The organism is [Clostridium] scindens (genome assembly GCF_019597925.1).
GTDB lineage: Bacteria > Bacillota > Clostridia > Lachnospirales > Lachnospiraceae > Clostridium_AP.
Genome location: NZ_CP080442.1, coordinates 338,015 through 568,700 on the forward strand (window position 1 = coordinate 338,015; position 230,686 = coordinate 568,700).

Annotated in this window: 205 protein-coding genes, 1 tRNA gene, 6 pseudogenes, 2 CRISPR repeat arrays and 1 riboswitch (2 of these 215 cut by a window edge); of the genes and pseudogenes, 183 read left to right on the forward strand and 29 right to left on the reverse strand. The window is 46.9% G+C overall.

Annotated features, from left to right (window positions below):
* From secF to K0036_RS01520, 6 genes are all read left to right on the forward strand, one after another.
* On the forward strand, positions 1-1,502 hold the 3' portion of the coding sequence (gene secF / locus K0036_RS01495) for a protein translocase subunit SecF (protein WP_220430550.1). It extends 676 nt beyond the left edge of the window; the window shows 1,502 of its 2,178 coding nt (coding positions 677-2,178); its start codon lies off the left edge, out of view; it ends in the stop codon at positions 1,500-1,502.
* On the forward strand, positions 1,499-2,803 hold the full coding sequence (locus tag K0036_RS01500; protein WP_173694256.1) for a TrkH family potassium uptake protein: 1,305 nt from the start codon (positions 1,499-1,501) through the stop codon (positions 2,801-2,803). The genes secF and K0036_RS01500 overlap by 4 nt, the downstream gene beginning before the upstream one ends.
* Before the next feature lie 18 nt (positions 2,804-2,821).
* Positions 2,822-3,484, forward strand: coding sequence for a potassium channel family protein (locus K0036_RS01505; protein ID WP_025645869.1), 663 nt, complete (start codon positions 2,822-2,824; stop codon positions 3,482-3,484).
* A gap of 19 nt (positions 3,485-3,503) precedes the next feature.
* Positions 3,504-4,925, forward strand: a complete 1,422-nt coding sequence (gene pyk, locus K0036_RS01510) for a pyruvate kinase (protein WP_220430551.1) — start codon at positions 3,504-3,506, stop codon at positions 4,923-4,925.
* A gap of 119 nt (positions 4,926-5,044) precedes the next feature.
* Entirely contained in the window at positions 5,045-6,076 is a 1,032-nt protein-coding gene (locus K0036_RS01515; RefSeq protein ID WP_025645865.1) for a hypothetical protein, read from the forward strand.
* Between the two features lie 15 nt (positions 6,077-6,091).
* Positions 6,092-7,015: a LysR family transcriptional regulator gene (locus tag K0036_RS01520; protein WP_220430552.1), complete on the forward strand. Its 924-nt coding sequence runs from the start codon at positions 6,092-6,094 to the stop codon at positions 7,013-7,015.
* An 8-nt stretch (positions 7,016-7,023) separates the two neighbouring features.
* Here the strand turns inward: K0036_RS01520 and metF are convergent, their stop codons facing one another.
* The gene (gene metF / locus K0036_RS01525; protein WP_220430553.1) at positions 7,024-7,887 is read right to left on the reverse strand and encodes a methylenetetrahydrofolate reductase [NAD(P)H]; all 864 of its coding nucleotides are present in this window, start codon (positions 7,885-7,887) and stop codon (positions 7,024-7,026) included.
* Between the two features lie 181 nt (positions 7,888-8,068).
* Between metF and K0036_RS01530 the strand changes: the two genes are divergently transcribed.
* From K0036_RS01530 to dltD, 9 genes are all read left to right on the forward strand, one after another.
* Positions 8,069-9,499 carry a DUF512 domain-containing protein gene (locus K0036_RS01530; protein ID WP_220430554.1) on the forward strand — a complete coding sequence of 477 codons (1,431 nt, stop codon included), beginning with the start codon at positions 8,069-8,071 and terminating at the stop codon, positions 9,497-9,499.
* Between the two features lie 42 nt (positions 9,500-9,541).
* The gene (locus tag K0036_RS01535) at positions 9,542-10,207 is read left to right on the forward strand and encodes a response regulator transcription factor (protein ID WP_025645860.1); all 666 of its coding nucleotides are present in this window, start codon (positions 9,542-9,544) and stop codon (positions 10,205-10,207) included.
* Positions 10,204-11,214, forward strand: coding sequence for a sensor histidine kinase (locus K0036_RS01540; RefSeq protein WP_025645858.1), 1,011 nt, complete (start codon positions 10,204-10,206; stop codon positions 11,212-11,214). Before K0036_RS01535 ends, K0036_RS01540 begins: the two co-directional genes overlap by 4 nt.
* Before the next feature lie 206 nt (positions 11,215-11,420).
* A complete protein-coding gene (locus K0036_RS01545) occupies positions 11,421-12,188 on the forward strand; it encodes an ABC transporter ATP-binding protein (RefSeq protein WP_220430555.1) in 768 nt (255 codons plus the stop codon).
* Complete coding sequence (locus tag K0036_RS01550) at positions 12,178-14,202, forward strand: FtsX-like permease family protein (protein ID WP_173694250.1); 2,025 nt, start codon at positions 12,178-12,180, stop codon at positions 14,200-14,202. The genes K0036_RS01545 and K0036_RS01550 overlap by 11 nt, the downstream gene beginning before the upstream one ends.
* A 103-nt stretch (positions 14,203-14,305) precedes the next feature.
* A complete protein-coding gene (gene dltA, locus K0036_RS01555; RefSeq protein ID WP_220430556.1) occupies positions 14,306-15,832 on the forward strand; it encodes a D-alanine--poly(phosphoribitol) ligase subunit DltA in 1,527 nt (508 codons plus the stop codon).
* Complete coding sequence (dltB, locus tag K0036_RS01560) at positions 15,829-16,995, forward strand: D-alanyl-lipoteichoic acid biosynthesis protein DltB (protein WP_220430557.1); 1,167 nt, start codon at positions 15,829-15,831, stop codon at positions 16,993-16,995. Before dltA ends, dltB begins: the two co-directional genes overlap by 4 nt.
* Before the next feature lie 90 nt (positions 16,996-17,085).
* The gene (gene dltC / locus K0036_RS01565) at positions 17,086-17,316 is read left to right on the forward strand and encodes a D-alanine--poly(phosphoribitol) ligase subunit DltC (RefSeq protein WP_025645849.1); all 231 of its coding nucleotides are present in this window, start codon (positions 17,086-17,088) and stop codon (positions 17,314-17,316) included.
* Between the two features lie 36 nt (positions 17,317-17,352).
* Entirely contained in the window at positions 17,353-18,501 is a 1,149-nt protein-coding gene (dltD, locus tag K0036_RS01570) for a D-alanyl-lipoteichoic acid biosynthesis protein DltD (protein ID WP_259283425.1), read from the forward strand.
* A 126-nt stretch (positions 18,502-18,627) separates the two neighbouring features.
* Here dltD and K0036_RS01575 read toward each other — a convergent pair whose 3' ends face one another.
* Complete coding sequence (locus tag K0036_RS01575) at positions 18,628-20,229, reverse strand: sensor domain-containing diguanylate cyclase (protein WP_220430559.1); 1,602 nt, start codon at positions 20,227-20,229, stop codon at positions 18,628-18,630.
* A 194-nt stretch (positions 20,230-20,423) separates the two neighbouring features.
* Here K0036_RS01575 and rsmH point away from each other — a divergent pair, with 194 nt between their 5' ends.
* From rsmH to K0036_RS01590, 3 genes are all read left to right on the forward strand, one after another.
* The gene (gene rsmH / locus K0036_RS01580) at positions 20,424-21,476 is read left to right on the forward strand and encodes a 16S rRNA (cytosine(1402)-N(4))-methyltransferase RsmH (RefSeq protein ID WP_220430560.1); all 1,053 of its coding nucleotides are present in this window, start codon (positions 20,424-20,426) and stop codon (positions 21,474-21,476) included.
* A 144-nt stretch (positions 21,477-21,620) separates the two neighbouring features.
* Complete coding sequence (locus K0036_RS01585; RefSeq protein WP_220430561.1) at positions 21,621-22,499, forward strand: SIR2 family NAD-dependent protein deacylase; 879 nt, start codon at positions 21,621-21,623, stop codon at positions 22,497-22,499.
* Between the two features lie 174 nt (positions 22,500-22,673).
* Positions 22,674-23,399 (forward strand): alpha/beta hydrolase, encoded by a 726-nt coding sequence (locus K0036_RS01590; RefSeq protein WP_259283365.1) that lies wholly within the window; start codon positions 22,674-22,676, stop codon positions 23,397-23,399.
* A 55-nt stretch (positions 23,400-23,454) separates the two neighbouring features.
* Here K0036_RS01590 and K0036_RS01595 read toward each other — a convergent pair whose 3' ends face one another.
* The 4 genes from K0036_RS01595 to K0036_RS01610 all read right to left on the reverse strand — a co-directional run bounded on the left by K0036_RS01595 (position 23,455) and on the right by K0036_RS01610 (position 28,324).
* Positions 23,455-24,270 (reverse strand): Cof-type HAD-IIB family hydrolase, encoded by an 816-nt coding sequence (locus K0036_RS01595; protein ID WP_220430562.1) that lies wholly within the window; start codon positions 24,268-24,270, stop codon positions 23,455-23,457.
* A gap of 68 nt (positions 24,271-24,338) precedes the next feature.
* Positions 24,339-25,709: a UDP-N-acetylmuramoyl-tripeptide--D-alanyl-D-alanine ligase gene (locus tag K0036_RS01600; protein ID WP_220430563.1), complete on the reverse strand. Its 1,371-nt coding sequence runs from the start codon at positions 25,707-25,709 to the stop codon at positions 24,339-24,341.
* Positions 25,710-25,779: 70 nt separating this feature from the next.
* On the reverse strand, positions 25,780-26,850 hold the full coding sequence (locus K0036_RS01605; protein ID WP_220430564.1) for a D-alanine--D-alanine ligase family protein: 1,071 nt from the start codon (positions 26,848-26,850) through the stop codon (positions 25,780-25,782).
* 16 nt (positions 26,851-26,866) lie between these two features.
* Complete coding sequence (locus K0036_RS01610; protein WP_173694240.1) at positions 26,867-28,324, reverse strand: nicotinate phosphoribosyltransferase; 1,458 nt, start codon at positions 28,322-28,324, stop codon at positions 26,867-26,869.
* Between the two features lie 190 nt (positions 28,325-28,514).
* Between K0036_RS01610 and K0036_RS01615 the strand changes: the two genes are divergently transcribed.
* On the forward strand, positions 28,515-29,108 hold the full coding sequence (locus K0036_RS01615) for a YcxB family protein (protein WP_025645829.1): 594 nt from the start codon (positions 28,515-28,517) through the stop codon (positions 29,106-29,108).
* A 25-nt stretch (positions 29,109-29,133) separates the two neighbouring features.
* Here K0036_RS01615 and K0036_RS01620 read toward each other — a convergent pair whose 3' ends face one another.
* From K0036_RS01620 to K0036_RS01630, 3 genes are all read right to left on the reverse strand, one after another.
* Complete coding sequence (locus K0036_RS01620) at positions 29,134-29,868, reverse strand: lysophospholipid acyltransferase family protein (protein WP_220430565.1); 735 nt, start codon at positions 29,866-29,868, stop codon at positions 29,134-29,136.
* A gap of 77 nt (positions 29,869-29,945) precedes the next feature.
* Positions 29,946-30,491, reverse strand: a complete 546-nt coding sequence (locus K0036_RS01625; RefSeq protein ID WP_025645827.1) for a hypothetical protein — start codon at positions 30,489-30,491, stop codon at positions 29,946-29,948.
* Entirely contained in the window at positions 30,488-31,720 is a 1,233-nt protein-coding gene (locus K0036_RS01630) for a helix-turn-helix transcriptional regulator (RefSeq protein ID WP_220430566.1), read from the reverse strand. Before K0036_RS01630 ends, K0036_RS01625 begins: the two co-directional genes overlap by 4 nt.
* Before the next feature lie 291 nt (positions 31,721-32,011).
* Between K0036_RS01630 and baiB the strand changes: the two genes are divergently transcribed.
* From baiB to K0036_RS01670, 8 genes are read left to right on the forward strand one after another with little or no spacing between them, the layout of a single operon-like run.
* Complete coding sequence (gene baiB, locus K0036_RS01635) at positions 32,012-33,535, forward strand: bile acid--CoA ligase BaiB (protein WP_259283366.1); 1,524 nt, start codon at positions 32,012-32,014, stop codon at positions 33,533-33,535.
* 47 nt (positions 33,536-33,582) lie between these two features.
* Positions 33,583-35,502 carry an FAD-dependent oxidoreductase gene (locus K0036_RS01640; RefSeq protein WP_025645824.1) on the forward strand — a complete coding sequence of 640 codons (1,920 nt, stop codon included), beginning with the start codon at positions 33,583-33,585 and terminating at the stop codon, positions 35,500-35,502.
* Between the two features lie 44 nt (positions 35,503-35,546).
* Positions 35,547-36,047: a bile acid 7alpha-dehydratase gene (baiE, locus tag K0036_RS01645; RefSeq protein WP_220430568.1), complete on the forward strand. Its 501-nt coding sequence runs from the start codon at positions 35,547-35,549 to the stop codon at positions 36,045-36,047.
* Positions 36,048-36,079: 32 nt separating this feature from the next.
* The gene (locus K0036_RS01650) at positions 36,080-36,829 is read left to right on the forward strand and encodes an SDR family NAD(P)-dependent oxidoreductase (protein ID WP_025645822.1); all 750 of its coding nucleotides are present in this window, start codon (positions 36,080-36,082) and stop codon (positions 36,827-36,829) included.
* A 52-nt stretch (positions 36,830-36,881) separates the two neighbouring features.
* Complete coding sequence (gene baiF, locus K0036_RS01655) at positions 36,882-38,162, forward strand: bile acid CoA-transferase BaiF (RefSeq protein WP_025645819.1); 1,281 nt, start codon at positions 36,882-36,884, stop codon at positions 38,160-38,162.
* A 4-nt stretch (positions 38,163-38,166) separates the two neighbouring features.
* Positions 38,167-39,600, forward strand: coding sequence for an MFS transporter (locus K0036_RS01660; RefSeq protein WP_025645816.1), 1,434 nt, complete (start codon positions 38,167-38,169; stop codon positions 39,598-39,600).
* 27 nt (positions 39,601-39,627) lie between these two features.
* A complete protein-coding gene (baiH, locus tag K0036_RS01665; protein ID WP_220430569.1) occupies positions 39,628-41,613 on the forward strand; it encodes a 7-beta-dihydroxy-3-oxo-5-beta-cholanoyl-CoA 4-oxidoreductase BaiH in 1,986 nt (661 codons plus the stop codon).
* Positions 41,614-41,643: 30 nt separating this feature from the next.
* Positions 41,644-42,198: a nuclear transport factor 2 family protein gene (locus tag K0036_RS01670; protein WP_220430570.1), complete on the forward strand. Its 555-nt coding sequence runs from the start codon at positions 41,644-41,646 to the stop codon at positions 42,196-42,198.
* A 47-nt stretch (positions 42,199-42,245) separates the two neighbouring features.
* Here K0036_RS01670 and malQ read toward each other — a convergent pair whose 3' ends face one another.
* On the reverse strand, positions 42,246-43,754 hold the full coding sequence (gene malQ, locus K0036_RS01675) for a 4-alpha-glucanotransferase (protein WP_220430571.1): 1,509 nt from the start codon (positions 43,752-43,754) through the stop codon (positions 42,246-42,248).
* A gap of 119 nt (positions 43,755-43,873) precedes the next feature.
* Here malQ and K0036_RS01680 point away from each other — a divergent pair, with 119 nt between their 5' ends.
* The 9 genes from K0036_RS01680 to K0036_RS01720 all read left to right on the forward strand — a co-directional run bounded on the left by K0036_RS01680 (position 43,874) and on the right by K0036_RS01720 (position 51,254).
* On the forward strand, positions 43,874-44,281 hold the full coding sequence (locus tag K0036_RS01680; protein ID WP_025645804.1) for a protease complex subunit PrcB family protein: 408 nt from the start codon (positions 43,874-43,876) through the stop codon (positions 44,279-44,281).
* An 11-nt stretch (positions 44,282-44,292) separates the two neighbouring features.
* Positions 44,293-45,852, forward strand: coding sequence for a DUF3794 and LysM peptidoglycan-binding domain-containing protein (locus tag K0036_RS01685; protein ID WP_025645802.1), 1,560 nt, complete (start codon positions 44,293-44,295; stop codon positions 45,850-45,852).
* Positions 45,853-45,885: 33 nt separating this feature from the next.
* On the forward strand, positions 45,886-46,761 hold the full coding sequence (gene ispE, locus K0036_RS01690) for a 4-(cytidine 5'-diphospho)-2-C-methyl-D-erythritol kinase (RefSeq protein WP_220430572.1): 876 nt from the start codon (positions 45,886-45,888) through the stop codon (positions 46,759-46,761).
* Positions 46,762-46,764: 3 nt separating this feature from the next.
* A complete protein-coding gene (locus tag K0036_RS01695) occupies positions 46,765-47,442 on the forward strand; it encodes a GntR family transcriptional regulator (protein ID WP_025645798.1) in 678 nt (225 codons plus the stop codon).
* A gap of 64 nt (positions 47,443-47,506) precedes the next feature.
* The gene (gene spoIIR / locus K0036_RS01700) at positions 47,507-48,190 is read left to right on the forward strand and encodes a stage II sporulation protein R (RefSeq protein WP_025645796.1); all 684 of its coding nucleotides are present in this window, start codon (positions 47,507-47,509) and stop codon (positions 48,188-48,190) included.
* A 22-nt stretch (positions 48,191-48,212) separates the two neighbouring features.
* Positions 48,213-49,397, forward strand: coding sequence for a cation diffusion facilitator family transporter (locus K0036_RS01705; protein WP_025645794.1), 1,185 nt, complete (start codon positions 48,213-48,215; stop codon positions 49,395-49,397).
* The gene (locus K0036_RS01710) at positions 49,384-50,100 is read left to right on the forward strand and encodes an acyl-[acyl-carrier-protein] thioesterase (protein WP_220430573.1); all 717 of its coding nucleotides are present in this window, start codon (positions 49,384-49,386) and stop codon (positions 50,098-50,100) included. Before K0036_RS01705 ends, K0036_RS01710 begins: the two co-directional genes overlap by 14 nt.
* 27 nt (positions 50,101-50,127) lie before the next feature.
* On the forward strand, positions 50,128-50,967 hold the full coding sequence (locus K0036_RS01715) for a S1 RNA-binding domain-containing protein (RefSeq protein ID WP_220430574.1): 840 nt from the start codon (positions 50,128-50,130) through the stop codon (positions 50,965-50,967).
* 50 nt (positions 50,968-51,017) lie between these two features.
* Positions 51,018-51,254, forward strand: coding sequence for a hypothetical protein (locus K0036_RS01720; protein ID WP_025645788.1), 237 nt, complete (start codon positions 51,018-51,020; stop codon positions 51,252-51,254).
* A 113-nt stretch (positions 51,255-51,367) separates the two neighbouring features.
* Here K0036_RS01720 and K0036_RS01725 read toward each other — a convergent pair whose 3' ends face one another.
* Positions 51,368-52,078: a FadR/GntR family transcriptional regulator gene (locus tag K0036_RS01725; protein WP_173694235.1), complete on the reverse strand. Its 711-nt coding sequence runs from the start codon at positions 52,076-52,078 to the stop codon at positions 51,368-51,370.
* Between the two features lie 275 nt (positions 52,079-52,353).
* On the opposite strand from K0036_RS01725, the gene K0036_RS01730 reads away from it, so the two are divergent.
* From K0036_RS01730 to K0036_RS01745, 4 genes are read left to right on the forward strand one after another with little or no spacing between them, the layout of a single operon-like run.
* The gene (locus tag K0036_RS01730) at positions 52,354-53,433 is read left to right on the forward strand and encodes an ABC transporter substrate-binding protein (protein ID WP_220430575.1); all 1,080 of its coding nucleotides are present in this window, start codon (positions 52,354-52,356) and stop codon (positions 53,431-53,433) included.
* A gap of 7 nt (positions 53,434-53,440) precedes the next feature.
* Positions 53,441-55,864, forward strand: coding sequence for an ATP-binding cassette domain-containing protein (locus tag K0036_RS01735; protein ID WP_227060446.1), 2,424 nt, complete (start codon positions 53,441-53,443; stop codon positions 55,862-55,864).
* Positions 55,864-56,820 carry an ABC transporter permease gene (locus K0036_RS01740; protein WP_025645786.1) on the forward strand — a complete coding sequence of 319 codons (957 nt, stop codon included), beginning with the start codon at positions 55,864-55,866 and terminating at the stop codon, positions 56,818-56,820. Before K0036_RS01735 ends, K0036_RS01740 begins: the two co-directional genes overlap by 1 nt.
* A complete protein-coding gene (locus tag K0036_RS01745) occupies positions 56,820-57,569 on the forward strand; it encodes an amidohydrolase family protein (RefSeq protein ID WP_173694231.1) in 750 nt (249 codons plus the stop codon). The genes K0036_RS01740 and K0036_RS01745 overlap by 1 nt, the downstream gene beginning before the upstream one ends.
* A 57-nt stretch (positions 57,570-57,626) precedes the next feature.
* On the opposite strand, the gene K0036_RS01750 is transcribed toward K0036_RS01745, so the two are convergent.
* Entirely contained in the window at positions 57,627-58,331 is a 705-nt protein-coding gene (locus K0036_RS01750) for a FadR/GntR family transcriptional regulator (RefSeq protein ID WP_173694230.1), read from the reverse strand.
* Positions 58,332-58,596: 265 nt separating this feature from the next.
* Between K0036_RS01750 and K0036_RS01755 the strand changes: the two genes are divergently transcribed.
* From K0036_RS01755 to K0036_RS01790, 8 genes are all read left to right on the forward strand, one after another.
* Positions 58,597-59,418 carry a transketolase gene (locus tag K0036_RS01755; RefSeq protein ID WP_220430577.1) on the forward strand — a complete coding sequence of 274 codons (822 nt, stop codon included), beginning with the start codon at positions 58,597-58,599 and terminating at the stop codon, positions 59,416-59,418.
* Positions 59,418-60,347, forward strand: a complete 930-nt coding sequence (locus tag K0036_RS01760) for a transketolase family protein (protein ID WP_025645779.1) — start codon at positions 59,418-59,420, stop codon at positions 60,345-60,347. The genes K0036_RS01755 and K0036_RS01760 overlap by 1 nt, the downstream gene beginning before the upstream one ends.
* Positions 60,348-60,379: 32 nt before the next feature.
* A complete protein-coding gene (locus tag K0036_RS01765; protein ID WP_220430578.1) occupies positions 60,380-61,243 on the forward strand; it encodes a phosphogluconate dehydrogenase C-terminal domain-containing protein in 864 nt (287 codons plus the stop codon).
* A gap of 13 nt (positions 61,244-61,256) precedes the next feature.
* Positions 61,257-62,225: a D-2-hydroxyacid dehydrogenase gene (locus K0036_RS01770; RefSeq protein ID WP_220430579.1), complete on the forward strand. Its 969-nt coding sequence runs from the start codon at positions 61,257-61,259 to the stop codon at positions 62,223-62,225.
* Between the two features lie 178 nt (positions 62,226-62,403).
* The gene (locus K0036_RS01775; RefSeq protein ID WP_220430580.1) at positions 62,404-65,880 is read left to right on the forward strand and encodes a DNA polymerase III subunit alpha; all 3,477 of its coding nucleotides are present in this window, start codon (positions 62,404-62,406) and stop codon (positions 65,878-65,880) included.
* 68 nt (positions 65,881-65,948) lie between these two features.
* A complete protein-coding gene (gene pfkA, locus K0036_RS01780) occupies positions 65,949-66,926 on the forward strand; it encodes a 6-phosphofructokinase (RefSeq protein ID WP_004607845.1) in 978 nt (325 codons plus the stop codon).
* Between the two features lie 242 nt (positions 66,927-67,168).
* Positions 67,169-68,014, forward strand: coding sequence for a glutamate racemase (gene murI / locus K0036_RS01785; RefSeq protein WP_044941568.1), 846 nt, complete (start codon positions 67,169-67,171; stop codon positions 68,012-68,014).
* Positions 68,015-68,022: 8 nt separating this feature from the next.
* Positions 68,023-68,469: a DUF1934 domain-containing protein gene (locus tag K0036_RS01790; RefSeq protein ID WP_025645770.1), complete on the forward strand. Its 447-nt coding sequence runs from the start codon at positions 68,023-68,025 to the stop codon at positions 68,467-68,469.
* Positions 68,470-68,497: 28 nt separating this feature from the next.
* On the opposite strand, the gene K0036_RS01795 is transcribed toward K0036_RS01790, so the two are convergent.
* Positions 68,498-68,938 carry a hypothetical protein gene (locus K0036_RS01795; protein WP_004607842.1) on the reverse strand — a complete coding sequence of 147 codons (441 nt, stop codon included), beginning with the start codon at positions 68,936-68,938 and terminating at the stop codon, positions 68,498-68,500.
* Positions 68,939-69,083: 145 nt separating this feature from the next.
* On the opposite strand from K0036_RS01795, the gene cls reads away from it, so the two are divergent.
* Together cls and tig are read left to right on the forward strand one after the other, a co-directional pair.
* On the forward strand, positions 69,084-70,559 hold the full coding sequence (gene cls / locus K0036_RS01800) for a cardiolipin synthase (RefSeq protein WP_025645767.1): 1,476 nt from the start codon (positions 69,084-69,086) through the stop codon (positions 70,557-70,559).
* Positions 70,560-70,677: 118 nt separating this feature from the next.
* Positions 70,678-71,733, forward strand: coding sequence for a trigger factor (gene tig / locus K0036_RS01805; RefSeq protein ID WP_173694226.1), 1,056 nt, complete (start codon positions 70,678-70,680; stop codon positions 71,731-71,733).
* 75 nt (positions 71,734-71,808) lie between these two features.
* On the opposite strand, the gene K0036_RS01810 is transcribed toward tig, so the two are convergent.
* Positions 71,809-72,834, reverse strand: a complete 1,026-nt coding sequence (locus K0036_RS01810) for a LacI family DNA-binding transcriptional regulator (protein ID WP_025645763.1) — start codon at positions 72,832-72,834, stop codon at positions 71,809-71,811.
* 250 nt (positions 72,835-73,084) lie between these two features.
* On the opposite strand from K0036_RS01810, the gene K0036_RS01815 reads away from it, so the two are divergent.
* The 11 genes from K0036_RS01815 (at position 73,085) to K0036_RS01865 (ending at position 86,187) form a co-directional block, all read left to right on the forward strand.
* Positions 73,085-74,221: a Gfo/Idh/MocA family protein gene (locus tag K0036_RS01815; protein ID WP_220430581.1), complete on the forward strand. Its 1,137-nt coding sequence runs from the start codon at positions 73,085-73,087 to the stop codon at positions 74,219-74,221.
* 13 nt (positions 74,222-74,234) lie between these two features.
* Positions 74,235-75,149, forward strand: a complete 915-nt coding sequence (locus K0036_RS01820) for a sugar phosphate isomerase/epimerase family protein (protein ID WP_220430582.1) — start codon at positions 74,235-74,237, stop codon at positions 75,147-75,149.
* A 36-nt stretch (positions 75,150-75,185) separates the two neighbouring features.
* Positions 75,186-76,217, forward strand: coding sequence for an autoinducer 2 ABC transporter substrate-binding protein (locus K0036_RS01825; protein WP_220430583.1), 1,032 nt, complete (start codon positions 75,186-75,188; stop codon positions 76,215-76,217).
* A gap of 72 nt (positions 76,218-76,289) precedes the next feature.
* Positions 76,290-77,783, forward strand: coding sequence for a sugar ABC transporter ATP-binding protein (locus K0036_RS01830; RefSeq protein ID WP_244095238.1), 1,494 nt, complete (start codon positions 76,290-76,292; stop codon positions 77,781-77,783).
* A gap of 12 nt (positions 77,784-77,795) precedes the next feature.
* Entirely contained in the window at positions 77,796-78,836 is a 1,041-nt protein-coding gene (locus K0036_RS01835; RefSeq protein WP_173694223.1) for an ABC transporter permease, read from the forward strand.
* An 86-nt stretch (positions 78,837-78,922) separates the two neighbouring features.
* Entirely contained in the window at positions 78,923-79,807 is an 885-nt protein-coding gene (locus K0036_RS01840) for an ABC transporter permease (protein ID WP_173694222.1), read from the forward strand.
* Between the two features lie 16 nt (positions 79,808-79,823).
* Positions 79,824-81,827 carry an FAD-dependent oxidoreductase gene (locus K0036_RS01845; RefSeq protein ID WP_220430584.1) on the forward strand — a complete coding sequence of 668 codons (2,004 nt, stop codon included), beginning with the start codon at positions 79,824-79,826 and terminating at the stop codon, positions 81,825-81,827.
* 12 nt (positions 81,828-81,839) lie between these two features.
* Entirely contained in the window at positions 81,840-82,691 is an 852-nt protein-coding gene (locus tag K0036_RS01850) for an electron transfer flavoprotein subunit beta/FixA family protein (RefSeq protein WP_220430585.1), read from the forward strand.
* A 25-nt stretch (positions 82,692-82,716) separates the two neighbouring features.
* Positions 82,717-83,910, forward strand: coding sequence for an electron transfer flavoprotein subunit alpha/FixB family protein (locus tag K0036_RS01855; RefSeq protein WP_220430586.1), 1,194 nt, complete (start codon positions 82,717-82,719; stop codon positions 83,908-83,910).
* A 4-nt stretch (positions 83,911-83,914) separates the two neighbouring features.
* Positions 83,915-84,733 carry a sugar phosphate isomerase/epimerase family protein gene (locus K0036_RS01860; RefSeq protein WP_220430587.1) on the forward strand — a complete coding sequence of 273 codons (819 nt, stop codon included), beginning with the start codon at positions 83,915-83,917 and terminating at the stop codon, positions 84,731-84,733.
* Between the two features lie 113 nt (positions 84,734-84,846).
* On the forward strand, positions 84,847-86,187 hold the full coding sequence (locus K0036_RS01865) for a sodium-dependent transporter (RefSeq protein WP_173694217.1): 1,341 nt from the start codon (positions 84,847-84,849) through the stop codon (positions 86,185-86,187).
* A 62-nt stretch (positions 86,188-86,249) separates the two neighbouring features.
* On the opposite strand, the gene K0036_RS01870 is transcribed toward K0036_RS01865, so the two are convergent.
* The gene (locus K0036_RS01870) at positions 86,250-87,821 is read right to left on the reverse strand and encodes a PucR family transcriptional regulator (protein WP_025645741.1); all 1,572 of its coding nucleotides are present in this window, start codon (positions 87,819-87,821) and stop codon (positions 86,250-86,252) included.
* A 250-nt stretch (positions 87,822-88,071) separates the two neighbouring features.
* On the opposite strand from K0036_RS01870, the gene K0036_RS01875 reads away from it, so the two are divergent.
* The 12 genes from K0036_RS01875 to asrC all read left to right on the forward strand — a co-directional run bounded on the left by K0036_RS01875 (position 88,072) and on the right by asrC (position 100,905).
* The gene (locus K0036_RS01875) at positions 88,072-89,253 is read left to right on the forward strand and encodes an MFS transporter (protein WP_025645739.1); all 1,182 of its coding nucleotides are present in this window, start codon (positions 88,072-88,074) and stop codon (positions 89,251-89,253) included.
* A gap of 26 nt (positions 89,254-89,279) precedes the next feature.
* The gene (locus K0036_RS01880; RefSeq protein WP_220430588.1) at positions 89,280-91,256 is read left to right on the forward strand and encodes an FAD-dependent oxidoreductase; all 1,977 of its coding nucleotides are present in this window, start codon (positions 89,280-89,282) and stop codon (positions 91,254-91,256) included.
* A 14-nt stretch (positions 91,257-91,270) separates the two neighbouring features.
* Positions 91,271-92,434 (forward strand): iron-containing alcohol dehydrogenase, encoded by a 1,164-nt coding sequence (locus K0036_RS01885; protein WP_220430589.1) that lies wholly within the window; start codon positions 91,271-91,273, stop codon positions 92,432-92,434.
* A 17-nt stretch (positions 92,435-92,451) separates the two neighbouring features.
* Positions 92,452-93,618 carry an iron-containing alcohol dehydrogenase gene (locus K0036_RS01890; protein ID WP_220430590.1) on the forward strand — a complete coding sequence of 389 codons (1,167 nt, stop codon included), beginning with the start codon at positions 92,452-92,454 and terminating at the stop codon, positions 93,616-93,618.
* 211 nt (positions 93,619-93,829) lie between these two features.
* On the forward strand, positions 93,830-94,492 hold the full coding sequence (locus K0036_RS01895) for a Crp/Fnr family transcriptional regulator (protein ID WP_220430591.1): 663 nt from the start codon (positions 93,830-93,832) through the stop codon (positions 94,490-94,492).
* A gap of 112 nt (positions 94,493-94,604) precedes the next feature.
* Positions 94,605-95,588 (forward strand): ABC transporter substrate-binding protein, encoded by a 984-nt coding sequence (locus tag K0036_RS01900; protein WP_220430592.1) that lies wholly within the window; start codon positions 94,605-94,607, stop codon positions 95,586-95,588.
* Positions 95,542-96,561 carry a FecCD family ABC transporter permease gene (locus K0036_RS01905; RefSeq protein ID WP_220430593.1) on the forward strand — a complete coding sequence of 340 codons (1,020 nt, stop codon included), beginning with the start codon at positions 95,542-95,544 and terminating at the stop codon, positions 96,559-96,561. The genes K0036_RS01900 and K0036_RS01905 overlap by 47 nt, the downstream gene beginning before the upstream one ends.
* The gene (locus K0036_RS01910) at positions 96,554-97,294 is read left to right on the forward strand and encodes an ABC transporter ATP-binding protein (protein ID WP_220430594.1); all 741 of its coding nucleotides are present in this window, start codon (positions 96,554-96,556) and stop codon (positions 97,292-97,294) included. Before K0036_RS01905 ends, K0036_RS01910 begins: the two co-directional genes overlap by 8 nt.
* A gap of 19 nt (positions 97,295-97,313) precedes the next feature.
* Positions 97,314-98,078, forward strand: coding sequence for a formate/nitrite transporter family protein (locus K0036_RS01915; RefSeq protein WP_220430595.1), 765 nt, complete (start codon positions 97,314-97,316; stop codon positions 98,076-98,078).
* A 28-nt stretch (positions 98,079-98,106) separates the two neighbouring features.
* Positions 98,107-99,120, forward strand: a complete 1,014-nt coding sequence (gene asrA / locus K0036_RS01920; protein ID WP_220430596.1) for an anaerobic sulfite reductase subunit AsrA — start codon at positions 98,107-98,109, stop codon at positions 99,118-99,120.
* A complete protein-coding gene (gene asrB, locus K0036_RS01925) occupies positions 99,117-99,926 on the forward strand; it encodes an anaerobic sulfite reductase subunit AsrB (RefSeq protein WP_220430597.1) in 810 nt (269 codons plus the stop codon). Before asrA ends, asrB begins: the two co-directional genes overlap by 4 nt.
* A 16-nt stretch (positions 99,927-99,942) precedes the next feature.
* A complete protein-coding gene (gene asrC, locus K0036_RS01930; RefSeq protein WP_220430598.1) occupies positions 99,943-100,905 on the forward strand; it encodes a sulfite reductase subunit C in 963 nt (320 codons plus the stop codon).
* A gap of 19 nt (positions 100,906-100,924) precedes the next feature.
* Here the strand turns inward: asrC and K0036_RS01935 are convergent, their stop codons facing one another.
* Positions 100,925-101,989, reverse strand: a complete 1,065-nt coding sequence (locus K0036_RS01935; protein WP_220430599.1) for a GntR family transcriptional regulator — start codon at positions 101,987-101,989, stop codon at positions 100,925-100,927.
* A 260-nt stretch (positions 101,990-102,249) separates the two neighbouring features.
* On the opposite strand from K0036_RS01935, the gene K0036_RS01940 reads away from it, so the two are divergent.
* The 17 genes from K0036_RS01940 (at position 102,250) to guaA (ending at position 122,352) form a co-directional block, all read left to right on the forward strand.
* A complete protein-coding gene (locus tag K0036_RS01940; RefSeq protein WP_220430600.1) occupies positions 102,250-103,293 on the forward strand; it encodes a zinc-dependent alcohol dehydrogenase in 1,044 nt (347 codons plus the stop codon).
* A gap of 17 nt (positions 103,294-103,310) precedes the next feature.
* Positions 103,311-104,048: a YczE/YyaS/YitT family protein gene (locus K0036_RS01945; protein WP_220430601.1), complete on the forward strand. Its 738-nt coding sequence runs from the start codon at positions 103,311-103,313 to the stop codon at positions 104,046-104,048.
* 66 nt (positions 104,049-104,114) lie between these two features.
* Positions 104,115-106,046 (forward strand): FAD-dependent oxidoreductase, encoded by a 1,932-nt coding sequence (locus K0036_RS01950; RefSeq protein ID WP_220430602.1) that lies wholly within the window; start codon positions 104,115-104,117, stop codon positions 106,044-106,046.
* Positions 106,047-106,330: 284 nt separating this feature from the next.
* The gene (locus K0036_RS01955) at positions 106,331-107,347 is read left to right on the forward strand and encodes an autoinducer 2 ABC transporter substrate-binding protein (protein ID WP_220430603.1); all 1,017 of its coding nucleotides are present in this window, start codon (positions 106,331-106,333) and stop codon (positions 107,345-107,347) included.
* Positions 107,348-107,427: 80 nt separating this feature from the next.
* Positions 107,428-108,915: a sugar ABC transporter ATP-binding protein gene (locus K0036_RS01960; RefSeq protein WP_220430604.1), complete on the forward strand. Its 1,488-nt coding sequence runs from the start codon at positions 107,428-107,430 to the stop codon at positions 108,913-108,915.
* On the forward strand, positions 108,908-109,870 hold the full coding sequence (locus K0036_RS01965; protein ID WP_025645718.1) for an ABC transporter permease: 963 nt from the start codon (positions 108,908-108,910) through the stop codon (positions 109,868-109,870). Before K0036_RS01960 ends, K0036_RS01965 begins: the two co-directional genes overlap by 8 nt.
* A 4-nt stretch (positions 109,871-109,874) precedes the next feature.
* Positions 109,875-110,852 (forward strand): ABC transporter permease, encoded by a 978-nt coding sequence (locus tag K0036_RS01970; RefSeq protein ID WP_025645716.1) that lies wholly within the window; start codon positions 109,875-109,877, stop codon positions 110,850-110,852.
* Between the two features lie 2 nt (positions 110,853-110,854).
* Positions 110,855-112,282 (forward strand): rhamnulokinase, encoded by a 1,428-nt coding sequence (locus tag K0036_RS01975; RefSeq protein WP_220430605.1) that lies wholly within the window; start codon positions 110,855-110,857, stop codon positions 112,280-112,282.
* A 26-nt stretch (positions 112,283-112,308) separates the two neighbouring features.
* On the forward strand, positions 112,309-112,950 hold the full coding sequence (locus K0036_RS01980) for a class II aldolase/adducin family protein (protein ID WP_025645712.1): 642 nt from the start codon (positions 112,309-112,311) through the stop codon (positions 112,948-112,950).
* 44 nt (positions 112,951-112,994) lie between these two features.
* Positions 112,995-113,888 carry a DeoR/GlpR family DNA-binding transcription regulator gene (locus K0036_RS01985; protein ID WP_220430606.1) on the forward strand — a complete coding sequence of 298 codons (894 nt, stop codon included), beginning with the start codon at positions 112,995-112,997 and terminating at the stop codon, positions 113,886-113,888.
* A gap of 80 nt (positions 113,889-113,968) precedes the next feature.
* Positions 113,969-114,247, forward strand: a complete 279-nt coding sequence (gene spoIIID / locus K0036_RS01990; RefSeq protein WP_220430607.1) for a sporulation transcriptional regulator SpoIIID — start codon at positions 113,969-113,971, stop codon at positions 114,245-114,247.
* Positions 114,248-114,402: 155 nt separating this feature from the next.
* Positions 114,403-115,644 carry an ABC transporter substrate-binding protein gene (locus K0036_RS01995; protein WP_259283370.1) on the forward strand — a complete coding sequence of 414 codons (1,242 nt, stop codon included), beginning with the start codon at positions 114,403-114,405 and terminating at the stop codon, positions 115,642-115,644.
* Positions 115,641-117,383: a sensor histidine kinase gene (locus K0036_RS02000; protein WP_173694206.1), complete on the forward strand. Its 1,743-nt coding sequence runs from the start codon at positions 115,641-115,643 to the stop codon at positions 117,381-117,383. The genes K0036_RS01995 and K0036_RS02000 overlap by 4 nt, the downstream gene beginning before the upstream one ends.
* The gene (locus K0036_RS02005; protein WP_025645702.1) at positions 117,380-118,903 is read left to right on the forward strand and encodes a response regulator transcription factor; all 1,524 of its coding nucleotides are present in this window, start codon (positions 117,380-117,382) and stop codon (positions 118,901-118,903) included. Before K0036_RS02000 ends, K0036_RS02005 begins: the two co-directional genes overlap by 4 nt.
* 120 nt (positions 118,904-119,023) lie before the next feature.
* Positions 119,024-119,254 carry an HPr family phosphocarrier protein gene (locus K0036_RS02010; protein ID WP_004607833.1) on the forward strand — a complete coding sequence of 77 codons (231 nt, stop codon included), beginning with the start codon at positions 119,024-119,026 and terminating at the stop codon, positions 119,252-119,254.
* 62 nt (positions 119,255-119,316) lie between these two features.
* On the forward strand, positions 119,317-120,684 hold the full coding sequence (locus K0036_RS02015) for an MATE family efflux transporter (RefSeq protein WP_044955711.1): 1,368 nt from the start codon (positions 119,317-119,319) through the stop codon (positions 120,682-120,684).
* A 120-nt stretch (positions 120,685-120,804) separates the two neighbouring features.
* Complete coding sequence (gene guaA, locus K0036_RS02020) at positions 120,805-122,352, forward strand: glutamine-hydrolyzing GMP synthase (protein WP_220430608.1); 1,548 nt, start codon at positions 120,805-120,807, stop codon at positions 122,350-122,352.
* A gap of 91 nt (positions 122,353-122,443) precedes the next feature.
* On the opposite strand, the pseudogene K0036_RS02025 reads toward guaA, so the two are convergent.
* Positions 122,444-123,861, reverse strand: a pseudogene (locus K0036_RS02025) (IS3 family transposase).
* Between the two features lie 830 nt (positions 123,862-124,691).
* On the opposite strand from K0036_RS02025, the gene K0036_RS02030 reads away from it, so the two are divergent.
* The 9 genes and pseudogenes from K0036_RS02030 to K0036_RS02060 all read left to right on the forward strand — a co-directional run bounded on the left by K0036_RS02030 (position 124,692) and on the right by K0036_RS02060 (position 133,273).
* Positions 124,692-125,000 carry a hypothetical protein gene (locus K0036_RS02030; protein ID WP_220430609.1) on the forward strand — a complete coding sequence of 103 codons (309 nt, stop codon included), beginning with the start codon at positions 124,692-124,694 and terminating at the stop codon, positions 124,998-125,000.
* A 239-nt stretch (positions 125,001-125,239) separates the two neighbouring features.
* Entirely contained in the window at positions 125,240-125,422 is a 183-nt protein-coding gene (locus K0036_RS02035) for a hypothetical protein (protein ID WP_220430610.1), read from the forward strand.
* A 206-nt stretch (positions 125,423-125,628) separates the two neighbouring features.
* Positions 125,629-126,219 (forward strand): annotated as a pseudogene (locus tag K0036_RS19490) (hypothetical protein); the annotation flags it as partial.
* A gap of 841 nt (positions 126,220-127,060) precedes the next feature.
* Positions 127,061-127,621, forward strand: a complete 561-nt coding sequence (locus K0036_RS18930; protein WP_259283371.1) for a hypothetical protein — start codon at positions 127,061-127,063, stop codon at positions 127,619-127,621.
* Positions 127,622-127,822: 201 nt separating this feature from the next.
* Positions 127,823-128,254, forward strand: coding sequence for a hypothetical protein (locus K0036_RS18935; RefSeq protein WP_259283372.1), 432 nt, complete (start codon positions 127,823-127,825; stop codon positions 128,252-128,254).
* Between the two features lie 18 nt (positions 128,255-128,272).
* Positions 128,273-128,527 (forward strand): hypothetical protein, encoded by a 255-nt coding sequence (locus tag K0036_RS18940; protein WP_227066457.1) that lies wholly within the window; start codon positions 128,273-128,275, stop codon positions 128,525-128,527.
* A 90-nt stretch (positions 128,528-128,617) separates the two neighbouring features.
* The gene (locus K0036_RS02050) at positions 128,618-128,917 is read left to right on the forward strand and encodes a TnpV protein (RefSeq protein ID WP_259283427.1); all 300 of its coding nucleotides are present in this window, start codon (positions 128,618-128,620) and stop codon (positions 128,915-128,917) included.
* A 253-nt stretch (positions 128,918-129,170) separates the two neighbouring features.
* Positions 129,171-131,354 carry an AAA family ATPase gene (locus K0036_RS02055; RefSeq protein ID WP_220430611.1) on the forward strand — a complete coding sequence of 728 codons (2,184 nt, stop codon included), beginning with the start codon at positions 129,171-129,173 and terminating at the stop codon, positions 131,352-131,354.
* Positions 131,336-133,273 carry a UvrD-helicase domain-containing protein gene (locus K0036_RS02060; protein ID WP_227066455.1) on the forward strand — a complete coding sequence of 646 codons (1,938 nt, stop codon included), beginning with the start codon at positions 131,336-131,338 and terminating at the stop codon, positions 133,271-133,273. Before K0036_RS02055 ends, K0036_RS02060 begins: the two co-directional genes overlap by 19 nt.
* Before the next feature lie 534 nt (positions 133,274-133,807).
* Here the strand turns inward: K0036_RS02060 and K0036_RS02065 are convergent.
* A complete protein-coding gene (locus K0036_RS02065) occupies positions 133,808-134,302 on the reverse strand; it encodes a hypothetical protein (RefSeq protein ID WP_220430612.1) in 495 nt (164 codons plus the stop codon).
* A gap of 252 nt (positions 134,303-134,554) precedes the next feature.
* Here K0036_RS02065 and K0036_RS02070 point away from each other — a divergent pair, with 252 nt between their 5' ends.
* The 5 genes from K0036_RS02070 (at position 134,555) to K0036_RS19625 (ending at position 137,577) form a co-directional block, all read left to right on the forward strand.
* Complete coding sequence (locus tag K0036_RS02070) at positions 134,555-135,358, forward strand: endonuclease/exonuclease/phosphatase family protein (protein WP_220430613.1); 804 nt, start codon at positions 134,555-134,557, stop codon at positions 135,356-135,358.
* Positions 135,348-136,136, forward strand: coding sequence for a TOPRIM nucleotidyl transferase/hydrolase domain-containing protein (locus tag K0036_RS02075; RefSeq protein WP_220430614.1), 789 nt, complete (start codon positions 135,348-135,350; stop codon positions 136,134-136,136). Before K0036_RS02070 ends, K0036_RS02075 begins: the two co-directional genes overlap by 11 nt.
* Positions 136,133-136,339, forward strand: coding sequence for a hypothetical protein (locus tag K0036_RS02080; RefSeq protein ID WP_220430615.1), 207 nt, complete (start codon positions 136,133-136,135; stop codon positions 136,337-136,339). The genes K0036_RS02075 and K0036_RS02080 overlap by 4 nt, the downstream gene beginning before the upstream one ends.
* A 542-nt stretch (positions 136,340-136,881) precedes the next feature.
* A complete protein-coding gene (locus K0036_RS02085) occupies positions 136,882-137,217 on the forward strand; it encodes a hypothetical protein (protein ID WP_220430616.1) in 336 nt (111 codons plus the stop codon).
* Between the two features lie 285 nt (positions 137,218-137,502).
* Positions 137,503-137,577 (forward strand): hypothetical protein, encoded by a 75-nt coding sequence (locus tag K0036_RS19625; RefSeq protein ID WP_420341579.1) that lies wholly within the window; start codon positions 137,503-137,505, stop codon positions 137,575-137,577.
* 399 nt (positions 137,578-137,976) lie between these two features.
* Here K0036_RS19625 and K0036_RS19495 read toward each other — a convergent pair.
* Positions 137,977-138,236: pseudogene (locus K0036_RS19495) on the reverse strand (transposase); the annotation flags it as partial.
* Between the two features lie 222 nt (positions 138,237-138,458).
* Here K0036_RS19495 and K0036_RS02095 point away from each other — a divergent pair.
* The 27 genes and pseudogenes from K0036_RS02095 (at position 138,459) to K0036_RS02225 (ending at position 168,666) form a co-directional block, all read left to right on the forward strand.
* Positions 138,459-138,644 (forward strand): helix-turn-helix domain-containing protein, encoded by a 186-nt coding sequence (locus K0036_RS02095; RefSeq protein WP_220430618.1) that lies wholly within the window; start codon positions 138,459-138,461, stop codon positions 138,642-138,644.
* Positions 138,645-138,671: 27 nt separating this feature from the next.
* The gene (locus K0036_RS02100; RefSeq protein ID WP_220430619.1) at positions 138,672-141,650 is read left to right on the forward strand and encodes an Eco57I restriction-modification methylase domain-containing protein; all 2,979 of its coding nucleotides are present in this window, start codon (positions 138,672-138,674) and stop codon (positions 141,648-141,650) included.
* A 9-nt stretch (positions 141,651-141,659) separates the two neighbouring features.
* A complete protein-coding gene (locus K0036_RS02105) occupies positions 141,660-143,288 on the forward strand; it encodes an Eco57I restriction-modification methylase domain-containing protein (RefSeq protein WP_220430620.1) in 1,629 nt (542 codons plus the stop codon).
* A gap of 473 nt (positions 143,289-143,761) precedes the next feature.
* Positions 143,762-144,757, forward strand: coding sequence for a helix-turn-helix transcriptional regulator (locus K0036_RS02110; protein WP_220430621.1), 996 nt, complete (start codon positions 143,762-143,764; stop codon positions 144,755-144,757).
* 475 nt (positions 144,758-145,232) lie between these two features.
* Positions 145,233-145,886 carry a hypothetical protein gene (locus K0036_RS02115; RefSeq protein ID WP_173693473.1) on the forward strand — a complete coding sequence of 218 codons (654 nt, stop codon included), beginning with the start codon at positions 145,233-145,235 and terminating at the stop codon, positions 145,884-145,886.
* Positions 145,887-146,254: 368 nt separating this feature from the next.
* Positions 146,255-147,568: an ABC transporter substrate-binding protein gene (locus K0036_RS02120; RefSeq protein ID WP_220430622.1), complete on the forward strand. Its 1,314-nt coding sequence runs from the start codon at positions 146,255-146,257 to the stop codon at positions 147,566-147,568.
* Between the two features lie 108 nt (positions 147,569-147,676).
* Complete coding sequence (locus K0036_RS02125) at positions 147,677-148,573, forward strand: carbohydrate ABC transporter permease (protein WP_025645680.1); 897 nt, start codon at positions 147,677-147,679, stop codon at positions 148,571-148,573.
* 2 nt (positions 148,574-148,575) lie between these two features.
* Positions 148,576-149,412 (forward strand): carbohydrate ABC transporter permease, encoded by an 837-nt coding sequence (locus tag K0036_RS02130; RefSeq protein ID WP_009247885.1) that lies wholly within the window; start codon positions 148,576-148,578, stop codon positions 149,410-149,412.
* A gap of 38 nt (positions 149,413-149,450) precedes the next feature.
* Positions 149,451-150,659, forward strand: a complete 1,209-nt coding sequence (locus K0036_RS02135; RefSeq protein ID WP_220430623.1) for an ADP-dependent glucokinase/phosphofructokinase — start codon at positions 149,451-149,453, stop codon at positions 150,657-150,659.
* 48 nt (positions 150,660-150,707) lie between these two features.
* Positions 150,708-151,562 (forward strand): class II fructose-bisphosphate aldolase, encoded by an 855-nt coding sequence (locus K0036_RS02140; RefSeq protein ID WP_220430624.1) that lies wholly within the window; start codon positions 150,708-150,710, stop codon positions 151,560-151,562.
* Between the two features lie 154 nt (positions 151,563-151,716).
* Entirely contained in the window at positions 151,717-152,550 is an 834-nt protein-coding gene (locus K0036_RS02145) for a MurR/RpiR family transcriptional regulator (RefSeq protein WP_025645666.1), read from the forward strand.
* A 198-nt stretch (positions 152,551-152,748) separates the two neighbouring features.
* Positions 152,749-153,387, forward strand: a complete 639-nt coding sequence (locus K0036_RS02150; RefSeq protein ID WP_220430625.1) for a DUF3298 and DUF4163 domain-containing protein — start codon at positions 152,749-152,751, stop codon at positions 153,385-153,387.
* Positions 153,388-153,677: 290 nt separating this feature from the next.
* Complete coding sequence (locus K0036_RS02155; protein WP_025645662.1) at positions 153,678-154,982, forward strand: transaldolase family protein; 1,305 nt, start codon at positions 153,678-153,680, stop codon at positions 154,980-154,982.
* Between the two features lie 9 nt (positions 154,983-154,991).
* A complete protein-coding gene (locus tag K0036_RS02160; RefSeq protein WP_025645660.1) occupies positions 154,992-155,849 on the forward strand; it encodes a class II fructose-bisphosphate aldolase in 858 nt (285 codons plus the stop codon).
* A 5-nt stretch (positions 155,850-155,854) separates the two neighbouring features.
* Positions 155,855-157,648, forward strand: a complete 1,794-nt coding sequence (locus K0036_RS19245; RefSeq protein ID WP_310593072.1) for a PHP domain-containing protein — start codon at positions 155,855-155,857, stop codon at positions 157,646-157,648.
* Complete coding sequence (locus K0036_RS02175; RefSeq protein ID WP_025645658.1) at positions 157,638-158,576, forward strand: transketolase family protein; 939 nt, start codon at positions 157,638-157,640, stop codon at positions 158,574-158,576. The genes K0036_RS19245 and K0036_RS02175 overlap by 11 nt, the downstream gene beginning before the upstream one ends.
* A gap of 82 nt (positions 158,577-158,658) precedes the next feature.
* On the forward strand, positions 158,659-159,372 hold the full coding sequence (gene deoC, locus K0036_RS02180) for a deoxyribose-phosphate aldolase (protein ID WP_044955710.1): 714 nt from the start codon (positions 158,659-158,661) through the stop codon (positions 159,370-159,372).
* 50 nt (positions 159,373-159,422) lie between these two features.
* Positions 159,423-160,988: an FGGY-family carbohydrate kinase gene (locus tag K0036_RS02185; RefSeq protein WP_220430626.1), complete on the forward strand. Its 1,566-nt coding sequence runs from the start codon at positions 159,423-159,425 to the stop codon at positions 160,986-160,988.
* 28 nt (positions 160,989-161,016) lie between these two features.
* Positions 161,017-162,168, forward strand: coding sequence for an iron-containing alcohol dehydrogenase (locus K0036_RS02190; protein WP_025645652.1), 1,152 nt, complete (start codon positions 161,017-161,019; stop codon positions 162,166-162,168).
* A gap of 14 nt (positions 162,169-162,182) precedes the next feature.
* Positions 162,183-162,989: an HAD family hydrolase gene (locus tag K0036_RS02195; protein WP_220430627.1), complete on the forward strand. Its 807-nt coding sequence runs from the start codon at positions 162,183-162,185 to the stop codon at positions 162,987-162,989.
* Positions 162,990-163,030: 41 nt separating this feature from the next.
* The gene (gene deoC / locus K0036_RS02200; protein ID WP_025645648.1) at positions 163,031-163,723 is read left to right on the forward strand and encodes a deoxyribose-phosphate aldolase; all 693 of its coding nucleotides are present in this window, start codon (positions 163,031-163,033) and stop codon (positions 163,721-163,723) included.
* A 54-nt stretch (positions 163,724-163,777) separates the two neighbouring features.
* Positions 163,778-165,355, forward strand: coding sequence for an FGGY-family carbohydrate kinase (locus K0036_RS02205; RefSeq protein ID WP_220430628.1), 1,578 nt, complete (start codon positions 163,778-163,780; stop codon positions 165,353-165,355).
* Between the two features lie 14 nt (positions 165,356-165,369).
* Entirely contained in the window at positions 165,370-166,521 is a 1,152-nt protein-coding gene (locus tag K0036_RS02210) for an iron-containing alcohol dehydrogenase (RefSeq protein ID WP_173693480.1), read from the forward strand.
* A 49-nt stretch (positions 166,522-166,570) separates the two neighbouring features.
* Positions 166,571-167,284 (forward strand): MIP/aquaporin family protein, encoded by a 714-nt coding sequence (locus K0036_RS02215; protein ID WP_025645643.1) that lies wholly within the window; start codon positions 166,571-166,573, stop codon positions 167,282-167,284.
* Between the two features lie 40 nt (positions 167,285-167,324).
* Positions 167,325-167,765, forward strand: a complete 441-nt coding sequence (locus tag K0036_RS02220; protein ID WP_025645642.1) for an RpiB/LacA/LacB family sugar-phosphate isomerase — start codon at positions 167,325-167,327, stop codon at positions 167,763-167,765.
* A gap of 157 nt (positions 167,766-167,922) precedes the next feature.
* Positions 167,923-168,135: pseudogene (locus K0036_RS19630) on the forward strand (GntR family transcriptional regulator); the annotation flags it as partial.
* 48 nt (positions 168,136-168,183) lie between these two features.
* A complete protein-coding gene (locus tag K0036_RS02225; RefSeq protein ID WP_227036533.1) occupies positions 168,184-168,666 on the forward strand; it encodes a GntR family transcriptional regulator in 483 nt (160 codons plus the stop codon).
* Positions 168,667-168,732: 66 nt separating this feature from the next.
* On the opposite strand, the gene K0036_RS02230 is transcribed toward K0036_RS02225, so the two are convergent.
* From K0036_RS02230 to K0036_RS02240, 3 genes are read right to left on the reverse strand one after another with little or no spacing between them, the layout of a single operon-like run.
* Positions 168,733-170,172 carry a Na+/H+ antiporter NhaC family protein gene (locus tag K0036_RS02230; protein WP_220430629.1) on the reverse strand — a complete coding sequence of 480 codons (1,440 nt, stop codon included), beginning with the start codon at positions 170,170-170,172 and terminating at the stop codon, positions 168,733-168,735.
* A gap of 24 nt (positions 170,173-170,196) precedes the next feature.
* The gene (locus tag K0036_RS02235) at positions 170,197-171,252 is read right to left on the reverse strand and encodes an aldo/keto reductase (protein WP_220430630.1); all 1,056 of its coding nucleotides are present in this window, start codon (positions 171,250-171,252) and stop codon (positions 170,197-170,199) included.
* A gap of 26 nt (positions 171,253-171,278) precedes the next feature.
* The gene (locus K0036_RS02240) at positions 171,279-171,626 is read right to left on the reverse strand and encodes a TIGR04076 family protein (protein ID WP_025645635.1); all 348 of its coding nucleotides are present in this window, start codon (positions 171,624-171,626) and stop codon (positions 171,279-171,281) included.
* Positions 171,627-171,980: 354 nt separating this feature from the next.
* Here K0036_RS02240 and K0036_RS02245 point away from each other — a divergent pair, with 354 nt between their 5' ends.
* The 36 genes and pseudogenes from K0036_RS02245 to K0036_RS02415 all read left to right on the forward strand — a co-directional run bounded on the left by K0036_RS02245 (position 171,981) and on the right by K0036_RS02415 (position 206,118).
* On the forward strand, positions 171,981-173,801 hold the full coding sequence (locus tag K0036_RS02245; protein ID WP_252997578.1) for a DUF2075 domain-containing protein: 1,821 nt from the start codon (positions 171,981-171,983) through the stop codon (positions 173,799-173,801).
* A gap of 29 nt (positions 173,802-173,830) precedes the next feature.
* Positions 173,831-174,223, forward strand: a complete 393-nt coding sequence (locus tag K0036_RS02250) for a nucleotide pyrophosphohydrolase (protein WP_044955733.1) — start codon at positions 173,831-173,833, stop codon at positions 174,221-174,223.
* Complete coding sequence (locus K0036_RS02255; protein WP_220430631.1) at positions 174,195-174,788, forward strand: class I SAM-dependent methyltransferase; 594 nt, start codon at positions 174,195-174,197, stop codon at positions 174,786-174,788. The genes K0036_RS02250 and K0036_RS02255 overlap by 29 nt, the downstream gene beginning before the upstream one ends.
* Before the next feature lie 90 nt (positions 174,789-174,878).
* Complete coding sequence (locus K0036_RS02260) at positions 174,879-175,751, forward strand: AraC family transcriptional regulator (RefSeq protein ID WP_025645630.1); 873 nt, start codon at positions 174,879-174,881, stop codon at positions 175,749-175,751.
* Positions 175,752-175,828: 77 nt separating this feature from the next.
* Positions 175,829-176,467, forward strand: coding sequence for a TetR/AcrR family transcriptional regulator (locus K0036_RS02265; RefSeq protein WP_025645628.1), 639 nt, complete (start codon positions 175,829-175,831; stop codon positions 176,465-176,467).
* Between the two features lie 70 nt (positions 176,468-176,537).
* A complete protein-coding gene (locus tag K0036_RS02270) occupies positions 176,538-177,818 on the forward strand; it encodes an MFS transporter (protein ID WP_173693484.1) in 1,281 nt (426 codons plus the stop codon).
* Positions 177,819-178,132: 314 nt separating this feature from the next.
* On the forward strand, positions 178,133-179,341 hold the full coding sequence (locus tag K0036_RS02275) for an RtcB family protein (protein ID WP_220431261.1): 1,209 nt from the start codon (positions 178,133-178,135) through the stop codon (positions 179,339-179,341).
* A gap of 56 nt (positions 179,342-179,397) precedes the next feature.
* The gene (locus tag K0036_RS02280) at positions 179,398-179,652 is read left to right on the forward strand and encodes a helix-turn-helix domain-containing protein (RefSeq protein WP_173693485.1); all 255 of its coding nucleotides are present in this window, start codon (positions 179,398-179,400) and stop codon (positions 179,650-179,652) included.
* 60 nt (positions 179,653-179,712) lie between these two features.
* Positions 179,713-179,786 (forward strand) — tRNA-Glu (locus K0036_RS02285).
* Positions 179,787-179,853: 67 nt separating this feature from the next.
* Entirely contained in the window at positions 179,854-180,723 is an 870-nt protein-coding gene (locus tag K0036_RS02290; RefSeq protein ID WP_220430632.1) for a hypothetical protein, read from the forward strand.
* Between the two features lie 216 nt (positions 180,724-180,939).
* A CRISPR array of direct repeats spans positions 180,940-181,639; the repeat unit is 33 nt; unit sequence GTCTCCCTCTGCGAAGAGGGAGTGGATTGAAAT.
* Between the two features lie 473 nt (positions 181,640-182,112).
* Complete coding sequence (gene cas3, locus K0036_RS02295) at positions 182,113-184,536, forward strand: CRISPR-associated helicase Cas3' (protein WP_220430633.1); 2,424 nt, start codon at positions 182,113-182,115, stop codon at positions 184,534-184,536.
* 15 nt (positions 184,537-184,551) lie between these two features.
* Positions 184,552-185,292, forward strand: a complete 741-nt coding sequence (gene cas5c / locus K0036_RS02300) for a type I-C CRISPR-associated protein Cas5c (RefSeq protein WP_220430634.1) — start codon at positions 184,552-184,554, stop codon at positions 185,290-185,292.
* Positions 185,279-187,267: a type I-C CRISPR-associated protein Cas8c/Csd1 gene (gene cas8c, locus K0036_RS02305; protein WP_220430635.1), complete on the forward strand. Its 1,989-nt coding sequence runs from the start codon at positions 185,279-185,281 to the stop codon at positions 187,265-187,267. The genes cas5c and cas8c overlap by 14 nt, the downstream gene beginning before the upstream one ends.
* Positions 187,264-188,121, forward strand: coding sequence for a type I-C CRISPR-associated protein Cas7/Csd2 (gene cas7c / locus K0036_RS02310; protein ID WP_220430636.1), 858 nt, complete (start codon positions 187,264-187,266; stop codon positions 188,119-188,121). Before cas8c ends, cas7c begins: the two co-directional genes overlap by 4 nt.
* Positions 188,108-188,770, forward strand: a complete 663-nt coding sequence (cas4, locus tag K0036_RS02315; protein ID WP_220430637.1) for a CRISPR-associated protein Cas4 — start codon at positions 188,108-188,110, stop codon at positions 188,768-188,770. Before cas7c ends, cas4 begins: the two co-directional genes overlap by 14 nt.
* A gap of 2 nt (positions 188,771-188,772) precedes the next feature.
* Complete coding sequence (gene cas1c, locus K0036_RS02320) at positions 188,773-189,804, forward strand: type I-C CRISPR-associated endonuclease Cas1c (RefSeq protein ID WP_220430638.1); 1,032 nt, start codon at positions 188,773-188,775, stop codon at positions 189,802-189,804.
* Positions 189,805-189,812: 8 nt separating this feature from the next.
* Complete coding sequence (gene cas2 / locus K0036_RS02325) at positions 189,813-190,103, forward strand: CRISPR-associated endonuclease Cas2 (RefSeq protein WP_009247866.1); 291 nt, start codon at positions 189,813-189,815, stop codon at positions 190,101-190,103.
* 180 nt (positions 190,104-190,283) lie between these two features.
* Positions 190,284-190,922: a CRISPR direct-repeat array (repeat unit 33 nt; unit sequence GTCTCTCCCTGCAGAGGGAGAGTGGATTGAAAT).
* Between the two features lie 642 nt (positions 190,923-191,564).
* Positions 191,565-192,161 carry a TetR/AcrR family transcriptional regulator gene (locus K0036_RS02330; RefSeq protein WP_025645581.1) on the forward strand — a complete coding sequence of 199 codons (597 nt, stop codon included), beginning with the start codon at positions 191,565-191,567 and terminating at the stop codon, positions 192,159-192,161.
* The gene (locus K0036_RS02335) at positions 192,154-193,008 is read left to right on the forward strand and encodes an ABC transporter ATP-binding protein (protein ID WP_025645580.1); all 855 of its coding nucleotides are present in this window, start codon (positions 192,154-192,156) and stop codon (positions 193,006-193,008) included. Before K0036_RS02330 ends, K0036_RS02335 begins: the two co-directional genes overlap by 8 nt.
* Positions 193,005-193,598: an ABC transporter gene (locus K0036_RS02340; RefSeq protein WP_259283373.1), complete on the forward strand. Its 594-nt coding sequence runs from the start codon at positions 193,005-193,007 to the stop codon at positions 193,596-193,598. The genes K0036_RS02335 and K0036_RS02340 overlap by 4 nt, the downstream gene beginning before the upstream one ends.
* Positions 193,599-193,701: 103 nt before the next feature.
* A complete protein-coding gene (locus tag K0036_RS02345; RefSeq protein WP_025645578.1) occupies positions 193,702-194,409 on the forward strand; it encodes a hypothetical protein in 708 nt (235 codons plus the stop codon).
* A gap of 242 nt (positions 194,410-194,651) precedes the next feature.
* The gene (locus tag K0036_RS02350; RefSeq protein WP_220430639.1) at positions 194,652-195,167 is read left to right on the forward strand and encodes a hypothetical protein; all 516 of its coding nucleotides are present in this window, start codon (positions 194,652-194,654) and stop codon (positions 195,165-195,167) included.
* A 3-nt stretch (positions 195,168-195,170) separates the two neighbouring features.
* On the forward strand, positions 195,171-195,407 hold the full coding sequence (locus tag K0036_RS02355) for a hypothetical protein (RefSeq protein ID WP_220430640.1): 237 nt from the start codon (positions 195,171-195,173) through the stop codon (positions 195,405-195,407).
* A gap of 16 nt (positions 195,408-195,423) precedes the next feature.
* Positions 195,424-195,999, forward strand: coding sequence for a hypothetical protein (locus K0036_RS02360; RefSeq protein WP_220430641.1), 576 nt, complete (start codon positions 195,424-195,426; stop codon positions 195,997-195,999).
* A complete protein-coding gene (locus K0036_RS02365; protein WP_220430642.1) occupies positions 195,996-196,460 on the forward strand; it encodes a hypothetical protein in 465 nt (154 codons plus the stop codon). The genes K0036_RS02360 and K0036_RS02365 overlap by 4 nt, the downstream gene beginning before the upstream one ends.
* Before the next feature lie 181 nt (positions 196,461-196,641).
* Positions 196,642-197,544 carry a helix-turn-helix transcriptional regulator gene (locus K0036_RS02370; protein ID WP_220430643.1) on the forward strand — a complete coding sequence of 301 codons (903 nt, stop codon included), beginning with the start codon at positions 196,642-196,644 and terminating at the stop codon, positions 197,542-197,544.
* A 277-nt stretch (positions 197,545-197,821) separates the two neighbouring features.
* A complete protein-coding gene (locus K0036_RS02375; protein WP_220430644.1) occupies positions 197,822-198,316 on the forward strand; it encodes a cysteine hydrolase family protein in 495 nt (164 codons plus the stop codon).
* Between the two features lie 245 nt (positions 198,317-198,561).
* Positions 198,562-199,020, forward strand: coding sequence for a low molecular weight protein-tyrosine-phosphatase (locus K0036_RS02380; protein WP_220430645.1), 459 nt, complete (start codon positions 198,562-198,564; stop codon positions 199,018-199,020).
* Between the two features lie 379 nt (positions 199,021-199,399).
* Positions 199,400-200,404 carry an NTP transferase domain-containing protein gene (locus K0036_RS02385; protein ID WP_227066420.1) on the forward strand — a complete coding sequence of 335 codons (1,005 nt, stop codon included), beginning with the start codon at positions 199,400-199,402 and terminating at the stop codon, positions 200,402-200,404.
* 50 nt (positions 200,405-200,454) lie between these two features.
* A complete protein-coding gene (xdhC, locus tag K0036_RS02390) occupies positions 200,455-201,498 on the forward strand; it encodes a xanthine dehydrogenase accessory protein XdhC (RefSeq protein ID WP_220430646.1) in 1,044 nt (347 codons plus the stop codon).
* Complete coding sequence (locus tag K0036_RS02395) at positions 201,489-202,514, forward strand: molybdopterin-binding protein (protein ID WP_220430647.1); 1,026 nt, start codon at positions 201,489-201,491, stop codon at positions 202,512-202,514. Before xdhC ends, K0036_RS02395 begins: the two co-directional genes overlap by 10 nt.
* Positions 202,515-202,691: 177 nt before the next feature.
* Positions 202,692-202,900 (forward strand): annotated as a pseudogene (locus K0036_RS19500) (molybdenum cofactor biosynthesis protein); the annotation flags it as partial.
* A 75-nt stretch (positions 202,901-202,975) separates the two neighbouring features.
* A complete protein-coding gene (gene modA / locus K0036_RS02400; RefSeq protein WP_220430648.1) occupies positions 202,976-203,869 on the forward strand; it encodes a molybdate ABC transporter substrate-binding protein in 894 nt (297 codons plus the stop codon).
* A gap of 32 nt (positions 203,870-203,901) precedes the next feature.
* Positions 203,902-204,606 (forward strand): molybdate ABC transporter permease subunit, encoded by a 705-nt coding sequence (gene modB, locus K0036_RS02405; protein WP_220430649.1) that lies wholly within the window; start codon positions 203,902-203,904, stop codon positions 204,604-204,606.
* 25 nt (positions 204,607-204,631) lie between these two features.
* Positions 204,632-205,681, forward strand: a complete 1,050-nt coding sequence (locus tag K0036_RS02410; RefSeq protein ID WP_220430650.1) for a sulfate/molybdate ABC transporter ATP-binding protein — start codon at positions 204,632-204,634, stop codon at positions 205,679-205,681.
* 239 nt (positions 205,682-205,920) lie between these two features.
* Complete coding sequence (locus K0036_RS02415) at positions 205,921-206,118, forward strand: hypothetical protein (RefSeq protein ID WP_220430651.1); 198 nt, start codon at positions 205,921-205,923, stop codon at positions 206,116-206,118.
* A 71-nt stretch (positions 206,119-206,189) separates the two neighbouring features.
* Here K0036_RS02415 and K0036_RS02420 read toward each other — a convergent pair whose 3' ends face one another.
* Positions 206,190-207,272 (reverse strand): NAD(P)-dependent oxidoreductase, encoded by a 1,083-nt coding sequence (locus tag K0036_RS02420; RefSeq protein ID WP_220430652.1) that lies wholly within the window; start codon positions 207,270-207,272, stop codon positions 206,190-206,192.
* Between the two features lie 14 nt (positions 207,273-207,286).
* Entirely contained in the window at positions 207,287-208,351 is a 1,065-nt protein-coding gene (locus K0036_RS02425) for a zinc-dependent alcohol dehydrogenase (RefSeq protein ID WP_220430653.1), read from the reverse strand.
* Positions 208,352-208,600: 249 nt separating this feature from the next.
* Here K0036_RS02425 and K0036_RS02430 point away from each other — a divergent pair, with 249 nt between their 5' ends.
* From K0036_RS02430 to K0036_RS02450, 5 genes are read left to right on the forward strand one after another with little or no spacing between them, the layout of a single operon-like run.
* Entirely contained in the window at positions 208,601-209,953 is a 1,353-nt protein-coding gene (locus K0036_RS02430; RefSeq protein WP_220430654.1) for an MFS transporter, read from the forward strand.
* Positions 209,954-209,988: 35 nt separating this feature from the next.
* The gene (locus K0036_RS02435; RefSeq protein WP_220430655.1) at positions 209,989-211,359 is read left to right on the forward strand and encodes an MFS transporter; all 1,371 of its coding nucleotides are present in this window, start codon (positions 209,989-209,991) and stop codon (positions 211,357-211,359) included.
* A gap of 3 nt (positions 211,360-211,362) precedes the next feature.
* Positions 211,363-212,241, forward strand: a complete 879-nt coding sequence (locus K0036_RS02440) for a class II fructose-bisphosphate aldolase (RefSeq protein ID WP_220430656.1) — start codon at positions 211,363-211,365, stop codon at positions 212,239-212,241.
* A gap of 14 nt (positions 212,242-212,255) precedes the next feature.
* Entirely contained in the window at positions 212,256-213,773 is a 1,518-nt protein-coding gene (locus tag K0036_RS02445; protein ID WP_220430657.1) for an FGGY-family carbohydrate kinase, read from the forward strand.
* 18 nt (positions 213,774-213,791) lie between these two features.
* Entirely contained in the window at positions 213,792-214,970 is a 1,179-nt protein-coding gene (locus K0036_RS02450) for an iron-containing alcohol dehydrogenase (RefSeq protein WP_220430658.1), read from the forward strand.
* Between the two features lie 51 nt (positions 214,971-215,021).
* Here the strand turns inward: K0036_RS02450 and K0036_RS02455 are convergent, their stop codons facing one another.
* Complete coding sequence (locus K0036_RS02455; protein WP_220430659.1) at positions 215,022-215,867, reverse strand: hypothetical protein; 846 nt, start codon at positions 215,865-215,867, stop codon at positions 215,022-215,024.
* Positions 215,868-216,199: 332 nt separating this feature from the next.
* On the opposite strand from K0036_RS02455, the gene K0036_RS02460 reads away from it, so the two are divergent.
* From K0036_RS02460 to yaaA, 9 genes and pseudogenes are all read left to right on the forward strand, one after another.
* A complete protein-coding gene (locus K0036_RS02460) occupies positions 216,200-218,380 on the forward strand; it encodes a putative bifunctional diguanylate cyclase/phosphodiesterase (protein WP_220430660.1) in 2,181 nt (726 codons plus the stop codon).
* Positions 218,377-219,066 (forward strand): YkgJ family cysteine cluster protein, encoded by a 690-nt coding sequence (locus K0036_RS02465; protein ID WP_220430661.1) that lies wholly within the window; start codon positions 218,377-218,379, stop codon positions 219,064-219,066. Before K0036_RS02460 ends, K0036_RS02465 begins: the two co-directional genes overlap by 4 nt.
* Positions 219,057-222,251, forward strand: a complete 3,195-nt coding sequence (locus K0036_RS02470; RefSeq protein ID WP_220430662.1) for a UvrD-helicase domain-containing protein — start codon at positions 219,057-219,059, stop codon at positions 222,249-222,251. The genes K0036_RS02465 and K0036_RS02470 overlap by 10 nt, the downstream gene beginning before the upstream one ends.
* 48 nt (positions 222,252-222,299) lie before the next feature.
* Complete coding sequence (locus K0036_RS02475; RefSeq protein ID WP_220430663.1) at positions 222,300-223,184, forward strand: fructose bisphosphate aldolase; 885 nt, start codon at positions 222,300-222,302, stop codon at positions 223,182-223,184.
* Positions 223,185-223,228: 44 nt separating this feature from the next.
* A riboswitch (TPP riboswitch) is annotated at positions 223,229-223,336 on the forward strand.
* A gap of 133 nt (positions 223,337-223,469) precedes the next feature.
* Complete coding sequence (gene thiC, locus K0036_RS02480) at positions 223,470-224,774, forward strand: phosphomethylpyrimidine synthase ThiC (RefSeq protein ID WP_220430664.1); 1,305 nt, start codon at positions 223,470-223,472, stop codon at positions 224,772-224,774.
* Between the two features lie 119 nt (positions 224,775-224,893).
* A pseudogene (locus K0036_RS02485) lies at positions 224,894-225,148 on the forward strand (TfoX/Sxy family protein).
* A gap of 53 nt (positions 225,149-225,201) precedes the next feature.
* On the forward strand, positions 225,202-225,804 hold the full coding sequence (locus K0036_RS02490; protein WP_220430665.1) for a hypothetical protein: 603 nt from the start codon (positions 225,202-225,204) through the stop codon (positions 225,802-225,804).
* 197 nt (positions 225,805-226,001) lie between these two features.
* Positions 226,002-226,418 (forward strand): YjdF family protein, encoded by a 417-nt coding sequence (locus K0036_RS02495; RefSeq protein WP_220430666.1) that lies wholly within the window; start codon positions 226,002-226,004, stop codon positions 226,416-226,418.
* A 45-nt stretch (positions 226,419-226,463) separates the two neighbouring features.
* A complete protein-coding gene (yaaA, locus tag K0036_RS02500) occupies positions 226,464-227,222 on the forward strand; it encodes a peroxide stress protein YaaA (RefSeq protein ID WP_220430667.1) in 759 nt (252 codons plus the stop codon).
* A gap of 184 nt (positions 227,223-227,406) precedes the next feature.
* Here the strand turns inward: yaaA and K0036_RS02505 are convergent, their stop codons facing one another.
* From K0036_RS02505 to K0036_RS02520, 4 genes are all read right to left on the reverse strand, one after another.
* On the reverse strand, positions 227,407-227,763 hold the full coding sequence (locus K0036_RS02505; RefSeq protein ID WP_220430668.1) for a molecular chaperone Hsp90: 357 nt from the start codon (positions 227,761-227,763) through the stop codon (positions 227,407-227,409).
* A 92-nt stretch (positions 227,764-227,855) separates the two neighbouring features.
* On the reverse strand, positions 227,856-228,245 hold the full coding sequence (locus tag K0036_RS02510; RefSeq protein ID WP_025645535.1) for a DUF6483 family protein: 390 nt from the start codon (positions 228,243-228,245) through the stop codon (positions 227,856-227,858).
* Positions 228,246-228,265: 20 nt separating this feature from the next.
* Positions 228,266-228,712: a DUF6773 family protein gene (locus K0036_RS02515; RefSeq protein ID WP_220430669.1), complete on the reverse strand. Its 447-nt coding sequence runs from the start codon at positions 228,710-228,712 to the stop codon at positions 228,266-228,268.
* Entirely contained in the window at positions 228,696-228,911 is a 216-nt protein-coding gene (locus K0036_RS02520; protein ID WP_004608126.1) for a helix-turn-helix transcriptional regulator, read from the reverse strand. Before K0036_RS02520 ends, K0036_RS02515 begins: the two co-directional genes overlap by 17 nt.
* Before the next feature lie 154 nt (positions 228,912-229,065).
* On the opposite strand from K0036_RS02520, the gene K0036_RS02525 reads away from it, so the two are divergent.
* A complete protein-coding gene (locus K0036_RS02525) occupies positions 229,066-230,082 on the forward strand; it encodes an ABC transporter substrate-binding protein (RefSeq protein WP_220430670.1) in 1,017 nt (338 codons plus the stop codon).
* On the forward strand, positions 230,057-230,686 hold the 5' portion of the coding sequence (locus K0036_RS02530) for an ABC transporter permease (RefSeq protein ID WP_259283374.1). It continues 162 nt past the right edge of the window; only the first 630 of its 792 coding nucleotides appear in the window; it begins with the start codon at positions 230,057-230,059; its stop codon lies off the right edge, out of view. The genes K0036_RS02525 and K0036_RS02530 overlap by 26 nt, the downstream gene beginning before the upstream one ends.

The following is a 230,686-nucleotide window of genomic DNA, read 5'->3' on the forward strand; positions in this document are numbered from 1 at the left end:
CCATGGAGACGACGAATTACAATACCATCAGTCCTACGCTTGGAGGCCGGGCGCTGAATGCGATGGCGGTAGCGGCAGGGATCACGATGGTTCTGATCTGTCTCTTCATGGTTGCGTGGTACCGGCTCCCGGGCATCATCAGCTGCCTGACGCTGGCCTTTCAGATCGCGCTGCAGATTCTGGCTATCTCGGTGCCGCAGTATACGATCACCCTTCCGGGCATTGCGGGGCTGATCCTGTCGGGAGGCATGGCTGTAGATGCCAACATCATTATCAGTGAGAGGATCAGCGAAGAATTGAAGAAAGGAAGTTCCGTGAAACGGGCGGTTAAGAGCGGGTACCAAAGGGCATTTTCTTCTGTTCTGGACGGAAATATCACGACGGCGGCCGTGGCGGGCATTTTGATGATATTTGGCTCTGGCACGATGCTAAGCTTCGGATATACGCTGCTGACTGGCGTGATCATCAATCTGCTGGCAGGCGTGTGGATGTCCAGAAGCATGCTGAACTCGGTAATCCGGTACGGCTTTTTTAACCGGGAGAAGTGGTTTTGCAAAAAACGTGATAAGAAGGTGCTGCATTTTACTGAGGCAAAGCGGTATTTCTTCCTGGCCAGCATTGCTGTCATCGTCTCTGGAACCATATGGAGCGCGGCAAATGGCGTGAAGCTGGATACCCAGTTTACTGGAGGCGTCATTTTAAAATACACTTACTCCGGGAAGGCGGATACCGGACAGATACAACAGAAAGTGGAGGATATCGCAGACAGAAGCGTCAGCGTCCAGACATCGGAAGATCCCTCTACAGGGGAGAAGAAACTGGTACTGACGCTGGCGGGAAAGAACGGGCTGTCTCCGGATCAGCAGAAGCAGATACTCAATACGCTGAATGAAGGGAAGGATAATCAGTTTCAGACTTCCGAGACGTATGCGGTGGAGCCCTATATCGGAGCAAAGGCACTGAAAAATTCCATCATAGCGATCATACTTTCTTTTCTTTTTATTATTGTATATATCCGCCTGCGCTTCTCTTCGCTTGGGGGACTGGCAGCCGGGGTTACGGCGGTTCTGGCGCTTATGCATGATATCTGCATTGTGCTGTTCGTATTTGGGATATTCCGGATACCGCTGAACGATGCGTTTGTGGCGGTGACGCTGACGATCATCGGGTATTCCATCAATGATACGATCGTATTGTATGATCGGATCCGCGAGCACAGGAATACGATGAAAAGGAAAGGAACTCTGGCAGAACTGGTGGATCTTAGCACGACGGAAACTCTGGGGCGGTCGATTAACACGGCATTTACCGTGACCTTGTGTGCATTTATTATTCTGGCTGCCTCGATCGTCTACCAGATGGAATCTATCACGAAGTTCTCCCTTCCGCTTCTTGCGGGGCTGGTATCGGGATGCTATTCGTCAATCTGCATCGCCGCGCCTCTGTGGGTATGGTGGGAAGAACAGGTTCAAAAACGGAAGACAGGGATGAAAAAGAAATGAAGAATATAAAATTATTTTTTAGAAATCAGCCGCCGGGGCGGCTCATTGCATCGGGATTCGCGCTTGTAATCCTGCTGGGAGCATTCCTGCTTCTACTTCCAGTTTCCATAAAAGACGGAGCAGAAGTATCTGTGATCGACGCGCTCTTTACTTCCACCAGCGCTGTCTGCGTGACTGGACTGATCGCGACGGATATCGCGGATCATTTTACCGTATTCGGTCAGGCGGTGGTGGCGATCCTGATTCAGGTCGGAGGCCTGGGCGTCACATCGATCGGCGTAGGCCTGGTGCTGGCGGCAGGCAAGCGGGTTGGCATTAAGAGCAGGGTACTGGTCAAGGAAGCGCTGAATGTGGATACCTACAAAGGAATCGTAAGGCTGGTGAAGGCAGTACTCATGATGACCCTGTGCTTTGAGGCAGGAGGGGCGCTTCTTAGCTTCCTGGTATTCAGCCAGGATTACGCGCCGCTGCATGCGGCGGGGATCAGTCTCTTCCATTCCATCGCCGCGTTTAACAACTCAGGATTCGATATCCTGGGAGGGCTGCAGAACCTGATCCCCTATCAGGATGACGTTCTGCTGAATCTGACCACATGTACGTTGATCATTTTTGGAGGCCTGGGCTTTCTGGTGATTCTGGACGTATTAAAGCAGAGACGGTTTCGCAGGCTGGCCCTGCACTCGAAAGTGGTGATCGTGACCAGTCTGGCCTTGCTGGCTGTGGGAACGGTCTTATTGAAGGCAACGGAAGATATTACATGGCTGGGCGCCTTCTTCCAGAGTGTTTCCGCAAGGACGGCGGGATTCTCCACGTACCCGATCGGACAATTTACCAATGCGGGCTTATTCACCCTGTGCGTGCTGATGTTCATCGGCGCGTCGCCCGGCTCTACCGGAGGCGGTATCAAGACCAGTACCTTCTTCGTGATATTTCAGGAGATACGGGGCATGTGCACGAAGAAAACGGTCCACGCCTTCCACCGGAGCATCTCCAGGCAGAATGTTTCAAAAGCATTTATGATCACGATTCTTTCTGGCACGGTCGTAGGCATTGCGGTATTTTTGATGTGCATTCTGGAACCGGATTTCAGTTTCATGCAACTCTTCTTTGAAGTGATCTCCGCGTTTGGAACGGTGGGGCTCTCTACCGGAATTACGCCAGATCTAAGCGTGGCAGGGAAGGCTGTGATCATCCTGGTCATGTTTACGGGAAGAGTCGGGGCGTTCACCCTGCTGTCTATGTGGGTGAACCGGGCAGAACCGAATGCCCGGTATTCAGAAGAAACAATATCAGTAGGTTAATCAATGAGGTGAATGAATATGAGAAAAAAAGAAGAAACTGCATATGGAGTCATTGGACTTGGACGATTTGGAGAGGCCTTGGCAATCATGCTGGCGCAGTCCGGAAAAGAGGTTATCGTGGTAGACCGGGATGAGAGTAAGATTAAGGAAATGCGCCAATACACGGAATGCGCTTTCGTGACCGAGAACCTAAGCGCGGAAACCTTAAAAGAGATCGGCATTCAGAACTGCGACGTGGTCGTTATCTGCATCGGCGAGAAAGCGGATGTCAGCATATTGATCACCATGAGCGTGATCGAGATGGGAGTGCCAAGAGTGATCGCGAAGGCGTTCAGCCCGGAACAGGGAGCCGTATTGGAAAAGATCGGGGCAGAGGTGGTATATCCGGAGAGGGATATGGCGCTGCGGCTTGGAAAAAGACTGCTGTCAAACAGTTTTATTGATTTTGTCTCTTTGTGCAACAGCGTGGAGATCCGCCAGCTGCAGGTGCCGGAGAGTCTGCTGGGGAGTACGGTGGAAGAGACGCAGATGCGTCGCAAATACCGCCTCAATATCATCGCCATCGTAAGCGGAGACCATACAGAGATCGAGGTTATGCCGGATTACCGCCTCAAGCAGGGAGATATCATCGTGGTAATCGGGAAAACAGAAAATATTGATACATTTGTCAACATAATTTAATGAGAAAGGAAGGTATTTTATGAGAAAAACGAAGATTGTCTGCACGCTTGGACCGGCCACAGATGAGGGGAACGTGCTGGAGCAGCTGATTCAGGAAGGGATGGATGTTGCCAGGTTTAATTTTTCGCATGGCACGCATGAGGAGCAGAAGGCGCGGCTGGACCGGCTAAAGGAATTGAGAACCAAGTATGACAGGCACATTGCGGCGATGCTGGATACCAAGGGACCGGAGATTCGGATTGGCTGTTTTAAAGAGGGAGAGGCGGTTCTTGAAGAAGGACAGATATTTACGCTGGTATCCAGGGATGTGGAAGGAACCAGGGACTATGTCTCAATTACTTACAAGGAACTTTATAAGGATGTGAGCCCGGGGGATACCATATTGATCGATGACGGGCTGATCGAGATGGAAGTGAAGGAAATCTCAGGGGAGGACATCGCGTGCCTGGTAAGGAATGGCGGAAAGCTGTCTGATCAGAAGGGAGTCAATATACCGGGGACTGAGCTGAACATGGAGTTTCTCAGCAAAAAGGACCGGGCGGATCTGCTGTTTGGAATTCAGGAGGACTTTGACTTTGTAGCCGCTTCATTTACCCGCACTGCCGAAGACATCCGCGAGATGCGCCTGCTTCTGGATGAGAATGGCGGCAGGGACATCAATATTATTGCGAAGATCGAGAATCAGCAAGGGGTGGACCACATTGATGAGATTATAGAGGCGGCGGACGGCATCATGATCGCGCGAGGCGATATGGGCGTGGAGATTCCGCTGGAGCGTGTCCCGGTCATCCAGCAGACGATCATCAGGAAGGTGTACTGTGCTGGAAAGCAGGTGATAACGGCAACCCAGATGCTGGACTCCATGATGGAGCATCCAAGACCCACCCGGGCGGAAACCTCCGATATTGCGAATGCGATATATCAGGGGACCAGCGCCATCATGCTCTCCGGAGAGACAGCAGCAGGAAAGTATCCGGTCCGGGCGCTTCAGACCATGGTCAGGGTTGCATCTTATATGGAGCAGAATATCAATTACAATGAGATATTTAAGAAACGGGACCGGGCGGAAGACCCGGATATTACCAATGCAATCTCCCATGCCACCTGCATGACGGCGATGGATCTGAAAGCCAATATCATCCTGGCAGCCAGCGAGACCGGATTTACGGCCCGCATGATCTCCAAGTACCGTCCGGGCTGCATGATCGGAGGGTGCTCCAGTTCCCGGAAGGTATGCCGCCAGCTCAATATGTCCTGGGGAATCTATCCCCTCTATACCAAGGAGGAATACAGTTCGGAGATTCTGTGCCTGCGGGCAATGGAGGCGGCAAAACGCCACGGGCTTGTAGAAGATGGGGATAAGATCGTGTTTACAGGCGGAGTGCCGCTTGGAATTCCGGGAAAGACGAATCTGATCCGGGTCTGCATCGTGGGAGAGTAGAAGAAGGCTTAAGCCTTGTGCATTTATAGCTGGCAATTCCGTCTCAAAACAAGTATAATTGTACCATACGATATCCGCGGGCGTGCAGGATGCCCGCGGCACCAAGGAGGAACGATTTCATGAAGATAGAGATGGGAGAATCATTATTCTATTCCTGGCTTCGCCATGTCAAGGAATGCCAGCTGGTGCAGACCAACTGGAAAGTATCGCCCAAATGGACGCTGCGCCATGAAGAGGAGCTGGAGAGGCTGATGAAGCTTGTGGACGGGCATTTTCATACCCAATATCGATATAGCATTTTCAAGCAGAACAGTTCTCTTGCACAGATCATCCAGCAGGGAGAGTGCGACGCTGTGGGCATATCCATTCAAAATGGAGAGAACAGCATCTATGCGGTGGATGTGGCGTTCCACGGCGCAGGACTTAATTACGGTACCAAGGAGGATACGGTGATGAAGGTCATAGCCAAAAGCGCCCGGACAGCCATGAGCCTGTATGGATATATGGAAGCAAAGGCTGCGGAGATCATCTTCGCATCGCCGAAGATCAATCAAGGAATTCTAAATGATCTGATTCCGTGCATTGAGGAGTTAAATGATCTGTTTTCCCGGGAGGGCTATGGATTTAAAGTGCGGCTCATTGCCAATGAGGAATTCGAAAGTTCCGTGCTTAAGCCAATCCTGCTGATCAGTGATGGAATCTCAGATACCTCGGAACTTTTTATACGCAGCTATCAGATGTTCAAAATGTTTGACAATGAAGCGGCAGCGCCAAAAGGCGTGACGGCATCGGCAGAAACTGTGGAAAGAAGCAATGAAGGCCGTCCCAGCGAAGAACAGGAGGACAGCGTCTATCGGGAATTAAAGGTGGGAAAACTTGCCCAGATAGTGCTGGGAAGGATGCTGGAAGAGGGAAGAGCCAGCGAGGAAGAAATCAGGCTTCTGCAGGACGCTGCGTACAGCAAGCGTACCTTTGACCTTCAGTATCCGCTTCTGACGCGGGCAGACGGCGAGTATGAGAAAGTCCGGTATTATGCGAAGCCCCTGAATATCCGGGGCGTCAAGTATGTACTGTGCTCCCAGTGGTTCGAGAAAGAGTCCAATAACGACAGGCCATATCTGCTTCGGTGGATCAAAAGCCATCAGGAATAGGGGAGCCGCAGAACTATGACAATACAGCAGTTAAGATATATGATAAAAATCGTAGAGTGCGGCTCGATCACGGAAGCGGCGCGGCAGCTCTTCATATCCCAGCCCAGCCTTTCGGCGGCAGTGAAGGAATTGGAGACGGAACTAGGGATTGAGATCTTCCACCGGACAACCCGGGGCATCACGCTGTCTGCCGACGGTACGGAATTCCTGTCCTATGCCCGGCAGATCCTGGAGCAGACCCAGCTGCTGGAACAGCGGTATCTGAATAAGAAGCCCTCCAAGCAGCTGTGCTCGGTATCCACCCAGCACTACGCCTTTGCGGTCAATGCTTTCGTCAACCTGATATCCGGCATTGATGCCAACGAGTATGAGTTTACGCTGCGGGAGACCAGGACCTATGAGATCATAGAGGACGTGGCGAACTTCAGAAGCGAGATCGGGATCATCTATTTCAGCGGCTTTAATGAACGAGTCATGCAGAAACTCTTGAAAGAGAACCATCTGATATTCCATCCGCTCTTCGAAGCCAGTCCCCATGTATTCATCAGTTCTTCCCATCCTCTTGCAGGGGAGGAATCCGTCACTCTGGAGGATCTGGATGATTACCCCTTCCTGGCATTTGAGCAGGGTACCTACAATTCCTTCTATTTTTCCGAAGAGATTCTCAGTACAGCGCCCCACAAGAAGACGATTCATGTCAGCGACAGGGCTACCTTGTTCAATCTGCTGATCGGCCTCAATGGATATACCATCTGTTCAGGGGTGCTTAACAGCAACCTGAACGGCGACAATATCGTTTCCGTGAAACTGGAGACGGACGAGTGGATGCGGGTTGGCTTTATCTGCGGCAATAAGGTCCACTTAAGTTCCATGGCCCGGGGCTATATTGCGGAACTAAAGAAGCTGATTGCCCAAAATGGCTTCACTCTTCTGTCATAAGACAGCCGCTATGCAGCCAGCAACTGGTGGATGGCTTCATAGATTCTGGCGGCTATGTACGGGTTATTCATGGTATAGAGGTGGATGCCGTCAACCCCATGTGTGATCAGATCCACAATCTGGTCTATCGCGTAAGCGATGCCCGCGTCGCGCATGGCATCCGGATTGTGCTCGTAGCGTTCCATCATGGCTGAGAACTTGTGGGGAAGGGTGACGCCGCACAGAGAGATCATCCGCTCAATCTGCTTTTTATTGGTCACCGGCATGATCCCTGCTTCGATGGGAACCTGGATGCCTGCCAGGGAAGCCCGCTCACGGAAGCGGTAGAAATATTGGTTGTCAAAGAACAGCTGAGTGATCAGATGACTTGCGCCTGCATCGACTTTCGTCTTCAGGTTCCTGATATCATCAAAGATATCCGCGGATTCCAGGTGGCCTTCGGGATAGCAGGCAGCCAGGACATTGAAGTCTCCATGTTCTATGATAAAGGCGATCAGATCGCTGGCATGGCGGAAGTCTCCGGGCACATAGCCGCCGGAAGGCACGTCGCCGCGAAGAGCCAGGATGTTCTCGATGCCTGCCTCCTTGAAATCGGACAGCTGGCGGCGTACATCGGATTTTGTCAGGCTGATGCAGGGCAGATGAGCCACGCTTTCTATGCCGTATTCATTCTTGATCCGGGAGGCAATCTTTAGGGTTGCCTTGCAGTGCTCGCTGCCGCCCGCGCCGTAGGTGACGCTGATAAAATCAGGATCTAGGTCTTTCAGACTGTCTATGGCCTTGTAGATCGTATCAACAGGATTCGTCCGCTTTGGAGGAAATACTTCAAAGGACAGGACGGATTTATTCTGGAAAAGTTCGGTTGTCTTCATAGCATTGATTCCTTTCATCTGTGTTGGGACATATAATATCAAAGAATCTTAAGATAGGAAAATATGAAAAATTTATCGGTTGACATAGGAAAAGACTATAACCCTTGAAGAAATCAGGGACATGTGAGATTATGAGATATAGAGAAAGAACTGGCAAGAAACTTGTGAGAAGAGGTAGAATGTGGATAAGAAAGGTAACAAATCAGAGCATATAATTAAAGTAGTATACCCCGATTCCATTGCAGAAGAGATGGAGATCGAGCCCGGGGATGTGCTTCTTGCGATTAACGATACTTCGATACAGGACGTATTTGACTATAGATATCTGATAAAAAATGAATACATCGAGGTGCTGATCCGAAAGGCGGACGGCGAGGAATGGCTGCTGGAGATTGACAAGGACTATGACGAGGATCTTGGATTGGAATTCGGCAATGGTCTGATGAGCGAATACCGCACCTGCAGCAACAAGTGCATCTTCTGCTTTATTGACCAGATGCCGCCAGGCATGCGAGATACCTTGTATTTTAAGGACGATGATTCCAGGCTTTCATTCCTCCAGGGGAATTATATTACGCTTACGAATATGAAGATGGAGGATATCCAGCGCATCGTCAAGATGCATCTGGCGCCGATCAACATATCCATCCAGTCCACCAATCCAGAACTTCGCTGTAAGATGCTGCACAACCGGTTTGCCGGGGAGAAGCTTCAGTTCCTGGATGTCTTATATGAGAATCATATCGAGATGAATGGACAGGTGGTAGCGTGCAAGAACGTAAATGACGGGCCGGAGCTAGAGCGGACGATTGACGATCTGTCCCGGTATCTTCCCTTTATGAGGAGCGTATCCGTAGTTCCGGCGGGAATCACCAAGTATAGGGACGGGCTTTTCCCTCTGGAACTGTACGACAAAGAGGAGGCGGGCGCGGTCATAGACATGATCGAGAGCCGGCAGCAGAGATATTATGAGGAATATGGCCTTCATTTCATCCATGCCAGCGATGAGTGGTATATCACAGCCCAGAGAGCGTTCCCCGAAGAAGAGCGGTACGACGGATATATCCAATTGGAAAACGGGGTGGGCATGATGCGTATGTTCATCAATGAATTCCAGGAAGAATTGGAAGAAGTCCTTGCGAAGGAGGCATATCCGGGAATAAAGGAAAGCCTGAAGCGGACGATCACGATTGCCACAGGAAAACTGGCATTTCCGACGGTCAGGGATTTCGCCCGGCAGCTGATGGAAGCGTTTCCGGGACTTACGATTCATGTATATGCCATTCAGAATTATTTCTTTGGAGAGACGATTACCGTCTCCGGACTGATTACCGGACAGGACTTGGTGACGCAGCTAAAGGAGCAGAAAGAGCATGGCGAAGACCTGGGAGACACGCTGCTGATACCATCCAATATGCTAAGAAGCGGCGAGCAGGTATTCCTGGATGACCTGACGGTGGGTGACGTAGAAGCGGCGCTTGAGATGAAACTGACGGCGGTGGAAACTGGGGGCAAGGAATTCATTGATGCCATTCTCTATCCAGATTATGAGATGGATAGGAATAATGAGAACTTTGTCTATATAAAGGCGTATGATAAAACTGGAGAATAGCCAGATCATATAACAATAAGGTTGTTGGAAAAGAGGCGGGATATGGAAAGAATTCTGATCGTAGAGGATGAAGAGAAGATCAGGGAGGAACTGAGCACGGCCTTGGAGAGAAAGGGATACGCCTGTATTCTGATCGACCAGTTCGAGGATGTCGCCGGCCAGATCGAGGCAGCGGCGCCTGATCTGGTGCTGCTGGATCTGAACCTTCCGGTACAGGACGGGTTCTTTATCTGCCAGGAAGTAAGGAGGCGCATGGACGTTCCGATCATCGTGGTGACCAGTTCCAACAGCGATATGGACGAGCTGATGAGCCTGAATCTCGGGGCGGATGATTTTATTACGAAGCCATATAACATGCATATCCTGCAGGCTCATATCGCGACGGTGCTTCATCGGGCGTACGGCAGGAAGCAGAATATGATGCTGACCCATAAGGGCCTGGCTCTGGATATCCTGAAGGGAAGGATCTCATACCAGGGAAAGGAGGCAGACCTTACCAAAAATGAACTTGGAATCCTGAAACTGCTGATGGAAAACGCCGGGAGCATTATATCCAGGAATGATATCATCTGCCAGCTCTGGGAGATGGAAGAGTTCGTGGAAGAAAGCACGCTGAACGTGAATATTAACCGGCTTCGGAAGAAACTATCGGAACTTGGGCTTGAGGATTACCTGATCACAAAAAGAGGAATGGGGTATATGGTATGAAAATATCCGAATACATCTGCGATAAGGGGGCGGCCATAGGGATTGGGCTTCTTGCAGGCCTTGCGTCAGGCGTATTCCTTGTGTTCATGGAAATCGAACTGCCCATCGTAGTAGTTGTGGAAGTGATCTATTTGATGGGATTCTTTGGAACACTGGCATATGATTTTTTCCGGAGAAAGCAGTATTACGATGAATTGGCCGAGGCATGGGAAGGCCTGGAAGAAAAGTCCTATCTCTGCGAGGTGATAGAACAGCCGGGCTTCTACGATGGCAAAGTCATGTACCAGATCGTAAAACAGAGCGGAAAGTATATGAATGATAGGATCGCGGAAAAGCAGCAGGAACTGATAGACTATAAGGAGTATGTCCAGACCTGGGTGCACGAGATCAAGACGCCGATCGCGGTCCAGGAACTTTTGATAGAGAATAGCAGGAATCCTCTGACTTCAAGCCTGGAAGAAGAAACCAGGAAGATAGAAGCATATGTAGAGCAGATGCTGTACTATGCCAAGAGCAGCAGTCTGGAAGGCGATTATATCATACAGGCGGTGGGACTAAAGACTTTGGTTATGGATGTCATCCGTAAGAACAAGAAGATGATGGTTGGCGCAGGCGTTATGCCAAGGCTGGAGCAGCTGGATTATGAGGTGCTTGCGGATCCCAAATGGATGGAATTCATCTTAAGCCAGATTGTTACCAATTCCGTGAAATATTGCGATAAAAGCCGCAAGCCCTATGTATCCTTTGAGGGAAAAGAGGAAGGACGGATGGTAGTCCTTACGGTAGCGGATAACGGGATTGGCATTCCCACGCAGGATGTGTCAAGGGTATTCCAAAAAGGATTCACAGGGGAAAATGGACGGCTCTTCAAGCAGTCTACGGGGATGGGCCTTTATCTGTGCAGGAAACTTTGCGACAAGATGGAGATTTCGATGGAATTATCATCCTGCCAGGGCGAGGGGACGCAGATAGCCTTTTGCTTCAAGCGGGCGGACGCTTCCCGGTAGGGCGGCAGAGTATAGAAAGAAGCGAATAAGACAAATAGCAGGAAGGGAAAACCGGGAGTCGGAAAGGCTCCCGGTATTTTTGTCACATTTTCTGTGGATAAACATAACAAAAATGTAATGTTACTGTTAGTTAGTTGCGTAGAAACTCTATGTATACAGTGATAGACTAAATACAACGACAAAGAGTCTGAAAGGAGTAGAAAGATATGAGCATGGTTTTGAATGTAGTAAATCTGGAAAAGTTTTATAAAAATAAAGGAAGTATCACAAAAGCAGTCAACCACATCGGATTTGAGGTGGAAGAAGGCGAATATATGGGAATCATGGGGGCATCGGGAAGTGGAAAGACAACCTTGCTGAACTGCATCTCGACCATTGACCAGGCGACGGCGGGACAGATATATGTAAATGGAACGGATGTCACCAAGATGAATGAGAAGAGCCTGGCGAGGTTCAGAAGAGAGCAGCTGGGATTTATTTTCCAGGATTTCAACCTTCTGGATACGCTGACCGGGCGAGATAATATCGCTCTGGCGCTGGCTATCATAGGTGAAAAGCCCAAAGCAATCGACCGGAAGGTGGACGACGTAGCAGCGGCGCTGGGGATACGGGATATCATAGACAAATACCCCTATGAGATGTCCGGCGGGCAGCGGCAGCGGATTGCATGCGCCAGGGCCATCGTAACGAGGCCATCCCTGATACTGGCGGATGAGCCTACCGGAGCGCTGGATTCCAAGTCGGCAGGAATGTTCTTGGAAAGCCTGGGGATGCTGAACGAGCGTATGAAGGCTACCATACTGATGGTAACGCATGACGCATATACGGCAAGCCACTGCCGCAGGATCCTGTTTTTAAAGGACGGAAAGATCTTCAGCGAGCTGATCCGGGGCTCTGATACAAGAAAGGAATTCTTTGACAGAATCATGCAGGTGGTATCGCTTTTAGGAGGTGAAAAAGGGCATGTGGCTTAAAAGAAAGATGTCAAAAAAAGTATTTCGCCAGCTGGCCCGCAAAAATGTGAAGAAAAGCGCTAAGGATTATTTCATCTATTTTTTCACCCTGACCTTTGCAGTCTGCCTTTTTTACATGTTTAATTCCATCGGTGCCCAGTTTGAGGCGTTTCAGATTCCCGACACGCTGAATTATCTGTCTGCGGCCCAGGGGGCGATGGTAGGAATATCGGTGATTGTCTGTGGAATAATCGGCTTCCTTGTCGTGTATGCCAATCGATTCATGATGAAGAGAAGGAAAAGAGAATTTGGCATTTATTCGGTGCTGGGCATGGAGAACAAGGATATCCGAAAGATCCTGATGAAAGAGAACATCCTGATCGGATCGACATCCCTGATCTCTGGAATCGCTCTGGGCATACTGGCATCCCAGGCCCTGACTATGATAACGGGCAAGATTGCCGGGATTGCGCTTACGGGATTTACTTTTGTCTTTTCGATAAACTCATTGATCGCGGCGGTATTATTCTTTGGGGTAACCTTTTTCTTTGTCCATCTCTTTAACATAAGAGAAATGAAGAAACTGAAACTGATCGACTTGATCTATGCAGAAAAGAAGAACGAGGAGATGGCAGAAGGGAAGAAGAGAAGTTCGCTGATGCTGCTTTTTGGCCTGCTTCTGATTGTCGCAGGATACGGCGTTATCTTCCTATGGTCCGGCAAAGAGTTCTTTAAGAGCATGGGACTTGGAAGCGTGATCATTGGCGCGGGAACGCTCTTGCTGTTCTTATCCTTTGCCGGTGTTATGATTGGGTTCTTGAAGAAAAGAAAGAGTTTTTACTACCGCAAGCTGAACCTTTTCGTAGTGAATCAGCTGGGAAGCCGTATGAAGAGCGCGGGGGCGTCGATCGCAGTGGTATGCTTCCTGATGTATATGTCCGTCTCCATCATGGGGGTCGGGATGGGGATGGGGCAGAGCGCCATCAGCATCAAGGATAAGGCTGCGCCCTATGACGTCAGCATTACGGAATACTATGACGGAAGGCTTCCTGAAGACGAGGTTCGGGCGAAGGGAATCAAAAATGTCCTTACGGAGCAGAATTCGAAAGTCGTGCCTCTTCTGGGGGAGACCGCGGAAATCACGTTCTACCAGTTGAAAGATCTCCGAATGAAGGAACTGTATGGAGAAAGCCTGAAAGATGAGCCGGATGTGCGGAAAGTAATGGGAAAGAGCCCAGTCTGGGTAGTCGGGGTGGACGACTATAATAATGTGACGGCGATACAAGGCAAAGAACCTGTGACATTGGGAAAAGATGAATATGCCATTGCCTACGATATGCCGGAGGCAAGGGAAATGCTAAAGACCTATGAAAGACACCATAAGAGCCCGGTAGAAGTAGGAGGAACGCCTCTGACGATGAAGAAAGGCGGATTATACAAGGCTACGCTTAATGACAGGAACGTATTGATTAATCCGGGCATGCTCATTGTCCCGCAGGAACTTGCTGAGAAATCAGAGCCTTACATGTCCGTGCTGAACGGAATGTTTTCCGGGGACAAAAAAGCGGGTTATGATGCATACGTTGACGATATGGCGAAAATAAAAGAATTTGACTATGTAAGTCAGAAGGATGTTCAGGTAGAGATTATATCAAACAAATTAATCTCATCTTATATCGGCAGCTATCTTGGCATCACATTTCTTGTGACCGCAGGCGCGGTACTGGCATTGCAGCAGTTAAGCCAGTCGGCGGATAATAAGAAAAGATATGCCCTGCTTTATAAGATGGGGGCCGGCGACTCGGCAATGAAGGGATCTCTTCTGACGCAGATGGTCATTTACTTCGGACTGCCCTTTGGAATCGCGGCCGTGCATTCCGGGGTTATCATGGGAGGCATGTACAGGCACATCCAATACTTGTCAGCAGGAGACGTGGCAAGGAATATCCTGCTTGCAGCGGGCCTGGCAGTCATATTGTATAGCGTATACTTTATAACGACATATTCAGGAAGTAAAAGAATCTTGAAATTATAAGACGGTTATATAACAAGTTGATTTGAAAGATGTATTATACTTGGCATAATAAATATCACGAATAGGAGGTCCCAATAATACAAAAGAGAAAGGAAAGCGCTTTATGGATATTTTAAAAAGATTACAGGAACATAGCAGAAATATACCCGAGCAGCCGGCAATCGTATCTGAGACGGAGCAGTTAAACTATCGTCAGCTGGAGGAATATTCAAACGCGTTGGCTTCCTATCTTACCGCGTCATATGGGAAGTCAAAAGAGCTGATTGTCGTATATGGGCACAAGAATGTGTTCATGATCGTATGCTTTCTGGCGTGCGTGAAAGCGGGGAGGGGATACTGCCCCATTGATGTGAGCGTGCCGGCGGAGCGTGCGGCCGCGATCATCAATGAGGCGAGGCCTCCGGTAGTGCTGATGCCAGAAAATGCGAAGTTTATGGCAGGCGAGTCAGAGCCGATAAACCTGAGTCAGATTCAGGCAATTTGCAGGGAGGGTGACGCAGGACCGGATGCCGACGCTTGGGTCAAGGATGGGGATACGTTCTACATTATATTTACATCGGGAAGCAGCGGGACTCCCAAAGGGGTAAAGATCTCGCTGGGATGCCTGAATCATTTCCTTGACTGGGCAGTGGAACTGGGGATTCCTTCGAAGGAGAAAAGAGGCAGTACCTTTCTTAATCAGGCTCCATTTTCATTTGATCTGTCTGTTATGGACCTGTATACATGCCTGGCCTGCGGGGGAACGCTGTGGGTGATGACAAAAGAGGTGCAGGGGGATTATCAGAAGATGTTCAGGCTTATGGAAGACTCAGACGTCAAGGTGTGGGTGTCTACGCCATCTTTTGCAGATGTATGCCTGGCGGATCAGAAATTTGCACAGAAATTGCTTCCATCGCTCCGGGCATTTTTATTCTGCGGAGAGACGCTTACGAACAGAACGGCGCTTCAATTGCAGGAGAGATTCCCCAAGGCAGTGATTGTGAATACATATGGGCCGACGGAATCTACAGTGGCTCTTACGGAAGTGAAAGTGGACCGGGAACTGGCTGTAAATGAGAACCCTCTTCCAGTGGGCCGTGTAAAACGGGGATCTGCGATTGAGATATGGGATGAACAAGGAAAGGCAATGCCTGATGGAGAGTCCGGAGAAATCATACTAATGGGCGATACAGTAAGTACCGGCTATCATCAAAGGGAGGAACTGTCACGGAAATCATTTTTTATGTGCCGAAGAAACGATGAAGTTCTACGGGGGTATCACACAGGAGATTCCGGCTATCTGAAGAACGGGATGCTATACTATCTCGGGAGGCTCGACCGCCAGATCAAGCTGCATGGATACCGGATTGAACTTGATGATATCGAACAGAACCTTCTGCGGCTGGATAGAGTAAAAAGCGCGGTGGTAACCGCGAATGAAAGAGATGAGAAAATCACAGGCCTTACAGCTCATATCGTATATGACCGAAAGGTAGAAGACGGCCGTCAGGAGGCGCGCAGAATGAAAGAAGAATTAAAAGAGTTCCTGCCGGAATATATGATTCCAAAGAGAATCCGTTTTCTGGATAGTATCCCAATGACGGCAAATGGAAAGGTTGACAGAAAAATGCTGCAAGGTGCTGTAAGATGAGTTTCTTTGAGGGTTTAAACTTTTTTACATACTTGATTGCAGCCTTGTCGGGAGCCGCGGTGCTGGGAATACTGGAAAAGCCGCTGAGACATTACGCGTTCTTGCTTTCGGTGCTTTTTATTACTGCAGTATTCTGGAGCAAGCCGCAGCAGTTCTTATATCTTCTGATCTATGTATTACTGCAGATCGTCCTTGTCAAAGGCTATCTGGCCATAAGGAAGAGATATGGAAGAAAGGCGGGAATCTACCATATATTTTTGGTGCTTTCCATTGCGCCTCTCTTGATCAATAAGATCGGCGGGCTGTTCCATCTGTCTGTCCTGGGGTTCCTTGGAATATCCTACCTTACATTCCGGGCGGTTCAGATGATTATTGAGATCTATGATGGAGTCATCGAGGAAGTTCCTACCGTGGAGTTTTTGAGCTTCCTGCTCTTTTTTCCATCCATCAGTTCAGGCCCGATAGACAGAAGCAGAAGATTCCATGAAGATTATGAAAAGGTCTATACCAGGCAGGAATATCTGGAACTGCTCGGAGACGGATTGATGAAGATCATGCTTGGCCTTGTATATAAGATTGTCCTGGCTGCCTTATTTGCAAAGTGGATGGAAGCTGTTGCGTATGGAGAAACGTGGTATGCTGGCATCGGATATGTATATTGCTATGGCTTCAATATGTTTTTTGACTTTGCCGGATATTCCTTGATGGCAGTGGGGACAAGCTATATCCTTGGAGTCAAGGCGCCGGATAACTTTCGGCTTCCGTTTATCAGCAAAGACATTAAGGAATTTTGGGACCGATGGCATATATCGCTGTCGCATTGGTTCAGGGATTTTATATTCTCAAGATTTATTATGACGGCGATACGAAAGAAATGGTTTAAGACCAGGCTGACGGGCGCTTCGATAGGATTTATTATCAATATGCTCGTGATGGGAGCATGGCACGGGCTGACGGTATCCTATCTGCTCTATGGCCTGTACCACGGAGTACTGCTTGCACTCACAGAGATATATCAGAAAAAGGCCCGGTTTTATAAGAAATACAAAAAGAAAAAATGGTATCAGGCTGTTTCATGTTTTGTAACATTCCAGCTCGTAATGTTTGGATTCTATATCTTTTCAGGAAGAATGATCGAGACGGTAGCCGGATTTATAAAATAATTTCTTAGAGGCTGATATAACGTTATAAAGGTAAGAAAGAGGATATGGCGTATACCCTCTGAAATCAAAAATATAAGGAGAAGAAAAGATATGGAAGAGAAATTATTAGATATGCTGGAAAGAATCTGCGAGGATGATATTGTGCGCGAGGAATACGATCTGGATTTGATCGATGAGGGGCTTCTGGATTCCCTTGCCTTTGCAGAACTGCTTGTGGACATTGAGGAAGAGTTTGGGATCGTAATCTCTCCGTCCGAGGTCGGGCATGAAGATATGAATACGGTGAATAAGATTATGGCCCAGATTAAGCAGAGGAGCTGATTCCATGAAGAAGATAGCGGCTTTTTTACAGCTCTTATTATGGCCGGAATTACAATTCTGGGAATGCATGTGTATTCTTCCGGGAAGACAGAGTTTCACAGCCCGGATTTTGGGTTTTGGACAGCGGAGCAGAAGTTTCAGGCTCCGGAAGCGGTCAAGAGCAACCTGAACGAGAATTCCCTTGTGATCATGGCATCCTCTGAACTTGAGCATGGCAAGGGAACGCCGTACCATCCCCAAAATATGTTCAAAGGCAATGTATTTCAGCCGATGCTGCTCGGAGCCGGCCATTATCAGAGCCTGTCCCATGCGATCACGCTGGCCGCGATCGAGCCGGCGATGGAGAACCGGAAAGTAGTGCTGCTCGTATCTCCCCAATGGTTCCGTCCCCGTGGGATTCTGCCGAAGGCGTACGCGTCCAGATTCTCTGAAAGCGCGTTTATCGACATGCTGAAAAATAAGAATCTTTCCGAGGAGACAAAACGGGAAATCACAGACAGAACGATTAATCTGCTTTCTGCAGACCGGACGATGCAGAACAGAATTATATCTTATAAAAAATTGCTGATCGAGCATGAGAAGAATCCAATAGAAACTGCAAAATTCAAGGCATACAACGCATTTCTGAATGAAAAGCAAAGACAGAGCGTCCTGATCCAGTCCGCAGTAGATGGAATAAGAAGAGATCAGGAAATAGGGCTTGAGATCAAGGAGCCAGACTGGGAGGCATCTTATGCAAACGCAGAAAAGGATGCAAGGAAAATGACGTCCAACAACCGGTTCCAGATCTCCAACAAATATTATAACTGGAAGGTAAAGCCACAGCTTAAAAAGAGGAAGAGCAGCAGCGTGTCATCAAGTTACCTGGAATCACCAGAATATAAAGACCTGAAATGCTTCCTTGATGTATGCGAGGATTTAGAGATAGAACCCATGATCGTGCTGCTTCCCGTCAATGGCAAATGGTATGACTATACGAAATTTCCCAAAGACGGGCTGGCAGCGTATTATAGCAAGGTATCAGATACGGTGAAAGAGTATCAAGATGCGAAACTGGTAGATCTCTCGGCTATATCTGATCAGGACTATTATCTGGAAGATACAATCCACATCGGATGGAAAGGATGGGTGAAATTAGATGAAATTATTTACCAGTTTGGCGGCAAAGATCAAGGAACATCCTAAAATTCAGTTTTTGCTTTATGTAGTCCTGTTCTATGTCCTGATCATGACTTTATATATCTATTTGATACATGCGAATCTTTCTACAGCGCCAACATTTGTATACAATCAATTTTAATGGAACTTTGCTTATGCGCTTGCAAATCCGCCATTGTGGCTTTCTTTCGCTTTATATAGGGCATCATCCGCAATCTTGGACAAAGCGGTATAATTGTCCGTGCGTCTGGCAATGACGGCGCCTGCCGACATGGTGATGACCGGAAGGTTTCGTTTCCTGGCCTCGACGGCGATGGTACTATTGATGTCTTCCATAATCCTCTTGGCTACGGAATAATCGCCGGTCTTGGAGACAAAGATGGCAAATTCATCCCCATGAAGCCTGGAAGCCAGGTCGATGGTCCGGATACGTCCGATGATCATCTGGGCGCACAGCTTGATGACTTCATCCCCCACACTATGTCCATAATTGTCGTTGACAGCCTTAAAGCGGTCGCCGTCAATCATGATGAGGATGCTGCACTCATCTTCCTCCATAGAGTGAAGCTGGTGAGTGATGCTTTCCTTAAATGAATGGAAATTCATAAGCCCTGTTAGCTCGTCGATGGCGGCAGCTTTCTGGGCGGCAGTAAGCGCAAGTTCCAGGCGTTTCTGCGTCTGTCCCAGCTCGACATAGGCAGCCCTGAGTTCCCTGTTTTTCTGCTCTTTGGTTATGCGTCCGAGGATATAGATCAGCAGCAGTTCCAGAATGAGAAGCGGCAGAAGCCATATCTGCAGGGATGACTGGAGCATGGACATTACCGGTACCAGTACCAGGAAATGATAGGTATCGCCTTTTAGCAGGTAGCCATAGTAGTTTGTCTTGCCGATTTTCAGAGCCAGCGGCTTTTCCGGATGTTTCTTTAGCCGCGAGAAGTCCTTGTGGAAGTCCTTCTGGAAGGAATAGTAGGCATCAAGGGAATCTGCCTGCTGCTGAAGTTTTTCTTTGTCAGCTTCTGATATATCCCCGGCCTCCTCTAAGTTCTTCTTTGCCTCCTTCAAAGCATCCCTGGTCTCATCAAGAGAATTGTACAGGCTGCCGCCAAGATAGCTGGTATTGGTGCTGCCAAGTATGGTTCCATTATCGTCGAATATCATCATCTGCTCATCAGGATAGGCGGTCAGGGAAGAGACAAGTTCCTGGATATCTCCCATCTTGATGTCATATGCGAATACAGTCTCTCCGTCCGGCTGAAGCTGGGAGATGGTGGAGAGGATATAATGATTAGCATAACTCATATAAGGCGGGGTAAATACGACTTTCCCTTTGCCGGCCACCGCATCTTTATACCACGGGCGCTCCGTGGCTACATATCCGGTATCCTCATACTGGGAATAAGGGGTGTCCCAACTGTATAGATAGCGGCCCTGGTAATACATATAGAGGCCGTCGAAGGTATCTCCCTCGATCTCCAGCATGGTGGAGTCTATGCTCTTTAGATAATCCCAAATATCATCTGGGTTTGGATTGTTTTTAATTTCCCTTGCCATCATATTGGAGAATAGCTGGAAAGAATGGATATAGTTATCCATAACATCTTCCATCTTAGCGCGGGACTGTTCTGCATGGGAAGAAAAACTGTCACGGATGTAGGAGGATTCTTTCCTTCCTATCAGTAGGATGGCAGCAAGATTGACGATTAAAAATGCTGCGATGAACCAGCGACCATTTCCATGCTTCTTATCACGTTTCATAATGTAACCTCCAGAGGAATTAGATCCGTCGTAAATAATACGGCCATACTCATTCTATCACATAGATTTGGCTGTATTCAATAGGAGGGAGACAAAAGAAGCGACACTTTTGCCGCGATTGAAAACAATCTTATGAAATGCTATAATACGGATATGAATGGGCATGGGCCAGAGAATATTAAGGAGAAGAATGAATGGAGAATCAGGAGAAGAAACATAAGCGCCGGGTACGTTATTCCGGCGCTTATCCCAAGAATTACAGAGAAAAATATAAGGAGCTTCAGCCGGAGAAGTATGCGGATACCATTTCTAAGGTTATACAGAAGGGAAGCACGCCTGCAGGAATGCATCTCTCGATCTGCGTTAAAGAAATCCTGGATTTCCTCAAGATACAGCCGGGGCAGACCGGCCTGGATGCAACGCTTGGGTATGGCGGCCATACGCAAAAGATGCTGGAATGCCTGCAGTCGGAGGGCCATCTATATGCGCTGGATGTAGATCCTATTGAATCCGAAAAGACAAAGGAGAGGCTTCAAACGCTTGGGTATGGGCCGGATATCCTGACGGTGATGCTTCAGAACTTTGCCGACATCGACCAGGTAGCGGAAGAGACGGGGAAATTTGATTTCGTGCTGGCTGATCTGGGCGTCTCTTCCATGCAGATCGATAATCCTGACCGGGGATTCAGCTATAAGACGGAAGGGCCTCTGGATCTGCGTATGAATCCCAAGAAGGGCATAAGCGCTGCGCAGAGGCTTAAGGATATATCGGCCGAAGAATTCCAGGGGATGCTTATGGAAAATGCCGATGAGCCATATGCGCAGGAGATAGCCTGGGAAGTGACGGACCGTCTTCGCAGAGGAGAAGAGATCGCGACAACTACCCAGCTGCGCCAGGCAATCGAAGCAGCCTTGTCCTTTATTCCGGAGAAGGAACGCAGGGAGGCAGTGAAGAAGTCGAGCCAGAGAACCTTTCAGGCGCTCAGGATTGACGTGAACAATGAGTATGAGGCTTTATACTCATTTCTGGAGAAACTCCCGGAGGTGCTGGCGCCGAATGGGCGGGTGGCAATTCTGACATTCCATTCCGGGGAGGACAGACTGGTCAAAAAGTCTTTTAAGTGGTTTTACAAAGAAGGGATTTATAAGGAAATCGCAAATGAAGTTATACGACCATCCCAGGAAGAATGCATCCGGAATAGCCGGGCGCGTTCGACGAAGATGAGATGGGCGATACGGGCGGATTAAGTTCGCGCGGGAGCGGCTTGCAGTTACCGCCGGGAAACCTGTAGGCATTTGTATACTATGCCACTTAATTGTGCGTACTTTGCACGAAGAGATGGCTCTGCTATGATGGACGTATAGAAAAATGGCGAGGAGAAGGTGGCAGGTATGATAGATGACAAAAGAAGATCATCAAGATATATAGATGCAGATCAGGCGGCTGTCCAGTTAAGGAAAGAAATCAGGCGGGCAGATGCCATAGTGATTGGGGCGGGGGCAGGGCTTTCGGCCTCAGCGGGCTTTTCTTATTCCGGAGAGCGTTTTTATGAGCACTTTCAGGATTTTGCGGATCAATACGGATTTCGGGATATGTATACAGGGGGATTCTATCCGTATAAGACTTTGGAAGAATACTGGGCCTATTGGAGCCGGTATATTCTCCTGAACCGGTATCAGGAGGCACCCAGGCCGGTGTATCGCCAGCTGCTGGAAGTTATCGGGGAAAAGGATTATTTTGTTCTGACTACCAATGTGGATCACTGTTTCCAGAAGGCAGGGATTGACAAGCAGCGCCTGTTCTATACCCAGGGAGACTATGGATTATTCCAGTGCTCTAAGCCTTGCCACGACAAGACCTATGACAACGAGGCTGTCATCCGGGAGATGGCAGAGCGGCAGGAAAATATGAGGATTCCATCAGAACTGATCCCTTATTGCCCTATCTGTGGCAGGCCGATGTCCATGAACCTTCGCGCGGATGCGAGTTTTGTGGAGGATGATGGCTGGCATCTTGCAGCCGACAGATACGCCAGGTTCTTGCGAGAGCACAAGAGGAATCGGGTGCTGTTCCTGGAATTGGGGGTGGGATACAATACCCCCGGGATCATAAAGTTCAGTTTCTGGAAAATGGCTGCCCAGTGGCCGGATGCGGTATATGCCTGCATAAACCAGGGGGAGGCATATGTTCCGGAAGAACTGGCCGGAAGATCCATATGCGTGGACGGGGATATCGGGGAGATATTGCTGCGCCTGGAGGAGAAGGAATAAAATATAGAGGCATGGCCCAAGATTCGGGCCATGCCTTTTATCGTGAGTTTTTCATTTCATTTTCTTTTCGTTTTTGGTATGATGTTATTATCTGCTATTTTGGAAGGCTATTTTTTAGAGATGCTCTAAGTCAAGTATTTTATATGCATATACATTATTAAAGGAGGAACCATTATGGAAATGGAAGGTATGAAGATAGAGACGATGAAGATAGGGGACAATGCGGGGATTCCCGCTGTCGTATGGGGAGAAGCATCCGACCGGGTGATTATCGCCGTACATGGGAACTTGTCGAATAAAGCGGATGCTCCCATCCGCCATCTTGCTGTGCATGCGCTGCCAAGGGGATATCAGGTTCTGAGTTTTGATCTGCCTGAGCATGGAGACCGAAAGGAAGAGCCCACTCCATGCAAGATCCAGTACTGCGTGGAGGATCTGAAAGTGATCATGGCATATGCAAGATCCAGATGGAAGAAGATCAGCCTGTTTGCCAATAGCATGGGCGCTTTTTTCAGCCTTCTGACTTATCCGAAGGAGCCCATTGAGAAGGCACTGTTTTTATCGCCGGTGGTGGATATGATGCGCGTGATAGAAAATATGATGGCCCGATTTGGCGTGACGCAGGAACGGCTGAAGAAAGAGCAGACTATCGTGTCCCCGGACGGGCAGAAGATGTACTGGGATTATTACTGCTATGTAAAGGAACATTCCGTAGGAGAATGGAAGGTTCCCACATATCTGCTATACGGAAGTCAGGATAGCATGTGCGAGAGTGATACGATATATAAGTTTGCAGAACGATATTCCTGTGATCTGGAGATTGTGGAAGGGGCAGAGCATTTTTTCCATACAGAAGAACAGATGCAGGCGCTGGACAGGTGGCTTTGCAGATGCCTGTAGGGGAAGATAAAGAAAGCATCAGCAGGCAGAATACTGCCCGTTGATGCAAGCCTTCTTATCGCATAAACTGATTGATTACATGAAGCACGCCGTCTTCGTCGTTGGACTTTGTGACAAAATCCGCCTTTTCCAATACGGCGGGCTGTGCATTGGCCATGGCGACGCCAAGTCCGGCCGTCTCGATCATGGTGATATCGTTGTATCCGTCGCCGCAGCAGATCATCTCGTCCGCCGTAAGGCCGCTGCTGGTCAAAAGGCGGAGAAGCGAATGGGCCTTATCGATGCCAGGAGGCATGATTTCCAGAAAGAATGGATCGGAGCAGTATACGCTTAAATAAGAGCGGAAATGGGCGATGATCTCCTTCTGAATCTTGCTTATGACAGCAGGATCGCCAGTAATCAGGAACTTGTTCGGCGCTTCTTTAATATGAGAAAGGAAGTCGTCAGCCCGGATAATGGGCATATGGTTGATGCGCGATTCCAGTTCCGTATATTGATTAGGGCAGATGCCCGAGATCAGCGCGTCCGGCGTATAGGTGACAAGATCCAGCCCCTGATCCTTATATTCCAGGACCATGTCATAGATGGGCTTGGCGCAGTCCATCGGAAGCGTCTTGTTGTATATGATTTCTTTGGTCTGGCAGTTGGTAATGCGCCCTCCGTTGAAGGAGAGAATGTAACTGCCGTAATCTCCAAGGTGAAGCAGTTCGGCAAGAGGGGCCACGCCATTGGTGGGGCGCCCGCTTGCCAGAACTACTTTCTTTCCCTGTTCTTGTATTTCGATCAATGCCTTTAATGTTGGCTCTGATATCTCTTTGCTTGAGTTGGTAAGTGTTCCGTCCAGATCCAGTGCCAGAATCTGATAATTCATAATTGTACTCCTGTAATATATTTATCCATATATTTTATCTGTATATTTTCGTTCTAAGTATCTTCGTTCTATATATTTTTCAGCGCTTCGACGATCGGTGTCAGATCCATGCCATGGGAGGCTTTGACCAGTACGTTGTCGCCGTCTTTAATGAGATCTTTCATGACATCCAGGAAGTCTGCTTTGTTCTCGAACCAAAGTCCCTGGGTAGAAGAACCGTTTGTGGCGCCGTCCACCAGTTCCTTTGCCAGGTGGCCGATTCCGCATACCAGGTCGATGCCGTGGGCAGCAGCGTATTCCCCTACTTCCCGGTGAAGTTCTTTCTCGTTATTTCCAAGCTCGCCCATGTTGCCAAGGACGGCAACTTTTCGTCCGATGGCCATATCCAGCACGTCGATCGCTGCCTTCATGGATACCGGATTGGCATTGTAGCAGTCATCCAGGATGATCAGGCGATCCGTCTTGATGATATTGTTGCGTCCCGGGATGGAGGGAAGTCCTTCGATTCCGGCCTTAATCTCTTCGGAAGTGAGATGAAGGGTATAACCGACTGCCGCACCTGCCAACGCATTAGAGATCATGTGGGCGCCTGGCAGTGGAACGACGCATTCAAAGGAGGATTCATCCGGCAGATGGATCGTGCAGGAGGTTCCTCTAAGTCCCAGGGGCTGGATATTGTCAGCATAGAACTGGCAATTCTCTCCAAGTCCGAAAAGGATAGGAGTGGCGCCTTTGATCGGGCCAACCTGCGAGAGCAGGTCATCGTCCCCGTTTAATATGATCGTTCCGCCATCCTTCATATCCTGGATCATCTTCGATTTTTCCTGGAGAATGCCTTCGCGGGTCTTAAAGAATTCCAGGTGTGCAACGCCGATATTGGTAATGACGCAGATATCCGGGCTGGCAACCGAAGAGAGGCGGCGCATCTCGCCGAAATGGTTGACGCCCATCTCCAGTATGGCTACCTGATGTTCCTCGTTCATCTCAAAGATTGTGAGAGGAAGCCCCCATTCGTTATTGAAGTTGCCGATGGTCTTGTGTACCTGATATTTCTGGGCGACTACAGAAGCGATCATCTCTTTGGTGCTTGTCTTTCCTACGCTTCCGGTAATTCCCACAACCTTGATGTCAAAAGAATCCCGGTACAGCTTGGCAATATCAAGAAGCGCTTGTCCGGTGGATTCCACCAGGATGTAAGAGAAATCCGTATCTCCCAGGTCTTCGTGGGAGATGACGCATAATGCGCCCTTTTCTATAGTATCAGGGATGAACTGATGTGCGTTGACATTCTCGCCGTCTATTGCGACGAACAGATAACCTTTCTGTACCTTCCGGCTATCGATCACTACGCCTTCCACTTCCATGCCCAGCTTGCTTTCGTCTCCGTGATAGACGCCTTTACAGGCTTTGGTAATGTTTTCCAGGGTAAGGTTCTTCATTTTCCTTGTCCTCCTTATTTTGTGAAAATACGACCAGGCCTCTGCCCCAGGGGCAAAGACCTGACAGTTTCTAGTCTTGGTAGCGTGTTTTCATGGATTCTTCAATAATTAACTCGCACAGGTCGCCATAATCAACCCCGATGGCTCTGGCTGATTTGGGAATCAAGCTGGCTGGAGTCATGCCTGGCAGGCCGTTCATTTCCAGACAGTAGAACTTTCCATCCGTCTCATCGACAATGAAGTCGGCGCGGGCATAGACATCCATGTGCAGCACCCGGAAAGCCTTCTCGCCGGCGCGCTGGATCTTTGCCTGGGTCTTATCATCCAGGGATACTGGAGGACAGAGTTCCTGAGCGCCGCCGTCCTGATACTTATTCTCGTAATTGAAGATTCCGTCTTTTGGAATGATCTCGATCAGCGGAAGGGCCTTTCCTGCGACGATGCTGCAGGCATACTCCCGCCCTTTGATATAAGGCTCGATGACGACTTCGTCTTCGCGATTTACATCGAAGGAGCAGCGGATGGCCTCCCGGTATTCCTCTTCTGTATGAACGATATATACCCCGATGCTGGAACCGCCGGAACATGGCTTTATGACAAGCGGCAGGTAGTAGCCCAGCTTCTCAAGGGGAGTATCCTTGGTGTCACGGTTCAGGGAAGTGCCTCTTGGCGTAGGCACGCCGGAACGCTTGAAGATCTGCTTGGCAACCAGTTTATCCATGGACAGGGCACAGCCAAAGGAATTAGGTCCTGTATACTTGATTCCAAGAATATCGAAGGTTGCCTGGAGTTTCCCGTTTTCTCCAACAGAGCCGTGAAGCCCCATGAATGTTATGTCAGCAATACGGCATAGATCAATAACATTCGGGCCAAGGTAACAGTCGGACTGGTCCGGGCGCGAAGCCTTCAGCGCTTCTAAGTCAGGCGTGGTAGTCTTGATGCCATCTGCGATCTCGAGCCCGCCGCCAGGCAGGTCGAATACCTCTTCCAGCTTATCGGGATCATAAGGTAATCCGAAGAACACATCCAGCAGATATGCCTTGTGCCCTTTTTCTCTCAGAGTTCTGCAAATCCCGGCGCCTGATATGAGCGACACGTCGCGTTCAGGGCTGAGTCCGCCTGCTAATACAATAATTCTCATAAAAAATAGTCTCCTTCTAGTCTGTCATGCTCATTTGATCCAACAAGGATTTCTTCACTTCATAAAGCTTAGGGGATAGATCCACGTATACTTGATGCGGATAGAAGAGACGCTTGGTCTCATCCCACAGTGTCTTCTTTTCGTTCCTGCAGTATTCGGCGATCTCCATTACTGACGGAGACTTGTATATGCACGCTCCATTCTTGAATACCGGTACCAGAATCTCGCGCATGGTATAAGAGCCGCCCGGGAGCTTCGTCTTTTTCCAAGTCTCGATGGGATCGAAGAGAAGCATATCCTCATCCGTGTTAAATGTCTCTCCTACGAAGCAGATCAAGTCAGCTTTTACTTTGCCTGTTGTTTTATCATATATCCGATAGATGGTTTTGTTACCAGGATTGGTAATTTTTTCTGTATTTTCCGATATCTTTATCTTAGGCTCGAATGTGTCATCCTCCTCTGACTGGATGGCGGCAAGCTTGTATACGCCGCCGAAAGAAGGGCAGTCCTTGGAAGTGATCAGGTTTGTTCCGACACCCCAGGAATCAATGGCAGCGCCCTGCATCTTCAAGTCATGGAGCAGGTACTCGTCCAGATCATTCGAAGCACAGATGGATGCATCGGCAAACCCTGCCTCGTCAAGCATCTTGCGGGCTTCTTTGGAAAGATAGGCAAGGTCGCCGCTGTCTAAGCGGATGCCATACTTCTTAAATGGCTTTCCAGCCTCTTTAAACTCCTGGAATACCCGGATTGCATTTGGGACTCCAGACTTTAATGTATCATAGGTATCTACCAGAAGAGTACAGTTATCCGGATACATATCCGCATAGGTCTTGAAAGCAGTATATTCATCCGGAAAACTCATGATCCAGCTGTGTGCATGGGTTCCCATAACCGGAACATCAAAGAGCTTGCCCGCAAGGACATTAGAGGTTCCTACACATCCACCGATCATAGCGGCCCTTGCTCCGTACAGGCCTGCGTCCGGCCCCTGCGCCCTTCTTAACCCAAATTCCATGATACCATCGCCATTGGCGGCAAATACCACGCGGGATGTCTTGGTGGCGATCAGAGACTGATGGTTGATAATGTTCAAAATTGCCGTCTCTACCAGCTGTGCTTCCATGATCGGCGCAATTACCTTCAGAAGCGGCTCTTTCGGAAAGACTACCGTTCCCTCGGGAATCGCATAGATATCTCCGCTGAAATGGAACCCGCTCAAGTAATGCAGGAAGTCTTCGCTGAAGATTCCCAGGCCTCTTAAATAGTCAACGTCCTCATAGGTAAAGTTCAGATTCTTGATATAATCAATGACCTGATCAAGCCCGGCGCAAACGGAATAGCCGTTGTTGCAGGGATTCTGGCGGAAGAATACATCGAAGATGACCTTCTCGTTCTGTCCCTTTGCGTAATATCCTTGCATCATTGTTAATTCATACAAGTCTGTCAGCAAAGTTAGATCTTGTCTGTTCATTTCTCTTTAATACTCCTTTTTATCTGGCAGTGTAACCAACTGCATTATAATATGAATATAAATTCCGTTATATTATAGCACTTGAACGGTAAAATGTAAAAGAAAAAAGTAGTCCTTGTCGAACAGTCCGATTCATACTATAATAATAGAACAAGTGTTAATTATGAAAGAAAATAAGGAGGAGTCGGAAATGACCCCAGTTTATGAAGTAAGGACAAAGCATACAGAGCAAGTCCTGAAAGATTTTATCTCATTTAAAGAAGCTGAAAGGAATGCACATATTACTTTCCGTATCGTGATGCTTGGCATCTGCGACGTTACCCTGGCGTATCTGGGAAAGGGATCTGCGCTGACCTATATATTCGGGATCCTGGCAGTCCTGACATTCGCGTTTGCGCTGGCAAGAAAGCCCATCGGCGTACGCAGGCTTGCTAAGGCAGATAAGAACTATCAGAACCAGAGCGAGATACATTTTATCTTTGGAGAGAGCGAGTTTCGGATAGAGAATCCGGATGCAGGGGAGCCGCAGCGGGTTAAGTATGGAGAAGTGGCGTTCATGTATACGGATAACAAGTACTATTATATTAATGTTAACAACGAAGACATGCATATGATTCCCAAGGGGGATTTCACGCTTGGGAGTTCAGAAGGGTTCTATGATTTTATCATGGACAAGACAGGAAAGCAGTTAAAGCCTTTGAAACTTACCTGGAAGATGAAGACCAACATACTGAAGCAGGCATGGATGGAAGTCCAGAGCCAGAAGAATACAGATAAGAAATAGGACAAGATGGCAAAGAACCAGGCGCTTATACAAGCGCCTGGTTCTTTTTGATTGTCTCTAATATGATATTCTGGCAATAGTCCCCGATATGCTTGCGTGTCTCCTTGTCGAGATCGTTTGGATAGATCGGCTTTCCATATTCCAGAATTACATGCGTCTTCTTAATCCGCGGAAACTGCTTCTCGAAGATGGAGATCGTATTGTTCATGCACATAGGAACAATTGCGCATCCAGTCTTCTCGGCAATCTTAAAGGAGCCATTGTGGAAGGGAAGGATGCTAAGTTCCTCGCCGTCATTCCTGGTGCCCTCCGGAAAGATACAGATAGATATGCCTTTCTTGACGTAGTCAATGGCTGTCAGGATGGTCTTAAGGCCCTCCTTTGGATTATCCCTGTCCAGGAAGAGGCAGTACAGCCGCTTCATCCAGTCGCGCAGAAGGGGATACTTGAGCATCTCCTTTTTGGCAATATAGCCTGTCAGCCTGGCGCAGCGGGAGTAAGTAAGCAGAATATCAAAATAACTCCTATGATTGCCGATGAAAAGTACCGGCTCATCCGGAATGTTTTCTTCCCCGATCACGGTCACCTCTACGCCGGATACCTTGAGCATTACTTTAAAAGCCCACTGCACCAGCCGAAGGCTCTGGTAATCGCAGGCCTTCTTATTGAACTTCCCAATCAGCCACTCGACCCCGAGCACGGGGATTCCAAGAACCAGATAAAGGCCTAAGAATAGGGCCACAATTATAAATCTAATCATCTGTATAACCTCTCAATCCAGATATTTTAGTCGTAGCATAATTATCCTCCATGCGGAGAAAGATGTAAAGTGCAAAACTAATATTTCTCAGGTTTTCGGAAGAAAGTCTTCTGAAGGAAGCCCATCAGCCTCATGCTCAGGAGAAATTCAGTCATTCCGCCTTTCTGGCGGTGACGTGCGGACGTCTCAACCAGGGCGTCGACCACCTTCTCCGTGCGATCCCGCAGTTCCCCGGTCAGATGCGCGGTCAGGGGCTCTGTAGCCAGGGTCAGTTCCGAGAAATGGTAGTAAGGATTGGCTGCCATATATAGGAAGGTGTCGTAACTGAAGCGGCACTGTTCTACCTTCATGGGTTCGTCTTCTGGCAGGAACTGGAAATAATGGTAAGCCCCCAGACACATAAGCGTGCCCCGGCTTACCGGATATTCCCGGGTGTTGACTACGATCTTGCCGTTACTGTCACGGAAATACAGCAGGGTGATGCCGCTGTTCTTCTTTAAGACCGTCTGCGATGTGACGATCTTGCTTACGGCAGTCACGGGAAACTGGAAGTCCTCTTTGGAGTAGTATTTCGCGCTTGCAAAAAGCGGCGGATAATTGATGGAGTTTTTGGACTTTGTCATTGGTTTTCACCTCCCCGGTAGAGACTCCGGTATTCGCCAGGCGTCATCTTATAGAGTTTGTTAAAGGCCCTGGAAAAGGAGCGGCTGCAGTTGAACCCTACATTTACCGCCACATCCAGCACCGGAAGATTCGTCGTAAGCAGAAGGGCTGCAGCATGACGCAGCCTTGTAAGGACGGTGATGTCCTTGTAGGACGCGCCGAATTTCTCCTGGACCAGCTCCCGGATAACGCTCTCGGACAGATAGAGGGACTTGGAGGCGTCCTTGATGTCGATGGGAGATGAAAAACTTGCATAGGAGTGATTCAGCACATCCATCAGCATCTGGCTCATGATCATGCCGCGGTATACCTTCTCCCCGCTCTCCAGCATCTGCTTGCGATATTCCAGAGGCGTCGTCCCGGTATATTTCTTAAAGATGCGGTAGAAGGCTACTTCCGAGGAAAATCCGGAATGCTCGGCCACGTATGACAGAGACATGTCTTCGTAGAGAAGCGCGCCGGAAGCGATATTCACCCGTACGCGGTTCAGCGTGTGGGCAAAGTTGTAACCGCTGATATTGCGCAGTTCCCGGTTCAGCGTAGAAGCGTTGGTAGAAAAACGCTCAGCCACGCTCTCGGCCGTAATGTCCTCGGCAAAATGGGAGCCGATATAAAGGGTTGCCTGCCATCCAAGAGGCCAGTCCTTGTCCTGGTCTTTCTGGCTTTGATGGATGCCATGCTTGATGAAAAAGTACGCAAACTGCCCAAGGATGGAGACCTTTATCAGTGAACTGCCAGGATCGAAGCAGGAATCTTCCTTTTCAAATTCATCGAATAAATCCCGGATCTTTTGCTGATATACTCCTTCCAGCCGGATAACGGGGAGGGCGACCATAATGGCGTCCACCGTATCAGGGCTTGGTTCCCTGAGCGCCAGAAAGGAAGAGAGCGGATAGTCATACACGCAGATAGACAACTCAAGAGGATCGTCGGAATCCGCTTTGATCGTGAACGTGTGGTACGACTGAAGCCAGACGAAGGTACTCTGTTCAAATGGGAACTCTACGCCATTGATCGTAATTGTGCCGCATCCGGAATTCACCAGTATGAAAAGGGACTCATTTTCACAGATGGGCGGGGTGATGTCGCTGATGGTATGCTTCTGCAGGCGCAGATATTTGTCCTTTCCGGTAAAGACAGAATGGACAGGGCTGCCACAGATGGGCTTGGATTTTATTGTGTTTGGCATGGTAATGCTCCTTCCTTAACTAGGCGAGTCTGAAAATTATGTTAGAAGTTATAAATCTGATAGTATTATAGCACATTTTGTCCCTTAATCAATTAGATATTACCAACAAAAAGTAATCTTTACTATTGTAAGATGCCACGAAATTATCCGATATTGTACCAGGCAAAAATGTTAAAGTTATATCAAGCAAAAGAAGAAAATGTTGAAAAAATGTACAAATAGCACGAAGAAAAGATATTAAGCATTAAGAAAATGCACAAAAAATCAGCGTGTGAGAGGGAGGGCAAGGAGTTGAAGCGTGACTTTTTTAACAAGTTTAATTTGGGGACATCGAACTTTGTCACGCCGGGAAAACAGTTGGAATACGTTTCGGAATGCAAGCCAGATTCTACTGCGGTCATTTGCTTAGATAAAGAACAGAACTGTTCCGTTATTACTTGGCATCAGCTGCACGTCTATTCCAGCCAGCTGGCATGGTACCTTATAGAAAATGAGATTGGCCCGGGGTCGATCGTACTTACAATGTTTCCGAACAGCATCGAGCACATTATTGCGGTATTTGCAATCTGGAAGGCGGGCGCCTGCTATATGCCCATGTCCTATAAGGCGGCGGAATCCGAGATCAGGGAGGCCTGCGATACCATCCACCCGAATGCGGCTTTTGCGGAATGCAAGATTCCAGGATTAAAATTCTGCCTTAGCGCAGACGAGATATATGAGGCGATGGAAGGAAGATCCAAGGAGATGCCTTCGGACCGTCTGGCCAATCCGAACATGATATCCTTATCAGGCGGAACCAGCGGAAAGATGAAGTTCATCCGTCAGAACCTTCCATGCGGGCTGGACGATGAGACGATCAGAAGTTGGTCTTTGATGTCCGGAATGGGATTTGAGCAGCGCCAGCTGCTGGTAGGCCCGCTGTTTCTTGGCGCGCCTCACTCCGCGGCGTTTAATGGACTGTTCATGGGCAACACCCTGGTACTGACCAGGAACCTTTGCCCGGGAAATATCCTGAACATGATTAAGAAATATAAGATTGAATTTATACAGATGGTGCCGACCCTGATGAACCGGCTTGCCAAGCTGGAGGGAGTCGGAAAAGAAGACTTTGCATCCCTGAAGGCGCTGTGCCATACAGGGGGCGTCTGTTCTCCCTGGCTTAAGCAGATCTGGATCGACCTGCTGGGGCCTGAAAAGATCTATGAGATGTATTCCATGACGGAATGCATCGGCCTTACCTGCATCCGGGGAGACGAGTGGGTGAAGCATCCGGGAAGCATCGGACGGCCAGTGGGCGATAGCAAGGTGTCTATCCGGGATGAGAATGGCAAGGAAGTTGCGCCTTTTGAGATTGGCGAGATCTATATGACAGCGCCGGCCTCCTATCTGGTTACCGAGTACATCAATTGGGAACCGCTGGAAGTGAAAGAGGGAGGCTTCCGAAGCGTAGGGGATATCGGCTACGTGGATGAGCAGGGCTATCTGTACTTTTCTGACCGGCGTAGCGACATGCTGGTATCAGGCGGAGAAAATGTGTTCGCCACCGAGGTCGAAACGGCGCTTTTGAGATATAAGGATATCCTGGACGCTGTAGTGGTAGGGATACCGGATGAAGATCTGGGGCGAAGGCTCCATGCGGTCATTGAGACAGGGAAAGAGATACCGGCAGAGGAACTGAAAACATTCCTGAGAAAGTATCTGACTCCATATAAGATACCAAAGACGTTCGAGTTCGTAAGGAGCATACGAAGGGGAGACAATGGAAAGGCCGACAGGAAGCGGATCCTGGAAGATTGTATTGCCCGCGGGGTATGATTCTATAAATGCAAAGAAAACAAATTATATAAAGGAGGAGTAACAAAATGAGTTACGAAGCACTTTTTTCACCATTCAAGGTCAGAGGACTGGAACTTAAAAACCGTATCGTCCTGCCTGGAATGAACACCAAGATGGCAAAGAACAAGCACGACATAGGCGAGGATATGATAGCCTACCATGTTGCCAGGGCAAAAGCGGGATGCGCGTTAAATATATTTGAATGCGTAGCATTATGTCCGGCGCCTCACGCTTATATGTATATGGGGCTTTACACGGACCATCATGTAGAACAGCTTAAGAAATTGACGGATGCAGTCCATGAAGCAGGCGGCAAGATGGGCATCCAGCTGTGGCATGGAGGATTCAGCCCGCAGATGTTCTTTGACGAGACCAACACCCTGGAAACTCCGGACACTCTTACGGTAGAGAGGATTCATGAGATCGTAGAAGAATTCGGACGCGGCGCAAGGATGGCTGTTCAGGCTGGATTTGACGCAGTAGAATTCCATGCGGCTCACAGTTATCTGCCTCACGAGTTCTTAAGCCCTGGAATGAACAAACGTACGGATGAGTACGGCGGAAGTTTTGAGAATCGCTGCAGATTCTGTTATGAAGTCGTTCAGGCAATCCGTTCTAATATCCCGGATGACATGCCATTCTTTATGCGTGCAGACTGCATCGACGAATTAATGGAACAGACCATGACAGAGGAAGAAATCGTTACATTTATCAATAAGTGCGCAGAACTTGGCGTGGATGTGGCAGACCTTTCCCGTGGAAACGCGACTTCATTCGCAACCGTATATGAAGTTCCGCCATTCAACCTGGCTCATGGCTTCAACATAGAGAATATTTACAACATCAAAAAGCAGATCAATATCCCGGTTATGGGAGTTGGCCGTATCAATACAGGAGAGATGGCAAACAAGGTCATTGAAGAAGGCAAGTTTGACCTGGTAGGCATCGGACGCGCCCAGCTTGCAGATCCAAACTGGATCACCAAAGTAAGAGAAGGCAAAGAAGACCTGATCCGCCACTGTATCGGATGTGACCAGGGATGCTATGACGCAGTCATCAATCCAAAGATGAAGCATATCACCTGCACCCACAATCCAGGATTGTGCTTAGAGTATCAGGGAATGCCAAAGACAGACGCTCCTAAGAAAGTCATGATCGTAGGAGGCGGAATGGCAGGCATGATCGCTGCGGAAGTATTAAAGACCAGAGGCCATAACCCGGTAATCTTCGAGGCATCCGACAAGCTTGCAGGACAGTTCAGGCTGGCAGGCGTAGCGCCGATGAAGCAGGATTGGGCAGATGTTGCAGAATGGGAAGCAAAAGAAGTAGAGCGCCTTGGAATCGAAGTACGTCTGAATACCGAAGTGACTGCAGAGACCATTAAGGAATTCAATCCGGATAATGTCATCATCGCAGTAGGCTCTACCTATGCGCTGCCTGAGATTCCGGGAATCGACAGCCCAAGCGTATACTCCCAGTATCAGGTACTGAAAGGGGAAGTAAATCCGACAGGCCGTGTAGCCGTTATCGGATGCGGACTGGTTGGTACGGAAGTCGCAGAACTTCTGGCATCCAGAGGCGCACAGGTAATCGCGATCGAGAGGAAGGGCGTAGGTACCGGTCTTAGCATGCTTCGCAGAATGTTCATGAACCCGGAATTCAAATATTACAAGATCGCCAAGATGTCCGGAACAAATGTCACCGCTTTAGAGCAGGGCAAGGTTCACTACATCATGACAGACAAGAAGACCAAAGAAGTGACGCAGGGAGTCCTGGAATGCGACGCTACCGTTATCTGTACAGGAATTACGGCACGTCCAAGCGATGGGCTTAAGGCAAGATGCGAAGAACTTGGAATCCCGGTTGAGGTGATCGGAGACGCTGCTGGCGCAAGAGACTGCACGATCGCGACACGCGAAGGCTATGACGCAGGAATGGCAATCTAGAAAATCAGAACTTATCAATCTTACATATAGAAAGGATGATACATATGACATTAGAAGAGAGAGTTGAAGCATTAGAAAAAGAATTGCAGGAGATGAAGGATATTGAGGCAATCAAGGAACTGAAAGGAAAGTATTTCCGCTGCCTGGACGGAAAGATGTGGGATGAGCTGGAGACCACCCTGTCACCAAATATCGTAACCTCTTATTCCAACGGGAAACTGGTATTCCATAGCCCGAAGGAAGTTACCGATTACTTAAAGAGCACGATGCCAAAAGAAGAGATCAGCATGCATATGGGCCACACGCCGGAGATCACCATTGACAGCGCGACTACGGCTACGGGCAGATGGTATCTGGAAGATAGATTGATCTTTACGGACGGCAAGTACAAAGACGTAGGAATCAATGGCGGCGCGTTCTATACAGACAAATATGAGAAGATAGACGGCCAGTGGTACATCCTTGAAACAGGCTATGTACGAATCTATGAAGAACATTTCATGCGTGATCCAAAGATCCATATCACGATGAACATGCACAAATAAGAATATTGTAAAAGAAAGGCAGGAGTAAGAGTATGAATCTCGTACAAGACAAAGTTACGATCATCACAGGCGGCACAAGAGGTATTGGATTCGCCGCTGCCAAAATATTTATCGACAATGGCGCAAAAGTATCCATCTTCGGAGAGACGCAGGAAGAAGTAGATACAGCGCTTGCACAGTTAAAAGAACTTTATCCGGAAGAAGAGGTTCTGGGATTCGCGCCGGATCTTACATCCAGAGACGCAGTTATGGCAGCAGTAGGCCAGGTAGCACAGAAATATGGCAGACTGGATGTCATGATCAACAATGCAGGAATTACCAGCAACAACGTATTCTCCAGAGTGTCTGAAGAAGAGTTCAAGCATATTATGGACATCAATGTAACAGGCGTATTCAACGGCGCATGGTGCGCATACCAGTGCATGAAGGATGCCAAAAAGGGCGTTATCATCAACACGGCATCCGTTACAGGCATCTTCGGATCACTCTCAGGCGTAGGATATCCGGCCAGCAAGGCAAGCGTGATCGGACTCACCCATGGACTTGGAAGAGAGATCATCCGCAAGAATATCCGTGTAGTAGGAGTGGCTCCTGGAGTTGTGAACACGGATATGACCAATGGCAATCCTCCGGAGATCATGGAAGGATATCTGAAGGCGCTTCCGATGAAGAGAATGCTTGAGCCGGAAGAGATCGCTAATGTATACCTGTTCCTGGCATCTGACTTGGCAAGCGGCATTACGGCTACTACGGTCAGCGTAGACGGGGCTTACAGACCATAATTTTAATTTTTACTAAGTAAAATATGTGATATAGAAAAGGAGATATAAAAACATGGCTGGAATAAAAGATTTTCCAAAATTCGGAGCTCTTGCAGGGCTTAAGATACTTGACAGCGGATCTAACATCGCCGGACCTTTAGGCGGAGGCCTTCTGGCAGAATGCGGAGCAACGGTCATCCATTTTGAAGGACCAAAGAAACCTGATAACCAGAGAGGATGGTACGGCTATCCACAGAATCACCGTAATCAGCTGTCTATGGTAGCAGACATCAAATCTGAAGAAGGAAGAAAGATATTCCTTGATCTGATCAAATGGGCAGATATCTGGGTAGAGTCATCCAAAGGCGGACAGTATGACAGGCTGGGACTTTCCGATGAAGTCATCTGGGAAGTAAATCCTAAGATTGCCATCGTGCACGTATCCGGATATGGACAGACAGGAGACCCGTCTTATGTTACACGTGCATCCTATGACGCAGTAGGCCAGGCATTCAGCGGCTATATGTCACTGAACGGAACAACGGAAGCGCTGAAGATCAATCCTTATCTGAGCGATTTCGTATGCGGACTTACCACATGCTGGGCTATGCTTGCCTGCTATGTAAGCACCATTCTTACCGGAAAGGGCGAATCTGTTGACGTTGCGCAGTACGAAGCGCTGGCACGTATCATGGACGGACGTATGATCCAGTACGCTACAGACGGCGTGAAGATGCCAAGAACCGGCAATAAGGATGCGCAGGCTGCCCTGTTCAGCTTCTACACCTGCAAAGACGGACGTACGATCTTTATCGGAATGACTGGCGCGGAAGTATGTAAGAGAGGATTCCCGATCATCGGACTTCCGGTACCTGGAACCGGAGACCCGGACTTCCCGGAAGGCTTCACAGGCTGGATGATCTATACTCCTGTAGGACAGAGAATGGAAAAGGCTATGGAGAAGTATGTATCTGAGCATACGATGGAAGAAGTAGAGGCTGAGATGCAGGCACACCAGATTCCATGCCAGAGAGTATACGAGCTGGAAGACTGCCTGAACGATCCTCACTGGAAAGCACGTGGAACTATTACGGAGTGGGATGACCCGATGATGGGACATATCACAGGCCTTGGACTGATCAACAAGTTCAAGAGAAATCCTTCCGAAATCTGGAGAGGCGCTCCGCTGTTCGGTATGGATAACCGCGATATCCTGAAAGACCTGGGATATGACGATGCAAAGATCGACGAACTCTATGAGCAGGGCATCGTCAATGAATTCGACCTTGACACTACTATCAAACGCTATAGACTGGATGAAGTAATTCCACATATGAGAAAGAAAGAGGAGTAAGAGTATGAGCACCGTAGCCAATCCAAATTATAAGAAAGGTTTTGTCCCCTTTGCAATTGCAGCACTCCTGGTGAGCCTGATCGGCGGTTTTACCGCCGTTCTCGGCCCGGCCTTCGTGGCGGACCAGGGGATTGACTATAATAATACCACATGGATTTCCCTGGCACTGGCGATGTCTTCCGCCGCATGCGCTCCAATCTTAGGAAAACTGGGAGACGTGCTGGGACGCAGGACGACGCTGCTTCTGGGTATTGTGATCTTTGCGGCCGGCAATGTGCTGACAGCCGTAGCCACGTCCCTGATATTCATGCTGGCAGCCCGTTTTATCGTAGGTATCGGAACAGCAGCGATCTCACCGATCGTTATGGCCTATATCGTAACCGAGTATCCGCAGGAGGAGACAGGAAAGGCCTTTGGCCTGTATATGCTGATTTCCAGCGGCGCCGTCGTGGTAGGACCTACCTGTGGCGGCCTGATCATGAATGCAGCTGGCTGGAGAGTCATGATGTGGGTATGCGTCGCTCTGTGCGTCGTTGTATTCCTGATCTGCACATTCTCCATCAAGAAGACTGCATTTGAGAAGAAGAGCATGGCAGGATTTGACAAGCCGGGCGCAGCCCTGGTAGTCGTATTCTTCAGTTTGTTCCTGTGCATCCCATCCTTCGGACAGAATATCGGATGGTCTTCCACAGCATTTATCGCAGCAGCGGCAGTAGCGCTGGTAGCACTTTTCATCCTGGTAATGGTAGAAAAGAAAGCGAAGAGTCCGATCATGAACGGCAAGTTTATGGCACGCAAGGAATTCGTGCTTCCAGTATTGATCCTGTTCCTTACACAGGGACTTATGATGGCAAATATGACCAATGTCATCGTGTTCGTACGCTATACGCAGCCGGACAATGTCATTATATCAAGTTTTGCGATCTCCATCATGTACATAGGAATGTCCTTAGGCTCCGTTATCATTGGACCTGTTGCAGATAAGAAAGAGCCAAAGACGGTTCTGACATTCTCTCTGGTACTGACAGCCATCGGCTGTGCGCTGATGTATCTGTTCAAGGCAGATTCCTCCGTCGCTATCTTTGCGGCATCCTTGGGAATCCTTGGATTTGGCCTTGGAGGAAATGCAACCATCTTCATGAAGGTAGCGCTTTCCGGCCTGTCCAGCGAAGTAGCTGGCTCTGGTACTGGAACCTATGGCCTGTTCAGAGATATCTCGGCACCATTCGGCGTGGCAGTGTTCGTGCCTATGTTTGCCAACGGCGTAACAGCGAATATTGCGAAATACGCGTCAGGCGGCATGGAAGAAGGCGCCGCTACGGTAAAAGCAGCCATCTCATCCATCCAGACGCTGACACTGGTTGAACTTGGATGTATCGTTGTGGGAATCATCCTTGTGAGAATGCTGCCAAGAATCTATCAGAAGAAAGAGGCATAAATAAGTTAAGAAAAGAGGTAATTATAAATGGATATGAAACATTCCAGATTATTTTCGCCGCTTCAGATCGGATCCCTGACACTGTCTAACCGTGTCGGCATGGCTCCCATGAGCATGGACTATGAAGCAGCAGACGGAACTGTGCCCAAGAGGCTGGCGGACGTATTTGTCCGCCGCGCCGAGGGAGGCACAGGCTACGTCATGATCGACGCGGTGACGATAGACAGCAAGTATCCTTATATGGGAAATACAACGGCCCTTGACCGTGATGAACTGGTTCCCCAGTTTAAGGAATTTGCTGACAGAGTAAAAGAAGCAGGCAGCACGCTGGTGCCGCAGATCATTCATCCGGGTCCGGAATCCGTATGCGGCTACCGGCATATCGCTCCGCTTGGACCTTCTGCCAACACCAATGCAAACTGCCACGTGAGCAGATCGATCAGCATAGATGAGATCCATGACATCATTAAGCAGTTCGGCCAGGCGGCACGCCGCGCCGAAGAAGCAGGATGCGGGGCAATCTCCCTGCACTGCGCGCATGCGTATATGCTGCCAGGATCCTTCCTGTCACCGCTTCGCAACAAGCGCATGGATGAATATGGCGGAAGCCTTGACAACCGTGCCCGTTTCGTGATCGAGATGATTGAGGAGGCCCGCAGGAATGTGAGCCCTGATTTCCCGATCTTCCTTCGTATCTCCGGAGACGAGAGAATGGTAGGAGGCAACAGCCTTGAAGATATGCTCTACCTGGCACCGAAGTTCGAGGCTGCCGGCGTAAGCATGCTGGAAGTATCCGGCGGAACCCAGTATGAAGGCCTGGAACATATCATTCCTTGCCAGAATAAGAGCAGGGGCGTCAATGTATATGAAGCTTCTGAGATCAAGAAAGTAGTGGGCATCCCGGTATACGCAGTAGGAAAGATCAACGATATACGCTATGCGGCAGAGATCGTAGAACGCGGCCTGGTAGACGGCGTGGCTATGGGACGTCCGCTTCTGGCAGATCCGGACCTTTGCAAGAAGGCAGTGGAAGGCCAGTTTGACGAGATCACTCCATGCGCAAGCTGCGGCGGAAGCTGCATCAGCCGTTCTGAGGCAGCGCCTGAGTGCCATTGCCATATTAACCCAAGGCTTGGCCGGGAGTATGAATTCCCGGATGTGCCTGCCGAGAAGTCCAAGAAGGTACTGGTTATCGGCGCAGGCCCTGGAGGAATGATGGCTGCCGTGACAGCTGCGGAACGCGGCCATGATGTTACGGTATGGGAGGCTGACGACAAAATTGGCGGCCAGCTGAACCTGGCAGTAGTGGCTCCTGGCAAGCAGGAGATGACCCAGTGGATGGTACATCTGAACTATCGCGCGAAGAAAGCAGGCGTGAAGTTTGAATTCAATAAAGAAGCGACGGCAGAAGATGTCAAGGCGCTGGCGCCGGAAGCGGTGATCGTTGCTACAGGCGCGAAGCCGCTGGTTCCTCCGATTAAAGGAACACAGGATTATCCGGTGCTTACCGCCCATGATTTCCTTCGCGGCAAGTTCGTGATTCCGAAGGGACGCGTCTGCGTGCTGGGAGGAGGCGCGGTTGCCTGCGAGACTGCCGAGACAGTCCTGGAGAATGCACGTCCGAATTCTTATACCAGAGGATACGATGCAAGCATCGGAGATATCGATGTCACGCTTGTGGAGATGCTTCCGCAGCTCCTTACCGGCGTATGCGCGCCGAACCGCGAGCCTTTGATCCGCAAGTTAAAGAGCAAGGGCGTACACATCAACGTCAATACCAAGATCATGGAAGTAACAGACCATGAAGTAAAGGTTCAGAGACAGGATGGAACGCAGGAATGGCTGGAAGGATTTGACTATGTCCTCTTTGGCCTTGGTTCCAGAAATTATGATCCGCTTTCAGAGACCCTCAAGGAATTCGTTCCGGAAGTACATGTCATCGGCGATGCCGTAAGGGCGCGCCAGGCAAGCTACGCAATGTGGGAAGGATTTGAGAAGGCATACAGCCTGTAAAAGCGGTTTGAGTAAAAGGAGGCTTAAGAAATGGCAGTGAAGGCAATCTCAGGCAGCGACAAGGATCAGGAACTGATCATTGATACCTTGAAGCATGCCAGAAGGCAGGAGTACACGCCCCAAAGGCTGTGCGAGCTTCAGAAGATCATTGAGACCCAGTATTATTACTGGTGGATCATGGATATGAAGAAAGAAGAATTCTGTCTGGAACTGTTCGATGAAGACTTCCAATACTACTATAATGGCTATCTGGCATCAACCAAGCCAGAAGAACAGGCCAGGACATCCAAATGGGTCAATGCGCCTCTGGCAACGATGCATATGGGCCATCAGCCTCTCGTATGGCTCATGGACGAGAAAAATGCCAGAGGAATCTTCCAGTATGAGGACCACCAGGTCTATCGGGAAAGCGGCGAAGTCGTGGAGACATGGATGGTATACTGTAATGATTTCTGCAAGGATGAAAAAGGAATCTGGCACATCAAGACGATGCGTATGATCAAGCGGCAAGCTGACGGCCGCTACCATGACATCAATCCACCAGAAGGCTGGAAGCCAGAAGAGTGGGATACATGTGATTTTTAAAAAAGGAGACAGGATGAATCTTCGGGGAGATATCATCCTGTCTTTTACTATCCTCTTCCATATAATAATGTAAGTTCTTTTAATTCCTCGGCAAGGGCAGGGCTTAAAGCGTCCTTTTTAAAGCGCCAGCTCCAATTGTCAGAAGCCGTGCCAGGAATGTTCATGCGGGCCGTCGAGCCATAGCCCAGCAGATCCTGCAGCGGAAAGATACTGTAGCGGGCAATGCTCCCAAGGCAGGTACGGATCAGGCAGCGGCCAATCTGCGACGCGTCCTTGCAGCAGGTATAGCGTCGCACCTTTTCCTGACAGTCGGCCGGAAGATGCTGGTACCAGCCGGAAGTGGTGTCGTTGTCGTGGGTACCTGTGTAGCAGACGCAGTCCGGCGAAGTAAACTGATGCGGAAGATAGCTGCTCTCTAAAGTGGAATCAAAAGCGAACTGAAGCACCTTCATTCCCGGGAAATGGAAATGTTCTCGCAGCGCATTGACCTCATCGGTGATGATGCCCAGATCTTCGGCGATAATAGGAAGATCGTCTCCCAGGGCATTCTGGATGGCATTAAAGAGTTCATAGCCAGGAGCCTGCACCCATTGCCCGTTGATGGCAGTCTTCTCCCCGTATTCCACCGACCAGTAGGCCTCAAACCCGCGGAAATGATCGATCCGGAGGATATCAAGGACATCCAGCTGGTGCCGGATTCTGGAGATCCACCAGGTAAAGCCTTCTTCCTTATGGGCATCCCAGGCATACAGCGGATTACCCCACAGCTGTCCGGTGGCAGAGAAGTAATCCGGCGGGACCCCGGCCACCTTGAGGGGATAGCCGTCAGAATCCAGCTGGAAGAGATGCTGGCTGGCCCATACGTCTGCGCTGTCCATGGAAACAAATATGGGAATATCCCCGATAATCCGGATATCCTTTTGATTGGCATATTCTTTCAGGCGCATCCATTCATCAAAGAACAAGAACTGCGTAAATTGGTAGAAGCCAATGGCCTGTGACAGGCGGCTTCGAAGCTGCTCTTTTCTGTCTTCCGTGGGGGTGCGGTATTGCTCATCCCATTCCAGCCAGCTGCGCCCTTCATTTCGTTCCTTGCATGCCATGAACAGAGCATAGTCATTAAGCCAGTAGCCTTGTTCCTGGACGAACCTGTAAAAGCCTTCCTTCAGTTTCTGATTATCATAGCCATCTCTGAGGAATTCCTGATATGCTGCTTCCAGGATATGCTGCTTCCAGGGGATCAGTGTTCCATAGTCTACGCGCTCGTCATCGGAAGCAGGGCAGTCCTCCAGATCCTTATCTCCTACAAGTCCCAGACGCTTTAAGACGGAAGGGCTGATCAAGAGGGGCTGTCCGGCAAAGGCAGAAAAACTCTGGTAAGGCGAGTCTCCATATCCGGTGTGCGTAAGCGGCAGGATCTGCCAGAGATGCTGGCCTGCCGCTGCAAGAAAGTCTACGAATTCGTAGGCAGCCTCTCCAAGATCCCCAATCCCATAGGGCGATGGCAGCGAAGTCGGATGCAGCAGGATGCCGGAGAGTCTTTTTTTATCTTTCATGAGTTTCCTCCTTCTATACTATTTTCATACGAATAGACCTCATTATACTACAAATTTGGTATTTTTCCTAGCATTGCTGTGTATGATGTTAAAGAGAATATGCTCTTATGAGGGATTCTATGAAGAAACGATGGGGAATACTGCTGCTGGCCTTTTGTCTTCTTGGCCTGACGGCGTGCGCCGCAGGAAAGCTGGACACGGAGAAGATACGGGATATTGAATTTACGGTTCTTTCCAAAGAGGAGGTGCCGGAGGAATTCATGACACAGATAGAAGAAGAAAAGAGCGGTCAGATGAAGCTAAACTATGGGGATAAAGGATACCTGTACATAGCCAGAGGATACGGAACCAAGAAGACCACCGGCTATAGCGTGGAAGTTTCCCAATGCTATGAGACCGGGAATTCAGTCGTCCTAAAGACCGGCCTTCAAGGGCCCGGAAAAAAAGAGGAGATTCTTAAGAAGAAGACCTATCCTTACGTGGTAATAAAGATGGAGTATACAGATAAACAAGTAGTATTTAAGTAGGAGGCGCAGATATGGAATATGTAACAAAGCAGATGCAGACTTACAGGACTGGCAAGACCATCACGGACCAGTTCTACATTGATGACGATTATAATGTACCGGACGCGAAAAGCGATGTGAAGAGAGTCATACTTGGCGAGGGAACGCTGGCGGTTGAGGATATGAAGATTGTGGAAAATTATATCCGAGTGGCCGGCAAGCTGAACTTTAAGGTGCTTTATGTGACGGATGAGGGGGAGACACGCCTGTCCTGCCTGGAGGGACGGATTCCATTTGAAGAGATGATCTATCTGGAGCAAGATCCAGTGGGGGATCTGTTCATCCAGTCCTCAAGCGTAGATCTGACCGTCACGGCCATTCATTCCAGAAAATTAAATCTTAAGACCCTGGCTGAGATATCCATCTGCTCCGAAGGACGCAAGGAAGCGGAGATCACTACGGACATTGACAGTGATACGCCCCTTTATAAGCGGCATGAGAGCAAGGAACTGCTTCGGGTATTCACCACGAAAAAGGATACATACCGCATTAAGGAAGAGGTGTCCATCGGCGGAACGAAGGAGAATATCGGCACGCTTCTGTGGACGGAGGTCAATAGCAGGAAACTGGATACGAGGCTTGAGGCGGACGAACTGAAACTTCAGGGCGAACTGCTGCTTTTCTGTTTCTATGAGTCTCTGGATGGCAAGACGGACTGGATTGAACAGACAATTCCATATGAAGGACGTATAGAATGCTATGGAGTACAGGATAATATGTATCACCAGATATATCCGGAACTTACGGATGTGAACATCGACGTGCGGATGGATGAGGATGGAGAAATGCGCCTGATCGGAGTTGAGGCGACCCTGGAAGTACGGCTGATCATATATGAAGAAGAGCAGGTTGATATCCTGTCGGACATCTATTCCCTGGAGCAGGCGTGCACTCCAAGAGTGACAGAAGAGTGGATGGAGCAGCTCCTGCTGCAGAATCACTCCAAATGCAAGGTGACTGAGCAGCTCTCCCTCCCGGAGATCAAAGATGATATCCTGCAGATCTGCCACAGCAGCGCACGAATTCAGATCGAGCGGACGGAACCGGCAGACAATGGGATTCAGATTGAGGGCGTGCTGCACATCAGCTTCTTGTATGTAAAAGCGGATGATACCATACCTTTTGATACATGGCAGGGAATGATACCATTTTCCTATCTGCTTGAAGGCAACGAGACTTCCGCGGATATGGTCTATGGGCTGACTTCTGCGGTGGAGCAGCTCTCTATAGGACTTCTGGGCAGCGATGAGATTGAGATCAAGGCCGTTCTTGCATTTAACAGTTTCTTGAAGAAGCCAGTTCGGATCATGAACATCGAGGAAGTGGAGTTTGCGCCTATTGATATGGAAGAGGTGGAAAGAAGGCCTGGAATTACCGGCTACATCGTGAGAGAAGGCGACGCGCTGTGGGATCTTGCCAAGAGATACAGCACCACGGTAGAAGGAATCATGGAGGTAAACGGACTGGAAAAAGAGGAGATAAAACCAGGGGATAAGATATTGATTTTTAAGGAGAATATGAGTATACTGTAGGTACACTGTATACAAGATACAAGGAGAAAACATATGGATAAACTGGACTTAAAAGCACTGGGAAAGATAAATCTGGGACTGGATGTATTGGGCAAGAGAGAGAATGGCTACCATGACGTACGAATGGTAATGCAGACAGTGTATCTCTATGACCAGATTCGCATTGAGAAGAGGAAGGAGCCGGGAATCAGCCTGTCCACCAACCTGTTCTACCTGCCGGTCAATGAGAATAATCTGGCTTATCGGGCGGCCAGCCTGCTGATGGAGGAATTCCAGATCAAGGAGGGAGTGAAGATCACCCTGGATAAGCATATTCCAGTGGCTGCCGGGATGGCTGGAGGAAGCTCCAATGCAGCAGCAGTCTTATTTGGAATCAACCGTATGTTTTCGCTTGGACTGTCACAGAAAGACCTGATGGAACGCGCAGTGTCGCTGGGAGCCGATGTGCCTTATTGTATCATGAGGGGAACCGTGCTGGCAGAAGGAATCGGAGAGATCCTGACGCCCCTTCCGGATATGCCCAAATGCCATGTCCTGCTCTCCAAGCCGCCGATCAGCGTTTCTACCAAGTTAGTTTATGAGAAGTTGGATTCTTATGACAGTATTGAACATCCGGACATTGATGGAATCATAAAGGGGCTAAAAGATGGGGATATTAAGAAGGTAGCCGCGAGCATGGGCAATGTGCTGGAAAATGTAACCATAGAGGAACATCCGGTCATCGAAGAGATTAAGAACGTGATGCGCAAGGAAGGCGCGCTAAATGCCATGATGAGCGGAAGCGGCCCCACTGTATTCGGGCTGTTCGAAGACAAGAAGAAGGCCAAGAAGGCCGCTGCCAGGATAAAGGAGTTACAATTAGCGAAGCAGGCGTACGTGACCAGCGTACATAATGCAAGGAGGAAATAAATGATGGAACCGAACTTTAAAGTGAATATGAATGAGTACCTGCCTCTACGGGACGTGGTGTTCAATACGCTTCGCCAGGCGATCCTGCGAGGCGAGCTAAAGCCGGGCGAGAGGCTTATGGAGATCCAGCTTGCCAATAAGCTGGGAGTTAGCCGCACGCCGATCAGGGAGGCCATCCGCAAGCTGGAGTTGGAAGGCCTTGTCCTGATGATTCCAAGAAAAGGGGCCGAGGTGGCTGAGATTACAGAGAAGAGCCTAAGAGACGTCCTGGAAGTGCGAAGAGCGTTGGAAGAACTGTCTGTACAGCTGGCGTGCGAGAAGATCACCAAAGAAGAGATACGCGAGCTGGAACGCGTGGCAAAGGAGTTCCAGCAGGTAGTAAAGAGCAGCGATATTACCGAGATCGCGGAAGTGGACGTTCGTTTCCATGATATTATCTATACAGCGACGGATAACCAGAAGCTGATCCAGCTCCTTAACAACCTGCGTGAGCAGATGTATCGCTACCGGGTAGAGTATCTGAAGCGGGACGGCGTGTTTCCTCAGCTTATTGCCGAGCATGAGGCGATCATCCGTCATATTGAGAATAACGAGAAAGAGAAGGCCACGGAGGTCATGTGCAGGCATATTGACAACCAGGTAGAGGCGGTGATCGACGTGATCCGGGCAAAACATAACTAGCAGCTGAATAAAAGGCCTTTCATATGTCAAGACTCCTAATAACAGTGAAGGAGGTACGTTACATATGGAAGGAAAGAAAAATTATTTGGAAAGATATAGAATCAGACAGATCATCTGTGTTATACTTGGAATCTGCATTGCCCTGGCCGCAACGCTGATTCTTACCGCAAGCCGCATGAAGCAGGTGGACGCGAAGGTCGCGCGTACCCAGGAGTCGCTGGCGAAGGAAGTATTCCGCTTCCATGTGCTGGCCAACAGCGACAGCGACGAGGATCAGGCAGTGAAGCTGAAGGTGCGGGACGCAGTCATTACTTATATGAAGGAAAGCATGGATGAAGAGATAGAAGGAAGTACGGATGCAAAGGATACGAAGGAGTGGGCCAAGGCCCATCTGGAGGAACTGGAGCAGGTAGCCGACCGCGTGATCAAAAAGGAAGGATATTCCTATCAGGCGGAGGCGGAAGTGACCACCTGCTATTTTCCAGATAAGCGTTACGGAGACATCCTGTTTCCGCAAGGAGATTACGAGGCGCTCAGGATTAAGCTTGGAAAGGCCCAAGGCCATAACTGGTGGTGCGTCCTGTATCCCAATCTGTGCTTTACCAATTCAACCTGTGCCGTAGTCAGCGATGATGGGAAAGAAGAACTGAAAGAAGCGCTGACGGCAGAAGAATACGAGATGGTTACCGCTACCTCGGACTTTAAGATAAAATGGTTCTTTTTCGGAGAGGATTCCGAAGAGGATTAGGAGAAACATGGAGGCAGTTTTCATGACTGAATTTTTAGTTAGACATTTTGTTAAGAACCACGAAGACGTTGAAAAGGTGTCTGTCCGCACCGCCTATGGAGTATTGGCGAGCGTGGTGGGCATCTTTTGCAACGTTCTTTTGTTTGTGGTCAAGGGGGCTGTAGGATTCTTCCTGCACAGCGTCTCTGTCATGGCAGATGCGTTCAATAATCTGTCGGACGCCGGCTCTTCCGTCGTAGGGCTTGTGGGGGTAAGGATGGCCAGCAAGCCGGCGGATGAGGAGCATCCTTTTGGCCATGGAAGGATTGAATATATAGCGGCGCTTGTGGTATCCTTTCTGGTACTGCAGGTTGGATTTACATTTTTTAAGGATTCCATCCGCAAGATACAGAACCCGGAAGAGTTAAAATTCCAGGCAGTATCCGTCATCATACTGGTGCTGTCCATTGGCGTGAAACTGTGGATGGGCATGTTTAATAAGAAGCTTGGGAAGAAGATTGATTCCAAAGTGATGATGGCTACGGCTACGGATGCCATGGGAGATGTTGTGACGACGACCGCCACCATCGCGTCCGTTTTATTTTTCAGGATTACGGGAATCAATATTGACGGAATCGTAGGAATCGGCGTATCCCTGGTGGTAATGTGGGCCGGAATCGGCATTGCCAAAGATACTTTGGAGCCGCTGATCGGCGAGGCAGTAGCCCCGGAAGAGTATGTGAGGATCAGCAGATTCGTGGAAAAGTATGAGGGAATCGTGGGGAGCCATGACCTGATCGTGCACAATTACGGGCCAGGAAGGAGCATGGCATCCATCCACGCGGAGGTACCCAATGACGTGGACATCGAAGTGTCCCACGAGATCATAGACCGGATTGAGCGGGATGCGGCCAAGCGCCTGGGAATATTCCTGGTAATACATATGGATCCGGTGGAGACGAAGGACGAGCATGTGCTGGAAGTGCGGCATCAGGTGGAACAGATATTGGATGCAGTGGACTCACGCGTGTCCATCCATGATTTCCGCATGGTGGACGGCAAAGAGCAGATCAATCTGATCTTTGACATGGTGGTGCCCTTTGAGTACAGCACGCAGAAACAGAATGAACTGAAGATGACGCTTCGGAAGCTGCTTCAGATGGCAGATAAAAGATACCAGTGCGTTATCACCATTGAAAGGAGTTATGTAGCAAGTGCAAAGGGATAATCAATATACATTTAAAAGCAGGGTAAGATTCAGCGAGGTAGATCACACCAAACGGATCACGCTTCCAGGAATCGTAAACTACTTCCAGGACTGCAGCACCTTTCAGTCGGAAGGGCTGGGACTGGGAGTCGATCACTTCGCAAAGCATAAAAGGGCGTGGATCCTGTCCGCCTGGCAGGTCGTGATCGACAGATACCCTTTCCTGGGGGAAGAGATCAGCGTCAGCACCTGGGCTACCGAATTCAACGGCCTCTATGGGCTTCGTAACTTCTGTATGGAAGATGAAGGGCAGCAGATGACTGCCTGCGCCAACTCGGTATGGGTCTATATGGATATAGAAAAGGGAAGGCCGGCAAAGCCGGGAGAAGACGAGACGAAGGCATACGGAGAAGGGGAGCCTCTCAAGATGGAGTATGCGCCCAGGAAGATCGCGCTTCCAAAGGATGCAGAGCCTATGGATGCATTTCCGGTAAGGAAATATCATATCGATACCAATGAACATGTCAACAACTGTCAGTATGTGCAGATGGCTTTGGAAGTGCTGAAAGAACGGATGGAAGTACGGCAGCTGCGGGTAGAATACAAGAGATCGGCCGTATATGGGGATGTCATTTATCCCCGGACAGCGTATGAAAAAGACCGGACGGTAGTGGAACTGTGCGATGAAGCAGGAAAGCCCTACGCAGTCGTAGAACTAAAGTAAGGGCAAGGGCTTAAGAAGGAGGAAAGCATGACATTAGAAGAAGGATTAGGAACAAAAAAGACGCTTATGGTGGTAAAAGAGGTGGAATTCGGCGTATACCTGGGGAATAGCCAGGAGAAGGTACTACTGCCGAAAAAACAGGTGCCGGAAGGCGTGGAGGTGGGAGATCCGATCGAAGTATTCCTGTATAAGGATTCTTCGGACAGGCTGATCGCCACCACCAACGAGCCAAAGATCATGCTGGGAGAACTGGCAGTACTTACCGTTGCCGCGACGGGAGGAATTGGCGCATTTCTGGACTGGGGGCTGGAGAAGGATCTGCTGCTTCCCTTCCGGGAGCAGACGGCGCCGCTTAAGAAGGGGGACCAGATCCTGGTAGCCCTATATATCGACAAGTCGCAAAGACTGTGCGCCACCATGAAGGTCTACGAAAGGCTGCGTACGGATTCTCCTTATAAAGTGGATGACCAGGTGGAAGGAATCATCTATGAGTTAAGCGATAATTTCGGCGTATTCGTAGCAGTGGACAATCTCTATTCCGCGTTGATACCTAAGAGGGAAGCCTTTGGGAAGCTTAGAGTGGGAGACAGAGTAAAAGCAAGGGTTGTAAAAGTAAAAGAGGACGGAAAATTAGATCTCAGCGTGAGGGAGAAGGCATTTCTGCAGATGGATGTGGACGCGGACTTGATCATGAAGCGGATGGAAGAATATGGCGGAAGCCTGCCTTTTACCGATAAGGCAGACCCGGAACTGATCAAGAAGGAGTTTGACTTAAGCAAGAACGCGTTCAAGCGCGCAATTGGCCGCCTTTTAAAAGAGGGAAAGATAGAAATTCGTGAAAAAAGCATTGAAATCCTTAACAAATAGTTTATAATAAGGGGCGAAGGATTGAAAATTGGAAAGGAGATTGGTAGAAGATGAAAGTACAGAACATCACAGACGTAGATAAGTTTTTTAAGGTAGTTGACCAGTGCAAAGGCAGGGTCGAGTTAGTAACAGGCGAGGGAGACAGGCTGAACTTAAAGTCCAAACTGTCCCAGTATGTGTCTATGGCGAATATTTTCTCTAATGGAGAGATTCCGGAGTTAGAGATTATTGCATATGAGAAGGAAGATATCGACAAGCTGGTGAACTTTATGATCAATGGCGAGTAACAGGCCTGGGCTTGACGATGATATAAGCAGATAGCAGAAATGATTGCTGCCAATGGAAGAATTAATCCATTGGCAGTTTTTTTGTCTGCTTTTTAAATAATGAATGCTTAAGATTACTCCGGAGACTGGAGGACAGACCAGGTATCTACAGAGGCGGTAATCACTTCATCGATACGTCCCGCGTCCTTTGTCTCAATGATATCTACAATATTCTTGTGTACCTTATAGACAATGCCTCCATGCTGATGCTTATGCGTTGCCGTGATGGATGGCTCCATAAAGTCTATGACGAAATTATAGATCCGTTCCGCCAGCAGGTTGCAGGACGCCTTCCCGAGCAGTCGGTGGAATTCCAGGTCATTTTCCCTTAATTTTTCCGGATACGCGCCGAACTTCATCAACATGCCAAGCTCATCCAGATTATCTTTCAGCGCCCGTCTTTCACGCTGGTTCTCATCGTAATGCTTCAATATTAATTCCAGAATATTAATCTCGAATATATGGCGGAATTCGTAAATGTCGTCAATATTCGGATTCACAGTAAAAAAACTGAACAGAAAGGAATCCAGAATGCTGTTTGCCGGAGTCTCGCATACATAAGTGCCATTGCCGACACGGATATCGATCAGGCCAAAGGCAGAGAGTATTTTCATGGCTTCCCTTACAGAGCCGCGGCTTACCCCCAGGCCTTCGGATATTTCCAGCTCGCTGGGCAGCTTGTCCCCAGGCTTTAGCCGGCGGTCGATCAGCAGCTGCTTAATATTATTGACGACAATGTCAACTGCAGATTCGCGCTTGCTGGCTTTCTCATAGAAGATGGACATGGTTTACCTCCGATGTTTCTATTTTCGATGTATCTATATGTATTAATCTACCATAAACAAAGATAAAACGTCAAATGATTTATTGTAATATTATATTGAAAATATGACAATATTTTGCTTATAATTCGAAAATATATGAAAAATGCTAATTATTTGTCTCGAAAAATGAAAAGTATTGACAGATTATACAAAATGTGATATACATTAAACATCAAATGTTTAATTATATACAATAGAGAACAAAGTAGAAAAGGACTGTTTCAAGGAGGAGAAAAATGAAGAAAAAAATCGTGAGTATTCTACTGTGCCTGACGCTTGTAGCATGCATGGCAGCAGGATGCGGAGAAAAGAAGGCAGAAGATGGCGGCAAAAGCGAGGCAAAAAGCAGTGAGTCCAAGTCGGATGGAGATGCCGTGGTCAAAAAAGGAGATTATGTAATCGGCCTTTCAAATTCATACTTTGGCAATACCTGGAGAAAGCAGATGGTAGAAGCATTTACCAATTCAGCCGAGGAAGCCAAAAAAGCAGGATATATCTCTGACTATGAGATCCAGAATGGGGATAATACGGTGAATTCCCAGATTGCCCAGATTAACAGCTTTATATTAGAAGGCGTGGATGCCATCTGCATATGCGCGGCATCGCCAACGGCGCTTAACAGTACGATCCAGAAGGCTTTGGACGCTGGTATTACAGTCGTTGCCTTCGACTCTATCGTAGACTTGGATGGCGTATATACAATGGACTATCCTTGGGAGCAGATCGGCAAGGACAGCGTGAATTATGTTGGAGAGCAGCTGGATGGCAAAGGAAACGTGGTAGTCGTAAGGGGCGTCTCAGGCGCTGCTCCTGACCAGGGAATATATGCCGGCATCACAGAGGCGATGAAAGACTATCCTGATCTAAAGATCGTGCAGGAAGTGATTGGCGAGGCCAGTGCAACAAAGACCCAGGAAGAACTGACAAAGGTCATGGCTTCTCTTCCTGACGTGGATGCAGTAATTACCCACTGCGGCGGCGATGCCATCGGCGCGGTAAATGCATTTGACCAGTCCGGCAAAGATATGCCTATCATTATTGGAGATAACACGGCGGAATATATTAACTGGTGGCTTGAGCAGGACGGATATGAGACTCTCAGCCAGGGCTCCACGCCAGGCTGCGGCGCGGCTGCGTTCTGGACCGCGCTGGATATCCTCAACGGATATGATGTACCGGAAGAGATGATGTTAAGCGTACCACATATAACCAAAGACAATGTAGGCGAATATAAAGGAATGAAGGCCGGAACCTTCGTATCACCTGACTTTACAAACGAATACGTAATCGAGAATATCATTGACGCATCTAAATAGAAGGACGGTGAACGACTTGAGGGAAATCTTTCTTGAAGGAAAAGACCTGTTGAAGGTGTATGGCCCTACAACAGCCGTTAATCATCTGGACATCAATGTCTACCAGGGCGAGGTTCTAGCCCTGGTAGGCGGAAATGGTGCCGGAAAGAGCACGCTGACAAAGATACTATCGGGAGTCATTAGCAGCGACTCCGGAAGCATTAAGATTCTTGGAGAAGAGATCAATCTGAATAAATACACGCCTGCCACAGCACGTTCAAAGGGAATCCGGGTGGTGCATCAGGAACTGTCCTTATGCAAGAATCTGACAGTATACGAAAATTTCTATATTGAGCAGTATCAAAGATTTCAAAAAGGGAACCCAAAGTGGAGAGATGAAGCGAGAGAAATGGCCAGGCAGGCGCTTGACCGGGTGTTCCCGGATCACGGAATTGATGTAGGGGCAGGACTTGCGACTTTAAGCATTGCCCAGCAGCAGATGGTGGAGATCGCAAGGGCAACCAGCGATCCGGATGTCAAGATGATGGTGCTGGATGAGCCGACTTCATCTCTTCCGGCAAGACAGACGGAACAGCTGCAGGATTACATCAAGAAGAGCGCCAGGGAACAGAAGATTGCCTATATCTACATATCCCACAGATTGAAAGAGATCATGTTTCTGGCTGACTATATATACATTATGCAGAATGGGGCCCAGAAGTATCAGTGCCCCATAGGTGAGACGGATGAAGACGATATTGTGGAGCGTATGGGGGATGGAGCGGTTGAGAAGAAGGCAGGGATATTTCTGGCTCCTGAACTGAACAAGAATACCAGGGTGAGTTTTCACGATTATTCTTCCAAGCATTTAAAGAATGTGACAAAGGAAATGTACGGCGGAGAGATCGTTGCTATTACCGGATTAGAAGGCAATGGGCAGCTGGAGCTGATCCAGGAGATCTTTTACCAGGCAAAGAAGAAAAGGCCCGGGCTTCAGATCAGTGGAAAAGTAGCTTATGTTGCCGGAGACAGGAAGAAGGAAGGCATCTTCCCGCTGGGATCGATCAAAGACAATATGATTGTCTCCAAGATCGCGGATTCTGCGCTGTTTAAGCCCATATCCATGGGAAATGTAGATCAGGCGGTCACGCACTGGAACCAGAGGCTAAAGACAAAATGCGCGTCTACCGATGACCTTATCACGATGCTGAGCGGGGGCAACCAGCAGAAGGTGCTGATTGGCCGGGCGCTGGCTGTAGATGCGGATATTATTTTGCTGGATGATCCGACCCGGGGCGTAGATATCGGGACGAAGCTGGAATTGTACGAAGTATTCCGGGAGGCAGCCAAGGCGGGAAAACTAGTCATCTGGAAGACCTCGGATGACGCGGAACTGGAATATTGCACCCGCCTGCTGGTTATGAATAATGGGACAATTGCCGGGGAGTTCAGCCATGAAGAATTTGATCATTCTTCCATGCTTAAAGTCGCTTTCCGTAACAATAAGGAGAAGGCGGACAACCTGGAGAAAAGGAAGGCCAAGACACCCAGGCTTTATTTATTTTCACTGATTTCCATGCTTGTCCTGTATATGGTCTGCGGGTTCATGTCTCCTTCTATTTTCTCTAAGTTCGGGGTTGAACTTCTGGCGGTAGGCTTTGCGCCATTCGTGTTTGCGGCCTTGGCCCAGACATTTATCATCGGCCTTGGGCATATCGACTTGGGAGTAGGGGCGTTCATGGGGCTTGTGAATGTCATCTGCGCCACGATTCTGGATCAGAGCACCGGCCTTGGGCTTCTGTGCCTGGCAGGCCTGATTATTGCATACTCCTGCATGGGACTCGTGATATACCTGCGGGATGTGCCGCCAATCATCGTGACCTTGGGCATGTCTTTTGTATGGACGGGAATCGCATATGTGCTGCAGGACGTTCCAGGGGGACATGTTCCGGAATGGATGGTCCATATATTTAACTTCAACAACCCAATTCTGCAGGGCGTGCTGGTATGGCTGGTTCTATTTATCGTAGCAGCGATATTCATATACCGCTCCAGATATGGCACGGCTCTCCGGGGATTTGGAAACAATGAGAATGCAATGCGCAACAGCGGATGGTCTAAGGCGAAGGCATACTGGACCACCTACATGATCGCGGGAACCTTTGCGGCCATGGGGGGAATTGCCCAGTCTGTGATCACGGGCGCATCCGACGTTAATGCATCTGCTACATATACCATGCTGACCGTGGCAGCCGTAATTATCGGGGGCGGCTACTTCTCCGGAGGCGTGGTGACGCATATAGGCGCGGTATTCGGAGGCATCTCCCTTACCATGATCAGCGTGCTTCTGGGCCTTCTGAAGGTCAGCACGGATTATACCGCGACAATCCAGGGGCTTGTCCTGATTATCATATTGTCTTTAAGACTGATTAGAAAGGAGAAGCTGCAGTGATGAAAAAGGTAAAAAAATATATTCGAGAAAATAACTGGCTGTGGGCGGCAGCAGGCGCCTTTCTGCTCTGGCTGATCATGGGGCTTACGTCCGGCAGGCTGAATGTGGAGAGTTTCCTTTCCAATGCGTATATCGCCTCTTTTCTGGTCATCTTGTCTTTTGGACAGATGCTGGTAGTGACATCCGGACGAGGCGCCATTGATTTGTCCATCCCGGGCGTACTTACGCTGATGGCTTTTATATCCATGAGCATTATGGACGGGGAGGATAAGAATGTCCTTCCGGCAATTCTGGCAGTGATCGCGGTGGCCGCGGTGATCGGAATCCTGAACGGGCTTATGGTAATCTATCTCCAGATACCGGCAATCATCGCCACCATGGCAATGAACTATATCCTGACCACGGCAGCCCTCCTGATCAATAAGAACTTTTCCGTGTTCGGGACAGCGCCGATGCTGGATAAGCTGATCAAGGCAAGGATATTTGGCGTACAGCTGATCATCTTTCTTGTGATACTATTGGCGGTATTGTTCTGGTTCCTTCTTAATCGTACCTCTTATGGCAAGTCGCTGGTGACCATCGGGCAGAATAGAGAAGCGGCAGGACTTGCGGGAATCAAGGTGAATAAGGTGGAAATACTTACCTATGTATTCAGCAGCGTTCTGGCTGCCATAGGTGGCGTGCTGATCGCGGCCAGGGTGGGAAACGCGATCCTGGGAATGGGGGATGACTATACCTTAGAGACCGTAGCGAGCATCGTCGTAGGCGGCACACTAATATCCGGAGGAAAGGCCAATGTCCCAGGCACGCTGGCAGGCTGCCTTTTCCTCGGGCTGATCGTGACGGCAATGCAGATCATGGGCTTTTCAGTGGGAGCGCAGAATATAGCCAAAGGCGCGCTGATTATCGTGGTGCTTCTGCTGGGAGCCGGCAGCAAAGAAACAGGAGGCAAGTAATGATTATTGATGTTCACGGGCATCTCGGAGAAGATGTCGTATTTGACGAGCAGCAGACAGAAGAACAGCTGCTGGACGCGTATAAGAAGAACGGCGTAGATGGAGCAATCATACAGCCATATCTGCCCAGAATCTATATGGAAGACCATGTACGGATCCATGACAGAATCTATGAGATGACAAAATGCAAAGAGAAAAGGTTCTGGGGGATGGCGTCTATCAACCCCCACTTCAGGCCAGAAGAGTATGATAAAGAGGCTGTCCGATGCATTCGGGAACTAAAATTCGTAGGCATCAAGATTACGCCGATCGGTCATGCCTGCCATCCTTCCTCGAAAGACGCCATGCACGTCTGGGAGGTGTGCAGGGAACTGAAAGTTCCGCTTATGATCCATACAGGCGCAGGAATTCCATTTTCTGATCCTATGAGCGTGGAAAAGGCGTTGAGAAGTTTTCCTGATGTTCCATGCATCCTTGCCCATGCAGGTTCGGAGATGCACCATCAGCAGGCAGCGTATCTTGCCGCGAAGTATGAGAATGTGTATCTGGAGCCAAGCTGGGTGGGAGTGATTGGCGTTATGAATATGATCAGGCAGGTAGGCTGTGACAAGATTATGTTCTCGTCTGATAATATATACCAGATTCCAGTGGAACTGGCAAAATACCGCTCTGTCATAAAAGAGGAAGAAGAACTTGAAAAGGTACTGTATAAAAACGCTGCCAGGGTCTATGGGCTAGACGTGGACTAAAGGCAGGAACCAAAAATCCGGCTATCATCCGCTCGGGGGCGTGATAGCCGGATTCTTTTAATCTTGGAGCAAGTCATACCAGATATCAATCGTTTGTTTGATGCATTCCTCGATATCATCATAGGCTTTTGATTCGATGATGTGATAGATCTGAGAGTGTGCCTTGTATACATACTCCCCATTCTGGTGCTTATGGGTATGAGAGATGGATGCACGGAAAGAATCCATGACAAAATAGTATATTCTGGACGCCAGTGCGTTGCAGCTGGCTTCGCCGAGAATATGGTGGAAGTCCATATCATTTTTCAAAATCTTTTCAGGGGCAGCGCCCTCCTGGATCAGTGCGTCCAGTTCCTTGAGATTTTCCCGCAGGGAATTACGCTGTTCCTGGTTTTCGTCATAGTGGTCGATCGCAAGGCGTACGATATCGGTTTCAAATATACGCCGGAATTCATAGAGGCTTGTGAGATCGGGGTTGGTGATGAAGTATGTAAACAGCAGGGAATCCAGCAGCTCGCTGCTGGGCGAATCGCTGACATAGGTTCCGTTTCCGACGCGTATATCAATCAGCCCAAAAGCCGAGAGGATCTTCATTGCCTCGCGCACAGAGCCGCGGCTTACGCCAAGCCCTTCGGATATCTCCAATTCATTAGGAAGTTTGTCACCCGGGAGCAGCTTCTTATCTGCCAAAAGCTGCTTGATGCTGTTTACGACAATATCTACAGCAGACTCTCTCTTCGTGGCTTTAAATAGATTATCCATATATGTAACTTCCTTTCCGTAATTTTAGGCTAGAGATAGAAAAATAAGGATGTATTGTAAAAAAATAACAGTTTCTGTATTTCATTATAACGGTGCATTAATATAACGTCAAACGATTAATTGCTAATTTGTCTAAAAATGTTGACAAAACAACACTCATATGATATATATTAAACATCAGATGTTTGATGTTGATTCAATCAATGTTAAACAAATGGAGTATATAATTACATTTGATAATCTTGAATACGAGGAGGAATTCTTTATGAATAGGGAAGAACTGAAGGCGACTGCAGACCGTCTCCGTCTGGTGGCGGTTGATATGGTCTACAGAGGAAAGGACGGACATCCGGGACCAGCGCTGTCTATCGCGGATATTGTGGCGACATTATTCTTTGATAAGATGCGCATAGATCCAAAGAATCCCGGATGGGAAGACAGAGACCGCTTCATCCTGTCAAAAGGACATGCATGTCCGATCTATTATGCAGCCCTGTCAGAGAGAGGATATTTCGGAGAGAAGGTAGATGACTTCAGGCTCAGGGAGCTGGGCAGCAAGTTCCAGGGTCATCCGGTAATGAACAAGACGCCGGGAGTCGATATGACATCCGGATCACTGGGAAATGGAATCGCTATCGGAGCAGGGATGGCAATTGCCGGTAAATACAGAAAAAAGGATTACGATGTATTTGTGATTGCCGGAGATGGAGAACTCCAGGAGGGAATCTGCTGGGAAGGAATTAACCTTGCAGCAGCAAAGAAGCTGGATCATATGATTGTATTCGTGGACAAAAATGGATGGCAGAGCGGGGGTTCTGTGGAAGAGACGATAGGATCCAACAATATAGCAGAAAGGTTCGCTGCATTCCAGTGGCACACCCAGGAGATTGACGGCCATGATATTGATGCGATCAGAAAAGCCATTGACAATGCAAGGGCAGAAAAAGGACGGCCAAGCGTTATCGTATGCAACTGCATAAAAGGAAAGGGACTCCCATTTATGGAGAACAACAATGCATGGCACAAAGGTGTTCCTTCAGATGAGCAGTATAAAGAGGCAGTAAGAATCTTAGGAGGTGTTCAGTAATGGCAGAGTTTAAAGGGACGAGAGAAGCATTCGCGCAGGCATTGATAGATCTGGCTGCCGAGAATGACAAGATCATGTTCGTGTCACCGGACTCATTGAAAGCAATGCGTGCCACGGAGTTTGCAAAACTGCATCCGGAACAGTATGTGGAGACGGGAATCTCTGAGCAGGGAGCGGTAGACGCGGCCGCAGGGCTTGCATCAGCAGGACTGGTCCCATTCGTCGGAACCTATGCGGGATTTCTGACCATGAGGGCTTGCGAGCAGATGAGGACCTTTGTCGCATATCCAAATCTGAATGTAAAGTTTGTTGGAATCAACTCCGGCCTGCTGGGAGGAGAAAGAGAGGGCGTGACCCATCAGTTCTACGAGGATCTTGGCATTCTGTCCAATATCCCCAATTATACGATCCTGACGCCGGCGGACGCGGCACAGACCTACCATGCGGTAAAAATGGCGGCTAAGATTGACGGGCCGGTCTATGTACGGGCAGGAAGCGGACGGGAGCCGGATGTCTATGATAAAGAGACGCCTTTTGGCGAGGAAGGAATCCGGATATTGAAAGAATATGGGAATGACGCGCTTCTTCTATCCAGCGGATTCGTGCTTGACCGCGTGCTCCTGGCGGCGGAACTGCTGAAAAGCCAGGGAATCAACGTGACGGTAGGAGATGTAAATATATTATATGGAAAGAACCCTTCCAAGATATTAGAAGCCATAGCAGGAGCCAGGAAGATCGTAACAGTGGAAGACCACAATGTAAATGGCGGGCTGGGGGCCTATATCAGCCGGCTGACAGCGGAAAACGATCCCAAGATCGTTAAGAGGATCGGCCTTTCTACTTTTGGAGAGTCAGGGCCAGCCAAGGAATTGGCAGACGCTTATGGGTTTGCGCCCGAAGATATCGCAAAGACGGTGGCGCAGTTGTAATAACTTGGAACTAGGGAAAAGAGGTAGAAAAGATGAGCAAAATCGTAGTAAGTGTAATTGGAGCAGGCGGAAAGATGGGGGCAAGAACTAGTAATAACCTTGCCAAGAAGCCAGATGAGTTTGAACTGCTTATGGCAGAGGCGTCTGAAGCCGGAATAAAAAGTATCAAAGAGCGGGGATTTGAGCCGGTACCGGTAGAGGTGGCGCTGGCGAAGTCGGATGTAGTGGTATTTGCGGTTCCGGATACGTTGATCGGGAAACTGTCGGCGGAGTATGTTCCTCAGCTGAAGGCAGGAACCGGCTTCATTATTCTGGATCCTGCGGCAGCAGTTGCCAGGGAACTGACATTACGGGATGACTGTACGTTCGCCGTGGCGCATCCTTGTCATCCATCTTATTTTATCGACCAGGATACCTATGAGGCGCGCCAGGACAGGTTCGGCGGCTGCGGCGGCAGGCAGGACATCGTAATGTCCAAGATCCAGGGAGATGACGAGCGCTTTGCGCAGTGCGTGGAAGTGGCGAAGCAGATGTATGCCCCGGTAGAGCATGCATATGTAATGTCATCCGAGCAGATCGCGTTCCTGGAACCAACGCTGGTTGAACTTCTGGGGGCGACGTGCCTGTATGCCATGGCAGAGACGGTAGAGGAGGCTGTGAAAAGGGGAATCCCAAAAGAAGCGGCAGTCTCTTTCCTGACAGGACATATCTATAACCTGTCCGCCAATTTCCTTGGCTACATACCGGGAAATCCTCCGGTGTCTGATGCGTGCAAGGTTGCCATCGGTCTGGGAAACAGGCTGGTAATGCGTGAGGACTGGAAGCAGATTTGGAAGGATGATGTGCTTGACAAGGTGATCGCAACCATGCTTCATCCTGAGAATCCACAGATATAAGGGGGAAAACAATATGAAGATCGTAGTGTTAGATGGCTATACGCTGAATCCGGGAGACTTGGACTGGAAAGGGCTTGAGGAATTCGGGGAATGCAAGATATATGACAGGACTCCGATCCAGGACACCCAGGAAATAATCAGAAGAATCGGGGACGCGCAGGCAGTGTTTACAAATAAGACGCCTCTGCCCAGAGAAGTGTTTGAAACTTGCGGGAATATAGAATTTGTCGGCGTTCTGGCAACGGGATATAATGTGGTGGACATCGAGGCGGCAAAGGAAAGAAATATCCCGGTTTCCAATATTCCTACCTATGGAACTGCTGCAGTGGGACAATTCGCGATCGCGCTTCTGCTGGAGATATGCCATCATATCGGCTATCACAGCAAGGCAGTGCGGGAAGGAAAATGGGCCCGGAATCCGGACTGGTGCTTCTGGGACTATCCTCTGATCGAACTGGATCAAAAAACAATGGGAATTATCGGTTATGGCAGAATCGGGCAGTCTACGGGAAGGATCGCGCAGGCGCTGGGAATGCGCGTGCTGGCATATGATTCCTGCCAGAACCCGGAACTGGTATCCGATACCTGCCGATATGCCGCTTTGGATGAACTGCTGGAATGTTCCGACGTTATCGCGCTGCATTGCCCGCTGTTCCCAGAGACTGAGAAGATTATCAATAAAGATACGATTGCCAAGATGAAGGACGGCGTGATCATCCTGAACAACTCCAGAGGACCGCTGATTGAAGAGCAGGATCTGGCGGACGCGTTGAAGAGCGGAAAAGTAGCGGCAGCCGGACTGGATGTGGTGTCCTCTGAGCCGATCAAAGAGGATAATCCATTGCTTCAGGCGCCAAACTGCCTGATAACGCCGCATATCTCATGGGCTCCGAAAGAATCAAGGCAGAGGCTGATGGATATAGCAGTCGGAAACCTGCGGGCATTCCTTGCAGGAGCGCCAGAGCATGTAGTAAATAAATAGCGTAGTTTTATTCACAATGCCATGATGAATTTAAACTAAAGGCGAATCCCTTCCGGCACAGTCTGCCGGGAGGGATTCGCGTGTAAGAAAAAGGAACTTCCCCAAAACAAGGTTTTTTGGTATAGTATAAAGATACAGGACAGTCAACGATGTTTACAGATAGAAAGTGGGAAGGGATATGAGTTTTGCACATCTTCACGTCCATACAGAGTATAGTCTGCTGGACGGTTCCAACAAAATAAAAGAATGTGTTTCCAGAGTTAAGGAACTGGGAATGGACAGCGTAGCGATCACGGATCATGGCGTCATGTTCGGCGTTATTGATTTTTACAGGGCTGCCAAGGCCGTCGGCATCAAGCCGATCCTGGGCTGCGAGGTCTATGTGGCGCCAGGCTCCAGGTTTGATAAAGAAGCAGTGGGAAGCGGGGACGACAGGTATTACCATCTGGTTCTTCTTGCGGAGAATGATCTGGGCTATCACAATCTGATGAAGATCGTATCCCGGGGATTTACCGAGGGATATTATTATAAGCCTCGTGTGGATATGGAGATCCTGAAGGAGTTCCACGAAGGCATCATTGCCCTCAGCGCCTGCCTCGCGGGAGAGGTGCAGAAGAATATTGTCCGCGGGATGTATGAAGAGGGAAAGGCAGCAGCATTAAGATACCAGGAGATATTCGGGGAAGGAAATTTCTTCCTGGAATTGCAGGACCACGGGATCCAGGAACAAAAACTGGTGAACCAGTCGCTGCTTAGGATGGCAAAGGAGACGCAGATTGGACTGGTGGCCACCAATGACGTCCACTATACTTACGCGGAGGATGAGAAGGCCCATGATATCCTCCTGTGCATCCAGACCGGCAAGAAGGTGGCGGATGAAGACCGCATGCGTTATGAGGGCGGCCAGTACTACATCAAGTCGGAAGAAGAGATGAAAACACTCTTCCCTTATGCCCTGGAGGCTCTTGAGAATACGCAGAAGATTGCGGACCGCTGCAATGTAGAGATCGAATTCGGCGTGACCAAGCTGCCGAAATACGATGTCCCGGAAGGCTATACTTCCTGGGAATATCTGAATAAATTATGCTACGACGGATTAAAGGAGCGTTATCCGGACGGGGAAGAATCCTTAAAGGAGCGGCTGGAGTACGAATTATCCGTAATCAAGTCCATGGGATATGTGGATTATTTCCTGATCGTGTGGGACTTTATCAAATATGCCAGGGACCATGATATCATGGTGGGTCCGGGAAGAGGGTCGGCGGCGGGCAGCATCGTGTCGTATACCCTTGGAATTACCAGTATCGACCCTATCAAGTACCAGCTGCTGTTTGAGCGTTTCCTGAACCCGGAACGCGTATCCATGCCCGATATTGACGTGGACTTCTGCTTCGAGCGCAGGCAGGAGGTCATCGACTATGTAGTGGAGAAATATGGATCCGACCGGGTGGTGCAGATCGTCACCTTTGGTACGATGGCTGCCAGAGGCGTTATAAGGGACGTAGGAAGGGTTATGGACCTGCCTTATGCATTCGTGGACGGTATTGCGAAAATGGTGCCTACAGAGTTGAATATTACGCTTGAGCGGGCATTGACGGTTAACCCGGAATTCAAAAGAATGTACCAGGAGGACGAGCAGGTCAGGGAATTGATTGATATGTCCAAGAGGCTGGAAGGACTTCCCAGGCATACATCCATGCATGCGGCCGGAGTAGTCATCAGCCAGAAGGCGATCGATGAGTATGTGCCCCTGTCTTTGGGATCTGACGGCTCTGTCACCACCCAGTTTACCATGACTACGCTGGAAGAACTGGGGCTGCTTAAGATGGACTTCCTGGGGCTACGGACACTGACCGTGATCCAGGACGCGGTCAAGCTGGCAAGCCACTCCTCTGGCAAAGACATTAATATGGAACAGATCGACTATAATGATAAGGCAGTGCTGGACTCCATAGGAACGGGGCGTACGGATGGCATATTCCAGCTGGAAAGCGGCGGGATGAAGAGTTTCATGAAGGAGCTAAAGCCACAGAACCTGGAGGATATCATTGCCGGCATCTCCTTATACCGTCCGGGCCCGATGGATTTCATACCGCAGTATATCAAGGGAAAGAACCATACGGATAACATCACTTATGACTGCCCTCAGCTTGAGCCGATCCTTGCCCCTACCTATGGCTGCATCGTCTACCAGGAGCAGGTCATGCAGATTGTGCGGGATCTGGCAGGATACACGCTGGGACGAAGCGACCTGCTGCGGCGTGCCATGTCCAAGAAAAAAGGCGATGTCATGAAGAAGGAGCGCCAGAGCTTCGTGTACGGCAATGAGGCCGAGGGGGTTCCCGGCTGCATCGCCAATGGAATTGATGAAAAGACGGCCAATAAGATCTATGATGAGATGATTGATTTCGCCAAATATGCTTTTAATAAATCCCATGCGGCCGCCTATGCGGTGGTATCCTATCAGACGGCATGGCTGAAGTATTACTATCCGGTGGAGTTCATGGCGGCCCTTATGACATCCGTCATTGAAAATCCGGGGAAAGTATCAGAATATATCTATACCTGCCGCCAGATGGGAATTGAGATCCTGCCCCCGGACATTAACAAGGGAGAGGGGAGCTTCTCCGTAGATAACGGCAATATCCGCTATGGACTGGCGGCCATCAAGAGCATCGGCAAGCCGGTCATCCAGGCGATATTGACAGAACGGGAGGCCAGAGGGGAATTCAAGAATATGAAGGATTTCATCGAACGTCTCTCTGGTAAAGAAGTCAACAAGCGTACGATCGAAAGTTTTATCAAGTCAGGCGCATTTGACAGCCTGGGCGGGACCAGGAAGCAGTTTATGGTCATCTACGTGCAGATTCTGGATCAGGTCAACCAGGAAAGAAAATATTCCATGACCGGACAGATGTCTCTGTTCGATATGGTGGATGAGAATCAGAAGGCAGAGTTTGACATTCCACTTCCGGATGTGGGAGAGTACGAGAAGGAAACGAAGCTGGCATTTGAAAAAGAAGTGCTGGGCGTGTATCTTAGCGGCCATCCCATGGAAGAATATGAAGAGAAGTGGCGAAAGAGCATATCCAAGACCACCCTGGATTTCCAGCTGGTAGAAGATACCGGGCACACCAAGGTTTTAGACGGCGCCAGGGAAATTATTGGAGGAATGATCACCGACAAGACCATCAAATATACGAAGAATAATAAAGTAATGGCATTCGTGACCTTGGAAGACATGCTGGGATCGGTCGAAGTGGTGGTGTTTCCAAAGGATTATGAGAAAAATCAGCAGTACCTGAATGAGGACAGCAAAGTATTCATAAAGGGGAGGGTATCCGAGGAAGACGATGCCCCCAGCAAGCTGATCTGCGAGTCGGTGATTCCCTTTGAGCAGACGAAGCGGGAATTATGGCTTCAGTATGGCAGTAAAGAAGAATATCTGGCGGAAGAGGCACAGCTTCTGGAACTGATCAAGGACTCTGACGGACAGGATGCGGTGGTCATCTACTGCCGGAAAGAGAAGGCGGTAAAACGGCTCGGGGCCGGCCGGAGCGTAAGCGCGGATGCCCGTCTGTTAAGCAGATTGACGAATTATCTGGGGGAATCTTGTGTAAAAGTTATAGAAAAACCCATTGAAAACATTCGTTAATTCATGTACAATGTAGCACGAGGATAGTAAGGAATTAAGAAGAACGCTAATACAATGGAGGAATTAAGATGGCAGAGAAAATAATTCGTACGATAGGCGTATTGACAAGCGGCGGGGACGCGCCGGGAATGAATGCGGCAATTCGTGCGGTAGTCAGGACGGCATTAGGAAAAGGACTGAAAGTAAGGGGCATCAGGAGAGGATACCAGGGCCTTTTAAATGAAGAGATTATTGACCTGTCAGCCAGAGATGTATCCGACACCATCCAGCGCGGCGGCACGATTCTTCAGACAGCGCGCTGCGACGAGATGCGCACAGAAGAAGGACAGCAGAAGGCGGCGGCTATCTGTAAGAAATATGGAATTGACGGGCTTGTAGTGATCGGAGGAGACGGTTCCTTTAAGGGCGCCCAGAAACTGGCGAACTTAGGAATCAACACAATCGGCTTGCCGGGGACCATCGATCTTGATATCGCCTGTACAGAATATACGATTGGATTTGACACGGCAGTGAATACGGCAATGGAAGCGATCGACAAGGTACGCGACACTTCTACTTCCCATGAAAGATGCTCTATCATCGAGGTAATGGGTAGAGATGCCGGATATCTGGCACTGTGGTGCGGAATTGCGAACGGCGCGGAGCGTATCCTGATGCCGGAAGAGCATGATTATAACGAAGAGGCGATCGTTGCCGATATCCAGGAATGCCGGAAGCGTGGAAAGAAGAACTATATCATCATCAATGCAGAAGGCATTGGCGATTCCATGAACATGGCGAAGAGAATCGAAGAGGCGACAGGCATGGAGACAAGGGCAACAGTGCTTGGACACATGCAGCGCGGCGGAAGTCCGACCTGCAAGGACAGAGTCTATGCATCCATCATGGGAGCGCTGGCTGTGGATCTGCTTGAACAGGGCAAGACGAACCGCGTGGTTGGATACAAGCACGGAGAATACGTTGATTTTGACATCGACGAGGCGCTGGGCATGCAGAAGGGAATTCCGGCATACCAGTATGAGATCGCAAAGGAACTTGCATTATAGGAACTCTATGAGGAAAAAAGGCATTGGATGAATCAGAATCCAATGCCTTTTTATAATACACAATAGTTATGATTTTATTTGGAAAGAGAGGATACGAAAGGATATCAGAAAGGCCATACGCAAGCAGGCGGGAGATACCGTGAACGTCACGATACAAGAACGCCCATAAATCCCGCTTTGATCCGCTTTGGGGAAATTACTCTTGAAAACAGCAGGGATTGACGTTACAATGAGTATTACGAATGGTTTTAAAGGAGATAATAATTGTGGAGAATAATAGAGAAAATACAGCGCCGGTAGGAGTGTTTGACTCCGGTGTGGGAGGGCTGACGGTAGCGAGGGAAATCATGCGCCAGCTTCCTATGGAGAATGTGGTGTATTTTGGAGATACGGCAAGAGTTCCCTATGGAAGCAAGTCCAGAGATAATATTATCCGGTTCTCCAGGCAGATTATTCGCTTTTTGGAGACGAAGAATGTAAAGGCGATCGTGATTGCCTGCAATACGGCAAGCGCCCTTGCACTCGACACGGTGCAGAAGGAGACGGATGTACCGGTGATCGGAGTGATAGGGCCGGGAGCCAGAGCAGCTGTCAAGGAGACAAGGAACGGCCAGATCGGCGTGGTGGGGACGGAGGCGACCATACAGAGCGAGACTTATACCAAAGTGATACATAGCCTGAATCCGGAGGCATCCGTTATCGGAAAGCCATGCCCGCTCTTCGTGCCGCTCGTGGAAGAGGGGTTTGCAAAGCACAAGATTACGGAAGAGGCCATTGATTTCTATCTGTCGGATATGAAGTCAACGCAGATTGACACGATGATTCTGGGATGTACCCACTATCCACTGCTTCGCTCCAAGATCATGGCTTACTTCGGAGAAGAGATCCATATCGTGAATCCCGCCTATGAGACGGCTATGGACCTGAAGGCTGCGCTGAATGACTGCGGCATTGCCAATCAGTCAGGCATACCTGCGACCTATGAGTTCTATGTAAGCGACGCCGCCCAGAAGTTTACGAAGTTCGCCAATTCCATCCTGCCATATGATGTAGCGGCAACGAAGCAGATTAACATTGAAGAATACTAGGAGAGCCTATGACAAAGGATGTATTACTTAGCATATCCGGCCTGCATTACGACGTGGCCGGAGTAACGGAAGAAGACGAGAATGAACCGATCGAAGTTATTACGCCTGCGGCATATTACTTCAAGAACGGCAAGCATTATGTGATCTATGACGAAGTGGTGGAAGGGATGCCCGGCACGATCAAGAATAAGATCCGCATTGCCGAGGACGGCAAGCTGGAAATTATGAAAAGCGGGCTTGCCAACACCCATATGATCTTTGAAAAAGGCAAGATCAATATGACGGAGTATGAGACGCCGTATGGAGAACTTCTGGTGGGGATCCATACAAAAGAAATGACGGTAAAGTCGGAGGAAAAAATCATAGATGTCCATGTGAATTATGAATTGGACGTCAATGGAGAGATGGTGGCAGACTGCAACATCGAGATGAATATAAAAGCATTGGACCGGTAAGATCCAATGCTTTTTATGTGGCTTGTCCTTATTTGTTCCTTAATCTTGCGAAGAAGCCTTTCTTCTTCTGAGGAGTCTCTAATGGCCCTCTTAATCCTTTGACCGCAGTAATATAAATACCGCTTACGGTAGCCTTTACTTCCTTCTTGACAGGAATTAACGGGAATACCTGGGCATCGCACATCAATGTCATTACCTTTGGCCCTACCTTGGCTTTTACTACAGGAACCTTAGAGCGGCGCAGATACTTCGGCGTCCCTTCTACGACAATGCTTGGGAACCCGGCTTCTTTAAGCCTCATCTTGCCTTTATCAATGATAAGCATGGACACGGTCTGTGCGACGGCAGCCAGCTGCTCCTGCTGTTCGGCCTGCTTTTTTTCTGCTCTTTTTCCTAAGAAATACAATACGATGCAAGCAATGATTAAAACGACTAAAATAACAAGCAATACAATCGTTAACGTCTTCACGGCGAACCTCCTAAAAATCTATTTTACACGAACTACATTGTACCATTCTTTGAACGCAAGTGCAAGAGATTTGAGATTTTGGGGTTACTTTTCCGGCAAGAAACGGTATAATAGATAAAATAACGAGATTTTTAAGGAGAGTAGCATGCTTCATACTGTGACGGAGGGAATTGGAACCGTATATTGGTGGATACTTGACCATCTGTTTCTTATCAACATCATATTTGCGCTGCTGATCATATTTTTTCAGCGGAGGAATCCGACGACGGTGTGGGCGTGGCTTTTGCTGCTTTACTTTATACCGGTGCTGGGATTTGTGCTGTATCTGGTGCTGGGGCAGAATTTCCGCAAGGACCGGATGTTCAAGATGAAGGAGATTGAAGGAGAGATCAAATATGCTGTCCGGCGGCAGGAGGAATCGATCTATCGTAGGAAATTAAGGCTTCGGGATCCAGAACTTGAGCGGTTCAAAAGCCTGATCTTATATAACCTGAACGAAGGAGAAGCAGTACTGACGGATAATAACGATATCAGAATCTATACGGATGGACGGGAGAAGTTTAATGCGCTGCTCACAGAGATGGAGCATGCGAGAAACTACATCCATGTGCAATATTATATTATCCGGAATGATGAACTGTGGCAGGAGATAGAAGAAGTCCTGGTCAGGAAGGCGAGACAGGGAGTTGAAGTCCGGGTGCTGTTTGACAGTATGGGTTGCAGAGGGATGCGCAACTCAGACTGGGTGCGCCTTGAGAAGGCAGGTATTGAGGTGGCGGAATTCTTTCCGGCGATCTTCGGCCAGCTCCAGTTACGCGTGAATTACCGGAACCACAGGAAGATCGTGGTTATAGACGGAAGAATCGGATTCGTGGGCGGATTCAACATTGGAAGAGAGTATGTGGGGAAGGATAAGAAGTTCGGGTATTGGCGGGATACGCACATCTGCATCGAAGGCTCGGCAGTCACTTCCCTGGCAGTAAGATTCGTGCTGGACTGGAATTACGCGGCTAAGGAAAATCTGTTTCTGGAGGATCGGCTTTTTGAGATTCCGACGTATATCCGGAACGGACGCGATCCGATTCAGATCATATCAAGCGGCCCGGATTCCAGAAGCCAGGAGATTCGTGACAATTATCTGAGGCTGATTCATATGGCGAGGAAAAGCATCTATATTCAGACCCCGTATTTCATACCGGATGATGATATTGCGGATGCCCTGGTGATTGCCGCCAAGTCTGGAATCGACGTGCGTATCATGATTCCCTGCAAGCCGGATCACCCGTTCGTATATTGGGCAACCTACTCTTATCTGGGCGAGATGATCGAGGCAGGAGCAAGGTGCTACACTTATGACAATGGATTCCTCCATGCCAAGTGCATGTGCGTGGATGGACTGGTCAGCTGCATGGGAACTGCCAATATGGACATCCGCAGCTTCAGCCTGAATTTTGAAGTCAATGCGGTGATCTACAGCGCCAGGACGACGGAGAGGCTGATGGAGGCATTTGAGAACGATATTACCAAGAGCACTCTGGTAACAAGGAAGAAGTACGAGCAGCGCAGTCTCCTAATCCGAATCAAGGAACAGTTCTGCAGGCTGCTCTCGCCTGTGCTGTAATCGGCAGGGCAGATTCTTAATAAAGAGTGAAATATGTGTGAAAATGCTTTGAAAGTTCTGTTAAATGTGCTATAACATAATAGTGCGATTTAACGGAAAGTATAATAAGAGGTGTAAAATGAAGAAGAAAATTGTAGTGCTATTAACAGGAATACTTGCCGCATCCATGATGCTGGCAGGCTGCGAAGGGAGCAAGGGTCTGGAAACAGACAGCCTGAAAATATCCCAATATAAAGGAGTAGAAGTTGATAAAGTCAGCAAGCCGGATGAGATTACGGATAAAGACGTGGAAGATGCGATCCAGGCAACGCTTCAGACCAATGCGACCACTAATGATATCACTGACCGGGCGGTGAAGTCGGGGGACACGGTGAATATTGACTTCGTAGGAAAGATTGACGGAGTAGAATTTGAAGGCGGATCAGGAACAGACTACCCGCTGACCATAGGTTCCGGCCAGTTTATTGAGGGATTTGAGGACAGCGTTGTGGACCATAATATCGGCGATACCTATGACTGGGAGGGCAAGTTCCCGGATAATTACAATAAAACGGAATATGCAGGAAAGCCGGTAGTATTTACCATTACGGTGAAGTCCATCAGCGAGCAGGTGGTTCCGGAACTGAACGATGAATTCGTAAAAACGGTTTCCGAGAAATCAAAGAATGTAAAAGAGTATAAGAAGGAAGTAAAAAAGCAGCTGGAAGACGATGCCCAGACTACTTACAAGGATACGCTGACCCAGGAAGTATGGCAGAAAGTCCTGGATAATACAAAGGTGAAAAAGTATCCGAAGAAGAAGGTAAAAGAGATCTCTGATTCCCTGGTCGAGCAGTATAAAACGGCAGCGGAGTATTATCAGACAGACTATGAGACATTCCTTAAGGAGCAGATGGGAAGTTCTGTGGAAGATTTCGAGGCCCAGGTGGACGAAGCAGCCAAATCAAGCGTTAAGCAGCAGCTGGTGACGGATGCCATCGCGGACAAAGAAAAGATCAAAATGGATGATAAAGAGTACGAGAAGCAGTTGAAGAAGATTGCGGACGCGTACGGATATGAAGATGTCAAAGCAGTTAAGGAAGCAGCATCCGAGGAAGACTTAAAGGAGATTGCACTGAATAACATGGTGAAAGAATGGCTGACAGAGCACTGCGTGCAGGTTGCTTCCAAGTAAGCCAAAGAAAATAAAAGAACTGATAAGAAGGCAGGCGAAAGAGCGCTCTCTTATCAGTTCTTTTTTTGTTCCAACTTAGGATTCCGCTGCTTTAGGAAGCAGCGTTGAGCCGCGCACGATTAATTCTGTGTTCAAAAGAATCTGCTTGGATGATGAGGCTGGATTGATGATTTTATCAATCAGCAGTTCGCAGGACTGATACCCGATCTGAAAGCAGGGCTGTTCGATCGTGGTCAGCGGCGGGATGCACATGACAGACAGATCAATATTATCGAATCCAACGACAGATAGATCTTCCGGCACCAGAAGCCCCAGTTCGTGGGCAGCGTTAATGGCCGCAACCCCATATACGTCTGAAGTGGCAAAAATGGCGTCTGGCCTGTCGGCCTGGCTTAGCATATGATAAATGTTGGAAAAAGCCAGTTTATAATCTGTGGTTGACAGATGAATGATCCATTCGGGCCTGACAGGAAGCCCGGCTTGCTCTAATGCCTGACGGTATCCCTTTTCCCGGTGGCGGGCATATTTAAAGGATAAATTCGTGTTGATAAGACTGATTTTTTCGCGTCCCGTCGAGATCAGGTAATCTACCGCTTTCTTGGAAGCGGCGGAATCATCTATGCTGACATAAGATACCCGGTCATAATTCTCGGCATATTCCGAACACATGACGGTTGGACAGCGGAAACTTAGATCCTCCAGAATCTTTTGCTGAGGCATATTGGACATGATGACCATTCCTGCGATGGAATTATTCCTTATCAGTTCTTCAAAATCTTCGCTTCTTGAATAGCGGTCCCGGGTCTCCAGGATCAGCACATGATATCCGTTCGCGTGGGCGCAGCGGTGTATCCCTTCCAATACGGGAGAGTTAAAAGGATTATCCAGATTGGGCACGCATACCATGATGATCTTGCTCTGCGCTTCTGAGAGCATCGATAATGTTTTCGGGATAAAGTTTAATTCTTTCATAGCCAGTTCTACTTTTTCTAAAGTGCTTGGCTTGATATTTCCTTTATTGTTAATGATTCTTGATACTGTTGCGATGGATACGTCAGCCATATCTGCAACATCCTGTATCGTTGGTTTTTGCTTCCCCATAAAACCTCCAAATATTTCCAATTATTTTAACCTACTTATAATATTATATGTTTTTCATGAAAATGTAAATAGAAATGTAAAATTTACAAAATAAAACAGCATAACAAATAAGCTGAGTCAATATTTATGTGCAATATACACAAGAAAAATAAAATTATAAGGAAAATATTGACAAAAATAGCATTATTGTGATATAAATAATGTAAAGTTTACGTAAATAATAATAAAATTTACAAAAAAGGAGAAAAATATGAAGGCTGCGGTAATTGGAGGAGGTTTTATTGGGAACGCGCATGTCGAGGCATTGAGAAGGCTGGGAGATGTGGAGGTAGTCGCATTATGTGACGCGTATAATTCCAGGGAGAAGGCTGACAGACTGAACATCAGGTTTGCCTATTCAGATTTTCGCAAGATGATGGAGGAACTGGAATTGGATGTAGTGCATATCTGCACACCCAACCATACCCACTACGAGATCGCCAGACACGCAATCAAAAAAGGGATTCATGTCGTATGTGAAAAGCCATTTACAAGCACAGCCGAAGAGGCTGAGGAGCTGGTAAGGCTGGCGAAAGAAAAAGGCGTGCATGGAACCGTTAATTTTCACAACCGGTTTTATCCGGCGGCAATCCAGATGAGGCATATGGTGTCCGAAGGGGAGATAGGGAGAGTTATAAGCGTTCATGGCACGTATATCCAGGATTGGCTTCTGTATGAGACGGACTACTCCTGGAGGGTAGAAGAGAGGCTGGGCGGAAAGATAAGAGCGGTTGCGGATATCGGCTCTCATTGGCTGGATCTGGCGCAGTTCGTAACCGGACAGGATATAAAGAAGGTCTGCGCTGTATTCAATACCATTTATCCCGTCAGAAAAAAAGGAACTGCCATTGGGGAATCGTTTGCAAAGACAGGCCAGGGAGAACTTGAAGAAGTAGAGGTTACGACGGAAGATGAGGCTGCAATCCTGGTCGAGCTGGAAAATGGCGCAATCGGCAGCGTGTTCATAAGCCAGGTATTTGCAGGGAAGAAGAATACCACGGAATTGCTGGTGGCCGGTACATGTGCCTCCCTTGGCTGGAACTCGGAAGAATTGGGGGAACTTGGAATTGGACACCGGGACGGCCCGAATGAAGTGCTTACGAAAGATCCTTCTTTGATGTGCGAAAAGGCAGCGGCGGCGATTGGCTTCCCAGGCGGACATGTGGAAGGATTCCCGGACGCGATCAAGCAGGGGTTTAGGCAGTTCTACGACAGCCTGAGTAAAGAAGGAGATTTCCAGTACGCCACGTTCCAGGACGGCCTGGAGGAGATTAGGCTTTGCGATGCAATCTTGAAAAGCGCGCAGACAAAGCAGTGGGTAGAAGTAGAACCGCCGGATCATGCATAGGAGGGAAGAACGGATGAAATTGGGGCTTTTGACATCGATAATGCCAACGAGCAGTTTGGAGGAAGTGATAGAATTCGCGGCACAGCAGGGATTTTCCTGCATAGAGGCCGCATGCTGGCCAAAGGGAAGGGCAAAGAGAAGATATGCAGGAGTCACCCACATTGATGTGGAACACCTGGATGACGGGCAGGCCGCACGGATTAAAGATCTGTGCAGAACTAGAAATGTAGAGATATCCTCCCTGGCCTATTATCCCAATGTGCTGGATGAAGACGAGAATAGCAGAAGGGCAGCGGAAAGTCATCTTAAGAAGGTGATAGATGCCTCCAGGAAACTGGAAATCGGAATGGTGACGACGTTTATAGGGAGGAATCACAATAAGACCATCGAAGAAAACCTGGAGATCATGAAAAAAATATGGACGCCGCTGCTTAGATATGCGGAAGAGAGGGAGATAAGGATCGCTATAGAAAATTGTCCTATGCTTTTTGGCAAGGAACAGTGGCCTGGCGGACAGAATTTGTTCGGCGCCCCAGCTATATGGCGGGAGGTATTTGAGATACTGCCAAGCAGCTGCCTGGGGATTAATTATGATCCTTCCCATTTTATCTGGCAGATGATGGATTATATCCAGCCGATCTATGAATTTAAGGATAAGATTTTTCATGTACATATCAAGGATATTAAGATTCATAGGGACAGGCTGGATGACGTGGGAACCATGGCTTACCCCTTGAGTTACATGCAGCCCAAGATACCGGGGCTTGGAGATATTGACTGGGGAAGATTTATTAGCGCCCTTATGGATACAGGCTATGACGGCGCAGCCTGTATCGAGATCGAGGACCGGGCATTTGAAGGAAGCGCCGAAGACATTAGAAGATCAATTATTCTGTCAAAGCGGTATATGGAGCAGTTCATCATTTAGATGCAAATCTATCAAAATACAAAGGAGGAAGAAAGTATGATGAAAAAAATGTTGAGTGTAGGCTTGATTCTGGCAATGGTGCTGTCGCTTGCGGCGTGTACGGGAAAGAGCAAGGAGGCGGGAAAAGACGACGAAAAGAAATCCAAATCTTCGGATGGCAGTTATGAGATTGCCATCGTCCCTAAAGATACTACCAATGACTGGTTCCAGTGCATTGCACAGGGCGGTGAAAAGTTTGGGAAGGAAAAAGGATGTACCGTCTATATGAAGGGCGGGACGTCGGCAGATGCATCATTACAGATCGAGGTTATCGAAGACCTGATCGCGTCCGGCGTTGACGCGCTCTGCGTAATCCCGAATGATATTGATGCGCTTGAAAGCGTGCTGAAGAAAGCGCAGGATGCCGGAATCGTGGTGGTTACCCATGAAGCATCCACGCAGAAGAATACGGAATATGACCTGGAGGCCTTTGACAATGCGCAGTTTGGAGCAACGATCATGGATTCTCTGGCATCCCAGATGGAAGAGAAGGGTCAGTATTGCGTAATGGTAGGAAGCCTTACCAATGGCTCCCACAACGAATGGGCAGATGGCGGCATCGCAAGGCAGGAGGAAGAATATCCGGATATGGAACTGGTAGGGGACAGGATTGAGATCAAGGACAACTCGGAGACTGCTTATGAGAAGGCCAAGGAAATGCTGAAGACCTACCCTGAACTGAAGGGATTCTTCGGGACGGCAGCCCAGTGCGTGCCAGGAGTGGCAAGGGCAATTGAGGAACTTGGCCTGGTAGGAAAGGTATCCTTATGCGGAATGGCATTGCCAAGCGCTGCCGGAGAATATATTGAGCGGGGAACAATGGAGACTATTGTTGCGTGGGATCCTTACGAAGTGGGATATGCCATGTCCAACCTGGCCTACATGATTCTCTCCGGCGAAGAGATCAAAGAGGGCATCAATCTGGGGGCAGCAGGATATGAGGACATGAATATCATGAATGATAAAGTGCTGGTTGGTTCCGGCTTCCTTGAGATCACAAAGGACAATTTGAAAGACTATGACTTCTAGAGAACTATCCCAAAGGCAGGGGATATATGGGGACAGGCGCCCCTGCCTGAGGGAGCGGGAGAAAGAAAGGATATGGCTATGTCTAATTATGTATTGAGGGCAAAGGAAGTCTGCAAGACTTTTTCCGGCGTGTATGCGCTGAATAAAGTGAACATTGACATCCGCCAGGGAGAAGTGCATTGTCTGGCCGGGGAAAATGGATGTGGCAAGTCGACGCTGATTAATATTATCTCTGGCGTATATACCAGAGACTCGGGAGAAATAGAGCTGAACGGGAAGGTATATAAGAAGATCACGCCAGCGGAGGCAATTGAAGAAGGAGTCCAGGTGATCTATCAGGACTTTGCGGTGTTTCCCAATCTGACGGTGAAAGAGAATCTTTCCATAAGCACGATGGTTTCATCCCATAAGAAGATTATGAACTGGAAAGAGTCTGAGAAAATTGCGCAGAAGGCTATGGAGATGATTGGCGTAGAACTGGATATGGATCAAGAGGTAGGAGAAATATCCGTGGCAGACAAGCAGCTGGTGGCTATTTGCAGGGCGCTTATCAACGATGCGAAACTTCTAATTATGGACGAGCCGACCACGGCGCTTACAAAACGGGAAGTAAAGACGCTGTTTCAGACGGTCCTTAGGCTGAAGCGGCAGGGACTGTCCATTCTCTTTGTAAGCCATAAGCTGGATGAGGTATTTGAGATATGCGACAGATATACCATTCTCAGGAACGGAGAGAATGTTCTGACTGGCAGCACGGAAAAACTGGATAATCGAAGTTTTGCCTATTATATGACCGGGAGGCGTTTTCTGGATGTGAAGTTTACAGCCCCAAAAAAAGGGAAAGAGCCTTTGCTTGAAGTGAAGCATCTGACGGCGGAGGGTGCCTTTTCGGATGTGTCGTTTACGTTATATCCTGGCGAGATCTTAAGCGTGGTGGGCCTGCTGGGATCTGGCAGGACAGAACTTGCCCTGGCGCTCTTTGGAATTCAGCCGGCATCCTCCGGAGAGATTATGGTTAAGGGCAGGAAAGCGTGCATCAGCAAAGTTACGGATGCGGTAGGGCTGGGAATTGGATACGTACCCGAGGACCGGCTAACGGAGGGGCTGTTTATGAAACAGTCCATCGGGGATAACCTGGTCATTTCCAAGATTGAAAAACTTGCAGGCAGGCTTGGAATTCTAAACCGAAAGAAGATGGAAGCCGAAAAGACGGATATCATGAAGCGCATGAAGATAAAAAGCCCGTCGCCGGATTATGCGGTATCTACCCTCTCAGGCGGCAATCAGCAGAGAGTCGTGCTGGGCAAATGGATTGCGCGGAATATGGACGTGCTGATTCTAAACGGGCCGACGGTAGGCGTGGATATCGGATCCAAATACGACATTCATCAGGTGATGAAGGAACTGGCGGATGAAGGAATGGGAATCCTGATGATTTCCGACGACCTTCCGGAAGTCCTGGCGGTATCCAATCGAGGCATAGTGATAAAAAACGGCAGAATTGCCGGCAGTTTTGAAACGGATGGCACGACGACAGAAATGCTTGACGAGATGATTGGTGTCTAAGGAGGGTGAAAAGTGACGTTAATAAAAAAACTACTGCATAGAAGCGAATTCTATCTGGCATTCATTATTTTGGTCTTTGCATTCTTTGTACAGGCCCGGAGCGGGCAATTCCTGACAGCCAATAATCTGGTGGATCTGTGCGTATCCATGATCGTGCCATCCATCTTCTGCATGGGAATGCTTCTGGTAGTCATTACAGGGGGAATAGACGTATCTTTTACGGCGTTGGCGAGCCTGTCTGTCTATGTGGGCATTGATATCCTTCTTCGGATGGAGTATGAAGGCAGCGTCCTTGTGGCCTTTCTTCTAGTGGCTGTACTGTCTGCCGCCCTTGCGGCGCTTAATGGGCTGTTTATTGCCATTTTGGAATTGCCGCCGCTGATCGTGACGCTGGGGACCATGTCAGTATTCCAGGGAATCCTCCTCGGAATCCTGAACGCATCATCCCAGAACGTCCTGCCTGAGGGAATGAGCAAGTTCGGGCTGGCAAGCCTGTTCCAGGTAACGAACAAGAAGTTGAATATCACTTCGGCCATGCCCTATTCCATTTTTCTTCTGGTAGGAATCGTTGTGGCAACCTGGCTGATCCTGAGACACACGATGCTGGGAAGAGGGATATACGCTGTGGGCGGTAATAAAAATGCGGCAGTCAGGATGGGATTAAAGGTAAAGAAGATCAAATTCTTTGTCTATTGCTATATTGGAGTACTGGCAGGAATCGCGGCAGTCATTCGCATCTGCATGGCAAGATATAATCCGCCCGGCAATATGATGGGGATGGAGATGAATGTCATCGCCGCTGTTGTTCTGGGAGGGGCGAGCCTAAGCGGTGGAAAAGGAACCATACTCGGAACGCTGCTCGGGATGGGACTGATGACGCTAATGGAGAACAGCCTGCTGCTTCTAGGAGTTCCGGGCTATTGGCAGACTTTATTTACAGGAATCATTATTGTCATCGGGACTTCAATTACCTCTTACCGGGCGGCGAATATAAGGAAAAGATCAGTAGACAGAAGAGGGAGTGGAACATGCAAAAAAGTAAACGAAATTTAAATAATTGGTTATTGCTATATCAGAAAGATAAAATATTTTTTCAATTGCTGATCATTGCTGTTCTTGTCTTTGGGGCTGTAGCGTTTATGAAGCCGGACAAGTTCCTGACTTCTGAAAATATCCTTTCTATGCTAACCCAGTTTCCTCAATTCGGGATTATGACATTTGGAGTAATGCTGGCTATGCTTCTGGGAGGAATCGATCTGTCAATCGTGGCTATTGCAAACCTCTCATCTATTGTCGCCGCTTTTATTATGACCGGCGGCACGGGGGCGCAGGAAGGCAGGGAGATGGCGATACTGGCAGGTATCATTGCAGCGGTTATCGTGGGGGCGGCTGCCGGTCTAATTAATGGAGTTGTGATATCGAACTTTCATGTGCCGGCGATGCTTGCAACAATCGGAACCGCCCAGGTATTCCAGGGAGTATCGATCGCGCTTACGAAAGGGAAGGCGATCAGCGGTCTGCCAGAGGCGTACTCGTCGATCGGCGGCCTTAATGTAGCGGGAATCCTTCCCGTTCCATTCCTGGTGTTTATAATCTGTGCGGTGATCCTTGGATTTATCCTGGCACGCACCACGTTTGGAGCCAATATCTATATGCTTGGAACCAACGTAAAGGCTGCTGGATACAGCGGAATCAAGGTGAGATCATATACGCTTAAGCTTTTTGTTATAGGGGGAATCCTGGCAGCGTTGGGAGGGATGGTTATGATGTCCAGAACCAACAGCGCGAAAGCGGATTATGGGGAGGCCTACACGCTGCAGTGCGTCATGATCGCAATCCTGGGAGGCGTGGATGCACAAGGAGGCGCCGGGAAGGTCCGAAGCGTGGTAGTTGCCATATTCATCGTACAGATTATATCGTCAGCGATCAATATGTTCCCGGTACTGAATACATATACCAAGACACTGATATGGGGACTTACCCTGATTGCCGTCATGGTATGGAGAATGTTCTCGAAAGATTAAAGGAAAGGAGAGCATTGTGCAAGACAAAGGCACAGTGCGGTTAGTAGATATGGAAAATGCAAGCCAGAAATTTACCAAATTATTATCACCATTCAAGATCGGGAAGATGGAGCTGAAGAATCGGTTTATCTTTCTTCCGCATCTTACCGGTTATGCAATTGATGAGGGGTGGATGGATTGCGGCCTGTTCTCCGAGCGCAACATCCAGCATTATGTGGAGCGGGCGAAAGGAGGAGCGGCAGCAGTTACAGTGAGTCAGAATGTTGACCCATACAGCATGATGTCCGACGAGTACCCGGTTGGAAGCGATCCCAGGAATAAAGAGAACTTCAGGAGGCTGGCCGCAGAGGTGCATAAGTATGGCTGCAAATGCATCACGCAGCTGAATCACGGAGGACATAATACGCTGAAGAATCCTCCGCAGATTCTTGTGGCACCTTCCCAGATGCCAGAGCCGTCCTGCCACTTTAATACAAAGGAACTTGAAAAAGAAGAACTGGAGCAGATCAAAGATTATTATGTCAAGGCAGCAACCCTGCAGCAGGGCGTGGGCTGGGACGCAGTTGAACTTAAGATTGCCCACGACGGGCTTCTTAGGACCTTTATCTCACCGTTGTTCAATAAGAGGGAAGATGAGTATGGAGGCAGTTTCGAGAACAGGATGCGCTATCCGCTGGAGATCATTGAGGCCATCCGCGAAGCGGTGGGCCCGGATTATCCCATCGGCATCCGCCTGTGCGTGGATGAATTCATAGAAGGCGGGTATTCCATGGAATACGGGCTGAAAGTCGCCAAACGGCTGGAAGAAGCAGGCGTGGATTATCTCAGTACGGATGCAGGATCATTCAGTTCCTTCTACATGGAGATTCCTCCGGCTGTCATTCCCTTAGGGTTCGCACTCTATATGAGCGCGGAATTAAAGAAGACGGTGGACATCCCCGTCATTGCCTTTGGGCGAATTAATGACCCTGTTCAGGCAGAGATGCTGCTTGAAGAGGACTGTGCAGATCTGGTTGGCATGTGCCGCCAGCTGATCTGCGATCCAGAGACGCCGAATAAGACGATGCGGGGAGAAGTAGACGATATCCGTCACTGTATCGCATGCAATGAAGGATGCATTGGAAATGACGGCATTGATGTGGAATGCGTACAAAATCCGGGGGCAGGCCGGGAAAAATATTTTGGCATTGGGACGCTTCAGAATGCAGAGATACGTAAAAAAGTCATGGTCATCGGCGGAGGAATCAGTGGTATGAAGGCGGCGGAGATTGCTGCCAAGCGGGGACATGAGGTGTCTCTCTATGAGGCGAGCGACAAATTAGGCGGACAAGTCCTTTTGATTGAGAAGATGCCCTACCGGGCAGAAGTAGGGGAGGTTTATCGATATTTAAAATACCAGTTAAAAAAATATAATGTAGCAATCCATATGAATGTGAGAGTAGAGCGGGATCTTGTGGAACGGGAAAATCCCGATGTGATTATTGCGGCCACTGGCTCTAAGGCGCTGATTCCTGATTATATTCAGATGGATGAGGCCCGTATAAAAGTGATCGATTGCAGGCAGGCGATGGAGAACCTGGAATTGATAGGGGACAAGGTGCTGGTATTTGATGACATTGGCTATTATCAAGCCAGCGGCGTGGCTGATTACGTGACGTCCCTGGGGGCTGATACGACGGTTGTTACCACCAGCAACTTCCTTGGATGCGACATCGAAGGAACCAATAACGCATTGCTGCTGCAAAGGCTGTATGAGCGGGGCACCCGGATTATTGCCTCCCACACGATCTCGAAGATTAAAGGTGACGCAGTTGTTCTAAGGAACGTATATAGCCAGGAGGAAAAGGAAATCGGCGGATTTGACACGGCTATCATAGCGGCCCAGAGCAGATCGGATAACGATCTGTACAAAGAACTGAAAGCAGCAGGTAGAGATGTGCGGGCAGTGGGCGACTGTGTCGCGCCAAGAGCCATCGAACAGGTGATATTTGATGCCGAGCTGGCAGGCAGAGAGATATAAGGAGGATGTGGGATGAACATTGTAGCATGTATCAAACAGGTTCCTGATACGAATGAAGTGAGGATCGACAGCAAGACGAACAATCTGGTCAGAGAAGGGGTTCCTTCTATTATGAACCCTTTCGACGAATCAGGAGTGGAGCTGGCTCTTCGCCTGAAAGAACGTTATGGAGGAAGGATCACGGTAGTTTCCATGGGGCCGGGACAGGCGCGGGAGGCATTGCAGCAGGCGCTGGATATGGGGGCGGATGAAGCCATCCTTCTGAGCGACAGAGTATTTGCGGGTTCGGACACTCTGGCAACCGGGTATATCCTGGCACAGTACATAAGCGGCCTCGATTACGACCTGATCCTATGCGGAGCGGAGGCGATTGACGGCTGTACCGGACAGGTGGGCCCGGTGATTGCGGAGAATCTTGGCATTCCTCAATTTACATATGTAAGTGGAGTAGAATGGGAAGATGAGCAGTGGAATATCGCAAGAAGCGTGGGCAGATATCTGGAGTACCATGAAGCAAAGGGGAAGATTCTCGCATGCGTCATGAAGCAGATTGCGGCTCCGAGAGCCGCGCACCCATGCAGCCGAAATCCGAAAGTTATAAGCGCAAGGGAAATCAAGGGACTGGATCCAGGACGTGCAGGAAGTACAGGCTCCCCTACCCGCGTGGTAAAGATTCAGATGGCAGATGCCAGGCAGAAATGCTATGTGGCAATAGATGACAGGCTGCCGGCGAGAGAAAGAATTCAGAGTATTATTAACGGAGGCATAGAGTCAAAAGAAAAGGTAGAATTGATAAGAGGGTCTTCAGAGTCCTTGGCGTATAAGATACTGAGCCTTCCGGAAGTGGAGAGAAACGTAGTCTAAGTATGCGGGGAAAGGAGTAATGACAATGATCAGGATAGAAAAAGAGAGATGTACCGGATGCGGCATCTGTATCAGAAAATGTCCTTTTGGAGCGTTAAAGATGGAAGAAGGCGTGCCTGTGGTATCGGACAGCTGCCTGGGGTGCAATGCCTGCTCGAATGAATGTCCGGCAGGCGCGATAAGAAAAGATGAGGAGAGCCTTAAGGCGGAGGATATCGGTACCTATCATGATATATTCGTGCTGGCGGAGCTGGAGCCGCTAAGCGGAAAGGTGCAGAAAGTCACACTGGAATTAATTGCTGAGGGACGGCGTATTGCTGACAAGTTGGGGGAAAAGCAAAAAACTCTGCTTTTGTGCAGCCAGATGCCCGAGGATATAGAGGAGAGAGCGGGGCGTGCGGGATGCGATGAGATCATTCTGGTAAAAGACCAGATGCTTAAAGAGTATAATACGGACCTGTATGCGGATATTGTTACTAGAATCTGCCAAAGGTACCGCCCGTCAGTTCTGCTGATACCTGCCACGGAGACGGGAAGGGACCTGGCACCGCGGGTTTCTGCCAGGCTTCAAACTGGGCTTACCGCTGACTGTACGGGATTTGATGTGGATCAGGAAGGAAATCTGATACAGATCAGGCCAACCTACGGCGGCAATATCATGGCATCGATCATCAGTCCGGGATGCCGTCCTCAGATGGCTTCCGTAAGGCCGAATGTGTTTGCGGCAGAGACAGAAGTGAATCAGAAAATGGCTGTGATCAAAGAAGAGCATATTGCGATAGATCCGGGCAGTAAAAGAACCTGCCGGACTTCGTTGGAGGAAAATCCGAAGTCCTATAAGAACGTAGCAGAATCCGATATGGTGATCGTGGCAGGCTATGGCGTGGGCAGTGCCGAGAATTTTAAGAAGATAGAGCGTCTGGCAGTCAAGATGGGGGCAGCTATCGGCGCGACCCGCAAGGTTGTGGATGAAGGCTGGGCCCCGTTCGATATTCAGGTGGGGCAGACCGGAAAAACCATTGCGCCAGAATTGTATATTGGATTTGGCGTATCCGGCGCGTTGCAGCATACCATCGGGCTTCGAAATGCGAAATACGTGGTGGCGGTAAACAGCGACCCGGCGGCCCCTATATTTGCCATGTGCGACCAGGCGATCCTGGGCGACTGCGTGGATATAGCGGAACATATGGAACGCCTGCTTGATGGCAAGGAGGGATAAAAGGATGGATGTTACCTATAGTACGAATGCATGGGGAATGGTCGCGGCGCACTGCTGTGGGGCAAATAATGTAAACTATGCCTATTATATAGCGACAGGCGAAGATAAGACGGCCATAAAAGAGATTGCAGAAGCCGGGTTTGAAAGCATTGAGATGTTTGACGGCAATCTGCTGGCCTATGAGGAGAAGATTGATAGTCTGAAAGAATTGCTGGAGCAATACCGGCTGGGGTTCCGGGCAGTGTATAGTGCCGCCAATTTTATCTACGACGAGATTCTGGAGGAAGAATACGGAAAGATCATGCGCACGGCCCGGATTGCGCAGAAACTAGGAGTCAGGCACCTTGTTCTTGGAGGCGGGGCAATCCGGCAGGATGGAATACAAGAGTCGGATTATAGGAAGCTAGGGAAGGCGCTGGATGAGATCTCCAGGAGGGCAGAAGACATCGGACTGACCACAAGCTTCCATCCGCATATGGGCTCGCTGGTAGAAAGTCCCGGGCAGCTTGATAGGGTCATGGAACACACCGGCGTCTGGCTCTGTCCGGATTGTGGCCATGTATTTCTGGGAGGAGGGAATCCTTATCAGATTACGGAAAAATATCTGGAGAGGATTAAGTATTTCCATTTGAAAGGAGTTAATGAAAATGGAGTATTCTGCGCGCTGGATCAGGGCGAGATTGATTTTGGCCCTATCCTGAAGCTGCTAAAAGGATGTAAAAGAAAGATCGAGCTGGCCGTAGAATGTGACGCCAATAGCAGCGAGCCGGGGCAGGATGCCAGGGCAACTGCCCGATATCTTGCAGAGCATGGAATGAAATAGATAATAATCCTTGTACAGGAGCACTGGCATCTGTACAGGGATTTTTTTTAATTAATATAGCCATATGAACGCAAATTTGGTAGAATAGAACAAAACGATTGGAGAAAGAGACGATGTCGAGAGGGAATGAAAAAGGGAGAGATGAGTTTCGCACCAGGCTGGGATTTATCGTGGCCTGCATCGGATCTGCGGTAGGCATGGGAAACATCTGGATGTTTCCTTATCGTACCGGCAAATTCGGCGGTGCGGCATTCTTAATCCCGTATTTTATATTTGTAATCCTGCTGGGATTTTCCGGCGTGATCGGGGAGATGGCGTTTGGCAGGAGCATGAAGACAGGGCCTTTGGGGGCCTTTTCCAATGCGATGGGGATGCGGTTTGGAGAAAAGGGAAAGAAGTGGGGGAAGGCCATCGGGATGATACCGGTGATTGGATCCCTTGGCATTGCCATCGGGTATTCTGTCGTGGTGGGATGGTTTTTAAAGTATCTAAGCAGCGCGGTTACCGGAAGCCTGACGAAGATCGAAGATATGGGGGCCTATTTTGGAGGGCTGGCGGTGGACTTTGGAAGCGTAGGATGGCAGATGCTGGGCCTGGCGCTTACCTTCCTGGTCATGGCCTTAGGAGTAACGAAAGGGATCGAGAAGATGAACAAGGTTATGATGCCCGTATTCTTCTTGTTCTTCATCATCCTTCTGATTCGCGTGGCAACTTTGCCGGGAGCGGCGGAAGGCTACCGCTATATGTTCGTACCCAAATGGGAGCAGCTGGGGGATATCAAGACCTGGGTATATGCCCTGGGACAGGCCTTCTTCTCCCTGTCGCTGGCAGGATCCGGCACGATTGTATATGGAAGTTACTTAAAGAAAGATGTGGACGTCGTCAGCTGCGCGAAGAACGTGGCCTTCTTTGACACTTGTGCCGCGCTTCTGGCGGGCGTGGTGGTGATACCGGCAGTCTTTGCATTCGGACTGGACGTTGCCAGCGGTCCTCCGCTGATGTTTATTTCTCTTCCGGCAGTGTTCCAGCAGATGCCATTTGGCGAGGTGTTTGCCGTAATCTTCTTCGTAGCGGTGCTTTTTGCGGCGCTGACTTCGCTGATGAACCTGTTCGAGACGCCTATCGAAGCATTGCAGCAGCAATTCAAACTGTCCCGGAAGGCGGCGGTGGGCATTGTCGCGGCGGTATCCGCGGGAGTGGGAGTCTTCATTGAGAGCGGGGACTCTGTAGGCGCGTGGATGGATGCGGTATCGATCTACATCATTCCGCTTGGCGCGCTTTTGGCGGGAATCATCTTCTACTGGGTATGTCCGAAGGGATTCGCGAGAGAGCAGGTGGAGACCGGGGCGAAAAAGCCTCTCGGAACATGGTTCGAGCCGGTGACGAAGTATGTATTCGTAGGGATTACCCTGGTGGTGTACGTGCTTGGAATCTTCTTTGGAGGAATCGGATAGAGCAAGAAATATAATATCCTGCGGCAGATTGCCCTTAGGGCATGCCGCAGGATATTTTTATGTCAGGAATCCGCCTCTTCGCTGGTTATCATCTGATTCTTCATGTCCAGGATCATAAAGGAAAGATGAAGCTGGAAGATGGTCTGGGAATCGCCAAAATCCAGGCCGGTCATCTCCACGATCCGGTTGACGCGGTACTTTAGCGTATTGTAGTTCAGATACATTTTCTTGGCAGCCACGGACATTTCTGTTCCGTTTTCAATATAGCCCCGGATGGTCTCCAGGAAAAGCTTCTGCTTGTCCGTATCCAGCTTCAGGATATCCTTGAGGGCCGGATGGATCAGATAATCCAAAGAGCCACGGTCCGCGTAGTTTAAGAAGATATGCGGCAGAAGATAGTCGCAGTAGCGAATGACGCGCTCTTTGCGATGCAGCTTCCAGGCTGTATTGAGCGCGGCTACGGCCTGCGAGAACTGTTCGGGAAGAGAATACAGGTTCTTGCTGGAATAGCTGATGCCGGCCCGGCAGTTCTGTTTTTCCAGAAGGACATTGAACTGCTGGAAGTCGGATTCTGTGAAGACGGAATCCGTCTTTGTATCGAAGATGGCTACCAGGAATCCTTTATAGTATACGATGGTATTCCTTGCCAGAAAGTTCTGGAGCACCCGCTTTAATACATAGATCTTATTAATGTCCTGCATGTATTCTTTTGTAAGTTCTACGACAATGACGGAGATGTAGTCATAAAGCTTGATGTTGAATTGGTGGATGCGTTCTTCGATGGCGTCCTTGTCATATAATTTTTCATTCAGCAGGGCGATCAGGAACGACTCCGCCAGTGGAGAACTTGGGGTGTAGGTGTTGGTGGATTCCAGCAGAAAGTAAAGGATGCTGTTTCCTAACGCCTCCACAATCTCCAGATCCGAATCCGATATAGGCTTATTAAGGGCCAGCACCTTTAAATAGGCGACTGGCTTTCCGTTATCTTTAATCTTGTATACCAGTTGATCATGGTTCAGGATTCCTTTTTCCCACACGAAATCTGCCTTGGAGCCGCCGCTTAGGTCTTCCATCATATCCATGTGGATCTGCTCGATATACTGGTCGGTTACATATCCCTTGCTCAGCGTCCATTCCCACAAAGGCTCCTGGGTAGGGGTATTGCCTCCTGCATGGGCGATAAAGCAGAGCGAGACATCCACAAGAAGAAGCGGATTGCCAAGGATCTCATATCCCAGGTCCAGCAGTTCCTGCAGGGTCGTCTTGCTTTTCTTCACTTTCAGCAGTTTCAATATGCTTTTGGAGGTACGGATCTCCTCCTCCAGCAGTTTCCATACTGTGTTGCACAGGGAAAATGTGTCTGCAGTCCCGGAGACGGACACCAGGGTGCAGCCTGCTTCCGGCCGCATATAGGAATCCGGAATGGAAGTTCCTGCAACCAGGAATGAGATCTGTCCTACCGGCGGAATCTCAGGCAGATCTTTGGCATTTCCGATTAAAAGTATGCCCGGCTCGGTAGATATCTCTTCTTTATTAAAGAACCGGACGGTTGAAATCGGATAATTACAGTCCAGAATCACTTCCGGCGAATAATGCTCCAGCTGTCGTACCAGTTCCTTCAGCGATAATGACATTGGTAAAGCCTCCTTCCTTAGACTAACCTTCATTATACTGATTTGACAATAAAAAGACAATGGAAGAATTTGAGAATTTCATTTTATTGAAAATATAGCCAGTTTTTTTGTTCAATTTTGCAAAAGCATTTTTCATCATTCACAAAAAAACTATTTTATTTTCAAAATCCTTGATAATGATTTAACAATAAAAATGCATTAGGATATAAGCATAGTGAATCCCAAAGAGGAATTAAGGAAGGAGAAAAAAATGGACAACAAAATGAAAGGCAGAATCAAGATTAGTATTTATGCCATAGCGCTTCTGATGATGGGGGTTATCGGAATCACCAGCGCATTGGCGACCATAGGAGCGAATTTCCCGGATGCGTCCCAGACGATGATCCAGAATCTTATTTCGATCCCATGTTTTGCAATCATACCGACGACAATCATTGTCGGCAAACTGATGGAGACTGTTCCAAAGAAGATCATCGCGGTTGTGGGGGCGGCATGCTTCTTAGTGGGCGGCATCGTGCCAGCATTCATCACATCGTCATTTGCCCTGATCTTAGTAATGCGGGCGATTCTGGGTGTAGGCGTGGGCATATCCCAGGTTGTGAGCACGGCTCTGGTAGCAGATAATTTCCAGGGCGAAGAGCAGCAGAAGGTTCAGGGAACCTTGCAGGCATCCCAGATGGGCGGCGTGGCTGTCATGGTATTCGCAGGGGGATGGCTGGCAGATATCCAGTGGAACTATGTATTCTATGTACATATCCTGGCGATCCTGACGCTGATCGCTACCTTATTCATTCTGCCAATGCAGAAAGTCACGGTGAAGGAGAATGACGCGAAAGAAAAGCATTCCGTACATCTGACGAAGGCTACCTGGCTGTGGGTGCTCTTTATGTTTGGCATCTTTGTATCAATTCAGGTGTACTCCATCTTCCTGTCATTTCTGGTAGAAGAGCGGGGACTTGGGACAGCAGCGGACTCTGGCCTGGGGCTGGCATTCTTCGCTATCGGCGGCGTGATCATGGGACTGCTGTACAGTAAGCTGGTTAAGGCTTCTGGAAAATGTTCCGTTGCGATCGGATGCCTGATGCTGGCAGTATCCTATTTCATCATGGCATTTGCAGGAAGCATGATCCTGTGCCACATTGGCAGCCTGATCCTTGGAATGGCAGTATCCGTAATCGTACCGGGCGTTATGATCTATACGGGGCAGACGGTAGACGCGTTCTCTGTAGGCATGGCAATCTCACTGGTTACCTGTGCGCAGAACTTTGGACAGTGCGTATGCGCTTACATCGTGAATCCGCTGACAGGAATGTTCAGCGATGGATCGAATGTCAACTTTGTAGCATTCATCTTAGCAGGGGTGCTGGCTGCAGTCCTGACGGTGATCATGCTGGGATGGGGAATCAAGGCAAATAAGGCGGATGCCAGATAATATTAAGAAAGTTAGGAGATGACAACATGTATAAGAAACTATTTTCAGCCAAGAAGATTGGCTCCATGGAGGTGCCAAACAGAATTGTCATGACTGCCATGGGCAATCATATCGCAAATGAAGACGGTACCGTATCAGAGGCAGACATCGCTTTTTACGGCGCCAGGGCAAAAGGCGGCGTAGGCCTGGTGATCACGGAATGCGCATGTGTTGATTTTGCAACAGGAAAAGGTAATTTAAGACAAATGTCCGTTGATGATGACAAATATATTCCAGGACTTAAGCAGCTTGCAGATGAAGTACATAAGTATGGCTCTTGCATCGCGGTGCAGATCTATCATCCGGGACGCCAGGGCATTGCGGAAATGAATGGAGTAGAGAGCATGAAGTCTGCCAGCCAGACGGAGTGCCAGTGCGTGCACCAGCCAACCCATGAGATGACGACAGACGAGATTAAAGAGCTGGCTGGCTTCTTCATATCCGGCGCGAAGCGTCTGAAAGAAGCAGGAGTAGATGCCGTAGAGCTGCACGGCGCCCATGGCTATCTGATCGGCCAGTTCTTAAGTCCTTATACCAACTTAAGGACAGATGAGTACGGCGGGAATTTTGAGAACCGGATGCGGTTCCTGGATGAGATTATCGATGGCATCCGGAAGGAATGCGGCGAAGACTACCCGATTATTGTGCGTTATTCCGTGGATGAGCATATGGATTATGCGGGACATCCAGAGTGCGGGCTTCATCTTCAGGACGGCGTGGAGATCGCAAAACATCTGGAAGCAAAGGGCGTAGACGCGTTGGATGTAAGCGCTGGAATCTACGAGACCATGAATGTGGCCTGGGAGCCGGTAGGTTTCGACCAGGGCTGGAAGATGGAAGGGCCGGAAGCAGTCAAGAAGGCGGTACAGATCCCTGTGATCGGTGCGTCCGTCATCCGGGAGCCTCAGTATGCCGAGCAGGTTCTCGAAGAAGAGAAGTGTGATTTTATCGGTTCTGCCCGCACCTTCTTTGCGGACCCTGACTGGGCGGTCAAGGCCAGGGAAGGAAGAGAAAAGGAGATCCGCAAATGCATCTCCTGCCTGTACTGTATGGAGACTTTGATGGCGGCGGACTTAAGTCCGGTTCCTATGGGCTGTGCAATCAACTTCCAGGGATGCCGGGAATCACAGTATAATGACGACACGCTTAAGAAGGACGGCAATGGAAGAACGGTGGCGGTCATCGGAGCAGGCCCGGCAGGAATGGAAGCAGCCAGAGTCCTTGCAATGCGTGGATTTAATCCGGTAGTGTTTGAAAAGCAGGAACAGGCAGGCGGTCAGATCGTGCTGGCTTCCAAGCCTCCTAAGAAGGAAAAGACAGGATGGCTGGTAGAGTACCAGAAGCACCAGCTAGAGAAACTGGGCGTGGAGGTACGCCTGAATACGGCGCCCACCATGGAAGAACTGAAGGCATTAGAGCCTTATGCCGTGTTCGTATCCCAAGGATCTAAGCCGATCATGCCCCGCTCGATCAAAGGCATTGACGGCGAGCAGGTTTATACGCCTGTTGAGATCCTAAATGGCAGCGTAACGCTGAAAGATAAGAACGTGTGCGTGGTTGGCTCCGGCATGACGGGCATAGAGACTGCAGAACTGCTGTGCGAGCAGGGAAATAAAGTATCCGTATTCGAGATGGCCGACGACATAGGGCCTGGTATCTTCTTCCAGAACCTGATTGATGTATTGGGACGCGTCAATTCTTATGGTACAATGTTATATCCGAAGCACCGACTGGTGGAACTAGACGGCACAAAAGCGGTATTTGAGACGACAGACACCAAAGAGCAGGAGAGTTACGAATTCGACGCAGTGGTAGTTTCTCTTGGAACAGCATCCAATACGGAGTTAAAAGAAGAGATTGAGAAGGAATTCGAGAAAGTGGAATTCTTAGGAGACGCCCTGAAAGCAGGAAGAATCGAGAATGCGATCCGTACCGGGTATCTGGCAGCGGCAGAATTAGATTAAGAGGAGGAAGCAAGATGTTAAAATCAGGAACATATACGCAATTAGCACCAATATTATTTGGAAATGGATGTGCAGGCCAGGCAGGAGAGGCAGTGGGAAATCTTGGATGCAAGAAGGTCCTGCTGGTCAGCGATGAGGGAGTCCTTGCGGCAGGGGCTGTGGAAACGGTAAAAAAGGCCCTTTTAGGAGCGGGAATCCAGGTTATCGTGTGGGCAGAGGCTCAGACGGACTGTCCGGAAGATACGGTAAAGGCCGCTGCGGCTATTGGAAGGAATGGATCCGTGGACGGAGTCGTCGGCGTAGGAGGAGGAAGCGTGCTGGATACAGCCAAAGCAGTATCCGCGGTAATCCCCAATGACGTTCAGGTGCTGGATGACATCGTCTTATATCTGAGCGGACAGAAGAATTACGCGAATCAGCCGCTGCCTGTGATCGAGATACCTACAACGGCAGGTACAGGCTCTGAAAGCACATTTGTCGCTGTTGTCACTTCCGAGAAGCTGGACTGCAAGATCGGGCTACCGGTTCCTCCTGCCTATGGCATCGTGGATTCAGAACTGACAAAGACGGTTCCTTCATATATTACGGCATTTACTGGAATGGACGCGCTTTCCCACGCTAACGAGTCACTGACGGAACAGACGAATACGCCGCATTCAGACTTGCTGGCTTATGAGGCGATCCGGCTGATCAAGGAGAACCTGCCTCTGGCTGTGGAAGATGGAACGGATATGGAAGCGAGAGACAGGCTTGCGTTCGCCAGCAACATCGCAGGAATCTCTTTCAATGAATCAGGAGTCCATATCGGTCATTCCGCGGCTCATGCGCTGGGACATCTATATCACATACCGCACGGCGTATGCTGCGCGAATATGACGCCAGCCATCATCAAGTTTGCGGCAAAGACCTATCCGGAGAAGATGAAGAAGTTAGGAAATATCATGGGAGCCAAGATTACGTCGGATGACCCGGAAGTAATCGGAACCCAGGCAGCAGACGCAGTCCGTAAGTTCGCGGCTTCCATCGGCGTAAAGACCTTCAAAGAACTGGGGCTTTCCAAAGATCAGGTACTGGCTGCCAAGCCGATGTTCTATGGAGATCCTCTGTGCATGGCATTCGGAGGGGAGGTTACGGAACAAGATGTGACGGATATCCTGACGGATGCATATGAAGGCTAGGAAAAGAGGTGGATGCCATGTTAAAAGAAGGCGAATATAAACAGATCGCTCCCGTATTATTCGGGAGCGGCACGATCGAAGAGGCCGGCAAGAAGGCAAAAGAACTGGGCGTGCCCCACATCCTTCTGGTCTGCGATGACGGCGTGAAAAAGACAGGCCTTGACGCCAGGGCAGCAAAAATCCTTGATGGAGACAACGTAAAGGTGACACAGTGGAGCGGCGTGCAGACCGACTGCCCGGATGAGACGGTGGAGGAAGCAGTCAAAATAGTCACGGACAATCAGGTAGACGGAATCATCGGCATCGGAGGCGGAAGCGTGCTGGACACGGCAAAGGCGATCGCTGCTACGGCTGCAAATGGAATCGGAATCCTGGATGATATCATCTCTTATCTTGCGGGGGAGAAACAGTATGAGAATCATCCGCTGCCTCTGATGCTGGTCCCAACGACAGCAGGGACAGGATCGGAGAGCACCTTTGTGGCTGTCGTGACATCCAGCAGGCTGGATGCCAAGATCGGGCTTCCATGCTCTGCCGACTGCGCCATTGTAGACCCGGAACTGACCATGACCGTACCGCCATATGTGACGGCATTTACCGGACTTGACGCACTGTCCCATGCAAACGAGGCACTTGCCGAGAAGAAGAATACGCCGCATTCTGATCTGCTGGCTTACGAGGTAATCCGCATCGTCAAGGAGTGGCTGCCTGTAGCGGTGGCCGACGGCAGCAACAAAGAGGCGAGAGAGAATCTGTCTTTTGCCAGCAATCTGGCAGGAATCGCGTTCAATGAGTCGGGAGTGCATATCGGACATGCTTGTGCTCACGCGCTGGGACACCTCCACCATATTCCGCACGGCGTATGCTGCGCCATCCTGACTCCGGCAGTAATCCGTCTTCAGGCATTGTACTATCCGGAGAAGATGAAGCAGCTGGGAAATCTCATGGGGGCAGAGATTGTTTCCGACGATCCAGAAGAGATTGGAAGGAAGGCAGCAGAGGCGGTCAGGAACTTTGTAAAAGAAGTGGGGATTCCGTCTCTTAAGGAACAGGGATTTGCCAAGGAACAGATTATGGAAGCCTTGCCGGTGGTAGAGCATGATCCCCTGGCCTACGCATTTGACGGGCAGGTAACGGAAGATGTAATCAAGAACCTCCTGGAATATGCCTATAACGAAGAGTAAAAACGTAAAACCGAGACATAAATCATAGTGGAAATGTATCAAAAATAGGGTATGGACTGCACAGTCTTGTGCGGTCCATACCCTATTTAAGAATCAATTCAAACTGGCAGGCAAATCGCAAGATTCCTGCAGGATGAATTGATTTGGAGAGACGGATTTGTTAAGATGTATATTAGTGGTTAAAAAAGGACATCGGTTTCGAGGTGGAAATATGAAGGAATACATAGAAGAATTTAAGAAAATGCCGCTTTTTAAAGGAATTAAGGAAGAAGAGATGGAACCCATGCTGACCTGCATTGGAGGCAAGGTTAAGCAGTACAAGAAGGGGGCCATCATAGCGCTTGCGAACGAGCCCGTAAAGTATGTGGGGATTCTTCTGTCCGGCAAGGTACACATGATTAAGGAGGACCTGTGGGGAAGTAAGACGATTCTAGCAATCATGCGCCAAAATGAGGTGTTTGGGGAAACTTTCGCCTGTGGAAGCCGGCCGGATTCCGCCGTGACATTTTTGGCGGCGGAGGATACGAATGTTCTATACCTGCCATTTCGAAAGGTGCTCCATTCCTGCAACTTGTCCTGTATTTTCCACCATCGTCTGATCGAGAATATGGTGACGCTGATCGCGGATAAGAATTGGCAGCTGATGGAGAAAGTAGAGGTGACCTCCAAAAAAACGCTGCGTGATAAGATCCTTACTTACCTGTCTTTGCAGGCGCAGAAAAACGGAAGCAAATATTTTGAAATCCCGCTTGGAAGAATCGAACTGGCGGAGTATCTATGCGCCGACAGAAGCGCCATGACCCGGGAACTCGCCAATATGAAAGAGGCAGGCCTTATCGACTATGAAAAGAATACCTTCCGGCTGCTAAGGTAATATATAAATATGGAAAATTCTAGGAGGATGTTGCGTCTGCAACATCCTTTCTCTATGCTTTTATAGTATGTTAATTACATAACAAAGACTTGGAGGGCAAGGAGTGAGATACATGAAGAAGAAAAAGTATGTCTATACGGCAGTGGTTATGCTGACCGCCTTATTGCTGGCGGGATGCGCAGGCAGCGTGAAGGCAAAGACCGACGGTGGCAATGGAGCAAAGGACAAGAAAGAGGAATCTTCAGGGAAGGTATCCTTTCAGGATGACAGGGGCAAGGAAGTGACCGTGCAAAACCCGGAAAATGTAGCGGCCTTGTCCGGGAGCCTGGCTCATATCTGGACGCTGGCCGGTGGTGAGCCCTCTTGCGTGACCTCGGACGCGCTGGAAGAGGCGCGCATAAAACTGCCGGAGGATGTCGTGAATGCTGGAAGATTGTCCGAGCCCAGCGCGGAGACGATCCTTGGAGCCGGAGTGGATTTTGCCATACTGACCTCTACGCTGGAGGGGCATATCAAACTGGCAGAGACGTTGGAAGAAACTGGGATACCTACCGCGTGTTTGGAAGTAGAGACCTTTGATGATTATCTGTCAGTACTGGATATTTTTACCCGGATTACGGGAAGGGCGGACCTGTATGAAAGATATGGAACGGATGTAAAAGCACAAGTGGATGCCCGGATAGAAGCCTGCGAGGGAAAAGAAGGGCCGGATGTGCTTCTGATCCGTGCATATGGAACGGGAGCCAAGGCGAAGAATAGTGACAATAACATGACCGGAGCCATGTTAAAGGATCTGGGATGCAGGAATATCGCGGACCGTGATAATTCCATCCTGGAGGATCTGAGCATAGAGAAGATTATCGAGGAAGATCCGGATTTTATCTTCGTAACGACTATGGGAGATGACGAGGCGGCAATGGACGTTCTGGCGAAGAGCCTGACGGAGAATCCGGCGTGGGGAACGCTTAGCGCGGTCAGGGAAGATCGCTATATCGTGCTCCCGAAAGACCTGTTCCACTATAAGCCAAATGACAGATGGGGGGAGAGTTATGAGATGCTTGCGGACATCCTCTATGGCGGGGAGCAGAAGCAATAAGCAGGCGGCCTGTTTCCTTGCCGTTTGTATCGTGCTTCTTGTGGCAGCGGTCCTTTTGAGCCTGTGCGTTGGGGCAGTGCTCTTAAGGCCATCCGAATTATTCGGTATGCTGTCAGACCCAGGCTCTGGGGGCGCAAGGATATTCTGGCATGTGCGCCTTCCAAGGACCTTGGCGGCAGTGCTTGCAGGAAGCGCGCTGGCGGTGGTGGGCATCCTTATCCAGACGGTTCTAAACAATCCTCTGGCCGGGCCCAACATTATCGGCGTTAATTCCGGAGCCGGACTTGGAGCCGTCCTGGCATTCGCCTTATTTCCGACGCTGCCTAAGCTTGTTCCGCTTACTGCTTTCATAGGCGCGCTCCTGGCGGTGCTGCTGGTATATGGATTGTCAAGAAAGATTCGGGCGTCCCATATGACGCTGATTCTGGCTGGCGTCGCGGTAAATGCATTTCTGAGCGCCGGGATCGACCTGATCATTATGCTGGTTCCCGATGCCATGCTAAGCAGCAACACGTTCCGCAATGGAGGGCTTGCGGGGATAACGCTGAAGCGTCTGTCTCCAGCCTGGCTTGCGATTCTTGCCTGCATCATTCTTGCCTGGATGATGGCTAAGGAACTGGATATCCTGGGACTGGGCGAGGAGACGGCCAGAAGTCTGGGTCTTTCGACAGAACGGGTAAGGCTGATCTTCCTGGTTCTGGCAGCGGCGCTTGCGGGAACTGCAATCAGCATCTCGGGATTGCTGGGATTCGTAGGCCTGATTGTCCCCCATGTGGTTCGCCTGTTTGCCGGAAACGAGGCAGGAAGAAGCATCCCGGCGGCAGCGATCTTAGGCGCGGCTTTCCTTACCTTCTGTGACGTGCTGGCAAGAAGCCTGTTTGCGCCCTATGAGATTCCTGTGGGGATTCTGCTCTCCATGCTTGGAGGTCCATTCTTCCTGTGGCTGATCGCAAGGAGGTGCCGGCATGTTTAAACTGAGAGACGTTAAGGTGTGCTATGAAAGGAAAACGGCGTTAAGGAATATAAATCTGACCTTCGAAAGAGGAAGAATTACGGTACTATTGGGGCCAAACGGGTGTGGAAAAAGCACGCTTTTAAAAGTCGCGGCAGGCCAAGTGCGACCTTCGCAGGGCTGCGTGACGGTTGATGACAGGGCTTTGGAAGGAATGAAGCCTGAGGAGATTGCGAAAAAAGTGGCGTTCCTGCCGCAAAGTCACGCAGCACCGAATATTTCCGCAGGCAAGCTGGTGCTGCATGGACGTTTTCCCTATCTTCGGTTTCCCAGGCGCTACACTGCTGCAGATGAGAAGATCGCAGAGGAATCAATGGAGCAGATCAGAATCTCATCCCTGGCATCCTTCAATATGCAGGAATTGTCAGGAGGAGAGAAGCAGAAGGTCTATATTGCCATGGCGCTGTGCCAGCAGACGGATGCTGTATTCTTGGATGAGCCCACGACTTATCTGGATATAGACTGCCAGGTGATGCTGTGGAATCTGGCAAGGCAGCTCTGCGATTTGGGCAAGGCGGTGGTGATCGTAACCCATGATATCACGGAAGCAATGAGAATGGCAGATCATCTTGTAGTGATGAAGGATGGATGCATCTGCCGGGAGGGACCGCCGGAAGACGTGCGTGGATCTCTGGAAGAGGTATTTCGTGTGAAGATAAAGAAAATAGAAGACTATTACATTGTGGATATCTAAGTGTGAGGAGGAAGAAGAAATGTACATGGAAGAATTTATGGCAGCGGCCAATGCTGCAAAGGCAAAGTCCACATTGCTTAAGGAAAATGGAGCAGGCTACATGGCTTCGGCCATGCTGGCAGGCGCGTACATCGGATTTGGCATCCTGCTGATCTTTACCATCGGAGGCCTGCTGAATGGCCAGCCCTATGCAAAGATCGTGATGGGACTGTCATTTGGCATTGCCTTAAGCCTGGTGGTAATTGCGGGGGCGGAACTATTTACCGGAAATAACCTGGTTATGGCGGCCGGCATTTTCAAAGGCACGGTGACGGCCGGACAGGCGGCAAAACTATGGATCGTCTGCTACATCGGCAACTGGATTGGCTCGATTATCCTGGCGGCGCTGTTTTACTTCGGCGGGTTCGCAACGGGAGATGTCGGAGCGTTTATCGCGAATGCGGCGGCCGCGAAGATGAGCGTGCCTTTGGCTGCGCTGTTCATCAGAGGGATGCTGTGCAACATTCTGGTCTGTCTTGCGACCTGGTGCGGTTTTCGGAGCAAGTCTGACAGCGGCAAGCTGATCATGGTGTTCTGGTGCCTGTTCGCATTTATTACTACGGGGTTCGAGCATAGCGTTGCGAATATGACGCTGCTTACAATCGCCTTGTTTGCCCCGGGAACGGCAGCAATCAGCATAACGGGATATTTCTATAACATTATCGTGGTTACTTTGGGAAATATGGCTGGGGGAATCCTCTGCGTGGCTTTGCCATACTATCTCATTTCCAGGAAAGATAAATAAAATAGACAAGAAGAAAGAAGGGAAGAACATGGGTTTTCTTATGAACCGGCAGAACTTTGATTCTGTCATGGAAGTCTGGAAAAAAGATTATATGATCTTTGCTCCCAGACTGTATGAAGGAGGAGGCTGCTTTTCCGATACGGACTGTATACGGTATGGGGAAGTCGAATCTGTAGACGAGATTGTCTTTGACAAAAAGTCTCAGTATTCTTTTAAGGAAGCATTGCTTCCGGCCTGCCAGACGCTGTTTTATTTTACGGAAGAGGCGGTCAAGGAGGCGGACGCGCCAAAGAAAGGAGCGATCATCTTCCTTAGAAGCTGCGATCTGCATGCGGTGAAGCGTCTGGATGACATGTATCTTGAAAATGGCCCGGAAGACTTTTACTACAAGAGAGTCCGGGATAAGATCCGCTTTGTCCTTATAGGATGTAAGGCATCCTTTGAAAATTGCTTCTGCGTGGATATGGGGACAAACAAATCTGACAACTATGACCTGGGAATTGATGTCAGGGAAGACATGCTTTTTATAGACTGCAAGAAGGAAGAATGGGAAGTTCTATTTAAGGAGGCTGCTGATAAGGAAAAAGATGTGGAAGTGCCATTCGTATCTGAGAATCAGACGCATGTACATATTCCGGAGAATTTGAGCATTGACGTGGCTAAGAGCAGCATGTGGGAAGAGTATAATGGCCGCTGTATCAACTGCGGCCGCTGCAACTTCGTCTGTCCGACATGTACCTGCTTCACGATGCAGGACCTGTTCTATACCGAGAACGGACGGGTAGGCGAGCGCCGACGTGTATGGGCCTCCTGCATGGTAGACGGCTATACGGATGTAGCAGGCGGCGGAAGCTACCGTAAGAAGAATGGAGAGCGGATGCGGTTCAAAGTACTGCACAAAGTGCTGGATTATAAGCAGAGAAATGGCTATCATATGTGCGTCGGATGCGGCCGCTGCGACGACGTATGTCCGGAGTATATATCTTTCTCCAACTGTATCAATAAATTGGAGCAGGCGATGAAGGAGGTGTCAGAATCATGATAAAGAATGAATATGTACCGTTCCTGTCCGAGATTACGGAAGTTATCCGCCATACAGACATTGAATATACATTCCGCATGACTTACGATGGCGACGTAAAGCCGGGGCAGTTTTTTGAAGTGTCCATTCCGAAGTATGGCGAGGCTCCGATCTCCGTAAGCGGGATCGGGGACGGGACTGTGGATCTGACGATCCGCAGGGTAGGAAAAGTGACCGATGAAGTGTTCGAACGCTATGTGGGGGATAAGCTTTTCCTGCGCGGCCCTTATGGTAATGGATTTGACATAGAACTTTATAAAGGCAAGGAACTCGTCATCATAGCCGGAGGAACCGGCTTGTCCCCAGTGCGCGGCGTGGCAGACTACTTTGCGTCCAATCCGGATATGTGCAGAAGCCTCACGCTGATCGTGGGATTCAAGTCTCCCAAAGACATGCTGTTCCATGAGGATCTGAAGCGTTGGAAGGAAAAGATCAACCTGATTTTGACGGTGGATGCGGCAAATGGCGTGACGGAAGAAGATGGCCTTGCGATCCGCGAGGGACTGGTTACGGAATACATCCCGGGCCTCCATTTTGAGAATATAGCGGATGCGGCGGCAATCGTAGTAGGACCTCCGGCAATGATGCGGTTTTCTGTGATGGGACTTAAGAAGATCGGGTTTGCGGATGAAAATATCTGGATTTCACAAGAGCGTAAGATGTGCTGCGGCCTGGGAAAATGCGGCCACTGCAAGATCGGCGACGTATATGTATGCCTGGACGGCCCGGTATTTAACTATACCAAAGGCCGCACGCTGCTGGATTAGGGAGGTGAAAAAGAATATGGATATCAATACAAAGAAATTAAAGAAAAATGCGTTCCGTGTCACAAAGGTCCGGGGAATCACCGCTTCCCGCGTCCGCGTGCCGGGAGGGCATCTGAAGGCGGAATATCTGGGGAAGATTCAGGAGATTGCCGAAGAATATGGAAATGGAACCGTACATATTACCAGCCGCCAGGGGTTCGAGATTCTGGGGATTCCTTTTGAGAAGATGCCGGAAGTAAACGAAAAACTTCAGACATTAATTGACGGGCTGGATATCAACCAGGATGAGCCGGGATGCGGATATCCGGCATCTGGGACACGTAACGTGACAGCCTGCGTGGGCAACCGGGTATGCCCTTATGCGTGCTACGATACGACCGCATTTGCGCAGCGCATTGAGAAGGCGATATTCCCCAATGACCTGCATTTTAAGATCGCGCTTACCGGATGCCCCAATGACTGCGCCAAGGTGCGCATGCATGACTTTGGCATCATGGGTATGACGGAGCCCCAGTTTGAGCCGGAACGTTGCGTAAACTGCGGCGCCTGTGTCAGATATTGTACGAGAAAGTCGGTAGGAGCCTTAAAGACTGTGAACTTCCGTCCCCAGAGAAACGAGGAGAAGTGTATCGGCTGCGGCGAGTGCGTATTGAATTGCCCGGATATGGCATGGACCAGAAGCAGGGAAAAGTATTACCGCCTGACGCTCCTGGGCCGCACGGGCAAGAAGAATCCGAGGATGGGCGAGGACTTTATCAAATGGGCGGATGAGGACAGCATCATTAAGATCATCCTGAATACATACAAGTATGTAGAAAAATATATTGATCCCAATGCTCCGGGCGGAAAGGAACATATCGGATATATCGTGGACCGGACTGGCGTGGAAGAATTCCTGAAATGGGCGCTTGACGGCGTAAAACTTCCGGAAAAGGCAGAAGTGTATACGCCGCTGTACTGGAAAGGCGTCAAATATTAGAAAGACAGATTATTTGTTTTTAAATATTCCGAACGATCAGCTTGGGGTTAAAGTCAAAGGAGACATCCAGCGAGGGATCTTTTATTTTCTCCAGAAGCCTCATGGCGGCATATTCGCCAAACTGCTCCTTGGGATGTGCGATGGATGTAAACTTCTGCTCTTCCGAGATTTCGGAATTATCAAAGCCGCAGATGACAATGTCCCCAGGATACTCGCTGTGGGATTGCAGGTACTTTCTCAAAGAATGGGCAAGGCGGTCATCGTGGCAGATGATGGCAGAGCAGGAAGTAAGTGCTTTTCCAATCTTGGGATCTAATGGATCGGAAAATACGTCCGGAAGATTCTCGCTGGCAAACCAGAAGATATTCTGGTCTATAATGGGCAGGCAGGCCTTCTGATAAGCCTTTACGTAGCCCAGATACCTGCTGGTCCCCGTCTGTTCATCCGACTTGCAGAAAATGGCTGTATCGCGGTGGCCGTTTTCCAGCAGGAATTCGGCGAGTTTCATGGATCCGGCCTCATCTCCCATGGTTATGGAAGAGAGAGGAAGCGTAGGAAGCTTCGCATGGATCAAGACGGCAGGCTTGGTGTGGGCGATTTTCTGGTAGAGGTCATAGTTTAATTGCGGAAGGGCGGACTTGGTAGGCTCGATGATCAGGCCGGCAAAGTCGCCCTCAAGGAAATTCTTCAGGGCATTATACTCCTGAGAGATGCAGTTGTTGGTAAACTGTATGACAGAAGTATACCCCTCTTTATTCAATACGCTGTTAATTCCCTTTACGATGGAGGGAAAGATGTAACTGTCAATATCATTCATAAGAATGCCAATGCGCCTGGAATCCCTGCCAACGGGAGAAGGAGCTGGCTTAAGGGAAGTGCGCACGTAAGTGCCGCTTCCTTTTATCTTGCGCAGGAGCGACTCTTTTTCCAGGACAGAGATGGCCTTGCGGACCGTATCCCTGCTTACGCCGAATTGCGCCGCCAGTTCGATCTCTGTGGGAATCCGGTCTCCGTCCTTATATGTCCCTGATTTAATCTGTTCTTTCAGCCATGCCGCCAAGTGCGTATATTTGAAACGCATCATAAGTATACCTCCAAACATTTTCTGTTTAATCTATCTGTTATCATACAACAATTTCCCGATAAAAACAATTGCCAATTCTATAATTTGTATGTATATAGTCAATAAAAAACATACAAATTAAATGTTTAAACTAGACAAATATTGATTTTATCATACATAAAATACGACAAATATATTGAAAATACAAAATTTGTATGATAGAATGACGACAACATCAAATGATAAACAATTAACGAGCATTGAAAGGAGACAATTAAGAAATGGAAGAAATGATGAATGCGATTGTGTTTTCAGGAGTTGGGGAGACTACCTATACGAAGGTTCCAAAACCGAAAATACAGGGACCAAATGACGTGCTGATGAAGATCGAGGCTGCCAGCATCTGCGGGACGGATGTACATATACTGTCAACGCCGCCATCCTATCCGGCGAACCAGGGGATCGTGCAAGGCCATGAATTTGTCGGGCGCGTGGAGGAAGTAGGCAGCGCGGTGACGACTATAAAGCCCGGAGACAGGGTGGTGCTGGATCCGAATGTGTTCTGCGGGGAGTGCTACCAGTGCAAGAAGGGGAACTTTAACATGTGCGAGAATGTGTATGTCCTTGGGATTACAGACAATGGGGGATTCGGGGAATATGCGGTGGCTCCCTGCAAGATGTGCGTGAAGATATCCCAGGAACTTCCGGCAGAGACGGCGATATTCGCGGAACCGCTCACCTGCGTTGTCAGCGCGGTCAATAAGATCAGGCTGCTGCCGGGAGAAAGCGTGCTGGTGTTAGGGGCAGGCCCGATCGGATTATATTTTACGATGCTTCTGAAAGCCAATGGCGCCGGAAAGATCATCGTATCCGAGCCAAATCCAAAGAGAGGGGAATACGCGCTTAAGGCAGGCGCAGACAGAGTCATCAATCCGCAGGAAGTAGATCTGGTGGAAGAGATCCTGAAAGAGACGGATGGACATGGAATCGATGTAGTAGCCGAGGCTGTAGGAACGCTGATCCAGGAAGCCGTGGACTGCGTGCGTCCAAAAGGAAGGATCGTGCTCTTTGGCATGGATAGTTCTAAGAAGCCCGAGGTAGACCAGTTCAAGATCGTAAGAAACGAGATAGAGATCTATGGAAGCTTTATCGGGCTGAATACCCTTCCAGCAACCGTGGAACTCATGGAAAGCGGATTGATCGACTTGCAGCAGCTGATTACCCACCGTCTGGCGCTTAAAGACTTTGACATTGGACTAAAGGCCATGAGAGACGGCAGCGCTTTGGAGGTAATCTTATATCCGGACTGGGATGAGAAGAAATAGACAGGGAGGAAGAGAGTATGAGCGACACAATTACATTTGCGTCAGATGCCAGCAAAAGGAGTGTGAAAAACTGGGCAGCCAGGCTGGTCCTTCTGATCATTGGGCTGTTTATCGCACATTTTGGCGTAGTCCTCTTTGTGCTTGCCGAGATGGGAACAGACACCTTTACCATCTTCGTCCAGGGCGTATCGAATGTTGCGGGGTTGTCCATTGGGACCTGCCAGGTGATCATCCTGACGGTAATGATGGTGCTGATGGCGTTATTTACCAAGGGCTATGTAAAGCCGGGAACGCTGATCTGCGCATTTTGCGGTGGATGGCAGATCGATCTGTACATGTGGCTTCTGGATGGCAAGCTAAGCGCCCAGTCGCCGATGGCAATACGGATTGGGGCCATGGTAGTCGGCTGCGTCATCATCGCGCTGGGAAAAGCAGTGGTGATCATGACCGATGCGGGAAGCGGCCCCAATGACCTGTTCTCATTGATCGTATCGGACGCGATCAATAAGCGCAAGAAGATAGAGTTCCGCTGGATCCGGATCGTGACGGATATTATGTTTACAGTCGTGGGATTCCTTCTGGGCGGAGTGCTGGGCATCGGAACGCTGGTAACGGCATTCCTTACAGGACCGATTGTCCAGGTATTCCTTGCGCCATGCAGGAAGTTGACGAATGCGGTATTGGCGAAGGTAGAGGGGAAGACCGTCGATGAGATGCTAAGCCAGGATCGGGCGGAGCGGGAAGCCAGGGCGTAATAAGAAAATAGTGCAAATAGAATCAAATACTTTTCAATTATGATAGGATATAGGAGGAAGATACATATGGCAGCATTAAAAATGATGGCAACACCAATCAAGTTCGGACCGGTAGAAATTAAGAACCGATTCATCGTGTCCCCGATGGTTATGAACTGTTGCAACGAAGATGGTACGGCAACTGAAAAATATATTGCGTACCATGAGGAAAAGGCAAAAGGGGGCTGGGGATTGATCGTAACGGAGGATTATGCGGTGGATCCTTCCGGAAGGACCTATCAGTATCTGCCGGGCCTGTGGGCTGATTACCAGATTGCGTCCCACAAGGAACTGACGGAGCGCGTGCATGCGGCAGGAGCCAAGATCTATGCGCAGATATTCCACGGCGGACGCCAGACAGAAGAATGGATCATAGGACAGCAGGTGTGGGCGCCGTCCGCAATCCCATGTCCGGTGAAGAAGGCATTGCCTCACGAGATGACGACGCAGGAAGTAGAAGAGATGGTGGAAAAGTTTGGCGATGCCGCGCTTCGAGCGAAGAAGGCCGGATTCGACGGCGTACAGATTCATGGAGGCCATGGCTATCTTGTCTGTGAATTTGCTTCTGCCTATTCAAATAAGAGAATCGATAAATATGGCGGCAATCTGGTAAACCGCATGCGCTTTCCTGTGGAGATCATCCAAAATATCCGTAAGAAGTGCGGAGAGGACTTTGGCATTGACTATAAGATCTCAGGTGAAGAATGCGCGCCGGGCGGAACCAATATTGAGGATACCAAGGCCATGGCGATCATGCTGGAAGAAGCGGGGATCCATTCGCTTAACGTGTCCGTCGGCGTCTATGAGACCTGGTATATGCAGGTGCCTCCGTCAGTGATGGGGCATGGCTGGATTGCGGATTATGCGGCGGAGATCAAAAAGGTGGTAGAGATTCCGGTGACCACGGTGGGGCGTGTCAATGATCCGCTGGTAGCGGAGGGAATCATCCGAAGCGGCAAGGCAGATGCATGCTATATGGGGCGCGCTTCCCTGGCAGATCCTCATATGCCGGAAAAAGCGCTCAGCGGTCGCTTTGAAGACATCATCCAGTGCATGGCATGCCTTCAGGGCTGTACGTCCAAGATAGACAGTGGCTGCCATGGACAGTGCACGCTGAATCCAAGGACGGTAAGAGAAGATGAAGTAAAGATTACCCCGGCGCAGGTAAAGAAGAACATCTTCGTGGCAGGAGGCGGCCCATCAGGAGCGGAAGCGGCCATCGTTCTGGCCAAGAGAGGCCACAAGGTAACCGTATTTGAAAAAGAAGACCGCTTAGGCGGCATGTACGGGACGGCTGCTGTTCCGCCGTGGAAAGGGGAGATCTCTTCCTTTGTCGTGTGGCAGAAGACCCAGCTGGAGAAGCTGGGAGTCGAAGTCCGCTATCAGACGGAACTGACAAAAGCGATCGTGGAAGAAGAAAAGCCGGACACGGTAGTCGTTGCGACGGGAAGCCATCCTTTCGTGCCGCCGTTCCCGGGAAAAGATCAGGAATTCGTAGTCAGCGCGGTTGACCTGCTAAGAGGCAAGATTCAGGCAGACGGCAATATCGCGGTTATCGGTGGAGGGCTTGTGGGAGGCGAGACGGCCAATTACCTTGCGACCCACGGCAATCAGGTTACGATCATCGAGATGCTTGCGCAGATCGTGGGGGAAGAGCCGGACAATATGAAACGCTTCCTGCTGCAGTCCTTTGAAGACAACCATGTGGATATCCACGCGGGGACGGCGGTACAGACCATCAACGAAGACCGGACAATTACGGTGAAGGCAGGAGAAGAAGAGAAGGTTCTCGGGCCATTCGATAAGATCGTAACTGCTGTGGGCATGCGCGCTAATCTGGAATTAAAAGGCACGCTGGAAGACATCGTAAAAGAAGTCGTGTATGTAGGAGACGCCCTGAAGCCGGGCAACGCGCTGAATGCCATCGAGGAAGGCTATATGGCGGCGCTGGATATATAAATGATACGTCCCAATTATTAAAACAAAAAATTATGGAAACAGGCATGTTGCGAAAGGCAGCATGCCTGTTTTGTTAAGAAAAATCAAGAGATTAACATTATTTAACAAATGGGCATGTTAAAACGAATGCTTTTTATTAAAAATGTGAAAAAATGTTAATGTATTACGTTAAAATTTGTTGACATATGTTAAAATATGTTGTATTCTGAGAACAGATAGCAACGGATATGTTAGCGCTAAAGATTCGATTGTTGTACATGCCAATTACAAAAGGAGGAAAAAGAATGAAAAAATTTATATCTGTGCTGATTGCCTTGACGATGCTGTTAAGCCTTGCGGCCTGCAGCAGCTCCGGAGAAGAGAAGTCAACGGATAAGGAAGCAAAGAAAAGTTCCGACAGCGACTATGAGATTGCGGTTGTCGTAAAGGTTGTCGGGATCGACTACTTTAGTGTATTTGAGGAGGGCGTGAAGAAATTTGCAGACGAGTTTGGCGTAAATGCGTATGTGACAGGCCCGTCTTCGGCAGATGCGGCGGAGCAGGTTAACATTATTGAGGATTTGATCAATTCAGGTGTTGATGCCATCTGCGTAGTGCCGAATGACGCAACCGTGCTGGAGAGCGTACTTCAGTCAGCACAAGATAAAGGTATTACCGTTGTCACAACCGAATCTCCGGATCAGGCTGGTGCAGATTGGGACGTAGAGATGATCATCAACGATATGTTCGCGGAACTGGTTGCCGAGGAAGCAGCTAAGAACTGTGGCGGATCCGGCCAGTATGCGCTCTATGTTGGAAGCCTTACTGTGCCGCTTCACAATGCGTGGGCAGACCATGTGGAAGAGTACCTTGCCGATAAGTATCCGGATATGAGTCTTTGCACGGACAGAATCGCATGTGGAGAAGATGCGGCCCTCGCCCGCGAGACGACACTGGACCTTCTGAAGACCTACAGCGATCTCAACTGCATTATTGGCTTTGGCTCCCAGGGACCGATCGGAGCGGCAGAGGCTCTGACGGAGGAAGATAAGATTGATGATGTAACAGTAGTTGGAAATATCATTCCAAGCGAAGGATCACAGTATCTTGAGAGTGGCGCGATCAAAGCAGGCTTCCTCTGGAATCCGGCTGATTCCGGATATGCTTCCTGCTACATAGCAAAGACGATTCTTGACAGGAAGAAGATCGACGATTCCTTCTCTATTCCGGACATGGGAGACATCGATCTGGATGGAACGAATCTGTGGATTGACAATCCGATTACGATCACGGCAGACAATTGGGAGAGTTTTGGATTCTAAGACAGAGACTGCACTTTCTAGAACTAAGGGAGTGGTTGCGGAACACCGCTTCCACTCCTTTTTGCAAAAAGAGGGATGACATGGAAAAAATAATTGAACTGAAAAAAGTGAACAAGCATTATGGAGGCGTTCATGCACTTAAGGACGTGGATTTCTCTCTGAATCAAGGGGAGATCCACTGCCTGATCGGCCAGAATGGATGCGGGAAGTCCACGATGATCAAAGTAATCTCCGGTGTCATTGGCGTAGATCCCGGCAGCGAGGTTATCCTGGACGGAAAGAAATCGACAGGCGGCCTGGCGCGGCAGGCGATGGCGGCAGGCGTGCGCGTGATATACCAGGACTTGAGCATCTTTCCAAACCTGACGGTGGCGGAAAATATCGCGTTTGACCAGCACGTGGACAGCGCTGTAAAAGGCGTGAACTGGTCCAGGATGTATAAGAAGGCGCAGGAAGTTCTGGACCGGATGAAGATTCAGCTGGATCTGGATGTGCTGGTGGAAGAACTGTCCATAGCGGACCGGCAGCTGGTGGCGATTGCCAGGGCGCTGGCGACCAATGCGAAACTGCTGATCATGGATGAGCCGACTTCATCCTTGACGCGTAAAGAAGTGAATGTGCTCTTTACGATTATCAAAAGCCTTCAGGCTAAGGGGCTGACGATTCTGTTTGTCAGCCACAAGCTGGACGAGATTATCGAGATTGCCGAGCGGATCACGGTCATGCGCGACGGATGCATCATATCTACATTCGAGAACACAGACGTGAAGGAAGAAAAACTTGCGCAGCTGATCAGCGGGCAGCAGATTACGTATCAGCAGAAATTTACAAAGCATGAGGAAGAGACGGTACTGGAGGTAGAGCGCTTAAGCCGCGCAAGACAGTATGAGGATGTCTCGTTCTCAGTCAAGAAGGGCGAGATTGTTGGGATCATCGGACTTCTGGGAGCCGGAAGAACGGAACTTGCCAGTTCCATCTTCGGGATGAATCCGCCGGATTCCGGAAGGATTCTCCTGCATGGCAAGGAAGTGAAGTTTAAGAGCAACCGCGACGCGATCGCAAGCAGGATCGCATACGTCCCGGAGGATCGTCTTCTCCAGGGGCTTGTGCTGAACCAGAGCGTTGAGAATAATACGATTATTTCAATTATACAGAAACTGAAAAATAAGATAGGGATTCTGGACAAGAAAAAATGCACCTCTATCACTCAAAACTGGATTGATGAGCTACATATCAAGAGCGCGAAGCCGGAGATTAACGCGTCAGCCATGTCCGGCGGAAACCAGCAGAAGATCGTAATCTCCAAGTGGCTGTCTACAGAGCCGGAGGTTCTGATTCTTGATCAGCCCACGAACGGGATTGACATTGCTGCCAAAAACACGATATACGAGTTGATCCGGGATTTGTCGGCGAAAGGAATGAGTATCATCCTTATCTCTGACGAGGCGGCGGAAGTCTATTACAACTGCCCCCGCGCGCTTGTGATGCATAAGGGTAAGATCATAAAGGAATTGGATTGCAGCGCCATCACAGAGAGTGAATTTAGCCAGGAGGTGCTTGATGAATAATAAAGCAGTAAAAAAGATTTCAAAGAGTTATGAATTTATGGTGCTGTGCGTCATAGTCGTGCTGATTATCGGCCTGGCGGCGGCTACCAAGGGGAAATCTATTCAATTAGGAAATATTTTAGACTTAATGACAAACTACTCCGCCTACGGGGTGATTGCGGTGGGATGCCTGTTCGTGATCATCTCTGGAGGAATCGACATTTCCTTCATGGCGGTAGGCGCGGTGGCCCAGTACCTATCCGCGCTGTATATGATCCACAGAGGCGGCAACTTTGTGATGATCTATCTGATCGCCATCGTGACCGGCACCTTGTTAGGGTTTATCAACGCGGTACTGGTAAACAGGCTGAAGGCCCCTACGTTGATCATTACGATCGGAACGATGAACGTGATCTATGGCGTGATGATGAAGGTGACCAGCGGCGTCCGGCTGCATGGCTTCCCGGAGTGGTTCTCCAAGAAGGTGGAATCCTCTTTATTCGCGGTTTCCGTGGGAACGCTTGCGGCAGTCATGGTAATTGCCTGGTTTATTCTTAAAAAGACAAAAATGGGACGGAGAGTGTACGCCGTGGGCGGCAATATGGAGGCGGCAAAACGGTGCGGAATCAGCGTGCTGCAGGTGCACATGTTTGTGTATGGATTCGCGGGCGCGATGGCAGCCATCGGAGCGCTGATTAATTGTTATCTCTCCCAGCAGGCATCCATTGAGGCGCTTTATGGCAATGAGATGGATGTCCTGGCCATGGTAGTCCTGGGCGGGGTATCGCTCTCAGGAGGAAAAGGAAGCGTATCAGGCACGCTGCTTGGCATCATATTGGTGGCGCTTCTGAGTAACGGCATGATTCTTGTAGGCGTATCCAGCTACTGGAAGGATCTGGTCATCGGATCGGTCATCCTGATCAGTTTCTGCGTGACTGGCTGGAGAATGATATCGGCAAAGAGAAGGGAGGGATAGGACTATGAAAAAGTATGATGTAAAGTCTCTTGCGAAACGCGGCGGGGACAGCACGATGCTGATCGTCCTGATGGTGATTCTGGTCATCTTCTTCAGTGTCCTGAATCCATCCTTCCTATCTGCGAATTCCTTCTCATCCATCATGAAGCAGATTCCGGAGATAGGACTGTTCACGATGGCGATGATGCTGCCTATGCTGGTGGGAGGCATCGACCTGTCGATCATCGCATCCGCGAATCTGGCATCCATCCTCATGTCCATGTACATGAATGCCCATGCTGAAAAAGGGGAGACAGGCATAGCCCATGTTCTGGTGGCAATGCTGATCTGCATGCTGGTCTGCATGCTGGTAGGGCTGATCAATGGCGTGATCGTGGCAAAATTCCAGATTCCTGCCATGCTGGTGACCCTGGGCATGCAGATGGTGCTGACTGGAATCGCGCTCGGCATTACCAAGGGAGGAACCTTGTCCGGCTACCCGGATTCTTTCAAATTTATCGGAAACGGATATGTGCTTGAGATCATTCCGGTTCAGTTTATCATTTTTGTAATTGTATCCGCAGTGCTGATTGTAGTGATGCAGAAGACATCCTTTGGAATCCGGCTGCAGATGTATGGCTCCAACAAGGTGTCTGCCCAGTATTCCGGAATCAACGAGATGACACTTCTGATCAAGACGCATGTCGTGTCCGGCATATACGTCGGAATTGCGGCGATCGTCATGGCAGCGCGGCTTAATTCCGCGTCCGCGGGAGCAGCGGGAAATTACCTGATGCGAGCGATCCTGATCGCGGTGCTTGGCGGCGTGGATCCCAACGGAGGGAAAGGAAAAGTGTCCGGCATACTCTGGGCAGTCCTATTGTTCCAATGCATGGCCACAGGACTTAACATTTTACGTGTGAACTCCTATATCGTAATTGCGCTTTACGGCGTGATCCTCCTCTTCTCGGTAGCGGTCCGCACACGAAAGGAGTGTGCGTAGATATGGCAGAAAAATTGAATCTTCTGGCATTTGACTGTGGGAACAGCAGTATCCGGACGATCCTCTGCCATTTTGACGGAGGGAAGGTGGAAAGCGAGGTCATCCTCAAAGAGCCGAACCGGATTATTGAAAAAGACGGGCTGTTCTATTGGGATATGATGGAGATTTTCAATACCATGAAGCGGGGCGTGGCCTTGGCAGCGGAAAGAGGAAAGATTGACTCGGTGGGCGTCTGTACCTGGGGAATTGATTTCCTTTTGCTGGATGACAAGGAGCAGTTTGTCCAGGAGGCGCTTTGCTACCGGAATACTATCGGTGCCGGCCAGATGAGCGCCCAGACGGAGGAGGAGCAGCGGGAAATGTTCTACCGCACGGGAATCCTCTGTGATAAGATCAACAGCGTGTACATGCTAAAAGGCATGCAGAACTATATGCCGGGGGCGATGGAGCGGGCAAGGAAGATTCTTCTGGTGCCGGATATCTTCGTGTATCTGTTCACTGGGCGGATGATGAATGAACCCAGCGAGCTGTCCACCTCCCAGATGCTGGATGTGCGCACCTTAAAGATCAGTCAAGAACAGTGCAATTATGCGGGCGTGTCGCCAGAACTGTTCTGCGAGATCGGCGGGCATGGCAAATTTGTAGGGAATATCAAGAAAGAGATTCTTAAAGAACTGGGAATTTCCTACGACATTCCATTCGTGTGCGTGCCGTCCCATGATACGGCCAGCGCGGTGATGGCGATTCCGAGCCGGGAAGAGGACTATCTCTTCGTAAGTTCGGGAACATGGGCGCTGATCGGAGCGCAGTGCGCCGGACCGATCGTGAACGAGAAGGTATTGAATGCAAAACTGACCAACGAGATAGGCGCTTTTGGGCGAACCACTCTCCTTCGCAATTCCGCAGGCATGTTCCTTGTGCAGCGGCTGAAGGAAGAATATGAGGCAGAGACAAAAGTGCAGATGGACTGGGGAGCATTCACAGCCCTCGCGGATCAGTGGACAGGCAAGGTGAAGATATTCGATGTGAATGACGACCGCCTGTTCAACCCTAGGAAGATGGTGAGGGAGATTCAAAGCATGATCCATCCGGAAGCAGCAAACGGTACCCATGAGTGGCCGGAGATTCTGGCATCTACCTACATATCTCTGGGAGAGAGTTATGCCCAGGTGCTGGATACGGTGAGAGAATGCACCGGGGATTCATATGGCGAGGTATATATAGTAGGCGGAGGCTCTAAGAATGCGATGATCAACCAGCGCTGCGCCGACCGGATCCAGATGCCGGTGGTAGCCTGCGATATGGAATGCGCGTCCATTGGAAACGCAGTGGTACAGATTGCGTATTTCCATCCCGAGTATTCCTATGACCGGCTTCGGGAAATCGTCGTCTCATCCCTTAAAGTTAAGCGTTATGAGCCGGCAAAATAAGTAAATAAGAAAATGGAGGATTTAACATGGACTATAAAGAGTATTTGGTTGAGTGTGGAAAAAAGATGCTGCATTCAGGGCTGACAGTGGAGACCTGGGGCAATATCAGCGTGAGAAATCCGGAGAACGGACTATATTATTTGACCCCATCGGGCATGCCTTATGATATAATAAGGACGGAAGACATCGTCGTGATGAACAGGGATATGGAAATTGTAGAGGGAACCTGCAAGCCGACGATTGAATATGGAATGCATATAGGTATTATGAACGCAAGAGAAGATGTGAACGCGGTGATTCATACGCATCCTGTGGATTCTCAGGTGTTTGCCTGTCTGCACGAGGATATTCCTCCCGTCATAGATGAGGCAGCACAGCTTCTGGGGGGCACGGTGAAGTGTGCAAAATACGCGCTTCCGGGATCAGATGAACTGGCGGCGAACGTGATCGAAGCGCTGGGAGATGGCGCGGCATGCCTGATGGCAAATCACGGGGCTGTCTGCGTAGGAACTGACATGGATACGGCTTTCCGGGTGTGTACCGTGCTGGAAATGACGGCTAAGATCTATACCGCGGCCCGTACCATTGGAAAACCGGAACCGATTGCTGACGATAAAGTCGCATTTATGAAGGACTTTGTTGCGAATCACTACGGACAGGGGAAGTAGAGAGCCCGATCATACCTAATGTGCAGGGAAAAGGAGTATAATCTATGAAAGAAATGAAAGAATTGCCTTATACGAGGCAGAAGAGAATCCTGGAAAGACTGAACAAAAATGATTGCATGACAATCAATGAGCTGGCCAAGGATTTCAATGTCTCGCAGATGACAATCTACCGGGATATTCTTCAACTTGAAAAATCAGGCGATGCACTGCGGGTATATGGCGGCGTAAAGGCCGTGGATAAAAAAGAACAAGGCGGGGAGGAAGAAGCATTAAAGACATCCTCGATTCTTCGCCCATACTGCGATGTGACGATCGAAGAGCGATTTAACAAGCAGATCGATGAGAAGCGGGCAATTGCACGGGTGGCTGCCAGTTATGTAAAGGACGGGGATGTGATTGCCATCGACCCCAGCACCACGACCCTTCACATGTGCAGTTATCTGCAGAACCGGAAGATCATCGTGGTGACGACCAGCATCAGCGTAGCGCTGCAGTTCGCGTCTTCCAAGTCGGTGGATGTGATTCTGTGCGGCGGGATGCTGAGAAAGCGTTCGCTGGCTATCGTAGGAACCTTTCTGCCGGATGTGCTCGATCATCTTTCCATCAACAAGTGCTTTATCTCATCCCATGGATTTACCTATGAACAGGGCCTGACGGATGTGACGATGGAAGAAAGCGACGCCAAGCAGCAGCTCATCAGCCGGTCCAGCGAGTGTTTCGTGCTGATCGATCATACCAAGATCGGGAAATGTGGCCCGTTCGTGGTATGCAACATGGGAGACATTGATTCTATCATTACGGATGCCGGCGCGCAGAGATCCAAGGAAACCAAGATGATCATGGACCAGTGCGCGGATACCGGATGCAAGGTGATCTACGCGAAGAAGCGGGGAGCGGCGGAAGCGAGAGAGTCTAGGGAACCGGCGGCGGAAGAGTAGTGACGGAATGCAAAATCCTTGAATAAGCACCCGAGCCCCTGCATAGATTGTAAAAAACAAACTATGCAGGGGTTATTAATATGAAGGATTATATTGAGGAGAGGGCAGTAGAAATAGCATATTATATCATTGAGCACAAAGCCACTGTAAGGCAGACAGCCAAGGCGTTCGGCGTTAGCAAGTCTACCATACATAAGGATGTAACGGAACGCTTATTGAAGATCAATCCGTCTCTGGCCGCACAGGCGCGCAAGGTGTTGGACATGAATAAGTCAGAACGGCATATCCGCGGGGGCATGGCTACCAGAGAGAAGTATCTGCATCAGCATGGGCAGGATGCAGTCGGACCGAGTATCTGAGAAGGAGTGGGAGATTGCGCAAATCTCCTTCTTTTTTTCTGCCCTGCTATAAGCGCGGAGGAAGCAATGCCAGGAAAAAATTTGTCCGCAGGCGGCCAATATGTTAAAATGTAGGGACTACTATTAGTGATAGCAACACTACAGGAGGAAAAGCCTTGAGGGACAAGATAAGATTCCTGTCTGCGGCATTGGCGGCGATGCTGGCAGTATCCCTGGCGGCGGCCGGCATTGGCGGCTGTGGGAAGGAAGAAGAGATAAAGCGGAGTAAGAAGCAGCAGATAGAACTATGGTATTACTGGGATATGGCATACCAGCAGAAGGTGCTGGGGGATCTGATTGATGAATTCAATCATTCCCAGGATGAGATAGAGGTGACCACCAGATATATACCAGACGCGGATTTTAAAAAGGAACTTGCGCTTAGCATGTATGAGGGAACCATGCCGGATATTGCGCTGGTAGATTCGGCAGACTTCCAATTCTTCCAGCATACGCAGCCCTTTGCGGATCTGACGGATGAGATCGAAGGGCTTGCGGACTATCTGCCGGAGGCATTGGCGCCATGCGAGGAAGAAGGGCGGATCAAAGGGCTTCCATTTGGAGTGAACTGTGTCGCTTTATTCTATAATGAAGAAATGCTGGCAAAGCGCGGATTAAATCCGCCGGCTACGTGGCAGGAATTCTACGATACGGCAAAGGCGCTGACAGCAGATGGAGTCTATGGGTATGCCCAGCCGGCTCTGGAGAGTGAAGAGAGCATGTATTCGTTCCTTCCGGTGCTGTGGTCTATGGGCGGGGATGTGGACTGCCTGAATTCCCGTAAGAGTGCCTATGCGTTCCAACTGTTCCGGGATCTTACCGAAGATGGCGTCGTAAGCCGGCAGAGCATCAGCCTGACCCATAAGGACCTTGCCCAGCAGTTTGCTAAAGGCAATATCGCCATGATGATCGGCAATCCTATGCAGGTAGAGTATATCCGCAAGATCAATCCCGATCTTGCGTTTGATGTTACGGATATCCCGTCCATTTCCGATAAGGTGACGGTTCTCGGGGGAGAGATCTTCGGAGTGACGGACGGCAAAGGAAAGGACGCTGCAATTGAATTCCTGAACTACATAAGCGACAAGGACAGGATGGCAGGATATATGGATGATTTGGGCTATATGGCGGCCAGAAAGGATATTTTAGATGATCAGTTTCAGGAAGACGCGGTTCTGCATAAATTCATCGGAATGCTTTCCTACGCAAGAACCAGAGAATTTACCTATCAATGGCCAGATATTACGAGAACGGTAGTGTCTGCCCTTGAGCAGTCTATTATCGGCGAGGAAGATGAGCGCATCATATTAGAGGAAGCGGCGGATAGCATACAGAAGATCAGGGAGGGCGGCCAATGAGAAGAGAGATGACGCTTAGAAGACGCCTGCTGCCAATCTTCATACTGGCAACCGGAATCCCCATCGTCCTGTTTGCCCTGATATCCCAATACAGGCTGCGCAGCAGCCTGAACGAGAATATGCAGATGCAGATCGACAACAATCTGAACCGGGCGGACCAGAGCCTGGATATGATACTGGATAAGTACGATACGCTTTTGTACGACTTGTGCACGGATGATGAGATCATTGGAATCGTGGAAGATATCAATCAGAAGAAGGATACCCTGGAAGTAAACAGCAGCAGGATACGCCATGAATTAAGCCATATCTGTAACCGAAATGATGGAATAGAGGGAATTACTATTATTACAGAGGAAAATCAGGTCATCTTTTATGACCGGCTATCAGCCTCCTCCGTAAACAGCAGCTGGGCGGACAAGATAAGAGCGCCCGAGGTGGCAAAGGGAGCCTTGTACCGGGGGATGGGACAGCCCATAGAGTCGGGGAATGATAAGGTCTATATGTTCCAGATCATCCGGGAATTCGTAGACTACCGGGATATACATAAGTCCATAGGGACCGTGATTCTAAGCATCAATACGGATGTGCTGGAGCCGGTTCTGGATGCTGGGGAGAACGCCGGCATCTACCTCCTTCAGAAGGGGAAGATCATAGCAGCATACAAGGATGGAGAATTTGGAAAGAAACTGGATGCGGCAAAGGATGAGAAATTCCTCTACACCAGGAAGATGAACGAAATGAGTGGATTTACCATCTGCAATGCCCAGTCCCTAAGGCTATACCATCAGACTTTAAAAGAGCAGATCCTGTTTTGGATATTCATAGCAGTGGGCGCGATCCTACTACTGATGGCGCTGACATATTCTTTGACCAGGCCGTACCTTAAGGAGATCGACCAGATAGCGGAGGCCATGAGCGAGGCGGAGCGGGGAAATTTCCAGGCGCGGGTACCTGTTACCGAGAATATGACGGTGGAGGTGCGCAAGATCAGTTCGGGATTCAATGAAATGGTGGGCCATATCGACAGCCTGATCGAGCAGGTAAAGGCGGCGGTAGTGGAGCAGAAAAACGCGGAACTATCCGCACTGGAAGCCCAGATAGACCCGCATTTCCTTTATAATACGCTGGATACCATCAACTGGAAGGCCATTGAACTGGGAGAGTTCGAAATCAGCGAGATGCTAGGAGCATTAGCGGATATCTTAAGATATACGGTTAAGAATGCAGGGGCAGAGACTTCGATTGAACAGGAACTGCACTGGCTTGCAATGTACATCCTGCTTCAGAAGGCGAAGCTTGGAAGAGAACTCCAGGTAGAAGTAAAGGTGCCGGAAGAACTATATGGATACAGAATCCACAAGCTGCTTCTGCAGCCATTCGTAGAGAATGCGATCCGGCACGGCCTGAAGCAGAAAGAAGGCGAGCTGAAACTGGGGATTACCATGAGATCAGCAGGAGGCCAGATGCACATCATCGTAAAGGACAATGGCCGCGGAATTTCGGAAGATGTCTTACAGAGGCTTAATGACAGCAAAAATGAAGCAGATGCTATAGATTCCGGAGAGCATATGGGAATCATCAACGTGAGAAAGCGGCTGAACCTATATTATGGAGATCAGGCGGACCTATATTTTGAGAGCGCGCTGGGAAAGTACACGAAGGTGCATCTGTTTATCCCTGTAGTCAGCCCTCATAGGCAGGCAGACGCAGAAGGCAGAAAGGAGGAGGGCCAATGAGAATTGCGGTAATAGAAGATGAAGCGCCGATCCGGGAAGGCATGAGCAAGATCCTGAAGAAGATTAACGAGAATTATGAACTGGTAGGAAAGGCAGAGAACGGCAAAAAAGGACTGGAACTGATCCGCCAGGAGAAGCCGGACCTGGTAATCCTGGACATCCGCATGCCGGATATGGATGGGCTTACCATGCTCTCCATCGTGCGGGAGGAAGGCATAGAGTGCAAGGCCATCGTCCTGAGCGCCTATTCGGATTTTGCATATGCGCAGAGGGCCATTGAACTGGGAATCGAGAACTATCTGCTGAAGCCGATCAAGATCGCGGAACTGAAGAAGGCCCTGGAACAGGCAGAGGCGAATATTTCCAAAGAACAGAGCAAGGAGCAGCTGTTCAGCCTGGAATATATCTTTCTGAACGCCATAACAGGCCAGCTGGATGAAGACGGGAAACTGGCGGACATGATTACCGAACGGTATGGAATCCGTGGGGACGAGCAGATCGCCATATTTGGCATTGGATTAAGCGATAATTATGAACGATACCATGAGAGCGTCCGCCGGACGATGGAAGAAGTAGGCATTCACAGTAATGAATTCCATGTCTACGTTATCGAATTTCAGGAAAAGGGCGCGATCGTCGTCATCCTGTACCAGCTGGAAGACCAGGATAAAGTAAAAGAATACTTTAAAAAGACGGTGGTCCCGATGCTGGGAAGCCAGATATCGGGACGGCTCAGCTGCGTCTGGGGGAACTGCCAGGGACTCTTGAACGTAAGGGAAGCAGTTCTGGAAATGGATAGCGTGCTGGAGTGGAACCTTTTCTTTGACAGAGGGACGCTGATCAGCAAAAGGCTGATTGACGCGACCCAGACCTATCCGATCAAGTACCCTATTGACATCGAGGTGCAGACGAAGGAGGCGGTGGCGGATAGCGACCGAAAAGAGTTCTTAAGCTGCCTGCGCCGGTTCCGGGAATATTGCAGGGAGGGAGCGTGCACGCCCCAGGATATGAAAGAAGCATGCAGCCGCTATATGATGAGCCTGCTGCATATGGCAAAGGAATCAGGGAAACTAGAATCATCCGTGTCTATGCAGAATATGATTACGTCCATATCCGACGCGATATTCTGGCAGGATATCGAAGAGGCATTTCTTACATTTTTTGAAAATCTGTCCTTGAAAAACGTCGGGGAAGATGGCGTAAGCCTGCTGGTCCAGAAGGCCATACAGCATATACAGGAGTACTATAACCAGGGCATCACCCTGGAGGAAGTGGCCGCCAAGTTGCATGTGTCCGAAGAATACCTAAGCACCCAGTTTAAGAAGCAGACTGGCAGGACATTTACCGAGACGATCCGTAAATACCGCATTGAAAATGTGAAGGAACTGCTGCTGAAGTCTACGCTTAAGCTCAATCAGATCGCGGATATGGTTGGATATTCGGATCCCAAGTATATGAGCAAAGTGTTCAAGGATGAAGTGGGGATGCTTCCGGCAGAGTACCGGAAGAAGAACAGTTAAGGACAAAAACAGGCAAAAACCGGAAAAAACCGTTAAAAATTTCTACTTTTTTAAAAAATTTCCACCTTGAGAGGATGGGAAATTATGCTAAGATGTTCATAACGAAAAGGAGAGATTGTTATGAGCAAAAGAATCGTTGTATTTCAAAATCCAAGCGATATATTAGAATTTGTAAGAAAGGTCGAGAAATATCCTTATGACATGGACATGAAGCGCGGCCGTTATATCGTCGACGCGAAATCTCTGCTGGGACTCATGAATCTCGGTTTTCAGAATGAGATTGAGTTGAAAGTCTATGAAGAAGAATGTGATGACCTCTGGAAGGATATAGAAAAATATGTCGCGGCATAAGCAAATTGATGCTTGTGTAATGAAACTCCCTGTCGTATAATGTACGATGAGGAGTTTTTATTATGTTAAAGAAAATGAAAAAAAGAGTTGACAGAAGCAGCTACTTATTCGACAATAAGGCGCTGCTTGCATTAATTATTCCGCTGGTCATCGAGCAGCTTCTAGCAGTACTTGTTGGCATGGCGGATTCTATTATGATTGCGAGCGTTGGCGAGGCAGCCGTCTCCGGCGTATCGCTGGTGGATCAGATCATGGTCCTGCTGATCAATGTATTTGCCGCCCTTGCAACCGGCGGAGCGGTGGTGGCCGGACAGTATCTGGGACAGAAGAATCAAAAGGAAGCCTGCAAGTCGGCTACCCAGCTGATATGGTTCATTACCCTGTGCTCGGTTGTGATCACCTTATTGGTCTATGCGGGCAAATACTTCATCCTGCACGGAATCTTCGGAAAGATCGAGGCTGACGTAATGGGACATGCCAATACCTACCTGATGATCGTAACGGCATCCATCCCGTTCATGGCCCTGTATAATGGAGGCGCGGCAATCTTCCGTGCCATGGGCAATTCCAAGGTGTCCATGCAAGTATCCATCATCATGAATATCATCAATGTTGGCGGAAACGCGATCTTGATCTACGGTTTCCACAGGGGGACGGAAGGCGTAGCCATCCCCACCCTGGTGTCCAGGATGGTGGCTGCGGTTATCATCATTGCCCTGCTGTGCAATCCGAAGCAGCTTCTACATATCGAGCGCACCTTCCGCTATAAGTTCAACTGGCAGATGGTAAAGAAGATTCTGAGCATCGGCGTGCCGAACGGCCTGGAGAACAGCATGTTCCAATTGGGCAAGATCCTGGTATTAAGCCTGGTATCCACATTCGGAACTTACGCTATCGCGGCAAATGCCGTGGGCAACGCTATCGCCTTATTCCAGATACTTCCCGGAATGGCAATTTCCCTGGCAGTTACTACGGTAATCGCAAGATGCGTAGGGGCAGGAGACTACGAGCAGGTGAAATATTACAACCGGAAGTTGATGGTGATCACCTATGTATGCATGGCTGCGACCGTGTTCTTCATTTTCTCCATCCTTCCGCTGATCATCAAGGCTTATAATCTGTCAGACGTGACAGCCAGGGCAACCGAGCAGATCATCCATTTCCATGGAATCAGCGCGATCCTGATCTGGCCCATATCCTTTACGCTGCCGGCTACCTTCCGTGCGTCCGGAGATGCCAAGGCATGCATGTACATCTCCATACTGTCCATGTGGATCTTCCGTATCGCATTCAGCTACGTGCTGGGCAAATACATGGGATTGGGCGTGTTCGGTGTATGGGTGGCAATGGTCATCGACTGGGTATTTAGGGCACTGTGCTTTGTAATCCGGTATTTCAAAGGAACCTGGCGCAAAAGCGCGATCGTGTAAAATGAAAAGAAGTCCCTTGTCAACAGGGGGCTTCTATCATATAATAGAACCTGATTTTGAGAGACATATGTGAAACTTGGATATAATAGGTACGAGATTGACAAATTAGGAGGAATTCTTGTGAAGAGAGAATTAGTAATCGTCATTGATTTTGGTGGGCAGTATAACCAGCTGGTAGCAAGACGTGTTAGAGAATGCAACGTATACTGCGAGATCTATTCCTACAAGACAGACCTGGAGAAGATCAAAGAGATGAATCCCAAGGGGATCATCCTGACCGGAGGGCCCAACAGCTGCTACGAGGCAGATTCGCCCACATATAAGAAAGAATTATTTGAACTTGGCATACCAGTCCTCGGACTGTGCTACGGCGCCCAGTTGATGATGCACGTACTGGGCGGCAAGGTAGAAAGCGCTGACGTCAGGGAATATGGCAAGACTGAAGTCATCATAGATAAACCCCAGTCGCCAATCTTTGAAGGCGTGTCATCCCCGACCATCTGCTGGATGAGCCATTTTGACTACATCTCCAAGGTGGCGCCGGGATTCGAAATCACCGCCCACACGGCAGACTGCCCGGTGGCCGCGGCCGAGAACCCGGGGCAGAAATTATACGCGATCCAGTACCATCCGGAAGTGCTCCATACTGCAGAAGGCACGAAGATGCTGTCCAACTTCGTGCTTGGCGTATGCGGCTGCGCTGGGGACTGGAGGATGGATTCCTTCGTGGAAGAATCCATCAGGCAGATCCGGGAGAAAGTCGGCAAAGGCAAAGTACTGTGCGCCCTGTCCGGCGGCGTCGACTCCTCCGTGGCAGCAGTCCTGCTGTCCAAGGCTGTAGGAGACCAGCTGACCTGCGTATTCGTAGATCACGGGCTTCTCCGTAAAAATGAAGGAGACGAGGTAGAGGCCGTCTTCGGACCAGAAGGCGATTATGACCTGAACTTCATCCGTGTCAACGCCCAGCAGCGTTTCTACGAGAAACTGGCAGGAGTCTCCGAGCCGGAGGCAAAACGTAAGATCATCGGGGAAGAGTTCATACGCGTATTCGAAGAAGAAGCCAAGAAGATCGGCGCGGTAGACTTCCTGGTGCAGGGAACCATCTACCCGGATGTGGTAGAAAGCGGGCTTGGCGGAGAATCCGCAGTCATCAAGTCCCACCACAACGTGGGAGGCCTGCCGGACTGCGTAGACTTTAAAGAAATCATCGAGCCGCTGCGCGACCTGTTCAAAGACGAAGTAAGGAAAGCCGGACTGGAACTTGGCATTCCTAAGCACCTGGTATTCCGCCAGCCGTTCCCCGGTCCGGGACTTGGCATCCGCATAGTCGGAGAAGTAACGGAAGAAAAAGTTAAGATGGTGCAGGACGCAGACGCGATCTACCGGGAAGAAATCGCGAACGCCAGATTGGATAAAAGCGTCGGCCAGTACTTCGCCGCACTTACGAATATGCGAAGCGTCGGCGTCATGGGGGATGAGAGAACCTATGATTACGCCGTGGCCCTCAGAGCGGTGAACACCATCGACTTCATGACGGCGGAGGCCGCGGAGATACCGTGGGAAGTGCTGCATAAGGTGACCAGCCGGATTGTGAATGAAGTAGATCATGTGAATCGAGTGATGTATGATATTACCTCTAAGCCGCCTGGGACGATAGAGTTCGAGTAGAGGATTAAAACCCCCGCAAGCCAGTAATGGATGCGACCCCAAAAAGTTAGACTTTTTAAGCGTAGCAGTTTTTATGGCTGCTACGTTATTTTTATGCAGCCAAGAGGTTAAGCCTGTATTGCACTGGACTCATCCACCCAAGTTTCTCCTTAATTCTTTGCTCATTGTAATACTTTATGTATCGTTCAATTTCTGATTTCAATTCCTCGTAACTATAATAGACAACACCGTAATAAATTTCTTGTTTGAGTAAACCAAAGAAGTTCTCCATCACAGAGTTGTCATGGCAGTTTCCTTTTCTGGACATGCTTTGAAATATTCGCGCTTCTCTAAGGCGATGCGAATAGGATTTCATCTGATAAGCCCAGCCTTGATCGCTATGAAAAGTTCTACGATAAGGACAGTCCGAAGTTATTTCAATTGCCTTGTTTAATACATCCAAGACATTTTTCGCAGATGGAGTTTCATCAATTCCATAGCTAAGTATCTCACCATTGCACATATCCATGAATGGATCCAGATATAGTTTATGCATTGTCATATGTCCTTTTGCATCGACTTCATAATACTTGAATTCAGTAGTATCTGTTGTAATCTTCTGATGAGGTATATGTGTATTAAAGCGTCGTCGTATTCGGTTTGGTGCAACAGTGCCAACTCTACCCTTGTAAGAGTTATATTTGCGACTTTTACGAGTAAAGGAAGTGACCTGTAAACCTAGTTTTTTCATTATGCGCTGAACTTTCTTCTTGTTAATGCAATAACCCAGGTTTCTTAATTCCCCCAGTATTCGACGATAACCGTAATCTTTGTTGTTTTTGCGATCTTAAGTATCTTTTCTTCGAGTTCTTTATCCGGATTTTCCCTATCAAATCTTTTCTGCCAATCCATATATGTGGCTTTAGGCATACCTGTATAAGAGAGAAGGTCTTTTAGTTTGAACGCTCCTCGGAGTCTGTTGATGATGAGCGCCGTTCTCTCATTTTTGCCTCGTCCTCTAAACGCAGTCTCCTCAGTTCTTTTAAAAATGCATTCTCGATTCTTAATTTAAGGAGTTCCTCCTCTAATTCTTTTACATGCTCTGCACTGGTATCGACAATTCTTTCTTCTGGTTCTTGATTTTAGTATCTATCTTAGGCTTATCCAAAGTTTTTTCCGACCTTTCTTGTGAGGTCTCAAGGCATCAGGGCCTGCCGCACGAAAGCGACTAACCCAGTTAACAATCATACTGGGATTTGTATTACCTTCTTCGATAGCTAACTCTTGATATGAGATTTCACTTGATAAATACCATTCTACAACAGAAAGCTTCTTTTCAAAAGTATATTTTTCTTGTTTACGAGAGCGCATTAGACCTTCATCACCAAAAGCGTTATAGTTATTAACCCATTCTCTAAGACATTTCGAATCTGAAATCCCATTAGTTTTAGCAAGGTATTGATAGCCGCCTTCACCATTCAAATATGCAAGGACTACTTTTTTCTTGAATTCATAGCTATATTTAACCATAAAAATACCGACCTCCAATCGTTAGATTTTTAGGTCTAACTTTTGGGGGGCGGTACAAATTGCAAGGCTTACGGGGGTTTTTTTCTGTCCGAAAAATAAGATTTTAGTAAGACTTTCTGTAATATTCATGTATATAATGCGATTTATATTTCTTTTTTCTTTTGGTTTATGGCTATGCTTTTCGGGAAAGTATTTTTCCCGTGGGCATATTCTTCTTTGGCCATTTCTCCAACTTGATACTTCTTATTTGCTTCTCCCCATTCAATAACAATGTTCGATATGTTGGCTTGACCTTTCTTTTTTATAGCAGCCTAAAGTAATATATCCAATGTTCTTCTACTGCTTTCAGGTTGTGGTTTTCTTCCAACTCAAACAAGGTATGCATGACACCAAGTCCACAATCAAGGGAGGAGGGAACGCCTATTGTAAGACACTCATTTATCCAGATGTCGAAACTGACAAATCTGAAAGGCAGAATCAATTATATATTCAGCCATGCCAGACAGGAAAATTTATATGCAGTATATGATACTACAGAACGAAAGTTTTGGAGTGAGCTGGCAAAATGTAAACAAGAAGAGTTCGAGAAAAGTGGAACGGAGGTAAATGTATTGAAGCAAGAGAACGGATTATTGCTTTGCCAGAGAGTTTTATGGACTATGAGCCGAATATGATGCTGAAATTATTTGTGGAGCATTTTAAGCAGAATTATGAGGTTGAATGTGTTGGGGCATTGCCCCATAATAAGCGAAGACGAATTATCATATCTATCTTATTTTTTCGGAGCGTAGATTGCTGAAAGAACCGATTGACGCACTAAGAAAGAGATTATGGATGAAGCAGGACAAGTAAAAAGAGGTTGTAAGATTGTTCCTAAAGGCGTTGTATATGATCGGAAAATCTTCACTACAAAGGATTCAAAGTTTAAAAATGAAGCATTTCTGAATGAGATTAAAAACTCTTTTACAGAACTGATGAATATCTATGTGAAAGATAAAAAAGAGAAATTACAAGTGTTTGACAAGAACAGTCCATATTTGGCGATGAAAAAGGTCGGTAAAAATAACCCGAAAGATGAGCAGATAGAATCAGATAATGGGGGCAGCAAAGGTGGAATCAAACAGTGGACAGGGCATTAGTAGGCGGGATAGCAGAAGAAAAAATTATGGGTATTAAATAAACAGAAATTGTGGATAAGGCAAAGAGTTCTATTCAAAACAGGGCAGACATCCACAGTTTTCTATGGCAATTGTCCAGTTAGCGATTTTTGCGCTACAGACTTTGATTATTCAAATATTAAAACAGATTTATCAGGAGTGTATTGATACAGAGAGAATTGACAGCTATTATTTCGAGTGAGGAAACCAGAGATATTCAGATGATAGATGATAAAAAAGTCAGTGAAACGGAACAGCCGTTGCCAGCCCCGCCAGTAAAGCCAGCATTAGCTGAACAATATCCAAACTTAAATGTTATTTACCACAAATTGAATAATCAAAATAGTGTAATCTATCTAAAAGGACAGGAACTTGCCGAGGTCAAAAAGGAGTTAAAAATATAAAAGGTTTATTCAAGGGAAAGCGGCGTAAGGAATTGCAAGATAACAGCAATGAATTAGCTCATCTGATTGATACTATGGGACAGCATTTATAGGGAATTGTGCAGGATAATGGGTATAAGAATGTAAAAGAGTTTCTAGCAAGATATCTCTACAGAATGCTTTAAAAGATGATACGAAAAAAGATGAAGAATATTATGAAGCCAATTACCCGGCTGCTTATTTTAGACCCTATACAAGCCTATTTAGGCGGTGGGATGGATATGAATCGGGACAATGAAACAAGAGATATGACAAAGAAGTTGGGACTTCTGGCAGAGAAATATAAATGTGCTATTGTGCATATTGGTCATATGAATAGGGCAGCAGGGAACAAGGGTGCATATAGTTCTATTGATTTTTTGCAGTAGCAAGAAGTGCTCTGCTGGTAGGCAGAGTGGAAGGACAGGCAAATATCCGAGTAGTTGTGCAGATAAAAAATAATCTGGCACCATTCGGATATGCAAAAGCCTTTGAACTGAAATAAGGCTGTTTTGCTGGCTGGGTGATTATGAAATTTCAGCCGATGAATCGATGGAGGATTAGCGCCTAAAGTGAACAAATTGCAGCAGGCAAAGCAGTTGCTTCGGGAACTTGCTGAAACTAATAATGCCATGCAAAGCAAAGAGATTTTTAATCTGGCTGATGAACAATGTATTTCTAAAAGGACATTGCAAAATGCCAAGAAACAACTGAAAATTAAAGCCAAGAAAATCAACAACTTATGGTATTGGGAACTGGATAATATTAAGGAGAAATAAGGAAGAACGCAACAATGTAGACTATATAGATATTGCGGAGATGGGAATTACAAGGTTGCAAAGACTATACACGTTGCATTGTTGCGGACTTGGACGCAGATAAGCAGCGAAGCCCCCTGCGTTCATGAGGAAGTAGCGAAGCGGATACCGAATGTCCGCTTTACAAGGAGAATGAAAAGCGAAGCAGATACCAGAGAAATTATTTATTTTGTTGATAAAATACCACCTACTGGATATGGATGAGGTGCAGTCAGAGATAAAAAAGGATTGATGGATTCGATAAAGATGCGATCATTATATTCCAAATATAAGACAGCTCCAACAGAGGAAGAAAAACAAAAGCTAGACAGGAATATCTGGATAAGCGTGGAGTACCAGACAGTTTCCGTTGGTAAATTCTTCCTTGGCAATATTAGCAAGAGCGTGGCACGCCCCCTGTTAAATATATACAAGAGGAAGTGCTGGACATGAAGCCAGAAGGGTATTGGTATTGAACAAGGAATCTGCAAAGTGCCGTGTTCTTAAAAAGGCTTGAAAACGAGCATGTAAAATAGGCGGATACGCCCATGATAAGTTTACGAGTGATAGCAGTTTCTTATGTGTTGTTAGTTTTTAAGCCGCTTCGGCGTTTGAGAAGCGAAATATACTAATCGCTCAAACTTCGTTTATGCTCCGGGTATTTCGCCCTGCCAGTAGCCATGCCGCCGATAGGCGGTTAAGTTCGTAAACAGGTGCCTATGCACCAACTCACAGCGACGTTTGCGTTACAATGCAGTGTTGGAAAGAGGTGTTGCTAATATCAAGAAACTCATTTATACAAATGTCAAAATTGACGAATTTGATGGGAAGGATCAATTATATTTCCAGTCATGACAGACAAGATAATCTGTATGCAGTGTATGAAACTTCTGAACGAAAATTCTGGAGGGAATTGGAAAAGTGCAACCAAGAGAAATTTTTCAAGAGTGGAACAGATGGAAAATGCATTGAGGCCAGAGAACTAATTATTGCGTTGCCGGAGAGTTTTGTAGATTATAACCCAAGTGTGCTATTGGAAGTATTCACGAATCATTTCAAACGGAATTATAGTGTGGGGTGTATCTCTGCATTGCACTATAATAAGCGCAAGACCAATTATCATATCCATCTTATCTTTTCTGAACGTAATTTGTTGGATGAGCCGATAGAAAAGGTTGCTGTCAGAAATATGTTTTACGATGAGGCAGGAAAGCACGTTAGAACTAAAAAAGAAATATTTGATGGCAACGTTCAGATAAGGCTTGGGTGCAGAATTATTCCCAAAGGCGAGGTATATGAGCGGAAGTTATTTACCATTAAGGATAGTCGATTTAAAAGTGAAGGTTTTCTGGATGAAGTAAAAATCTTATACAGGGTTTATTAATATCTATGTTAGAGATGATAAGGAAAAATTAAAGGTGTTTGAACGCAAGAGCGCTTATCTTCCGATGAAAAAAATTGGGAAGAACAATCCGAAAGCGGAAAAATAGAGGCTGATAATTTACAGAGAAAAAGGTGGAACCAGACTGTTGACAGGGCATTGATCAGTGAGGTAACGGAACAGCAGATTATTGAGGTTAGAAAGGTGCAAATTGGTAGGAAAGCCAGCCTATCCATTCAGCAGTCTGGTGGTCAGCCAGAATTGTTTATTAACATCATTGAGATGGCAATTAGGGTACTGGAACTTCTGATTATGCAGGTAATTAACTTGGTTAAAAAGTTTGATGTGAAAGCGGATGAGTCACAAGTAAAATTGGAAACATTACCGTCTGTAAGGCAATCAGACCGGCAAAGGGAGGCTAAGGAAGTGCTAGAGAAAATCCCGACTAAACCGAAAAAGTCTGCTCGTGCGGCAGAATATCCAAGATTGAAAGAGATTTATGTGAAGTTACAACAACAGAATAGGGCAATCTTACAGAAAGAACAGAGGATTGGAAATCTGGAAACGGAATTTCACGAGTGTAAAAGTATTTTCAAAGGGAAAAGACGTAAGGAGTTGCAGGGAGAAATTGAATAGAAGAAGCAAGTAGAGCTGATGAAACAGAGATTAACGGATATTGTCACATCATGTGGCTATCAGAATGTAAGGACGTTTCTAATGGAACATGAGAAATCAAGGACAGAATATGCGTGGTATAGGCAGGCTGTTAGTGATTGGAAACGGACATATGAAGGTAGAGAAGAACAGCCGAAAAGTATCCGTGCGAGGCTAAAACTGCATGAAGAACAGATAAAACAAAAAGAACGCAATCGAAACGCTGTCCAGAGAAGGGGCAGAGGGGCAAGATAGGAGGATATGAAAAATGAAGAAGCACATTGTTGGAGAAAATGGGATTAGTTATACGTTGTGAAAAGATGATTGTATTATCCAGATTTGGGGTTGTCTGAGGGGACAGGGTATTCGATTGGGAAGTATGGACGTCTGAGGAGAAAATATCTGCAGGAAGAACGAAAGGAGGAAGATTTTAGATTGTTTTTGAATGGTGAGTTGAATGAGCACTTACGTCGTGTGGATGAGGCGTGTGAGCAGCGGATGGAGGTCCTGATTGAGCAAATGATGGGAAGGCTGGGAGTGACCGAGCAGTTAAAAGCAGAAAATCAGATGAAATGGGTTGGAATGACGAATAACATTAGAAATTTAGCAGAGGAAATCGTAGTGGAGGAAATTGTGTATCAGTAATGTGAGTGCGAGGCGGGCAACTGTTTCGCCATTTTGTATTTCTTTTAATAGCAAAGTAAAGGCTATTATGCTAAAATATATCTATTATAGCAAAAAAAGAGATTTTTAGATAGACAGTTCTATGAATGTTACAAGATTTATTATTAAAATATTATATGTGAGACAGGAGTAATATCATTTACCTTGATTGGTTAAATCATGATAGAGATACAGAAAATCGATAATATTGATTAAGAACTAAAGGGAGAAAAATATGCAAGTTATAAAGATAATAATAAATAATTTTCGTTTATTAAAACATACAGAGATTGATTTAGAAAAAGAGCTTTCATTAATTATCGGAAAAAATAATTGTGGAAAAACATCGGTTCTCACTGCTCTTACAAAGTTTTTTGGTGATCAGGGGAACGCTAATAATTTTAATTATGATGATTTTAATATAGACTTTCAAAAGGAATTATTTGAATGTCTTGAGAGAGATGTAACTGATTGGGGAAAGAAGAGATGCCAAGGAATCGAATTATATGTTTTTATTCAATATAATGAGACAGATAATTTGGCAAACATTTCTTCTTTAATGTTGGATTTGGATCCTAATAATAAAACAGTTGTTTTAAAAGTAGAATATGCATTGAATGATATATCTGTTGTAACTTTAAAAGATGCGTTTGAAAAATATTATGAACGTTTTAAAAATAATAAGAACAGTAAATTAACTAAGAAAGAATGTTATGATAAGTTTATGCATTCAAAGTCGAGACAATTTTTCAAAATTGTATATAAAGCAATATTATTTGATAAAATAGCAGGTAAAATATGCCCGGATAAATTTAGAGTTATCGATAAAAGGAAGGTTGAATTAACTAAAATAATTTCTATAAAGTATATTGCAGCTAAAAGAGAAACAATGAATAAAGACAATGACGGTTCTTTATCAGGCCTTTCAAGCAAATATTATGAACGAATAAAAGAGGATGATGAAAACCCTGTTATTCAGAGTTTTGAAGATGCATTAGTAAATACAGATGTTTCCCTTACCAAAGTGTATGACGGGTTGTTTGAAAACGTAATCAGTAAAGTAAAAAAGTTTGGTGGAATAAAAGAGAATGAGACGATAGTTAAGATAATATCTACATTAGGACAACAACAGCTATTAAAAGATAATACAACAATGGTTTATGAAGCTGGAAGTCATCAACTGCCAGAAAGTTATAATGGTTTAGGTTACTTAAACTTAATTAGTATAATTATTCAAATTGAAACGATGTTAGCTGAGTTTAGATGTGATAATAAAGTTAACGCTAAACCAGCAGATATAAACTTGTTATTCATAGAAGAACCAGAAGCTCATACACATCCACAGATGCAATATATCTTTATAAAGAATATAAAGGATTTGCTTAAGGATGGAAGTAAAGGAGATGATATAAGAAACAAAATCAATTTGCAAACAGTAATTACTACACATTCTTCACATATTGTTGCAGAATGTGATTTTGATGATATTAAATATTTTCAAAAAATTACACCAACAAATGTTATCTCAAAGAATATGAGAAGTCTAGAAGCGGAATATAAGGATGAAAATGATCCTGAAAACAAGAGGTTCAAGTTTTTAAAACAATATTTAACACTTAATTATGCAGAAATATTTTTTGCTGATAAAGTTATTCTATATGAGGGGGATACTGAAAGAATTCTATTGCCTGCAATAATGAAAAAAATTGATCAAGAAGAAACTGATAAAACAAAGTTACCGTTATTGGCACAGAATATATCACTTTTAGAGGCAGGGGCAAATTCACAGCTATTTGATAAATTTTTACAATTTACTGGAATAAAAACTTTGATTATAACTGATATAGACGCAGGAAAAGAGCAGAGGACTATGGACAAAAATGGCCATGAAAAAATAGTAATAAAAGGAACCGAAGTACGTAAAGGAAATACTACATCAAATAATGCGTTAAAATATTATTATAGTTTACCTTTAAAAACATGGAGAAAGACAATATTAAATTTTTTTGTTACAAGAAATAGCGAACAAAAAATACTAATAAGTGAAAATGGAAGTTGGAAACAAAGCAAGCACGGAAAATTAATGGTTGTTTACCAAACAGAAGAACAAAAAGATGAAAATAAATACTATCCAAGAAGTTTTGAAGATGCATTCTTGTTTTATAACAGAGAGTTTATTATTAAAAATATCGATGGTTTTAATAGTTTGAAAAATGTGAAGCAAATAGATGAGAAAGTCGGAGGAACGTCTGAATATAAATACACAGCATATGAATTGGCTGAAAATTGCATAAAAAGTAAACCAGCATTTCCAATGGATATTTTATTATGTAGCGAGCCTGATGAAAATACAGATTTTTCAAATTGGCAGATACCGCCATACATAAGGGAGGGGTTACTGTGGTTGCGAGAAGACTAGATACAGAAATAGAAGAAATATTAATGCATATAAAACAAAAACATAATTTTCTTTTAAGTGGAGGCGCTGGCAGTGGGAAGACATATTCACTTGTTGAAGTGTTAAAACATGTGTCCGTATTATACCCAAATGCTCAAATCGCATGCATTACATATACCAATGCCGCTGCAGTGGAGATTATAAATAGAGCCAATGTTGATAATTTAACCATCTCGACTATTCATGATTTTTTGTGGGAGAATATTTCATTGTTTCCTAATGAATTAAGAAGAACATTGATAGAATTAGTTAATAGTGATGATAGTGGTATTAAGAAGCCAAAGGCAGATGAAGAGTTTACGCTAACTAATGATATTATTATCCAATATAAAGAATATACTAAGTTGAAAAGTGGGGAAATATCACATGATGAAGTACTAGTATTGGCTAATGAGATGTATAAAAAGTATCCTAAGCTATGTAGCATTTTAAAAGATAAATATCAGTTTGTTTTTGTTGATGAGTATCAAGATACATCACCATTGGTTATAAAGATTTTGCTGGAATACTTGCAAAAAAGCAATCATGTTAATGTTATAGGATTCTTTGGCGATTCTATGCAATCAATATTTGAAAATAGTGTGGGGAACATTGATAAATACATTTCTCAAGGAATTGTCCATAAAGTTGAAAAAGAACAGAATAGAAGAAATCCAGGTTCAGTAATAAAATTGGCAAATAAGTTGCGTATTGATGGGCTGGAACAAAAAGAGTCGGATGATGCAGATGCCCCAAATATGGCAGAAGGTAAATTAAAAGAGGGAACTACAAGATTTTTATATTCTAATAAATTTTCTATAAATATGGTAAAGGAATCTCAATGGTGTCGGGAATGGGATTTTAACGATTCCAAGAAAACAAAAGAATTAAGACTTACACATAATTTAATAGCAAGTGAAGCGGGTTTTGATAAACTTATGAATATCTATGACAATGATCCTATTTACAAATTTAGAAAGGACTTTAAGAAATTTGCAGAACAAAAAAATTATATGTTTGATGTGAATAGTTCATTTAATGATGTGGTTAGGGGGCTTGACTGGAAATATTCCAGAGGTGATAATAGTGGCAAACAACATATTGACGTTTTTTTGGAAAAAGAAGAGAATAGGGTTTTATACGATTATATAAAGAAATGGTCATATGAAAAAGTTAATCAAATATATATGGATAAAGATAAACTTATTGATGATAAGGTGGAAGTAGAAGGAGTTACTGTAAGAGATGCTAAAAGAGATTATCTAATTCAACATTTATTTAAAATACAAGATATAATTTATCTTTATAAAAATGGAATGTATAATGAATTATTACAAAAGACACAAATAATAGTCGTTACAAATAGAGATAAGGCAAAGTTTAGAGATAATATCGAAAAGTTAATTTCTATGGAAAATAAGTCGATAGGGAATGTTATTGATTTTGCGGATCAAGTAGACTTGTGCGTGAAGGATGATAAATTTATTAATTTTGTTGAAAAAAACGAATATTTATATTGGAGAGTAAAGAAAATTATATATTCTGAGTTTCAAAATTTATATAGATATTTGGAAGGTTTTACTCCATTTTCGACTCAACATAAAATTAAAGGTTTAGAGTATGATAATGTTTTAGTATTTCTTGAAAATGGTGGTTGGCCAAACTATAATTTTGAATATTTATTTGATAAACACATTTTTGCAACACTTTCAAAGGCAAAACAAACAACGTATCCGAGAATATTAGAAAGAACAAAAAAGTTATTTTATGTGTGTTGTACTCGTGCAAGGGAAAATTTGGTTGTTTTTTACCCCAATCCAACAGAAGGGATATTAGAAGGAGCCAAAGAATTATTCGGCAAGGGAAATTGCATTAATCTGGATAGGGATGATGTGGACTAGATGTTGTTTAATGTGAATGTATATTTATTATTTTTGACTCTATTTTGACTCTAATAATTTTGAACAAGAAAATGTAGCTGAAAAATATAAAGAATACAATGATAAAAAGGTATAAAAGTGTACTGGAAAATGTTTAAATCGCATCATCCGCACCAGAGTTTGAATAAAGGGTTAAAATCCCGTAAGCCAGTAATTATAGGGATTGCGGGGTTTTCTTCTGCCCGAAAAGTAAGACTTTCTATAATCTGCTTATTTAGTGTGTTCACCAATAAGGAGATTAAAAATTTTAAATCCCAAAGTTAATTATTTGACCTAAATTATCTATTTGGAAAATTTCGAGATGAATTTATCTGAAACATCACCCCATTTATCCAATCTTGAAACGCATTTTACTAGATTATCTATATAATCCAATTCATTAATATTTAAATCTTCAAAAATTATCCGTCGATATAACAAACTCCTTTTTAACAGTATATAAAACAGATTCATTTCCGTTAAAATATTGACCCTTTCGTTCTCGTTTAATGTGCATTATTCTAACCCTGCTGTTAAAAGTTGTTCATAATTATTTGATAATTCTTTTCTGAAAATATCCACACCATATTTCTTAATCAACGCATCTAAACAATTTTTAAAAGATGCACAATGAGAATCGGGAGTTAATGAGGAGAAAAAATTAGTATGTTTTTTTACGATTTCTAAAAGAGGTTCAACTAGTTCAATCAAAAATGTACACTTTACATCGACAGTTATTCCAATATCACTTAATGAATAGAGATATATTTGATGCACCATATCTAATTCTTCGAGCAATTGCTCCCATTTACAGAATAATTCTGTTGTAAGAATAAAATCGAAGGCAAGTAATTTATCCACTTTATAGTTACAAATGTCAGCGGATGAAAAGTAAGATAGCCTTCTTTTCATAAAATGTTCTTTACATGAATGTAATACGTTATCTTCTGATGTGCCAGATTCAGTTAATTGTAGTTCTGTCAAAGAAATAAAAGTACCATCTAACAGCATTAGTAGCCTTTATATACGTGAAAATACTGTGTGTGATTCAAAAATAGAGACATCTGCATCCGATTTTATTGTGATTTTCCTGATTCCATATTGTTCTACATAAATTGAAATGGCTTATTATCGCCTGTTTCAAAGCTAACTGAATGAGGCCCGTCTCTTTGCAAAAGAAATAGTAATAGTATAATGGAATTAGTGAAAAATTGAAGTTGTAGCACTAAAAATACAAAATTAGAAAAACAAAGGTGAGAAGAGTTGCTTAATATTTTATTTTGGAATCTAAAAAGAAACGCAATAGAAGGTTATATTATTGATTGCATAGTTGAAAATAATGTTGATATTGCTGTTTTCTCAGAATTTGACGGGGTAGATTTTATTAAGATAGAAAAGCGTTTAGGAAAGATGTATGGCCGTATTTTGGCAGTACAAGATGATAGAAAAGTAACATTAATAGCAAAGACAACCTTTTCAGTTGCAATCATACAGCAACAAAATAGGTATAATATATATAATGTAAAAACTGCGGTGGAAGACTATCTTTTGGCAGCGATTCATCTGGAAGATAGGAGAAACTATGAAAGTGGAGAAAGGATCGAGACAATAAAAGGGTTGGTGGCGGATATTGAGCAAACGGAAGAATTATTGAAATGCGGTAATACAATAGTCATTGGAGATTTCAATGCCAATCCATACGATGAAGAATTATTAAGTAAATTTGCCTTTAATGCGGTTTTGTTTAAAACAATTATAGATAAAAGGGAGTTAACAAACCCTAATAGTTTAAAGCGAAAGCGATTTTATAATCCTATTCTACATTATATCTCAGAAGATACGGAAATGTATGGTAGTTTTTATCATGCAAAAGACTATAGGACACCATATTGGCATTGTCTGGATCAAGTGTTGATTAGAAGAGACTTGGTAAACAGTGTAAAGCATGTGGAATATTTAAAAAGAATAAGCACAAAGGATTTGTTAGAAAATGCAATACCTAATGGAAAAATAAGTGATCACTTACCGTTATTAGTTAATCTATTGGAGGTTGGAAATGGAGTTTAAAAATTATTGGGGAATTGGTGAGGAGCCTCAAGATGATTTAAAGTATACTGATAATATTTACAGAATTATGGAGGAGCAATGCAAATATTTGTTTCAGTACACTAGGAGTAAGGTTTTTGCGGTTTTTGATGAAATAAAAATTGATGGTTCAATGCTTGTAGTAGCAAAAACCATATCAAATGTATTTAAAAGTGTTTCGGGCATAACTGAATTACAAGAAACTATTGCGGAATCATCTACAGAAAATTTGATCGATGCGAATGATATGTATTTTGATAAGCGTTATGGTTTTGAAATATGCACTGAAAAATATAGATTTAGACTGTTTGAATTGAGAATGACACCAATATATCCTGTTGAAATAATTATTGATGAGGGCATATGTAAAAATATAGGAAAGACATTGGCTAGGATAGCCATTCCGATGGAAAAATTTAATCATTTTATAATTAATGATGAGGAAACTTTTTGCGATGTGTTAGAAAATATTTTACAAGATAAAAAGGTGCATTATATTATTGATGAATTGCAAAAACGTGTACAGGATAAAAATGAAGAAAAGAAATTACCAGAAAAGGTAATAATATGTGAAGGGAAGACAGATGAGATAATTCTTCAAGCACTTGCTCGAAAGTTAAATCAAAAGGTTACAATTATAGTTGCTGATGGGAAATATAAGGTTCCGGTTATTTTTGATACAGTAACGGTTAGAAATATCAAATCTAATATCTTAATTGTAATTGATTCTGATGGGAATGAAAAAGAAACCAAAAAATGATCGTCGAAAAGATAGGTGCTGATAACTATGAATTAGCAATAATTAATAATAGCATAGAGGATTGGTTTATGCCTGAAGTGGCAGATTTTAGTAAACTTAAATTGATGCAATCAATAGATGCAATTATCGAAGAAATTGATTTGGCAGAACTTTGCAATAACCATGAATCATTTGCTAAAGTTGTAGAGTTTTTACAAAAATAGTATATAGGATTTTTGGCTATATAACTATAAGTTGTTGTGGAGAAGTGGATAAGGTTCAGTAAAATGCTGAAAGGAAATTGAAATTATACACGAAAAGCAAAAAAGAGTTTTTCAATATGTGATAGGTGCATTCGCATTTGAGTGAATTGCAGTATTATTAGTGCTTATACTCTTTTATTCTATTTTTAGAAAAAGCACAAGTGGTTTAGGTGGGGGGAAGCAATAAAGTGTATCTACTAAATCTCGGGTTGCTAATTATGAAGTGGTCTACAGGAATTGATAGCGGTAGAATAAAGAGTGATAACAATTAACTGATAACACTGGTTTGGATAGGCCATATAAATTAAACAGTTGGAGAGAAATAGAGTCAAGCAGAATCAGTACACTCATATAAAATTGTTAATAATAGACTTTAGTTTTGTGAGTTTAATAACGGATAATAAACTCGGAGAGACTGTAATAAATTTTGTGTAAACTAGATATGTGGTATGTATCCTCATGGATTGATATTAAAATAAGTATTAAACCAGGAGGAGGTTTTTATGATAAGAGAAAGAAAAATGACATCGGAACGTAAAGTGTTCATCACCTGTCTACTGGAATACTGCCAGCCGAATGGCGAACAAGATATGCAGAAAAAGTTCCAAGATTTGTTAGGTGATACTCTGCAAGGGATGCTGGATGTTGAAATGGATCAAAATTCGGATTATTCCAAGTATGATTATCGGAACATGGAAACAGATGACAACTGCAATGGATGCAGCAAAAAACGGTCATTTCTTCTATGGGGTCAATTAGTCTGGATATTCCGAGAGACAGAAAAGGAGAATTTAAACTATAGATTGTCTAGAAAATCAAACGGATATTTTCAATATTGAAGATTAGGCCTTGTCTATGTATGCGAAAGGAATGATGACCAGAGATATGTCCAGCCATCTTTGAGATGCCCAGAGTTTAGACGCTTCAGCAAAGATGATCTCTCACATGACAGGCTGTATCTGCCAATTGCCAAGGAATGACAAAATAGGCCGTTGGAACATAAGTATGCGATTACTTTTATGGATGTCATTCGTTTTTATGTACGGGAAAACAACTGAACCGTCAAAATAGCGGCGCACGTTTCGACTGGCGAGAAATTAAACAGCATGCGAGAAGTTCTTGGCATGTTGATCGGTGGTAATGAAAGCGAAAAGTACTGGCTTGGTGTTTTGAATGAAATCAAAAATAACTGTGTATAAGATATTATGATTGTTTGTGCAGAGGGGCTGACCGGATTTGCTGATGTCATCTATGGCGTATATTCGCTGGTAGCAATCTAGCACTGTATCTCGTACACCAGATCCAATATTCTACAAAATTTATCTCCTACAAGGACATAAGGCCATTTATGGCAGATCTAAAATTGGTGTATAAGGATACAGAGGCGCTGGCCGTAGTTGCATTGAGCAAGTTTGAAGAAACCTGGGGCAAAATATATCCGAGACTATGAAAAAAAGCCTGTAAATAAGATTCTTCTATGATAATGAAGGGCAAAAGTCTTGATAAATAGGCCTTTCGCCCTTTATCTATATATAGCAGTTACAAAAAGACTCGTCAATAGCAGGTGGTAAATCCGCCTGTTTTTAGATTATGTTAAATTATTCCGAAAGCCATCCCTTGTACTTGATGCTTAACTCTCTATACACCTGGGCCCAGTTCTGGATGGTTGTGTCCATTTCTTCGTGGCTTCAAAGGTAGTTAAATATAACGCTTTCAGGAGTGCTGTATAGCTTGAAAATACGCTTATTTACCGGATCGGTTATCGACAGATGGAATTCAATGATTTAATATGATTTGTAGAGTAAATAACCTTCGTGACAGTAGCATAGTTGTCGTTCCCAAAACAGAAATCCCAATTAAGTAGCATATCACAATTGGATGCAGAGAATGTACAATATACGAGTGTGTGGGAGGTTCTATATTAACAAAAGAATGCTAAGAGAAAATGTTTTTTAATTCTTTCTTTAAAAATATTATTTAATCATATTAAATCATAGAACATATGATTGCTTTTTGAAAAGATATGAGTTAACATAAAGATAATTTTATTATGTGTATATATACTAATGAGGAGGTTATTATGACTGATTTAATAGATAAGTGGTATGGGTTAGAAGAAACAGCAGAGTATCTGGGGGTAACAAAGGATACGATTAGAAACTGGATTAAAAAAACAGACATACCAGCACATAAAATTGGACGCTTATGGAAATTTAAACTAGCAGAAGTAGATGAATGGGTCAAAAGTGGCAAAAGTGCATTGTGATTTTGGATTGGAGTGGGAGAAGCAATTATGAATGAGGAAAGATTAGCAAGACTAATAGCTCAATATCAAAAGAATAGAGAGTTTTATAGATCCGCCAAAGAATTTAATGAACAAGATTGCAGGGATGAGTTTATTAGTCCACTATTAGAATGTTTTGGATGGGATGTACACAATCAGAACGGGGTGTTACCACAGTATAAAGAAGTAGTTGTAGAAAGATTTTCAAATAGTGGGGATCGCCCGGATTATACATTGACATTAAATGGTGTATCAAAGATTTTTGTAGAAGCAAAGAAGCCTGCGGTTGCCATAACAGAGGATTCAATTCCGGCAATACAGGCAAGACGTTATGGGTGGAATGCTAAACATAAATTGTCGATTTTGACGAACTTTGAAGACTTGCTGGTTTACGATGTTACAAATAGGCCTCAAGAGGGGGACAGAGTAACTGTATCTTTATATAGAAAATATCATTATCTGGACTATCTTAAGAAATATGGAGAAATATATAAATTAATATCAAGAGAAAGTGTTTATTCTGGAGAATATGATAAATTTGTAAATGAGAGTTTTAGTGATACAGAAAGATATTCGACAGAAGTAGATGAAGTGTTTTTAAAACAAATCAATGAGTGGAGATTAGAAATTGGAGAATATTTATACCAGAAATATGAACTATACAAAGATGTAAATGTTTTAAATGATACAGTTCAGGAATTTATTAACCAAATTATTTTTCTAAGAATTTGTGAAGATAGAAATTTACCAGTATATCAAAGATTAAAGGATACAATGCATAATAAAGAAGAATTGCAGGTAGCGTTAACTAAGATTTTTAAGGAAGTAGATAAAAAATATAATTCTAAGTTGTTTGCTGGGGAGAATATTATTTTCAATCTAGATAATGAGATTATTTTTAATATGATTATTTCACTATATTATCCGCAGACTCCGTATTTGTTTAATATTATTGAACCAGGAATTTTAGGGAAAATTTATGAAACTTTTTTGACAGAATGTCTTATAGTAAAAAACAATCATGTTATTTTGGCAGCGAAAAAGGAGTATAAATATCGTTCAGTTGTATCCACGCCTGTAGAAATAGTGAAGTATATGATAAAAAATACTTTGGAATCAATTTGTCAGGGGAAAACTCCCGAAGAAATAAAAAAACTTCAAATAGTGGATATTTCTTGTGGCTCGGGAGTGTTTTTGGAGGAAGCATATCAATTTCTTATTGATTACTGTGTTGAGTGGTACACACAATATAAGCCGGAATACTTATTGGAATTGGACAATGGGAGAAAGAAATTGCCATTAACTGATAAAAAAGATATTTTGACAAAATGTATTTATGGTGTTGATATTGATGTTCATGCTGTCGAAGTAAGCAAATTTTCTTTATTGATAAAGTTAATAGAAGATGAGACAACGGCTTCTGTAAAAGAGTGTGTTCCTATTTTACCGGATTTAAGTTCTAACATAAAGAATGGAAATTCATTAATTTCAAGAGATGATATGGAAAGCAAAGATATAACAGTTGAAATGTTGTGTGACATTAAACCTTTTCAATGGGACGAAATAAATGAAGGACAAAAATTTGATGCAATTGTCGGAAATCCGCCATACGTAAAAACAGAAGATATACATACATTAGAGACTGAATTTGAATTTGATATTTATAAAACAAAATATAAGAGTGCCTATAAGCAGTTTGATAAGTATTTTTTGTTTATAGAGAAAGCATTTGAATTATTAAAGGAAGAGGGAGAAATATGTTATATCGTGCCGAATAAATTTTATAAAATAGGTGCTGGTCAAGAACTGAGAAGATTACTAGCCAAGCATATTTTAAAATTAGATGATTTTGGAGATATACAACTTTTTCCTGATAAAACTATTTATAGTTGTATTATTACGATTTCTAAAAAGTTATGTGAAAAAGTTAGATACACAAATGTCACGTCATTAACTGATCTTTGGGCAGGTGGAGAGCAGAAGAATATAGAAATTGAAAACAGAGTATTAGATGAGGCCCCTTGGAGATTATCTACTGATATAGAATTCATGAAAATGATTGCCAAGGTAGAAGAAAATGGAAAACCATTAGGTGATGTGGTAGATATTTTTAACGGAATACAGACAAGTGCAGAAAGACCTAAGCCAGTGTATTGGTTTAGCAAAGAAGAAGTTATTTCGGAAACAGCGGAAGAATTAATAGTGAGAAAGTTTGATAAAGAATACCATATCGAAAAGACTATTTTAAAACCGTACTTTAAACCCACCAAGGCAGATGAAAAGGGGATGGGAACATATTCAGTGTTAAAAACTGATAAACAAATTATTTTCCCCTATAACTCAGATGGTAGTTTAATTAACAGTGATACCATGGAGTCAAAATATCCTGGAGCATATCAGTATTTGTTAGAATGTTATGACCTGTTAGTTCCTAAATGCCTTAATGGAGGAAAGGGTAGAGATGTAAAAAATGCAACGGCAGATACATGGTATCAATATGGTAGAAAGCAATCGATAACAGCATTTGTAAATACACCTAAATTAATTGTTAGAGTTTTGAGTAAAGAACCCATGTATGCATATGATGAAAATGATATGCTTATTGCAACTGGTGGCACAGCAGGATATTGTGCAATTGCAAAATTGCCGGATACAAAGTATGATTTATCATATATACAAGCGTGGTTAAATCATCCCTATACGGAAAGATTATTTCAGATTATGGGAAGTGATTTTGAAGGAGGATTTACGGCTAGAGGAACTTATTTGTTAAAGAAAATACCATTTGTGGAATTGGATTTTGATGATAAAAAACAGAAAGTATTGTATAATGCCGTGGTAAATGCAACAAAGAAGATTTATGAGTTAAATTCGGTATTAGAAAAAAAGAAGGATAAAGCGACAATCGGCATAATAGAGAAAGAAAAGGAAAAGTTGCAAAAGCAGATTGTGAGTGATATTACAAAGATTTATAAATTGAAGTTTTAGGTGAAGAAAATGATATTAAAAGAAAATAGTTCAGAAAGAAAATTAAGAGGAGCTTATTATACCCCACTTAAATTGGCTGAAAAAATGGTGGAAATTTTTAATACGGATTTATCTATAGCAACTATATTGGAACCGAGTTGTGGAGATGGAGTATTTATTGATGCACTTATTGAAACAAACTTTATGAAGCGGCAAAATAAGGTGACGGCTATTGAAATAGAAAAAAATGAAGCGGAAAAACTGAGTAAGAAACTAAGCAGTATGGCTAATATAAGGGTAGTGAATGGTGACTTCTTCGAATTTTATCAAGAATATAAAGAGGTAAAAAAATATGACTTGATTTTGGGGAATCCTCCATACATACGCTATCAATATCTTGAATCGAAACAAAGAGCAGAAATGGCTGATATTTTAATACAGCATGGTATGAGAGCCAATAAACTAATTAATACATGGGTTGGCTTTATGGTTGCCTGTGTTCATATGCTAAGTCCTAATGGGAAAATAGCATTTGTAGTCCCAGCAGAAATTCTGCAAGTTGCATATGCGGAAGAACTAAGATTATTTTTGGCTAATGAGTTGTCTAAAATAACGCTGCTTACATTTGAAGAATTAGTGTTTCCAGATATTGAACAAGAGGTAGTAGTTTTTATTGGAGAAAGGGGAGCCACAGAGAAAGGAATAAAAATTGTAGAACTTAATAATTTGGATGATTTGGAGAGTCTTGATATTAATGCAAATGGTTTTCAAAAATTAAGTCATGTGCATGAAAAATGGACGAAATATTTTACTACTGTACAGGAAAATCAATTGATTTCACGGATAAGAGAAGATGCTAGATTTCAAAAATTATCTAATACAGGAATTATAAATGTGGGAATTACAACAGGGAATAATAAATATTTTTCTGTTGATAAAGAAACAGTGGAAAATTATGATTTGACTAATGTAGTGCGTCCGCTAATTGGAAGAAGTTCTCATGCACATAGTATTTATTTTCAGCAGGAAGATTGGAAAGAGAATGCAGAACAAGGAAAAGCAGCATATCTGATTGATTTTCCAGATGTACCTATTGAAAAGTATAGTCAGGGACAAAAGGCATATATTGAGTTTGGTGAAAAAAATGAAGAAAATATAGGATATAAATGTAGAATTAGGGAGAGATGGTATCAAATCCCTTCTATTTGGGTACCGGATGCTTTCTTTCTGCGGAGAAATAATTTATACCCTAAATTTGTACTAAACTGTTGTGATGCTGTTTCTACAGATACCATGCATAGAGTAAAATTCAATGAAGGAATTGAGCCTGAAAGGATAGTTTTATCCTATTATAATAGTATTTCCTTTGCATTTACAGAAATTTGTGGACGGAGTTATGGCGGAGGTGTATTAGAAATATTACCGGGAGAAGTTGGTAATATTTCAGTCCCTATTTTAGATTGTGTCCCGATTGAGAAAATTAGGGAGGTGCTTTCCAAAGTAGATAAAATTGTTAGGGATAAAGATAATATTGAAAATGCGTTGAATCTAGTAGATAATGATATATTGAAAAAATATTTACATATTGATGATCAAACATGTGCTATGGCGAGAGGAATATGGAAGAAAATGCAACATAGGAGACTAAAAAGAGGCTAAATAGTTCGATGAAAAGGAGAATAGTGTAAATGAAAGCGACTCAGAAATAGTTGTAGGAAAATAAAATTTTTACAAATATGAGTACTTCTTACGTTGAAAAAATAAAGAAGGTAGAAAATTTAAATGAGAATGGTGAAGACATATGTGCGGATTTATTTAAGAGGTTTAAAAAAGAAATTGTTGATTTTATACATCAAAAATATAGCAATATGCGCCTCGAGCATTCAGATATAGACTTTTACTTCTTGGTACTGTATAGATAAATCGCCACATTATGTTCCTATCGCTTTTGACGACGATATGATATAATTTATGAGCAATGGCAAGAAGGAGATTGTGTAAAAAATATAAATCTTTTAGATGATAATAGGATATATCTCTTCAGCCTGATCTAATCATAATTCTATATCGATCAATATATTGTGAAATCCAAACAAGAAATACATTAAATGCGAAGACCAGGAGAAATGCACATGCCAAAAGGAGCAAATCAAAAGTTCAAACTATACTACCTCATGAAAATCATGCTGGAAAAGACAGACGACGAGCACAGCATCACAATGCCGGAGATATTAACAGAACTGGAGAGATACCAAGTCTCGGCAGAGCGGAAAAGCATCTACTCAGATCTGCAGGCGCTGGAAAAACTAGGCGTAGAAGTCATCGGAGAGCAGGTCGGGAGGACGTATTATTACCATGTGGGAAGCAGGCAGTTTGAATTGCCTGAACTAAAACTATTGGTAGATTCGATTCAGTCATCCAAATTCATAACTGCCAGAAAATCGAATGAATTGATCCGCAAGCTGGAAAGTTTATGCAGCGAGTATGAAGCCAAGAAACTGCAGCGTCAAGTATATGTTTCCGGAAGAATCAAGACGATGAATGAAAGCATCTACTATAATGTGGACTCGATACATAATGCGATTACGGAAAATAAGAAGATCATGTTTCAGTATTTTCAGTGGAATCTGAAGAAAGAGATGGAGTTACGGCATAATGGGGAGATGTACCATATCAGCCCATGGGGCTTGTCCTGGAACGACGAGAATTATTATCTGGTAGGATATGATTCGGAGGATCAGATGATCAAGCATTACCGGGTAGATAAGATGCTTAAGATCCGCATGTCCGATGAGCCAAGGGAAGGGAAAAAGTATTTTGAGAAATTTGACATCGGCACCTATTCCAGGAAGAACTTTTCCATGTTTGGAGGGAAGGAAGAGCGTGTCAGATTGCTGATGGATAATCAGATGGCAGGGGTGGTCATAGACAGGTTTGGAAAAGACATTTCCATGGTACCGGTGGATGACAATCATTTTTCCATAAGCGTCGATGTGGTCGTCAGCCAGCAGTTTTTCGGATGGGTATTTGCGCTTGGAAAGGGAGCGAAGATCATCGGGCCTGAGAGCGTGGTACAGCAAGTCAATCAGGAAATAAGAAGGTTAGTCGAACAATATAATATGGAATAAGTTATAGAATATAGCAGGAGCAGTTCCGTTTGGGGAACTGCTCCTTTTATGGTGGTATTTTTATTGGACACCTCATGGGGTAAAGTTAAGTCAAGAAAACCGATAAGAACGACATAAGAAAGACGCAAAATAAAAAACAATAAGTTTGGATTCATAATAAGGAGGTAAGGAATATGAAAGGATATGCGGTAGATAATGGTTACATGGGTTATGTGGATGGCGATTACATGCTGTTCGCGAGCGAAGTAGATTATAGCGAATATCTGGATGAAGAATAAACATTTATAGAAAATGTAATATAATACCATTTTATTAACTCAAACTCTATAGACAGAAAAAGTAGACCCGATGTAAATGGAATGGTTGGAAAAAAATTGTTTTTAGTATACAATTAAATTCAACAACTTATTTGAGAGAGAATGTCAATTGATATTTATGCTTGGATAAATTAGTTTTAGATCGAAGGGGGATTGAAATGTTTATTTACCTTATAAAAGAATGTAAAGTTAAGGTTTATGATGTGCGAACAAAAAACAGTATACGAAGGGTTGAAAAAAAGTACATTTTGTCTATTATTATTTGGATCGTTTTTGGCATGTTATTTACTCTGGCATTAGGCCTGCAATGGGACAATATTATAAAGGCTGTAATAGGAGTTGTATTAACAGTAGATATATGTGTTGCGATGTGGTGGAATGATAATGACTGGAAAACACGAAGTTCAGAAATGCAGGATAGGTATAAAAATGAGGTGATAAATAAAATTATAGAAATTTTGAAGTCTACAAATTGGCACTTATATGACCGGAAGGGAATTGAGTGGTGCATTGAGATGTGTGATATAGAATTAAAAAAAGCACCATGTTTATCTACATACTTAAATCCAATAAAAAATTTTGTAATGGTTATACTGCCAACTTTCACGGCATTAGGAGTAATAATCTTACAGAAAGTAGATGAGATAAATATAATGCTTGTAATAACTTTTACATTATTCTTTATGCTCGTATTTTTATTAGGTTTAGGATATATTGTATATCCTGTATGGGAAATGATTTTTAATAGAAAGCGGAGATTTATAGCTGCCTTTAAAGAAGACTTACAGTATATATTGGCTAAATACCAATAAGATTTGAACAATTTTAACGAGAGGATAAGCCTCCAAACTAATGTAAGACAAACCAATTTTGTTAATGTAATGAAATCGGTTTGTCTTACATTAGTTTGGAGGCTTTGTTATACAAGTTTATCATAAATAGCAAAAATTAATTTGTCTGAAAATAGATAATAATAAATAAGAGGCTAAACGATTTATCCACAAAAAAACAAAAAATAAACTCTTTCTATTGTAATAATACACAAAAATAAGAAATTTAATTTATATAAAAGGATGAAATGAAATTTAATTTCTAATACAGATTGAAATTTAATTTCAGGATTGCTATGATTATGACATAAAATTTCAGGCAAAGCCGAAAGAAAAAAAGGAGGAATAGTATGAAAAAAGTAACGTTGTTGAAAAAGGGCTTGTCGGCAGTTCTGGCGGGAACCATGGTTCTGGGGCTTGTAGCCTGCGGAAGCGGTTCTGGCGGGGATTCGAAGGACGAAGGCGGCGACAAGAGCGTGACGCTTAAGTGGCAGCAGTGGTGGGCAGTGGAATGTCCGGAAGGCTACGTGCAGGACATTGTGGACAAGTACGAAAAAGAGACTGGCGTCAAGATCGAACTGCTGAGCGCGCCGTTCGCGGATACAAAGACGCAGATTACCTCAGGAGCCAGTACCGGAACGGTAGCGGATATCGTCAGCGTAGACAGCAGCTGGGTATACGATTTCGCGGACCAGGGTATCCTGACAAATCAGTCGGATCTGATGGACAAGGATGGCTTTGACCAGGACATCATCGACAGCGAGTGGCAGGTAGACGGCTCTACATACGCGGTTCCAGTCGTTAACTTTGCTTATCCGATGTATGCGAACCAGGATATTCTGGATAAGGCCGGGGTTACAGAACTTCCTAAGACTTGGTCCGAATTCGAGGCGGCATGCCAGAAGATTAAGGATGCAGGCTACTATCCATTTGCGCTGAATCTGGATACAACATCTCCATCAGGAATCCAGAACTCTTACATGGGATTTGCATGGGCATCCGGCATCAAGATCAAGGATGAGGACGGCAACTACAATATCGCTGATAATGCGGATATGAAAGCATTTGCAGAGTATATGAAGGGATTAAATGACAAGGGATATATCTATCCAGGCATGAGTTCCTTAACAGAGGCTGATATGTCTTCTAAGTTCTGCAGCGGAGAGATTGCGTTCCATATCAACTCTGCGGCTCTTCTTACTTCCTACCGCAAGGAGGCTCCGGACATGAATATTACAGGAGCGCCGATTCCGGTTAAGGATGACTACACAGGCGAAAAGGGAATGTGCGTTGCAAGCTGGGCTCTTGGAGTAACGGAAAAGAGCGAGCACAAGGCAGAGGCTATGAAGTTTATCGAATATCTGTTAAGCGGAGCGGACGGAAAAGACGGATCCATCTGTGCAGACCTGGCAGTGACACAGTCCGCGTTCCCGAACAGCACGCTTGCGAAGCCTGATTACAGCGGAGCAGATGAAGTATTCCAGGATATCTACGATATGTATCAGGGCGGCTATCCGATCAATGAGTTCACAGGCATGAAGGAAGCAAATACCATCATGACAGACTACATCAATGAACTTGTGCCATATATGGATGGCAAGCAGGACGTAGATACCTTCCTTGGCAAGGTGCAGAAAGATATTGATGAGGTATATGGCAAGTAAGCGAACGAGAAGTTAGTATCCAATTGTAATGAAATGCGAAAATGGAGTCATAGTTCTTGTGGCTCCATTTTCCTTTATAGAAGAGATCAGATGGAGTGAGATAAACTGATGAAAAACAAGAGCGGTTTAAAATTGAAAAAACAGATTACGCCATATTTATACCTGTCTCCCACAGTGATCTTAATGCTGGTCCTGCTGGTGGTCCCCATCTGCCTGATCGTGAAGTATTCTTTCCAGAATAATGCGATCGTAGTGGCCGACCCTGTATTCGTAGGGCTGGACAATTATATAAAAATCCTGGCAGACAGCGAGTTCGTGGGCGCGGTCAAGACCACGTTTATCTTCGTGGTAGTGAGCGTTGCGGCCCATATTGTCCTGGGGATGTGCTTCGCGCTTCTCCTGAACACGAAGTATTTCAAATCAAGGACGAAGACCATTGCCAGAGTCATCTACGTCCTTCCCTGGGTATTCACGGCCTCGGTTATAGCGATTTTGTGGAAATTGATGCTGCAGCCCGCCGGGATCGTGGATTACCTGCTTTCCTTCCTGAATCTGGCGACAAAGGATACGGAGTGGCTGAGCAATCAGAGCGTGGCGCTGGCGACCATAACTTTTGTCAATATCTGGTGCGGATATCCATTTTACATGATCAGCATTCTGGCCGGATTGCAGGGCATATCGGAAGATCTGTATGAAAGTTCCGCGCTTGACGGGGCCACAAAATGGAAATCCTTCTGGCATATCACGATTCCCCAGGTTAAGCCCATCCTGATCAGCATCGCCATGCTGGACTTTGTATGGACGCTTCAATCATTTGCGGTGATCTGGATGATGACAGGAGGAGGGCCGGTCAATTCGACGCAGACGCTTAGCATCTACATCTACAAACTGGCATTTAACAGCAGCCAGTATGGCATTGCATCCGCAGTGGCGGTGCTTCTGCTGATCGTATGCGTGGCCGTAGCCATTTTCTATGTCAAGCAGCAAAAGAAAGCGAGGGAATAGGCATGGTAGGAAGTTACAAGAAGCCGATTAAGGTGATTTTGAGTATTTTACTGATTCTGGGCGGAGCCTTCGCGGGATTTCCGGTTTTATGGATGTTTATATCATCTTTAAAGTCTAATACAGAGATATTCTCCTGGCCGCCGACCTTTATTGACAAATCATTCAGCCTGCGTTCCTATATCGAGATTCTGACGGATGCAGAAAAGGTCCGGTATTTCCTGAACAGTTACTTTGTATCAGCAGTCGTAGTGGTGCTGACGCTGGTGATCGGGATTCTGGCCGCTTATGCGTTCAGCCGGTTTGATTTCCCGTTAAAGGGACTGATCAATACGCTGATCGTAAGCGTCCAGGCAGTTCCCCCGATCGTGCTTTTGATCCCGTATCTAAGCCTGATCGTGTCGCTGAAGCTGTTTAATACATATTGGGCCCTGATCCTGACCTATCTGGTATTTACGCTGCCGTACTGCATCCTGATGATCACTGGTTATTTCAACACGCTTTCTACGGATCTGGATGAAGCCGTCATGATCGACGGAGGTTCCCGCATGAAAGCGCTGTGGAAGATTCTGGTTCCGGTGTCTGTGCCTGGCCTGGTATCCGTTGGAATGTATACCTTCATGCAGGCATGGAATGAGTACCTGTTTGCCCTGGCCCTGACCCAGACCACCAATATGCGTACGGTCCCGATCGGCATCAACATGCTGATGGGGCAGCATACCTACGACTGGAGCCAGATGATGGCGATGAGTTTCTTAGGCTCTCTACCGGTATTGATTCTGTTCATCTTCTTCCAGAAATACTTCATCGCCGGAATGTCATCCGGAGCGGTAAAAGGATAGCAGGACGGGAAAGCAAGAGAGAAAGGAAATGTAGGAGAATGGGTGAAAAGATAGCATTAGGGTTCCATACTTGCGTTGATTTTGAAATGACTTGGGACGCAGAGGTGGTGGAGCAGATGATCCGGGAGTTTGACGTCCGGGATGCCGATCTTGTAGACGGCGATATTCCAATTGACTCGGTGCGGGCGCTTCTCATATCCAGCCTGTGGCATATGAAGCGGGGAATGGGATGCGAGCTGGTGCCCGACACGAACCAGATCTGCCTGGACTTCGCTAATCGGTTCCAGTACCGCGTTACCATCGGCGGCACGGCCACACGGGCCGCGATCGCAATCAGCAAGCTGGGGTACGAGAGCGCGATCCAGTTATGCTGCTTCAACCGTTATATGAAGGAACTTCTGCCAAAAGAGATCCATTATATGGTAGGCGTTCAGCATGAGAGGGAAGAAGTCTATCCTCATGTCATCCTGTCCTATCAGGGCGGGGTGCGTATCCGGGCAAATGATATTGATTTTACGACGCCCCGGGAGAACCGGGTGATGTTTTCCCGGGACATCGACAGCCTGCTGATAGAAGTTTCTGAAGATTACGCGCCGATGATACAGGATGCGGAAGCATTCCTCTTATCCTGCTTTAGCGAGATCCTGGATGAGGAGATTCTGGAAGACCGCATGGACCGGACGCGGAGGCTCCTTGGGACGCTTCCCAAGGACGCCATCGTCGTGATGGAGGATGGATGCTATATCCGCAAGGATTTCCGCGTCTATGTGCATCAGGCGCTGCGGGACGTGGTGGACGTTCTGAGCATGAATGAGGATGAACTGCAGGAATACATCCAGCGCAGGATCGACATTCTGAATGTGGAGGAGGTCCTGGATGCGGTAAGAGAGGTGTATGAGAAGGTGAAGGTTCCGACGCTCCTGGTCCATTCGGCCGCCTGGGCGCTGACCTATGGGGAAGATGCCAGAAAGTATGAGCGCGCCCTGGAAGGCGGCATCACGATGGCAGCCACCCGCTTCTGGCGAGGGGATGATTTTGGAAGGAAGGAGTATGAGGAGACGGGGCATCTGGCGGCAAAGGAAGAGGGACAAAGATTCCGTCAGGAGATTGAGGAGCGGGCAGGGGAAGCAGTCTGCTGCGTTCCTTGCAAGGACTTAAGTTTCGTGGAGAATCCGACGGTGGTCGGCCTGGGCGACTTTTTCGCGGGCGGCCTGCTTCCGCAGCTGACTAAGGACCGGCGCATATAGGCGCAGAACAATGGTTGATAATTAAAGATTAGAAGAAAGGATGATTTTATGTACGAGAGAGTGGAAAATATTTTAAAGATGGCAGAGGAGAGCAACACTTCAGCCATAGCATTTATCTGTATGGATGATACGATGGCAAGATCCGTCGTATGCGCGGCGGAGGCAACGAACACGCCAGCGATCATCATGCTCTATCCGGAGCATGTCACGATCCAGAAGACCTGTAACCTCAGCGGATTCGCAGCCATGGTAGAGGAGATGGCCAAAGAGGCCAAAGTTCCCATCGGCTTGCATGCGGATCATGATTATACCTATGACGCGATCATCAACACGGTCAATAAGGGATTTCGTTCGGTCATGATGGATGGCTCCATGAATGATCTGGATACGAATATTGCCCTTACCAAGAAGGTCGTAGACAAGGCGCATGAACTGGGGGCCATCGTGGAAGGAGAGATCGGGCACGTAGGTATCGCGGCAAATGCGGATAACAACAAGGAGGACCTGTATACCAAGGCAGATGCCGCGGAAAAGTTCTGCCGGGAGACGGGCGTGGATTCACTGGCAATCTCCATTGGAAACGCCCATGGAGAGTATAAGGATACGCCGAACCTGGACATCGCAAGGCTGGAGGAGATTCACGCAGCCGTGAATGTCCCGCTGGTACTCCATGGCGGCAGCGGCATTCCGGATGATCAGCTCTTGACTGCATTTTCAAAAGGAATCCGAAAGTTTAATCTGGGAACAGAATTCCTGGGAAGATACTATGACGCAGTAGCAGAGTTCGTAAAAGAAAACGCCAAGAACCCGGATCCGGTAAAGATCATCAACCTGCCGGAATACGCGGGGGCGCGTCTCGTGCCTTATCTGGAAGAGAGAATGAAGACCCTCTGCAGGTTCTAAAAACCAAAAGTCTTAAAACACAATTGAATTCATTGTATATAAAAGTTATAATGCTTATAAGGAAAATCATCCAGATCACCTTATTTTCATCAGGGAGAGGCCAGAATACACAGGATATGGATATTCTCCAATTCCACAGAAGGAACATAAAAATATGAGTGAAAAAAGCGTAATCGATAATATACAGAAGCACTATCGCGAATTCTCGCCGACTGAGCGGAAGGTAGCGGATTGTGTATTAAGACATCCAAATCAGGTAACAGAATATACGGTCAAGGAACTGGCTATGGCAAGCGGGGTAAGCGAGGCGACCGTCGTACGGATGTGCCAGCATGCGGGATACACCGGCTACTGGCCGTTTCGTACCATGCTGGCCCGCGACATGGGAATGATGGGAAGAGAAGAAAAAAGGGATAATGACCAGGCCAATATCGTGGCCGGCATATTCCGGAAATATGCGGATATCATGCAGAATCTCAGCAGCAAGATCGATCTGGATGCCATGAGCACATGTGCCAGGCTGATTGACAATTGTCATGAGGTGCATGTGATCGCGGCGGGAGATACAGGAACCCTGGCGAAGCATATGGGATTCTGTCTGGGCAGGATCGGGATCAAGGCGACTTACAGCGGGCTTGCGGATTATTATCTGAATACCATCAACCTTGCCGATGAGAATGACGTGCTGATCGCCATATCTAAGTCGGGCATAACCAAGACGGTTATTCAGGGAGCCGAGCTTGCGAAGGAAAAGGGGCTGAAGGTGATCGCCATTACAGAATACAGCAACTCGAAACTGGGAGAATTGGCAGATCACGTCCTTCTTTCCAAAGGGGATTCCTCCCGCTTTGATTATTATAAGAACTACAATCACTTAAGCGAGACGGCGGTGATCGAGGCGCTTCTGGAACTGGTCAAGAACGTGGACAAGATTGTGGAGAAACGGGCGGACCAGCTGGAATTTATGCTTTCAGAGGCAAAATTATAGCAAGTTTGTGCAAGAATGTAAGGCGCGGGACAGAATAAGCGCCGCAATAGGATAGAAAGTTTTCAGTGTAGGCTGTGGCAGAAGATACCAGTTATGTTTTGCCGTAGCCTTATTTTCGTACGGCATATTACTTATCCTGTCACTAAAGGGTATAGGGTGGAATATATTATTACAACTAGTTCTATATGGGGAGGCATTATGCAGACAGTCACCCAAAAAACACTGGAAGACACGATGTATTATGGGGATATCCCTGTATTTATCTATCAGATCCACTATCCTTTCTTTACCACCACATGTAACGAAACCGCCGGCAGGGACATAAATGCCTACTATGCCAAGAGGGCAATGGATACGGAGGAATATTGCCGGAATATCCTATTTGCGCAGGCGGCAGAGGATAAAAGGTATCATCAAGATGGACTGCCATTCAACAGTTATACCCTGGAGGCAGTCTATCAAATTACTTATAATGCCGGGTGCATTACCAGTTTATATACGGATACCTATACCTATATGGGCGGGGCGCATGGCGAGACGAAGCGGACATCCGACACATGGGATTTTATGACCGGGAATCGGTTAAAACTGGCAGACGTCTACCCGCTTACGCCTGCTTCTTTGTACCAGCTGCACAGATCGATAGCAAGGCAGATTGCTCATCGGTTAAGAGAAACCCCAGGCTCATATTTTGATGATTATAGGTCTCTATTAAAGGATGCTTTTCATGTGAACCGTTTTTATTTGCGGCCGGGCAGCGGGGTTATCTATTACCAGCAGTATGACATAGCGCCATATTCCACGGGAATTCCGGAATTCTATTTTCCTCTGCGTTAACCTCATTTTTGTGCAATATGTAGAAAAATTAAGAACGAGCCACAAAAACTTTGAAAGTAGTTGACAACACATAAATGAACACATATAATGCTGTATATACAAGTACAACATAAAAGCAAAAGACGAATAACTGCTTTTCGATAAAATAAGTACCAGTCGGACTTCATGCCATATTTTCTGGCATGTATCATTTTAACTTAACTTGTATATACAGCATAATACATGAGTGGATGAAATTACAGTTAATTTTAGAACCAATACATTAATACCACGGAAGGAAGGGGAACATCATGGTTGTCAATTCAAGAATCAAGCATTTGGGTCTGCCTGCAGTGAGAGGCGAAGAAGCGTATGTAGCAAGGATAGCGGAACTTCCGCTGAGTCTGGAAGAATTCCGGGCAATTTCCGGGATGGCCGACTATATCGGCGTCACGCCGGAATTCAAGAAGGTAATCCAGTTTTTCAAGGTGCCGGAAAAGGAGACCCCGGCGGGCTTTGAGATCCAGCTGGAAGTAAGCAGCGACCGTGTGCTTCGTGCGAATCTAAAGCGGAACATTTCCTATGATAAGAATGGAAAGAAGCGGCCCACCAATCTGCTCTTTTCGGCAGACAGCGCCAATCCATACGAGGTTGCTCCAGTTGCGGGGATGCTGTCAAATCTGACTTGCAATCCGGGCATCATCTACGACCTGTTTATCAATAACCCTAAGGCAAACGTGGGGAACAAGTTCAAGAACAGAGACGAGGTTATGACGGAGATTGGCAGGATTCTGGGACCAGGATGCGATATCAGCGTGGAACTGAACGACCCCTTTGGGAAAAGCGATGCGCAGATTCTTGAAGAAGCAGCAAAGTTTAAGGAGATGCTCTCAGAATACCGGGTAGTCATCAAGGTTCCTCATACCGGCCCGGTAAATAAGGATAACGTAAAAGAACTTTTGAATGGAGATAAGAAACTGTCCCGCCGGTATGATGATGTGAGTACGGCGGATGCATTCCGGGGGCACAATCTGGCGCTGATGCTTCACGAGAACGGATACCGGGTGAATTTTACTCTGATGTTCGAACCAGCCCAGACGGCGCTGGCATTACAGGCCAAGCCGTATTTTATCAACAGTTTCATCCGCCATCGCTATATGCAGTCTCAGGCCATCCGGCAGTTTCTGGAACTTTATAAGGCGACTGGAGACAAAAAATTCCTGGAGGATCTGAGGGCCTACATGGTAGAAAAGGATTATTTCGCCGCAGGCGAGGAGAAGATAGATTTATTCACAGTCATGGCCAAGGCCAGGACCATCATCGACCAGCGGAATCTGGAACAGAAGGAAGGCAGCGACGGCCTGGATGGAATCCGGCACAATCTGCGGCTGCTTAGGCAGACCAATCTGGAAGATACGCGTCTGATCATCTGCAGTATGGAGGGGGATTACAATTATTACGATATCGACCGCCTGCTGGCATCGGATGAATATGGCGATATGGCTGGACGAGTGGTTCTTACCGCAGAGCCGAATTATCTGGCCCGGTTCTCCAGCGCCAATCAGGTGGTCTCCTATCAGAGGAGATTCATGAACGCGGCGAATGGGGAGAAATAGGAGGTACATATGAAGACAAGAAGTTTTGCAGAAGAGTTGCAGTACGCCAGAGCGCATACGTATGCGGTGGGCGCGTTCAATATATTCAATTATCTGTCCGCAAGGGCGGTCATCCGAGCGGCTTCGACGCTGAACTGCCCGGTGATCCTGCAGACATCCTCAGCCACAGTGCGCAAGTTCGGTCCGGCAGAATTAGGGACGATGCTTCGCCAGCTGGCCTGGAATGCGCCGGTCAATGTGCTGGTACATCTGGATCACTGCCAGGATGTAGAACTGGCAAAAGCCTGCATAGACTCGGGCTGGGACGCAGTCATGTATGACGGCTCCAGACTGCCTCTTGAGGATAATATCGAGAATTGCAAGAAGGTCGTAGACTATGCGCATCACAGAGGCGTACATGTGGAAGGCGAGCTGGGACGGATCGCAGGCGTGGAGGATGACTTGAAGGTGAAGGATGACGAGGCGACGGGCGCGACCCTGGAAGAATCCATCTATTTTGTCCGGGAATCCGGAATCGACGCATTTGCCCCTGCCATCGGGACGGCCCATGGAGTCTATAAAGGAACGCCAAAGATTAATTTCGAACTGGTCGACCAGCTGCGCCAGGCGATTGACACGCCCATCGTGATCCACGGAGGAACAGGATTATCCGAAGAGACTTTTCTAAGGCTGATCCAAAAGGGGGGAGCGAAGATCAATGTGTCTACGGCCCTCAAGCATGGATACATAGATGGATGCCGGGAATATATGGAAGCGAATCCGAAGAAGTTGGATCCGATTGATTTTGACCAGTATCTGAATTGCCGTATCAAGGATATCGCCATGGATCATATGACAATCTTCAGAAAGCCAATGCAGGTGAGGTGATGAATGTGAAGAAACCAAATTATACGATTGACTTGCACTGCCACACGAACCGCTCTGACGGTGCGGATACTCCCAAAGAACTGGTGGACCAGGCAGCGGAAGCGGGTATGAAGGTCATCGCTATTACAGACCACGATATCCGGCCGGTTAAGACGATCGATGGGATGGATGCGGTGGAATATGCGGCATCAAAAGGAGTCGTGCTTCTTCGCGGAATAGAGATCTCATGCCAGACGACGGTTGAGGATTGCCACATCGTATGCTTTGGCTGCGATTGGAACGATCCGTTCTTTGAAGAATTGGAGCGCCGGGTGGTGCAGACCAAGATAAAAAGTTATCAGGAACTGATTGAAAGGCTGAATGCGGCCGGATATAAGATCAGCTGGGAAGAAGTACTGGAGAATGACGGGAATCCCGTAGAGGAAGAACAGATACAGAAGAAGATGATCTTCGAACTGCTGAGCAGGAAAGGGTATTTCCCCTCCTGGAGCGAGGCAAAGATCATGGTAAAGCAGGCGCCGGAGTTCGGCGTGCAAAGAGAGAAGCCCGACCCGCTGGAGGTCATCCGGGAAGCACATCGGTGCGGCGGGGTGGCGATCATGGCGCACCCATATCTGATCAATGAGCCTGTAAGCCTTCCTGAAAGGGAGATCAGCAGGGAGGAATATATCCGCCGCCTGATCGAAGGAGGCCTGGATGGCATCGAAGCATGCTATTCCTACGAGAAGACCAGTTATGCGGGATCGATGGCGGCAGAGGCCATCGAACTGGAAGTAAGAAGCCGCTATGGAAACAGCGTGCGCCTGATATCCGGAGGCTCGGACTATCACGCGGATGCCAAAAAAGGAGCAAAGTCTCCCCGTCTGCTGGGCGAATGCGGACTGACGCATGAAGAATTCTTCCGGAATCCGGTATTCCGGGGGCTTGTGGCTGACATCGGGCGCGTGCTGAATCTGAAGCTGATTGCAGTAGAATGCCGCAAGAATGTCCTTCGCATGATCAGAGCGGGAGGACATGGACATGTGGGAGGCGCGCTGTCCGCCATGGATATCGTCACCGCCCTGTATTTTGATAAGATGAACGTTTCCCCGGAGGAGGCTGATCATCCTGACCGCGACCGTTTCTTGTTATCGGCAGGCCATAAGTGTCTGGCACAGTACGCAGCGCTGGCGGAAAAAGGATATTTTGCCAAGGAAGTCATGGATACCTATGGCGCGCTGGGCTCGAAGATACCGGGGCATCCCGATATGCATAAGCTTCCGGGGGTGGAAGCCAATACAGGAGCCTTAGGCCACGGCCTTTCCATCGCCGCCGGCATGGCAATGGCAGCCAAGCTGGAGCGGCGCAGATACAAAGTCTATGCTATCTGCGGGGACGGCGAGCTGCCGGAGGGCTCGAACTGGGAAGCGGCCGCAGCTGCGGCCAAGTTCGGACTGGATAATCTGGTGGTATTCGTTGATAACAATGGATTGCAGATCAGCGGCCAGGTGACGGAAGTCATGAACATGGAGCCGATCGCAGGCAAGTTTGCGGCCTTTGGATGGGCGGTTGCCAAGATCGACGGCAATGACATGGAGGAGATTGTAAAGATGCTTGACCGCTTGCCAATAGAGCGGGGAAAGCCTACGCTGATCCTGTGCCATACGGTGAAGGCAAAGGGGCTGTCCTTTGGCGAGAACCAGGCTGGCTATCATTTCTGGAACGCAACAGAAGAATTGCTCAGACAGGCAGAAGAAGAAATGGAGGCAAGAGCTGAAGAACTGAGACAGGAAATGGAGGCGGTGGCATATGACGGGTAAATTATTAGATCCCAGAAAAGAGTTTGGCAAGGCGGTATATGACGTGGCATGCGATAACCCGGACGTGGTCGTATTCTCCGCGGACAGCGGGAAGAGTTCAGGCTTCGGCCAATTCATGGAAGAATTCCCGGAACGGTACTTTGAGTGCGGGATTATGGAGCAAGGCGTCATAGGCATGGCAGCCGGCATGAGTACGGCAGGGAAGGTTCCCGTCTTCTGCGCAATCGCTCCATTCGTCACGGCCCGCCCGTATGAAATGGTAAGAAATGACCTGGGATATATGAGGCAGAATGTAAAGATCGTGGGCCGCAACGCAGGAATGACCTATTCGGATCTTGGAGCCACGCATCAAAGCCTGGATGATTTTGCGATCATGCGGATGATTCCGGGAATGACGGTTCTGGCGCCACAGGATCCGATGGAGATCAGACAGGCCGTGAAGGCTATGATCGATCATGACGGCCCGGTCTATATGCGGATTGGAAACCCTCCCATTCCGCAGTTATTCGAGGAAAAGCCCTTTGTCATCGGCAAGGGAGAGGTCCTGTGCGAAGGAAGCGACGTCACGCTCGTATCCACTGGATCAACGACCAGGGATGCCCTTGACGCGGCGGAACTTTTAAGGAAAAACGGCATAAGCGTTAAACTGATCGGCATGCCCACCGTATGCCCTCTAGATGAGGAACTTCTGATACAGGCGGCAGACGAGACTGGAAAGATTGTCACGGTGGAAGAGCATTATGCTGACGGCGGGCTGGGCTCTCTGGTTACAGAGGCGCTGAGCGAGCGGAAGGATGTGAGGGTCCGCCGGCTTGGAATGCCAAAAGCATATGCGATTACCAGCGGCAACTACCGCCAGCTGGTGGGACACTACCATCTGGACGGGATCGGGATTGCGGCTTCTGTGGAAGACTTCCTGAATCAATAAGAACATCTGAAGGTAAGACTTTTACCTTTTGAATGTAGAGAAACACTATTAATCACGGCAAAGTTTAAGGAGGAAAATAACTATGAAAATCCGTGGAATTGAAATCAACAAAGCGTCCCTTGCAAAAATGATCGATGGTTCTTTATTGAATCCATTCACGACCCTTGATGAGATTAAGGAATTAGTAGACATGTCTTTGGAATATCATACGAATTCTGTCTGCGTCAATCCGAATTATCTGAAATATGTTGCGGACAGATTAAAAGGAACGGACGTCAAGGCATGCGTGGTAATCGACTATCCATTCGGAACCGGAACGATCGAGGACAAATGCCGGGAGGCAGAGATCGCGATCCAGAACGGCGTGGAGATCATCGATTATGTTATTGATTATGGACACCTCAAGAGCGGCGACAAGGCCCATCTTCTGGAAGAGGTCAAGGCATGCGTGAAAGCGGCGAAGGGCAGGGAGACCCGTTTTATCATCGAGGTCTGCTATCTGACAGAGCAGGAGATCGTAGATGCATGCGAATGCGTGATCGAAGGCGGCGGAGACTTTGTAAAGACTTCTACCGGACGCTTCGGAGGCCCGGATATGAAGATCATCGACCTGCTGGTAAAGACCTGCGCAGGACGCTGCAAGCTTAAGATTGCAGGAACCGGACAGTTCTGGACTACCAACATCGCCCTGATGGCTGTAGCAGCGGGCGTAGACATTATCGGCACTCGTTCTGCCAAGAAGATCGTGGACGAACTTCCAATCTTTGAATCCATGGTCAAGAACATTGAAGTATAACGTTTAAAAGGCCGGATTTTCCGGCCACACAAAAGATAAAGGAGAAAAATATGGGGAAATATGTGATAGGAATTGACGCGGGCACGATGGGTGTACGCTGCGTAATATTCGACCTTGAAGGCAATGAGATTTCTTCGGCTTATTTTGAGACTCCTACAGTATATCCCAAGCCAGGCTGGGTAGAACAAGACGCGAATGATGTTATTGAACTGGCATACAAATCGGTTGCAAAGGCAATTGAAAAGAAGAATGTGGACACTTCCGAGATCATCTCGGTAAGTTTCACGAATCAGCGGACTTCCTGGGCACCAATAGACAAGGATGGGAACTTCCTGCACAACATGATCCTGTGGCGGGATCAGCGCGGCGCGGAGATCTTTCCCTGGGCCAGGGAGCAGCTTGCAAAGCATGGCATGACGGAACTGGATTTGTACAAACGCTGCGGACATCCGCTGGGATCCGTTCAATGTGGATCTAAGGCATTCTGGTACCGTCTGAATAAGCCGGAACTTTATGAGAAGACATACAAGATGATTACGCCGCACGCGATGCTTGCCAAGGCATTCGGCGCGGATGACTGGTATGACGAGGAAAGCGATGCCAACTGGTGGCTGGTGACGAACGGGGATACCTTTGAGTTTGACCCGGAACTGTGCGACATCTTTGGCATGGACATTGACAAATATCCAAGGAACATGAAGCCAGGAACTCCGATCGGCGCTGTGACGGAGGAAGTTTCCAGAAAATGCGGGCTGAAGGTAGGAACACCGCTGTTCGTAGGATCCGGGGACCAGCAGTGCGGCGCTGCGGGAGTGGGTAACTCTGGAGAGGCCGGTCTTGGCTCTGTATGTCTGGGAACCGCGGGATTGTGTATCGGCTACTCAGCTACGCCGGTGCGTGACGCCAATGGCAAGTGCCATGTGCTTGGCCATCCGGCAGGCGGCTATACGATGGAAGGCCATGCCTCGGCGGCAGCCTCTTCCTTCCGGTGGTGCAGGAATACTTTCAGCCGGTTTGAGATGACGGCGGCAGATCTGGCGGATATGGATGTCTACACGATCATGAGTTCCATTGCGGCAAAAGCGCCGATTGGGTCGAAGGGAACCATCTTCCTGCCATGGCTTGCAGGGGCGGCGTGCCCTTACTACAATGATTCCGCGCGAGGCGCGTTTATCGGCATGACCCTTGGCGTTACCAAGTCAGAACTTCTGCGGGCCGCGATGGAAGGCATCTGCTTCGAGATGCGTGGAATGCTGGATGCTCTCAAAGATGCAGGATTTCATGAGTTCAAGAAGCTTCGCGTTACAGGAGGGGCTGCCCGTTCCGATCTGTGGAACCAGATCCAGGCAGACATCTACGGATGTCCGGTGGAAACGGTCAATGCATCGGAAGCCACCGCACTTGGCGCGGCGATGATCGGCGCGGTTGGCGCAGGCGTATTTAAAGATCTGGCCGAGGCGTCCCGGCATATGGTACGTGTCAAGGATACTTATGAGCCGATCCCAGAAAACGTTGAGCGATACAACGAGGTCTACGAGGTATTCAAGGCCTGCTACAAGGGCCTGGCAGCGGACGGATTTGAACAGATCAATGCTTACCAGAACAAGTTCTGTTAAGCGGCACAGCACAAAAAGGAGATATGTCATGGAATTTTCATTTTTAACAGCACGAAAAATCGTATTTAAGACGGGTGCGGTTGCAGACATTGCCCAGTACATAGCAGGATATGGGAAGAATTTCCTGATTGTGGTGGATCCTTTCTTTAAAGAGTCTGAAACAATGCAGAAGGTTAAGAGCCAGCTGGACTCTATCGGCGCGAAGTATACGGTCTACGGGGAAGTAAGCGGAGAACCGACGGTAGAGCAGACGGACGAAGTCTGCGAACTTGCCGTAAAGAATGGCTGTGATGCGGTTATGTCCATCGGCGGCGGCAGCAATATTGACGTAGGCAAGGCAGTCGCAGCGCTGATTACCAATGGAACTCCCGCGATCGACTACATGGAGTATGTAGGCCGCGGCAAGAAGGTAGAAAACGAGCCGGTTCCCTTCATCTCCATTCCGACAACGGCAGGAACCGGAAGCGAGGTTACCAAGAATTCTGTCCTGGGATCAAAGGTCCAGACATTCAAGCGCTCCATGCGCTCGGATATGATGCTGGCGAATCTGACTATCGTGGATCCGGAATTAAGCAGAGGCTGCCCAAAGAAGGTGACGGCATCCTCAGGCATTGACGCCATGACCCATCTGATAGAGGCTTATACTACCTGGAGGGCGACTCCTATCAGTGACGGGCTGGCGCTAAGGGGCATCGAGCTGGCGGGCAGATATCTAAGGCGCGCGTATGATGACGGAAACGATATGGAAGCAAGGGAAGGAATGGCGGCAGCGGCTCTGCTGGGCGGCATGGCATTCGCCAACTCCGGCCTGGGGGCAGCTCACGGCATAGGCATGGCCGTCGGGATTGCTTACCATGTGCCTCATGGAGAGGCATGCGGCATCCTGCTTCCACATGTAATGAAGCTGAATCAGAAGAAGGCGGAAGAAAGAATGGCTAAGATTGGAGAAGCCCTTACAGGAAGACGGTTCGCAAAGCCGGAAGAAGGCGCGCAGGCAGCGGTTGATTTCATTCTGGAACTGAACGCGCATATGGAGATCAAGCCGGACTTCAAGCATCTGGGAATTCCTCGCGAGGATATCGAAAAACTGGCGAAGGCCAGCTACGGAACCAGCATGAGCAGTAACCCGGTACAGCTTGAGATGGATGAGATGATAGAATACATCAGCGAGATTGTATAGAAGGCAGGTCATAGATGATAAGATTAGTTGCCAGTGATATGGACGGGACGCTCTTGAATTCCCAGAAGGAGACCGGGCGCGGACTAAAAGGCGTTATCCGTACGCTGAGGAACCGAGGAGTGCTGTTTGCAGCCGCAAGCGGCAGAAGCAGGGGCAGCATCCTGAGTTATTTTGATGATATGCCGGTGACGGTAATCGCAAATAATGGCGGCGCGGTCTATCTGGAGGATGGAACCCTCCTTTTTACAGGAGAGTTCCCCTACGAAAAGGCAAGACCCGTCATGGAGGCTGCCCGGTCAGCCTCTTACATGCATCTGGTCCTGATCGGCGTAAAAGACACCTATGTCCAGATGGATGAGCCAGAGGAACATAAGATATTCGCGGATTTTTATTTCAATAAGAAGGTCAGGTTCGTCCCCAGCCTGGAGCAGGTATTTTTGACGGATCAAATCGTAAAGATATCGATTAGCACTGGAGCGAACCGTCAAAATGAGAACCGGGGAATGAAGTTTATGCAGCAGTTTGCGGATACCTTTTCCCTCGTACTTTCCGGCGATGGCTGGGTGGATCTGACCAGGAAAGGGATATCGAAGGGATATGGGCTGGAACAGGTGTGCAGGCACTACGAAATAGCCATGGAGGATACGATCGTATTCGGTGATTATCTGAATGATCTGGACATGCTCCGGCTTACGCCGAACAGTTATGCCATGGCCAATGCACATCAGGAAGTAAAGAAGGCCTGTATGAACGTAACCCGTTTTACCAACAATGAGGACGGCGTTGTCAGAGAACTGACGAATATATTCGGATTAGAGTAGCAGTCAGCGGATCGGCAATGGGATCGAGGAGGAAACATAATATGATGACGGTTAGAGAATTTGCAAAACATTTTGATTTGGCATGGCTTGCCCCTGACGCACAGGAAAAAGATATCATTGCCGCCTGCGCGACAGCTGCTAAATACCAGGTAAACTCCGTGAATGTCAATTCCTGCTGGGCAGAACTGGCGAAGAAGGAACTGGCAGGAACAGGCGTGGGGCCAAGCGCTGTAATCGGGTTCCCCTATGGCGCATGCATCTCTGAATGCAAGTTTCTGGAATTGGAGCGGATGGTGGAACTTGGATGTACGGCGTGCGACATGGTCGTGAACATCGGAGCCATGAAAGATCACAATTATAAGCTGGTAGAAGAAGAGATAAGAAAATTTGTGGAGATATGCAAGCCTGCCGGATGTGACACGAAACTGATCTTTGAAGTGGGATTTCTTACGGATGAGATGATCGCGGATCTGACGAAGATCTGCTGCGGGGCGGGGGTTACATATGTTAAGACGGCTACCGGAAGCCAGGCATTTCCGGATATCCATCAGGTTAAGATCATGAAGGAAAATCTTTCCGGCGACACGAAGATTAAAGTATCCGGCGTTCCAAGGACATTCACCCTTCCGGCAGCCATGTATGCATTCGAGCATCTGGGCGTCAGCCTGATCGGGACAAGAAGCGCGGGCAAACTCGTTGCCCAATATGCAGAGTACCTGGAAGAGATAAAATAAAAGGGTCTTTGCTGGCTGGATTAAAAGAGGGATAAATACAAAGGAGGAAAAAAGATGACTACGTATTTTGTTTCTATTGACATTGGAACTACTGGCACGAAGGCGATCGTCTTTGATAAAAAGGGAAATATCAAAGGCAGCGGGTCATTTGATACGCCTACCTATTTCCCACGTCCCGGATATGCGGAACAGGAGACGCAAGAGATAGTAGAACTGCTATACAGCGCGACGAAATATGCCATCAATAATGCAGAAATCGATCCAAAGGACATCGAAGGAATTTCATTCTCCCACATGTGCTGCTCCTTCGTTCCTGTGGACCGGGAAGGAAACTACCTAAGCCGTTCTATTCTATGGAATGACTTCCGTGGGGAAGAGATGTTCCCTTATATGAGGGAGCGTCTGGAGGCAAATGGCATCAGCGAGCTGGAAGATTATAACTTTACAGGCTATCCATTCGGACCGCTGGCGACAACGCCGAAGTTCCTGTGGATTAAGAAGAATTGGCCGGAAATCTATGAAAAGACTTATAAGTTTATCGGGCTGGAGGCTGTAATGATCAGCGCGTTCACCGATAACATCGAGGAATACTGGGATGATAAGCCAGGCCTTACCTACACCAAGCTTTCGAATAATGACACGTTTGAATTAGATCCGAAGCGCGCAGAGATCTATGATATTGACATTAATAAATATCCTGGCCGCAAGAATCCGGGAGAATTCGTGGGGAGCGTGACCGAACGGGTAGCCAAACTGACAGGCCTGCTGGCCGGGACGCCGGTGTACTGCGGCGCCGGGGACCAGCGCTGCGCGGCAGTCGGCGCAGGCGTCGCAAAAGACGGCATGATCTCGGGCGTGCTTGGGACTGCGGGAGTAATCCATGCATACAGTTCGAAGCCAGTCAGGCATCCGGAAGGCAAGATATCCATTATGGGCCATGCAGGAACGGGACACTGGCAGGTGGAAGGCTCTTCCAACTCAGGAGCATCATCGCTTCGCTGGTACCGGGATGTATTCTGCCAGAATGAGGTAGGCTTCTCCAAGTTATCCGGCAAGGACATCTATAGCATCATCAGCGATCTGGCAGCCAAGTCGCCGGTAGGCTCGAATGGCGTGATCTATGCTCCGTGGCTGGAAGGATGCGACTGTCCAAGGTTTGACGGCAATGGCCGGGCCACCTTTACAGGACTATCTTTTTCCCATAATAAGAATGATATTGCGCGGTCCGTGCTGGAAGGCGTCTGCTATGAGATGAAGAGCATGATCGATGATGCGGACCGGACGCTTGGATTTAAGACGAAGACGCTTCGGACTGTGGGCGGCGGCGCAAAGTCGCGTCTGTGGAACCAGATTCAGGCGGATGTCTACAACAAACGGATCGAGACGCTTAAATGTCCGGAATCGACCGCGCTTGGAGCAGCAATGTTCGCGGCGATCGGCTCTGGCACTTACTCGGATATCCACGAAGCAATCGACAATATGGTACAAGTCGACTATTGCCTCGAGCCTATCCCGGAAAATGTAAAACGATATGAAGAACTTTACAAGATATACACGGAACTGTATGAGGATTTGGCTGTGCGTGTATTTCCTGCAATCAAGAAATATCAGGACAGGTGTTTTGAAGGATAGGAAGGAGAATTCTTATGGAGTTTACATTTTATACTGCGGATAAAATTGTATTTAAGCGGGGCGCGCTTAAAGAAGCAGGGGATTACATCGCCAGGCTGGGCAAGAAGTTCCTGGTCATTATAGACCCATTCTTTGCGGAGAGTCCGGCAATGGAAGACTTGACGAGACAGCTGGAAGCGCTGGGAGCAGACTATCTGATCTTTAGCGAGGTCAGGGGAGAGCCCACCGTCGATCTGGTGGATGAAGTCAGCAGACTGGCGCTTGCGAGCCAATGTGACGCCGTGATCTCCCTGGGAGGCGGAAGCTGCATTGATGTAGGAAAGGCTACGGCAGCCATCATCACCAATGGCGGCCCGGCAGTGGATTACCTAGAAGTGGTAGGAAAGGGGAAAAAGGTCACGGAGGCCCCGGTGCCCTTCGTTGCGATCCCAACCACAGCGGGAACAGGCAGCGAAGTGACCAAGAATGCGGTGCTTGGCTCCAAGACGCAGGGATTCAAACGTTCTATGCGTGATGACAAGATGGTGGCTACCATTGCTATCATAGACCCGGAACTGGATATGGGATGTCCACGGAAGGTTACGGCCACATCCGGGATAGATGCCCTGACGCATCTGATCGAGGCCTATATTACTTTCCGCGCGACTCCGATCAGTGATGGACTGGCGCTTAAAGGCATCGAACTGGCGGGGAAATATCTGCAGAGAGCCTGCGACGACGGGAAAGACATGGAAGCGCGGGAAGGCATGTGCGCTGCGGCCCTGCTGGGTGGCATGGCATTTGCGAACTCGGGACTTGGCGCGGCTCATGGATTTGGCATGGCAGTAGGCATACGCTACCATCTGCCTCATGGCGAGGCCTGCGGGATCGCCCTGCCTCATGTGGTACGCCTGAATGCAAAAGCATGTCCAAAGAAGATGGATAAGATCGGCGAGGCCCTGACGGGCAGACGATTTGACAAGGCAGGAGAGGGTACGCAGGCAGCGATAGATTTCCTGTTTGACCTGAATAAGGCAATCGGCATTGCGCCGGATTATAAATTCCTGAACGTACCTCCTGAGGAAGTGGCAGAGGTGGCATTGGGCAGCAGAGGGACGAGCATGACAAGTAATCCAGTTCAGCTGACAGACGAAGAGTTGATCGCATTTCTCCGGAACATTATGTAGCAGTTATGATTACCGTTTGTACAAAAGAGAAGATTTGGAGGAGAAAATTATGTTATTGAAATTCCTATCTGAGTTAGTTGGTACATTTATTCTGATATTGTTAGGAGACGGCGTTGTTGCAAACGTTACGCTGAACAAGTCAGGCATGAAAGGCGGCGGCACGGTGCAGATCACGCTTGCCTGGGGGCTTGCGGTCATGGTTCCGGCGTTTATATTCGGCGCGGCGTCCGGCGCCCACTTTAATCCGGCCCTTACCCTGGCGCTTGCAGTGGAAGGAAGTGTTGCGTGGGCAGAAGTACCGTTTTATATCATCGGGCAGTTTGCGGGAGCGTTTCTGGGCGCGTGCTGCGTATACCTTCTGTTCAAAGGACAGTTTGATGCCACGGAAGATCCAAACACGAAACGAGGCGTATTCTGTACATCGCCTTCCATTCCGAACAAAGCCCTTAACATGCTCTCAGAGATTGTGGCTACATTCGTGCTGGTATTTGCCATTAAGGGGATCGGACAGGTGTCCGGCATTGCAGGCGGCTTAAGCAATGTATTCGTCTTTGGCATCATCACTTCCATCGGCATGAGCCTTGGAGGCCTGACAGGATATGCCATCAATCCGGCCCGTGACTGGGGCCCGCGTATTGCCCATGCTTTGCTGCCGATCAAAGGAAAAGGCCCGTCTGGCTGGGACTATGCGGTTGTTCCAATGGTGGGACCGATTATCGGAGCGTTGCTTGCGGTTGGACTTTATGCGGTAATTCCGTGGTAAGAAACAGGATACATCAAGGTTAAGAAGAGGGGTGGCAAAGATGAAGATTGCGATTGGATGCGATCCAAATGCACAGGAAGCAAAAGAAGAATTAATAAGATTTATCAAAGAAAAGAACTATGGCGAGGTGACGGATTTTGGAAGCACTGACCCAATCTACGCGAATACGGCGATCAAGGTCGCGGAGGCAGTAGCATCGAAGAAATATGACAGGGGAATCTTGATCTGTGGCACAGGCATAGGCATGTCAATCGCGGCAAATAAGGTAAAAGGCGTATACGCGGCGCTTCTATCGGACGTATATTCTGCGCAGCGGGCCCGCCTCAGCAACGATGCCAATGTAGCATGCATGGGTGCATTTACATCAGGAAGCAAGAACAGGGAGATGATGACGGAAGCGTTTCTTTCCAATGAATTCGTGCCAGGATGCTCATCCCAGCCGAAGGTTGAGGCGTTTGTCAGGTATGATAGCAAGAGATAAGAGGCAGTCTGATCATGAAAAAGACCGGTGCGGAAATATCTGTATCCATTCAGGTGTTTCCGCATTTTTAAATTCTTTCTCCCTTAATTCGCTTGCATGCTTTTAATTTAGCGGATATAATGAAAGCAAAGTCTGAGGTTGAAATGGAGGTAGCAAATTGACAGGCCTAAATTTAGATAGCCCCTGTCCGTTATATGTTCAACTGGAGAAAATCTTGCGTAAGAATATTGAAAAAGGCATTTGGAAAGAAGACGCAAGAATTCCATCTGAAAATGAATTAAGCAGAGAATATGGTTTAAGCAGGATGACTGTAAGGTCAGTTTTAAATAAATTGGCCCAGGAGGGCTTAATTTACCGGGTTCCGGGTAAGGGTACTTTTGTTAGTTCGAATAAAATTATAAGCAAGCCCCTTTCTCAGATGGGAATAAGAGACCAGCTTGAGAAGATGGGGTATGAAAATGAAACCAAATTGATTTATACGGATACTGTAGAATGCGATATCAAACTGGCAAGGAAGCTGAAAGTTAATATTGGCACTCCGCTTTATAAGATTAAGAGGGTAAGAAGCGTGAATGACGAGCCATTCAGCATACATCTGTCCTATATCCCAAAGCAGTGCTGCGAAGGGATCTTTGAGCGGGGATATGACTTTGAGCATATGCAGCTGTGCGATATCTTGAAGGAAGGATATGGCATCGAGCAGAACCAGATGGTTGAGACGCTGGAGATTGTCAATGCAAGGCCGGATGAGGCACAACTGCTGAATGTAGATGAGAATTATCCTTTGATCCACCTTGAAAACACTTTGTACTCCCAGATGGGAGAAGTGACGGAATATTCTTCCGTTCTTTTCCGGGGAGACAGGGTGAAGATTGAGATAAAGAATACGTATAGTTCATAAGAATGACAGGGGCCTTGTGCCTCTGGTGCGGCCGACATCCTTGGATGCCGGCCTTTTTCTTATCTTTTAATGTGATTCTTCCAGAGTCCTTACCGGCTTGCCATCTGCGCCTTCGTATGCTCTGCCCCAGCCGGTTATTACGGAGAACAGCAGTACCAGGAACAACGAGAAGCAGTAAAACATGAATCCACTTACCTGAGTAACGGATAAGGCATCTGCATACTCATATCCGGCTGTAAGGGAAGATCCGATGAATACGAATACGCTCAGAAACGGAACTGCCAGGACAATGGAATTGGCAAATCCATCCAGCAGATTGGCCCGGCGGTATGGATGCAGGCCGACGCGCTTCCCAATCTCGTTCTGGATCTTTCCAAAGGTGGCCATGGAGGCGCTGGTCACGCCGCCGAAGAACATGGTTGTGATGGAGATTCCAAGCATCATGGCAATCTCTGCGCCGCGGGTAGTCTGGCCAAACTTGCTGCCCAGGATCATATTGGTGATCTTCTCCAAAGCTCCGGCAGCAGTGAGTACGCCCATGATTCCATATACGGAAAGTACAAGGGTGATGGTTGCGATCATCCCATTGATGCCATCGGTAAGGAAGCCGGCAGGCGCGCCGTCCTTGACGGAAAGGATGCTGCTTGGGGTCAGAAGGTGGAATGCCATTCCTACGATGGTTCCCAGAATCAGTCCGACGGTAATGGCTTTATAAATATTTCTGGTTTTTACGGCGGTAACCAGCATCACCACTACAGGAACCAGCATGACCAGCGTGGCAGGGTTCATATTTTGGGAGAGTATCTCCTCTGCGCCGCTGCCAAGCGTTCCGCCGCCTCCAAAGATCCAGAACAGTACAAAAGAGACTGCGCCGGCAGCCAGCGAGTATTTCAATCGGCTGGTCACGCATCCGCCTACGTCAGCGAAGCCGGATTTTTTCGTGTATTCCTGGGTGCCCGCAGATATAATCGTCGTATCGGAGATAGGAGCCAGGTTATCGCCAAAGATTCCGCCGGATACGATGGCGCCCGCCAGCGCGGCCGGATTGCTCCCCAGCAGGATGCCTGCTGCGTAGAAGATAGGGAAACAGGTGAACATGGTTCCCAGGGAGGAGCCGGTTGCGGATGCAATGATACATACGGCAAAAAAGGTAAATGCCGTAAATAAGCCGCCGCCCACATGCAGTTTATCGGCGAGCCATACAAAGCCGGTGGAAATATTGGCAGCCTTGATCATGGCAGAAAACATGCCGATGATCAGCAGCAGGACGGCAACCGGGATGGCCTCTTTCGCGCCATCATAGACGGCTTCCCAGAAGCGGTCATAATGCCCTTTCTTAGTGAAGACAGCGCTGATCAGCAGTGCCACGAAGGCTCCCATTGCAAGCGCGTACATTTCAAATGCTTTCAATACGATAAAATATAAGATGCAGAAGAATAGGAAGATGCATACTGGAAGGAATGCAACCATCCATCCTCCTCTGAATTCGAGTTTTTTCTTTTCCATATCAGGTGTTTCTCCTTTGTAGTGTTAACTTTGTTCCTCTTTCGTGATATTCATATGCATAATATTACGGTATTTTGAACCTACGGTACGCTCTAACTCAAACGGCTCGCCCTGTGGAGTCGGAAATTGCTTAAGGAACGTGCGGATTGTGTGAATATCGTTCTCAGACAGTTCAAACTTGAATATCTGCGCATTGGATTCTACGTGCCTGCTGTTGCGGACTCCGACGATAGCGCCGGCAACGCCGTCCTGGCTTAGGATGTACTTGGTTGCGACATTGGAAATGCTGGCGTCATATTTTTCCGCAATTCCTTTTAGAAGTACAAGCAATTCCTGGTAACCATCCCAGCCCAGAGAATCTTCGATGATCTGAAGGTATTTTACCTGGGAGCGGGTCTCGGGCTCCGCGGCTTTCCTGCCCATCCATTTCTCTGCCAGGAATCCGCCGGAGAGGGTTCCGTAGCATAATAGCTTGATATCATTTTCTTTGCAGTAGTCCAGCATCTTCCGCTCCGTACGGCGGTCAAATACGGAATACTGCGCCTGCATGGAGACTACCGGAATTCCGGCATCCACCAGTTCTTTTAAATGTGCCGTATCAAAGTTGGTCACGCCGATGTTGCGGATTTTCCCCTTTTCTTTTAAGCGCATCAGGTCGCCTGCCGTCTCGATGCATCCCGGAATATCATAGTCCCACCAGTGGAACTGCACCAGATCCAGGGTGTCCCGGTTCAGGCGCATCAGGCTCCGGTCGATGATCTTTTCCGTAAATTCATAGTTTACCTGGCTTAAGTAATTAATATCTGGCACATATTTCGTATGTATCTGGATATCGTCAGCGGAAAAGCCGTGGCCGTTCTTTAGTTCCGTTACGAACTGGCCGATGAATTCTTCCGCGCCTGTGTAGATATCCGCACAGTCAAACGTTGTAAATCCTTGCTCTACCAGCATGTGGAACGCTTTCATAACATCCTTAAGATCCAGGCTGCCCTGCAGGCTGTGGCCTTTCGAGAGCTGCCAGCAGCCATTTAACACCCTGCTGATCGTATAATCCTTGGCTAATTCCATTCTCTGTGTCATTTTCTTTCCCTCCATATCAAACTTAATTAATCTTCATTTCCCTGATAAATATCTTCCACAGTACAATCGGCGTGGCTGAATGTCCGCTTACCAATCCTCGTAATCTTAAACCGCGCGCCGCAATTGGGATCTGGGCAGGCAATCACGCTGTCCGAGAGCATCCAGTCATTTTCATGCAGTTCTCTTTGCTTAGCCGGAAGAAGCGGAAGCAAGGCAGCAAGGGAATACATGGAAAATGAGGTGGTCTGCGGAAAGACCAGATTTTCTCCGATGACCAGGAAGTAGTCCCCCTCCTTATGGCTGCATACCATGGGCTTGTCTGAGGCAATAACCTCGACCTTTAGATCGTACAATGTAAATTCATCATGATTCATAGATAAACATCCTTTCCAGTGAAATAAAAAAACCTGTCCTTGAATAGATTCATTCAAGGACAGGCATAAAACCTGCGGTACCACCTTGTTTGGTATAAAATATACCCTCTTTCACAGAGTGCCGTCACACTCCTGACCCTATAACGCTGGTCTTGCGTCTCAGTTACTTGATAAACGTTCACTTCGCCCTCCGAGGCCCACTTGCTGCTACTGACATCTGTCCGGCTTCCACCATCCCGGATTCGCTGAAGACCGTTGCACAGCCTAACTTCCTCATCTGCGGTTTTAATTTTTAACATTATAGCACCGCCCAGCAGAAAATGTCAACAATCAAAGCAGAAGAAGATAGTGAAAATGAGCCTTGTATATGCTATCATGGATTTAGTCGGGAAACGGCTATCTCTATCAGACGATCAGAAGGTGATACATATGACAAAAGAAGATGCTTTGGTGGTATACGAACTTAATTGCAGCCAGAAGGGACTTGAGGAATTTAAAGAAAAGATTAGTTCCGAGGCGGATAAAAAGAAGGAACTCCTATTAGAATATCCCACCGTGTATTTGATGAATTGGGGGAAAAACAGGGAGTACGAAGTCTATGTGGGGGAAACTACCGATATCATCAGGCGCACTTTGGAACATTTATCCGGCGCGCGCAATGGGCAGAATGACTGGCATGCGCTGCTTGGAAAGAATCAATCGAAGATGTTCGTGATCGGACACGATCACTTCAATAAATCACTTACCTTGGATATTGAGAGCAAGATGATGCTATACATGTCCAGCGTAGAACGGGTGAAAAAAGTCCATAACCGCCGTACGAATCAACAGAAAAAGTATTACACATGGATGGAATTGGAAGCCATATTTTCAAAGATATGGGAACGTCTGGGCCAATATAATCCAGAACTCTTTCCATTAGAAAGCGTGGTAAAAGAGGCCGCTATATTTAAGGCATCCCCGTTCCATAAACTGACAGACGAGCAGGAGCGGGCCAAGCAGGAAATCCTGGAGAAAGTCAGGCGGGCATTAAAGTCAGACGAGACCGGCCAGATTATTATGATATCCGGAGAGGCAGGAACCGGGAAAACGGTTCTAAACAGCAATATCTTCTATGAACTGAATGCTAACTGCGGCGAGACACCGGGAGAGAGAATCGAAAGTTATCTGGTGGTCAATCATGATGAGCAGTTGACCGTGTATAAGCAGATTGCGGACAAATTGGATTTATGCCAGGAGAATAAAGAGATTGTCTGCAAGCCTACTGCATTTATCAACCATCATTCAGTTAATGAGCCGGTAGACGTGGTGCTGGTGGATGAGGCTCATCTGCTATGGACGCAGGGCAAGCAGTCTTACCGTGGGAAGAATCAGTTAAAAGATATCATGGAGCGGGCCAAAGTCGTCATCGTCATGTTTGATCAGAAGCAGATTCTGAGGACAGAGCAGTATTGGGAGAATCAGATGATCGAAGAACTGGAGCGTCAGGCAAAGAAAAGGGATAACTATATCGTTCTTAAAAACCAGCTTCGTATGCAGGCAGATATCGAGACGATCGAGTGGATCCGGGATTTTGTGGACAGACAAGAGATCAGGCCAATCCCTCATGATACAAAGGGTTATGAAATCAACATATTCGATACGCCTGCGCAATTGCAGGAGGAGATCCAGAACCGTTCAGAGAATCCAGGTACAAGTCTTTCAAGGATCGTCGCCACCTTTGACTGGGAATATATTGACAAGAAGCCGCCTCATTACCAGAAATACTGGGAGGTCGCGATCGGGGGCTGGAAGATGCCGTGGAACAAGCAGATCAAGACGGACAGAAAAGCACAAAAGAGAAATAAGAAGTTGTCCTGGGCCGAGCAGGAGCATACCATTCATGAGGTAGGCTCAACCTATACGATACAGGGATTTGACCTAAATTATGTAGGCGTGATACTGGGGCCTTCTGTAAAATACAGGGATGGAAAGATTGTCTTTGATCCGTCCTGCAGCAAGAATAAAAAGGCAGTACAGAACAGGACGTTAAGTGATGGAACCAAGCAGAACTTCGCGCAGACGCTGCTTAGAAATGAGATCAACGTACTTTTAACCCGAGGCGTAAATGGACTCTATATTTATGCCCAGGATGAGGAACTTCGGGAGGCGTTAAAGCATGCAAAGCGTCACTGACAGAGAATGAGAAAGCGGGGGATATGGAGATGTCAGAATTGCAGGAACTACAACATCTGGTAGAACGATTTTGTACAGACAGGGATTGGGACCAGTTCCACAATCCCAAAGATCTGGCCGTCGGAATATCTACCGAGGCAAATGAATTGCTGGATATATTCCGGTTCAAGTCGGATGAGCAGATGAAGGCAATGATGTCGGATGACAAAAAGAGAGAACATATCGGGGAAGAACTGGGAGATATTTTCTTCTTTTTGCTGCGCTTCGCCCAGAGAAATGGGTTTGATCTAAAGGATTGCCTGGAAGATAAGATCAGGAAAAATAATGAGAAATATCCGGTGGAATCTGTAAAAGGTAGCAATCTGAAGTATACGGAGAGAGTTGGAGATACGGATGAAAGAGATAAACTTCAATTACTATGAGGAGAACGCCTCAGAATTCTTTGAGTCTACGGTGACAGCGGACATGGTAGATCTATATACCTCATTCTTATCCATGGTCAGTCCAGGAGGAAGGATATTGGATCTGGGGTGCGGCAGTGGACGGGACAGCAAATACTTCATAAGACAAGGATTCCAGGTAGAGGCAATGGATGGTTCTCCGGCCTTGTGCCGTCTGGCTTCTGAGTTTATTGGGCAGGAAGTATTCTGCGCCCAGATCGAAGAAATGGATTATCAGCAGGAGTTCGATGGAATCTGGGCTTGCGCTTCTCTGATCCATGCAGAGAAGAAAGAGATGCAGGGCGTGCTGGAGAAGGTCAAACAGGCCCTGAAAAAAAGAGGAGTCCTGTATGCATCCTTTAAGCAGGGACAAGGAGAAGGGATGAGAGGCGGCCGGTTCTTCAACTTTTATGATGAGAAGGAATTGCGATTTTTATTTAGCAGGATCGATGGACTGGAACTGGTGCAGATCTTCAGGACGGAGGATGTAAGGCGGGATAAGAGCGGGGAGTTCTGGATGAATGTAATAGCAAAAAGATTATATTAGGAACGTGTATACGTGACAGCCAAGCGCACAGGATATCATGCATCGCGCTTCTGCTTTGGCTATACTTGGCTTATGGAAAGGAGGAGAACGATGGAGTGGATGAAAGGGCTGCAAAAAGCGATAGACTATATTGAAGAACACCTGGATGAGGAGATTGACTATACGGAGATTGCCAGGCAGGCATATTCCTCTAATTTTCATTTTCAGAGGGTATTTCATATTATCTGCGGATATTCCGTAGGGGAATATATCCGCAACCGGAGGCTGTCTGAGGCCGGGAATGACTTGGCCTGCGGGGACTGCAAGGTAATTGATGCCGCATTAAAGTATGGCTATCAAAGTCCGGAAAGCTTCAGCCGCGCATTTACGAAGTTTCACGGAATTACGCCGCTACAGGCTAAGACCGGAAAAGGAAATCTCAAATCGTTTTCCAAGGTTTTCCTAAAACTAGTATTAGAAGGAGGAACAACGATGGATTACAGGATTGAGAAACAGGAAGCATTCAAGGTTATCGCAAAGAGGGCAAGATATGAAGGGGGAGGGGAGATTTCCCAGCAAAATATCCATGCTACATGGGAAAATTGCCAGAAAGACGGAACCATCGGGAAGTTATGCAAGTATGTGAATACCGAGAGTATTTTCGGGAACTCGATTGTAGGAATCTGCTTTGACAATCCAAATGAAGGAGATTTTGATTATGCTATAGGAACAGCGTACTCAGGCGGAGCCGTGGAAGAAGGGCTGACGGTGGAAGAGGTGCCAGCTAATACTTGGGTGGTATTCCCGTGTACAGGGGCTATGCCGGAAGTATTCCAGAAGTTGTGGAAGAGAGTTTATACGGAATTCTTTCCAACCAGCAAATACCAGCCATCAGGCGGCATGTGCATAGAAGTATATCCAAGTAATGATGTATATTGCAATGATTTTGATTGCGAGATATGGTTGTCGGTTGTGGAAAAATAATTAAAAAGCGCCCATTGACGAGAATATCATTCTATGCTATTGTAAACATACAGTGTGTATGTAAAAGAGGTGAGGATATGCCGAGAAATAAATATCCTGAAGAAACGGTAGAAAAGATATTGGATGTCTCGTTGAAACTGTTTTTGGAAAAAGGCTATGAGAATACAACCGTCCTTGATATTGTGGATCATCTGGGAGGATTGACAAGAGGGGCGTTCTATCATCATTTCAAATCGAAGGAAGAAGTGATGAGCGTGCTGTCGGAGCGGCTGTTCTATGAAAATAATCCCTTTGAAAAGGTGAAGCGGAATCAGGATTTGAATGGTCTGCAGAAACTGAAAAAGATCATTGAAGACTCTATGGAAGATACCGCTTACCGGAAGATAAGCATAGAAAGTATTCCCCTGCTGGATAATCCCAAGTTTCTCGCGGAGCAGATCGAAAGCAACCGGGACATAGTCATGCCTGCATTCCAGGAATTGATTGAAGAAGGGATTCAGGATGGCTCCATTCATACAGATTATCCGAAGCAGACGGCGGAGATTTTGACATTTCTGGTTAACTTCTGGATGATACCAAGCGTATTTCCTTATGAAGAAGAGGAAGGAATTCTGCGGATTAAGCTGCTGCGGCAGGTTACGGACAGCATGGGAATACCGATTATTGACGATGAGTTGATGGAGCAGATGGAAAAGGTGCTGAGTGATTCAAAATAAAGTTGCCTGAAAGGGCAATTTTATTTTACACATATACATACATGCTGAATGTATAAAAAGGAGAGAATGAATGAAAAAAGAAAAATTATTTACCAGAAACTTTATTTTCCTGATCCTGGGACAGATTAATTCCTTATTTGCCAATACGATATTGAGGTTTGTACTGTCTATGTACATCTTGGAGTTAACTGGCTCCGCATCAATTTTCGCCGGTCTTTTGGCAGTATCTATGATCCCTACGATTCTGCTATCGCCCTTTGGCGGAATACTGGCAGACAGGGCAAATAGGAGGAATATCATGGTGGGCCTGGACTTTCTGTCGTGTATTACGGCTTTTGTAACGGTACTTTTGATCAACGAGTCCAACGCTGTCGTAATGGCTGGCTGTGTTCTAACGGTCTTGTCTATTCTGGGAGCGTTTGAATCGCCGACCGTCCAGGCCGTGGTGCCTCAGATGCAGGAAGGAGACAATATTATACGGGCAAATGCGGCTGTCAACCAGGTGGCTGCGCTTGCGGGGCTGATCGCGCCATTTCTTGGCAGCGCTCTTTATACGATCTTTGGTCTCAGGCCTGTGCTGGCTGTCAGCGTAGGATTCTTTTTCCTTACGGCAGTATTAGAAGTATTTATCCGACTGCCCTACCATCGGGAGGAAACAAACCAAAAGTGGACGGCAGTAATAAAGGAAGACTTCCAAGTGAGTATCCGCTTTATCACGAAAGATAAGCCCGAAATATTACGGATGCTTCTGGCCGTATCCGTAGTCGGTTTCTTTATAATGGGGACGATCAATGTAGGGCTTCCCTATATCGTCAGGACAGTCCTGGGCCTGGGAGCGGAACATGTAGGAATCGCGGAAAGCGTATGCGGCGCAATGGCAATACTGGGGAGCATTATTGTAGGAGTTGGAGTAAAGCATATGAAAGCGGCACAGATGTACAAATACCTGTTTGCCGTGGGAGCCTTCATGATTCCCATGGGGCTGGCATTCCTGGCTGACAATGTACGATTGATCTATCTGATTGTTCTGGCATCGGTTGCCGGAGTCCAGATTCTGGTAAGTATCTTTTCAATCTATAGCCTGTCGCTGATCCAGCAGCAGACGCCAAATGAACTGCTGGGAAAGGTTATGGCTTATATTGCGACGATAACATTATGCGCGCAGCCGCTGGGACAGATGATGTATGGAATCCTGTTTGACACATTTTCCGGCAATATCATATGGATCATGATTGGATCGGCAGCGTGTATTATGCTGATCAGCCTTATGGCCCGAAACGCATTTTTATACTATGGGTATAATGACAAATGCCAGGAGGCGTGTTATAGTAAGGATATCATCGAAAGATAGAAGAGTGGAGGCTTGGAAACACAGGCAATCCGGGAAAGGAAAAGAAAATGGCGAACATTACGATTTTAGCGGATCTTCAACTTAACAGTGAACGCATGGATGCTCTGGAGGAAAGACAGAGTCTCTTTGTAGTGCATTCCGGTAAGATGACAGAGTCCAGGAAGACTGTAAGTTTGCCATGATGGCATATCGCATTCTGGTACCGCTTATCTTATACGGATAGGCGGTATTTTTTATGCCATAGGAGATTGATTTTCCTATAGGAAGGATTCTTTTCATTTGGGGAAATATAGCATGGGAAAATGTAGGAGGTGTTGAAAATGTTTGAGATCAAAGGGAAGGTAAATACAGCCATTTGCTATGCAAAGGTGGTTGAGGATGAAGCGATAGAGCAGATTCGCCGCATGTGCGATTATGAATTTGCAAAAGGAAGCCAGATACGGATTATGCCGGATGTTCATGCAGGAAAGGGATGTACCATAGGGACGACCATGACGATAGTTGATAAGGCGGTTCCGAATGTGGTAGGAGTGGATATTGGCTGCGGAATGTATACGGTGAAATTAAGGGATAATGAGATCGATATGAAGAAGCTTGACGCAGCGGCTCATGATATTCCTTCGGGCATGAACGTGTGGGAAGGGAGAAGGGCGCATTTTGACCTGGAGAGGCTCCGGTGTTACCGGAATCTCAGGGATACCAAAAGGCTGCAGCGAAGCCTGGGTACCTTGGGAGGCGGAAATCACTTTATAGAAGTGGACCAGGCAGCGGATGGAACCAAGTATCTTGTCATTCACACCGGCAGCCGGAATCTTGGAAAGCAGGTGGCAGAATATTACCAGCAGCTGGCAGTAGACCTGCACAAGGGAAAAGAGGAATATTTTCAAAAGAAAGACGCCTTAATTGCAGAGTACAAGGCAGCGGGAAGAAGAAAAGAGATCCAGGCGGCATTGAAAGAACTTCACTGGGCTAACCACGAATTGTTGATACCGGAAGATCTTTGCTATCTGTATGGAAGATATTTCGAAGACTATCTGGAAGATGTCCGTATCTGCCAGGAGTTTGCCCGGAATAACCGGGAACTGATCGCGGAAATTCTTCTGGAAAAAACAGGCCTGCAGGCAAAAGAGACGTTCCACACCGTGCACAACTATATTGACGTGGAGGAAATGATTCTAAGAAAAGGCGCTATTGCGGCGCATAAGGGGGAGAAGGTGCTGATCCCCATTAATATGCATGATGGTAGCGTGCTCGCTGTGGGAAAAGGCAACCCGCAGTGGAACTATTCCGCACCCCATGGGGCAGGACGGGTCATGTCCAGGCGGACGGCAAAGGAAAAATTGTGTATGGCGCAGTATCAGGAGATGATGAAAGGAATCTATACGACGTCTGTAAACGAGTCGACTTTGGATGAGGCACCCATGGCATACAAATCTTTGGGAGACATCATAGACGTGATTCAGGAATCCGTGGATGTGATAGAAATATTAAAACCAATCTATAATTTTAAGGCTTCTGACTAGAGCACGGCTAAAGCAGTGACTGTTCTGGCTGGAAGCCGGAACAGGAGGAAAATAAAATGATAACGATGCCTGTCATAGACATGGCAAAAACAGGACAGAACATTAGGAACTTAAGGATATCGAAAGGCCTGACGGTAAAAGACTTGCAGCGGCTCTTCGGCTTCGAGACGCCACAGGCAATCTACAAGTGGCAGTACGGGAAGGCATTGCCGTCAATTGATAATTTGGTGGCGCTGGCAGCGGTGCTGCAGGTTTCGATTGACGATATCCTGATTGTGCAAAATGAGATGTATGACTGCAAAGGGGCGTGAAGGCGCTCCTCTGCTCTAGAATTGATTGAGTGAAAGCCGGGCAGCAGGCCCGGCGGATGAGGCCCCATAGTCAAGTGGCTTAAGACACTGCCCTTTCACGGCAGGAGCGGCGGGTTCGAATCCCCCTGGGGTCGTTTGTTAAATGGCATTGGATTTGAGCGGTAAGAAGATGTATGATTAAGTTAAGAATTATTTCGTATCTTGAAAATCGTTATTAATATAAAAAGAAAGGCTTGGCTGAAGGAAGTGAAAAATGTCAAAGAGATAAGGAAAGGGTTTGAAAATGCCATAGATTTTCTAATGTTCAGTTATTTTGGAATATCGTTAGAGGATGGCGAAGATAGAGAGCAGATTCTTGATGTCGCGGTAAAGAGAGCGTATAGTGATGCAACGCAGCAAGCCTCTTATAATGCTATGTTGAAAGGGGAAAATAAGAATGCATCAAAAGAAATAAAGGATAAGGCAATACAAAGATTGAAAGAAGCAGTAGATGAATTGCTAAGCAATAAAGTTCTGGCAGAATCATATAGCGCATGGCATCAAAAGATGTGTAAAGAGATATGCATGCTTTATGAAGGAGTCATATTTATAAACAAAAAAGGGAATAAAGAGAAGGCATTTTCATATGGAAATGCACAGAAATGGGTCAATATGACAATGAAGTATATCTATATCTTGCATGCTGTCTATAAAGAGAAAGCCGCTAAGTGTGATTTTTGCAATACATATGGAGATCAGATAGATACTTTGATGTGCGATCTTGATGTTCCGGTTGATAGTTATATTCTAAAAAGCGCCTCTAAAAAATATAAAGATTGTGAAAAGGCTTATGGGTTTGACATGGAAATTCCCAATAGAAAAATGATTGTGCGAAATGGAAAAGAAGTAGAACTGCCTGCCAAGGGGCCATATTCTGATGAGAAGACCAAGCCGTGGAGTAAATGGTCGGAAGAAGAATATGATGATTTCCAAAAAGAATTAAAAAAGGGGATAAAAGATAAATTTCCAGGAACGTTTCCGATAGAGTGGGAAGGATCAGCCTGGATCGAAATAGCGAAAAAGCGGAAATAATTGTGGGCTTGGGACTGGTTTGAAGAAATTGGAAATATGGTTCAGGTGCGAATGGTAAGTGCACATAAAATGCGTGGGGGATTCGCACCTGGAAAAAGGGGTTAATTTGGAGAAAAGGTTAGAAAAAATTAATTTTAAAGAAGGATTTGCTTGAGTTATTGTGGGTTTTGTGTGTAATATGTAAGTGGGCAAGAGGTATTTTTGTGCGTTTTTGCTGTCTCCCTCTGCGAAGAGGGAGTGGATTGAAATACAAGCGTTGATGACGGCGAATACATGGTCATTGTCTCCCTCTGCGAAGAGGGAGTGGATTGAAATGAGCATATCCTGATACATCCAGAGCCGGTCCGAGAAGTCTCCCTCTGCGAAGAGGGAGTGGATTGAAATATTATGGCTTATGAAGAATGCAAGGAGATTATTTGTCTCCCTCTGCGAAGAGGGAGTGGATTGAAATATCGTGCCTTGCACTGCACTATCTGATTTTAGGGTCTCCCTCTGCGAGGAGGGAGTGGATTGAAATGAGTTCGGATGTCAGGAAACTGCCACGGCTTATGTCTCCCTCTGCGAGGAGGGAGTGGATTGAAATATAACCTCGGTCGTTTTTTCGCAGTTCAAATGTGTCTCCCTCTGCGAAGAGGGAGTGGATTGAAATATATATGCATTTTTATAAAAAGGATGCTCTTTCGTCTCCCTCTGCGAAGAGGGAGTGGATTGAAATTAAGGGTTTGACTTCTTCTGAGGGGCTTCCTTCTGTCTCCCTCTGCGAAGAGGGAGTGGATTGAAATATTCTTTTCCAAATATTCCCTTGCGAAGATGATCGTCTCCCTCTGTGAGGAGGGAGTGGATTGAAATGGCCTCCGCCTGCGGTTCTTCTCATATATCTTTCGTCTCCCTCTGCGAGGAGGGAGTGGATTGAAATGAAGTCTATCTCAAGCCTTCCATTTGTGATTTCGTCTCTCCCTGCAGAGGGAGAGAGGATTGAAATAGGGGATGCTCAAGATAAATAACAATATTGCCAAGTTGCCTTTTATGAGGAAGGAGAGAGAAAACGAAATATTATAGTTTTGAACGTTTATGGAAATATTCGATATTTGTATTTGAGAAGTATGTAAGATTATGTCTTACTTTTTGGTAAAAAAGAAGCGCCAGTGCGGAAGCTGGAGGGTGTGATCTATGAAGGGGAGTTGAAAATTTAATAATAATTAAGTAGAAAGACCAACTGACAATAAAGTTATAATCATCAAACGGGATAGCAGTTCTACATGATGAGAATTAGGTATTAATTATATTTAGTGTCCGACAATATGTTGGATATTTTGTTTTAATTGCCAAAAATGTGTGATAAAATAAAGAAAATGATAATAATTGACAAATAACAGGAAGTAAGTAAATATGAACGATCCATACATTGCACATTTTTATAAAGGCAGTAATAATGCTATACAGATACAATCCGTTTCCGAGCACAATCTTAATGTGGCTTATCTTGCCATGAGTAATTCCCCATTGAAATGCCTATCTTCTGTCGCCTGGGTTAGTGGTGTACTTCATGATGCTGGAAAATATAGAGAAGGTGTTCAAAATTACCTCAGAAGAGCAATGAATGAAGAGCAAGTGCGTCGCGGGGAAGAAGACCACTCGACAGGCGGTGGATTTCTGATAGAAAAAATGTTTCCTGCGACAAATCTATCTGTACTGGTACAGATGGCGGTATTTTGCCATCATGGTTTGCATGACTGCTTTTCATCTGAAAAATCCACTATTTACATTAAAGAGCGATTGTCCAAAAAAGAGAATTCCCAAAATGTAGAGGAACGTTATTATCAATATATAAAGAAGGAAGATTTGGAGAAAAGAGGCCTAATAGCAAAACGGGAAGTAGCAGGTATTATCCAGGAGATTTTAGGGTTTATTCGTAGCAAGAATTTGAGCGTAAATATGTATGGAAACAGAGATTTTTTCCTAGGTATGTATGAAAGGACGATTATGTCGCTGCTGGTAGATGCAGACAGGACTGATACGGCGTGTTTTATGGAGCAGAGAGAATTACCCAATCCTAAAAGTGATGAAATGATGCAAGAGATTTGGGAAAAATGCATTACATATCTGGAACAGTATTTAAAGTCCATAAAATCAGAATCAAGGCTGAATGAATATCGCAGGGATATCTCGCGGAAATGTATGGAGGCCGGAGAAAGAGAAGAAAGGCTTTATCGCCTGACGGTGCCCACCGGTGCGGGAAAGACGCTCAGCAGCCTGCGCTTTGCGTTGTATCATGCCAGGAAATATCATAAGAGACATATCATATATGTGGCGCCCTATCAGAGTATAATAGACCAGAACGCGGAGGAAATACGCAGGGCAATTAATAATGATGAAATTGTTCTGGAGCACCATTGTAATGTAATCCATGATGATGAAATGGAGAAGGAACGTTATGAAATCCTGACAGAAAATTGGGATTCGCCGATTATAGTCACTACAGCGGTACAGTTTTTGAACACGTTGTTTGCCTCAGGAATTGGAAATATCAGGCGTATGTATAGCATTCTGAACAGTGTGATTATATTTGATGAAGTTCAAGCCTTACCAGTAAAGATTACCAAACTGTTTAATCTTTCTGTGAACTTTCTGACGGCATTTGGGAAGTCAACAGTGGTTTTATGTTCAGCGACGCAGCCGTTATTTGATGAACTGGATGAAAACAGGCTGCTGCCGCCACTATCCATGGCAGGCAGTCCCAAAGAATATGCTGAGGCATTTAAAAGAACGAAAATTATAGATGCTACAAAAGGAGCAGGCAGTGGATTTGCGGCAGAAGAATTACAAGAGTTTATCTGGGACAAGGCGGAGACGCTTAAACAGGTTCTTGTCGTTGTGAATACAAAGAAATGTGCAGAAAGGCTTTATAAAGAGATCAAGAAAAAATGTAAGGGATCGGATTATATATTATTTCATCTGAGCACTAATATGTGCGCAGAACACAGGAGGGATGTACTAAAGAGACTGGAAGAGAATTTAGAAAATGAGAAGAAGGTGATATGTATCAGCACTCAGCTGATTGAGGCGGGAGTGAATCTATCCTTCAAGTGCGTCATACGTTCCCTGGCAGGCCTTGATAATATCATTCAGGCGGCAGGCCGATGCAACAGGCATGGGGAAGCGGGGATGGGATACGTCTATATTGTGGGAATAAGCAGCGAGTTAGAAAATGTAGAAAGACTTGCGGAGATTCGGAAAATGCAGGAGAGCATGGCAGAAGTGCTGAATCAATTCAGGAAGAATCCGGAAATATTTGATCATAGTCTGTCGTCCGAGGAGTCAATCCGGTACTATTATCAGATATACCTAAAGAAGAGAATGCCGGAAATGGAATATTTGGAATCGGTGAATGGAGTGGATGTTACACTGCTTGACCTGCTATCCACCAGCAGGACGATGTGGAAAAGCATGTCAGAGACAACCAAGAAGGATAGTAAGAATCTGCTGTTAAAGCAGGCGTTTAAAACGGCGGGGGATGTATTCGAAGTGATACTGGAAGATGGAAAGGTAGATGTCGTAGTTAGATATGATGAAAAAGCAGAGGAGCAGATAGCCGTTCTTGAGGACGAATATGCTACGCTGGCAGAGCATAAGAAAGCGCTTCGAAGGCTTCAGCCATATACGGTGGGTATATCCGAGCAACTTCGTCAGAAGTTAGGAAATGCAATTACATCCGTATGCGGAGGAACCGTCTATGTCCTGAGTCAGAACTATTATAGTAGAGAAACTGGTGTTTCAGAAGAACCACTGGGAATGGAATTTATAAACTTTTAGAAAAGGGGTGAGAAGGTGAAGTATCGCAATACAGTAGAATTTGAAGTATATGGAGACTACGCGTTGTTTTCGGATCCCGTGACCCGCGTAGGAGGGGAGAAAAGTTCTTATCATGTGCCCACGTATGAAGCGCTTAAAGGGATTTTGCAAAGCGTGTACTGGAAGCCTACGCTGGTCTGGATTATCGATGCGGTAAGAATTATGAAGCCAATCCAGACGGAGACAAAGGCTATCCGTCCCATTAATTATAATGGGGGAAATGATTTATCCTATTATACTTATTTGAAGGATGTCAGTTATCAGGTACGGGCACATTTTGAATGGAACAGAAACAGGCCGGAACTGGAATCGGACCGTAATGAAAATAAGCATCATAATATTGCCAGGCGAATGATAAGCCGAGGCGGAAGAAGGGATATTTTCCTGGGCACAAGAGAATGTCAGGGATACGTGGTACCCTGCGAGTTTGGAGAAGGGGAAGGATATTATGACAGCCAGGAGGGCGATTTGTCCTACGGGCTTATGTATCATGGCATTACTTATGCGGATGAGGCAGTTCTTCCAGAAGATGAGGGAAAGATGACTGTGAGGTTCTGGCACCCGGTCATGAAAAAGGGAATCATCGAATTTACCCGTCCCGAGGAGTGTGTGAAAAAAAGACACATTAGGGAAATGACAGTAAAGATATTTGGAGAGGATAATTTTACAGGCATTGGAGAATTTGACGGGGAGGAGGAAGACATTGAGTTGGTTTAGCGAATTGTATGATTTATATGAGAAAAATGAAGAGAAAATTGGAAGAGTAGAATATAAGACACGCCAGGGAAAAAAGGGACCAGAGCAGGTTCCGCTGGTTCTTTTGCCAATATATCATACGACGGTAGCAGCACAGATTACGGTTGACATTGACAGCGAAGGGAATTTTCTGGGAGCGTCAAGAGTGCCGGATGAAGATAAGATGACAATCATCCCTGTGACGGAGACTTCTGGCATCCGGACATCAGGTGTTGAGGCGCATCCTTTCTGTGACAACCTAAAATACCTGGCTGCAGATTATGCAAGATATGTAAAGAATGGAAAAAAAGACTTTTCCAAAAATCGTAAACTCTACATAGAAGGCCTAAAGTCCTGGCATCTGTCTGAGTATACACATCCAAAAGTAGATGCGCTTTATGCTTATTTAGGCAAGGGGACGCTCATGTCTGATTTGGTTGAAGAAGGAGTCCTGATTACAGATGAAAAAGGAGTTCTTTTAGAAAAGGAAAAGATACAGATTGTATTACAGGCAGATGCGTTTGTAAGATTTCGTATCATAGAAAAAGCAGATTTAAGCCAGGATATTTTAAACGATCCTTCCGGGAAGTATTTTTCGGAGTGCTGGCTGGATAGGACCTTGCAGGAAAGTTATATCAAGTATCACCGTTCCAGATTAACGCAGACAGATTTCTGCTATCTTACTGGCGAGAATGTTCCAGTTTCTTATCTTCAGCCTAAGAAAATCAGAAATGAAGGAGACGGGGCGAAACTTATTTCCTCAAATGATGAAGACAATTATACATTTAAAGGAAGATTTACGGATAAAACGGAAGCATTTGCTATAGGATATGAGGCTTCTCAAAAGGCTCACAATGCGCTTAAATGGATTATACGTAAGCAAGGATACAGTTGGGATGACCTTTGCATCGTGATCTGGGAATCTAATCTGGAGCAGATTCCGGATTGGGGCGCGGATACAGATAAGATTGAGGAAGCCTATCAGGAGGTGCAGGAAAGCGAATATGAAGGATGGGGAGAGGAGGAAGAGCAAGAAGAAAAAGAATATGAGACGGGAGCTGCGGCTGCGGCAAGGTTCAAAGCAGCGATGCGCGGATATGGAGAGAATCTGAAGACGGACTCGAAAGTTATGATTCTTGCCTTTGATGCAGCCACTACTGGAAGGCTTGCTATGGTAGAAAATAAAGAGTTTGCCGCCAGCAGGTATGTAGATAATATCAAGTACTGGCATGACAGTTGCAGATGGCTGCAGTCAAAATATAAGGACGGACATAACTTTCGTTATTTTGGAATGGCAGGCGTGAAAGATATTGCGGAAGCCCTGTACGGGACGGAGCAGAAAGGAATTCTTTCCCTTGGAGGCAATACAAGAATGTATGCGGAAATATGCAAGAGGCTTTTGCCCTGCATATCTGAGAGGAGACGCGTGCCGAGAGATATAGTAAATACCGCGGTACAAAGGGCGTCATCTCCAGTTTCGTATGATAATCGGTATAATTGGGAAAAAGTGCTTTCTATAGCATGCGCTCTGGTGAAAAAGCAGAAAATGGAATTGGAAAAGGAGGAGTGGAAAGTGTCGCTGAATGAGGAAAGCAGGAATAGAGACTATCTGTATGGACGACTTTTAGCAATGGCTGACAGGATTGAATACCGTACATTTGACAAAGATGAAGACGGGAAAAGAGTGACGAATGCTAAAAGATATATGAATGCATTTGCACAGCATCCATACCAGACATGGAAGGTATTAGAGGAGCGTATACAGCCCTATTTGCAAAAATTAGATATTAAGGAGCGGAATTCTTATAATAAGACTCTTGATGAAATCTATGAATTGTTCGATGAAAAAGAATTTACTAATAATGACAGGCTGGAAGGATTATATTTACTGGGATATCACAGCCAGTCTTATGAACTAAAATATAAGCCTAAAAAAGCGGAGGAGGAAAAAGAATGACAACTTTAAAAGGAAAAATTGATTTTGCATTGCTTGTTTCAGCAACAGATGCTAATCCGAATGGAGATCCTTTGAATGGAAATCGTCCAAGAGAGAATTATGAAGGCTATGGGGAAATTTCAGATGTCTGTATTAAAAGAAAGATCCGTAATCGGTTCCAGGATATGGGACAGAAAATATTTGTCCAATCGGATGACCGTTCCGACGATGGTTATACAAGCCTGAAGGAACGGGCAGAAGGATGTGAAGAATTAAATAATGAAATTAAGAAAAAGAAAAAAGCCGATAGGGAACATTTTGCCCAGATTGCATGTCAGGAATGGCTGGACGTTCGGACGTTCGGACAAGTATTCGCGTTCAAAGGAGACGAAGTCTCTGTGGGAATACGAGGACCTGTTTCAATCCATCAGGCAGTCAGCTTGTCACCAGTGGATGTTGTCAGTATGCAGATTACGAAGAGTGTCAACAGTGAGGCAGGAAAAGACAGCAAGGCTTCTGATACCATGGGAACCAAACATAGAATAGGGTTTGGCCTATACCTGGTAAAAGGAAGCGTGAATGTCCAACTGGCCGAGAAAACCGGATTTTCTCAAGAAGACGCTGAACTTTTAAAGGAGGCACTGAAGACCCTGTTTGAAAACGACGCGTCATCCGCAAGGCCGGAAGGAAGTATGGAAGTCTGCCGACTCTACTGGTGGCAGCATGAGGAAAAGACCCCCTCAGTATCTACTGCTCAAATCCATAGAAGCATAAAAATCGAGGCATTGGAGGACAGGCCTAAATCATTTAAAGACTACTCCATCAAGTTAGAAGAACTGAACTGTGTAAAACCGGAGGTATATGAATTTGTATAAAGAAGAGGATTACCTGCAATTGTCAGGTATCCAGCATTTCGCATTCTGTCGTCGTCAATGGGCGCTTGCCTACATAGAACTCCAGTGGGATGAAAATGTGAGGACTGTTGAAGGAAAACTCTTGCATGAGAAGGCACATGATCCTACAAATGCGGAGAAGAGAGGAGATCTGATTATCAGCAGAGGCATGCCAGTATATTCCAGAGAATTGGGGATCAGCGGTGAATGTGACGTTGTTGAATTCCACCGTTCTCAGGACGGAATAACATTATTTGGACGGGATGGCCTGTATGAAGTAATTCCCATCGAATACAAGCGGGGAAAGCCCAAGGAAAATGATGTGGATATTCTTCAACTTATGGCGCAGGCATTATGCCTGGAAGAAATGCTTTGCTGCCAGATTCCTTTTGGATACTTATACTATGGTGAGACAAGACATAGAAAAATAGTAGAATTTACAGAAGAAATTCGACACAAGACAAAAGACATGTTTCTGGAAATGCATCAGTATTATGAACGAAGATATACTCCAAGGGTAAAACGTTCCAAGGCATGTAATGCGTGTTCTCTAAAGGATATCTGTCTGCCGGCTTTAGGAATAGCAAAGTCGGCAACAGATTATATTAATAGCAGGCTATCGGAGGAATAGAGTTGAAAAAATTAATGAATACGTTATATGTGACCTCTGCGAATCGGTATCTTTCTTTAGATGGAGAGAATGTTGTTATTCTGGAAGAACAGAAGGAAATCGGGCGCGTACCCCTACATAACCTGGAGGGAATCGTTACATTTGGATATACAGGAGCAAGCCCGAGACTTATGGGGACTTGCGCGCAGAAGAATATCAGCCTTACTTTTATGACTGAGCACGGACGTTTCCTTGCACGGGTATGTGGAGAAGTCAGGGGGAATGTCACACTGCGAAGGCAGCAATATCGTATCGCCGATAATACAGAAAAAAAGATAGAAGTGGCGCGAAATTGTATTGTTGGAAAAGTGTATAATTCCCGGTGGATTTTAGAGCGGGCAATCCGGGATTATCCGCTGCGGTTGGATGTAGAAAAGATAAAAGAAAAATCGTCTTTCCTCGATTCCCGCTTAAAAGAAATCCGTACGTGTGAAAGCCCGGATAAACTTCTGGGACTTGAGGGAGAGTCAGCCTCCATTTATTTTTCTGTCTTTGATGAATTGATCTTGCAGCAAAAGGAAGTTTTTTATTTTCATGGACGAAATAGAAGGCCCCCTTTGGATAATGTAAATGCAATGCTTTCATTCGCCTATTCGCTTTTAGCAGGTATATGTACGTCAGCATTGGAAACTGTTGGCCTTGATCCTTATGTTGGCTTCTTTCATACGGATAGACCAGGCCGCACATCATTGGCACTGGATATCATGGAAGAACTAAGAAGTGTAATGGCTGACCGTTTCGTACTAACGCTGATTAATAAAAGGATTGTTGATTCCAGCGGTTTCCTTCAGAAAGAAAATGGCGCTGTCATTATGGATGATGATACGAGAAAGAAATTTCTCGCTGCATGGCAGGAGAAGAAAAAGGAAGTCATTACACATCCTTTTCTGGGTGAAAAAATGGAGTGGGGAATGGTACCCCATGTTCAGGCAATGCTTCTGGCCAGATATGTTCGTGGAGATTTGGAAGAGTATCCGCCATTTTTGTGGAAGTAGGTGATAGAATGCTGGTGTTGATAACTTATGATGTAAATACAGAGACAGAGGCAGGAAAGAGACGCCTAAGAAAAGTAGCAAAGCAATGCGTTAATTATGGACAGCGGGTTCAAAATTCCGTATTCGAGTGCAATCTGGACGCCGCAAAACTTCGTCAGGTAAAGGCTATCCTGGAGGATATAATTGATAAAGAAGTTGATAGTTTAAGGTTCTATAATCTGGGTAATAAGTATAAAGACAAGATTGAACATATAGGAGCAAAGAAAAGTTTTGATGTGACTGCCCCTCTTATATTTTAGTGTGGTTTAGTGCGAATGTGAAGTGCACATGAAAATGCAGGGAGATTCGCACCTGGATATTGATGATATGAGAGTTAGGAAAGTTGTAATTTGTTGTGTAGGTGTTGGAAAAAGTTCTTTGATTTGGCGTTTTGCATAAGGAGTTGATGGGATATTAGAAGTTTTATGTGCAAAATTGCTGTCTCTCCCTGCAGAGGGAGAGTGGATTGAAATAAGAATAACGGTTCTCTCGAAGTCCATCCACCTGGTCTCTCCCTGCAGAGGGAGAGTGGATTGAAATAAGAATAACGGTTCTCTCGAAGTCCATCCACCTGGTCTCTCCCTGCAGAGGGAGAGTGGATTGAAATAAGAATAACGGTTCTCTCGAAGTCCATCCACCTGGTCTCTCCCTGCAGAGGGAGAGTGGATTGAAATGTCGAGTCGGACGAGGAAGTATGCATTATTAATGTCTCTCCCTGCAGAGGGAGAGTGGATTGAAATTCTTACTACCACATTAGACAACATTTCATAGCCATGTCTCTCCCTGCAGAGGGAGAGTGGATTGAATTATCCTACCGTCACTGGCCTTTAAAGGCTTTTCTTTGTCTCTCCCTGCAGAGGGAGAGTGGATTGAAATGTCAACCTTGATGTATGCCTGCCCATCTGCCCGAGTCTCTCCCTGCAGAGGGAGAGTGGATTGAAATTATGCCTGCACCCGGAGAAAGATGGAATTCTTGGTCTCTCCTTGCAGAGGGAGAGTGGATTGAAATTTCATGGAAAATGAAATGACAGACAAGGAAGCAAAGCGTCTCTCCCCGCAGAGGGAGAGTGAATTGAAATATAATCTATACTTACTTCTTCTTCACTGTCAGGCGTCTCACCCTGTAAAGGGAGAGCGAATTAAATAGTCGCAGATGCTAATGACTATGCCAGCACCAAAGCATTTTTCTATGTAGTGTATAAGTAAAATGAGTTATTCAAAACATACATTATGTAATGAGATGTTCCTTTCGTTCAGAAGAAATAGCGAAATATTTTCAAAGTGCGATAAAAAGGTATAGAACATAACTTTTCTTAAAGAAAAATAACAGCAGGCAAAACTCCGAATAATAAAAGTTAACTGATAGCTAAGGTTATGTCTTATAACAAAATGAGCATCACATACATTCCATCAGAAGCAAATGCTGCTATACTATAAAAGTAGTGGAAGATAATAACGTGTAATATACAGAAAACTGCATAAATAACATTTCAAAATTTCTATATTGACCGTTCGAAGATGGACGGTCATTTCTATATTTAAGTAAACAATATTCTAAAATGATAAATTCATAATAAAAGTCCTGGCAGACCTACTTGGTGGTAATTATTTCATATTCATTTGACAACTTGATTTATAGATAGTTGACAATCTTTATAAAAAGGAATACAATATATATGACTAAATAGGAATAAATAGTCATATAGAATGGAGGAACAATTATGCCAAAATTCAGCGATGCTGAAAAAGAGTTTATAAGACAAAAACTAATGCAAGAGGGAGAACGATTATTTGTCTCATTCGGAATAAAAAAAGTATCCATTGATGAAATCGTACAGGCCACCGGCATAGCAAAGGGCTCATTTTACTCCTTCTACCAAAGCAAGGAACATCTGTATATGGATATTGCGGGGAATCTGCAGATGAGGATGTGGCAGGAGATGGATGAATTTTTAAATGAAAATCGTTCGTTATCACCAAGGGAACTTTGCAAACAATGTTTTTTATGGATGTTTGACGAGTTGCAACGTTATCCGATGCTTAAGCAGGCTAATGGCGAGACGGCTGACTATTTATATCGTAAATTGCCCCGTGAAGTGATTGAGGCGCATACAAAAGATGACAGTCATGAACTTGTAAAATTGCAGGAATATGGCGTTCGTTTTAAATGCGGAATTGAAATTGCAACAAAAACATTACAGACACTTGCAATTAGTTTCCTAAACTTACAACAGGATAATGCTGAAGATCAGCGGACTATAATGGGAATTATTTTGGATGGCGTATTAAAGGAGATTGTCAGTGATGAAAATGATTGATGTCCAAAATGTATTTTTCAAATATCCATCTTCAGAAAACGATACCATTAAGGGGATTTGTTTTAAGGTGGAGCAGGGGGAAATATTTGGCTTCCTTGGTCCGTCGGGTGCTGGAAAAAGCACCATGCAGAAAATATTGACAGGGACTCTTAGGGATTATCGAGGGAGCGTTCACGTTTTTGATACAGAGATAAAGCGTAGAACGAGCGATTATTATGAAAATATAGGAGTTGATTTTGAATTTCCAAATTTTTATGGAAAGTTTACCGCGATCGAAAATTTGAAGTATTTCGCCTCCCTTTATTCAGTTAAAACAATGGATCCAATGGAACTCTTAGAAAAGGTTGGCCTTCATCACGACGCCAAAAAGAAGGTGTCCAGTTATTCAAAGGGAATGAAAATGAGGCTAGGATTCGTGCGTTCTCTGCTGAATGATCCGAAACTGCTGTTTCTTGACGAGCCCACCAGCGGCCTTGATCCTGCGAATGCAAGGGTATTAAAGGATATGATACTAGAGCAAAAAAGGATGGGAAAGACCATCATTCTGACAACCCATAACATGCATGATGCGGAGGAACTCTGTGACCGTGTGGCATTTATCGTTGACGGTACAATTAAAACAATTGGTTCGCCGCATGATTTGCGTAAGAGTGGATCAGATACAAAGGTGGAATACAGTTATATAGAAGGCGGAAAGGAAATAAGAAACGTCTGTACGCTATCCCACTTGGCTGATTCGCCAGATTTTCAATCTGCACTGAAAAGAGGTATTCTGACAAGTATTCATTCAAAGGAGCAGACGCTTGAAGATATATTTATAGAACTGACAGGAAGGGGATTGCAGTGAGAATCTTAAATGCCATAAAAAATGACATCCGTTTTCAGATAAAATATGGTTTCTATTTTCTGTATTTCTTTTTCACCGTGGTTTATATCGTTGCATTGAGGATAACGCCTTCGGAATATAAGAATATGGCAGCATCACTCATTATACTGACGGATCCCGCAATGCTTGGTGTTTTCTTTATGGGAGGCATATGGCTGCTTGAAAAAGGGGAGGGGCTGCATCGCTTTTGGAGCATTTCACCGCTTCGGACGATCGAATATGTATGGTCAAAAGCCATATCACTTTCTATTCTGTCAACAATTTCTGTCATACTAATTGTCCTGATTGGGATAGGAGGAAGGATCAGATTCATATTTTTGGCCTTATGCATATTCATTGGAGCCATCGTATTTAATCTAATCGGACTTCTGGTTGCTTCTTATGCGCATTCGGTTAACCATTATATGATAATAGTAATTTTTCCAACAGTAGTACTGTCATTACCGCCTGTTCTGACTGCATTTGGAATCACTCATCCGTTTTTTGAAATATGTCCAGGCACAGCCTTGTGGCATATGATTGAAAGCGCATTTTTGGGGGAAAAAGTATAAATGACTGGATTGGAATTAATCTTATTCTCTGGTTTGGAGTATTGTCAATTGTGGCAAATAAACGTATCGGTGTCGCATTGCAATCAGCAGGAGGCGAAGGCGTATGAAGCATACAATGAAACTATTTGAAATAGGCATGAAACAAGTATTAAAAGATGGCATGCTGATAGCCTTGATTCCAGCACCATTTTTAGTTGGCCTGTTTATAAAGCTTGCCATTCCGTTTATCAATCAGATATTAACAAAAGAGTTTTCATTTTCTATAATAGCCTGGTATGGCCTGATAGATGGTATGCTGATATGCCTGACTCCCATGTTTGTGGCGATGATATCGTCATTCCTGATCTTAGAAGAAAGAGATGAAAGATTAAGCGATTTCTATCAGATTACACCGGCAGAAGGCTACTCCTATCTATTTGCGCGAATTGGCCTGCCGATGATATGGGCATTCGCTGTCACAATGATTGTTTCTAAAATTTTCAATATATCATCCTTATCTACGTTCACCATTCTAGACTGTTCCATAATCAGCGGTTTTACAGGCATATTTCTGGCAATGATGGTCGTTTCGATTGCTGGAAACCGTGTAGAAGGGCTTGCGCTTTCAAAACTGATGGGGATTAGTTTTATCGGACTCATTCTAATATGGTTTCTCCCTGCGCCTTATCATTTTCTAATGGCCTTTCTTCCATCATTCTGGATTGGGAAAATACTGCTCGACGGAGCAAGTTTCTTTTCCTTTATACTTGGACTGATATCTTGCTTTTTGTGGATTGCCTTATTCACAAGGAGGTTTTTGAAAAGAGTATAGCGAGAGATTTATCACTTCTAAGATACACATAAAACTTTGGCCTAATTCTGTTTGCGTGTATTCTATGTCTGGTGGGACTTCTTTAAATCATATCCGGGTATATCTTCCATATGACGGCACAAATCCGATCCTTTGTAATTTTAAGAAAAGTCATTGACAAACAACGAATTATAAATTATAATGAGTATAGTTTTATAAAAGAGGTGTCATTAAACAATGAAAAATAAAAAAGGAGTTGCATTATGGAGACTATAGCATTTAAGTCATCTTGGAAACACGCTGTATTAGAGTACCAGATTAAGGAGATTGACACGAATCAAGATTTATCTAGGTCCGCCATTACCAATAGGGCAATTGATGCAGCCAGGAATGTCGAAGATTGGGGAAAGGTAAAGGATGATTTAGCATTGCTAAAAAGAATGGATATTTCTATTGCTACATCAATGCAAGCCAAGCCTGATGAAGAAAGAGCAGAAAAAGTACGAGAAATTCGTAAGAAGATGTTTCTGGACCTGAAAAATGTAATACCAGATCTAAAGCGGCTGCAGACACCGTATTTTATGCAGCTGCTCTGGATGAATTATCTGAATGAATTAAAAAAAAGGAAAATGGCTGTCGGAAAAACCATCTCAGATTCCGTAGATTTGTCTGGACCTGACATGGTAAAAAGACTTGTACAAATATTACTGCTTAACCGAGAGGCAGATAAAGAAGTAATAGAAAAAGTCAAAAATGCTTTATTAGAATGGGAGGAATAAGATATGGCAGATGTTGTATTAAACCAAAACGAAATGGATGATTACGCTTCGCATATTTTCCCCGTGATAGTTCATGCGTCTTCAGGAACACATTTGAATTACCCGGATGACTTCTTCGCAAAGCGAACGGCATCCCCGCGTCTTGGTAGATATCTATTAGAACAGGTTGACCATGGAAATTTGAAAGGGACACTGCATTGCCTTGGCTCGCACTCGAAAGATGGCTATGTTAAATTATGATTAGGGGGCTATGATTTTGAACCAGTTAGAAGCAAAAAGGCGTATTATCAAATATCTTAAAGAACATAACATTCCATATATGGAAGGTTTATGTGGAGACGCTCCTCAGATTACAATGTTGTATAGAGGATGTGAAAACTGTCCCGATAAGGTTTTAGAATCGAGTATCTACTTTTTCTCAGACTGCGCAGAATGTAGAGTCTATTATAACGCAAACGGAGCAGAATGGGTTCGGAGAAGTAATTGCCGTAATGACCTTTTCAGACTATTTAACTATATTAACGCTATGATATGGCCATGCGGCGCGGATGGCGTGGGTAATAATTTATATAAACCACAACATTTGTATACTCCAAGGCTGTATATGACGGAAGACGATTGCTTTGATATCGTGCTTGCAACAGTTGTTAATTATGATTTTTACAATGTTGCGCCTCTGGAGACAGAAGACTTCTTAACAGCATGTTTGCCAGAGTTGCTCAATAATCTGAGCATACCTATATTTTTACTTCTCCTTGGCAAGATAACGGTTGAACGAGCAATATCAATAATAGAAACTGAGATACTTGATAAAAGAGGAACTATTTTATGAAAGAAGAATTAGAACAGCAGTTAGAGCATGATTTTCTATTTATGCAGAAAAGCAGAGTCAAGGAAGAAAGAAATACATATAAAATATTTGGGTGTGAGTGTGGCGATGGATGGTATGGGCTTATCCATGAACTTTGCCAATCAATTACTGACCGATATGTAAAAGAGGAAATCTTACCGGAAAATATAGATCTGAACCCGATACAAATTAAAGAAAAGTTCGGTATCCTCAGTTATTATTACAGTTTTAAAGATATGCCATGTAAGGAGTCTGTCGATGATTCTAAAAAGAAATTGCGTTTTGATATTGCATGTATCGTTCATAATTATCAAGAGAAAAGCATGTCAATATGCGAGAACTGTGGGAAGAGTGGGAAACTAAGGTCAGATTTGCCTTGGGAACAAACTTTGTGCGATCAATGTTACGAGAAATGTCCGAATAAACTGAAGAGGAAACAATAAGAAAATTGATACTTTGACTGTAAGAGCATCAATCCTGATCGGATTGGTGCTTTTTATCTGCTGTAGGGAGCAAGGATATTGAAAGCAACAATGCTTTGAATTCTGCTATTTTGAGCATTTGCTTAAAATAGGACATGGAATGTCATGTATATGCTGTATAATAAGTATGAGGTGACATTTTATGAAAGAAAATAGATATTTTCAAATGATTTATTTGTTGCTGGAAAAAGGCAGTATGACTGCTCCAGAATTAGCAGATTATTTTGAAGTGTCGGTAAGGACTATATACAGGGATATTGATATCTTAAGTTCTGCCGGCATACCGGTATATGCCACCCGGGGGAAAGGCGGCGGCATATCTATTCAAGATAATTTCGTGCTCAAAAAGTCTATCTTAAGCGAACAAGAGCAGACGCAAATACTTATGGCTTTGCAGGGAATTAGAATAGTTGAAGATGAATATACGAGAACTCTCCTATCGAAACTGAGCAGCGTGTTTCAAAAGCAGAATGTAAACTGGCTTGAAATTGATTTCTCAAGTTGGACAAAAAGCGGGGCAGGAAAAGATAACTTTCAAAAACTACAAAGTGCTATATTTAAGAGTAAGATAGTTGCATTTCATTATTACAGCGGCAAAGGCGAAGTGATCAAACGAGTCGTAGAACCACTTAAACTGGTCTTCAAGAGTACGGACTGGTACTTATATGGTTATTGCTCTACCCGTAACGATTTCCGATTTTTTAAATTAACTCGTATAAGAAATCTCGAAATTACCAACGACGAGTATGTTCGTTCCATTCCAGAACAAATATTTGTGGAAGAAGAAAAATTTGAAATGGAAACGGTAAAAGTAACGCTTTTATTTGATAAAAGTATGTCTTTTCGAGTATACGATAAGTTTGACGATGAAGTAACCGAAAATCAGGATGGTAGTTTATTAGTGGAAACCGTTATGCCAAATAATGAATTATTAATTAGCCATATCCTTTCTTGGGGTGATAAAGTGGAAGTAATTTCACCCCAAAACATTCGCAATAAAATATCTGAAAGAGCAAAAAAGATTTATGAAAAATATAAAACATGACACGGTGTTGCAAGTTATGTGTGGTACTATCATATCGACATATCAAACGCAAGGTGTCTCATGAATAAAGCAGAATAGATAATCTACTCTGCATATAAAAGCAAAACGAGGATAAGAAAGCAGGGGTGATACGAAGTCTAAATCTTCCTGATATTTTGTCAAAATGCAGATAGGCAAATTTAATGAACGTCATGCAATGAAATATGTTAAATGTTAAAGCGTCAGCACCAAGTTGTAGTACCGGTGTGATGGTATCAATATATTAGGAGGATCCGGAATGATAAAAAAGGCTTTAGTAGTGATAGATATTCAAAATGATATAACTAAGAATTACAAAGAAATAATTGCAAATATAAACAAATCCATAGATTGGGCAGTAGAAAAAAATATTCATGTTGTGTACATAAGACATGAAAATTTATCAAGCGGAACCAGAACTTTCAAACCCGATACATGCGGGGCTGAACTGGCTTCGGATTTGAAAATAGTTTCAAAAAATATTTTCACAAAATTCAAAGGAAACGCATTAACCAGTGAGGAGTTCTCAAACTTCATAAATAAAAATGAAATATGTCATTTCTATATAACAGGAGCGGATGCTGTTGCCTGTGTTAAATCAACCTGCTACAACTTACGTAAAGCAAATTATGATGTTAGTGTACTGACAGATTGCATCACTAGTTATGATAAAAGGAAAATTGACGAAATGCTGCGATATTACGAGAGCAAAGGCTGCAAACTGATTGGTTTGAATGATTTGTTGAATTTATGAGTTGAAATACGCATTCTAAAAGACTAAAGATTTAATTTGACTTATTGTAGAGATATTTAGTTAAAGGGGTGCTTAGATGGCAAAATAATGATAATATAGTTTATGAAAAGAAGATTGAGTGCAGATAAAACATACTGAATTGGGGATCGATAAATCGAGAAAGAGGAAGTTTCCGATCGATGTAGAAGGTATGGAAGATTGCATGAAGTCTAGATAAAATAAGATATGTAAGGGGCTTTATAAATATGATAAAAATTCTATTTGTCTGCCACGGCAACATCTGTCGCTCCCCTATGGCAGAATTTTTATTTCGTGATATGATCCGAAAAAACGGACTGCAAGATAAGTTCACCATTGCTTCAGCAGCCACCAGCCGGGAGGAACTTGGCAATCCGGTACACTATGGCACTGTACAGAAATTAAAAGAATGTGGCATTAGCACAGAGGGGAAATACGCCACTTTGATGACGAAGAAAGATTATGAAAAATACGATTACCTGATTGGCATGGAGCAGAGAAATGTGAAAAACATGCTGAGGATTCTAGGAGGCGATCCGGAGCAAAAAGTATATAGATTACTGGATTTTTCTGAATCGCCAAGAGATATTGCAGATCCATGGTATACAGGAAACTTTGATAGAACGTATGAGGATATTTATGAGGGATGCCAAGGGCTGCTGGAAGAAGTAACACGAAGAAGGTAACACGTAACATTTTTAAGATGGACACGTAACAAAGTTAAAAAGTGTTACGTGTTAACCTTCTACAACTGGTGTGTAAATTTGAACAAACCCCTGTGTCAAAATGAAAAAAGGTAGTGGCAAACGATAGTTTAGCAGGAAATGCTGACTAGCCTCATAGAAATATAGGCTTTTGCAGATTTATTTAATTTTGCGCACTATTATTTTCAGATTGACACAGGGAATTTTGCAGTTTTACACACCAGTTATGTAGGTTTGACACGTAACACTTTTAAATATTGTTACGTGTCCAACTTAAAAATGTTACGTGTTAGTTAGTTCCATTTCCCCCGCAAATATGCTACTATAAGCATACAAAGCACAACAGGCAGGAAAAATCGAGGTGATTGGATTGCGTTACGGAGCGGTGGTTACAGTGGCGGAGATTTCTTCTCAGATGGGCGAGTTTAAGCCGATGCTGCCAATCGGGAAGGAAACGATGATACAGCGGGTCGTGCGGACGCTTAGGAAAGCAGACGTAGAGAATGTAGTTGTTATAACGGGGTATCGCCATGAGGTAATCGAAGAAAATTTAAATTATGCGGGCGTTATGTTTTTGAAAAACGAACGCTTCATTCAGGGCGGCTGGATTGATTCGGTAAAGATGGGGCTGGAATGGCTTGATGATAAGTGCGATAAGGTATTAGTCATTCCGGGAGATGTTCCCATGGTAACGGAAAACACGATACGGGAATTGCTTGCACAGGCGGGGGGATTCACATACCCGACATTTCAGGGAGAGCCCGGATACCCTGTCGTATTAGGCGGTCAGGCAGCCTCTCGGGTAACAAATGCCATATCAACAGAACAAGGTTCAACTCTAGGTTTAACTCAAGGTTCAACTCAGCCAAATGCCATAGAGCATCTATTGAAAATAATGAAGGGGTTGGATATCCCGGTTACAAAACTGGCAGTAGAAGATGTGGGAGTAACGCTTCAGATCAATTCGCAGAAGGACTATGAGAAGGCGTTGAGGCTTTATCTGGACGCGGCAGGCCGTAATGACCAGGTTCGGGTTATTACCAAGACGATGCTTGCTACGGATGAGAAGTTTTTTGGAAATGGAACGGAACAGCTTTTGGAACTCATTGGGGTCACCGGTTCTGTGAATGCGGCCTGCCAGGCCATGCAGATGTCTTATACCAAGGCTTGGAAGATGATTAACCGCATTGAAAAGAAATTAGGCTACCGGGTGATGGAACGAGTTGCGGGAGGCCGGGAGGGCGGAGGCTCTCAACTTACGGAAGAAGGCGAAAGGCTGCTGCGGGTATACCGGAAGATGAGGGAAGAAGTGCAGGCTGCTGCGGAAATAAGTTTTCAAAAGTATCTATCGGACATTCTGGGATAGGCTTGAAGTTTGAAGAGGCGCATAAGGCTGTAAAGAGAGGAAGGGGAAAGATGAGAAAATTATTCTCTATACTAAAGGATACGCTGCAGAGCGGGCAGGATGCCGTGCTGGTATCCGTGGTGGCAAGTTCGGGCTCCGCGCCCCGGGGCGCGGGAGCGCATATGCTGGTTACAAGGAAGGGGCGCGTCAGAGGGACGGTAGGCGGCGGCGCGGTAGAGCATGAGTGCATTCAGCGAGCCTTGGGAGTGCTTGACAGCAAGAACTCCCATTTGGAACAATTCAGGCTTCGCCCGAATCAGGCAGCGGATCTTGGCATGGTTTGCGGAGGAGATATAAGTGTTTTTTTCAGGTACATTTCATCGGGAGACGAACAGATGATAGATCTGGCCATAAGAGCCATCCGGATGTTTGACCAGGATCGAAAGTGCTGGCTGGCAATGGATCTTTCAAAAGAAGGGAAGGGGCAGATGTATCTTTATGAAGAAGGGGATTTGCCAAAAAAAGTGCAAGTAGCCGTATGTGCCAAAGCAAGGTCAGAGCCACAGGAGAGTCCTGCGAAATACTATTTGGAAAAATTAGTGCAAGGCAGCAAAGTTTATATTTTCGGCGGCGGCCATGTGGCCCAGGAGGCGGTTCCTACGCTTGCAAGGGTCAATTTTGACTGTATTGTACTGGAAGACAGGGAAGACTTTGCAAAGCCGGAATTATTTCCGGGGGCGAGAAGGACGCGGCTGGTTGATATGGAGCATCTGGAAGAAGTATGCAGGGATATCACGTCCGATGACTATATCTGTGTCATGACCAGAGGCCACCAGCACGACTTTCTGGTAGAAAAGCAGATTTTGCGCACGCCGGCATCTTACATCGGAGTGATCGGAAGCAGAAAAAAGAAGGAGGCGGTCTTTGCAAAACTCCGCCAGGAGGGGTATACAGACCAGGATCTGGCAAGGATCAAGACGCCGATGGGGCTGGATATCCAGGCAGAGACGCCAGCAGAAATAGCGGTCAGCATTGCGGCGGAGATGATTATGGAGCGAGCCCGCCGCAATCACATCGAGAGACCAAACGAAGGAGGGAAAGAGCCATGCGTCTGATTAAGACGGAGGAAGCAGCTGGCCATGTGCTTTGCCATGATATCACGCAGATCATCAAGGGAGTGACCAAGGATGCCGTATTCAGAAAAGGCCATATCGTGAGAGAAGAGGATATCCCAGTACTTCTTTCCGTGGGAAAAGAGAATCTCTATGTCTGGGAGAAGCAGGAAGGTATCCTGCATGAGAATGAAGCCGCGCAGATTTTGTGCCGGATGTGCAAGGGGGCCAATATGCACCCGACGGAGGTCAAGGAAGGCAAGATTGAACTGATCGCAGACTGCGACGGCTTATTAAAGATTGATGTGGAGAAGATGAATGCGGTAAACCGTCTGGGAGAGATGATGATTGCCAGCCGTCACGGCAACTTTCCGGTAAAGAAAGGCGACAAGATTGCGGGAACCAGGATTATCCCGCTGGTCATTGAAGAAGAGAAGATGAGGCGGGCAGAGGCCCTGACACAGGGAGAACCGATTTTCCAGATCGTGACTTACCAAAAGAAGCGCGCAGGAGTTATCACTACCGGAAGTGAAGTATATAAGCACCGGATTGAGGATAATTTCACCCCCGTGATCGAAACTAAGCTAAAGGAATATGGCGTGGAGATGGAAGACCATGCGGTCTGCGATGACAAGCCGGAAATGATTACAGAAGCCATACATAAGATGCTCGATAAAGGAATGGACATGATCATTTGCACAGGAGGCATGAGCGTGGATCCGGATGACCGTACGCCGCTGGCGATCAAGAACGTGGCGGAGGATATCGTGACTTATGGCGCGCCGGTTCTTCCGGGGGCAATGTTCATGCTGGCTTATTACAATGGAGATATTCCCGTCATGGGATTGCCGGGCTGCGTCATGTATGCGAAAAGGACCATATTTGATCTGGTGCTTCCAAGAGTGCTGTGCAACGAGAAGTTAAAAGCAGAAGATTTGTCCAGACTTGGACAGGGAGGCTTATGCTTGTCCTGTCCTACTTGTACGTTTCCAAATTGCGGGTTCGGAAAAGGAGCGTAATCGATGAAGGATCAATATGGCAGGGAGATCGATTACCTGGCTCGGGCGGAATCTTAAAACTATGCCTCCATTACGAGAGCGATCGGAATATAAAGGCATTGATGAGAAATAGAGCAGACGATGCCAGACTGAAAGAATAGTAAAAACAGTCTGTATCGGCGAACGCAGAGGTACTCAGGCTTTGGTCTTCCAAGCCTGCCGGTGGGAACGGTGTTTCGCTGCAATGATGTGCTGCTTGAGATGACGCAGTTTGGGAAGGAACGCCACTCCCCTTGCCAGATCTATCAGAAGATGGGGAATGCATTATGCCGGCCCAAGGCGTATTTGCAAAGGTTTTAACGGGCGGCATGATAGCGGCAGGTGAAGAGAGAAGTATTGAGAAGTGAAGGCCTTTTTTCGTAGCATCTTGCTTTTCAAAAGAAGCCGTATTGGGAATACGATAAATAAAAGGAGAAAGTTTTATGAAAAAGAGAGTGGTGGCAGTATTTATGGCAGCAATGATGGTATTAGGACTTGCAAGTTGCGGAAGCAGCGAGGCAAAGAAGACGGATGGCAAGGACAAGAAGGCCTCGGAGGAATCCAAGAAGGATGACGCAGATGAGACGGAGATCCAAGTGTTTATCGCGGCAAGCCTGAATACCGTCATGACGGAAATCGCGGAAAAGTATAATAAAGACAATCCGGATGTGAAGATTACCTTCAATGCGGATAGTTCCGGCACCCTGCTGACCCAGATCGAGGAAGGGTATGAATGTGATATTTTCTTTTCGGCTGCCCAGAAGCAGATGGATCAGCTGGAACAGGATGGGCTGGTCCGTGAAGGAACCCGCGCAAATGTGGTGAATAACCAGGTGGTGCTTGTGACCCGGAAGGACAGCGGAACCAAGGCAAGCGGACTTGAGAACCTGAAGGATGCCCGGAGCATCGCGCTGGCAGGCGGAAGCGTTCCGGTGGGCAAGTACACCAGGCAGGCGCTTGTGAATCTGGGCATCCTGGAAAAGACGGATGAGCCCGATGCAGTCACTACGGAACAAGTATCAGAAGCGCTTGGCGGCGTGGAGATCAGCGAGCAGGATAATGTAAGCAAGGTTCTGGCAGCAGTGGTGGAAGGCTCCTGCGAAGTAGGCACCACGTATTATTCCGATACCTATGGTTATGAGGATGATCTGGATATACTGGAGACGGTAGGCTACGATCTGACAGGAAACGTGATTTACCCGATCTGCCTGGTAGATAATCAAGAAGCGGATGAGGCCCAGAGCAGGGCTGCAAAAGATTTTTATGATTATGTGTTATCCGAGGATGCCAGCGAGATTTTCTACAATTATTATTTTGACACCAACGTACAGAGATAAACAGAATGAGATACCAAAAGGAGGAATCATCTATGGAGGAAATATGCGCAGTCCTGCGGGACTTGGACTGGAGCCCGCTTTATATCTCACTGAAGACAGGAGCGGTGGCAACCGTAATCTCCTTTTTCCTGGGGTTATTCGCAGCCAGGAAGGTGATCAAGGCAGGTCCGAAAATAAAGGCTGTGGCGGATGGGCTGCTTACGCTTCCCATGGTGCTGCCACCTACAGTGGCGGGCTTCTTCCTTCTTCTTCTGTTCAGCAGAAGAAGGCCGCTTGGCATGTTCCTGTATGATCAATTCGATATCAAAGTGGTACAAAGCTGGCTTGGATGCATTATTGCGGCGACGGTGATCGCATTCCCGCTGATGTACCGGAATGCCAGGGCAGCGTTTGAGCAGATCGATGTAAATCTGGTCTATGCAGGACGGACTCTGGGGATGAGCGAGGCTAAGATTTTCTGGAAAGTAGTGATTCCTACGGCGGGGCCCGGGATTATCTCAGGAACCATCCTGACATTTGCGAGAGCACTGGGAGAGTACGGGGCCACTTCCATGCTTGCCGGAAACATTCCCGGCAAGACCGGGACTATTTCCCAGAAGATTGCCATGGTCATCCAGGATGGCGATTATCTGACTGCGGGAGTCTGGGTAATAATCGTGCTTATCATCGCATTTGTCGTCATCTTCCTGATGAATCTTTTCACCGGCAGGAATATGAAAAACGTCAAGCGCTGGTAAAAATACGGACAGAAGGAGAAGGGCAGTGGCAATCGAAGTTAGGATGAAGAAGAAATTGGGAAATTTTCAATTGGATATTGATTTTAAAACGGATGAGAACCGGATCGGCATCCTGGGAGCCTCAGGCTGCGGAAAAAGCATGACTTTGAAATGCATCGCAGGCATCGAGACGCCGGATGAGGGGCGGATCATTGTGGATGGGACGCTGCTGTATGATTCGGCGAAAAAGATCAGCCTGAAGCCCCAGAAGAGACATATCGGCTACCTCTTCCAGAATTACGCCCTGTTCCCTACCATGACGGTGGAGGAGAATATAGCAGCAGGACTACAGGGAGGGAAAGAGGAGAAACGAAGAAAGGTTGCAAAGATGATGGAAAAGTTCCAGCTGCTGGGGCTTGGAAAGCAGCTGCCGGGGGAACTCTCTGGCGGCCAGCAGCAGAGGGTGGCTTTGGCAAGGATCATGGCCTATGAGCCGGAAGCCATCCTGCTGGACGAGCCGTTCTCCGCATTGGATGAATTCTTGAAAGACAGGCTTGCGCAGGAGATGCTGGACCTGCTGAAGGATTACCGGGGAACGGTCATTCTCGTATCCCACAGCCGGGACGAGATCTACCGGTTTACCAGGGAACTTCTGACTATGGCGGATGGAAGGCAGATTAGTTACGGAGACACCCGGGAGATCTTTGCAAACCCAGGGAGGAAGGAGACGGCACGCCTGACCGGGTGCAAGAACATTACAGGGGCGAGAAGGATAGACCACTGTCATCTTGAAGTGCCGGAATGGGGGATTACTCTGCGCTTGAATGAAAACATCCCGGAAAAGGTGGCGTTCGTCGGATTCCGGGCCCATGAATTTGTCCCCGTGTGGGGTGAGGCGGAGAGTAACTGCATTCCTGTGAACATTAAAAGCAGCGCAGCCCTGCCATTTGAAAGAAAGTATTTCCTGGCGGGCGCAGAGGGAAGCGAGGAGGATATCTGCTGGTTTCTGCAAAAGGATAAATGGCCTTTGATCGACAGGAAGGGAATGCCGGACTTCCTTATGATGCCGGAAGAGAAGATCTTGCTGCTGGAATAGCGATACCATTTCTTTTTTTCATGGCTGTGGTAGAATACGACTAATGGAACGTGTTTAAGATAGGGGAGAGAGTTGAGCATGTATAAGCGGATGGATCCTGTCATAGCAATGCAAAAGGAGGGATAAAAGTGGTCGAATTAAATGAAGAAGCAAAAGAATACATGCAAAGGTTCGGCTGGAAGCATGTGGTACTTAATGTTGAGAGTATAACCAGCTGATGCGCGCCTCCGTATAAGGAGATGTCGGTAAGTTTTACCGATGAGGATGAAGTGGCGATGCTGGAGAAGGGGTATGAGACGGACCAAAGCGAGTTGGGAAACGTATATTACCCAAGGGAGGGAATAAAAATCCCGGATCATATTATCGTAAAGTATGTAGAATATCCCTGGGTCACCTGCTTCGAGGTGGAAGGGATAGAAATCATCAAAGCAAGTTGATAGGGCTGGCTAAAAGGGGAAGAAATCTGCTGGATTTCTTCCCCTTTAGCGTAATTCCCTAATATCCTTGGCTATCTATTGTTCAGATATCCACGGATTTTCCCGCCACGTTCTGTAAATGCCTGCGTGCTGAGAACAGAAGCATCGTAGATATGGTCCACATCCTGCGCATTGAGAAAACGAATAATGTTTTCAGTGGCCGCTTTGGAGTGGAAGGTGATTCTGTCAATGCTGCATCCGGCAAAATGCGGTGTAAGTAGGATGCGGGATGGATCCAGTTTCAGAAGCGGGTCGTCCTGGCTGAGGGGCTCATTATCATATACGTCTAGGGCGGCCCGTATTTTTCCGGAACTGACCGCCGCGATGAGGGCGGATGTGTCCATGAGGGCGGCTCGTCCGGTGTTGATCAGGCATGCATCCTGTTTCATCAGTGACAGTTCCCTTGCGCCGATCATGCCTTTTGTCTCCTCTGATACGCGGGCCAGAAGGCTGATATAGTCAGAAGTCCTCATCAGCGTGTCGAGATCGACCAGTTCGATGCCATAAGATTTCATGGTTTCCCTATCTGCATAAGGGTCGAAGGCCTGGATCTTCATGCCGAAGGCCTGCGCGCGGGTAGCGAGGCCCACGCCGTTGCGGCCGGCGCCGACTAGGCCAAGGGTTTTGCCGTACAACTCGCGGCTCTGATCTATGACTTTGAAGAAACTATAGTAACGGTCGGGATCCTCCTGCTCGGTTTCTTTGGACCACAGACCACTGTAGAGTGCCTGGTTTGCCCAGATAAGGGGTCTGGCCATGGCTAGCATGAGCATCATCGTGTGCTCTGGCACCACCCGTTCGCATCTTCCGGCGCTGAACAGAACCGGGATTCCCAGTTCTTTGCAAGTCTGGACATCGATATTCTCTTCCGGGCCGTCACGGACGCTCAAAATCAGTTTTAAATCAGGGGCAGCCTTGATGATGTCGTCTGTGACTTTGTCGTAGCCAACAATAAAAATATCTGCATCCTGAAGTTCGTCTTTTAACTCTTCCTTTGTCAGCATCTCCCGGAAATCCTGATTAATGCTGAATCCTCTGCGCCGGACTTCTGCAAAGGCCTCGAGTTTTTCTATATAATCTTGGTCAAATTCTGCTGTACATAGTATCTTTAACATATCTTCGCCTCAAGCTATTCAATTGGAGTTAAAATGACTTTGGTTGCTTCCTGGCTGATGGTCAGTTCAAAGCCCCTGTTAAAATCGGACAGAGGCATTCTGTGCGAGATGATACTCTTTAAATCCAGGATGCCGGCGGCTGCGAGGGAGATGTTGTTTCTCCAGGATATGGTGTTGTATCCCATATGGCCCCGGATGGTGATGGACTTGACATTTACGTCGTTCAGTCCATAACCATAGGGCGCATCGTTCATGCCGATACGGATGACTCTGCCGATTGGCCGGACCATCTGGGTGGCCTGGTTCAGACAGATCGGGGCTCCGGCGGCATCCACAACAACGGCGACTCCGTCCGGTCCGGCAATTTCTCTGACTTTTTCTACAATATTAGGTTCTTCGTCAGAAGCCAGGATATGTGTGGCTCCTAATTTCTTTCCAAGTTCAAATCTAGTTTTTTTATCTTTGGACATTCCAATCAAGATGATCTTGGCAGCTCCTGCAATTTTACCAAGTTGAACAGTCATAAGCCCCAGCGTTCCGGCACCGAATACAACCAGATTATCGCCGGGCATGATTCCGCCTTCCTGGATTACTGCCTTGTATGCGTTGCTGGCTGGCTCCAGTACTGTGGCCTCCTCAAAAGAAAGGTTGTCCGGAATATGGAACATACAGTTTGGATAAAGGCGCAGAATCTGTTCGGGAATCTTCACATATTTAGTAAATCCTCCGTCCATGCTGCAGCCAAGGGTCTCTCTGTGTTCGCAGCTGACGAAATTACCACTTTGGCATGCTGGACAACGCCCGCAGGCATAGCCTGTGTTTTCGGATACGACCCGGTCGCCCGGTTTCCAGAATGGATCTACGTTTTTTCCTGCTTTTGCAATGACGCCGGCGAATTCGTGGCCTAATACCATAGGATATCCGCCGAGGCCGTCCATGGTGCCGTCGTAAAAGTGAACATCGCCTCCGCAGATACCGGCAGCTTTTATTTCTAATAGGATATCGCCGTCACCGATTTCTGGTACAGGAACGTCTCTTAATTCAGTTTTTCCTTTGCCATATAATACTACTGCTTTCATATTACAATTCCTCCTTTGTTAATGGTATTTGTTGATGAAACAATAGCATTATATAGTAAAAATGTCAATATTTAAATCAAAATATGTATAAAAGTAGGGAAAAATGTTGACACGAAAAATGTAATATGATATAAAATAATTAATATAAAACTTGCAAAGTAATATTACAGAAACGAAGCAAGATTATATACGTTGCAGCGGACGTAATGAAAAACAAGTAGGGAAAGGGACGTAAAGGAGGTTATATTTATGAACGACAGCAGACTGAAGCTAGGAATGAAAGAGAAGATATGCTATGGGGCGGGCGATGTATCGGCCAATTTGATTTACACGACAGCCTCTACATATCTGATTTATTTCTGGACAACGGTATATGGAATATCTGCGGCGGCGACAGCGACCTTATCGCTGGTTGTAGGAATTTGGGATGCGGTGTTTAATCCGATCATGGGATTGGTGGCGGACAGGACAAAATCAAAATGGGGACGCTACCGTCCATGGCTCTTATGGGGATCTATTCCTCTTGCCATATTCTCCGTTCTGTGTTTTATGACGCCAAGTATGGGAGATGGAGGGAAGCTTGTATGGGCATATGTAATGTTCTTTGGCATGAAGACGTTCTTCACGGCTGTGAATGTGCCGTATGGCGTTATGTGTAATGTCATGACCCAGGATATTAAAGAGAGAATGTCTTTGTCTACCTTTAAGAACATGGGATCTGACGTGGCAAATATTTTCGGTTCCTACTGTCTTCTTCCATTGGTGCTGTTTTTTGGAAAAGGAGAACAGACGCAAGGGTATTTTAAAGCGGCGGCTCTTTTGGCGGTTATTGGATTCCTGTGCCTGATGAGCACATTCCTGGGCTGCAAAGAGCGGGTCGTACAGAACGAAAAAGAAACGATGTCTCTGGCTCAGTCTGTAAAGGCCTTGAAAGGAAACCGGGCAGCATGGGTCATGATCCTTGTAATGCTCATTATGAACACTGCCGTCATCTTTAAATTTGCATGGAATTCCTTCTATTGCGAATTTTATCTTGGAAATCCGGGAATTATCGGAATTACGGCAGCAATCGCGTTTGCGGTAGGGCTGTTGTCCAAACCGCTTGTGCCGGTCGTGTCCAATAAGATTGGCAAGAAAAACACGCTGATCGCGGGATGCATCATTCTGATTCTAAACGGAATTACCTTTTGGTTTGGCGGAGACAACGTTGCAATGGTATATGTGGGGGCAGTCCTCTTTGGTCTGACGCTGACTTTTACCTTTACGCCGATCTGGGGCATGGTTCCGGATAGCATTGAATACGGCGAATGGTCAAGCGGTATTCGGGCGCCTGGGTTTATCTATGCCACAGCAACATTTGCAAATAAGCTGGGGGTTGCCATTTCCGGATGGCTGGTAGGCGTCGTGCTTGCTGCAACCGGATTTGATGGAACCGCGGCTGCTCAGGCTGCGGGAGTGGCTCCAGCTATCCGCATGGCTATGACGGCTGTCTTAGTTGCGGGCGGCATCCTGACGATTATCGCACTGATACCGTATGATTTGACCGCGGAAAAATACGATAAGATGCTCGAAGAGATTCAGGATAGGAAAAAAGACAAATAGACGCTTTCGCAGATTTATAAAAAGGAATTGAGAATATGAAGAATGGTAAACTCGGATTAAATGAAAAGATAGCCTATTCTATGGGGGATGTGTCGGCAAACCTGCTGGCCACCTTTATAGGCAGTTATGCAATGTTCTTCTATACAGAGGTGTACGGCCTGCCTGCTATGGCGGTGGGAACCATGTTCCTGGTGGCAAATATCTGGGATGCAGTCAATGACCCTATGATGGGATTTCTGGCAGATAAGTCAAAACACAGAAAGGGAGGGGCATACCGGCCATGGATTAAGAGGGCGGCCATACCATTGGGACTGTTTTTTATCCTTCAATTCACCTGCCCTAACCTGAGCATGGCGGGAAAACTAGTCTGGGCCTATGTGACCTATATTGGAACGGATATGCTGTTTACCGTGGTCAATGTGCCGTACGGAGTCCTTAACAACGTGATGACGGCGGACATGAATGAACGGACCGTGCTTTCAACCTTCCGGAATATAGGCTCCAATATCGGAAGTATGCTGGTTAGTTACGGAACTATCCCGCTGGTGGCGTATCTGGGAGCCGGAAATGATGTGAAAGGCTATCAGATGACGGCGGTCGTTTTTGCGGTGATCAGTACTTTGGCTCTTTTCTGGCTTTGTGCTGGAACGAAGGAGAGACTAAAGCCGGCCAAAAATGATCTGAAGGTAAAAGAGTCCCTGAAAGTGATTTTTACAAATAAACCGGCTCTGTGTATTGTGGTATCTATGTTTTTTTTCAACACAACAGTCAATTTCAAATTTGCATATAATATTTATTATTGTGCCGCATATATGAACCGGGCAGACCTGACCAATATTATTGGAACTTTGATTTTCTTCGTAGCAATGGTAGTGCTGGTCGTGATCCCAAAGCTCACTGAGAAAATCGGGAAGAGGAATATGCTGTTTCTGGGAGGCGCGCTTTATGTAATTGACGGAGTGGCGTTTCTCCTGGGAGGACACAGTGTTCCCATGCTTTATGCAACAGCAGTGCTGTTTGGATTCTGCTTAAGTTTCAGTTTCCCTATTCTGTGGGGGACGATTCCGGATACGGTTGAATATGGACAGTGGAAGACTGGAATACGGGCGCCGGGATCTATTTATTCTGCATGTACCTTTGCCAATAAACTGGCACAGGGAGCATCCGGATGGATTCTGGGCATCGTACTGACGGTGATCGGATATTCCCAAGGCTCTGCCGTACAGGCGACGGGAGTGCTTCAAGGCATCTACTGGTCCAATGCGCTGGTCCTGATCATCGGCGGCATCCTTGGAGCGGCAGCGGTCATTCCGTACAAGCTGAGCAAAAAAGTGTATGACGGGATAGTAGAGGAACTGGAAGAAAAAAGAGTATTGGATGAAGAGAATACAGAAAGTGAGGAATAAAAAATGGCCCTTGTTACTTTGAAACAAATATTACTTGAGACACGCGAAAAAAAATATGCGGTGCCGTCTATCGGGGCGGATAACCATGTGCTGTTCGAGGCAGTGCTGGCGCAGGCGGAGGAAGAGAACAAACCGGTGATTCTAATGATCCCGGGGGTCCTTCTCTCTCAGCTGGATGCCCGCTTTTTTGACTATGCAAGGCAAAGAATCCAGTTGTCAAGCGTGCCGGTCTGCCTGCATCTGGATCACGCTGCTTCCTATGAGGAATGTATGAATGGCATAAAATATGGATTTTCTTCTCTGATGATCGACGGATCCGCCCTTCCCTTTGAAGAAAACGTGGCCTTGACCAAGCGGGTGGTAGAGGCAGCCGCACCATGCGGCATCAGCGTAGAGGCCGAGATCGGTCATGTAGCAGGAGGCGAAGGAAACGACAATGACGGAAATGAAGTGGATACGAATGCGTTTACAGACCCACAGGAGGCTGTGGCCTTTGTGGAACAGACAGGAGTAGATGCGCTGGCGATTGCTTTTGGAACGGTACATGGCGTGTATAAAGGGACGCCAAAACTGGAACTTCAACTGCTGGATGAGATTAGAAGCAAGGTCGATATCCCGATTGTCATGCATGGTGGTTCAGGTCTTGCGGATGAGGATTTCAGGAATGCGGTTGCCCATGGCATCAGCAAGATCAATTTCTGTACGGGCCTGTTTTTGAGCACGACGGAAGCAGCCAGAAAGGCAATTGATGAAAACGGCGGACGTATGCAGCTTCCTGCAGTATTGGGCGTCATACATAAGAGGGCTCGGGAGGAAATGGCACATTTATTTGAAGTATACCATACTCAGCCGCTGGCACTTGAGAATATCGCACATAAATAGAGAGTGGGAACACAATGCAGAAATATTTGATGGGTATAGACAGAGGGACAACAAATGTGAAAGCCGGACTCTACCACCTGGATGGAACAGAAGCCGCAGTTTCAGGACAGGCGTGTGAGGAGGTAAAAAGCCCAAGAACAGGATATGCGGAACAGAATATGGAGCGTATCTGGCAGGATACGGCCAGAGCGATCCGTGGTCTTTGGGATCATGGATTCAGACCGGAAGAGGTTATCGGGGTCGGGCTGAGCGGTCAGGGCGGAGGCATGTTTCTGGTAGATGAATCGGGTGTGCCAGTCAGGGAAGGAATCGTATCCCTGGACAGCCGGGTGGCCTGTGAAGCAGAAAAATGGAAGCAGGAAGGGCTGCACCGGGAATTCTTAGAACTTTGGAAGGATGGCAATTCGACACTGCCACAGGCTCTGCTATATTGGATGAAGGAGAAAGAGCCGGACCAATACCGAAAATGTAAATGGATGCTTCAGTGCAAAGATTGGATCCGGTATCGGCTTACTGGAAGTATCCGCTATGAAATTACGGATGCCAGCAATGGCTTCCTGATCGACAAGGCGTATGCATATCAGTTGGGAGTGCTTGATGAATACGGCATATCTGAGGCTAGAGAACTATTTCCGGAACTCATAAAACCCTGGGATCTGGCCGGAACCGTTACAGAGGTGGCGGCAAGAGACACAGGGCTGCTGCCGGGAACGCCGGTTTGCGGAGGCGGGCATGATGTGGCCATGGCGGCATTTGGCAGTGGATGTGTATATAAGGATCAATTGTCCTGCGTGCTTGGAACCTGGGGACTGAATCTGCTTTTGATCGAACATCCGCATCCTATGATGGAGCATTATGGAAAGATCATTCTCAGTGCTGTGCCGGATATGTACCTTTTCATGAACGGAGGAAGCACCGGAAGTTCTCTGGAATGGTTCATGGACAGATTTTGTGAAGAAGAGAAAAGTGAAGCAGAAGAAAGAGGAGTCAGCGTATATGAGGTGGTGGAAGAGAGGATCCTTGAGGGAGAGAATGCGTCCAGATCTTCGGTGATCTGCCATCCATACACAGAACCGCTTCTCATGATGCCTGGATATGAAAATGCGCAGGCGGGCTTTTACGGAATGACGGCCAGGACGACAAAAGGGCAGCTCTTAAGAGCCGTGCTGGAAGGAATCGCCATAGAGACGGCTCTGTTTCTGGAAGTATCCAGAAATGCGGCAGATCGCCTGGATGCCATCTATCTTACCGGGGGTGGGGCATCTAACCGGCTCCTGGCTCAGATGATTGCCGATGCTGCAAGAGTTAAGGTGCGTATTATGGATATCCGGGAATCTGGCTGCAGGGGCGCAGCGCTTACAGCTGGGATCGCGGTTGGCGTATTCAGGGATCATGCAGAGGCAGGCAGCCTTCCCATCCGGATAAGGGAGGAATTCGTCCCGGATGAATCCGGGGGCGCAAAATATATAGAAGAAAAGATGAAGAAATCGAAACGGATTGCCAAGGCAATGGAAGAAATCTGGAATCATTAGAAGACGGAGGAAAAAGAAATGGACAGTTATCGTTATGATAATCATACAGTACTGATTTTCGGAAAAGACAAGCACAAGACTGTGGGGCAGGAGATCAAGAAATATGCGGACAAGGTCATGGTCGTATATTACGGACAGCCTTATGAACTTCCGATTATCAATGAAATTAAGGAATCTCTGGAGAAGGAGCAGATCCGGTATGTGGATTTTACCGGCGTGAAGCCTAATCCCGAGATGGGTCCTGTGCTGGAAGGGGTGGAGACCGCGCGTAGAGAAGGCGTCCAGTTTATACTTGCTGTTGGAGGCGGAAGCGTTATTGATACGGCAAAGGCAATCGGTGCAGGCGTCTTGGCGGGCGACAATATCCGGGGCCTATGGATCGGAGAGAAGCAGCTTGAAGATACTCTGCCCACGGGCGTAGTACTTACGTTTCCAGCCACAGGCAGCGAGTCCTCCGGCACATCCACCATTACAGACAAAGAGGTAGGGGTCAAGCTGGGGCTTGTGGACGACAGGATCCGGCCGCGGTTTGCGATCCTGAATCCAGAACTTACCTATACGCTTCCGCCATACCAGACCTTCTGCGGCATTACAGATATGATGAGTCACGCCATGGAGCGTTATTTTTCCAAGACAACGGATACGAATCTGGTAGACCGGATGGCAGAAGGGCTACTGCGGACGGTTATGAATGCGGCAGCCGTGCTTCTGGAAAGACCGGATGATTATGCGGCCAGATCTGAAGTGATGCTGGCGGCAACTCTGGCGCACTGTGATCTGCTGGGGTTTGGCAAAGAAGCAGATTGCGTATCGCATGCAGTGGGCATGGCTATCAGCAGCTACAATGATACTGCGCACGGGGCGACGCTATCTGTCATTACGCCCGCATGGATGAAATATGTCTATAAGGACAATCTGGATCTGTTCGTGAGGTTTGCGGTTAATGTCTTTGGGATTTCCTCTGACTTCCAAAATAAAGAAGCAACGGCAAGGGAAGGCATTACGAGACTGGAGCAATTCTTCCGGAGGATCCATATGCCGACGACTCTTGCGGAGGTGGGCATAGATGCGGAGGATGAATCAGTGCTTGGTACTTTGGTAGAGATGGCTCAGCTTCAGATGGGTGATGGCATGTGGGGATCTCTTGTGAAAGCAACGCCAAAGAATTGCTATGAGATTCTAAAATTAGCAAAATAGTGAAGAAAGTAAAGCGCAGGGACACGTCAAACGTATCCCTGCTTATTTTTATTATAATTCTATTCCATTTCTTTTCTGCCGCTTTCTCGTCTGCGCCGTGTTATAAGAGGTGCGGCATTTGGGGGAACAGTATTCTGTGCGCTGGTCCGGCGTAATAAAATATTTTCCGCAGTTCTTGCACATGCGGACATGCTTCTGGTCCCCAGTGGAGAAGGTGATAAATGCAAGAATGATGCTTGGTTTTAATCCCACGGCACATGCTGCCAGTTCGGGAAATTTCCCAGGCTCGTTCCGGAAATACAGGCGGCAGTGCTCCACTCGCTTCAATTTGCTGGTGCGGTTGATGGTAAAAATGTTAAGCAGGTCTAAAAAGAACAGGGTAAAACTTCCGACCGGGATGATAATGGTGTCCTGCATGCTGATTTTTGTAGATAAAAATGTTTTGAGGAACGTGTTGGGGGATTCCTCATCAGAGGGCGCATGCTGGGTAAGTATGGAATACTCCAGGGGAAGTATGGCTTTTACATCCCGATCCAGCTCCCATTCTGGAATGCCATATTTTTCGCTAAAAGCAAGAAGCGTATTGAGGATGAGCGTCACCTCGGGGTTGTCCCTGTCGAGAAAAAAGTCGTCCTTTTTCCAGAATATGCGCTCAGTTACAATAGAATTTTCACTTTCTTTTGCGAGAAAGCGCATATAGCCTTTGCAGGAGGTGATGACCTGGGCAACCGATATGATGTCCATGATCAGGCCATCAATGTCTGCGATAGGATCGATCTCTTTGGAAATTGCATCTTTGGCTGGTGTGATATATAGTATTTTATCCTGCTCCATAATACGATATTTAGAAAAGACAACATTTTGTCCTTTGATTGTGGAAAACTGTAAGTTTGTCATAACATCCTCCGTTAAACTGTAATATGTATATGTTACATTATATATCTATAATATCACAGTTAGAATAAAGATAAAACCCCTTATTCACCAGAGGAAATAGGATTATCTGTTTCTATATATGTAATAGGATTTGTATAAAATTTTCTTACCGTGATTTTTGGAAGAAATATCCAGATTGATGGTAAGAGATTCGATTGTTAGATCTGTAGCGCCGTGTTGACCGGTACAGGAAATAAACCCCTAATGGGGTTACTTCTGAGGAAGAGGGATGCTATAATAATTATAAAGCAGAAATAATAGGGCAGTCCAAGAGGCTGCTGGAGGATTCTTACATGAAGGATAATCGGGCCAGATTTGGTAAAATAAAGATCAAAGACTTAATGATTATATGGATTCTAGTTACGCTTGGCGTGATCGTCATGCTGTTCGAGACATTTCACGCCGCGTCCCAGGCCGTCGGGCACCAGAAGTCGGTGACGGAAAAGAACATGCGCTGCCTTGAACTGGCGCAGCAGGTGCAATCCGGCTCAGATGTGCTGGCAGATGCCGTGTGGAGATTCGTGGCCACTGGGGATGTGCAGTATGCGGAAGAATATCTGAAAGAAGTGGAGGTCACGCGCTCCAGGGACCAGGCGATTTTGAAATTGAGGAAAGAGGGGCTTTCTAAGGAAGAACTCCAGCTGATGGAAGATGCCAAGGAAGAATCCGATGAACTGATGGTTCAGGAACTTGAGTGTATGAAGCTGGTATATGAATCTGAGGGGATAGAAGAATTGCCATCGGCTATTGCGAATGTGCAGTTAAGCGAAGAAGACCAAGGGCTTTCCGGCGGGGAGAAGAGGGCAGAGGCGCTTCGGTTCGTGTTTGGCGATGAATATGCCAGAGCTAAGGCTGCGATTTCAAATGAGATAGATATATTTACCGAAAGCCTCGATAAGAGGCAGAGCAAGGAAGTATTCCAGGCAATGCGATATACGGATAAGGCCCAGAGGCTGCAGCAGATTACGGCGATATTGCTGCTTGCATGGTGCATAGGCTTCCAGATTTTTTTCTACTGGATCGTGATCCGCCCGATCCATGCCTGCTGCCGGGAACTGGATGATGCGAAGAACCGGGAGCGAGGACTTAAGCCGCAGGGGTCGTATGAATTGCAATGCCTGATTTCGGCGTTCAATAAATCAATATCCCAGATCCAGGATAAGAAGAAGGAGATTGCGGATATCCAGATGGTAGATCCTGTGACAGGAGGATATACGGCAACTAGATTTGATCTGGAAATGGTGAAATACCTACAGGAAGAGAAAAGGTTTGCGCTGGCATCCATGGATATCCGGCGTTTTAAGTTAATTAATGACGTATATGGAAGTTCGGAAGGAGATGGGGTTCTCAAAGAGGTCTATGGCGCGGTATGCAGCTGCCTGAGGCCAGGAGAATGTGTCTCGAGAATTCAGTCGGATATTTTTAATATCCTGCTGTGCGAGACGGATATCCGGCAGATCGAATTCCGGCTTGATGAGATCAATGATCGAATTGACCGGATGGTTGGAGACGGGCGCAAGAAGAATTACCATCTTTCTCTTAACTGCGGAGTATATCAAGTGGAACATGGAAGGCAGGATGTTGTAAGCATCCGGGACAGGGCTAATGTGGCGCGCAATATTAGCAAGAGCGAATCCGGTTACTTGAAGGGCTGCGTATTCTATACGGAACTGGAACGGCATCAGCTTCTGAAGGAGCAGACGCTGGAAAATGCGATGGAAGGGGCGCTTCAGTCGGAAGAGTTCCTGGTATATCTGCAGCCGAAGATACGATTATCAGACGGGCGGGCTGTGGGAGCGGAAGCGCTGGTAAGATGGAAGTCCGAAGAGTACGGGCTGATACCGCCGGATGAATTTATTCCGTTGTTTGAGAAGAACGGGTTTATTCTGAAACTGGATTATTACATGTTCGAGCAGGTGTGCCGCCTCCTAAGGAACTGGCTGGACAGCCATAAGAAGGTGCTCCCGATTTCTGTCAATCTTTCCCGGATGCATTTGGGAGAGGCAGGATTTATCCAGCGGTATAAGGAAATACAGGAAAGATACCGAATTCCCTGCGAACTGCTGGAATTTGAACTGACAGAGGCGATGGTGTTTGAAGATCTGCCGCGGCTAAAGGAGATTATTGCGGAACTTCACGAGGCAGGATACCGGTGTTCCATGGATGATTTTGGAAGCGGATACTCTTCCTTGAATGTGTTGAAAGATATACCAGTAGACATCCTGAAACTGGACAGAGGCTTCTTTATGGGCGGCGAGACGGAGCGGGGAGTCAACGTAGTGAAGGCTGTTCTTCATATGGCCAGGGAACTGCATATGAAAACGGTGGCGGAAGGCATTGAAACCAGCAGCCTTGTGAACTTCCTGAAGGAAGAAGGCTGCGACATGGTGCAGGGATACGTGTTCTACAAGCCTATGCCAGCCCGGGAATTTGAATACGAGATACTGGAGAAAGAAAGTGGGACGGTTGTATGAAACGCGAGATAGACATGAGTGAAATATCGGATGGAAAATTATATACGGCAAATGACATGGTAAGGGCAGACTGCCATGACTGCGAGGGGTGTTCTGCCTGCTGTAAAGGGATGGGGAATTCGATCATTTTAGATCCTCTGGATGTATGGCGGCTGTGCAATGGACTTTCTCTGGATTTTGACGGCCTGATGGAAAGATGCTTGGAACTGCACGTGGTGGATGGAATGATACTTCCAAACTTGAGAATGGATGGGGAGGGCGAAGCTTGCACGTTTCTGGATGAACAGGGAAGATGCGCCGTCCACCCATACCGGCCGGGCATATGCAGGCTGTTTCCGTTGGGAAGATATTATGAGGAAGAGGGTTTTAAGTATTTTCTGCAGGTTCACGAGTGCAGGAAGAAGGACCGGGGCAAGATCAAGGTGAAAAAATGGGTGGATGCGCCGGACCTGAAGGCTTATGAAAAGTATATCTTTAGCTGGCATGATTTTTTAAGAAAGTGCGAAGAAGGATTAAACGGACTGGATGAAGAGCAGGCAAGGATCCTGAACCTTTATGTCTTAAAGACGTTTTACCAGACTGCATATCCAAAGGATCCGCAGGCACAGGCATTTTACGAAGAGTATAGCCGCAGGCTTGCGCAGGCGGAGGCGACGCTGGGATTGGAGGTGTCCGCATGTATATAGCAGATCTGCATATCCACTCCCGCTATTCCCGGGCCACCAGCAAGGACTGTACCCCGGAGCATCTGGATCTTGGGGCAAGGCGCAAAGGAATCCACCTTGTGGGGACCGGGGACTTTACCCACCCCGCATGGAGGGAAGAACTAAGGGAGAAGCTTGTGCCGGCTGAAGACGGGCTCTATGTATTAAAGGAGGAGTACCGGATTCAGGACGAAACCTGTACAGATAGAATAATTCCCCGATTCGTGATTACCGGGGAGATCAGTTCCATCTATAAAAAGAACGGAAGAGTGAGGAAGGTACACAGCCTGATTCTGCTTCCGGGCCTTGAGGAGGCGGAGGTGATATCCAGGAAACTGGAGGCCATCGGAAATATCCATTCTGATGGAAGGCCGATCCTGGGGCTGGACTGCCGCGACCTGCTGGAGATCGTGCTGGAACTCTGTCCCGAGGCGATCTTTGTCCCGGCCCATATCTGGACGCCTCATTTCTCATTGTTTGGCGCGTTCTCCGGATTTGATACGGTGGAAGAATGCTTCGAGGACTTGTCGCCCTACATCCATGCCATGGAGACCGGACTTTCTTCGGATCCGCCCATGAACTGGCGGGTATCCGCCCTGGATTCCTATCATCTGATCTCCAATTCGGACGCCCATTCTCCGGCAAAACCGGGAAGGGAGGCCAACCTTCTGGATATCGAACTCTCCTATCAAGGCCTCTATGATGCGATCCAGAAGGGGCGGGGACTGTCTGGCACTATAGAATTCTTTCCGGAAGAGGGGAAGTATCATTTTGACGGGCACCGGAAATGCAACCTTTGCCTGAGTCCTCTGGACACGGAGAAATATCAGGGAATCTGTCCGGTGTGCAAAAGAAAGATTACCATCGGCGTATCCCACCGGGTAGAGCAGCTGGCGGACCGGGCAGAAGGCTATGTAAGAGCGGATGCCAGGCCATTCGAGAGTCTGGTGCCTTTGCCGGAAGTCATCGGCGCTTCGGTAGGGCACTCGGCAGCCAGCGCCAGGGTGCAGAAGGAATATCAGAACATGCTGCGACGCCTGGGGCCGGAGTTTGATATTTTAAGAACCATGCCTTTGGAGGAAATACGCAGCGTGTCGGGATATCTGATATCCGAGGGAATCGGAAGGCTGCGGGAAGGCAAGGTAGAGAGGATTCCCGGGTTTGACGGGGAATACGGGACTATAAAATTATTCGCTCCTTCAGAAATAGAAAATACCAGCGGCCAGATGGACTTCTTTGATCTGCTGGGAGGAAAGGGCGAAGGCGATGGAAAAGGCGCCAAAGCAAAAGACGGGGCAAATGCAGCCATAGAAGAGGGAATAACTCCCGTGAAAGTAAAGCAGCCAGTAGAAGACGGCACGCAGCAAGGCTCAGGTTCCCCATTACCGCTGCCTGACAAGCTCAACCGCGAGCAGGAGCAGGCAGTACGGTCTACAGCCAGGACGGTAGCCGTAATCGCGGGGCCAGGCACAGGAAAGACCAAGACCTTGATCAGCCATATCCTGTATCTGATAGAAAATAGAAAAGTAAAGCCCGGGGAGATTACAGCGGTTACATTTACCAATCAGGCGGCTTCCCAGATGAGGGAGAGGCTCAGGAATGCGCTGGGAAAGAAGAAGCAGATCCATACGATGCAGATTGGAACCTTCCACGCCATCTGCCTGGCATTTCTGAAAGACCAGGGCAGGGAATTTTCTATTCTGGATGAAGAAGGGGCGCAGGGGATCGCGCGCGGGATTATTGAAGAATACCAGTTAAAGGACACGGTGAAGAAGTTCTTATACAGGGTGTCTGGCTGGAAGGCAGAAGGAGAAGTGCCGCAGGAGGACACGGACGCATTCCTCGCCTATCAGAAATATCTGGAAGAAAGGCGGCTTCTTGATTTTGACGACCTTCTGCTGGAGACATTGAAGCTGATAGAAGAACCACAGGCTTCTGCGGGGTGGGAGAAGCATTTTTCCTATCTTCTGGTGGACGAGTTCCAGGACATCAATCCTTTGCAGTACCGCCTGCTTAAGGCATGGAATAAAAAGGGCCGCGAGTTGTTCGTGATCGGCGACCCGGATCAGTCCATCTATGGATTCCGTGGAGCGGATGCCGGTTGCTTTGACCGGCTTGTCGAGGAACATGCGGGTACGGATGTGATAAGGCTTGCAGAGAATTACCGTTCCACGCCCCAGATCCTGAATGCCGCTCTCGCAGTGATCTCCCATAATCCCGGAGAAGACAGAAGACTTGCTGCCAACCGGGAGGATGGCGATAGGGCGCGCTTGGTGACGGCAGAGTCGGGGATGGGGGAAGCCATCTTTATTGCCAAGGAGATCAACCGCCTGGCCGGAGGGATTGGAATGCTGGAAGCCCATGAATTATCCGGTGCCGTCAGGACAGAAGGCCGGGTCCGGGGATTTGACGAGATTGCCATATTGTACCGAACCAACCATCAGGGGGATCTGCTGGAGAAATGCCTGAAGAAGGAAGGGATTCCCTATATTGTTGCGGGAAGAGGATCATTTTTGCAGGAAGAAAAAGTACGGGGAAGCATCTGCTTCTTCCGTTATCTTGACAATCCCATGGATATCCTGGCGAAGGAGCAGTGTCTTAGACTTCTGTGGAATATGAATGGCAATCTGGCCGCGGAAGAAGTGCTGGAAAGGATGGCGGGCAAGTACCGTCCTCTATACCAGAAGAAAAAACCGCAGAAGTTCCTGGAACTGTGGATGGAGGAACTGCAGCTGGAAGATAATGAGGCGGTGAAGAAACTGGCGGGCATGGGCGTATTTTATAAGACGATGGCGGAATTCATGTCGGCGGTCCAATTAGGAATAGAAAGCGATATCAAGCGGTGCGGGAACCGGGACTACGCTTCAGGAGCGGTTACCTTGATGACGCTTCACGGCGCGAAGGGCCTGGAATTCCCGGTTACCTTTATCTATGGGGCAAGGAAGGGACTGATTCCTCTGGAAAGTGAAAAGGGGAAAACAGATCTGGAAGAGGAACGCAGGCTTCTGTATGTAGGCATGACAAGGGCGATGGAGGAATTGATTCTAACGACGTCAAAAGAGGCATCCGGGTTTCTGGAAGGGTTGCCGTCAGAACTGCTGGAGAGAGAAACGGCACACAAAAGGAGGGTAGAACAGTGCCATCAGATGAGTTTGTTTGAACTGTAAATGGAAACGGCTTGGACTATGTTTCACACAGAGAATGGAGGAATTCGTATGAGTGAAGAACAGGTAAGAAGGATGCATGATGGCAAAGGATTCATAGCGGCTCTGGACCAGAGCGGCGGCAGCACGCCAAAGGCCCTTAAGAATTACGGGATTGGCGAAGACCGGTACCAGTCGGAAGAAGAGATGTTCGACATGATCCATCAGATGCGTACAAGGATTATCGCAAGTCCTTCGTTCACATCCGAGCACATAATTGCGGCAATTCTGTTTGAAATGACCATGGACCGGAAGATTCATGGCAAGTACACGGCGGATTATCTGATTGAAAAGGGTATTCTTCCAATACTGAAGGTTGACAAAGGGCTTGCAGCCGAGGCGGACGGAGTGCGCCTAATGAAGCCGATCAATGGGCTGGATGCTCTCCTTGAGCGGGCAAAGGAGCGCCACATATTCGGAACGAAGATGCGTTCCGTTATCAGCAGTTATAATGAGAAGGGAATCCATGAGATTGTCAAGCAGCAGTTCGCCTACGGCGTCCAGATAGCAAAGGCGGGATTCGTGCCGATTCTGGAGCCGGAGGTAGACATCCACAGCCAGGAGAAGGGGAGGATCGAGTCGTTCTTGAAAGCGGAGATGGATAGGCATCTGGCCGATCTGGATGATGGAATCCGGATTATGTTCAAACTGACGCTTCCCGATGAAGCCGGCCTGTACGACAGCATTGCCTCAGACGCCCATGTAGTCCGGGTGGTCGCGCTTTCCGGCGGGTACAGCCGTGAGGAAGCCAATGAGAAGCTTGCACAGAACCACCATATGATTGCCAGTTTCTCCAGAGCGCTGACGGAGGGACTTGCTGACTCCCAGACGGATGACGAGTTCAACGAGATGCTGAAGGAATCCATCCAGGCAATCTATGATGCGTCCATAGCATAGGAAAAGCATCTTGCAAGGGCAAGGCCTGTATAGTATAATTAACGAAGGAACAACAGGGGTGCTCGCGTAAGCGGGCTGAGAGTAAGCTGTATCGCTTTAACCCATAACCTGATTTGGATAATGCCAACGTAGGGAGATATAGGAGTAAAGAGTGGGATTTTACTGCTGTAATGCTATCTGCGTTACAGCAGTTTTTTGCGTTATGCGTAAGATTTCCTGCAGAATCTCTTCTGCCAGCATTCATCCATCTGTCATTCAAGAACAAAACGAAAGGATGGAAAAAGAATGAGAAATTATGCAACACAGATGGAGGCGGCACGAAAAGGAATCGTGACCAAGGAACTGGAGACGGTAGCGAAAAAGGAGCGGATGACGGTGGAGGAATTGATGCCTCTGGTAGCGTCCGGGAAAGTGGCGATCTGCGCCAACAAAATTCACGCCTGTATCAGCCCGGAGGGTATAGGCTCCATGCTAAAGACTAAAATCAATGTGAACTTAGGCGTTTCCAGAGACTGCAAGGATTATAATGTGGAGATGGAGAAGGTCATGGAGGCGGTCCGCATGGGAGCCCATGCGATTATGGATCTGTCTTCCCATGGGGATACGGTACCGTTCAGGCGCAAGCTTACCCACGAGTGTCCGGCTATGATTGGCACGGTTCCGGTGTACGATTCCGTCATTCATTACCAGAGGGATCTGGACACGCTGACTGCCAGGGATTTTATAGATGTGATCCGGCTGCACGCGCAAGACGGCGTGGACTTTGTGACTTTGCACTGCGGAATCACCAGAAAGACCATCGAGCAGGTGAAGAAGCATAAGCGTAAGATGAACATCGTATCCCGGGGCGGCTCCCTCGTATTTGCGTGGATGTGCATGACCGGGGAAGAGAATCCATTCTACGAGTATTATGATGAGATTCTGGATATCTGCCGTGAATACGATGTGACCATATCTCTGGGGGATGCATGCCGGCCCGGATGCCTTGCAGACGCTACGGATGTGTGCCAGATCGAGGAACTGGTGCGGCTGGGAGAATTGACGAAGCGCGCGTGGGAAAAGGATGTCCAGGTTATGGTGGAAGGGCCGGGGCATATGCCCATGGATCAGATTGCCGCGAATATGAAGGTACAGCAGTCCATCTGCCAGGGTGCCCCCTTCTATGTGCTGGGCCCTCTGGTGACGGACATTGCGCCGGGCTATGACCATATCACTTCCGCGATCGGGGGAGCCATCGCCGCCGCTTCCGGCGCTGCGTTCCTGTGCTACGTAACGCCGGCAGAGCACCTGGCCCTTCCCAATGTAGAGGATGTAAAGCAGGGGATCATCGCCTCCAAGATTGCGGCCCACGCGGCAGATATCGCAAAAGGCGTGCGGGGCGCAAGAGAAATCGATGACCAGATGGCGGACGCGAGAAAAGCCCTTGACTGGGAGGCGCAGTGGGCCTGCTCCATTGAACCGGAGACGGCCAAAAGAATCCGGGAAGAGCGCAAGCCGGAGCATGAAGATACTTGTTCCATGTGCGGAAAGTTCTGTGCGGTGCGCAGCATGAATAAGGCGCTGGCAGGAGAACATATAGACATTTTGTAAGATATATGGATTCTGCCAAGGGGGACATGTGATAAATGACTGTTCATTCGGGGGTGAAGATGCTATACTAAGGACTATAATCCACGGGAAAATATCGTCATTAGAGCGGGAGGTATCATATGGGAGAATTATCGAAACTGCCGAATATCGGCCCAAAGGTAGAGGAACAGCTTCAGGGAGTAGGAATCACGACTTATGAGCAGTTGAAAGAGATGGGGAGCCAGCAGGCGTGGCTTAAGATCAAGGCGATTGATGATTCCACCTGAATGCACCGCCTGCTCGCGCTGGAAGGCGCAATCCAAGGCATCAGAAAAAGTGAATTGTCTGCAGAGAAGAGAGCGGAACTAAAGGAGTTCTATAATGCAGCCAAGTAATTTTCTGGAACTAAGGCTTCTCCACGAAGATTCGGGGGGAATGGGGCCGCCAGATGAGGCTTCTGACCCTGAATCCAATCCTGTATCTGGAGCAATATGAGGAGATTGCGGATGAATTATACAGGTGGAAGCAGGATGAGGAATTACGGCCGTTCATTGACAGAGAAGATATGGCAGTCGTCCGAGAATCCATAATATATTATGAAGAAGATACAAAACGAGAATTGCTTCCGCCCGGACTGTGCGTAGGGATCGGGACATATAAGACGGTCCGGGACGGCGAACTCTATATGTGCGCGCTGATCGACCGGGGCAGCCGCAAGGTTATGGCGTATTCTTTCGGGGTATACCGCAGCGCAGAACTGGTGGGAAAGGCCCTGGAAAATGTAGAGGTGCTATACAGGCTGTCGGGTAAGGCCAGCCTTCTTAGCAGCCGGAATCCTCTGTATCGGAGCCGGAAGTACCAGAAGATGCTGGAGGGCTTTCGGATAGAGCAGGAGATGACGCAAAAGGGCACAAGGGGCGGCGCGGCGATAGTCAGCACCTATTTCTCCTGGCTTATGCGGCGAAAAGGCCATACGGTATTTCAGACATGGCAGGATGCTATTGACTGGCTTACGATGGATATCCTGCGGTATAATCTTAATTTGTCCTGATTAGGCCGCCAACTTGACGTTCCGATCGAAAAAAGATAGTATGTAATCAGCAAAGATAAAAACACAACGTATGCTTATGCATACAGTCCGGTTGGTAGTCCGGGCGCGGCACTGTGCTATTTGCGCGGGCTGTCAGTAACCTTCCTCCTTAGGTCGTCCATTCTTTTGCTTATGTTTTCATTAAGGAGGAAAAGAACATGGACAAAGTATTAGTAACACTGACGGTATTTTTTGAAGATCCTTTTTGGGTCGGCGTGGTGGAGAGGATCGCAGAAGGAAGCCTTTCGGCTTCGAAGATTACATTCGGAGCAGAGCCGAAGGATTATGAGGTCTGGGATATCCTGCTACGCGGTTATGACAGGTTACGCTTTAGTCCGGCTGTTGAAACGGCTGTAAAAGAGGCGAAAGTGAATCCAAAGCGCAGGCAGAAAGAGGCCCGCAGGCAGACGGAGGCCGCCGGGATCGGAACAAAATCCCAGCAGGCGCTGAAATTACAGTTGGAAGAGAGGAAGACGGAGCGCAAAAGCAGAAGCCGGGAGCAAAGAGAGGCGGAGCAGTTGCGCAAGTTTGAATTGAGGCAGCAGAAGAAAAAGGAGAAGCACAGGGGCCACTAGGCTCCCGTGCTTTTGCTGGTTCAGAAGTACTAAAGGAGACGAAAGATGCGCATTATTATATCACCGGCAAAGAAAATGAATGACAATACAGATGTATTCCCCTGCCAGGAACTCCCGGCTTTTCTTGACAAGACCCAGGAATTGTTAGATTATATGCAGTCATTGGATTACAGTCAATGCAAGACGATCTGGAAATGCAATGACAAGATCGCGGAACTGAATTACCGGCGTTTTAGCAAGATGGATTTGGAAAAATCGTTGACGCCCGCCATCCTGTCTTACGAAGGCATCCAGTATCAGTATATGGCCCCGGCGGTTATGGAGGAAGAGGCATTTGCCTACCTTCAGGAGCACCTACGCATACTATCCGGATTCTATGGAATCTTAAAGCCGTTTGACGGCGTCGTGCCCTACCGGCTGGAGATGCAGGCCAAGATGGGGAATCATAGACAGCGCCCTTCGCTTGGCTCGCTGTATGAATTCTGGGGCAGCGCATTGGCAGACGCGTTATTTGAAGAGGATCCATTCATTCTGAATCTGGCCTCAAAGGAATACAGCAAATGCATATCCAGATATCTGCGGCAGGATATCCGGTTTATTACCTGTGTCTTTGCAGAGCTGATCGGTGATAAGGTGGTTGAGAAGGGAACACTGGCGAAGATGGCCCGTGGAGAGATGGTCCGCTATCTGGCAAAGAACCAGGTAGAAGACATGGAAGGAATCAAGGGATTCAGCCAGTTGGGCTACCATTTTTCACAGAAATATTCTGATGCGGATACGCTGGTGTTTCTAAAGGAATCATAACGGTGGGTCAAATCATGAAAAGGTTTGCCGCCAAATATGACAGATAGAAGATGAGAAAAAATTATGGATATGCATACAGATACGATAAATAGAAAACAGGACATGCATCACTCTATAGAGAGTCTCATGTCCTGTTGCTTTAGACTATAAACGGAGTGCATTGCCGAAGTTGGTTCAGTCTGTTTTAAAGAAGACTTTCTTTCTTTTCCAGAATCGCGGCTACGGCTACGCAGGCCGGGCAGTCGCAGTATTTGGCTCCGGCAGCCTTGATCTCTTTGGCATGTGCCGCAATATTCTTGGCAGCGTCCGCGCCAAAGCACTGACTTCCACCTTCGGATTCTGCAAAACTGATCAAGGTGTCGATCGGCATGATATCTGCCTCCAACTCGTCAATATACTTCTTCGTTTCCGCAGCTTCGGCATCTGTCCCAAGTGCATCCAGCCAGGCCTTAGCCGCTTCTCTGGCTTCGCTGCTGCATGTTGGCGCGTCGATCAATTCGTGTGTCTTTTCAACTACATAATCTAATACTTCTTTGTTCATATTGACATGCCTTCTTTCTTTTTTTATTTATCCCTATTCTACCATAATTGTAAGAAAGCGGCAAATCGTATCTTGCCTTGACGGGTGAGCGTTTAGTCCAAAGATTCATAGATGGCGTCAAGCCCGGTGATCCCATACTCATTCAGGAGGCTTCGGATGCCCTCCTGGATCTCGGCCCGGGAGTAATCGGCTGCAGTCAGGAAATCATCCGAGTATTCATTGATGTGGGAATAGAAGGCAAGGCCCAGCATCAGATATTCCTTATCCTCAGGGTCAAGATCTTCGTACATCATATTTTCCGCGCTGTTGATCCTTCCGGCATCTGCAAGGGCGATGAGACGGGCAAAGTTATCATTGCCGGTCATGTTGCCTGTGAAATTAGCAAAGTCATACTGAAACTGCTGCCTGCCGGTGATCAGCTGCATCAGGAACCGTACGACATCCTGAATCATACGCATAATATAATCTTGCTCAAAATCCATAGAATCACCTCAATCCTTGCTTATTCATCTTCATATTCCTGATCCAGCTTCGCCTGCTTTTTCTTCGTATATTCCCCAATAGCCGCAAGGGTCGCGAACATCAGGATAAAGATGGAGATTGCAAAAATCAGGGCTGCATAGCCAGCGTGCGGGATCTCCCGGTATATAAGGGAAGCCAGGAACATCAGGCCGAATATGAGGGTTCCTATCAGGCTTGACAGCAGATAGTTCTTAAGCCCGGGCTTAGAGCTATAGTTCCATAATCCTCTCTTCATACATCCGGCCAGGATTGTGACGCAGCCTGCCAGAAAGGCGACATTTTCCCCGATCAACGCTCTAAAAGGTACCTGGAAAAATAATGTCTTAGCCGAAATATCGGCCGCAAGGGCAAAAAACAACACGTAGAAGCCTGCCCGTTCTATTTTTAATAATTCTAATTCCTGTCGTTCATCAACTATTTTCTTCATATTCATCCTCCTCCCAGAATAGATCGTCTAATGTTACATGCAGAACCTTGCAGATGGCAATGCATAATTTTAGTGATGGATTGAATTTCCCCGCCTCTATCATGCCGATTGTCTGACGTGTTACGTCTACTTTGGCGGCAAGCATCTCTTGGGACATATCGAGGCTTAGGCGGGCCATCTTCATTTTTTTATTCTTCATCCTATCCCGTGCCTCCTCTTGACTATAGAATAATCGGTTTCTCAAAGAATGTCAACTATATTTTACATATTGGTGAATATATTTTGCAATAGTACATTAAGGGAAAAAGAGGTATAATAGAAATTAATCTACTTAAAGAAAGAAGGAAAATATTATGAAGAAGAGAAGGCTGGCCGCATGGCTGATGGTGCTGTGCCTTTGTACGGCGGCGCTTGCGGGATGCAGCGCAAAGGAAGAGGACAAGAAGGCAGATACGGCCAAAGAAGAGCAGGCCAAGAAAGACGATAAAGCAAAATCCCAGACTCCGATCAAGGTAGGGGCGCTTAAGGGGCCAACGGCTATGGGAATGGCGCAGATGCTGGACGATGACCAGTATGAGTTCACGATCTCGGCATCTCCGGATGAGATCGTGCCGATGATAGTCCAGGGACAAGTGGATATTGCCGCGGTTCCAGCGAATCTGGCAGCCGTCCTGTATCAGAAGACGCAGAAGCAGGTGAACGTGCTGGCAGTCAATACATTAGGCATTCTCTATCTGGTGGAAAATGGGAATAGCATCCAGTCGGTGGAAGACTTGAAGGGAAAGACGATCTATGCAAGCGGAAAAGGGGCGACGCCGGAGTACGCTCTTAACTCCGTGCTTACCGCGCATGGCATCGATCCTCTAAGCGACGTAACCATTGAGTACAAGTCCGAGCATGCGGAGGTAGTTGCGGCTCTGGCGGCAGACCCGACGGCAGTAGGTCTTTTGCCCCAGCCTTTCGTGACTACGGCGCTGATGAAGAACGACCAGCTAAGGATTGCTCTGGATCTGAATGAACTGTGGGAAAGCGGAACGGCAGATGGAAGCCGCCTGGTGACAGGCGTTGCGGTCGTCCGCAAGGAATTCCTGGAAAAGCATCCCAAGGAAGTGGAGACATTTATGGAGGCCTACAAAAAGTCGGTGGATTTTGTCAATGAGGATACGCAGGCGGCTGCTGAGATCATCGGAAACCATGATATCATAGCCAAAGAAGTAGCAGTAAAGGCAATTCCGGAGTGCAGCATCGTATTCGTGGAAGGCAAAGAGATGAAGACCATGCTCTCCGGATATCTAAATACCTTGCTAGAGCAGAATCCGGAGACCGTCGGAGGTGCAGTACCGGATGATGACTTCTATTATGCAAGATAAGAAGAACATACATTCCAGAAGTTCCAGGATAATCATCCGCATTCTGGCGGTGGCTTTCTGGCTGCTGGTTTGGCAGATTGGCAGCATGTGGCTGGGCCAGGAGATTCTCCTGGCCTCGCCTGTATCCGTGGCCCGGAAACTATCCGAACTGCTGGTGACGCAGGAATTCTGGATATCTGTCTGGTTCAGTTTTGGGAGGATTATAGGAGGATTCCTAAGCGCTCTGGCGATCGGGGCCCTTCTGGCAATCCTGTCCTATCGCTTTGAGACGGTGAAGATTCTGTTTCATCCGCTGGTAACCGCCGTGAAATCTACGCCGGTAGCATCGTTCATTATCTTATGCCTGATATGGATCCCCTCCAGGAATCTGGCGGTATTTATCTCGTTCCTGATCGTCTTTCCTGTGATTTATGCAAATCTGCTGGAAGGACTCCAGAGGACAGACGAACAGCTGCTGGAAATGGCCGATGTATTTTCCATAGGGAAGGGAAAGCGGGCGCTGTATATCTATCTGCCGCAGGCACTGCCTTATCTGCTGACTGCCTGCAGCCTTGGCCTCGGACTTTGCTGGAAGGCCGGGACGGCGGCGGAAGTGATCGGCGTG

Excerpts from the sequence above, each read along its gene's own strand:
- K0036_RS02130 (WP_009247885.1), top strand. The coding sequence starts at position 148,576 with ATGGTAGGAAGTTACAAGAAGCCGATTAAGGTGATTTTGAGTATTTTA.
- K0036_RS01545 (WP_220430555.1), top strand. The coding sequence starts at position 11,421 with ATGAGCATGGTTTTGAATGTAGTAAATCTGGAAAAGTTTTATAAAAAT.
- K0036_RS01610 (WP_173694240.1), bottom strand. The coding sequence starts at position 28,324 with ATGAACAGACAAGATCTAACTTTGCTGACAGACTTGTATGAATTAACA.
- K0036_RS01505 (WP_025645869.1), top strand. The coding sequence starts at position 2,822 with ATGAGAAAAAAAGAAGAAACTGCATATGGAGTCATTGGACTTGGACGA.
- modB (WP_220430649.1), top strand. The coding sequence starts at position 203,902 with ATGGAGGAAATATGCGCAGTCCTGCGGGACTTGGACTGGAGCCCGCTT.
- K0036_RS01740 (WP_025645786.1), top strand. The coding sequence starts at position 55,864 with ATGAAAAAGGTAAAAAAATATATTCGAGAAAATAACTGGCTGTGGGCG.
- malQ (WP_220430571.1), bottom strand. The coding sequence starts at position 43,754 with ATGAAAGATAAAAAAAGACTCTCCGGCATCCTGCTGCATCCGACTTCG.
- K0036_RS01625 (WP_025645827.1), bottom strand. The coding sequence starts at position 30,491 with ATGACAAAGTCCAAAAACTCCATCAATTATCCGCCGCTTTTTGCAAGC.
- cas3 (WP_220430633.1), top strand. The coding sequence starts at position 182,113 with ATGAACGATCCATACATTGCACATTTTTATAAAGGCAGTAATAATGCT.
- K0036_RS02095 (WP_220430618.1), top strand. The coding sequence starts at position 138,459 with ATGACTGATTTAATAGATAAGTGGTATGGGTTAGAAGAAACAGCAGAG.
- K0036_RS01705 (WP_025645794.1), top strand. The coding sequence starts at position 48,213 with ATGACTGAATTTTTAGTTAGACATTTTGTTAAGAACCACGAAGACGTT.
- cls (WP_025645767.1), top strand. The coding sequence starts at position 69,084 with ATGCTTCATACTGTGACGGAGGGAATTGGAACCGTATATTGGTGGATA.
- K0036_RS01650 (WP_025645822.1), top strand. The coding sequence starts at position 36,080 with ATGAATCTCGTACAAGACAAAGTTACGATCATCACAGGCGGCACAAGA.
- K0036_RS02415 (WP_220430651.1), top strand. The coding sequence starts at position 205,921 with ATGTCGGTAAGTTTTACCGATGAGGATGAAGTGGCGATGCTGGAGAAG.
- K0036_RS01660 (WP_025645816.1), top strand. The coding sequence starts at position 38,167 with ATGAGCACCGTAGCCAATCCAAATTATAAGAAAGGTTTTGTCCCCTTT.
- asrC (WP_220430598.1), top strand. The coding sequence starts at position 99,943 with ATGGATATCAATACAAAGAAATTAAAGAAAAATGCGTTCCGTGTCACA.
- K0036_RS01890 (WP_220430590.1), top strand. The coding sequence starts at position 92,452 with ATGTTAAAAGAAGGCGAATATAAACAGATCGCTCCCGTATTATTCGGG.
- K0036_RS18940 (WP_227066457.1), top strand. The coding sequence starts at position 128,273 with ATGAAACAGAGATTAACGGATATTGTCACATCATGTGGCTATCAGAAT.
- tig (WP_173694226.1), top strand. The coding sequence starts at position 70,678 with ATGAAGAAGAAAATTGTAGTGCTATTAACAGGAATACTTGCCGCATCC.
- K0036_RS01745 (WP_173694231.1), top strand. The coding sequence starts at position 56,820 with ATGATTATTGATGTTCACGGGCATCTCGGAGAAGATGTCGTATTTGAC.
- K0036_RS02475 (WP_220430663.1), top strand. The coding sequence starts at position 222,300 with ATGAGTGAAGAACAGGTAAGAAGGATGCATGATGGCAAAGGATTCATA.
- K0036_RS02235 (WP_220430630.1), bottom strand. The coding sequence starts at position 171,252 with ATGACACAGAGAATGGAATTAGCCAAGGATTATACGATCAGCAGGGTG.
- K0036_RS02250 (WP_044955733.1), top strand. The coding sequence starts at position 173,831 with ATGTCAGAATTGCAGGAACTACAACATCTGGTAGAACGATTTTGTACA.
- K0036_RS02135 (WP_220430623.1), top strand. The coding sequence starts at position 149,451 with ATGGGTGAAAAGATAGCATTAGGGTTCCATACTTGCGTTGATTTTGAA.
- K0036_RS02215 (WP_025645643.1), top strand. The coding sequence starts at position 166,571 with ATGTTATTGAAATTCCTATCTGAGTTAGTTGGTACATTTATTCTGATA.
- K0036_RS02345 (WP_025645578.1), top strand. The coding sequence starts at position 193,702 with ATGAAGCATACAATGAAACTATTTGAAATAGGCATGAAACAAGTATTA.
- K0036_RS01955 (WP_220430603.1), top strand. The coding sequence starts at position 106,331 with ATGAAAAAATTTATATCTGTGCTGATTGCCTTGACGATGCTGTTAAGC.
- K0036_RS02510 (WP_025645535.1), bottom strand. The coding sequence starts at position 228,245 with ATGGATTTTGAGCAAGATTATATTATGCGTATGATTCAGGATGTCGTA.
- K0036_RS01915 (WP_220430595.1), top strand. The coding sequence starts at position 97,314 with ATGTACATGGAAGAATTTATGGCAGCGGCCAATGCTGCAAAGGCAAAG.
- asrA (WP_220430596.1), top strand. The coding sequence starts at position 98,107 with ATGGGTTTTCTTATGAACCGGCAGAACTTTGATTCTGTCATGGAAGTC.
- metF (WP_220430553.1), bottom strand. The coding sequence starts at position 7,887 with ATGAAGACAACCGAACTTTTCCAGAATAAATCCGTCCTGTCCTTTGAA.
- K0036_RS01885 (WP_220430589.1), top strand. The coding sequence starts at position 91,271 with ATGTTAAAATCAGGAACATATACGCAATTAGCACCAATATTATTTGGA.
- K0036_RS01760 (WP_025645779.1), top strand. The coding sequence starts at position 59,418 with ATGGCAGAGTTTAAAGGGACGAGAGAAGCATTCGCGCAGGCATTGATA.
- K0036_RS02005 (WP_025645702.1), top strand. The coding sequence starts at position 117,380 with ATGAGAATTGCGGTAATAGAAGATGAAGCGCCGATCCGGGAAGGCATG.
- K0036_RS01755 (WP_220430577.1), top strand. The coding sequence starts at position 58,597 with ATGAATAGGGAAGAACTGAAGGCGACTGCAGACCGTCTCCGTCTGGTG.
- K0036_RS01605 (WP_220430564.1), bottom strand. The coding sequence starts at position 26,850 with ATGAGAATTATTGTATTAGCAGGCGGACTCAGCCCTGAACGCGACGTG.
- K0036_RS02145 (WP_025645666.1), top strand. The coding sequence starts at position 151,717 with ATGAGTGAAAAAAGCGTAATCGATAATATACAGAAGCACTATCGCGAA.
- K0036_RS02155 (WP_025645662.1), top strand. The coding sequence starts at position 153,678 with ATGGTTGTCAATTCAAGAATCAAGCATTTGGGTCTGCCTGCAGTGAGA.
- K0036_RS01855 (WP_220430586.1), top strand. The coding sequence starts at position 82,717 with ATGATCAGGATAGAAAAAGAGAGATGTACCGGATGCGGCATCTGTATC.
- K0036_RS02465 (WP_220430661.1), top strand. The coding sequence starts at position 218,377 with ATGAAACGCGAGATAGACATGAGTGAAATATCGGATGGAAAATTATAT.
- K0036_RS02205 (WP_220430628.1), top strand. The coding sequence starts at position 163,778 with ATGACTACGTATTTTGTTTCTATTGACATTGGAACTACTGGCACGAAG.
- K0036_RS01630 (WP_220430566.1), bottom strand. The coding sequence starts at position 31,720 with ATGCCAAACACAATAAAATCCAAGCCCATCTGTGGCAGCCCTGTCCAT.
- K0036_RS01515 (WP_025645865.1), top strand. The coding sequence starts at position 5,045 with ATGAAGATAGAGATGGGAGAATCATTATTCTATTCCTGGCTTCGCCAT.
- K0036_RS02160 (WP_025645660.1), top strand. The coding sequence starts at position 154,992 with ATGAAGACAAGAAGTTTTGCAGAAGAGTTGCAGTACGCCAGAGCGCAT.
- K0036_RS02525 (WP_220430670.1), top strand. The coding sequence starts at position 229,066 with ATGAAGAAGAGAAGGCTGGCCGCATGGCTGATGGTGCTGTGCCTTTGT.
- K0036_RS02185 (WP_220430626.1), top strand. The coding sequence starts at position 159,423 with ATGGGGAAATATGTGATAGGAATTGACGCGGGCACGATGGGTGTACGC.
- K0036_RS01680 (WP_025645804.1), top strand. The coding sequence starts at position 43,874 with ATGAAGAAACGATGGGGAATACTGCTGCTGGCCTTTTGTCTTCTTGGC.
- K0036_RS18930 (WP_259283371.1), top strand. The coding sequence starts at position 127,061 with ATGGGAAGGATCAATTATATTTCCAGTCATGACAGACAAGATAATCTG.
- thiC (WP_220430664.1), top strand. The coding sequence starts at position 223,470 with ATGAGAAATTATGCAACACAGATGGAGGCGGCACGAAAAGGAATCGTG.
- K0036_RS01585 (WP_220430561.1), top strand. The coding sequence starts at position 21,621 with ATGATAGATGACAAAAGAAGATCATCAAGATATATAGATGCAGATCAG.
- K0036_RS02425 (WP_220430653.1), bottom strand. The coding sequence starts at position 208,351 with ATGAAAGCAGTAGTATTATATGGCAAAGGAAAAACTGAATTAAGAGAC.
- K0036_RS01875 (WP_025645739.1), top strand. The coding sequence starts at position 88,072 with ATGGACAACAAAATGAAAGGCAGAATCAAGATTAGTATTTATGCCATA.
- K0036_RS02520 (WP_004608126.1), bottom strand. The coding sequence starts at position 228,911 with ATGAAGAATAAAAAAATGAAGATGGCCCGCCTAAGCCTCGATATGTCC.
- K0036_RS01715 (WP_220430574.1), top strand. The coding sequence starts at position 50,128 with ATGACATTAGAAGAAGGATTAGGAACAAAAAAGACGCTTATGGTGGTA.
- K0036_RS02075 (WP_220430614.1), top strand. The coding sequence starts at position 135,348 with ATGGAGTTTAAAAATTATTGGGGAATTGGTGAGGAGCCTCAAGATGAT.
- K0036_RS01865 (WP_173694217.1), top strand. The coding sequence starts at position 84,847 with ATGTCGAGAGGGAATGAAAAAGGGAGAGATGAGTTTCGCACCAGGCTG.
- K0036_RS01895 (WP_220430591.1), top strand. The coding sequence starts at position 93,830 with ATGAAGGAATACATAGAAGAATTTAAGAAAATGCCGCTTTTTAAAGGA.
- K0036_RS01520 (WP_220430552.1), top strand. The coding sequence starts at position 6,092 with ATGACAATACAGCAGTTAAGATATATGATAAAAATCGTAGAGTGCGGC.
- K0036_RS01980 (WP_025645712.1), top strand. The coding sequence starts at position 112,309 with ATGGACTATAAAGAGTATTTGGTTGAGTGTGGAAAAAAGATGCTGCAT.
- K0036_RS02225 (WP_227036533.1), top strand. The coding sequence starts at position 168,184 with ATGGGAATAAGAGACCAGCTTGAGAAGATGGGGTATGAAAATGAAACC.
- K0036_RS02375 (WP_220430644.1), top strand. The coding sequence starts at position 197,822 with ATGATAAAAAAGGCTTTAGTAGTGATAGATATTCAAAATGATATAACT.
- K0036_RS02055 (WP_220430611.1), top strand. The coding sequence starts at position 129,171 with ATGCAAGTTATAAAGATAATAATAAATAATTTTCGTTTATTAAAACAT.
- K0036_RS01730 (WP_220430575.1), top strand. The coding sequence starts at position 52,354 with ATGAAGAAAAAAATCGTGAGTATTCTACTGTGCCTGACGCTTGTAGCA.
- K0036_RS01940 (WP_220430600.1), top strand. The coding sequence starts at position 102,250 with ATGGAAGAAATGATGAATGCGATTGTGTTTTCAGGAGTTGGGGAGACT.
- K0036_RS02460 (WP_220430660.1), top strand. The coding sequence starts at position 216,200 with ATGAAGGATAATCGGGCCAGATTTGGTAAAATAAAGATCAAAGACTTA.
- K0036_RS02085 (WP_220430616.1), top strand. The coding sequence starts at position 136,882 with ATGATAAGAGAAAGAAAAATGACATCGGAACGTAAAGTGTTCATCACC.
- K0036_RS02380 (WP_220430645.1), top strand. The coding sequence starts at position 198,562 with ATGATAAAAATTCTATTTGTCTGCCACGGCAACATCTGTCGCTCCCCT.
- K0036_RS01540 (WP_025645858.1), top strand. The coding sequence starts at position 10,204 with ATGAAAATATCCGAATACATCTGCGATAAGGGGGCGGCCATAGGGATT.
- K0036_RS02240 (WP_025645635.1), bottom strand. The coding sequence starts at position 171,626 with ATGAATCATGATGAATTTACATTGTACGATCTAAAGGTCGAGGTTATT.
- K0036_RS01910 (WP_220430594.1), top strand. The coding sequence starts at position 96,554 with ATGTTTAAACTGAGAGACGTTAAGGTGTGCTATGAAAGGAAAACGGCG.
- K0036_RS01590 (WP_259283365.1), top strand. The coding sequence starts at position 22,674 with ATGGAAATGGAAGGTATGAAGATAGAGACGATGAAGATAGGGGACAAT.
- K0036_RS02395 (WP_220430647.1), top strand. The coding sequence starts at position 201,489 with ATGCGTCTGATTAAGACGGAGGAAGCAGCTGGCCATGTGCTTTGCCAT.
- K0036_RS02015 (WP_044955711.1), top strand. The coding sequence starts at position 119,317 with ATGTTAAAGAAAATGAAAAAAAGAGTTGACAGAAGCAGCTACTTATTC.
- K0036_RS01640 (WP_025645824.1), top strand. The coding sequence starts at position 33,583 with ATGAGTTACGAAGCACTTTTTTCACCATTCAAGGTCAGAGGACTGGAA.
- K0036_RS02105 (WP_220430620.1), top strand. The coding sequence starts at position 141,660 with ATGATATTAAAAGAAAATAGTTCAGAAAGAAAATTAAGAGGAGCTTAT.
- K0036_RS02270 (WP_173693484.1), top strand. The coding sequence starts at position 176,538 with ATGAAAAAAGAAAAATTATTTACCAGAAACTTTATTTTCCTGATCCTG.
- K0036_RS01970 (WP_025645716.1), top strand. The coding sequence starts at position 109,875 with ATGAAAAAGTATGATGTAAAGTCTCTTGCGAAACGCGGCGGGGACAGC.
- K0036_RS01850 (WP_220430585.1), top strand. The coding sequence starts at position 81,840 with ATGAACATTGTAGCATGTATCAAACAGGTTCCTGATACGAATGAAGTG.
- K0036_RS01905 (WP_220430593.1), top strand. The coding sequence starts at position 95,542 with ATGAGATGCTTGCGGACATCCTCTATGGCGGGGAGCAGAAGCAATAAG.
- K0036_RS02010 (WP_004607833.1), top strand. The coding sequence starts at position 119,024 with ATGAGCAAAAGAATCGTTGTATTTCAAAATCCAAGCGATATATTAGAA.
- pyk (WP_220430551.1), top strand. The coding sequence starts at position 3,504 with ATGAGAAAAACGAAGATTGTCTGCACGCTTGGACCGGCCACAGATGAG.
- K0036_RS01790 (WP_025645770.1), top strand. The coding sequence starts at position 68,023 with ATGACAAAGGATGTATTACTTAGCATATCCGGCCTGCATTACGACGTG.
- rsmH (WP_220430560.1), top strand. The coding sequence starts at position 20,424 with ATGGAGAATCAGGAGAAGAAACATAAGCGCCGGGTACGTTATTCCGGC.
- K0036_RS02245 (WP_252997578.1), top strand. The coding sequence starts at position 171,981 with ATGAGCCTTGTATATGCTATCATGGATTTAGTCGGGAAACGGCTATCT.
- K0036_RS02195 (WP_220430627.1), top strand. The coding sequence starts at position 162,183 with ATGATAAGATTAGTTGCCAGTGATATGGACGGGACGCTCTTGAATTCC.
- K0036_RS01900 (WP_220430592.1), top strand. The coding sequence starts at position 94,605 with ATGAAGAAGAAAAAGTATGTCTATACGGCAGTGGTTATGCTGACCGCC.
- K0036_RS01770 (WP_220430579.1), top strand. The coding sequence starts at position 61,257 with ATGAAGATCGTAGTGTTAGATGGCTATACGCTGAATCCGGGAGACTTG.
- K0036_RS02125 (WP_025645680.1), top strand. The coding sequence starts at position 147,677 with ATGAAAAACAAGAGCGGTTTAAAATTGAAAAAACAGATTACGCCATAT.
- baiF (WP_025645819.1), top strand. The coding sequence starts at position 36,882 with ATGGCTGGAATAAAAGATTTTCCAAAATTCGGAGCTCTTGCAGGGCTT.
- K0036_RS02280 (WP_173693485.1), top strand. The coding sequence starts at position 179,398 with ATGATAACGATGCCTGTCATAGACATGGCAAAAACAGGACAGAACATT.
- asrB (WP_220430597.1), top strand. The coding sequence starts at position 99,117 with ATGATAAAGAATGAATATGTACCGTTCCTGTCCGAGATTACGGAAGTT.
- K0036_RS02495 (WP_220430666.1), top strand. The coding sequence starts at position 226,002 with ATGGACAAAGTATTAGTAACACTGACGGTATTTTTTGAAGATCCTTTT.
- K0036_RS02420 (WP_220430652.1), bottom strand. The coding sequence starts at position 207,272 with ATGTTAAAGATACTATGTACAGCAGAATTTGACCAAGATTATATAGAA.
- K0036_RS01825 (WP_220430583.1), top strand. The coding sequence starts at position 75,186 with ATGATGAAAAAAATGTTGAGTGTAGGCTTGATTCTGGCAATGGTGCTG.
- K0036_RS01950 (WP_220430602.1), top strand. The coding sequence starts at position 104,115 with ATGGCAGCATTAAAAATGATGGCAACACCAATCAAGTTCGGACCGGTA.
- deoC (WP_044955710.1), top strand. The coding sequence starts at position 158,659 with ATGAAAATCCGTGGAATTGAAATCAACAAAGCGTCCCTTGCAAAAATG.
- K0036_RS02140 (WP_220430624.1), top strand. The coding sequence starts at position 150,708 with ATGTACGAGAGAGTGGAAAATATTTTAAAGATGGCAGAGGAGAGCAAC.
- K0036_RS01595 (WP_220430562.1), bottom strand. The coding sequence starts at position 24,270 with ATGAATTATCAGATTCTGGCACTGGATCTGGACGGAACACTTACCAAC.
- K0036_RS02265 (WP_025645628.1), top strand. The coding sequence starts at position 175,829 with ATGCCGAGAAATAAATATCCTGAAGAAACGGTAGAAAAGATATTGGAT.
- K0036_RS02430 (WP_220430654.1), top strand. The coding sequence starts at position 208,601 with ATGAACGACAGCAGACTGAAGCTAGGAATGAAAGAGAAGATATGCTAT.
- K0036_RS02230 (WP_220430629.1), bottom strand. The coding sequence starts at position 170,172 with ATGGAAAAGAAAAAACTCGAATTCAGAGGAGGATGGATGGTTGCATTC.
- K0036_RS01620 (WP_220430565.1), bottom strand. The coding sequence starts at position 29,868 with ATGATTAGATTTATAATTGTGGCCCTATTCTTAGGCCTTTATCTGGTT.
- K0036_RS01725 (WP_173694235.1), bottom strand. The coding sequence starts at position 52,078 with ATGTCCATCTTCTATGAGAAAGCCAGCAAGCGCGAATCTGCAGTTGAC.
- xdhC (WP_220430646.1), top strand. The coding sequence starts at position 200,455 with ATGAGAAAATTATTCTCTATACTAAAGGATACGCTGCAGAGCGGGCAG.
- pfkA (WP_004607845.1), top strand. The coding sequence starts at position 65,949 with ATGGCAGAGAAAATAATTCGTACGATAGGCGTATTGACAAGCGGCGGG.
- baiE (WP_220430568.1), top strand. The coding sequence starts at position 35,547 with ATGACATTAGAAGAGAGAGTTGAAGCATTAGAAAAAGAATTGCAGGAG.
- K0036_RS01575 (WP_220430559.1), bottom strand. The coding sequence starts at position 20,229 with ATGAAACGTGATAAGAAGCATGGAAATGGTCGCTGGTTCATCGCAGCA.
- cas4 (WP_220430637.1), top strand. The coding sequence starts at position 188,108 with ATGAATTTGTATAAAGAAGAGGATTACCTGCAATTGTCAGGTATCCAG.
- baiH (WP_220430569.1), top strand. The coding sequence starts at position 39,628 with ATGGATATGAAACATTCCAGATTATTTTCGCCGCTTCAGATCGGATCC.
- K0036_RS02490 (WP_220430665.1), top strand. The coding sequence starts at position 225,202 with ATGAGGCTTCTGACCCTGAATCCAATCCTGTATCTGGAGCAATATGAG.
- K0036_RS01830 (WP_244095238.1), top strand. The coding sequence starts at position 76,290 with ATGGCTATGTCTAATTATGTATTGAGGGCAAAGGAAGTCTGCAAGACT.
- K0036_RS02120 (WP_220430622.1), top strand. The coding sequence starts at position 146,255 with ATGAAAAAAGTAACGTTGTTGAAAAAGGGCTTGTCGGCAGTTCTGGCG.
- K0036_RS01860 (WP_220430587.1), top strand. The coding sequence starts at position 83,915 with ATGGATGTTACCTATAGTACGAATGCATGGGGAATGGTCGCGGCGCAC.
- K0036_RS01685 (WP_025645802.1), top strand. The coding sequence starts at position 44,293 with ATGGAATATGTAACAAAGCAGATGCAGACTTACAGGACTGGCAAGACC.
- dltC (WP_025645849.1), top strand. The coding sequence starts at position 17,086 with ATGGAAGAGAAATTATTAGATATGCTGGAAAGAATCTGCGAGGATGAT.
- yaaA (WP_220430667.1), top strand. The coding sequence starts at position 226,464 with ATGCGCATTATTATATCACCGGCAAAGAAAATGAATGACAATACAGAT.
- dltB (WP_220430557.1), top strand. The coding sequence starts at position 15,829 with ATGAGTTTCTTTGAGGGTTTAAACTTTTTTACATACTTGATTGCAGCC.
- spoIIR (WP_025645796.1), top strand. The coding sequence starts at position 47,507 with ATGGAAGGAAAGAAAAATTATTTGGAAAGATATAGAATCAGACAGATC.
- K0036_RS01550 (WP_173694250.1), top strand. The coding sequence starts at position 12,178 with ATGTGGCTTAAAAGAAAGATGTCAAAAAAAGTATTTCGCCAGCTGGCC.
- K0036_RS02370 (WP_220430643.1), top strand. The coding sequence starts at position 196,642 with ATGAAAGAAAATAGATATTTTCAAATGATTTATTTGTTGCTGGAAAAA.
- K0036_RS02030 (WP_220430609.1), top strand. The coding sequence starts at position 124,692 with ATGGATGAAGCAGGACAAGTAAAAAGAGGTTGTAAGATTGTTCCTAAA.
- K0036_RS02445 (WP_220430657.1), top strand. The coding sequence starts at position 212,256 with ATGCAGAAATATTTGATGGGTATAGACAGAGGGACAACAAATGTGAAA.
- K0036_RS01615 (WP_025645829.1), top strand. The coding sequence starts at position 28,515 with ATGACCCCAGTTTATGAAGTAAGGACAAAGCATACAGAGCAAGTCCTG.
- K0036_RS02470 (WP_220430662.1), top strand. The coding sequence starts at position 219,057 with ATGTATATAGCAGATCTGCATATCCACTCCCGCTATTCCCGGGCCACC.
- K0036_RS01935 (WP_220430599.1), bottom strand. The coding sequence starts at position 101,989 with ATGATGCGTTTCAAATATACGCACTTGGCGGCATGGCTGAAAGAACAG.
- K0036_RS02080 (WP_220430615.1), top strand. The coding sequence starts at position 136,133 with ATGATCGTCGAAAAGATAGGTGCTGATAACTATGAATTAGCAATAATT.
- K0036_RS01720 (WP_025645788.1), top strand. The coding sequence starts at position 51,018 with ATGAAAGTACAGAACATCACAGACGTAGATAAGTTTTTTAAGGTAGTT.
- K0036_RS02255 (WP_220430631.1), top strand. The coding sequence starts at position 174,195 with ATGAAAGAGATAAACTTCAATTACTATGAGGAGAACGCCTCAGAATTC.
- K0036_RS01535 (WP_025645860.1), top strand. The coding sequence starts at position 9,542 with ATGGAAAGAATTCTGATCGTAGAGGATGAAGAGAAGATCAGGGAGGAA.
- K0036_RS02435 (WP_220430655.1), top strand. The coding sequence starts at position 209,989 with ATGAAGAATGGTAAACTCGGATTAAATGAAAAGATAGCCTATTCTATG.
- K0036_RS02450 (WP_220430658.1), top strand. The coding sequence starts at position 213,792 with ATGGACAGTTATCGTTATGATAATCATACAGTACTGATTTTCGGAAAA.
- K0036_RS01695 (WP_025645798.1), top strand. The coding sequence starts at position 46,765 with ATGGAACCGAACTTTAAAGTGAATATGAATGAGTACCTGCCTCTACGG.
- K0036_RS01985 (WP_220430606.1), top strand. The coding sequence starts at position 112,995 with ATGAAAGAAATGAAAGAATTGCCTTATACGAGGCAGAAGAGAATCCTG.
- cas7c (WP_220430636.1), top strand. The coding sequence starts at position 187,264 with ATGACAACTTTAAAAGGAAAAATTGATTTTGCATTGCTTGTTTCAGCA.
- K0036_RS02260 (WP_025645630.1), top strand. The coding sequence starts at position 174,879 with ATGGAGTGGATGAAAGGGCTGCAAAAAGCGATAGACTATATTGAAGAA.
- K0036_RS02210 (WP_173693480.1), top strand. The coding sequence starts at position 165,370 with ATGGAGTTTACATTTTATACTGCGGATAAAATTGTATTTAAGCGGGGC.
- K0036_RS02035 (WP_220430610.1), top strand. The coding sequence starts at position 125,240 with ATGATAGATGATAAAAAAGTCAGTGAAACGGAACAGCCGTTGCCAGCC.
- K0036_RS01880 (WP_220430588.1), top strand. The coding sequence starts at position 89,280 with ATGTATAAGAAACTATTTTCAGCCAAGAAGATTGGCTCCATGGAGGTG.
- K0036_RS01965 (WP_025645718.1), top strand. The coding sequence starts at position 108,908 with ATGAATAATAAAGCAGTAAAAAAGATTTCAAAGAGTTATGAATTTATG.
- K0036_RS02150 (WP_220430625.1), top strand. The coding sequence starts at position 152,749 with ATGCAGACAGTCACCCAAAAAACACTGGAAGACACGATGTATTATGGG.
- cas2 (WP_009247866.1), top strand. The coding sequence starts at position 189,813 with ATGCTGGTGTTGATAACTTATGATGTAAATACAGAGACAGAGGCAGGA.
- K0036_RS01765 (WP_220430578.1), top strand. The coding sequence starts at position 60,380 with ATGAGCAAAATCGTAGTAAGTGTAATTGGAGCAGGCGGAAAGATGGGG.
- K0036_RS01820 (WP_220430582.1), top strand. The coding sequence starts at position 74,235 with ATGAAATTGGGGCTTTTGACATCGATAATGCCAACGAGCAGTTTGGAG.
- K0036_RS01810 (WP_025645763.1), bottom strand. The coding sequence starts at position 72,834 with ATGGGGAAGCAAAAACCAACGATACAGGATGTTGCAGATATGGCTGAC.
- deoC (WP_025645648.1), top strand. The coding sequence starts at position 163,031 with ATGATGACGGTTAGAGAATTTGCAAAACATTTTGATTTGGCATGGCTT.
- K0036_RS01670 (WP_220430570.1), top strand. The coding sequence starts at position 41,644 with ATGGCAGTGAAGGCAATCTCAGGCAGCGACAAGGATCAGGAACTGATC.
- K0036_RS02115 (WP_173693473.1), top strand. The coding sequence starts at position 145,233 with ATGTTTATTTACCTTATAAAAGAATGTAAAGTTAAGGTTTATGATGTG.
- K0036_RS01840 (WP_173694222.1), top strand. The coding sequence starts at position 78,923 with ATGAAGCCGGACAAGTTCCTGACTTCTGAAAATATCCTTTCTATGCTA.
- dltA (WP_220430556.1), top strand. The coding sequence starts at position 14,306 with ATGGATATTTTAAAAAGATTACAGGAACATAGCAGAAATATACCCGAG.
- K0036_RS02365 (WP_220430642.1), top strand. The coding sequence starts at position 195,996 with ATGAAAGAAGAATTAGAACAGCAGTTAGAGCATGATTTTCTATTTATG.
- K0036_RS02335 (WP_025645580.1), top strand. The coding sequence starts at position 192,154 with ATGATTGATGTCCAAAATGTATTTTTCAAATATCCATCTTCAGAAAAC.
- K0036_RS01600 (WP_220430563.1), bottom strand. The coding sequence starts at position 25,709 with ATGAAGAACCTTACCCTGGAAAACATTACCAAAGCCTGTAAAGGCGTC.
- K0036_RS02175 (WP_025645658.1), top strand. The coding sequence starts at position 157,638 with ATGACGGGTAAATTATTAGATCCCAGAAAAGAGTTTGGCAAGGCGGTA.
- K0036_RS02350 (WP_220430639.1), top strand. The coding sequence starts at position 194,652 with ATGGAGACTATAGCATTTAAGTCATCTTGGAAACACGCTGTATTAGAG.
- K0036_RS02355 (WP_220430640.1), top strand. The coding sequence starts at position 195,171 with ATGGCAGATGTTGTATTAAACCAAAACGAAATGGATGATTACGCTTCG.
- K0036_RS02330 (WP_025645581.1), top strand. The coding sequence starts at position 191,565 with ATGCCAAAATTCAGCGATGCTGAAAAAGAGTTTATAAGACAAAAACTA.
- K0036_RS02000 (WP_173694206.1), top strand. The coding sequence starts at position 115,641 with ATGAGAAGAGAGATGACGCTTAGAAGACGCCTGCTGCCAATCTTCATA.
- K0036_RS02440 (WP_220430656.1), top strand. The coding sequence starts at position 211,363 with ATGGCCCTTGTTACTTTGAAACAAATATTACTTGAGACACGCGAAAAA.
- murI (WP_044941568.1), top strand. The coding sequence starts at position 67,169 with ATGGTTTTAAAGGAGATAATAATTGTGGAGAATAATAGAGAAAATACA.
- K0036_RS01500 (WP_173694256.1), top strand. The coding sequence starts at position 1,499 with ATGAAGAATATAAAATTATTTTTTAGAAATCAGCCGCCGGGGCGGCTC.
- K0036_RS02190 (WP_025645652.1), top strand. The coding sequence starts at position 161,017 with ATGGAATTTTCATTTTTAACAGCACGAAAAATCGTATTTAAGACGGGT.
- K0036_RS01815 (WP_220430581.1), top strand. The coding sequence starts at position 73,085 with ATGAAGGCTGCGGTAATTGGAGGAGGTTTTATTGGGAACGCGCATGTC.
- K0036_RS02110 (WP_220430621.1), top strand. The coding sequence starts at position 143,762 with ATGCCAAAAGGAGCAAATCAAAAGTTCAAACTATACTACCTCATGAAA.
- K0036_RS02515 (WP_220430669.1), bottom strand. The coding sequence starts at position 228,712 with ATGAAGAAAATAGTTGATGAACGACAGGAATTAGAATTATTAAAAATA.
- ispE (WP_220430572.1), top strand. The coding sequence starts at position 45,886 with ATGGATAAACTGGACTTAAAAGCACTGGGAAAGATAAATCTGGGACTG.
- modA (WP_220430648.1), top strand. The coding sequence starts at position 202,976 with ATGAAAAAGAGAGTGGTGGCAGTATTTATGGCAGCAATGATGGTATTA.
- K0036_RS01975 (WP_220430605.1), top strand. The coding sequence starts at position 110,855 with ATGGCAGAAAAATTGAATCTTCTGGCATTTGACTGTGGGAACAGCAGT.
- K0036_RS02455 (WP_220430659.1), bottom strand. The coding sequence starts at position 215,867 with ATGACAAACTTACAGTTTTCCACAATCAAAGGACAAAATGTTGTCTTT.
- K0036_RS02505 (WP_220430668.1), bottom strand. The coding sequence starts at position 227,763 with ATGAACAAAGAAGTATTAGATTATGTAGTTGAAAAGACACACGAATTG.
- K0036_RS01945 (WP_220430601.1), top strand. The coding sequence starts at position 103,311 with ATGAGCGACACAATTACATTTGCGTCAGATGCCAGCAAAAGGAGTGTG.
- spoIIID (WP_220430607.1), top strand. The coding sequence starts at position 113,969 with ATGAAGGATTATATTGAGGAGAGGGCAGTAGAAATAGCATATTATATC.
- K0036_RS01870 (WP_025645741.1), bottom strand. The coding sequence starts at position 87,821 with ATGTCATTATCGCTGAAGGAACTGGTACGACAGCTGGAGCATTATTCG.
- K0036_RS02220 (WP_025645642.1), top strand. The coding sequence starts at position 167,325 with ATGAAGATTGCGATTGGATGCGATCCAAATGCACAGGAAGCAAAAGAA.
- K0036_RS01775 (WP_220430580.1), top strand. The coding sequence starts at position 62,404 with ATGAGTTTTGCACATCTTCACGTCCATACAGAGTATAGTCTGCTGGAC.
- K0036_RS01960 (WP_220430604.1), top strand. The coding sequence starts at position 107,428 with ATGGAAAAAATAATTGAACTGAAAAAAGTGAACAAGCATTATGGAGGC.
- K0036_RS02100 (WP_220430619.1), top strand. The coding sequence starts at position 138,672 with ATGAATGAGGAAAGATTAGCAAGACTAATAGCTCAATATCAAAAGAAT.
- K0036_RS01750 (WP_173694230.1), bottom strand. The coding sequence starts at position 58,331 with ATGGATAATCTATTTAAAGCCACGAAGAGAGAGTCTGCTGTAGATATT.
- K0036_RS02065 (WP_220430612.1), bottom strand. The coding sequence starts at position 134,302 with ATGCTGTTAGATGGTACTTTTATTTCTTTGACAGAACTACAATTAACT.